The organism is Mycolicibacterium helvum (assembly GCF_010731895.1).
Lineage (GTDB): Bacteria > Actinomycetota > Actinomycetes > Mycobacteriales > Mycobacteriaceae > Mycobacterium > Mycobacterium helvum.
The window spans coordinates 2,413,955-2,644,640 of record NZ_AP022596.1; the positions used below are offsets into that span (position 1 = coordinate 2,413,955).

212 protein-coding genes and 4 pseudogenes (2 of these 216 cut by a window edge) are annotated in these 230,686 nt (G+C 65.8%); 126 read left to right on the plus strand and 90 right to left on the minus strand.

All coding sequences use genetic code 11. The features are described 5' to 3' along the window. The 9 genes from G6N38_RS11180 to G6N38_RS11220 form a co-directional block, all read left to right on the plus strand. Positions 1-1,773: the 3' portion of a transglycosylase domain-containing protein gene (locus tag G6N38_RS11180; RefSeq protein WP_163747592.1), read on the plus strand. Its footprint begins 552 nt before the window's first position; 1,773 of the gene's 2,325 nt are visible here — the last part of the coding sequence; its start codon lies off the left edge, out of view; it ends in the stop codon at positions 1,771-1,773. A gap of 29 nt (positions 1,774-1,802) precedes the next feature. Next, positions 1,803-3,491 carry a glycosyltransferase family 87 protein gene (locus G6N38_RS11185; RefSeq protein WP_163751936.1) on the plus strand — a complete coding sequence of 563 codons (1,689 nt, stop codon included), beginning with the start codon at positions 1,803-1,805 and terminating at the stop codon, positions 3,489-3,491. After that, entirely contained in the window at positions 3,460-4,098 is a 639-nt protein-coding gene (locus G6N38_RS11190; protein WP_163747593.1) for a DJ-1/PfpI family protein, read from the plus strand. Before G6N38_RS11185 ends, G6N38_RS11190 begins: the two co-directional genes overlap by 32 nt. A gap of 111 nt (positions 4,099-4,209) precedes the next feature. Continuing rightward, positions 4,210-4,500, plus strand: coding sequence for a 30S ribosomal protein S6 (gene rpsF / locus G6N38_RS11195; RefSeq protein ID WP_005142199.1), 291 nt, complete (start codon positions 4,210-4,212; stop codon positions 4,498-4,500). Between the two features lie 85 nt (positions 4,501-4,585). Then, positions 4,586-5,104, plus strand: a complete 519-nt coding sequence (locus tag G6N38_RS11200; protein ID WP_163695904.1) for a single-stranded DNA-binding protein — start codon at positions 4,586-4,588, stop codon at positions 5,102-5,104. Positions 5,105-5,159: 55 nt separating this feature from the next. After that, on the plus strand, positions 5,160-5,414 hold the full coding sequence (gene rpsR, locus G6N38_RS11205; RefSeq protein ID WP_005142196.1) for a 30S ribosomal protein S18: 255 nt from the start codon (positions 5,160-5,162) through the stop codon (positions 5,412-5,414). 16 nt (positions 5,415-5,430) lie between these two features. Further along, entirely contained in the window at positions 5,431-5,889 is a 459-nt protein-coding gene (gene rplI / locus G6N38_RS11210; protein ID WP_163695903.1) for a 50S ribosomal protein L9, read from the plus strand. A 483-nt stretch (positions 5,890-6,372) separates the two neighbouring features. Then, positions 6,373-7,752 carry a replicative DNA helicase gene (gene dnaB, locus G6N38_RS11215; protein ID WP_163747594.1) on the plus strand — a complete coding sequence of 460 codons (1,380 nt, stop codon included), beginning with the start codon at positions 6,373-6,375 and terminating at the stop codon, positions 7,750-7,752. A 580-nt stretch (positions 7,753-8,332) separates the two neighbouring features. Then, positions 8,333-8,803 carry an HAD domain-containing protein gene (locus G6N38_RS11220; protein ID WP_197748125.1) on the plus strand — a complete coding sequence of 157 codons (471 nt, stop codon included), beginning with the start codon at positions 8,333-8,335 and terminating at the stop codon, positions 8,801-8,803. Positions 8,804-9,091: 288 nt separating this feature from the next. On the opposite strand, the gene G6N38_RS11225 is transcribed toward G6N38_RS11220, so the two are convergent. From G6N38_RS11225 to G6N38_RS11240, 4 genes are all read right to left on the minus strand, one after another. Beyond that, on the minus strand, positions 9,092-10,105 hold the full coding sequence (locus G6N38_RS11225) for a GNAT family N-acetyltransferase (RefSeq protein ID WP_322790565.1): 1,014 nt from the start codon (positions 10,103-10,105) through the stop codon (positions 9,092-9,094). 48 nt (positions 10,106-10,153) lie between these two features. Then, the gene (locus G6N38_RS11230) at positions 10,154-10,681 is read right to left on the minus strand and encodes an adenylyl-sulfate kinase (protein WP_163747596.1); all 528 of its coding nucleotides are present in this window, start codon (positions 10,679-10,681) and stop codon (positions 10,154-10,156) included. Positions 10,682-10,761: 80 nt separating this feature from the next. Next, entirely contained in the window at positions 10,762-11,994 is a 1,233-nt protein-coding gene (locus tag G6N38_RS11235) for an IS110 family RNA-guided transposase (protein WP_163747597.1), read from the minus strand. A gap of 595 nt (positions 11,995-12,589) precedes the next feature. Further along, positions 12,590-13,408, minus strand: coding sequence for an alpha/beta fold hydrolase (locus G6N38_RS11240; RefSeq protein WP_246227864.1), 819 nt, complete (start codon positions 13,406-13,408; stop codon positions 12,590-12,592). Positions 13,409-13,650: 242 nt separating this feature from the next. Here G6N38_RS11240 and G6N38_RS11245 point away from each other — a divergent pair, with 242 nt between their 5' ends. Next, positions 13,651-14,859: a GNAT family N-acetyltransferase gene (locus G6N38_RS11245; protein WP_163747598.1), complete on the plus strand. Its 1,209-nt coding sequence runs from the start codon at positions 13,651-13,653 to the stop codon at positions 14,857-14,859. A gap of 207 nt (positions 14,860-15,066) precedes the next feature. Further along, the gene (locus tag G6N38_RS11250; protein WP_246227866.1) at positions 15,067-15,384 is read left to right on the plus strand and encodes a DUF4345 domain-containing protein; all 318 of its coding nucleotides are present in this window, start codon (positions 15,067-15,069) and stop codon (positions 15,382-15,384) included. Between the two features lie 160 nt (positions 15,385-15,544). Here the strand turns inward: G6N38_RS11250 and G6N38_RS11255 are convergent, their stop codons facing one another. Next, entirely contained in the window at positions 15,545-16,561 is a 1,017-nt protein-coding gene (locus G6N38_RS11255; protein ID WP_163747600.1) for an Lrp/AsnC family transcriptional regulator, read from the minus strand. A gap of 169 nt (positions 16,562-16,730) precedes the next feature. On the opposite strand from G6N38_RS11255, the gene G6N38_RS11260 reads away from it, so the two are divergent. From G6N38_RS11260 to G6N38_RS11270, 3 genes are read left to right on the plus strand one after another with little or no spacing between them, the layout of a single operon-like run. Further along, positions 16,731-17,462 (plus strand): alpha/beta fold hydrolase, encoded by a 732-nt coding sequence (locus G6N38_RS11260; protein WP_163747601.1) that lies wholly within the window; start codon positions 16,731-16,733, stop codon positions 17,460-17,462. Beyond that, positions 17,459-18,460: an amidohydrolase family protein gene (locus tag G6N38_RS11265; RefSeq protein WP_163747602.1), complete on the plus strand. Its 1,002-nt coding sequence runs from the start codon at positions 17,459-17,461 to the stop codon at positions 18,458-18,460. Before G6N38_RS11260 ends, G6N38_RS11265 begins: the two co-directional genes overlap by 4 nt. After that, positions 18,457-19,233 carry an SDR family NAD(P)-dependent oxidoreductase gene (locus G6N38_RS11270; RefSeq protein ID WP_246227868.1) on the plus strand — a complete coding sequence of 259 codons (777 nt, stop codon included), beginning with the start codon at positions 18,457-18,459 and terminating at the stop codon, positions 19,231-19,233. Before G6N38_RS11265 ends, G6N38_RS11270 begins: the two co-directional genes overlap by 4 nt. 252 nt (positions 19,234-19,485) lie before the next feature. Here the strand turns inward: G6N38_RS11270 and G6N38_RS11275 are convergent, their stop codons facing one another. The 3 genes from G6N38_RS11275 to G6N38_RS11285 form a co-directional block, all read right to left on the minus strand. Further along, positions 19,486-19,920, minus strand: a complete 435-nt coding sequence (locus tag G6N38_RS11275; RefSeq protein WP_163751939.1) for an HIT domain-containing protein — start codon at positions 19,918-19,920, stop codon at positions 19,486-19,488. Positions 19,921-20,061: 141 nt separating this feature from the next. Beyond that, positions 20,062-21,125 (minus strand): IS3 family transposase gene (locus G6N38_RS11280; protein WP_163747603.1). Its coding sequence is split into 2 segments (ribosomal slippage): positions 20,062-20,858 and positions 20,858-21,125, totalling 1,065 coding nucleotides; the frame shifts between segments, so codons are not numbered across the junction. Positions 21,126-21,631: 506 nt separating this feature from the next. Further along, on the minus strand, positions 21,632-22,225 hold the full coding sequence (locus G6N38_RS11285; protein ID WP_163747604.1) for a TetR/AcrR family transcriptional regulator: 594 nt from the start codon (positions 22,223-22,225) through the stop codon (positions 21,632-21,634). 126 nt (positions 22,226-22,351) lie between these two features. Between G6N38_RS11285 and G6N38_RS11290 the strand changes: the two genes are divergently transcribed. The 5 genes and pseudogenes from G6N38_RS11290 to G6N38_RS11310 form a co-directional block, all read left to right on the plus strand. Then, the gene (locus G6N38_RS11290) at positions 22,352-23,692 is read left to right on the plus strand and encodes an alpha/beta hydrolase domain-containing protein (protein ID WP_163747605.1); all 1,341 of its coding nucleotides are present in this window, start codon (positions 22,352-22,354) and stop codon (positions 23,690-23,692) included. A gap of 5 nt (positions 23,693-23,697) precedes the next feature. Further along, on the plus strand, positions 23,698-24,411 hold the full coding sequence (locus tag G6N38_RS11295) for an SDR family NAD(P)-dependent oxidoreductase (RefSeq protein WP_246227994.1): 714 nt from the start codon (positions 23,698-23,700) through the stop codon (positions 24,409-24,411). Beyond that, on the plus strand, positions 24,412-25,686 hold the full coding sequence (locus tag G6N38_RS11300; protein ID WP_163747607.1) for an MFS transporter: 1,275 nt from the start codon (positions 24,412-24,414) through the stop codon (positions 25,684-25,686). Between the two features lie 257 nt (positions 25,687-25,943). After that, positions 25,944-26,468: an AAA family ATPase gene (locus G6N38_RS11305; RefSeq protein ID WP_163747608.1), complete on the plus strand. Its 525-nt coding sequence runs from the start codon at positions 25,944-25,946 to the stop codon at positions 26,466-26,468. A gap of 261 nt (positions 26,469-26,729) precedes the next feature. Further along, positions 26,730-26,870 (plus strand): annotated as a pseudogene (locus G6N38_RS11310) (pyridoxal 5'-phosphate synthase lyase subunit PdxS); the annotation flags it as partial. Positions 26,871-27,031: 161 nt separating this feature from the next. On the opposite strand, the gene G6N38_RS11315 reads toward G6N38_RS11310, so the two are convergent. Further along, positions 27,032-27,844 (minus strand): SDR family NAD(P)-dependent oxidoreductase, encoded by an 813-nt coding sequence (locus G6N38_RS11315; protein WP_163747609.1) that lies wholly within the window; start codon positions 27,842-27,844, stop codon positions 27,032-27,034. A gap of 81 nt (positions 27,845-27,925) precedes the next feature. Between G6N38_RS11315 and G6N38_RS11320 the strand changes: the two genes are divergently transcribed. Next, positions 27,926-28,351 (plus strand): MarR family winged helix-turn-helix transcriptional regulator, encoded by a 426-nt coding sequence (locus G6N38_RS11320; RefSeq protein ID WP_163747610.1) that lies wholly within the window; start codon positions 27,926-27,928, stop codon positions 28,349-28,351. A gap of 24 nt (positions 28,352-28,375) precedes the next feature. Here the strand turns inward: G6N38_RS11320 and G6N38_RS31175 are convergent, their stop codons facing one another. Both G6N38_RS31175 and G6N38_RS11330 read right to left on the minus strand, forming a co-directional pair. Continuing rightward, positions 28,376-28,468: a hypothetical protein gene (locus G6N38_RS31175; RefSeq protein WP_407662966.1), complete on the minus strand. Its 93-nt coding sequence runs from the start codon at positions 28,466-28,468 to the stop codon at positions 28,376-28,378. 711 nt (positions 28,469-29,179) lie between these two features. Next, positions 29,180-29,542 carry a hypothetical protein gene (locus G6N38_RS11330; protein WP_246227869.1) on the minus strand — a complete coding sequence of 121 codons (363 nt, stop codon included), beginning with the start codon at positions 29,540-29,542 and terminating at the stop codon, positions 29,180-29,182. Positions 29,543-29,732: 190 nt separating this feature from the next. Here G6N38_RS11330 and G6N38_RS11335 point away from each other — a divergent pair, with 190 nt between their 5' ends. From G6N38_RS11335 to G6N38_RS11345, 3 genes are all read left to right on the plus strand, one after another. Next, complete coding sequence (locus tag G6N38_RS11335) at positions 29,733-31,346, plus strand: arylsulfatase (RefSeq protein WP_163747612.1); 1,614 nt, start codon at positions 29,733-29,735, stop codon at positions 31,344-31,346. Between the two features lie 130 nt (positions 31,347-31,476). Next, entirely contained in the window at positions 31,477-31,707 is a 231-nt protein-coding gene (locus G6N38_RS11340) for a CIA30 family protein (RefSeq protein ID WP_246227871.1), read from the plus strand. 29 nt (positions 31,708-31,736) lie between these two features. Further along, positions 31,737-32,171: a pyridoxamine 5'-phosphate oxidase family protein gene (locus G6N38_RS11345; RefSeq protein ID WP_163747613.1), complete on the plus strand. Its 435-nt coding sequence runs from the start codon at positions 31,737-31,739 to the stop codon at positions 32,169-32,171. Between the two features lie 42 nt (positions 32,172-32,213). On the opposite strand, the gene G6N38_RS11350 is transcribed toward G6N38_RS11345, so the two are convergent. Further along, complete coding sequence (locus tag G6N38_RS11350; RefSeq protein WP_246227873.1) at positions 32,214-33,398, minus strand: lycopene cyclase family protein; 1,185 nt, start codon at positions 33,396-33,398, stop codon at positions 32,214-32,216. Between the two features lie 193 nt (positions 33,399-33,591). Between G6N38_RS11350 and G6N38_RS11355 the strand changes: the two genes are divergently transcribed. The 3 genes and pseudogenes from G6N38_RS11355 to G6N38_RS11360 all read left to right on the plus strand — a co-directional run bounded on the left by G6N38_RS11355 (position 33,592) and on the right by G6N38_RS11360 (position 36,777). Further along, positions 33,592-34,980, plus strand: a complete 1,389-nt coding sequence (locus G6N38_RS11355; RefSeq protein ID WP_163747614.1) for an oxygenase MpaB family protein — start codon at positions 33,592-33,594, stop codon at positions 34,978-34,980. A gap of 21 nt (positions 34,981-35,001) precedes the next feature. After that, a pseudogene (locus G6N38_RS30230) lies at positions 35,002-35,687 on the plus strand (hypothetical protein). Between the two features lie 25 nt (positions 35,688-35,712). Beyond that, positions 35,713-36,777 carry a coiled-coil domain-containing protein gene (locus G6N38_RS11360; protein WP_163747615.1) on the plus strand — a complete coding sequence of 355 codons (1,065 nt, stop codon included), beginning with the start codon at positions 35,713-35,715 and terminating at the stop codon, positions 36,775-36,777. 26 nt (positions 36,778-36,803) lie between these two features. Here G6N38_RS11360 and G6N38_RS11365 read toward each other — a convergent pair whose 3' ends face one another. Then, entirely contained in the window at positions 36,804-38,333 is a 1,530-nt protein-coding gene (locus G6N38_RS11365) for a phospholipase D-like domain-containing protein (protein ID WP_163747616.1), read from the minus strand. A gap of 114 nt (positions 38,334-38,447) precedes the next feature. On the opposite strand from G6N38_RS11365, the gene G6N38_RS11370 reads away from it, so the two are divergent. The 4 genes from G6N38_RS11370 (at position 38,448) to G6N38_RS11385 (ending at position 43,203) form a co-directional block, all read left to right on the plus strand. After that, positions 38,448-38,780, plus strand: a complete 333-nt coding sequence (locus tag G6N38_RS11370) for a hypothetical protein (RefSeq protein ID WP_163747617.1) — start codon at positions 38,448-38,450, stop codon at positions 38,778-38,780. Positions 38,781-38,838: 58 nt separating this feature from the next. Next, on the plus strand, positions 38,839-39,717 hold the full coding sequence (locus G6N38_RS11375) for a universal stress protein (RefSeq protein ID WP_163747618.1): 879 nt from the start codon (positions 38,839-38,841) through the stop codon (positions 39,715-39,717). A gap of 166 nt (positions 39,718-39,883) precedes the next feature. Beyond that, the gene (locus tag G6N38_RS11380; protein WP_179968508.1) at positions 39,884-40,330 is read left to right on the plus strand and encodes an MmpS family transport accessory protein; all 447 of its coding nucleotides are present in this window, start codon (positions 39,884-39,886) and stop codon (positions 40,328-40,330) included. Further along, positions 40,327-43,203 carry an MMPL/RND family transporter gene (locus G6N38_RS11385; protein WP_163747619.1) on the plus strand — a complete coding sequence of 959 codons (2,877 nt, stop codon included), beginning with the start codon at positions 40,327-40,329 and terminating at the stop codon, positions 43,201-43,203. Before G6N38_RS11380 ends, G6N38_RS11385 begins: the two co-directional genes overlap by 4 nt. Positions 43,204-43,209: 6 nt before the next feature. Here G6N38_RS11385 and G6N38_RS11390 read toward each other — a convergent pair whose 3' ends face one another. After that, complete coding sequence (locus G6N38_RS11390; RefSeq protein WP_163747620.1) at positions 43,210-43,689, minus strand: hypothetical protein; 480 nt, start codon at positions 43,687-43,689, stop codon at positions 43,210-43,212. Between the two features lie 94 nt (positions 43,690-43,783). After that, positions 43,784-45,892 (minus strand): EAL domain-containing protein, encoded by a 2,109-nt coding sequence (locus tag G6N38_RS11395; RefSeq protein ID WP_163751943.1) that lies wholly within the window; start codon positions 45,890-45,892, stop codon positions 43,784-43,786. Positions 45,893-45,997: 105 nt separating this feature from the next. Here G6N38_RS11395 and G6N38_RS11400 point away from each other — a divergent pair, with 105 nt between their 5' ends. From G6N38_RS11400 to G6N38_RS11410, 3 genes are all read left to right on the plus strand, one after another. Further along, a complete protein-coding gene (locus tag G6N38_RS11400; protein ID WP_246227875.1) occupies positions 45,998-47,230 on the plus strand; it encodes an MFS transporter in 1,233 nt (410 codons plus the stop codon). A 31-nt stretch (positions 47,231-47,261) separates the two neighbouring features. Next, entirely contained in the window at positions 47,262-48,116 is an 855-nt protein-coding gene (locus G6N38_RS11405; protein WP_163747621.1) for a universal stress protein, read from the plus strand. 98 nt (positions 48,117-48,214) lie between these two features. Continuing rightward, positions 48,215-49,525, plus strand: coding sequence for an APC family permease (locus G6N38_RS11410; protein ID WP_220101385.1), 1,311 nt, complete (start codon positions 48,215-48,217; stop codon positions 49,523-49,525). 15 nt (positions 49,526-49,540) lie between these two features. Here G6N38_RS11410 and G6N38_RS11415 read toward each other — a convergent pair whose 3' ends face one another. Beyond that, on the minus strand, positions 49,541-50,572 hold the full coding sequence (locus G6N38_RS11415; RefSeq protein WP_163747623.1) for a fused (3R)-hydroxyacyl-ACP dehydratase subunits HadA/HadB: 1,032 nt from the start codon (positions 50,570-50,572) through the stop codon (positions 49,541-49,543). Positions 50,573-50,706: 134 nt separating this feature from the next. Between G6N38_RS11415 and G6N38_RS11420 the strand changes: the two genes are divergently transcribed. Next, positions 50,707-51,597: a DUF732 domain-containing protein gene (locus G6N38_RS11420; RefSeq protein WP_163747624.1), complete on the plus strand. Its 891-nt coding sequence runs from the start codon at positions 50,707-50,709 to the stop codon at positions 51,595-51,597. 114 nt (positions 51,598-51,711) lie between these two features. Beyond that, entirely contained in the window at positions 51,712-52,389 is a 678-nt protein-coding gene (locus G6N38_RS11425; RefSeq protein ID WP_163747625.1) for an SDR family oxidoreductase, read from the plus strand. A gap of 37 nt (positions 52,390-52,426) precedes the next feature. On the opposite strand, the gene G6N38_RS11430 is transcribed toward G6N38_RS11425, so the two are convergent. The 7 genes from G6N38_RS11430 to G6N38_RS11460 form a co-directional block, all read right to left on the minus strand. Next, a complete protein-coding gene (locus G6N38_RS11430; RefSeq protein WP_163747626.1) occupies positions 52,427-54,073 on the minus strand; it encodes a peptide chain release factor 3 in 1,647 nt (548 codons plus the stop codon). A 55-nt stretch (positions 54,074-54,128) separates the two neighbouring features. Further along, the gene (locus tag G6N38_RS11435; protein ID WP_163747627.1) at positions 54,129-55,319 is read right to left on the minus strand and encodes a C39 family peptidase; all 1,191 of its coding nucleotides are present in this window, start codon (positions 55,317-55,319) and stop codon (positions 54,129-54,131) included. Positions 55,320-55,406: 87 nt separating this feature from the next. After that, a complete protein-coding gene (locus tag G6N38_RS11440; RefSeq protein ID WP_163747628.1) occupies positions 55,407-56,558 on the minus strand; it encodes a C39 family peptidase in 1,152 nt (383 codons plus the stop codon). 126 nt (positions 56,559-56,684) lie between these two features. After that, complete coding sequence (locus G6N38_RS11445; RefSeq protein ID WP_163747629.1) at positions 56,685-57,875, minus strand: C39 family peptidase; 1,191 nt, start codon at positions 57,873-57,875, stop codon at positions 56,685-56,687. Between the two features lie 57 nt (positions 57,876-57,932). Further along, positions 57,933-58,808, minus strand: a complete 876-nt coding sequence (locus G6N38_RS11450; RefSeq protein WP_246227879.1) for a C39 family peptidase — start codon at positions 58,806-58,808, stop codon at positions 57,933-57,935. Between the two features lie 440 nt (positions 58,809-59,248). After that, on the minus strand, positions 59,249-59,791 hold the full coding sequence (locus tag G6N38_RS11455; protein WP_163747630.1) for a GNAT family N-acetyltransferase: 543 nt from the start codon (positions 59,789-59,791) through the stop codon (positions 59,249-59,251). A 98-nt stretch (positions 59,792-59,889) separates the two neighbouring features. Then, on the minus strand, positions 59,890-63,204 hold the full coding sequence (locus G6N38_RS11460) for a LuxR family transcriptional regulator (protein WP_163747631.1): 3,315 nt from the start codon (positions 63,202-63,204) through the stop codon (positions 59,890-59,892). A 162-nt stretch (positions 63,205-63,366) separates the two neighbouring features. On the opposite strand from G6N38_RS11460, the gene G6N38_RS11465 reads away from it, so the two are divergent. After that, complete coding sequence (locus tag G6N38_RS11465; protein WP_163747632.1) at positions 63,367-64,602, plus strand: cytochrome P450; 1,236 nt, start codon at positions 63,367-63,369, stop codon at positions 64,600-64,602. A gap of 10 nt (positions 64,603-64,612) precedes the next feature. Here G6N38_RS11465 and G6N38_RS11470 read toward each other — a convergent pair whose 3' ends face one another. The 4 genes from G6N38_RS11470 to G6N38_RS11485 all read right to left on the minus strand — a co-directional run bounded on the left by G6N38_RS11470 (position 64,613) and on the right by G6N38_RS11485 (position 69,266). Continuing rightward, positions 64,613-65,083, minus strand: a complete 471-nt coding sequence (locus G6N38_RS11470; protein ID WP_163747633.1) for a hypothetical protein — start codon at positions 65,081-65,083, stop codon at positions 64,613-64,615. 137 nt (positions 65,084-65,220) lie between these two features. Then, positions 65,221-68,115 carry an MMPL/RND family transporter gene (locus tag G6N38_RS11475; protein WP_163747634.1) on the minus strand — a complete coding sequence of 965 codons (2,895 nt, stop codon included), beginning with the start codon at positions 68,113-68,115 and terminating at the stop codon, positions 65,221-65,223. Continuing rightward, positions 68,112-68,516, minus strand: coding sequence for an MmpS family transport accessory protein (locus tag G6N38_RS11480; protein ID WP_163751946.1), 405 nt, complete (start codon positions 68,514-68,516; stop codon positions 68,112-68,114). The genes G6N38_RS11475 and G6N38_RS11480 overlap by 4 nt, the downstream gene beginning before the upstream one ends. A 141-nt stretch (positions 68,517-68,657) precedes the next feature. After that, on the minus strand, positions 68,658-69,266 hold the full coding sequence (locus tag G6N38_RS11485) for a TetR-like C-terminal domain-containing protein (protein WP_163747635.1): 609 nt from the start codon (positions 69,264-69,266) through the stop codon (positions 68,658-68,660). On the opposite strand from G6N38_RS11485, the gene G6N38_RS11490 reads away from it, so the two are divergent. From G6N38_RS11490 to G6N38_RS11500, 3 genes are all read left to right on the plus strand, one after another. Continuing rightward, complete coding sequence (locus G6N38_RS11490; protein WP_163747636.1) at positions 69,229-71,673, plus strand: arylsulfatase; 2,445 nt, start codon at positions 69,229-69,231, stop codon at positions 71,671-71,673. The genes G6N38_RS11485 and G6N38_RS11490 overlap by 38 nt on opposite strands. 80 nt (positions 71,674-71,753) lie before the next feature. Then, positions 71,754-72,416, plus strand: coding sequence for a L,D-transpeptidase family protein (locus G6N38_RS11495; RefSeq protein WP_163747637.1), 663 nt, complete (start codon positions 71,754-71,756; stop codon positions 72,414-72,416). 62 nt (positions 72,417-72,478) lie between these two features. Beyond that, positions 72,479-73,177, plus strand: a complete 699-nt coding sequence (locus G6N38_RS11500) for a DUF1906 domain-containing protein (protein WP_246227996.1) — start codon at positions 72,479-72,481, stop codon at positions 73,175-73,177. Here the strand turns inward: G6N38_RS11500 and G6N38_RS11505 are convergent, their stop codons facing one another. The 10 genes from G6N38_RS11505 to G6N38_RS11550 form a co-directional block, all read right to left on the minus strand. Further along, complete coding sequence (locus G6N38_RS11505) at positions 73,178-73,831, minus strand: nitroreductase (protein ID WP_163747639.1); 654 nt, start codon at positions 73,829-73,831, stop codon at positions 73,178-73,180. 15 nt (positions 73,832-73,846) lie between these two features. Further along, on the minus strand, positions 73,847-74,779 hold the full coding sequence (locus G6N38_RS11510) for an NADP-dependent oxidoreductase (RefSeq protein ID WP_163747640.1): 933 nt from the start codon (positions 74,777-74,779) through the stop codon (positions 73,847-73,849). A gap of 11 nt (positions 74,780-74,790) precedes the next feature. After that, a complete protein-coding gene (locus tag G6N38_RS11515) occupies positions 74,791-75,600 on the minus strand; it encodes an alpha/beta hydrolase (RefSeq protein ID WP_163747641.1) in 810 nt (269 codons plus the stop codon). Positions 75,601-75,641: 41 nt separating this feature from the next. Further along, positions 75,642-76,427 (minus strand): SDR family NAD(P)-dependent oxidoreductase, encoded by a 786-nt coding sequence (locus G6N38_RS11520; RefSeq protein ID WP_163747642.1) that lies wholly within the window; start codon positions 76,425-76,427, stop codon positions 75,642-75,644. A 174-nt stretch (positions 76,428-76,601) separates the two neighbouring features. Then, positions 76,602-77,315: a cutinase family protein gene (locus G6N38_RS11525; protein ID WP_163747643.1), complete on the minus strand. Its 714-nt coding sequence runs from the start codon at positions 77,313-77,315 to the stop codon at positions 76,602-76,604. Between the two features lie 112 nt (positions 77,316-77,427). Beyond that, positions 77,428-78,150, minus strand: a complete 723-nt coding sequence (locus G6N38_RS11530; protein ID WP_163747644.1) for an SDR family oxidoreductase — start codon at positions 78,148-78,150, stop codon at positions 77,428-77,430. Positions 78,151-78,266: 116 nt separating this feature from the next. Then, positions 78,267-78,551 carry a hypothetical protein gene (locus G6N38_RS11535; protein ID WP_163747645.1) on the minus strand — a complete coding sequence of 95 codons (285 nt, stop codon included), beginning with the start codon at positions 78,549-78,551 and terminating at the stop codon, positions 78,267-78,269. 9 nt (positions 78,552-78,560) lie between these two features. Then, positions 78,561-79,754, minus strand: a complete 1,194-nt coding sequence (locus G6N38_RS11540) for an amidohydrolase family protein (protein WP_163747646.1) — start codon at positions 79,752-79,754, stop codon at positions 78,561-78,563. A gap of 18 nt (positions 79,755-79,772) precedes the next feature. Next, the gene (locus G6N38_RS11545; protein ID WP_246227881.1) at positions 79,773-81,998 is read right to left on the minus strand and encodes an acyl-CoA dehydrogenase family protein; all 2,226 of its coding nucleotides are present in this window, start codon (positions 81,996-81,998) and stop codon (positions 79,773-79,775) included. A gap of 6 nt (positions 81,999-82,004) precedes the next feature. Continuing rightward, on the minus strand, positions 82,005-82,874 hold the full coding sequence (locus tag G6N38_RS11550; protein ID WP_163747647.1) for an amidohydrolase family protein: 870 nt from the start codon (positions 82,872-82,874) through the stop codon (positions 82,005-82,007). 224 nt (positions 82,875-83,098) lie between these two features. Between G6N38_RS11550 and G6N38_RS11555 the strand changes: the two genes are divergently transcribed. Both G6N38_RS11555 and G6N38_RS11560 read left to right on the plus strand, forming a co-directional pair. Next, positions 83,099-83,671 carry a TetR family transcriptional regulator gene (locus G6N38_RS11555; protein WP_163747648.1) on the plus strand — a complete coding sequence of 191 codons (573 nt, stop codon included), beginning with the start codon at positions 83,099-83,101 and terminating at the stop codon, positions 83,669-83,671. An 11-nt stretch (positions 83,672-83,682) separates the two neighbouring features. Further along, positions 83,683-84,297, plus strand: a complete 615-nt coding sequence (locus tag G6N38_RS11560; protein ID WP_163747649.1) for a TenA family protein — start codon at positions 83,683-83,685, stop codon at positions 84,295-84,297. Here G6N38_RS11560 and G6N38_RS11565 read toward each other — a convergent pair. From G6N38_RS11565 to G6N38_RS11580, 4 genes are read right to left on the minus strand one after another with little or no spacing between them, the layout of a single operon-like run. Then, positions 84,294-85,169: a polysaccharide deacetylase family protein gene (locus tag G6N38_RS11565; protein ID WP_163747650.1), complete on the minus strand. Its 876-nt coding sequence runs from the start codon at positions 85,167-85,169 to the stop codon at positions 84,294-84,296. The genes G6N38_RS11560 and G6N38_RS11565 overlap by 4 nt on opposite strands. After that, positions 85,166-85,921, minus strand: coding sequence for an SDR family oxidoreductase (locus G6N38_RS11570; protein ID WP_163747651.1), 756 nt, complete (start codon positions 85,919-85,921; stop codon positions 85,166-85,168). The genes G6N38_RS11565 and G6N38_RS11570 overlap by 4 nt, the downstream gene beginning before the upstream one ends. Continuing rightward, the gene (locus tag G6N38_RS11575; RefSeq protein WP_163747652.1) at positions 85,921-86,613 is read right to left on the minus strand and encodes an SDR family NAD(P)-dependent oxidoreductase; all 693 of its coding nucleotides are present in this window, start codon (positions 86,611-86,613) and stop codon (positions 85,921-85,923) included. The genes G6N38_RS11570 and G6N38_RS11575 overlap by 1 nt, the downstream gene beginning before the upstream one ends. 38 nt (positions 86,614-86,651) lie before the next feature. Beyond that, positions 86,652-87,626 carry an Lrp/AsnC family transcriptional regulator gene (locus G6N38_RS11580; RefSeq protein WP_163747653.1) on the minus strand — a complete coding sequence of 325 codons (975 nt, stop codon included), beginning with the start codon at positions 87,624-87,626 and terminating at the stop codon, positions 86,652-86,654. A 124-nt stretch (positions 87,627-87,750) separates the two neighbouring features. On the opposite strand from G6N38_RS11580, the gene G6N38_RS11585 reads away from it, so the two are divergent. Continuing rightward, on the plus strand, positions 87,751-88,593 hold the full coding sequence (locus G6N38_RS11585) for an LLM class flavin-dependent oxidoreductase (protein ID WP_163747654.1): 843 nt from the start codon (positions 87,751-87,753) through the stop codon (positions 88,591-88,593). Positions 88,594-88,635: 42 nt separating this feature from the next. On the opposite strand, the gene G6N38_RS11590 is transcribed toward G6N38_RS11585, so the two are convergent. Continuing rightward, positions 88,636-89,493 (minus strand): LLM class F420-dependent oxidoreductase, encoded by an 858-nt coding sequence (locus G6N38_RS11590; RefSeq protein WP_163747655.1) that lies wholly within the window; start codon positions 89,491-89,493, stop codon positions 88,636-88,638. Positions 89,494-89,509: 16 nt separating this feature from the next. Continuing rightward, the gene (locus tag G6N38_RS11595) at positions 89,510-89,944 is read right to left on the minus strand and encodes a MarR family winged helix-turn-helix transcriptional regulator (protein ID WP_163747656.1); all 435 of its coding nucleotides are present in this window, start codon (positions 89,942-89,944) and stop codon (positions 89,510-89,512) included. Between the two features lie 201 nt (positions 89,945-90,145). On the opposite strand from G6N38_RS11595, the gene G6N38_RS11600 reads away from it, so the two are divergent. The 8 genes and pseudogenes from G6N38_RS11600 to G6N38_RS11630 all read left to right on the plus strand — a co-directional run bounded on the left by G6N38_RS11600 (position 90,146) and on the right by G6N38_RS11630 (position 95,379). Next, positions 90,146-91,624 carry an FAD-dependent monooxygenase gene (locus G6N38_RS11600; RefSeq protein ID WP_179968509.1) on the plus strand — a complete coding sequence of 493 codons (1,479 nt, stop codon included), beginning with the start codon at positions 90,146-90,148 and terminating at the stop codon, positions 91,622-91,624. 56 nt (positions 91,625-91,680) lie between these two features. Then, entirely contained in the window at positions 91,681-92,520 is an 840-nt protein-coding gene (locus tag G6N38_RS11605; RefSeq protein WP_179968510.1) for a cutinase family protein, read from the plus strand. Positions 92,521-92,590: 70 nt separating this feature from the next. Further along, a pseudogene (locus G6N38_RS31180) lies at positions 92,591-92,647 on the plus strand (hypothetical protein); the annotation flags it as partial. A 45-nt stretch (positions 92,648-92,692) separates the two neighbouring features. After that, a pseudogene (locus G6N38_RS11610) lies at positions 92,693-92,920 on the plus strand (hypothetical protein); the annotation flags it as partial. 42 nt (positions 92,921-92,962) lie between these two features. Then, complete coding sequence (locus G6N38_RS11615; protein WP_163747659.1) at positions 92,963-93,319, plus strand: VOC family protein; 357 nt, start codon at positions 92,963-92,965, stop codon at positions 93,317-93,319. A gap of 88 nt (positions 93,320-93,407) precedes the next feature. Next, positions 93,408-93,809 carry a nuclear transport factor 2 family protein gene (locus G6N38_RS11620; protein WP_163747660.1) on the plus strand — a complete coding sequence of 134 codons (402 nt, stop codon included), beginning with the start codon at positions 93,408-93,410 and terminating at the stop codon, positions 93,807-93,809. Continuing rightward, positions 93,809-94,630, plus strand: coding sequence for an SDR family NAD(P)-dependent oxidoreductase (locus G6N38_RS11625; RefSeq protein ID WP_163747661.1), 822 nt, complete (start codon positions 93,809-93,811; stop codon positions 94,628-94,630). The genes G6N38_RS11620 and G6N38_RS11625 overlap by 1 nt, the downstream gene beginning before the upstream one ends. A 32-nt stretch (positions 94,631-94,662) precedes the next feature. Continuing rightward, positions 94,663-95,379: an NUDIX hydrolase gene (locus G6N38_RS11630; RefSeq protein WP_163747662.1), complete on the plus strand. Its 717-nt coding sequence runs from the start codon at positions 94,663-94,665 to the stop codon at positions 95,377-95,379. Positions 95,380-95,440: 61 nt separating this feature from the next. Here the strand turns inward: G6N38_RS11630 and sodN are convergent, their stop codons facing one another. Beyond that, a complete protein-coding gene (gene sodN, locus G6N38_RS11635) occupies positions 95,441-95,863 on the minus strand; it encodes a superoxide dismutase, Ni (protein WP_163747663.1) in 423 nt (140 codons plus the stop codon). An 85-nt stretch (positions 95,864-95,948) separates the two neighbouring features. Between sodN and G6N38_RS11640 the strand changes: the two genes are divergently transcribed. The 3 genes from G6N38_RS11640 (at position 95,949) to G6N38_RS11650 (ending at position 97,382) form a co-directional block, all read left to right on the plus strand. Beyond that, positions 95,949-96,218, plus strand: a complete 270-nt coding sequence (locus G6N38_RS11640; RefSeq protein WP_179968555.1) for a S26 family signal peptidase — start codon at positions 95,949-95,951, stop codon at positions 96,216-96,218. Positions 96,219-96,324: 106 nt separating this feature from the next. Then, the gene (locus G6N38_RS11645; RefSeq protein ID WP_163747664.1) at positions 96,325-96,498 is read left to right on the plus strand and encodes a CsbD family protein; all 174 of its coding nucleotides are present in this window, start codon (positions 96,325-96,327) and stop codon (positions 96,496-96,498) included. Positions 96,499-96,599: 101 nt separating this feature from the next. Further along, positions 96,600-97,382: a 5'-methylthioadenosine/adenosylhomocysteine nucleosidase gene (locus G6N38_RS11650; protein WP_163747665.1), complete on the plus strand. Its 783-nt coding sequence runs from the start codon at positions 96,600-96,602 to the stop codon at positions 97,380-97,382. Here the strand turns inward: G6N38_RS11650 and G6N38_RS11655 are convergent. Together G6N38_RS11655 and G6N38_RS11660 are read right to left on the minus strand one after the other, a co-directional pair. Next, the gene (locus tag G6N38_RS11655) at positions 97,348-99,870 is read right to left on the minus strand and encodes a DEAD/DEAH box helicase (RefSeq protein WP_163747666.1); all 2,523 of its coding nucleotides are present in this window, start codon (positions 99,868-99,870) and stop codon (positions 97,348-97,350) included. The two genes, G6N38_RS11650 and G6N38_RS11655, sit on opposite strands and share 35 nt — an antisense overlap. A gap of 86 nt (positions 99,871-99,956) precedes the next feature. Next, on the minus strand, positions 99,957-100,898 hold the full coding sequence (locus tag G6N38_RS11660; RefSeq protein WP_163747667.1) for a lytic transglycosylase domain-containing protein: 942 nt from the start codon (positions 100,896-100,898) through the stop codon (positions 99,957-99,959). Between the two features lie 64 nt (positions 100,899-100,962). Between G6N38_RS11660 and G6N38_RS11665 the strand changes: the two genes are divergently transcribed. From G6N38_RS11665 to G6N38_RS11680, 4 genes are all read left to right on the plus strand, one after another. Further along, positions 100,963-101,547, plus strand: a complete 585-nt coding sequence (locus G6N38_RS11665; RefSeq protein ID WP_163747668.1) for a M15 family metallopeptidase — start codon at positions 100,963-100,965, stop codon at positions 101,545-101,547. Between the two features lie 54 nt (positions 101,548-101,601). Further along, positions 101,602-102,384 (plus strand): maleylpyruvate isomerase family mycothiol-dependent enzyme, encoded by a 783-nt coding sequence (locus G6N38_RS11670; RefSeq protein WP_163747669.1) that lies wholly within the window; start codon positions 101,602-101,604, stop codon positions 102,382-102,384. A 38-nt stretch (positions 102,385-102,422) separates the two neighbouring features. Next, a complete protein-coding gene (locus G6N38_RS11675; protein ID WP_246227998.1) occupies positions 102,423-103,073 on the plus strand; it encodes a mycothiol-dependent nitroreductase Rv2466c family protein in 651 nt (216 codons plus the stop codon). Positions 103,074-103,182: 109 nt separating this feature from the next. Further along, positions 103,183-104,523 carry an HNH endonuclease signature motif containing protein gene (locus G6N38_RS11680; protein ID WP_163747671.1) on the plus strand — a complete coding sequence of 447 codons (1,341 nt, stop codon included), beginning with the start codon at positions 103,183-103,185 and terminating at the stop codon, positions 104,521-104,523. Here the strand turns inward: G6N38_RS11680 and G6N38_RS11685 are convergent. After that, positions 104,520-104,846 (minus strand): hypothetical protein, encoded by a 327-nt coding sequence (locus tag G6N38_RS11685; RefSeq protein WP_163747672.1) that lies wholly within the window; start codon positions 104,844-104,846, stop codon positions 104,520-104,522. The two genes, G6N38_RS11680 and G6N38_RS11685, sit on opposite strands and share 4 nt — an antisense overlap. Before the next feature lie 66 nt (positions 104,847-104,912). Between G6N38_RS11685 and G6N38_RS11690 the strand changes: the two genes are divergently transcribed. Further along, positions 104,913-105,266 (plus strand): VOC family protein, encoded by a 354-nt coding sequence (locus G6N38_RS11690; RefSeq protein WP_163747673.1) that lies wholly within the window; start codon positions 104,913-104,915, stop codon positions 105,264-105,266. Positions 105,267-105,269: 3 nt separating this feature from the next. Here the strand turns inward: G6N38_RS11690 and G6N38_RS11695 are convergent, their stop codons facing one another. From G6N38_RS11695 to G6N38_RS11715, 5 genes are all read right to left on the minus strand, one after another. Further along, positions 105,270-106,205, minus strand: a complete 936-nt coding sequence (locus G6N38_RS11695) for an esterase family protein (RefSeq protein WP_281357911.1) — start codon at positions 106,203-106,205, stop codon at positions 105,270-105,272. Positions 106,206-106,361: 156 nt separating this feature from the next. After that, positions 106,362-106,874 (minus strand): DUF4262 domain-containing protein, encoded by a 513-nt coding sequence (locus G6N38_RS11700; protein ID WP_322790567.1) that lies wholly within the window; start codon positions 106,872-106,874, stop codon positions 106,362-106,364. A 38-nt stretch (positions 106,875-106,912) separates the two neighbouring features. Further along, positions 106,913-108,043 (minus strand): N-acetylglucosamine-6-phosphate deacetylase, encoded by a 1,131-nt coding sequence (nagA, locus tag G6N38_RS11705; protein WP_163747674.1) that lies wholly within the window; start codon positions 108,041-108,043, stop codon positions 106,913-106,915. Next, positions 108,044-108,829, minus strand: coding sequence for a glucosamine-6-phosphate deaminase (gene nagB / locus G6N38_RS11710; protein WP_163747675.1), 786 nt, complete (start codon positions 108,827-108,829; stop codon positions 108,044-108,046). It abuts the gene before it with no gap. An 11-nt stretch (positions 108,830-108,840) separates the two neighbouring features. Then, the gene (locus G6N38_RS11715) at positions 108,841-109,311 is read right to left on the minus strand and encodes a PTS sugar transporter subunit IIA (protein ID WP_163747676.1); all 471 of its coding nucleotides are present in this window, start codon (positions 109,309-109,311) and stop codon (positions 108,841-108,843) included. Between the two features lie 132 nt (positions 109,312-109,443). Between G6N38_RS11715 and G6N38_RS11720 the strand changes: the two genes are divergently transcribed. The 3 genes from G6N38_RS11720 (at position 109,444) to G6N38_RS11730 (ending at position 112,049) form a co-directional block, all read left to right on the plus strand. Then, complete coding sequence (locus G6N38_RS11720; RefSeq protein ID WP_163747677.1) at positions 109,444-111,021, plus strand: PTS transporter subunit EIIC; 1,578 nt, start codon at positions 109,444-109,446, stop codon at positions 111,019-111,021. A 166-nt stretch (positions 111,022-111,187) separates the two neighbouring features. Then, positions 111,188-111,664 carry a DUF732 domain-containing protein gene (locus G6N38_RS11725; protein ID WP_163747678.1) on the plus strand — a complete coding sequence of 159 codons (477 nt, stop codon included), beginning with the start codon at positions 111,188-111,190 and terminating at the stop codon, positions 111,662-111,664. Between the two features lie 64 nt (positions 111,665-111,728). Continuing rightward, entirely contained in the window at positions 111,729-112,049 is a 321-nt protein-coding gene (locus G6N38_RS11730; protein ID WP_163747679.1) for a hypothetical protein, read from the plus strand. Positions 112,050-112,126: 77 nt separating this feature from the next. Here G6N38_RS11730 and G6N38_RS11735 read toward each other — a convergent pair whose 3' ends face one another. After that, positions 112,127-113,455 carry a WS/DGAT/MGAT family O-acyltransferase gene (locus G6N38_RS11735; protein ID WP_246228000.1) on the minus strand — a complete coding sequence of 443 codons (1,329 nt, stop codon included), beginning with the start codon at positions 113,453-113,455 and terminating at the stop codon, positions 112,127-112,129. Positions 113,456-113,757: 302 nt separating this feature from the next. On the opposite strand from G6N38_RS11735, the gene G6N38_RS11740 reads away from it, so the two are divergent. Next, the gene (locus G6N38_RS11740; protein ID WP_163747681.1) at positions 113,758-115,005 is read left to right on the plus strand and encodes an acyltransferase family protein; all 1,248 of its coding nucleotides are present in this window, start codon (positions 113,758-113,760) and stop codon (positions 115,003-115,005) included. 105 nt (positions 115,006-115,110) lie between these two features. Next, positions 115,111-115,800, plus strand: a complete 690-nt coding sequence (locus tag G6N38_RS11745) for an Rv0518 family GDSL lipase (protein WP_163747682.1) — start codon at positions 115,111-115,113, stop codon at positions 115,798-115,800. 13 nt (positions 115,801-115,813) lie between these two features. Here G6N38_RS11745 and G6N38_RS11750 read toward each other — a convergent pair whose 3' ends face one another. Continuing rightward, entirely contained in the window at positions 115,814-116,692 is an 879-nt protein-coding gene (locus G6N38_RS11750; protein ID WP_163747683.1) for a DUF4344 domain-containing metallopeptidase, read from the minus strand. Between the two features lie 73 nt (positions 116,693-116,765). Here G6N38_RS11750 and G6N38_RS11755 point away from each other — a divergent pair, with 73 nt between their 5' ends. Next, entirely contained in the window at positions 116,766-118,379 is a 1,614-nt protein-coding gene (locus tag G6N38_RS11755; RefSeq protein WP_163747684.1) for a S53 family peptidase, read from the plus strand. After that, positions 118,376-119,122, plus strand: coding sequence for a hypothetical protein (locus G6N38_RS11760; protein ID WP_163747685.1), 747 nt, complete (start codon positions 118,376-118,378; stop codon positions 119,120-119,122). The genes G6N38_RS11755 and G6N38_RS11760 overlap by 4 nt, the downstream gene beginning before the upstream one ends. Before the next feature lie 3 nt (positions 119,123-119,125). Here G6N38_RS11760 and G6N38_RS11765 read toward each other — a convergent pair whose 3' ends face one another. Together G6N38_RS11765 and G6N38_RS31005 are read right to left on the minus strand one after the other, a co-directional pair. Then, positions 119,126-120,058 carry an aminoglycoside phosphotransferase family protein gene (locus G6N38_RS11765; protein WP_163747686.1) on the minus strand — a complete coding sequence of 311 codons (933 nt, stop codon included), beginning with the start codon at positions 120,056-120,058 and terminating at the stop codon, positions 119,126-119,128. After that, the gene (locus tag G6N38_RS31005; RefSeq protein ID WP_281357907.1) at positions 120,055-120,186 is read right to left on the minus strand and encodes a hypothetical protein; all 132 of its coding nucleotides are present in this window, start codon (positions 120,184-120,186) and stop codon (positions 120,055-120,057) included. Before G6N38_RS31005 ends, G6N38_RS11765 begins: the two co-directional genes overlap by 4 nt. Before the next feature lie 99 nt (positions 120,187-120,285). On the opposite strand from G6N38_RS31005, the gene hrpA reads away from it, so the two are divergent. Continuing rightward, complete coding sequence (hrpA, locus tag G6N38_RS11770; RefSeq protein WP_407662985.1) at positions 120,286-124,188, plus strand: ATP-dependent RNA helicase HrpA; 3,903 nt, start codon at positions 120,286-120,288, stop codon at positions 124,186-124,188. 62 nt (positions 124,189-124,250) lie between these two features. Here hrpA and G6N38_RS11775 read toward each other — a convergent pair whose 3' ends face one another. After that, a complete protein-coding gene (locus G6N38_RS11775; protein ID WP_163745676.1) occupies positions 124,251-124,541 on the minus strand; it encodes a hypothetical protein in 291 nt (96 codons plus the stop codon). A gap of 150 nt (positions 124,542-124,691) precedes the next feature. Between G6N38_RS11775 and G6N38_RS11780 the strand changes: the two genes are divergently transcribed. The 3 genes from G6N38_RS11780 (at position 124,692) to G6N38_RS11790 (ending at position 126,592) form a co-directional block, all read left to right on the plus strand. Next, positions 124,692-124,922, plus strand: a complete 231-nt coding sequence (locus G6N38_RS11780) for a hypothetical protein (RefSeq protein ID WP_322790568.1) — start codon at positions 124,692-124,694, stop codon at positions 124,920-124,922. Between the two features lie 88 nt (positions 124,923-125,010). Further along, complete coding sequence (locus G6N38_RS11785; protein WP_163747688.1) at positions 125,011-126,018, plus strand: patatin-like phospholipase family protein; 1,008 nt, start codon at positions 125,011-125,013, stop codon at positions 126,016-126,018. 328 nt (positions 126,019-126,346) lie between these two features. Next, a complete protein-coding gene (locus tag G6N38_RS11790; protein WP_163747689.1) occupies positions 126,347-126,592 on the plus strand; it encodes a hypothetical protein in 246 nt (81 codons plus the stop codon). A gap of 84 nt (positions 126,593-126,676) precedes the next feature. On the opposite strand, the gene G6N38_RS11795 is transcribed toward G6N38_RS11790, so the two are convergent. Further along, positions 126,677-127,858: an acyl-CoA dehydrogenase family protein gene (locus G6N38_RS11795; RefSeq protein ID WP_179968511.1), complete on the minus strand. Its 1,182-nt coding sequence runs from the start codon at positions 127,856-127,858 to the stop codon at positions 126,677-126,679. Continuing rightward, on the minus strand, positions 127,821-129,017 hold the full coding sequence (locus G6N38_RS11800; RefSeq protein ID WP_163747691.1) for an acyl-CoA dehydrogenase family protein: 1,197 nt from the start codon (positions 129,015-129,017) through the stop codon (positions 127,821-127,823). The genes G6N38_RS11795 and G6N38_RS11800 overlap by 38 nt, the downstream gene beginning before the upstream one ends. A 255-nt stretch (positions 129,018-129,272) precedes the next feature. Between G6N38_RS11800 and G6N38_RS11805 the strand changes: the two genes are divergently transcribed. The 16 genes from G6N38_RS11805 to eccA all read left to right on the plus strand — a co-directional run bounded on the left by G6N38_RS11805 (position 129,273) and on the right by eccA (position 149,397). Then, the gene (locus tag G6N38_RS11805) at positions 129,273-130,169 is read left to right on the plus strand and encodes a DUF1295 domain-containing protein (protein WP_179968512.1); all 897 of its coding nucleotides are present in this window, start codon (positions 129,273-129,275) and stop codon (positions 130,167-130,169) included. Beyond that, entirely contained in the window at positions 130,166-131,302 is a 1,137-nt protein-coding gene (locus G6N38_RS11810) for an FAD-dependent oxidoreductase (protein ID WP_163747692.1), read from the plus strand. The genes G6N38_RS11805 and G6N38_RS11810 overlap by 4 nt, the downstream gene beginning before the upstream one ends. 62 nt (positions 131,303-131,364) lie before the next feature. Next, positions 131,365-132,564 carry a DUF5631 domain-containing protein gene (locus G6N38_RS11815; RefSeq protein WP_163747693.1) on the plus strand — a complete coding sequence of 400 codons (1,200 nt, stop codon included), beginning with the start codon at positions 131,365-131,367 and terminating at the stop codon, positions 132,562-132,564. Positions 132,565-132,668: 104 nt separating this feature from the next. Next, entirely contained in the window at positions 132,669-132,986 is a 318-nt protein-coding gene (locus G6N38_RS11820) for a DUF2710 family protein (protein WP_163747694.1), read from the plus strand. Positions 132,987-132,989: 3 nt separating this feature from the next. Beyond that, positions 132,990-134,486: a type VII secretion protein EccB gene (gene eccB / locus G6N38_RS11825; RefSeq protein WP_163747695.1), complete on the plus strand. Its 1,497-nt coding sequence runs from the start codon at positions 132,990-132,992 to the stop codon at positions 134,484-134,486. A gap of 2 nt (positions 134,487-134,488) precedes the next feature. Further along, entirely contained in the window at positions 134,489-138,559 is a 4,071-nt protein-coding gene (eccCa, locus tag G6N38_RS11830; protein WP_163747696.1) for a type VII secretion protein EccCa, read from the plus strand. A 116-nt stretch (positions 138,560-138,675) separates the two neighbouring features. Next, positions 138,676-138,978 carry a PE domain-containing protein gene (locus tag G6N38_RS11835; RefSeq protein ID WP_163747697.1) on the plus strand — a complete coding sequence of 101 codons (303 nt, stop codon included), beginning with the start codon at positions 138,676-138,678 and terminating at the stop codon, positions 138,976-138,978. Between the two features lie 4 nt (positions 138,979-138,982). After that, positions 138,983-140,215, plus strand: a complete 1,233-nt coding sequence (locus tag G6N38_RS11840) for a PPE domain-containing protein (RefSeq protein ID WP_163747698.1) — start codon at positions 138,983-138,985, stop codon at positions 140,213-140,215. Positions 140,216-140,341: 126 nt separating this feature from the next. Then, the gene (locus tag G6N38_RS11845; protein ID WP_163747699.1) at positions 140,342-140,647 is read left to right on the plus strand and encodes a WXG100 family type VII secretion target; all 306 of its coding nucleotides are present in this window, start codon (positions 140,342-140,344) and stop codon (positions 140,645-140,647) included. Positions 140,648-140,679: 32 nt separating this feature from the next. Beyond that, positions 140,680-140,967: a WXG100 family type VII secretion target gene (locus tag G6N38_RS11850; RefSeq protein WP_163747700.1), complete on the plus strand. Its 288-nt coding sequence runs from the start codon at positions 140,680-140,682 to the stop codon at positions 140,965-140,967. A gap of 63 nt (positions 140,968-141,030) precedes the next feature. Further along, the gene (locus tag G6N38_RS11855; protein WP_163747701.1) at positions 141,031-141,864 is read left to right on the plus strand and encodes an ESX secretion-associated protein EspG; all 834 of its coding nucleotides are present in this window, start codon (positions 141,031-141,033) and stop codon (positions 141,862-141,864) included. Beyond that, positions 141,865-142,896: a MinD/ParA family ATP-binding protein gene (locus G6N38_RS11860; protein WP_322790571.1), complete on the plus strand. Its 1,032-nt coding sequence runs from the start codon at positions 141,865-141,867 to the stop codon at positions 142,894-142,896. Continuing rightward, complete coding sequence (gene eccD, locus G6N38_RS11865; RefSeq protein ID WP_163747702.1) at positions 142,896-144,377, plus strand: type VII secretion integral membrane protein EccD; 1,482 nt, start codon at positions 142,896-142,898, stop codon at positions 144,375-144,377. Before G6N38_RS11860 ends, eccD begins: the two co-directional genes overlap by 1 nt. After that, positions 144,374-146,014, plus strand: a complete 1,641-nt coding sequence (mycP, locus tag G6N38_RS11870; protein WP_163747703.1) for a type VII secretion-associated serine protease mycosin — start codon at positions 144,374-144,376, stop codon at positions 146,012-146,014. The genes eccD and mycP overlap by 4 nt, the downstream gene beginning before the upstream one ends. Beyond that, positions 146,011-147,546, plus strand: coding sequence for a type VII secretion protein EccE (eccE, locus tag G6N38_RS11875; RefSeq protein WP_163747704.1), 1,536 nt, complete (start codon positions 146,011-146,013; stop codon positions 147,544-147,546). Before mycP ends, eccE begins: the two co-directional genes overlap by 4 nt. Before the next feature lie 3 nt (positions 147,547-147,549). After that, positions 147,550-149,397, plus strand: coding sequence for a type VII secretion AAA-ATPase EccA (gene eccA, locus G6N38_RS11880; RefSeq protein WP_163747705.1), 1,848 nt, complete (start codon positions 147,550-147,552; stop codon positions 149,395-149,397). 4 nt (positions 149,398-149,401) lie between these two features. Here the strand turns inward: eccA and G6N38_RS11885 are convergent, their stop codons facing one another. Both G6N38_RS11885 and G6N38_RS11890 read right to left on the minus strand, forming a co-directional pair. Further along, a complete protein-coding gene (locus G6N38_RS11885) occupies positions 149,402-150,157 on the minus strand; it encodes a serine/threonine-protein kinase (protein ID WP_163747706.1) in 756 nt (251 codons plus the stop codon). Beyond that, the gene (locus G6N38_RS11890; RefSeq protein WP_163747707.1) at positions 150,138-151,208 is read right to left on the minus strand and encodes a MinD/ParA family ATP-binding protein; all 1,071 of its coding nucleotides are present in this window, start codon (positions 151,206-151,208) and stop codon (positions 150,138-150,140) included. Before G6N38_RS11890 ends, G6N38_RS11885 begins: the two co-directional genes overlap by 20 nt. Before the next feature lie 530 nt (positions 151,209-151,738). Here G6N38_RS11890 and gltB point away from each other — a divergent pair. Next, positions 151,739-156,319 (plus strand): glutamate synthase large subunit, encoded by a 4,581-nt coding sequence (gene gltB / locus G6N38_RS11895; RefSeq protein ID WP_163747708.1) that lies wholly within the window; start codon positions 151,739-151,741, stop codon positions 156,317-156,319. Further along, positions 156,312-157,781 carry a glutamate synthase subunit beta gene (locus G6N38_RS11900; protein ID WP_163747709.1) on the plus strand — a complete coding sequence of 490 codons (1,470 nt, stop codon included), beginning with the start codon at positions 156,312-156,314 and terminating at the stop codon, positions 157,779-157,781. The genes gltB and G6N38_RS11900 overlap by 8 nt, the downstream gene beginning before the upstream one ends. A 386-nt stretch (positions 157,782-158,167) precedes the next feature. Here the strand turns inward: G6N38_RS11900 and G6N38_RS11905 are convergent, their stop codons facing one another. The 4 genes from G6N38_RS11905 to G6N38_RS11920 are packed head-to-tail and all read right to left on the minus strand — an operon-like array spanning position 158,168 to position 161,381. Then, on the minus strand, positions 158,168-159,010 hold the full coding sequence (locus G6N38_RS11905) for an LLM class F420-dependent oxidoreductase (protein ID WP_163747710.1): 843 nt from the start codon (positions 159,008-159,010) through the stop codon (positions 158,168-158,170). A gap of 36 nt (positions 159,011-159,046) precedes the next feature. Further along, the gene (locus G6N38_RS11910) at positions 159,047-159,340 is read right to left on the minus strand and encodes a hypothetical protein (RefSeq protein ID WP_163747711.1); all 294 of its coding nucleotides are present in this window, start codon (positions 159,338-159,340) and stop codon (positions 159,047-159,049) included. A 23-nt stretch (positions 159,341-159,363) separates the two neighbouring features. Continuing rightward, positions 159,364-161,007: a SulP family inorganic anion transporter gene (locus tag G6N38_RS11915; protein WP_163747712.1), complete on the minus strand. Its 1,644-nt coding sequence runs from the start codon at positions 161,005-161,007 to the stop codon at positions 159,364-159,366. Beyond that, positions 161,004-161,381: an ArsR/SmtB family transcription factor gene (locus tag G6N38_RS11920; RefSeq protein ID WP_163747713.1), complete on the minus strand. Its 378-nt coding sequence runs from the start codon at positions 161,379-161,381 to the stop codon at positions 161,004-161,006. Before G6N38_RS11920 ends, G6N38_RS11915 begins: the two co-directional genes overlap by 4 nt. A gap of 107 nt (positions 161,382-161,488) precedes the next feature. Here G6N38_RS11920 and G6N38_RS11925 point away from each other — a divergent pair, with 107 nt between their 5' ends. Further along, positions 161,489-162,493, plus strand: coding sequence for a PHP domain-containing protein (locus tag G6N38_RS11925; RefSeq protein WP_163747714.1), 1,005 nt, complete (start codon positions 161,489-161,491; stop codon positions 162,491-162,493). Between the two features lie 204 nt (positions 162,494-162,697). Here G6N38_RS11925 and dinB read toward each other — a convergent pair whose 3' ends face one another. From dinB to G6N38_RS11940, 3 genes are read right to left on the minus strand one after another with little or no spacing between them, the layout of a single operon-like run. After that, on the minus strand, positions 162,698-163,903 hold the full coding sequence (gene dinB, locus G6N38_RS11930) for a DNA polymerase IV (RefSeq protein WP_163751954.1): 1,206 nt from the start codon (positions 163,901-163,903) through the stop codon (positions 162,698-162,700). Between the two features lie 23 nt (positions 163,904-163,926). Beyond that, positions 163,927-166,452, minus strand: coding sequence for a transglycosylase/D,D-transpeptidase PonA2 (gene ponA2 / locus G6N38_RS11935; RefSeq protein WP_163747715.1), 2,526 nt, complete (start codon positions 166,450-166,452; stop codon positions 163,927-163,929). Between the two features lie 55 nt (positions 166,453-166,507). Then, complete coding sequence (locus G6N38_RS11940) at positions 166,508-167,158, minus strand: TetR/AcrR family transcriptional regulator (protein ID WP_179968513.1); 651 nt, start codon at positions 167,156-167,158, stop codon at positions 166,508-166,510. 77 nt (positions 167,159-167,235) lie between these two features. Here G6N38_RS11940 and G6N38_RS11945 point away from each other — a divergent pair, with 77 nt between their 5' ends. Further along, positions 167,236-168,705, plus strand: coding sequence for a flavin-containing monooxygenase (locus G6N38_RS11945; protein ID WP_163747716.1), 1,470 nt, complete (start codon positions 167,236-167,238; stop codon positions 168,703-168,705). On the opposite strand, the gene rraA is transcribed toward G6N38_RS11945, so the two are convergent. From rraA to G6N38_RS11970, 5 genes are all read right to left on the minus strand, one after another. After that, on the minus strand, positions 168,702-169,184 hold the full coding sequence (gene rraA / locus G6N38_RS11950) for a ribonuclease E activity regulator RraA (protein ID WP_163747717.1): 483 nt from the start codon (positions 169,182-169,184) through the stop codon (positions 168,702-168,704). The two genes, G6N38_RS11945 and rraA, sit on opposite strands and share 4 nt — an antisense overlap. Positions 169,185-169,186: 2 nt before the next feature. Then, positions 169,187-169,684, minus strand: a complete 498-nt coding sequence (locus G6N38_RS11955) for a hypothetical protein (RefSeq protein WP_163747718.1) — start codon at positions 169,682-169,684, stop codon at positions 169,187-169,189. A gap of 103 nt (positions 169,685-169,787) precedes the next feature. Beyond that, positions 169,788-170,249: a copper resistance CopC family protein gene (locus G6N38_RS11960; protein ID WP_163751956.1), complete on the minus strand. Its 462-nt coding sequence runs from the start codon at positions 170,247-170,249 to the stop codon at positions 169,788-169,790. A 44-nt stretch (positions 170,250-170,293) separates the two neighbouring features. After that, positions 170,294-170,998: a YcnI family copper-binding membrane protein gene (locus G6N38_RS11965; RefSeq protein WP_163747719.1), complete on the minus strand. Its 705-nt coding sequence runs from the start codon at positions 170,996-170,998 to the stop codon at positions 170,294-170,296. Further along, positions 170,998-171,651 (minus strand): DUF6474 family protein, encoded by a 654-nt coding sequence (locus G6N38_RS11970; RefSeq protein WP_163747720.1) that lies wholly within the window; start codon positions 171,649-171,651, stop codon positions 170,998-171,000. Before G6N38_RS11970 ends, G6N38_RS11965 begins: the two co-directional genes overlap by 1 nt. Positions 171,652-171,896: 245 nt before the next feature. Here G6N38_RS11970 and G6N38_RS11975 point away from each other — a divergent pair, with 245 nt between their 5' ends. The 3 genes from G6N38_RS11975 to G6N38_RS11985 are packed head-to-tail and all read left to right on the plus strand — an operon-like array spanning position 171,897 to position 174,613. Continuing rightward, positions 171,897-172,937 (plus strand): hypothetical protein, encoded by a 1,041-nt coding sequence (locus G6N38_RS11975; protein ID WP_163747721.1) that lies wholly within the window; start codon positions 171,897-171,899, stop codon positions 172,935-172,937. Between the two features lie 48 nt (positions 172,938-172,985). Then, the gene (locus tag G6N38_RS11980; RefSeq protein ID WP_163747722.1) at positions 172,986-173,477 is read left to right on the plus strand and encodes an ImmA/IrrE family metallo-endopeptidase; all 492 of its coding nucleotides are present in this window, start codon (positions 172,986-172,988) and stop codon (positions 173,475-173,477) included. Next, on the plus strand, positions 173,474-174,613 hold the full coding sequence (locus G6N38_RS11985; protein ID WP_163747723.1) for a hypothetical protein: 1,140 nt from the start codon (positions 173,474-173,476) through the stop codon (positions 174,611-174,613). The genes G6N38_RS11980 and G6N38_RS11985 overlap by 4 nt, the downstream gene beginning before the upstream one ends. Before the next feature lie 45 nt (positions 174,614-174,658). Here the strand turns inward: G6N38_RS11985 and G6N38_RS11990 are convergent, their stop codons facing one another. After that, the gene (locus tag G6N38_RS11990; RefSeq protein ID WP_163747724.1) at positions 174,659-175,057 is read right to left on the minus strand and encodes a transcriptional regulator; all 399 of its coding nucleotides are present in this window, start codon (positions 175,055-175,057) and stop codon (positions 174,659-174,661) included. 103 nt (positions 175,058-175,160) lie between these two features. On the opposite strand from G6N38_RS11990, the gene G6N38_RS11995 reads away from it, so the two are divergent. After that, complete coding sequence (locus G6N38_RS11995; RefSeq protein WP_163747725.1) at positions 175,161-175,328, plus strand: hypothetical protein; 168 nt, start codon at positions 175,161-175,163, stop codon at positions 175,326-175,328. A 53-nt stretch (positions 175,329-175,381) separates the two neighbouring features. On the opposite strand, the gene G6N38_RS12000 is transcribed toward G6N38_RS11995, so the two are convergent. The 3 genes from G6N38_RS12000 to G6N38_RS30235 form a co-directional block, all read right to left on the minus strand. Beyond that, on the minus strand, positions 175,382-176,194 hold the full coding sequence (locus tag G6N38_RS12000; protein ID WP_163751957.1) for a TMEM165/GDT1 family protein: 813 nt from the start codon (positions 176,192-176,194) through the stop codon (positions 175,382-175,384). Positions 176,195-176,495: 301 nt separating this feature from the next. After that, positions 176,496-177,029, minus strand: a complete 534-nt coding sequence (locus G6N38_RS12005) for a peptidase (RefSeq protein ID WP_163747726.1) — start codon at positions 177,027-177,029, stop codon at positions 176,496-176,498. Positions 177,030-177,175: 146 nt separating this feature from the next. Next, on the minus strand, positions 177,176-177,334 hold the full coding sequence (locus G6N38_RS30235; protein WP_170314162.1) for a hypothetical protein: 159 nt from the start codon (positions 177,332-177,334) through the stop codon (positions 177,176-177,178). Positions 177,335-177,875: 541 nt separating this feature from the next. On the opposite strand from G6N38_RS30235, the gene G6N38_RS12010 reads away from it, so the two are divergent. Together G6N38_RS12010 and G6N38_RS12015 are read left to right on the plus strand one after the other, a co-directional pair. Beyond that, complete coding sequence (locus tag G6N38_RS12010) at positions 177,876-178,913, plus strand: DUF4328 domain-containing protein (RefSeq protein ID WP_170314163.1); 1,038 nt, start codon at positions 177,876-177,878, stop codon at positions 178,911-178,913. Positions 178,914-178,917: 4 nt separating this feature from the next. Beyond that, positions 178,918-179,739: a glycerophosphodiester phosphodiesterase gene (locus G6N38_RS12015; RefSeq protein WP_163747727.1), complete on the plus strand. Its 822-nt coding sequence runs from the start codon at positions 178,918-178,920 to the stop codon at positions 179,737-179,739. On the opposite strand, the gene G6N38_RS12020 is transcribed toward G6N38_RS12015, so the two are convergent. The 3 genes from G6N38_RS12020 to G6N38_RS12030 form a co-directional block, all read right to left on the minus strand. Then, positions 179,736-180,887, minus strand: a complete 1,152-nt coding sequence (locus G6N38_RS12020) for an LCP family protein (RefSeq protein WP_197748139.1) — start codon at positions 180,885-180,887, stop codon at positions 179,736-179,738. The two genes, G6N38_RS12015 and G6N38_RS12020, sit on opposite strands and share 4 nt — an antisense overlap. Positions 180,888-181,014: 127 nt before the next feature. Then, positions 181,015-181,782: a CPBP family intramembrane glutamic endopeptidase gene (locus tag G6N38_RS12025; protein ID WP_163747728.1), complete on the minus strand. Its 768-nt coding sequence runs from the start codon at positions 181,780-181,782 to the stop codon at positions 181,015-181,017. An 18-nt stretch (positions 181,783-181,800) separates the two neighbouring features. Then, the gene (locus G6N38_RS12030; RefSeq protein WP_163747729.1) at positions 181,801-182,571 is read right to left on the minus strand and encodes a DUF2470 domain-containing protein; all 771 of its coding nucleotides are present in this window, start codon (positions 182,569-182,571) and stop codon (positions 181,801-181,803) included. Positions 182,572-182,667: 96 nt separating this feature from the next. Between G6N38_RS12030 and pheA the strand changes: the two genes are divergently transcribed. The 6 genes from pheA to G6N38_RS12065 all read left to right on the plus strand — a co-directional run bounded on the left by pheA (position 182,668) and on the right by G6N38_RS12065 (position 188,551). Next, complete coding sequence (gene pheA / locus G6N38_RS12035) at positions 182,668-183,588, plus strand: prephenate dehydratase (protein ID WP_163747730.1); 921 nt, start codon at positions 182,668-182,670, stop codon at positions 183,586-183,588. Then, positions 183,585-184,271: a histidine phosphatase family protein gene (locus G6N38_RS12040; RefSeq protein WP_163747731.1), complete on the plus strand. Its 687-nt coding sequence runs from the start codon at positions 183,585-183,587 to the stop codon at positions 184,269-184,271. Before pheA ends, G6N38_RS12040 begins: the two co-directional genes overlap by 4 nt. A 412-nt stretch (positions 184,272-184,683) precedes the next feature. Next, the gene (locus G6N38_RS12050; protein ID WP_163747733.1) at positions 184,684-184,947 is read left to right on the plus strand and encodes a hypothetical protein; all 264 of its coding nucleotides are present in this window, start codon (positions 184,684-184,686) and stop codon (positions 184,945-184,947) included. 42 nt (positions 184,948-184,989) lie between these two features. Beyond that, complete coding sequence (locus G6N38_RS12055) at positions 184,990-186,600, plus strand: S53 family peptidase (RefSeq protein WP_163747734.1); 1,611 nt, start codon at positions 184,990-184,992, stop codon at positions 186,598-186,600. Further along, positions 186,597-187,811, plus strand: coding sequence for a zinc ribbon domain-containing protein (locus tag G6N38_RS12060; protein ID WP_163747735.1), 1,215 nt, complete (start codon positions 186,597-186,599; stop codon positions 187,809-187,811). The genes G6N38_RS12055 and G6N38_RS12060 overlap by 4 nt, the downstream gene beginning before the upstream one ends. Beyond that, on the plus strand, positions 187,808-188,551 hold the full coding sequence (locus G6N38_RS12065; protein ID WP_163747736.1) for a hypothetical protein: 744 nt from the start codon (positions 187,808-187,810) through the stop codon (positions 188,549-188,551). Before G6N38_RS12060 ends, G6N38_RS12065 begins: the two co-directional genes overlap by 4 nt. A 7-nt stretch (positions 188,552-188,558) precedes the next feature. Here the strand turns inward: G6N38_RS12065 and G6N38_RS12070 are convergent, their stop codons facing one another. Beyond that, on the minus strand, positions 188,559-188,909 hold the full coding sequence (locus tag G6N38_RS12070; protein ID WP_163747737.1) for a metallopeptidase family protein: 351 nt from the start codon (positions 188,907-188,909) through the stop codon (positions 188,559-188,561). Further along, positions 188,909-190,297: a septum formation family protein gene (locus G6N38_RS12075; protein ID WP_163747738.1), complete on the minus strand. Its 1,389-nt coding sequence runs from the start codon at positions 190,295-190,297 to the stop codon at positions 188,909-188,911. Before G6N38_RS12075 ends, G6N38_RS12070 begins: the two co-directional genes overlap by 1 nt. A gap of 120 nt (positions 190,298-190,417) precedes the next feature. Between G6N38_RS12075 and serS the strand changes: the two genes are divergently transcribed. The 3 genes from serS (at position 190,418) to G6N38_RS12090 (ending at position 193,843) form a co-directional block, all read left to right on the plus strand. Then, a complete protein-coding gene (serS, locus tag G6N38_RS12080) occupies positions 190,418-191,671 on the plus strand; it encodes a serine--tRNA ligase (RefSeq protein ID WP_163747739.1) in 1,254 nt (417 codons plus the stop codon). Next, positions 191,668-192,483, plus strand: coding sequence for a DUF5718 family protein (locus tag G6N38_RS12085; protein ID WP_163747740.1), 816 nt, complete (start codon positions 191,668-191,670; stop codon positions 192,481-192,483). The genes serS and G6N38_RS12085 overlap by 4 nt, the downstream gene beginning before the upstream one ends. A gap of 181 nt (positions 192,484-192,664) precedes the next feature. Further along, a complete protein-coding gene (locus G6N38_RS12090) occupies positions 192,665-193,843 on the plus strand; it encodes a hypothetical protein (RefSeq protein WP_163747741.1) in 1,179 nt (392 codons plus the stop codon). 93 nt (positions 193,844-193,936) lie between these two features. On the opposite strand, the gene G6N38_RS12095 is transcribed toward G6N38_RS12090, so the two are convergent. Together G6N38_RS12095 and G6N38_RS12100 are read right to left on the minus strand one after the other, a co-directional pair. Continuing rightward, positions 193,937-194,275 (minus strand): hypothetical protein, encoded by a 339-nt coding sequence (locus G6N38_RS12095; RefSeq protein WP_163747742.1) that lies wholly within the window; start codon positions 194,273-194,275, stop codon positions 193,937-193,939. Further along, on the minus strand, positions 194,272-195,819 hold the full coding sequence (locus G6N38_RS12100) for an MBL fold metallo-hydrolase (RefSeq protein WP_163751960.1): 1,548 nt from the start codon (positions 195,817-195,819) through the stop codon (positions 194,272-194,274). The genes G6N38_RS12095 and G6N38_RS12100 overlap by 4 nt, the downstream gene beginning before the upstream one ends. 133 nt (positions 195,820-195,952) lie before the next feature. On the opposite strand from G6N38_RS12100, the gene G6N38_RS12105 reads away from it, so the two are divergent. The 3 genes from G6N38_RS12105 to G6N38_RS12115 are packed head-to-tail and all read left to right on the plus strand — an operon-like array spanning position 195,953 to position 197,930. Next, positions 195,953-196,726 (plus strand): lysophospholipid acyltransferase family protein, encoded by a 774-nt coding sequence (locus tag G6N38_RS12105; RefSeq protein ID WP_163747743.1) that lies wholly within the window; start codon positions 195,953-195,955, stop codon positions 196,724-196,726. A 5-nt stretch (positions 196,727-196,731) separates the two neighbouring features. Beyond that, positions 196,732-197,118 (plus strand): 1-acyl-sn-glycerol-3-phosphate acyltransferase, encoded by a 387-nt coding sequence (locus G6N38_RS12110; protein ID WP_163747744.1) that lies wholly within the window; start codon positions 196,732-196,734, stop codon positions 197,116-197,118. Next, on the plus strand, positions 197,118-197,930 hold the full coding sequence (locus G6N38_RS12115) for an HAD family hydrolase (RefSeq protein ID WP_163747745.1): 813 nt from the start codon (positions 197,118-197,120) through the stop codon (positions 197,928-197,930). The genes G6N38_RS12110 and G6N38_RS12115 overlap by 1 nt, the downstream gene beginning before the upstream one ends. A gap of 6 nt (positions 197,931-197,936) precedes the next feature. Here the strand turns inward: G6N38_RS12115 and G6N38_RS12120 are convergent, their stop codons facing one another. Continuing rightward, positions 197,937-199,580: an N-acetylmuramoyl-L-alanine amidase gene (locus G6N38_RS12120; protein ID WP_163747746.1), complete on the minus strand. Its 1,644-nt coding sequence runs from the start codon at positions 199,578-199,580 to the stop codon at positions 197,937-197,939. 162 nt (positions 199,581-199,742) lie between these two features. Continuing rightward, positions 199,743-200,672, minus strand: coding sequence for a hypothetical protein (locus G6N38_RS12125; RefSeq protein WP_163747747.1), 930 nt, complete (start codon positions 200,670-200,672; stop codon positions 199,743-199,745). Positions 200,673-200,916: 244 nt separating this feature from the next. Here G6N38_RS12125 and glf point away from each other — a divergent pair, with 244 nt between their 5' ends. From glf to G6N38_RS12190, 13 genes are all read left to right on the plus strand, one after another. Further along, positions 200,917-202,209, plus strand: a complete 1,293-nt coding sequence (gene glf / locus G6N38_RS12130) for a UDP-galactopyranose mutase (protein ID WP_246227883.1) — start codon at positions 200,917-200,919, stop codon at positions 202,207-202,209. After that, on the plus strand, positions 202,206-204,146 hold the full coding sequence (locus tag G6N38_RS12135; RefSeq protein ID WP_163747748.1) for a glycosyltransferase: 1,941 nt from the start codon (positions 202,206-202,208) through the stop codon (positions 204,144-204,146). Before glf ends, G6N38_RS12135 begins: the two co-directional genes overlap by 4 nt. Continuing rightward, positions 204,139-204,690: a phosphatase PAP2 family protein gene (locus G6N38_RS12140; protein ID WP_163747749.1), complete on the plus strand. Its 552-nt coding sequence runs from the start codon at positions 204,139-204,141 to the stop codon at positions 204,688-204,690. Before G6N38_RS12135 ends, G6N38_RS12140 begins: the two co-directional genes overlap by 8 nt. A gap of 6 nt (positions 204,691-204,696) precedes the next feature. Further along, entirely contained in the window at positions 204,697-205,611 is a 915-nt protein-coding gene (locus G6N38_RS12145) for a decaprenyl-phosphate phosphoribosyltransferase (RefSeq protein ID WP_163747750.1), read from the plus strand. Next, complete coding sequence (gene zomB / locus G6N38_RS12150) at positions 205,589-207,595, plus strand: terminal beta-(1->2)-arabinofuranosyltransferase (RefSeq protein ID WP_407662967.1); 2,007 nt, start codon at positions 205,589-205,591, stop codon at positions 207,593-207,595. The genes G6N38_RS12145 and zomB overlap by 23 nt, the downstream gene beginning before the upstream one ends. A gap of 320 nt (positions 207,596-207,915) precedes the next feature. Then, positions 207,916-208,875: an esterase family protein gene (locus G6N38_RS12155; RefSeq protein WP_163747751.1), complete on the plus strand. Its 960-nt coding sequence runs from the start codon at positions 207,916-207,918 to the stop codon at positions 208,873-208,875. A 117-nt stretch (positions 208,876-208,992) separates the two neighbouring features. After that, the gene (locus tag G6N38_RS12160) at positions 208,993-210,000 is read left to right on the plus strand and encodes an esterase family protein (protein ID WP_163747752.1); all 1,008 of its coding nucleotides are present in this window, start codon (positions 208,993-208,995) and stop codon (positions 209,998-210,000) included. A gap of 154 nt (positions 210,001-210,154) precedes the next feature. Next, positions 210,155-211,045 carry an alpha/beta hydrolase-fold protein gene (locus tag G6N38_RS12165; RefSeq protein WP_163751963.1) on the plus strand — a complete coding sequence of 297 codons (891 nt, stop codon included), beginning with the start codon at positions 210,155-210,157 and terminating at the stop codon, positions 211,043-211,045. 82 nt (positions 211,046-211,127) lie between these two features. Then, entirely contained in the window at positions 211,128-211,592 is a 465-nt protein-coding gene (locus G6N38_RS12170; RefSeq protein ID WP_246227885.1) for a DUF732 domain-containing protein, read from the plus strand. 22 nt (positions 211,593-211,614) lie between these two features. Further along, the gene (gene culp6, locus G6N38_RS12175; protein WP_163747753.1) at positions 211,615-212,634 is read left to right on the plus strand and encodes a carboxylesterase Culp6; all 1,020 of its coding nucleotides are present in this window, start codon (positions 211,615-211,617) and stop codon (positions 212,632-212,634) included. A 253-nt stretch (positions 212,635-212,887) separates the two neighbouring features. Continuing rightward, positions 212,888-214,783 (plus strand): long-chain-fatty-acid--AMP ligase FadD32, encoded by a 1,896-nt coding sequence (gene fadD32, locus G6N38_RS12180; RefSeq protein ID WP_163747754.1) that lies wholly within the window; start codon positions 212,888-212,890, stop codon positions 214,781-214,783. A 62-nt stretch (positions 214,784-214,845) separates the two neighbouring features. Then, complete coding sequence (gene pks13 / locus G6N38_RS12185) at positions 214,846-220,257, plus strand: polyketide synthase Pks13 (RefSeq protein ID WP_163747755.1); 5,412 nt, start codon at positions 214,846-214,848, stop codon at positions 220,255-220,257. Continuing rightward, positions 220,254-221,804: an acyl-CoA carboxylase subunit beta gene (locus tag G6N38_RS12190; protein ID WP_163747756.1), complete on the plus strand. Its 1,551-nt coding sequence runs from the start codon at positions 220,254-220,256 to the stop codon at positions 221,802-221,804. The genes pks13 and G6N38_RS12190 overlap by 4 nt, the downstream gene beginning before the upstream one ends. Before the next feature lie 3 nt (positions 221,805-221,807). Here the strand turns inward: G6N38_RS12190 and G6N38_RS12195 are convergent, their stop codons facing one another. Further along, positions 221,808-222,338 carry a helix-turn-helix domain-containing protein gene (locus G6N38_RS12195; protein ID WP_163747757.1) on the minus strand — a complete coding sequence of 177 codons (531 nt, stop codon included), beginning with the start codon at positions 222,336-222,338 and terminating at the stop codon, positions 221,808-221,810. A gap of 101 nt (positions 222,339-222,439) precedes the next feature. Between G6N38_RS12195 and G6N38_RS12200 the strand changes: the two genes are divergently transcribed. The 3 genes from G6N38_RS12200 (at position 222,440) to G6N38_RS12210 (ending at position 226,534) form a co-directional block, all read left to right on the plus strand. Then, positions 222,440-223,225: an aldolase gene (locus G6N38_RS12200; RefSeq protein WP_163747758.1), complete on the plus strand. Its 786-nt coding sequence runs from the start codon at positions 222,440-222,442 to the stop codon at positions 223,223-223,225. A gap of 30 nt (positions 223,226-223,255) precedes the next feature. After that, on the plus strand, positions 223,256-224,143 hold the full coding sequence (locus G6N38_RS12205) for a dihydrodipicolinate synthase family protein (protein WP_163747759.1): 888 nt from the start codon (positions 223,256-223,258) through the stop codon (positions 224,141-224,143). A 111-nt stretch (positions 224,144-224,254) separates the two neighbouring features. Further along, the gene (locus G6N38_RS12210; protein ID WP_407662968.1) at positions 224,255-226,534 is read left to right on the plus strand and encodes a molybdopterin-dependent oxidoreductase; all 2,280 of its coding nucleotides are present in this window, start codon (positions 224,255-224,257) and stop codon (positions 226,532-226,534) included. Here the strand turns inward: G6N38_RS12210 and G6N38_RS12215 are convergent. Together G6N38_RS12215 and G6N38_RS12220 are read right to left on the minus strand one after the other, a co-directional pair. Continuing rightward, positions 226,531-227,811 (minus strand): glycoside hydrolase family 27 protein, encoded by a 1,281-nt coding sequence (locus tag G6N38_RS12215; protein ID WP_163747760.1) that lies wholly within the window; start codon positions 227,809-227,811, stop codon positions 226,531-226,533. The two genes, G6N38_RS12210 and G6N38_RS12215, sit on opposite strands and share 4 nt — an antisense overlap. Further along, positions 227,778-228,089, minus strand: coding sequence for an SDR family NAD(P)-dependent oxidoreductase (locus tag G6N38_RS12220; RefSeq protein ID WP_163747761.1), 312 nt, complete (start codon positions 228,087-228,089; stop codon positions 227,778-227,780). The genes G6N38_RS12215 and G6N38_RS12220 overlap by 34 nt, the downstream gene beginning before the upstream one ends. Before the next feature lie 109 nt (positions 228,090-228,198). Between G6N38_RS12220 and G6N38_RS12225 the strand changes: the two genes are divergently transcribed. Beyond that, on the plus strand, positions 228,199-228,426 hold the full coding sequence (locus G6N38_RS12225; RefSeq protein WP_163747762.1) for an alpha/beta hydrolase: 228 nt from the start codon (positions 228,199-228,201) through the stop codon (positions 228,424-228,426). Between the two features lie 55 nt (positions 228,427-228,481). Here the strand turns inward: G6N38_RS12225 and G6N38_RS12230 are convergent, their stop codons facing one another. Then, positions 228,482-229,147 carry an HAD family hydrolase gene (locus G6N38_RS12230; RefSeq protein ID WP_163747763.1) on the minus strand — a complete coding sequence of 222 codons (666 nt, stop codon included), beginning with the start codon at positions 229,145-229,147 and terminating at the stop codon, positions 228,482-228,484. A 241-nt stretch (positions 229,148-229,388) separates the two neighbouring features. Here G6N38_RS12230 and G6N38_RS12235 point away from each other — a divergent pair, with 241 nt between their 5' ends. Next, the gene (locus tag G6N38_RS12235; RefSeq protein WP_163747764.1) at positions 229,389-230,111 is read left to right on the plus strand and encodes a class I SAM-dependent methyltransferase; all 723 of its coding nucleotides are present in this window, start codon (positions 229,389-229,391) and stop codon (positions 230,109-230,111) included. Positions 230,112-230,340: 229 nt separating this feature from the next. Then, positions 230,341-230,686: the 5' portion of an NAD(P)/FAD-dependent oxidoreductase gene (locus G6N38_RS12240; protein WP_163747765.1), read on the plus strand. It continues 695 nt past the right edge of the window; 346 of the gene's 1,041 nt are visible here — the first part of the coding sequence; the start codon lies at positions 230,341-230,343; the stop codon falls past the right edge of the window.

Consider the following 230,686-nt stretch of genomic DNA (forward strand, 5'->3'; position numbering starts at 1 on the left):
TCGACGATCACTCAGCAGTACGTGAAGAACGCGCTCGTCGGTGACGCCCGATCGGGTATCGGTGGCGTGGTGCGTAAGGCCAAGGAACTCGTCATCTCCACGAAGATGTCGAGCGAGTGGTCCAAAGACCAAGTGCTGCAGGCGTACCTGAACATCATTTATTTCGGCCGCGGCGCCTACGGCATCTCGGCGGCCTCGAAGGCCTACTTCAACAAGCCCGTCGAACAGCTGACGGTGGCCGAAGGTGCGTTGCTGGCGGCGTTGATCCAGCGGCCGTCGACGCTGGATCCGGCGATCGATCCCGAGGGTGCTGCGCACCGCTGGAACTGGGTGCTGGACGGCATGGTGACCATGGGCGCGCTGTCCAAAGAGGAACGCGCTCAGCAGGTCTTCCCGCAGACGGTGCCACCGGAGCAGGCCCGCGCGGCCAACGTCACCACCGGGCCCAACGGCCTGATCGAACGTCAGGTCACCAAGGAACTGCTCGACCTGTTCAACATCGACGAGCAGACGCTGAACACCCAGGGCCTGCAGATCACCACGACGATCGACCCGCAGGCCCAACAGGCTGCCGAGAACGCGGTGACGAAGTATCTGGACGGCCAGATGCCGGACATGCGCTCGGCGGTGGTGTCCATCGACCCCAAAACTGGTGGGGTGAAGGCTTATTACGGCGGTTCGGACGCCCAGGGCTTCGATTTCGCCCAGGCTGGGTTGCCCACCGGTTCGTCGTTCAAGGTGTTCGCCCTGGTGGCCGCGCTCGAACAGGGCATCGGGCTGGGCTACCAGGTGGACAGCTCGCCGGTGACCCTCAACGGCATCACGATCACCAATGTCGAGGGCGAGGGCTGCGGTGTCTGCAATATCGCCGAGGCGCTGAAGCGCTCGCTGAACACCTCCTACTACCGGTTGATGCTCAAGCTCAAGAACGGTCCGAGTGACGTCGCCGACGCCGCGCACAGCGCCGGGATCGCCGAGAGCTTCCCGGGCGTGGATCACACGCTGTCCGAGGACGGCAAGGGCGGACCGCCCAACAACGGCATCGTCCTGGGGCAGTACCAGACCCGGGTGCTCGACATGGCTTCGGCGTACGCGACGCTGGCCAACTCCGGTGTTTACCACAAGCCGCACTTCGTGCAGAAGGTCGTCAACTCCCGCGGCGAGGTGCTCTTCGACGCCAGCACCTCCGACAACATCGGGGAGCAGCGCATTCCGAAAGCGGTCGCCGACAACGTAACCGCGGCCATGCAGCCGATCGCAGGCTGGTCCAACGGGCACAACCTGGCCGGGGGGCGTGCCTCGGCCGCCAAGACCGGTACCAACCAGCTCGGCGACACCGACGCCAACCGCGATGCCTGGATGGTCGGCTACACGCCGTCGCTGTCGACGGCGGTGTGGGTGGGCACCACCGATGGCACCCAGCCTCTGGTCAACAAGGGCGGCGGCCAGGTGTACGGCTCGGGCATCCCGTCCGATATCTGGAAAGCGACCATGGACGGCGCGCTCAAGGGCACCGACAACGAGACGTTCCCCAAGCCGACCGAGATCGGCGGCTATGCGGGTGTTCCGGCTGCGCCGCCGCCTCCGCCGCCGCCGGCGCCGTCCATCCAGGTGATCCAGCCCAGTATCGAAGTCGCGCCGGGCATCACGATTCCGCTCGGCCCGCCGACGACCATCACCGTGCCAGCGGGTCCGCCCGCGCCGCCCGGGGCTCCGGATGCGCAGCCGCCAGTCGTCCCGGGTGACGCTGGCGCTCCGCCCCCGCCACCGTGATCGACGGCGGTGTTGGTGACGACCAACCGCTGGACTCTTCGGCCGACCGGCCGGCCAATGCGCCGGCCGGCGGCGTGTTAGTGGGTCGCGCCACGGTGTCGCCGCAACCGCTGGCAGCCGATCTGCGCAGCGATGACGACCGTGACAAGCCCAGCCGCACCGACACTTTGGGTGCCGCGCTCTCGGACGTGGTCGGCGGCCCGGTGGGCCGGCATGCCCTGATCGGCCGAACCCGGGTGTTCACGCCGCTGCGGGTGATGTTCATGATGGCGTTGGTGGTGCTGGCGCTGGGCTGGACCACCAAGGCGCCATGTCTGCAGACCGTCGGGACCGGACCACCCGATCAGCGGGTGGCGAACTGGCAGAACCAGCGCGCCTACTTCGAGCTGTGCTACTCCGACACGGTGCCACTGTACGGCGCGGAGTTGTTGAGCCAGGGGCGTTTTCCGTACAAGTCCAGCTGGATCGAGACGGACTCCAGCGGCCAGCCGCAGATCCGGTACGACGGCAAGCCCGCGGTGCGCTACATGGAGTACCCGGTGCTGACCGGGGTGTATCAGTACGTGTCGATGGCGTTGGCCAAGACCTATACCGCGGTGGCCAGGATGGTATCGCTTCCGGTGATCGCCGAAGTGGTGATGTTCTTCAACTTCGCCGCGTTGGGCCTGGCGCTGGCGTGGCTGGCGACGGTGTGGGCGTCGTCATGGCTGGCGGGCCGACGGGTCTGGGATGCCGCGCTGGTGGCGGCGTCACCGGTGCTGGTGTTCCAGGTATTCACCAATTTCGACGCGCTGGCAACGGCTTTAGCGATGGGTGGTCTGCTGGCCTGGGCGCGGCGACGGCCGGTGCTGGCCGGGATTTTGATCGGGCTCGGGGTTGCCGCCAAGTTGTATCCGGCGCTGCTGTTGCTGCCGCTGGTGGTGCTGGCGATCCGCAGCGACCGGATGCCTGAAGCCGCGAAGACGGTGGTCGCCGCCGTCGGCGCCTGGTTCGTGGTCAATCTGCCGGTGATGGTGCTGTTTCCGCGGGGGTGGTCGGAGTTTTTCCGGCTCAACTCCCGGCGCGGTGACGACATGGACTCGCTGTACAACGTGGTGAAGTCGTTCACCGGCTGGGACGGCTTCGATCCGAATCTCGGGTTTTGGCAGCCGCCGGTGATCCTCAACATCTTTGTCGCGGTGCTGTTCCTGCTGTGTTGCGCGGCAATCGCTTACATCGGGCTGACCGCACCGCAGCGGCCGCGGGTGGCGCAGCTGGCGTTCCTGACGGTGGCGGCGTTCCTGTTGGTGAACAAGGTGTGGAGCCCGCAGTTCTCGCTGTGGCTGGTGCCGCTGGCGGTTCTGGCGCTGCCGCACCGGCGAATCCTGTTGGCGTGGATGACCATTGACATGCTGGTATGGGTACCGCGGATGTTCTATCTGTACGGAGAGGGCAACAAGGGCCTGCCCGAGCAGTGGTTCACCGCGACGGTGTTGTTGCGCGATATCGCGGTGATCGGGCTGATGGTGTTGGTGGTGCGCCAGATCTACCGGCCTGACCGGGATCTCGTGCGCTGGAACGGCCGGGTCGACGATCCGGCCGGGGGAGTGTTCGATCGCGCCGAAGACGCGCTCCCGCAATGGTTCCCGCGGTGGCTGCGCCCCCGAGCAGCCGCTGTCACACAGCCTGAACAGCACGAGGTGCCGGATGCAAGTCGCGATAGCACTGTTCCCGCGTAACACCGCGCTGGACGCGATCGGCCCCTATGAGGTGCTGCAGCGGATCCCATCCATCGACGTCGTCTTCGTCGGGCAACACCGAGGGGAGGTCCGCAGCGACAACGGCATGCTCGGGCTGACGTGCGACGCCAGCTTCGATGAGGTCACCCGACCCGACGTCTTGGTGTTCCCCGGCGGAGTCGGTACCCGCGCCTTGGTGGAGGACACCGGCGTCCTCGACTGGATTCGTGAGGTGCACCGGCACACGGTGTTCACCACGTCGGTGTGCACCGGCAGCCTGCTGCTCGGTGCGGCCGGCCTGCTGACCGGGTTGACCGCGGCCACGCATTGGCGGGCCACCGAACTGCTCGAGTCGTTCGGGGCGATCTACACCCCGGATCGGGTCGTCGAGCACCTGCCGCAGCGCATCATCACCGCCGCGGGGGTCTCCAGCGGTATCGACATGGCGTTGCGACTGGTGGAGCTGCTGGTCGGGCCGGAGGCGGCCAGGGCCAGTCAGCTGATGATCGAATACGACCCACAGCCACCGTTCGACGCCGGGGCGCTGGGCAAGGCCTCGGATGCCACGGTGCAGCTGGCGCTGGAGTACTACGGCCAGCGGAGCTGATTTCGCTGATCAGCGTGGGCTCCGGTAGCCTGTGCAGGTTGCCGACGCAGGCGACTCTCCTGCCACGGATCGACCGTGGCCGTTACGACCATAGGAGGTGATGAGGTTCCCATGCGTCCATACGAAATCATGGTCATCCTTGACCCCACTCTCGACGAGCGCACCGTAGCTCCGTCTCTGGATACGTTCTTGAACGTCGTCCGCACTGACGGCGGTTCGGTGGACAAGGTCGACATCTGGGGTCGGCGCCGCCTGGCGTACGAGATCGCCAAGCATGCCGAGGGCATTTACGCCGTCGTCGATGTGAAGGCCGAACCGGCCACCGTGTCCGAGCTCGACCGTCAGCTCAACCTGAACGAGTCGGTGCTGCGGACCAAGGTGATGCGGACCGATAAGCACTAGTCACGCCAGTGGATAAAGCTCGCCGCGCGTCGGAGCTAGTAACTAGGCTCGCGGTGAATCTATCCGCCTATGCCAGGAGGACCTTGTGGCCGGTGACACGACCATCACCGTCGTCGGAAATCTGACCGCCGACCCCGAACTGCGGTTCACCCCGTCCGGTGCAGCCGTCGCCAATTTCACGGTGGCGTCTACACCGCGGACGTTCGACCGCCAGAGCGGGGAGTGGAAGGACGGCGAAGCGCTGTTCCTGCGCTGCAATATCTGGCGTGAGGCGGCCGAGAACGTGGCCGAAAGCCTCACCCGGGGGTCCCGGGTCATCGTCACCGGCCGACTCAAGCAGCGGTCCTTCGAAACCCGTGAGGGTGAGAAGCGCACTGTCATGGAGGTCGAGGTCGACGAGATCGGCCCGTCGCTGCGCTACGCCACCGCCAAGGTCAACAAGGCCTCGCGCAGTGGTGGCGGGGGCGGCGGCTTCGGCGGCGGCAGTGGCGGCGGCGGGGGTTCCCGTCCGGCGGCGTCCAACGATGCGCCGGCCGACGATCCGTGGGGCAGCGCCCCGGCGTCGGGCTCGTTCGCCGGTGGCGACGACGAACCGCCTTTCTGACACAAAACCTTTGCGCGCCCCGGCGCGCCATCTGAAGAACGAAAGAGATTGACCCATGGCCAAAACCAATAAGCGGCGTCCGGCACCGGAAAAGCCGGTCAAGACCCGCAAGTGCGTGTTCTGCTCGAAGAAGGGGCAGGACATCGATTACAAGGACACCCAGCTGCTGCGTACCTACATCAGTGAGCGCGGCAAGATCCGCGCTCGCCGGGTGACCGGTAACTGCGTGCAGCACCAGCGCGACATCGCGATCGCCGTCAAGAACGCGCGTGAGGTTGCCCTGCTGCCGTTCACGTCGGCGGCTCGGTAGAGAACGGAATATCGACATGAAGCTGATCCTGACCGCTGAGGTCGAACACCTCGGCGTTGCCGGTGACACCGTTGAGGTGAAGGACGGGTACGGACGCAACTATCTGCTGCCGCGCGGCTTGGCCATCACGGCCTCGCGTGGTGCGCAGAAGCAGGCCGACGAAATCCGTCGGGCCCGCGAGACCAAGACCGTGCGCGATCGTGAGCACGCCGATGAGATCAAGGCCGCTATCACGGCCCTGGGCTCGGTCCAGCTGCCGGTGAAGACCGCTGCGGATTCGGGCAAGTTGTTCGGTTCGGTGACCGCCAACGACATCGTCGCGGCGATCAAGAAGGCCGGCGGCCCGAACTTGGACAAGCGCACCGTGCAGTTGCCCAAGGCTCACATCAAGGCCACCGGCGCCCACACCGTCGGCGTGCATCTGCACCCCGAGGTGAACGTCGACCTGACCGTCGACGTCGTCGCACAAAGTTAGCCATCCGCGTCAATTCCCCGAGTGGCGGCCGTTCGCGGTTGCTCTCGGGGAATTGCTGCATTCTGGCGAACACATTCTGGCGGGACCGGCGCAGCTAATCTAACCAGCCGTTAACCTTGCGCATAACCTCCGGCAACACAACACGCCCGAGATTGCAACCGGGGCCGACACGCCGGTGAACTTGCCATCCACAACACACACCAGGGACTACTCTGCCCTCAACTGGGCAAATGGCACAAAATTAGTCCGTGATCCACAGGTTCTCCCCAACACCTCAACACCACTTTCCCCAGCTATCCACAAACCACTAACAGGTTGATGAACAGGTCCGGTTTGCGAGGGCTCCAGCAACGTCTAGCGTGAGCCGTCGGCGGAACCGGTCAGCACCGTCGCGACGAGAACTTGTCGGGGGCGTCGGGTAAACCTCCGAATGATGCATCGAATGGCATTCGACAGGCTTTAGGTGGAGGTGGGGATAACCCGATGGCGGTCGTTGACGATCTCGGTCAGCCCGGAATGGGCAGTCCTCCTCCGTCCGAGGACTTCGGTCGCCAGCCTCCCCAGGATCTTGCTGCTGAGCAGTCGGTGTTGGGCGGCATGCTGTTGTCCAAGGACGCCATCGCTGACGTGCTGGAGCGGCTGCGTCCGGGCGACTTCTACCGCCCCGCCCATCAGAACGTCTACGACGCGATCCTGGACCTCTACGGCCGCGGTGAGCCCGCGGACGCGGTCACTGTGGCGGCCGAGCTGGACCGCCGCGGACTGCTGCGCCGTGTGGGCGGTGCCCCATACGTGCACACCCTGATTTCGACGGTGCCGACGGCGGCCAACGCCGGCTACTACGCGGGCATCGTGGCCGAGAAGGCGTTGTTGCGGCGGCTGGTGGAGGCCGGCACCCGGGTGGTGCAGTACGGCTATGCCGGTGCCGAGGGTGCCGACGTCAACGAGATCGTGGACCGCGCGCAGGCCGAGATCTACGACGTCACCGAGCGGCGGACCGCGGAGGACTTCCTTCCGCTGGAGGATCTGCTGCAGCCGACGATGGACGAGATCGACGCCATCGCGTCCAACGGCGGTATGTCCAAGGGCGTGCCGACGGGCTTCACCGAACTCGACGAGCTCACCAACGGACTGCATCCGGGTCAGATGATCGTGGTGGCGGCCAGGCCCGGTATGGGCAAATCGACCCTGGGACTGGATTTTTTGCGGTCCTGCTCGATCAAGCACAGGTTTCCGAGCATCGTGTTCTCGCTGGAAATGAGCAAGTCCGAGATTGTGATGCGACTGCTCTCGGCCGAAGCGAAGATCAAGCTCGCCGATATGCGGTCGGGCCGGATGACCGATGACGACTGGACGCGGCTGGCGCGCCGGATGAGTGAAATCAGTGAAGCGCCTTTGTATATCGATGATTCGCCGAACCTCACGATGATGGAGATCCGGGCGAAGGCTCGCCGGCTGCATCAGAAGGCCGGATTGCGACTCATCGTGCTCGACTACCTGCAGCTGATGACGTCCGGTAAGAAGGTCGAGTCCCGTCAGCAAGAGGTGTCCGAGTTCTCTAGGCAGATCAAGCTTTTGGCCAAGGAACTGGAGGTTCCGGTGGTCGCGATGAGCCAGCTGAACCGCGGTCCCGAGCAGCGCACCGACAAGAAGCCGATGCTGGCCGACCTTCGCGAATCGGGCTCCATCGAGCAGGATGCCGACATGGTGATCCTGCTGCATCGCCCCGACGCCTTCGAAACGGATGATCCGCGCGGCGGCGAAGCCGATCTGATTGTCGCGAAGCACCGTGCGGGACCGACCCGTACGGTGACCGTGGCGCACCAGCTGCATTTGTCGCGGTTCACCAACATGGCGCGATAAGGGACCTCGGTTGTAGCTTCTCGAATCCGACTGCACTTTCTCACGCTCCGCTGCATCAGCACCGGACTTGTTGTGGCTTCTCAAGTTTGATGTCCAATTCTCAACTCAAATGTCCACTCGATGTCCAATTGGACATTTCGGTGAGAACGCCCAGTCTGTGGAGTCACGATTGTGGGTGGGGGAAGGTCCGTCGGCGCCGGAGCGCAGGCCGCTGGCCTGCCCGCCGAAGGCAGTGCTTCCCCATGCGTGCACTTTCTGCGGTGGTTGTGGCTGGACGGCCTGCGAGTTTGCCGCGCATTCCGTCGCCGCTGATCGGGCGGGAAGGGCACACGATCTCTGCGCTCCCCCCGGCCGCCCCGGTGTTTCAGTTCCGCCACCACAGACAGCGCACATTAGAGACACGCGATGTGAGACAAGAAATGAGACGCGTTGACCAGCGGTTACAGGATCGGGCAGTGGCCGATTAGAGGGTGTCTCTTCTCTCTAGTAATGAGACAGGTCGGCGCCACATGGCCTGGCCCCTGTGAATGGCGCTGACCGATAACAGATGCCAGCGAGTTGCGATTGGTAGATTGCCGTCGTGGTCAGCCGTGCTCTGTTGTTCCTGGACGTGGACGGCACGCTATTGCCCAACTATGGAGAAAAGCTCGATGCGACACTGGTCGATTGGCAGGAATGGCAGACTCACCGCAACCCACGGCTGCCGCGGATCGATCGCTCGCTTGGTCAACGTCTGCAGGGTCTTGCCTGCGATTTGGTTTGGGCCACGGCCTGGATGCACGATCTGCCCGAAGCGCCGCTGGTGGATCCGATTGGCACCGTGGGCTGGAAGACGGCGGCGCTGGTCGCAGCTGCTGAGGGACGTCGCTTTGTTTGGCTTGACGACGAGATTTCTGACATCGATCGCGCATGGGTGAGCACACATCACGAAGGGGTAGCTTTGCTCCATTGCGTCGATTCGAGGTCGGGGTTGACCGAAGCCGATCTCACTACAGTTGGCGAGTGGCTCGATTTCTCGGAAAGCGAGACCGGGCAGGTGTCAGAGAGTTAAGCGGAAAGTGTGTCGCTGGCCGAATTCGATGAACCCCAACCGCTGTCATCCACAATGGCCTTGAGGATAAAGATCAATCGGCGCAGGAGTTTTGATCGGGCTTCCCGTTGACCGATTCGAGGGCACGCGCGGGTGAACGTCGAATCCGGTTCGCCAAGCGCGGGATCGTGGCTCCGACTAAATCGACGGGAGTAACGAGGTATCGCCTACCCTCGACGAGGTTCTGTGAGGCGGCCCTGGTCTGAGACAGGAAGTGATCAGTCCCGTTTCTCTAGACCTCCGATGTGATTAAGAGTCAAGGGCTCGACGGCTTGCAAGGTAGGGATATGCCTCCAAGCGCACGCGGAAGCGTTCGACCCCCGGATATTTCTCGCCAAGGGAAGTGACGACGTAGCCGTTTGCTGCGTAAAAGCTGACGGCGTCTTCATCGGTTTCACCCACGATCGGCAACGCAGATGGTCGGTCTCGATCTACTGCGGCGAGCAGCTGGCTGCCGACTCCGGTCCGCCGAACATGCGGGGTGATGGCGATGTGCAGCAGGGTTACCTCAGAAGTGCCCACTCTGTATCCGACGACGCCGACCGTTTCGTGGTCGATCACAGCACTCAGGAGCTTCGCCGTTGGGTCGTCGAAATATAGCTGGAGCGCGTCTCGGACGCGCTGCTGACCACCGCCTGCGGCCAGCGCAATCAAGCTGACGACGGCCTCACCCGCAACGGGGGGATGCTCAGCGACAAATGTAATCTGGCGGTCGTCACCAGACAGATCCATTGCGGCAGTCCGCTGCCGAGCCTGCTGCAGGATCTCCTGTATGAGACCTCGTTTGCCCTCGGTGTATCTCTTCCGATTGGCGGCCAGGTGAACAGCTAACTCGTACTTGACATTTCCGTACCGCTTGGCGTCTTCTGGATGGCCCCGTAGGTGATCGCGAAAATCGATGTGATCACGGTGGGCGATGGAGTCCGAAACGACGAGATACAGGTGGTGGTAGGGCCAATCCGGCGGATTCTCAAACGCTTGGCGGCCTGCGATGCCGAGATCGCCCTGGTGTCGGTAGCGTGCCCGGCAGAGGGCCGCCGTTGCTCGTGAGACCCATGCTGCCGTGGGAACCACAACGTCGACGTCGATCACTGGTTTCGCGCAAAGCCCGGGGACTGCAGTACTGCCAACATGTTCGACGCGGTGCTCAACGTTGCATAGTGCCGATGTGAGGCGATCCCGCAGTGCGGCGAACTGGAGCGGCCACGAAGTGTCATATGGGACTACCGAATCAGCCACCATGCCAGATCCTCGCACCGTCATCTCGCCCTGGGGTTGCTGCGTCCTCAGGGAAATTCTCCAGCATAAGTCTCACGACGCTTCTCTAAGCCAGCTTGTTAGGGCGATGACGTCTGCGGCGATATCGCAGACCACACGATCATCGGTGGGGACCCGGTGTACCCACTCTGCGGTGCTGTCGGCCAGCAGGCCAGCCTTTTCCCCGCTGGACTCAAGGTGTTGGTCGAGAGTCGAGCCAATTTCGCGCCGGCTAAGGCGTCGTCGCGCAGTGATGTCCGTGCATGTCAGCAGAATGGCGATGACCTTTGGGTCATCACCCATCGCGTCAGTCAACTGTGCGATCACGTCGGGAAGTACGCTCACCGTGCTGGTGTAGATCATGCGTCGGTAACCCAGCGCGCGATAGTTGCCCCACATCGCGGCGAGGTTGCGTTCAGCGAGCTCATGCTCCCATGGCGCCGGGTAGGCCATGTCGAGATAGTCACCATCGATCAGGCAGTGCGAGATACCAGCAGCACTGAGGCTGGCATGGACCTCGAAGGCAACACTGGTCTTGCCTACGCCGGATCGCCCCCCGATGAACACCGCCTCACTGGTCACCCTAGAAGTGTGGCTGCACAGAGGTGTTACGCGCGAGTCCTTTTCGCAGGCAGTCGGCGACCGATGTGGGAGATCCATATCTAGGCCACGGCCGCGCCCGGACGCGAGAATGCCCTGTCCTCGTTGAACAGCACTTGCTGTTGCAGGCAGTAGTGGAGTTGACCGATGAGCTTGTTCAATAGGTGTCGGCTGGCCGCCGAGTGTCGGTCGCCGTGTTCTCTTCGTCGTCGGTAGTGCTCACCGGCAGGTCGGCAGTGAGTGGCAGCACCGAAGGCCCAGATCCACCCGGCCGCGGCGAGCCGGTCGTTCTTAATGCGCCGGTGGGTGATGGAGATGGACTTTCCGGAGGCTCTAGTGATGGGCGCGGATCCGGCGTAGGCCTTCAACGCACGGGCATCGACGAATCGGCTTCGGTCATCACCGATCTCGGCGAGCACGCGGGCACCGGTCGAGTCACCCAGCCCGGGAAAGCTGGTGATGATCGCGTAGTCCGAGTGGGTTTGAAACAGCTCGGCACAGGCCTGGCCCAGGTCGTCGACGCTGACGCATGCGGTGTCCAGCGCCGCGAGCAGCGCCGAGGTTTGCTTGCCCATCGTGGCCTCCACTTGAGCGAGGTGGCGCATCTGAGGCTCGCGCAGGGCTGTCTTGATCTCGGCGGCCGCGCCATCGATGCCGCGACTGCGCCCGGCCCGGCGCAGCGCAGCGGTGATCCGGTTCGTCGAGAGCTTGGCGGCCGCACCGGGGGTGGGGGCAATGGCCAAGACGGCCCTGGCCTCGGAGCTGGCGATCCCGAGCGGGAATCGTCTGGTGAACGTGGCCAGAAAGGTCGGGAAGAACTCGCGCAGCATCGAACGTAACTCGTTGTGCGCCTTGATGCGTCGCCAGGTCGCATCCTGATGAGCGCGAGCCAGCACTGCGATCGCTTGGCACAACTCAGTATCGGCGGGCAAGCGCCGGTGCAGGTGAGCATCTACCCGGAGAATGTTGGCCAGGGTCATGGCGTCGGCGTGATCGGACTTCGCCCGTGCCACCGAGTGCCGTTCCCGGTAGCGGGCGACCGCGAGCGGGTTGATCGAATAGATGGCCCGTCCGGTTGCCCGCAGCGAGGCCACCAACAGACCGCGCGGCGTCTCGATGGCCACCGGGATCGGATCCGCGGCGCAATCGCCGACCCCGGCGAACAGCTCGACCAACTGGGCCAGACCGGTGGGGTCATCGGCGATGCGCTTCTTGGCGACCAGCTGGCCGTTCTCGTCGACGATGGCGACGTCGTGGTGGGCTTCGGCCCAGTCGATGCCGCAGAAGAGTTTCATGGTGTCGTTCCTCCTATCAGTGGTCGGTTGAGGTGCGGCTCAACACCCCGAATTGGGACGCGCAGCGCTCTACTTACGAGGCTCGATGGCCTTCCCTCCGATGAGCTGTTCGCGATCCCAGCGAACCCGCACGGCGCCCGTCTATGAGAGAGCTCTCGGCTCGAGAACGTCGAGGCGTTGAATCCGTGCGGGCGGGCAAGAACCACGGGCTAATCCCACTGAACACATCCCTTGCGACGCCGCCGCGACACGCACGGTCTAGAGAAAGGACTCCAGGTCCGGAAACGAGATAGGCGTTTGCCGACGACCGGGGCCGCAAGGGTGAACCACCACCAGCATCATCAGGACGCCGGCCTCAAGGGAGGCCTCCACAACCCGATTGGTCACAGGCCGTCGCGAGGACACCAGCAGTGGTTCGGAACTAAGTAGATGTGAGACATGCAGTTACGACGTCGTACTGGCAGTGCTGCATCTGTGCAACAAATTAAGACGCCTGAAGTGAATTCGCAGCGACAAGATCCGGTCTCACCTCGCTCAGCCGGGAACGTGCTCGTGAGCGAAGCTGCGGATATAGGCGACGACGTCGCTTACGGCCTCACACGGCAACATGTGTCGCTTCCGGCCATAAGCGATGCCCCCACGTCGGCGCGACGCGACGTATCCGGTCGATTCCCTTCGCAGAGTCGTGAATAGTGTTTCCTGCCAACAGAACTTGCACCGGGACATCGACTGAGTGCAGCAGGGGATCAGGTATGTACCGGGGAAATGGCGTGCCGAAAGAAGCGAAGGCGGAACCGGCAGCCATCACCAACTCCATCACGCTGTCGAGGAGGCTGCCCGGTGCTGGGTGGCCGAGGATCTCGGCCACGGTGCACTGCTTACGCTCAGCACCTGGAAGCAACAGCAAGGCTCCGGTACGCCAGAACCGCGCAGACAATCGAGCGACTGTGTTGACGGGCTCGATGAGCGTCACTGACGCGAGTCGATCTGGAATTCGTGCCGCGGTTTGAGCGGCCGTCCATCCTCCATAGGAATGTCCGACGAGGTGCACGCCCGCCAAGCCAAGTCCCCCGAGTACCTGGTCAAGACAGCAGGCGCAGTCCCGCGCCGATTTCATCGACCGCGACTGCACGCTGGCGCCGGGTTGTCCGAGTAGATCAACGGTATAAACAGTGAAATCGCTTGTCAGAGCCGACACGTGCTCTGCCCACATTGCCGAGGTCGCCCAGAAGCAGTGCAGCAACACCACGGGAATCCCGCCGTCAGACCCGTGCTGATACACGCGCACGAGACCGAACTCGGTTGGCACATCATGCACGGCATCCGGTCTTGGACTCAGCGCCCGCACACGGTCGTAGACCGCGAGATAGCGCTGCCGTGACTCCACGCTGCGAAAACCCGACTTTTCCGACACTGCCACTACCTCCTACCCACAGGATTCCACGGATCGCGATCGGACCGGACCTCCTGTTAGAGCAAAGGATCTGACCGGAGCCCCGTCCCAGGGGACCGGTCAGTGCCAGGTGCTTCGGAATCCGCACCGCATCTGAAACAGGATCTGATCGGTCTCGTTTCTTTAGATCCGAGACAGCGAACGTCTGCGAGACAGCCCAAATGAGAATGCGGTTCCCTGCTGTTCTGTGAAAGCGTCCGTGCATGACTAGTACGACGCAACTGCCGGCGGGTGTCACGGTTCGCAGCGCGACTGATGCTGATTGGCCCGCCTTGAAGCTGCTGGCCGCGACGTGCTTCGGGTCGTTTCGAGACTCAGAGGTCACCGCCATGTGGCGGTCCATGATGCCGACCGATGGGGTGGTGGTGGCCAGCGTCGGCTCAAAGATCGTGGGCATGGCGATGTATCTGGATCTACGACTGACGGTGCCCGGCGGGGCTGTCCTGCCAGCGGCTGGGGTGACCTGGGTGGCCGTCTCGCCCACGCACCGCCGTCGGGGAATCCTGCGCGTCATGCTCGACGAGCTGCACCATCGCATCATCCACAGCGGGTATCCGATCGCCGCCCTGATGGCCAGCGAGGGCGGCATCTACGGCCGATTCGGGTACGGACCTGCCGTCATAGAGCAGCGGCTACGGGTGCAGCGGCGCTGGGCTCGGTTTCATTCAGAGGTGCTCGACTCTGGGAATGTCGATGTCGTCTGCGCGGCCGAGCACGCGGAAGAGCTAGCGGCCATCGACGAACGCTGGCGTGAGCGCACACCGGGCGGACTGCACACTCCGCCCGCCATGTGGGCAGAAATGTTGGCCGACCGAGAATCCGCCCGGCACGGCGGCGGTCCGCTGTTCACGTTGCTCCATCCCGACGGATATGCGATGTACCGCGTGCATGCGGACACCGATTCCGTCGAGGTCACCCGGTTCGTCGCTGCCACCGCCGGCGCGCACCCCGCACTGTGGCGGGTGCTGCTCGGTTTGGACCTCATCGAGACGATCGCCGTTCACACCTACTCAGCAGACCCGTTGCCGTACCTGCTCACCGATGCGCGGCAGGTGGAAACCCTCGGTTCCCGAGACTCGTTGTGGTTGAGCATCATTGACATCCCTGCCGCGTTGCGGGCACGCACCTACCAGGCCGATGTATCGGCGGTGATGGACGTCCGGGGTCCCGGTCTCGCCGAATCGCGGTTCACCGTAACCATTCGCGACGGCAACGCTCACGTCGCGCCTACCGACAATCCCCCCGACTTCTACACTGACTTGTCGGTGCTGAGCAGCATCTACCTCGGGGCGCACCGGCCATCGGCCTTCGCATTGGCAAATCGGCTGCGCTGCCACGACGACCGCCTTCTCCGGCAGCTCGATCTGGCGTTCGCCAGCAACGTACCCGCCCAGGTCGGCTACGACTTCTGATCCTGCAAGCGACCGAGACAAGATCCGAGCCGTCCAACTTCTCTAGATGTGAGACGGGGATCTGTTATCGCATAGTCGGTACTATCGACTACGCGATGTAGTAGTGCTTCACTAGAAACTATGGGCTCGAACGATGGTGGTCGACGAGGGCTTCAGGCAACCCTCGCTGTGCTTTCGGTAATCCCGTTTCTCTCCGGATTGTCAGGAATGCTGCTCGGCGTGAAGAGCCTGCCGAGTGACAACAGCCAGCTAGATGCGAGCGCTGACAGCGAATACCGGTTTGTCAACGCATTCTGGTTCGCCACGGCACCAGCGATCTGGGCCGTCATCCCGCGCATCGAAGAACACACCGGATTCATGAGGCGCTTGACCGCCGTCGTCTTCATCGGCGGACTGGCCCGACTCGTCTCATGGCGAACCTCGGGTCGGCCGCATCCGGCCTTTGTCGCTGCGACAGCATTGGAACTTGTCGGTGTCCCCGCCGTGATGGTGTGGCAGTCCCGCGTTGCGCGAGACAGGAACTGAGCCGTCCAAATTCTCTAGTAGTGAGACAGCAGCGGAGTGTTTTGCGCCGACGAACTTATGCTGTGGCCCCGTCGTTTTGTGACTGGTGTCTGCCCCGGGTGAGGCGGTGCCGTCTGGTCGCGGCTAGCACGGGAATGCTGGACTTTGAGGGGGCGGCAGCTCATGTGCCGGTGGTGCGGGGCGTGGCGTTGATCAGGCGTCCGTGGGTGACGAGGGACGTCGACTGCTTGAGCTGCTCGGTGCGAACGCTGATGTCGTAGGTAGCAAGGTGTCGAACTGCGGCGAAGCGGCCGGCGAGGTAGCGGTAGAGGTCTTCCTCGTCACGGCAGATGACGACGGCCATGAGGTTGCTACGTCCGGTGATGGCTGCGACGAAGGCGACCTCATCGTGGGTGGCGAGCTGGTTTCCCACGGCGTGGGTATGTTCCGGGGGAAGGGTCAGCCACAGGATCGCGTTGACGTGGTAGCCCATCTGCTCGGGCAGAATGTCGACGTCGTAGAGCAAGGTACCCGACCTTTCCAAGGCGGTGAGGTGCCGCGCCACCCGCGGCACCGACCACCCGGTCGCTCGGGCCAGTTCGGCGTGGGACGCCCGTCCATCGCGTGCCAGTTCTACGAGCAGGGGCGCGTCGTCGCCGGTGGGGGCGGTCGGTGCGCCGTCTGCTGGTTCTTCGTGGCGGTACCTGCCTTCGACGACTTGGCGGGCTTGGGTACTGGTGAGCTTTTCGCCGTAGGCGGTCCAGACCGTCGTCGTTGCGTCACCGAAGGAGTGCAGCATCAGGTCGACGCTGATGTCGAGGACGGCGGCGGACCGCGGAAGTTGTTGCAAGAGAGTCGGGTTACGTCCGGCAGTCTTGGGCGCCCGGATGATGCAGAGCAGTTCGGCCCCGCCTGACTGAATGCTGGTGTAGCCGATGTCGGGTCGGCGTATCAGCGCGTCGGCCAACTGTGCGACGCGGTCGGGTTTCACCCGGATGCGCGCGACCCACTGAGCAGCGCCGAGCACGCGGGGGTTGACCATGCCGGCGACCCGCAGCACCCCGTCCCGGCGCAGCTGGTGGTAGCGACGAGACACGGTCTGTTCGGACAATCCGGTGACCTCGGCGATGCGCCGGAAGGACACCCGAGGATACAGCTGCAGTGCGTGCAGTATCAGTCCATCGCCGGGGTGGCCCATGGAGGAAAGTATCCACGAAAGGCCATTCGAGCGGTGAAATCACCACACAATCGGTTCAGCGCGTGCCGAAACGATTCGAAGTCTGTGACGCTGATGGTGCTCTGCGAACGGCCACCAGATGCCGTGATGTGCACCGACGCAATGACTTCGACGATAGGAGGTGGCACATATGCCGCTACCCGACAGCACCCAGCTCCGCCCCGCTCTACTCCTGGTCCACGGTGCATGGCATGGCCCGTGGTGCTGGGAAGACCTCCTTCCCATCTTGTCGCGCCGCGGCTGGCGCTCTCACACGGTGGACTTGCCCTCAGGCCTCACTCCAGGCTCGCCGGCGCCGATGGCGGTGCCCGGCCTGTACGACGACGCAGCGGCCATCGCCGGCAAGCTCGCCGAGATCGCGGAGCCTGCCGTCGTCGTCGCACACTCCTACGGCGGCGCCCCGGTCACCGAAGCGTGCGCCCAGGTCGACAACGTCGCCCACCTGATCTACCTGGCTGCGTTCCAACTCGACGTCGGTGAAAGCGTGCGCACATCGATGGGCGGCGACCCCACCCACGCGATCCCCGATGCTGGTTACTCACCACCGATGCACGCGGCGGACCTCTACTCCGACGTCCCGCACGACATCGCTGAACGTGCGACGCGGCGGCTACGCCTGCAATCCGATCCCAGCCGCGCTCAACCGATCAGGACGGCCGGGTGGCGCACCATCGGATCGAGCTACGTCGTCTGCGACGACGACAAGGCAATCCCCCCGTCACGCCAGCTTCGGTTCGCCGCCCGCGCCGACGCGACCCACCATCTGCCCACAGGACACTCTCCGTTCTACTCCGCACCCGTCGAACTAGCCGACCTGCTGGACCTGATCGTCTCCAACGCAACCCGAAGCACTGCGCGATGAGCCGCGAAGCGATGCGCGTCATCGCCATCGAAGAGCACTACGCCGACCCAGAACTCCTCGCCGCCAACGGGTTCGACGTCTCCCGGCTCCCTGCGTCACGCCGCGCCGGGCTGACCGATCACCGGGTCCGCCTGGCCGACATGGACCGCGCAGGCATCGACCTACAGGTGCTCTCAGCGCTGCCGCCCGGAATGCAACACATCCCTGGCACACGCGCGGCGATCGAGGCCCGCGCCGCCAACCGCCGACTCCACGAGCAAGCACTCACTGTCTGGCCCCATCGCTTCGCCGCGTTCGCCACGCTACCGCTGACCGATCCCGACGCCTCGGCAGCCGAACTCAACTATGCAGTACGCGAACTCGGCTTCCTCGGAGCCATGATTCACGGCATGGCCGGAAACCGGTTCCTCGATCACCCCGACTTCGCGCCAATCCTGGATGCCGCCGCCGAACTGGGGGTCCCGCTCTACCTACATCCCGGCTTCCCACCGCTAGCGGTGATCGAGGCCTACTACTCGGGTTTGTCGCCGGTGACCGGGCATGCGTTGGCCACCCACGCCTACGGCTGGCACTACGAGACATCGCTGCACGCGCTTCGGCTGATCGCCGCCGGCGTGTTCGATAGGCTGCCCACGCTGCAAATCATCCTGGGTCACCTCGGGGAGGGATTGCCCTTCCACCTGCCGCGCATCGAACGGATGCTCGCCGAAGCCGCGCCGCATCTGGCCCACCCGGTCAGCAGCTACGTGCGGAACAACTTCTGGATCACCACAAGCGGCTACTTCGACGACGAGCCTCTCCAGCTCGCGCGCCACATCTTCGGCGACGCCAGGATCATGTTCTCCGTCGACTACCCCTTCAGCGACAACACGACCGCTACCGACTGGCTTCATGGGCTCGGGCTCGGGCTCGATACACGGCACGCGTTCGCCCACCGCAACGCCGAACAACTGCTCGGACTCACATCCCCCGTCGATGCGCCCGGAGCAACCCTGTGACCGCGACCCTGCCACTGGCCACTAAGAGCGCACTGGTCACCGGTGCGAGTAGGGGCATCGGCGCGGCGATTGCGCGACGGCTCGCCTCGCAGGGAGCCGCCGTGGCGATCACATACCGGACTGACTGCCAGGCCGCCCACCGTCTCGTTGAGGAACTTAGGCAGGTGGGCTGCCGAACAGCGGCATTTCACGCCGACATCAGTGACCACGCACAGATCCATCACCTCATCGACGAGGTCGCCGCGGAGTTCGGTGCTGTTGACCTGCTGGCCAGCAACGCTGGTGTCGAGCATTTCGGAGCTCTGAATACCCTCACGCCCGAGGAATTCGACCACGTGTTTCACACCAACGTCGCCGGCCAACTCTTCCTCACCCAAGCCGCCATCACTGCGATGCCGCCCAACGGACGCATCGTCCTCACGTCTTCGGTCAGCGCGCGCGTCGCGTCCTACCATCACGCCTTGTATGCCTCCAGCAAGGCTGCCGTTAACGCGCTTGTTCTCAGCTTGGCGCCGGAATTGGCCGAACTCGGAATTGCTATCAACGCGGTCGCACCCGGACCCACCAACACCGACATGGGCAGAGAGCACGCACAGTCCTACATCCACCCAGCGATGCGCGATGTTCCTCCCGCCGTACTGATCGCCTCAATGAACGCCCTAGGCCGATCAGCTCAGCCCCAAGAAATCGCCGCGGCCGTCACGTTCCTGCTATCGCAAGATGCAAGACACATCACCGGAACCACGCTCGATGTATCCGGCGGCTGGATGTGACGCACAAGGCGACCAGCAAGTAACGGGGTCCTCCGCGACGACCTTCGAGCGTGGCGTCAAGTGCGAAGGTGCGAGACAAGATCTGATCACTCTCGTTTCTCTAGACCTCCGATGTTTTTAGTTGTCAACTTTCCCTACATGGTTGGCGGCCCGTGGCCTGTCGATCGTGCCGGTGTCTACTGATTTGGGGGTGCGAACCACAACTGGAGACGGACCGACTTCGAGGCAGTTTGCTGCCGCCCGTTGGTCTTGTCAGACTGCGCGTCCATCCTGTCGGTCGATGGCGGCGGAGAGCCGATCGCCAAGAGCCGCAATGAGGTTCATGTCACCCCGAATCCCTGGCTGCCAGGGCAGCACCAAGTGATCTTTGGTCTTGTCGACGTACCGTGGAATCACGTGCAGGTGGAAGTGGAATACCGTCTGCCAGGCATCGGCACCGCAGCAGTTCAGCAGATTGACCCCATCGGCGTCGAGCTCGGAAACGACGGCTCTGGCGAGGCGTTGCGCTGCGCAGCTGACAGCGGCGAGGTCGTCGGCCGGAATGTCCAGCAGGTCTCGGCTATGCCGTTTGGGAATGACGAGAAGGTGTCCGTATGAGCCGGGATGGATATCCATGAACGCACACGTGGTGTGGTCTTCGGCGACCTTCACGCACGGAACGGCCCCAGCCACGATGCCGCAGAACACATGGCGAGTTCCCGATACTGAGTCCACCCGGTTCTCGAGTCGGGTTGGTTTGATCCGTTCTCAGTTGATGCTGCAGGCCACCGGGGTGTGGGTGCACCTGCACGCCGCAGCGTACTCGGCCGGCGTCAAGTACCCCAGGGCCTAGTGGCGGTGTCGGTGGTTGTGCTCGTGCTTGAAGTCGCCGATGACCACGCGGGCCTCGAACAGGGTGTTCCAGTAGTTGCGGTTGAGGCACTCCTTACGCAGTCGGTTGTTGAACGATTCGATGTAGCCGTTGTCCCACGGGCAGCCCGGCGGGATGTACACCATGCCGGTCTTGTTCTTGCAGAACCGTTGCAGCGCTGCCGAAACCATCTCCGGTCCGTTGTCCATGCGCAGCACCTTCGGTGGGCCACCATGGGCGGCGAACACCTCCGTGAGCTCCTCGACCAGGCGTTCGCCGGTGATCGAGCGCTCCACCAGGTTCAGCAGCGACTCGCGGGTGTGTTCGTCAACCATCGAGGCGATCTTGATGGCCTTCCCGTCGATGGTGGAGTCGAACTGGAAGTCGATCGCCCACACCACCTTCGGCGCATCGGCGAGGACCGGCGGTACCGAGGAGACCCCGGCCCGCTTGCGGGGGCTGTGCACCCGCACCTGCAGACCTTCCTCGCGCCACAGGCGGTGGATCTCCTTCTTGTTGACCTCACGGCGCTCGTTGTAGCGCAGCGCCGCCCAGGCTCGCCGGAACCCGTGGCAGGGGTGTTTGGTGGCATAGGCGCGCAGCCAGGCCCGCATGTCGGCGTCCGGATCATCAGGGGTCTGCCCGAGCGGCAGGCGGCGGTAGGTGGAGCGGGCCAGCCCAACAGCCTTGCACGCCAACCGTTCCGACATGCTCAAGGTGTCCTTGAGCATGTCGACGGCGCGGCGCTTGGCAGCTGGGCTCAGAATTTTCCCTTCGCGACCTCCCGCAACGCGTCCTTCTCAAGCTCGGCCTCGGCCAGCAGCCGCTTGAGCCGGGAGTTCTGCTCGCGCAGCTCCTTGAGCTCCTTGGCGGCGTCGGTGTCCATCCCGCCGTAGGTGCGCCGCCAGTTGTACAGCGTGGCCGGCGAGACCTGCAGCTCGGCCGCGATCTCCTCGCCAGTCTTGCCCTCAGCAGCCAGCTCATCCGCCCGGCGCAACTTGCGCACGATGTCCTCCGCGGAATTCCGCTTCCGACCAGCCATGTGTCCCATCGTCCCTTCTGGCCCGACATCGGGCCACAGGACTCTAAAACTGGTTGGATTCATTCAGCGGGAACACGCCACCCGTTTTGTCCCCGTCCCCACGAGACAGGAAGTGATTAGTCCCGAATCTCTACAAACGAGACAACATGGTTGGCCCTAAACGATGGCCGAGTGGACACGAAAGTGAGAACTCGTGGGGTGGACATCACCTGAGAACGGCGCTATCCGAGTAGCTCAGCGAACGGCAGGTGGACATGAAACTTGAGAAGCCACACGGCGGCGGCGGAGGACGGGTGTGGCTTCTCAAGTTTGATGTCCATTTCTCATCTCGAATGTCCATTAGATGTCACTTTTCGGGAAGAGTTGATCGCGTCGAGATCGTCCCGCTGGCCGGCGGCGCGGGCCAGGACTCCGATGCGAGTGCGACGAAGGCGAGAAGCCGGTTGAGTGCGGATTGAGCCCGACTTCCGTTCAGCGGGCTCGACGGCGACTCCGTGGACTGCCGTCTACGTGCGGAACCGTCGTGGACTGCTGGCCCGGGTGATGGTCGCCAGCGTGGCGTTCACCGCGTCATCCACCGTTTCCTGAGGCGTCTCGGTAAGACCGGTCGCCGCGCGCAGATAAGGTTCCAGTAGGAGCCAGCCGACCTGCAGGGCAACGGCATTGGCGGCGGCGAGGCGCGCTTCGAGCTCGGTGTCGAACGCGTCGGACAGCTCGTCGATGAGGATGTCGACGCCCGGAAAGCGGGTCTGCAACTTGTCGGCGGGAAACCCGTCCAGCAGGGCGCGAGCGACTACCACCGCGTGGGTGTTGACCGCCGTGTCGAAATCCTCGCCGCGCTGGCGATCGTTGATCAGCTCGAGCAGGCGATCGCCGAGGTGGTCGAGGACCGCGGCGATGAGATTCTCCTTGGTGCCGAAGTGCCGAAAGACCAGACCGTAGGTCACGCCCGCCTCGGTGGCGACATCGCGCAGTGAGGTTCTTGCAGGCCCGCGTTCGGCGAAGAGGGTGGCTGCGGCATCGAGTACGGCCGGCACGACGGCATCGCCTGCGGGGCGAACCGCGGGTGACGTAGGCGAAGTTGCACGAGTTGTAGCCATGTGGCTACATTAGCCTGCGGGAACTGTAGCCAAATGGCTACAGACGGCGGTCATGGTGAGAGGCGCTACATGTCACACAACGCTCCTCAATCGGCCAGGCGTGCCGGGGACGTTCGATCGGTCTCCATGGATGGCCCGATCGGTGCTGACGCTGGGCGACTGCACTCGGCATCGATCGTCGATCTCGATACCTACGGCTACACCGAGCATGAATACTTCGTCTCCGGGGACGCCTGCACATTCATTCCGGCGCCAGGGACGACCCTGGGCCCCGACGGACGCTGGGACGTCGTCGCCGGCGACGACACGCCCTTCACCACCAGGATCCTGGTGCGGCGCCCCCCGGCGGCCCGCTTCAACGGGACCGTCGTCGTGGAATTCATGCAGGAATACTTCAACAGCGAACGCGACACTAACTACCGGTGGAACGCCGAAACGTTGTTGCGAGAAGGGTTTGCCTGGGTCGGCGCATCACTGCACCACGAAGGCATCGACACCAACGCCGAGGAAGAGATCACCCTCGGAACCATGACAGTGCCAGTAGGGCCCAGCCTGCTGCAATGGGATGCTGCACGGTACGGCCGACTTTCCTTCCCCCACTCCGATCTGTGCTACGACGTACTGTCCCAGATCGGCGCGGCGGTCGGACCGACCCGCGACCCGTCTGGTGCCGATCCCCTTGCCGGCCTGCCGGTTCAGCGCGTATTGGCCGTCGGAAACACGATTGCCGCGGCGCGTCTTCTGCATTACGTCAATGCCGTGCACCCGCTGCACCGGGTATTCGACGGCTTCTTCCTGCAGGACCTCACGGAGGCCGGCGTCACACTGTCCGAAGGCGTGCACACGCCCACCGAGGCCTGGCTGCGTATCGATGTCGCTTCGCCGACCATCGTGCTCAACACGATGACGGCCGCCGTGCAGGCCGTCGCCCAGCCCGAGGGTGAGCTGCTGCGATTCTGGGAACCGGCCGGCAGTTCTCACACCACGGGACCCTACATGGTCCGCGTGGCCGAAGCGACGAGGCGTGACTTCGGCGTCGAGAGCGACATCTGTCCGCCGGAGTATGCCAACACCTTTCCCGTGCAGTACATCTCGGGGGCTGCACTCGTTGCGTTGGACCGATGGACGGCCGGCGGTCCCGCGGCGCCGAGCTTTCCCCGACTATCGCGAAGCGGTGAGCCGTCCACGGCGCGTGAGGACGTCGATGAGCACGGCAACGCGGCCGGGGGCCTGCGTACGCCGTGGGTCGACGTCCCGATCGCCCGCTACGACTGGCGCGGCGACTGCCTTGGCGGGGCGGGACGCACGTATCCCTTCACCGCTCAACAGCTCACCGATATCTACGGAGCACCATCGAACTATCGGCGAAGCTTCGCCGCGGCGGTGAGCGAAGCGCAATCGCGCGGGGTGCTTCTGGCCGAAGACGGACGAGAGGCGGTTACAGCCGCCGGAAAGATCACCTGGTGACCAACATGAGAATGCAAGGCAAGCGAGTCTTCATCACCGGAGCTGCCTCCGGAATCGGCGCCGCAGCGCTACGACTGTTCACCGACGAGGGGGCCCAGGTGGTCGGTGCAGACATTACAGACGCCGATGGCCTGGTGAAATGCGATGTCACCGAACCGACTTCAGTCCAGGAAGCCATTGCCCGAGCGGTAGATGCGCTCGGCGGCTTGGACACCGTCGTCAACGTTGCCGGCATCGGCGGCATGCAGCCATTGGGCACGATGCCGCTGGAACAGTGGAATCACATCATGGCCGTCAATGCCACAGGTCCAATGCTCGTGACACAAGCCGCACTGCCACACCTCATCGACAGTAGCGGCACCGTCGTCAGCGTCGCCTCCATCTCGGGGCTGCAGGGCCAGCCCTACATGTCAGCGTACTGCGCCTCCAAGGCAGCGCTCTTGCACTTCATGAAGTCGATTGCGGTTGAGCTTGCCCCACAACATGTTCGGATCAATTGCGTATGCCCAGGTGGAATAGGCACGTTGCCCGACGCCGCCCAAGCGCAGAACATGGTGCCGGCTGGCGTTGATCCCATGATGTTCACCCGGCTCAACCCCGTGCTACCTGGCGTCATCGAACCCGGCGACATTGCCGACGCATTGGTCTACCTCGCGTCGGACAGTGCACGCTCGATCACCGGGGCCACCCTGTTGGTGGACCGCGGAACGCTCTGGTAGATGAGTCAATCGTCGGCCGAAGCAGTCGACAGAACCGACGCCCCGCTGAATAGACGACTGATCATTGGGATCGCGGCAGGCCAGTTCGGAACTGCCATCAACACGGTGTCGCTGGTACTGGTTGCCTGGCCGCTCGCCGCGGCGGCGATCAGCCCATCGAGCAAACAGTGGGTATTGGGCCTACTGGCGGGAGTGCATGCCTTCGTATTGATGGTCGTCGCCCCGACATGCGGTGTGTTGAGTGACCGATGTACATCCCCCTTTGGCATGCGCAGACCCTTCATCCTGGCGGGGGCGGCCCTGGGTACCGTGGCGATGTTCGTCATGGGAATGGCCACGGAGCTGCCCGGTCTGATCATCGGTGACGTCATGCACGCCATGGGCACGGGCATCTTCGTGGGCGGCTTTGCGGCCGTGGTACCCGACCACATCCCCGCGTCCTACCGCGGGAGAGTGCTCGGCGTCGTCGCCGCGATGACCATCCTCGCGGGTGTGGTGGCATCGATCGCCCTGCCACGAATGACCGATCAGTGGCTCATGTTCGCCGTACCAGGCGTCATCGGCGGGATATGTTCACTCGGGCTGGCGGCAATACTGCCCGACCGCCGCCTGGGCGCGACGCCCAAGGGCGACGAAGCCCTTGCTCTGCTACCCGGGTTCGTCGATCGATTCCGGGTGAGCCCGCGGCTGGCCCCCGACTTCAGCTGGGCATGGCTCACCAAATTCTTGATGACACTGGCCAGTGCGTTCACCACGACGTATGGCATCTACTTCCTGACCGACCAGATTGCGGTCCCGGCAGCTGATCTCTCCGGCCTCATCACCGCCACCGGCCTGATCGGCCTGCTCACCGCCGTGGTCGGCGCCGGGGTCGGGTCATGGGTCAGTGACCGGTTTCAGATTCGAAAGACCCTCATCCTGTTCAGCTCGCTGGTGATCGCAGCCGGAGCGACGATCATTGCGTTCGCCCCGGGGACGGGCACGTACTTGGTCGGCATGGCCGTGGCCGGTCTGGCCACCGGAATCCTGATGCCAGTCGAGGGCGCGTTGATCATCGACGTCCTGCCAGGCGAAGGACGAGAATCGGGAAAGTACATGGCCGTGGCTGGTCTGGCCGATTCGATTCCCCGCTCGATCGGACCCATGTTGGCACCAGCGGTCATCGCAATCGGAGGGCTGACCGCACTGGGCGGGTACCCCGTGCTCTACCTCGTCGGGGCTGCGCTGGCCGCCATTGCGGCCCTGTTGATTCCGCTGATCAAGGGCAGCTGCTGAGCGCTCCGCGAGCGATGAAGAACTCGCTGACGCTGCCCACGGGCTGAGCGACGAGGAGCTGGACAGTCTGGTCGTTGACGCTCCCCGAGATCAGGGGTTGCCGAAACTGGATGTCTTGTGCGGACGCTTCGCTGGCGGCGGCGTCAACAATTTATGGAGACCGACTTCGAGTCGGCCACTCCGAGACGCCCGGCCGGAGCCAACTCGGGCCGGCACAGCCAGCAAGGTGGAGTGCGTTGCCGGTAGCGTTCTTGCCCATGATCGTCTGGATCAACGGAACTCACGGCGTAGGCAAAACGACGGCCAGCGCGCTGGTCCAGGAACTGCTCCCGGAGTCACGGGTCTTCGATGCCGAGAAGGTCGGGGAAATGCTGATGGACATCACTCCGGGCCTGCCAGAGACCGACAACTTCCAGCACTGGCCGCCGTGGCGGTCGCTGGTGGTCGAGACCGCACGCCAAGTCTTGGACTTCACTGGGGGCACGTTGGTGGTGCCCATGACGGTGCTGGTGCAGCAGTACTGGCAGGAAATCAGCTCTGGACTGCACCACTACGGAATTCCGCTGCGGCACTTCGTCCTTCACGCCGACCAGGCGACGTTGCGCGCCCGGATAGACCACGACACCGTCATGGGGCCGTCCTCATTCCGCCGGGCCTACTTGCAGGACTACGACGATGCAGCACGCAACTGGCTGCACAGCCAGGCGGAAGTCATCGACACTGTCGGTATTGCTCCGCAACGTGTGGCCCGCACGATCGTGGATGCGGTGAGGACCATCTGAGTCAGCCGGGAGTAGGCCAAACGCGTCGGCGCCGTTGCGTCCAGCATTCCGCGGGGGGACTGACGGCGACCGGTCGACCTGCCCGAGTTGCGAAGCAGTGAAGGCGATTCGGTTAACCCATGAGAGTGGACGACGTCGACGCGGCGGTCGTCGCCTTTGGATCGGGCGCTGGCGGCCGGTCGGCACTGTGTCCGAGACTTTCGGCGGTTGAGCGACGGAGAGCCGTTCGACTCTCACCGTGGGTGTGGTCACACTTTCGATGTGTCAGCGGACGCCCACGATGCCCGGACCGGAACAGCTCGCGTGAAGCGCGGGATGGCCGAGATGCTCAAGGACGGCGTCATCATGGATGTCGTCACCCCGAGCAGGCGCGCATCGCCGAGGCTGCCGGCGCCGTGGTCATGTCTGATCGGGAGGGAAGCGCACGAGACTCGGGGAATGCTCGACCTCGTCGATTCCGCGAATATGTTGCGGGGAAACAACTTCCGATCGCAACAGTTTTCGGTCAGGCAAACGGGAGACATCCGCGGGAAGTTCGTCATGCCGATGTGACCGGCAGCTGGCTAGGCGAGGTCGACCACCTCGTCGAAGTGCTGTCGTCGGTTGACCGTGCCGGTGAACCGCGCCGTGGCGACGCGCGGCAGCACGCGACCAAGCCACGTAACAGCACGGTACTGGCGGCCGCCGGGGTAGGACGCCACCCGGCCCTTGGCGAAGTCGTCCAGCGTTCGCGCTGCAATCCGCTGTGGTGCATCGGCATTGGGTTGCATGGTGGCTGTGGTGCCGTCGAAGAAGCCGGTGTCGATCGGGCCGGGGTGGCAGGCCATGACGCGCACGCCGCTGCCTCGCAACTCCTCGGCCAAAGATTCGCTGAAGGACAACACGAACGCCTTGCTCGCCGCGTAGGTCGCCTGAAACGGCATCGGCTGAAACCCCGCGACCGACGAGACGTTGATGATGCCGCCGGAGCCGCGGGCGATCAGCTCGCCACCGATGGCGTGGGTGAGCGAAAGCAGAGCATTGACATTGAGTTCGACACTGCGGAGTTGGCCATCGAGTGGTCGGCGCAGGAATGCGCCCGCCCCACCGGCGCCGGCGTTGTTGACCAAGAGGTCGACGGTCAGGCCGCGGTCGTGCAGTTCGGCGAGGATCCGTTGCGGACCCCCGGGAGCGATCAGGTCACCGACGATCACCTCGGTGTCCTGGTTGCCGTACCGCTGCCGAATCTCGGTCGCAACCTCGCCCAACTGGGCTGCCGATCGGGCCACCAGGATCAGTCGGGCTCCGCGCCGCGCCAGCTCCAGCGCGAGCGCCTTGCCCAGCCCCTTGGATGAGCCCGTCACGAGTGCGGTGACTCCGCGGTAGTCGGATGCCATCCGTTCCTCCATTTGATTCGAGACTTGAAGTATCGACCGTAACAGATTCTTCGATTCTCGAAAGATCGGTAGGCTGGCGGAATGGTCGCATCCGAACTCCCGGCGGTGGTCGCGGCAATCCACCTCATCTGGATGCGCACGAATCACCTGCTCAGCGAGGCGCTGGCCGAATACGGTCTCACAACAGCGACCTTTCAGGCGCTCTGGGCGCTGGACCCCGACGCGCCGCCGCCGTCGATGAAGGTGATGGCCGAACGCATCTACTGCAACGCCCCCAATCTGTCGTTCATCACCGATCAGCTTGCCGCGCGGGGTTTCGTCGAGCGGTCCGTCGATCCCGCCGACCGCCGCTCCCGTGTCCTCGTCTTGACCGAGAAGGGTCGGAAAGCGCGGGAAGACCTCGTACACACGGCGACGGAGAAGACTCCGCTGGGGGTGCTCGGCGACGACGAGTTGCGGCAACTGCTGGCCTTGCTGCACCGCGCTGCGCCGACCCCGCCTGACTGATCCGGCCGCAGCGCGGCCGAGAGCTCAGATCCGGGCGGACGGAATGTGGTGCAACACGCGCAATGCGAGGTGCAAACCCAGCCGCACGTCGGGGTCGGTGAGATCGACGCTCAACACTGACTGGATCCGCTCCACGCGGTTGTAGAGCGACTGGCGCTCCAGGTATAGGGCGTGTGGCGCTCAGTCGTGGCTGATTCTGGTGCAAGTCGAATCGGCCTATCGCCAAGGGGTTTAAGCTTCGCGAGACAGTAGGTCGATATGGCGATCTTGCCATTGATGGGCGTCATCAGGCTGGCACCACTGCATGGCAGCCGTACTCATGGCTGCGTTCGCGAAGCCCGAAGCTCGATACTAGGGCGGATGGCAATTGTTCGGGGCCGAGCATCCTCGAAAGCTCTTGCAGTTGAACAAGTATGCTGACCGGCCGATCCTGCGTTGCGCGTCACGTCACATGACGAAAGCCGGCGTGCGGCATTGATCCGGCAAGAAAAAGATCGCGGCGTCGCGTCAATTCACGTCTCTGGGCGAGTGGACACGAAAGTGAGATTCCGCGGTATGGACATCTCGTGAGAACGCTGTGGTCGCCGCAGCTCAGAGCAACGTGGGTGGACATCAAGCTTCAGAAGTCACACGGACGACCATCGCCGACGCGCTGGGCGTTCCGGAGGTCGGCCCGTCGGCACTCTCGCCGCCCCATCCGTAGAGGACGGTGCGCATGTCGTCACCGGCGGGTACGGTGAACAGAGCCTCGATCCGAAGATATCCGGCGTCCGGACTTCTAAAATCCGGTCCGAGGGAATCTGTTGTGCCATTGGGCGATTCAGCCGACTACGCCTCACCCAAACTCGGCCGGTAATCAGCCGCCTCGGCCTCGGCGGCAAGCAATGCGCCCAGCTCACCCTCCTGCTGGGCAACAAATACGCCGATCACCTGCCGGCATACTTCCGGCACGCTCACCCCACGCATATCCGCAATACGTTTCAGCCCGACCAGCATTGACGTAGACACATGAAACTGCACAGCGAACTGGCCGCACGAACCATCCTCAGGCGGCAACCCCGGACCCACGACCACAGGTTCATCCACCCCGTACTCGCCCACCTCGGCACCCCGAGCTCGCTCAACAACCCCACCACCACCACCAACGCCGTCGGCCGGATCCGGGAACTCTTCATGACTGAACAAACCCATTCCGCCCACGCTAGACCTCGCAGAATTCCCAGGTCGCCAACTAAGCGACGCCGTTCGCAAGAGACCTAGGTGTGCTAACGCCGCTGATGGCGTAGAGAAACCACGGGCAGCACGGCGTGCAGGTGGTGGCGCTGGTGAAAAAGCAATTTAAGGGCGGGTCTAGTGGTGGGCCGTGACAGGATGCTTCAGCGTGACTCGTCCCAACTTCCTGGTCATCGTGGCCGACGACCTCGGGTTCTCCGACATCGGCGCCTTCGGCGGCGAAATCAACACTCCCAACCTGGACCGCCTGGCCCATGCGGGTATCAGGCTGACCGATTTCCATTCCGCTCCGGCCTGCTCGCCGACGCGGGCGATGTTGCTGACCGGAACCGATCACCACGTCGCCGGAATCGGCACCATGCTCGAGATGGCTGCCCCGGATTTCCGCGGCGCCCCCGGCTACGAGGGGTATCTGAACGACCGGGTCGTGGCGCTGCCGGAACTGCTGCGCGACGCCGGTTACCAGACCCTCATGGCGGGCAAGTGGCATCTGGGCAACACCATCGACCGATCTCCGTGGGCACGGGGATTCGACCGCTCCTTCGCCCTGTTGCCGGCCGGAGCCAGCCATTACGGCACCCGCTCGGGCGGTGGGTTCTCTGCCGTCCCAACGATATTCACCGAAGACGATCAGTTCGTCACGGTAGGGGAGGACTTCTACTCGTCGGATACCTATACCGACAAGCTGCTGCAGTACCTGCGCGAACGTCCCCAGGGCCCGGAGGGCCGGCCCTTCTTCGCCTACCTGCCCTTCCAGGCGCCGCACTGGCCGCTGCAGGCTCCGCGGGAAACCATCGCCGCGTACCACGGCCGCTACGACGCCGGACCGGACGCACTGCGCGAGGAGCGGCTGACTGCGCTCACACGAATGGGCCTGTGCCCAACCGACATCGAGCCGCATCCGGTGGTGGCCGACGGCGCCCCCGAATGGGCGGACATGACCGACGAGGAGCGCGCCGTGTCCGCCCGCACCATGGAGGTCTACGCCGCCATGGTGGACAGGATGGACTGGAACATCGGCCGGGTGATCGACTACCTCGACAGCACCGGCGAGCTCGACAACACGGTCGTGATCTTCCTGTCGGACAACGGCGCGGAGGGAACGATCGTCGAGGCGATGCCGCTGCGCGGCGCCGGAATCGCCGCATTCGTCGCGAAACACTGTGACAACAGCCTGGATAACCTCGGCGGTCCCACCTCCTACACCTGGTACGGCCCGCGTTGGGCGCAGGCCGCCACCGCGCCGTCGCGGCTGCACAAAGCCTTCACCAGCGAGGGCGGTATCCGGGTGGTGGGCTTTGTTACCTGGCCGGGCTTTTCCCGGCAGGGGGAGATCGGCACGGCGTTCACCACCGCCATGGACATCGCCCCGACCGTGCTGGAGCTCGCCGGCGCCGAGCATCCCGGTACCGAGTACCGGGGCCGGGAGGTCGAGCCGATGCGCGGCCGATCAATGGTGCCCTACCTGTCCGGACAGACGGACACGGTGCACGATGCCGACACCGGTACCGGGTGGGAGTTGTTCGGCCGCCGCGCTATTCGCCAGGGCGATTGGAAGGCGCTGCATCTGCCCGCGCCCTACGGCACGGGCACCTGGCAGCTCTATGACCTTTCACGCGATCCCGGCGAGGTGGACGACCTGGCCGCCTCCCGGCCCGACAAACTGGCCGACTTGCTCGAGCTGTGGGACCGCTACGTGGAGGAGAACGGCGTGATCATCGGGCCCGTGTCGCTCTTCGAGATCGACGCGGAGGCGCTGTGACCCGCACGTGAGGAACGGTCGTCCATATGACCCACCACGCCCCCACATTGGGGTGATGGGGACGGATCAACGGTGGCGGGCGCGGACAGGTTTGGCACTCATATCCCTGGCGGCCCTGATCGTGGGGTGCGTGAGCACCGGACCCATCGCAGGGGCAGACGAGCCGACAGCCGGGCAAGCAATTCTCGTCGACCTCGGTGATCCCAACGCGGTAGCCACCTGGACAACGGTGAACGACCCCGTCATGGGTGGCCGGTCCTCATCGACGGTGACATTCGGGGACGGTGGCCTGGTGTTCTCGGGCGACATCTCGCTGGACAACAACGGCGGATTCGCCATCAGTGCCATCACCTCACGGTGAGGTGTCCGCCGGCCACCTAAACTCGTTCCATGCCAAGAAAACTCAGTGATGAAGAAGTCGAGGCCTATCTTGATAGCCACCCGGGCTGGGCGGTGCTGAGCACCATCGACAAGGACGGATTTCCGCATTCGGTACCCCTTGGATACTTTCGCCTTGGCCGCGACATCATCATGGGTGTGCGAGATGGGACTCGCAAAGTTGCCAACATCGAAAGCAACCCGCATGCCAGTGTCTTGCTCGAAGACGGCTCTACCATGGCCGATATCCGGGGAGTGCTGCTCCAAGGTCTCGCCCGTATCGTTCGCGAATCAAGCGAAGCACTTGAGCTCGCGCGGGAAGGTGCTCGGGCGCGGGGCGTGCCGGAGGCCGACTGGCCCACCGAGCCCAGACCGGGTGCCACCTACATCCGCATGACGCCCGTCAGAACACTGTCATGGGATTACGGAGCCTCGCCGTCGGACTAGGCCGCCAAGGCGAGACGGCGAAAGCTGTTGATCGACAGCACACTACGGACCGGCCACCTCATTGGTGGGCAGCGGGGGAAGCAGTGCGGGGATCACCAACTGACGACGCAACCGTCCCTTGGACGACCGGAAGAGGCAACCCATCGCGGCCAGGGTGCCGTGGATGTCGTCGCGGGCGGTGAGGTAGGTCCAGCGGTGCGCCTCGGGCAGGGTGAAGAACTGCTCGAAGAACGCGGGCAGATCTGCTGGCGGCATTCGCAGTAACGCCTCCAGGCCGATCCGTCGCACCCGGTGCACAGCCCGCGCCCCGACCGGCCACACCGTCTCCCGGGCTTCGGCCAGGGCCCGCTTCGGCCCGTCGGCCAGATGTGTGGCGACGGCGGTGGCGACTCTCGGGGCCAGGTGGAGCGAGGCGGCGATGCTGAATCCGGTGGCCGGATGGATCAACGGCGCGGCGGCACCGAAGCCGAGCACCCCCGCTCCCCGGTGCCGTGGATGGTCCACGCGAAACGAAACCTTCTCGCTGCGCGCCTCGTCGGGTAGTCGGACACCGTGATGGGCGAGCCGGGCATGCAACCGCCGACGCAGTGTCGACAGGGGCAGCCCGGGCCGGCGTGCCAGCGAGGTCTCCTCGAGCAGCGTCCGGCCTTCACCGAGCGGAACGGCATAGAGAAAGGTCGCCCACCCGTCCTCTCCGTGGTCGCGGCGCCAATCCATGAACAGTGCCTCGCCGGGACCGGTAAACGGTGCGGCAGTCTCCTCGTCGACGACCAACCCGTACGCCGTCTGTTCGGCGGGGGTCCCGTATCGCGCGGCCGGGTCCAACGGCCGGGCGCGACCCCCGGCGTCGACGACGACCGACGCGCGCAACCAGGAGCCGTCGGCTAGGGCAACGACCCCGGCCTCCGGGGATCCGACCGCCCGTCCGGAGTGGATGCGCACCCCGGCCAGTTGACCGGCGAGGTGGGTCTGCAGTGCGGGGACGTCGAGTACGGCGTACTCCCATCCCAGCCGGTGCTCCGTAACCGCGATCGCCCGTCCAGCGGCTCGGGCGGCAACCACAGATTCCGGCAGGTCGTCGGGCAGCTCCCGGCTCCACATGCCATAGGTCGCCGTCCACGGCTGTGCCGGCGATGGGTCGAGCAGACCGGTGACCAGCCCCCGCCGAGCGCAGGCGCCGGCGAGCGCCGACCCGGCCGGTCCGCCGCCGACTACCAAGACATCCATCGGCATCATCGTGCACGACGGTCGTGACGACGTCACCGGTTGAGGTGCCAGACCGCCAGCGCGCCGCGGTCATCGGCGATCGGTCCGCTGCGCCACACCAGCCAGGCCGCCACTGCCATCTGGCTACCGCCCCACCCCGCACCAACTGACAACGGGCGTTGCCAGATGGTCCCGCCCGCGATAACGTCGCTTCATGACGGTGACCGGCCAGCGTCCGCAGTTACTTCTTGAGGATGTTGACTTCAATCGGCGTGACCACCCCGACCGGCCGTTGCGGCCCATCCCGCCGGGTCGTGACCACTTCGCCGACCAGTGGCGTCACATGCGCGAGTTCATCTTCGGCGAGTGGATCGACATCGACAAGGAGCTCGAACCCAGCGACCTCACCCGCATTCGTGACGACTATTTCTGGCAACGCGACGAACTCATGATCGGCGCGGTCGAGGCATTCGAGCGCCTTGGTTATGAGCAGGGCCGCGCACTGTTCGAGCAGGCGTTGACCCAGGGCATCGAGACGCTCGAGGATCCGCCACGCGAATTCGTCGAGCTCTTCGATCATGTGGATCAGCTGCCCGCCCAGTTCGATCTTGTCGCCGCCGAGCGAGGCCGGATGCTGGCGATGTCGAGCACGTGGGCCGCCACAACGATCATCCGCGGATGGGCGTTCTACGAGACCGCGATGACCGGGGATATTTCCGCGGCCACCGGCGCGACAGGCCGCTTCGCCGACGACGGCCCGCGACGCTTCATCGAAACAGCCCGGGTATTCGCCGAATTCACTCTGCCCGACATCTTCGACCGCCAATCGGATGCGTTCCAAGATGTGGTGCGGGTGCGGTTGATGCACGCACTGGCCAGCCGCGGACTGCGGCGGAAGTGGGGTGACGACGTCTATCTCAAGTTCGGCGAACCGATTCCCACGACGTCGCTGCTGGGATTCGGCAGTGGCATGTTGCTCGGACGTCTCGTCGACCATGCCTTCGGGCGCAAGCTGACCCCGCAACAGCTCGAGGATCTCGCCGAATATTCGTCCTTCTCCGGGCGGTTGTGGGGAGCCCCCGAACCGCTCCACTCGCCCACCGGCATCGAGCTGATCAAATCGCTGAATTATGTTCTCGCCAGGGGCGGCAACCCGTCCCCGTGGCGTGCCGAACTCGTCGATGCCATTGCCGGTCCCGCGCACGTGACGACCTTGACCGAGGCGCTTCCCGGCTTGGCCAAGAAGGTGGCCGCCCGCTACGCCAACCAGATCACCGCGAGCATCGCCCTGACGCCGGCAGGCGTCGTGTTCGGGTACAAGCAGATCGAGGCCATGGTGGCGGACACCCTGTTCGAGTCGTTGGGCTACAACTTCGAACGCCGCGTTCGCATCTTTACCAACCTCACGAAGCTCAACGTCGGTATCGCGATGGTGACCGACAGGCTGCCGTGGTCTAACCCCATCCGTGAGCGCAGGAAGAAGAGCGGTGCCGCCGCGCGCGAGCGGATCGCCATGCTGAGCAAGATCGCCCGCGGCAAGCACATCCCGCTGACCTTCAGCCACCACGATCGGTCGACCGCGGGTGAGGGTTTCACCGGATAGTCCGCCGACGTGACGCCCGCCATTCCTCGGCATGGTGTTCGCCCAGCTAGCGTTCGTCGCCGCGTTGGGTCTCTCCGTGTCCCTCAGGACCGACGCCTCCGGGTGCTCGACCAGCTCGCGCCTTGGTTGGGATCGCGGTGAGCGGTCGAGCTATGTTGCACCCCAACGGTTCTCGAAGTCGAGTCTGCGCATGCCACCGGGTGTGTCGTCAGGCAGGCCGGTAGAAGCGTATTGGGATGGGCATCGGGTCGCTGGTGAGGAATGGGGACGCTGGGCATCGGAGTGTTGCGTTCGACCTGCCCAGCCATAACGAATCCGATTCATGTGCGCTCGCCCCGGGGCGCACCACAGCGACCGGGTGTGCCGACGTGATTGCGGCCATGATCGAGACTCATGGGCCCGCCGATGCGGTGGTCGCCCACTCACTCGGCGCGAACGCGACTGCGTTGGCGGCGGGGCAGGGCGCACCGGTTGGGCGCTTGGTCTTCTTCGCGTCCATGGCCGATTTTCCGCTCTATCTAGACCTGTTCGCCGCACGCCATGGCTTCGGCCGGCTGGCCCATTATCGAGTCCTGCGCCACCGCCCTGCTCTCAGCGCCGGGGTGGAGTTCATCGGGGACCGAGCTGATTGCCGACGGGCCGGCTGCGGGCCAACTAGACATCGAAGGGCCCCGTTCGTAGCCTGTCGAAGGCCGGTACGGCCGTAGCAGACCCCTACAGCGAAGGATCGCGGTGCGCCACACACTTCGGCGAACAGCGGTCAGTGTGGCGACCGGGGCCGCCGTGCTAGCTGCGTCGATAGTGCAGAACGTCTGGGCGGACCCAGCGTCTGACGCGCTGGCCGAGCTCAACAAGCTGTCCCGTGAGGCGGTGCAGACGCGCGAGGCCGTCAGCGCTGCTCAGCGCGATGTCGACGGTAGGCTGGCCGACCAGACGGCGGCCGAGGAGCGCCATCTGGCGGACCTGGCCGCCGTCGGTGCTGCGAACGCTGAGCTTGAGCCGTATCAAGCCGCGGTCGATCGGCTCGCGGCGATCACGTACATGAGTGGAGGCACTGGCCAGTTCGTGGCGGTGCTGACCGCAACCTCTCCGCAAGATCTGATCGACCGGCTGTCATTACACAATGCGATCGCCGGTATGACGGCCGATCAGATGAGGGCCCTGCGCGCAGCCAGGGATCGTGCCGCTGCCGCTGCTAACGCGTCAGAGGTATCGGCCGCCGAGGCGCGTGCCGCAGCCGAGCGGGCCGCATCGGTGCGCGCAGATCTACAGGCGAAATGGAGTGACCTGCAGCGTCAGATCCTGGCCGCCGAGGCACAATATGCGGCGCTGACACCACGGCAGCAGGCGATGGTCGATATCGCGGCGGCAGCTCTACCGGCGGCACAATCGCCCGGCGACGTAGCCGGTCCTCCTCTCGCGGCGATGCCCGTCGACGTCCCGGAGGCGTTGCCGATCGGAGTCGCGAATGAGGCGGGGCTACAGGCCAACACCGTCATCGCGGCTCGTGCCATCAGTGCGCAGTTCCCCCAGATCGCCGAGATCGACGGCGTCCGCCCCGATCCGAAGCCGTGGCATCCAAGGGGCCTGGCGATCGATGTGATGATCCCCAATGCCGGGACCCCAGAAGGCATCGCGCTCGGGGATGCGATTCTCGCGTTCGTCATGAGCAACGCGGGCAGATTCGGCTTGCAGGATGCGATCTGGCGCGGCACGTACTACACGCCGGGCGGACCCGCGGGATCGGGCTATGGACACTTCGACCACGTACACGTCACCACGACGCCACGGGGCTGACCGGCCGACCGGCAGCAGACCCAAATTCACAAATCGCGAAGCCGCCGGTACAGCGGCGCGATAATCGAATGCCGCAGCGGCCACAGCGCCACCGACTCGAGGAGCGTGAAGGCGCTCTGCGCGATGGACGGCGGCACATGGTCGGGATCCATCAGGTCATTTTCCGCAAACGGGCTCGCGTCCTTGGCCACCATCGTCTCGGTCAGCGTCCGCAGTGAACGGCCGGTGCCTCGCAACGCTTCGACAGCGTGCAGGAAGGTCCCACTAGGACCCATCTGATCGCGGAATTCCTCGACGGACACCCCTAGGTGCTCGGAGACGAGCCTGTCTCGCGTCCAAAGGATTTCGCGGTGGACCGCAGCAGAACCCGTCTGCGCGGGCCCAGCTTCGATCGCCACATCGCATTCACTGTCGAAGCCCAGCGACCTGTTGTTGAAGTTGGACGAGCCGATGCGAAGCAGCCGGTCATCGATCACCATGACCTTCGAGTGCACGTAGACCGACACCCCGCCACCCGCGACAGGCCAGTAGACGCCCAGCCGCCCATGCGCGTCTGCTTCCTTGAGTATTCGGAAGAGCCGCTCTCGGGCGCTGTCCATCGATTCCTGCTCCAGCCGGCTCTCGGAGCTCCGTGGCAGAATGATCACGACTTCAGGACCGTCCGGCTCGCGCAGCCGCTCGGCAAGAGCCTCGGCGATTCCGCGGGCCGCGAAGTATTGGTTCTCTAGGTAGATGACATCGCGCGCGGCGGCAATTCCTGCGAGATCGAGTGACTCGACCTCGCGTACTTCGCTGCGCTCGGGCAGCGCGGGAAGGGTACGTGCGACCCCCACCTCGACGTTGCGCAGGCCAGGCGAAAGCCCGTCGGGCCAAGCCGGCGGTGGATCACCGAGTGGCGGCAGTGCTCGCCCAGTTGCCGCCTCCCACCGGTCGCACGCTTGCATGGCAAGCACTTTCGCGGCCGCACCGTCTACCGCAGCAGCGACCTCGTGCCGAGGTCCATATGCGTCCCCTGGCCCGTTCCTGCAAGGGTCGGTTGGCAGATGCTCAGAGCTATCCCAACGCCCGAGCGTCAAGTCCAGGCCACCGCAGAACGCCATGGTGTCGTCGATGACCACGATCTTCTGGTGGTGCACCGCACCGGTCGGGTGCGCGCCGTCGACGGCGAAATGCAAGCGAGCCGAAGTGAATTGGTTGAGCAGACGCACCGGCGCAACACCGAACCAGAAACCGTCGAAAGCAGGCAGGAGGCGAAGATTGGACTTCAAGAGGTACACCTCCAACCCGCCGCGCTTCCACAACAGCCAATGCAGCAACAGGCCGAGTTGATTAGGGCCGTCCAGCGTCTGCTCGCCACGTTCGAAGGCGGTGCGGTAATCCAGGTCCCAGCCGATGATGATGATCCGCTGGTGAGCCCCCAGCATCGCGGCCTTCACATGCCGCAGGTAGTCGGCACCGTCGATGATGGCCGCGAATCGGTCTGCTTCCGCCGAACGCCAGCAGGTGTCTCCTGGCACCAGCAGCGGCGTCTCGGCCGCTGACTCGTCGGTACCCACGGACCCGATCTTTCCCCATGGTGGGGCAATCGGGGCTGTCGTTGAACGTCATCCCAGACGGCTGATATGCGGCAACGCAGTAACGCGTGCCCAACGGCCTGCGACAATGCGGGTATGACTAAAAGATCTGCAGCGATCCTGTTGAGCGTGGCTGCCCTGTCGGCAATCCCCGCGGCGATCGCCCCGATGGCGCACGCCGACGTCTGTGGCGACGTCGGGGGTCGGCACGTGACCGTCGGTGGTTGCACCCCGGGCATCGCCGGCGACGCTGCGGACGCTGCGGTGGCCGGTGCTGCGGTGGCGGGGGCATCCGACTGGGCTCGCTACGGCTTCCCGGAGAGCTACGCGTATTCGCTGGTCCCCGCATTTCCCGGAGAGGCGCCCTGTATCTCCCCGACCGGCCTGCCCTACTACACCCCCGCCGATGCCCCTTGCTTCGTCGGGTAGCTCCTGGCAGTGGACTCCCGTGTGCGTCGTCCCGGCCGAGCCCCAATAGTCTCGAGGCATGACTACCGCAGCCCATGAGCAGCCCGTCGTCGTCGGTATTGACGGATCGGATACCGCCCTCGGCGCTGCCCGGTGGGCCGCAGAGTTCGCGACCAAACATGCTCTTCCGCTGACATTGCTGCACGCGATCCCGCGGTTGGACTGGCATTTCGCCAGCGCTGCTGACGCAGCCGCCGGCCTTGAGGGAAACGGCGACGCGGCACTTGCCGCGGCCGAGGCAGTCGTGCGGTCGGCGTATCCCGGTCTTGCGATCCGCACGGCGACGGTCAAGGGCGCGGTCGCGACGACGCTCGCTGATGCCTCACAATCTGCCCGCCTGTTGGCGGTGGGCACCGGTGCGTCGGACCATCGCGCGTTGGGCGGACACGTCGTGCGAACTGTCCATCGGTCCCACTGCCCCGTCGTGGTCTGGCGAGCCCCCGTCGCCAGGCGGACCGGCAAGCCGTTGCCCGTCGTTGTCGGTGTCGATGAGTCCGAGGCGTCTGGCCGCGCGCTCGCGGAGGCATTCGAGATCGCCCGGGCGTTGCACGCGCAGCTGACGGTGGTGCACATGTGGGAGATCGACGCGGCGGTTGGCATGGGCGATCTCGGCGGCCTGGGCAACATGGACTGGCCGTTACTCGACATGTTGCAGACCCAGCAACGCCAGCGGATCGACGAGCTGGTTGAACCGCTGGCCGCGAAGTACCCAAACGCCCACGTGATCAAGGTCTTTCAGGACATCAGCCCGGCGAAAGGGCTCACCGATCTGTCGCGGGAGGCTCAGCTGGTGGTGGTGGGCAGCCACGGCCGCGGAAGACTCGCCGACTCGTTCCTCGGCTCAGTCGGCCAGAACCTGATTCATCACGCCGAGTGCCCGGTGCTCGTGGTCCGGTAGTTCCCCGCGGTTGGACTCCCTCCGCACCGTTTGGCAACCGCCCCGGCACCCGTTTTCCAGTGTTGTGGAGTACGGTCCCGTGTCGTACTGTCAACTAGGTTGATTAGCCACCCTATAGAAGTGTCGTTGCCGTCAGCGCCTCTCGCCGCTCATGAAAGGGTCACGGATGCAGCGGGTTTCGATCGGTCGCCGATTGAGCAAACGCTGGATGCTGCTGGTCGCGGTGGTCGTCGTCGCGGTGGCCGGCTTCGCGGTGTACCGCCTGCACGGCATCTTCGGCTCCCAAGACGTCACGTCCACCCCCAGCGGCGCGGGCAACGACATCGTCGCGTTCAACCCCAAGCACGTGGTCATGGAGGTTTTCGGTCCGCCGGGCACCGTCGCGACCGTCACCTACACCGACGTCAACGCCCAACCACAGCGCGCTGACAACGTCACGCTGCCCTGGGCCTACGACACCACCACCACCCAGCCGGCGGTCTTCGTCAACGTCACCGCCCAGGGCGACAGCGCCTCGCTCGGCTGCCGCATCAAGATCGACGACGTCGTCAAAGACGAGCGGACCGTCAACACCCTGAACGCCTTCACCTACTGCCTGGACAAGTCCGGATGAGTCACCGGATTCCGGACTTCATCCGGCGGTTCTCGGTGGTGATCGCGTTGTTCTGGCTGGGTTTGGCGGTGGTGACGAACGTCTTCGTTCCCCAGCTGGAGACCGTCGCCGAAAAACACAACGTGTCGCTGAGCCCGCAGGATTCGCCGTCGTTGCAGGCCGCCAAGCGGATCGGCAAGGTGTTCGGCGAGTTCGACTCCGACAGCTCGGCGATGATCGTCCTGGAAGGTGACCAGCCGCTCGGTGCCGACGCCCACCACTACTACGACGGCCTGATCAAGAAGCTCGAGCAGGACACCAAACACGTCCAGCACATCCAGGACTTCTGGGGAGATCCGCTCACGGCCGCGGGCTCGCAGAGCGCGGACGGCAAGGCGGCACTGGTGCAGCTGTATCTCGCCGGCAATCAGGGCGAGTCGTTGGCCAATGAGTCCGTCGACTCGGTGCGCGCCATCGTCAACAACAGTCCGCCGCCACCCGGCCTCCGGGCGTACGTCACCGGCGCCGCACCCCTGGTCACCGACCAGTTCGAGGTCGGGCGTCACGGCACACTGAAAACCACCCTGATCACGCTCGGGGTCATCGCGGTGATGCTGTTCTGGCTCTACCGCCGCCTCACCACGGTGTTCTTCGTGATCTTCACCGTGATGATCGAGCTGACCGCCTCCCGCGGATCGGTTGCCGTGCTCGCCAACGCCGGCATCATCGAGCTGTCGACGTACTCCACCAATCTGTTGACGCTGTTGGTGATCGCGGCCGGAACCGACTACGCGATATTCCTTCTCGGCCGCTTCCACGAAGCCCGGTACGCCGGGCAGGACCGCGTCACGGCGTTCAACACGATGTACCACGGCACCGCGCACATCATCCTGGGCTCAGGTCTGACGATCGCCGGCGCGGTGATGTGTCTGATGTTCACCCGGCTGCCGTATTTCAACAGCCTCGGCGTGCCGGCCGGCATCGGCGTGCTCATCGCCGTGATCGCGGCACTGACCCTCGCGCCCGCCCTGCTGGTCATCGGCCGCCACTTCGGCTTGTTCGAACCCGCCCGCCCGATGCGCACCCAGGGTTGGCGACGGATCGGCACCGCCATCGTCCGCTGGCCCGGCCCCATCCTGGTGGTGACGGTCGGCATCGCCCTCATCGGTCTGATCGCCCTGCCGAACTACAAGACCAGTTACGACGCCCGTGGCTACATGCCGGCCAGCGCACCGGCCAATGTGGGCTACACCGCCGCTGAACGCCATTTCACGCAGGCCCGGCTCAACCCCGAACTGCTGATGATCGAAGCCGACCACGATCTGCGCAACTCCACCGACATGATCCTGCTCGAGCGGGTCGCCAAAGCGGTCTTCCACACCGCGGGCATTGCGCAGGTGCAGGCGATCACCCGCCCGCTGGGCACGCCCCTGGACCATACGTCGATCCCGTTCCAGGTCAGCGCGGGCAGCCTGGGGCAGATCAACAACCTGCCGTTCCAGCAGGCCCGCAGCGCCGACCTGCTCAAGCAGGTGGGCGTGATCAACAACTCGATCGACATTCTGCGTCAGCAGTACGCGCTGCAGCAGCAGTCCGGTGAAGTCACCGACGAGCAGACCAAGGCATTCCAGGACACCGTCACCACGGCCCAGGACCTGCGCAACAAGATCGCCAACTTCGACGACTTCTTCCGGCCGCTGCGCAACTACTTCTACTGGGAGCCGCACTGTTACGACATCCCGGCCTGCGCGGCGCTGCGCTCGCTGTTCGACGCGCTCGACGGCATTGACGCGCTGACCGATCAGCTCGGCAATGTCGCTGGCAGCATTGCGAAACTCGATGCGCTGCAACCGAAGCTGCTCGCGCTGATCCCGCCGCAGATCCAGACCCAAGAGACCAACCGCGATCTGACCCTGACCAACTACGCCACCAACTCGGGCATCAACGACCAGGCGCAGGCGGCGCTGCAGAACTCGACGGCCCTGGGCCAGGCGTATGACGCCTCGAAGACCGACGACACGTTCTATCTGCCGCCCGAAGCGTTCACCAACCCCGAATTCCAGCGCGGCATGAAGTTGTTCATGTCACCGGACGGCAAGGCCGCCAGGATGATCATCACCCACGACGGGGATCCCGCTACACCCGAAGGCATTTCGCACATCGATTCGATTCGCAACGCCGCCCAGGAAGCCGTCAAGGGCACACCGCTGGCCGGGTCCAAGATTTTCATCGCCGGCACCGCGGCCACCTACAAGGACATCCAGGACGGCGCCAAATACGATCTGATGATCGCCGGGATTGCGGCGCTGAGCCTGATCCTGCTCGTCATGATGTTCATCACTCGAAGCATCGTCGCCGCATTCGTCATCGTGGGCACCGTGGCGCTGTCATTGGGTGCCTCGTTCGGGTTGTCGGTGTTGATCTGGCAGGACATCTTTGGGATCCACCTGTTCTGGATCGTGTTGGCGCTGGCCATCATCCTGCTGTTGGCAGTGGGTTCGGACTACAACCTGCTCTTGATCTCCCGGTTCCAAGAAGAGATACATGCGGGGCTGAATACCGGCATCATCCGGGCGATGGCCGGCTCGGGCGCGGTAGTGACGGCGGCCGGTCTGGTGTTCGCGGCGACCATGGCGTCGTTCATCTTTGCCGACTTACGAATTCTCGGTCAGATCGGTACGACGATCGCTCTCGGGCTGCTGTTCGACACTCTGATCGTGCGGTCCTTCATGACCCCGTCCGTCGCGGCCCTGCTTGGCCGTTGGTTCTGGTGGCCGTTGAAGGTGCGTCCGCGCCCCGCCAGCCGGATGCTGCAGCCGTACGGAACCCGTCAATCGGTCCGTCAGTTACTGCTGTGGGAAGACGGCGACCCCATCGGTAAAGCGCAGAAGTGACGAAAGTCAGGCGCTGCCAACGCTAGTGAGCTCATCGGCCGGCTCGGACGCCAGCACCGGGATATCGGCCAGCTTGCGCTTCATTCCGGCGACTCGGCGAAGCTGAGCGGCGATATTCATCGAGGTCAGCATCGGGATGCCGCCGATGAATGTCCGGAACGACGGATGGCCGCCGTCGAGGTGCAACATGAACAAGCAGCCGACCACATAGAAGAATCCCGTGGTGAACAGTGCGGCGGGGATAGCGTAGGCCAGTGGGGACCGCGCATCGGCGACCAGCTCGGACGCATAGTCGAATTCGTCTTGCGTCAGCGGCTCGCGCTTGCGGATTTTGGCGAGCACCGCCTTGTGCGCACCCACTTGATCACCCATCGGATGGGAGGTCCGCCGCTCCAGCCGGCCGATGTAGACGAACACACACGTGGCAAAGACGACGGCCATGACGGCGGCAAGGATGGTGAGGTCACCCCACGGGCCGAGATTCACGTGGTCGCTCCTTCGATCGGCATGCTTTCCCCCTAAAACGCTACCTGATCTAAGTAATCTTCCCGGACCTCACAGAAACCTGACAGGTTCGCGGTTAACGCCGGCTGCTCCGCTTCTCGTAGAGGGCTCGGTAGGCGCTATCGAGCACGGAGTCGATCGAGCGCCCGTCGCCCGGGTGGTGCACGGCGCAGCCGATCGTCAGTCCGACCGTTACCTGGGTGCGGTGACCGAGCGGGATCGGTGTGCAGTCCAGATCATCGGTGATCTGCTCGGCCAGGAGCGCCAACGCCGACTCATCGACAGAGTCGGTGATCACCAGGAACTCGTCGTCACCCCAGCGGGCGACCGTGTCGCGGTCTGATACGGCCTCGCGCAGGCGGCCGGCGACTTCGACCAGCAAGCGATCACCGGTGCGGTGCCCGTGTTGAGCGTTGACAGCCTTGAACCTTTCGATGTCGCAGAGCAGAACGCCGTAGCCAGACTCGCTCGCCTGGAGCCGCTCCAGGCGGTTCCAGCCGGCCGACCGATTGGCGAGCGCAGTAAGCGGATCGGTGGCGGCTTGGCGAGCCAGCTCCGCCTCCCGGATGCGCTCGGCTGTCACATCTACTATTTGAGATACGAAGTAGCGCGGGCGATCTCGGGAGGCATGCACGAGCACGACGGTGAGGGCACCCCACACGATGCGACCGTCGGATGCGATGTAGCGCTTGTCGATACGGTAGGAACGCCTGCGCCCCTCCAGGCAATCGTTGAGCAAGGACACGTCGGCGTCCAGATCGTCTGGGTGGGTGATCTCTTGGAAAGTGAGCTCGGCCAGCTCCCATTTGCTGTATCCGAGCATGACGCGCAGGGCCCGATTGGTGCGCAGGAACGTCCCGTCCAAACCGACCACAGCCATACCGATGGGCGAATGTGCAAGTGCCAGTCCGAATCGCCGCTCGCCGAGCAGGTCGACCTCCGCGTGAAGCAGGTCTGCTGGCTCCGCGGTCACCTCGGCAGGCTCAAAACCATGACCGATGGGCCTTGGCCGGCTGAGGTAAAAGCCCTGCGCCGCAGTGATACCGACGGCGGCGACGGCATCGAGTTCGCCTTGGTTCTCGACACCTTCGGCGATCACAGTGGCGCCCATCTGTCCGGCGAGCTCGGCGATCGCGTGAGCCAGTCGTCGCCGGGCATCGTCGGCGTCGATGTGGCGGGTGATCGACTGGTCGATCTTGACGAACTCTGGGCTCAACTCCAGGACATGGGAGAACGAGGAGAACCCGGCGCCGACATCGTCGACCGCGATCTGGACGCCTCGTGATCGGCACGGCTCCAATGCTTCTTCAAGCGCGCCGTAATCCAGGACGGCATCATGTTCGGTCAGTTCCAGCACAATCCGCGACGGATCGACACCGGCGAGCATCTGAGCCCACGGAACCACCAGCGTCGCTCCCGGTGAGATATTGACCGCCACAAAAACCTCTTGGGGCAACTGCGGCACCATGGAGATAACGCGGGCCAGGATCGCCGTCTCCAATTCGATCCCCAGCCCCAGCAGCGCCGCCTGAGCGAGAAAGGCGTCCGGGCGAAACGGTGCGTGGGGGAAGCGGGCCAGCGCCTCCACGCCCACCACCTTGCCGGAGGTCACGTCATGGACGGGCTGGAAAACTACCTCGAAGTCGCGCTGGTACACCACCTTTCGGACTGCCGCGCGCTGGGCAGCGGTAGTGTCCGGACCCTTATTCGGGGATTCGAGCAGCGTCCCGATGAGTTCGGCGATCTGCTTGACGACTCTCAGGTCGATATCGGCGAGGTGGGGCCGGGCTTGCCGGCTGACCGCGCACACCATCCCGATCGTCGCGCCGGCGGGGCTGAGTACCGGCACACCGACGTAGGCGCCGAGATTCCATTCTCCGGTGATTGGCAATGCGGCGGTCGTCTGATTGGCCGCCGTGTCCGGGATGATCGCCGGAAGCCGCCCGTCGATAACCCGCACGCAATACGAATCGGACAGCGAAGCCCGGTCGCCCGCCGAAATGTTGATCGCGGTGGTATCGCCCTCGAGCACCTCCATTGTCTGCATTCCGTCGTGGAACGAGGACAGCCACGCGGTGTCCAGGCCGAGCCGGGTTCGCAGCAGCCCCAGCAAGGTACGGACCAGTTCGACGGGGAGCTCTGGCCCCTCGTCTGAGAGAGGCTCGCCGTCCCCCTCGAACCGCATAGCCACCAGTGAACCCCACCACCAGCAGATCTGCACTGGAATGCCGGGGTCGGCACGGGCGTTGCCGGGGTAGCAACTTGTCGCCGACTGGGGAGGCCACGATCTATGGGGCGTGCACACGGCCAGCGGCCGACGCCGGCGCGGACCGTGATGCCTGCGATATTGGCGGTGCTGTTCGCCACCGGCTGGGCCGCCAACCACTTCACGGCGCTCTTGCCGGTGTTGGCTCACCGCGAGGGATTGGGCAGGACGGCAATTGACGGCGCGTTCGGTATCTACGCGGTCGGGTTGCTGCCAGGTCTGCTGGGTGGCGGAACATTGTCCGACCGGTGGGGCCGTCGGCCGCTGCTGCTGACCGGTGCCGCGGTGGCGGGCCTGGGTAACCTCGCGCTGCTGTGCTGGCACGACCAGACGGGAGTCTTCGTCGGTCGGCTCATCGTGGGAGCGGGTGTCGGGGTGGCGATGAGCGCAGGTACCGCGTGGAGCGCCGATATCGGCGGCGGGTCGGGTTCGGTGCTGGCTGGTGTGTCGCTGACCGCCGGATTCGGTTGTGGCCCGGTTACTTCCGCGCTGCTCGCCCAGTTCACGGCGGCGCCGGTCGATGTGCCGTTCGCGGTCTCGGTCGGCTTGTCGGCGGTAGCCGTGCTGATCGGCGCGCTGCTGGCCCGCACCGCGGACGCGTCCGGGCGTGCGGCATCCGACCGGGACGTTTCTCCTGACGCTGGCAGTGGGCAGGGTGTGGCGGCGGCGCTGGGGGCGGCGCTGCCGTTGGCGGTGTGGGTCTTCGCCAGCGCGACGGTATCGATGGTGACCATGGTTGAGCGGATGCATTACCGCTTCAGCGGGCCGCTGCTACCCGGTATGGCCGCAGCGTTGACGCTGACGTCCGGTGTCGCCATTCAAATGGTTGCCCGACGCAGGGGATGGGGTCCCAGCGCCGGCGCTGCCGGGGCGTTGGCCGCCGCAATCGGATTCGGCGCCGTCGCCGCTGCCGGGGCGACACCGCCACTTGCGGTCTTCGTCGCCGTCGCGCTCGTGCTGGGTATCGCATATGGTTTGTGCCTGCGGCAGGGCCTGGTCGACGTGGAAACCTTGTCGCCTCCCCGGTTACGCGGAACGTTGACCGGTATTTTCTGGGCCGTCACCTATCTGGGTTTCGGTCTGCCCGTGCTTCTGGTGACGATCGAGCCGGCGGTCGGCATCACCACGCCGATGATGGTGCTCAGCGTGGTTGCAGCTGCCATCGTGGTATTGCGCGCTCTGCGCGTGTCGTCGGCGAAACGCCCTGCTGCACATGCTGTTCGGGACGAAGCCGTGCGCAACGCGTCAAACTTCTGAATATTTTCGGCGCTTCAGCTAATTTGACCCGGTGAGACTGCTCATCGGATACCTGGCCACGCCTGGCGGCGCCGACGCATTAGCCCTTGGTGTGCGGTTGGCCCGAACGTTCGGCGCTGAACTGGACATCTGCGCGGTGCTTCCCGTTCCGATTCCCCTCAACATGGAATACCAGGGTGAGCTTGCCGACCAAGCCGAGCAGTGGCTCGATGCAGCGCTGAAGTCCGTGCCCGGCGATGTCACCGCGCACACCCACGTGAGCTTCCACGAGTCCTTTGCCGAGGGAATCAGCGAGGAGGCCGAGCGGTTGGGCGCCGCGGCGATTGTCGTCGGCGGCGCCGGCGGTGGCCTGGCCGGGGGATTCTCGCTGGGCTCGGTGGTCAATGAACTCTTGCACTCGGCTCCGGTCCCCGTCGTCGTCGCGCCGCGGGGTATCCGGCACTCGGACGTCGAGCGGGTCCGCAGTGTCACCTGCGCCGTCGGTATGCGACCGGGTGCCCAGCATCTCCTCGACATCGCGGTCCAGGTGAGCACCGCGGCGGGCACCCCACTGCGATTGGTGTCGCTCGTTCCACTCGATCAGTACGGCTCGAGGCATGAGGTCGGTCCCGAGGCGCTCCGGCAACAAGCGCTCGACCATGCCGCCCACACCTTGGCGACCGCGAGGGCTTCGCTGCCCGAGGGGTTTCCCGTCTCGGTGATGGTGGCTGACGGCGACACGGTGGAGGCGGCGGTGGAGAAACTCGACTGGCGCGACGGTGATCTCATCATGGTCGGCTCCAGCAGGCTGGCCCAGCCCAGGCGGCTGTTCCTTGGCTCGACGGCAGCGAAGATGCTGCGGGTCTTGCACGTCCCACTCGTGGTTGTTCCCCGTCAGGAAGGGTAAACCCCATGTCTGCGAGCACGTCCCCGCCGAAGTCACACCTGTCGAGGTCTCTGGGGCTGTGGGCCATTGTCGGCCTGGGTTTGGGATACATGACCCCCATGACGGTCTTCGATACGTTCGGGATCGTCTCGGGGGAGACCGACGGGGTGGTGCCGCTGGCCTACCTTGTCGCCCTGGTCGCGATGGTGTTTACCGCGATCAGCTACGGCCGGATGACACGCGTGTATCCGTCGGCAGGCTCGGCATACACCTACGCCTCGGAGACGATCCATCCGAACTTCGGATTCGTGGTCGGCTGGTCCTCCCTGTTGGATTATCTGTTGCTACCGATGGTGAATGCGGTCATCGCACGCATCTACTTCGAATCCTTCTTCCCGTCGGCGCCGGCATGGATTTTCGTCGTCGCCTACGTCGCCGGCATCACGGCCCTGAATTACCTGAGCATGAAGGGCACGTCGCGGGTCAACGGCATCCTGGTGGTCTTCCAGGTGGTGCTCATCGGGGCGTTTCTGGTGCTGGCATCGGTGGCGCTGAGCAAGGGCGTCGGCCACGGCACGATCTTCACCCTCGACCCGCTCGTTCACGAGGGCGTCCAGATGCAGGCGGTGATCGCTGGGGCGACCGTGGTGTGCTTCTCGTTCATCGGCTTTGACGCGATCACGATGTACGCGGAGGAAGCCAAATCGCCCGATGTCGTGCCCAGGGCCATCGTGCTGGCATTGCTCATCGGCGGCGCCATCTTCTTCGCGGCCGCGTGGTTCAGTCAGTCGGTGTTCCCGACCCTCGATGGTTTCGAAATCACCGACGACACGCTGCCGGAGATGGCGCTGAAGGTCGGCGGCATGCTGTTCAAGGTCTTCTTCGTGTCAGCGGCTCTGGCAGCGGTCGTCGCGTCGAGCCTCGCCTCGCATGCCAGCGTGGCGCGGATGATTTACGTGATGGGCCGCAACGGCAAGGGCCGATTCGGCCGGTTCCTGTCCTACATCCACCCGAGCTTCCTCACCCCGACCCATGCCGTCCTCATCGTCGGCGTCGTGTCACTGCTGGCGGTGAAATTCACCCTCGAGTTCGCATCATCGATGATCAACTTTGGTGCGCTCATCGCCTTCACCGTGGTGAACCTGACCATCATCGTGTTTTTCGCCTTCCGGCTGAAACGACGGCACACGCCGAAGGAGATCTTCACCAACATCGTCCTTCCGGCGATCGGCATGGTGCTGACCGGGGCGCTGTGGGTCAACCTGCATTTCGATGCGCTGTTGTACGGCGGGATCTGGCTGGGCATCGGGATCATCGTGCTGGTGTATCTGACCAAGGGCTTCCGCGAGCAGCTGACCATGCGTATCGAGGAAGAGACGCTCGCCGAGGAAGGCACGCCGGTCACCCACATCAAGCACGGGCGGGAGTGACGTTGGCGCCGCCTCTCAGCGGAACCGCACGCCCATCGTCGCTAGCCCAAAGATTTTGCGCCCGCCGGACTTTGCGCCGACAAGCACCACACCCGAACGGGTTTCAGGATCCAGCGATTTGATCTTGCCGCTGAACTCGATGTCGGCGCCCTCCTTGGCAGAGACGACAGCGGGCTGGGACAGCCGCACCGCAAAGCGGGTCACCGCACCGGGGTCACCCGACCACGTGGAGTGAAAACCCGCACCCAAGCCCATGGTGAGCATGCCGTGGGCGATCACATCGGGCAGCCCGGCCAGCTTGGCGATCTCCTCGTCCCAGTGAATCGGATTGGCGTCGCCGGCCACCCCGGCGTAATTCACCAAATCGCCGCGCGAGAGCCGGGTGTGGTGCACCGTCAACTCGTCGCCGACGTTGACGGCGTCGAAAGACGGTGTCCCCGGCGTGCGGGTCAACCCACCCTGCGAGATCCGAATCTCGCCGGCCGGCCGCACCTCTTTCTCGTATGCGCCATCCGATCCGGGAATGTCGAGGATGTTCATGTCGTGCATCATCGCCTTCTGCACGGCCGCCTTGACCCCGGCGTCGATGTCCTCGCCGGTCACGCCGACGACCGTCGTGTGCAGGGTGTGCACCCGCTCACCGTCGGCGTCGGTGAAGGTGTTCGTGACGGTGATGAAATCTCGGCCCGCGGTCCGGCGGACGGAGGTCAGCTCGACGTCGATGACCAGTTCGTCACCGGCCACGATCGGGCGGTGTTGCTCGAAAACCTCTTCGGTCTGCAGATAGGTGTCGTAACCGACGACGATCTCTTCGAACATGCGGCGATTGCATTGCATGCCCGGCGCCGAGGTGAACGTCAGGGGCGCGATGACGTCCGAATAGCCCAGCTCAGCAGCGGCGGCAACATCCCAGTGCGCGGGGTGGTAGTCCTGCACCGCGCGGGCGTATTCGCGCAGCTTCTCGCGGCCGACCAGGTAGGTGCCGTCCATCTGGTAGTAGTGGCCGACCCGAGCTTCAAGCGGCGACGTATCTGCTGGTGCAGTCATGTATTGCTCAACTTCTCTTTTCACTGGTTCGCTGAAGCCGACCAAAGCACACTAACGCGCTCACGCCAGGGCAATACACGCCGATACGATTCGTCCATCTAAGCGAACCGAGCTTACGGCGGTTGGGGTGAGCGATGACCGGAGCGCCGACGGCCTGCCCTTATTGCGGGGCTGACCTCGACGGCACTGGCACGTGCGCGCGTTGCGGAGGGGTGACGACGCCTCTTGCTTTGACCGGATGGCGCCCGGATCCGACTGCCCGCCACGAAGGGCGGTATTACGTCGCGGGTCGGCCGACTCAGCGAGTACGCAACGGTCGGGCCGAATCCAGTGACCCCACCGGTGGGCAGATGCTGCCCGCCTACGTCGAAGTGCCGGCCGCGCGATCGAGTATTCGATCGACCTGGCTGGCGACCGGTGTGACGACCGCGGTGATCGTGATGGTGGGCGCGGTGATCGGCGCGCTGCTGTGGGCACGACACCGGCCAGCGACGCCGCCCGACACTGACTACATCCAGGCACTGGAAACCGCGGGACTGATGAATCAATTCAATTCCGAGGCCAATGCCGTCGCCCATGGGCATGACGTATGCACTCAGCTGGAACATGGCGGGCCGCAACAGGGACTGCTGGCCGACAAGATCGCCGTCGACGCGTTCTGCCCGCAATTCAACCAGGGTTTCCGCATTCTCGACTCAGCCAAGATCTCGGGGGTTTTCGTCCTCACGGACAGCCTCGGCACCGGTTCGATCGAAGCCGACGGACAAACGTGCCACGGAACGGACGGGTACGCCGACATCGGCCGCACCACTGCGGTGACGGTCAAGAACGGCAAGGGCGAAGTCCTCACGTCGACATCGCTTGGCCCCGGGACGGGGAACAGTGCGACGTGCACGTTCTCGTTCACCTTCCCCATCACCGAGGGTCAAGACCGCTACGTCGTATCCGTCGGCCGCCGAGGCGAATTCAGCTACAGCTTCGAGCAACTGCGGTCCCACGGCGTTCAGATACGGCTTGGTCGCTAGGCGACTGCTGGAAAGGGTCGTTTGCAAGTCGGCGCCCAGGAGGCTGGGTCTGGCGGAATTAACCCAGCCTCCTTTAGGGTTGTCGCCACCAGGACTCGGAAAAGGGAGACTTCGATGACACAACAGATCACCGCACTGGTAACCGGTGCCAATCGTGGATTAGGACGACAGCTGGCCGCCGAGCTGCTGTCGCGGGGAGCGAAGGTCTACGCGGCGGCCCGCCGGCCAGAGACTGTGGACCTACCCGGCGTGGTGCCGATCCAGCTCGACATCACCGACCTGGCTTCGGTGCGCGCCGCGGCGGCCATCGCCGGCGACGTCACGGTGCTGCTGAACAACGCCGGCGTCTCGACCCAGGCGGATCTTCTCACCGGACCGATCGAGGACATCCGCTTGGAGATGGAGACGCACTACTTCGGAACGCTGAACGTGATCCGAGAGTTCGTGCCGATCATCGAGAAGAACGGTGGCGGTGCTGTCCTGGACGTGTTGTCGGTGCTGTCGTGGTACCACGTGCCCGCATTCGGTGCCTACTCGGCGGCGAAGGCCGCCGGTTGGGCGATGACCGACGCGTTGCGAACTGAGTTGGCGCCCAAAGGAATTACCGTCTCAGCGCTGCACGTCGGCTTCATGGACACCGATATGGCCAGTTTTGTCCCCGATGACCAGAAGACCGCCCCCGCACTGGTCGCCAAGCAGGCCGTCGAGGGACTGCTGGCCGGCCAGGCCGAGATTCTGGCCGACGACTTGACTCGGCAGGTGAAGGCGGGGCTCTCCTCCGCGAACAACTAGGACGCCCAACTCTGACCAGGGTCGGCCGGGAAAAGTCTCAGTCGTCCCCGGCGGCGACCAGCGGACGTAATTTCACCGACGGATTGTCCTCTTGGAACCCCTGCAGTCGCCACTTTGTGGTGAACAACGCCAGCATGACGCCATCGGTGCGGGTGAGGACTTCCATCGACACCTGCTTCTCGACGAACTCGGCGTCATCGGGGTCGACGGCGCGGGCGACGGTGTAGGGCAGACCCTCCAGCGAGATAGGTGCGTTGAACTCGGTGGCCATCCGGTGGCTGGTGACCTCGAACTGCAGGGGACCGACGGCGGCGAGCACGGGTGCCTGATCGCCGCGCCGGTTGGAGCGCAGAACCTGCACAACGCCCTCCTGCTCCAGCTGTTCGATGCCCTTGCGGAATTGCTTGTGCTTGCTCGGGTCGGTGCCACGGGCGACGGAGAAATGCTCGGGGGAGAAGCTCGGTATTGGCGGGAACTGCACGGGAATGTCCCGGAACAGGGTGTCTCCCGGACGTAACGCGGCGGCGTTGGCCAAACCGATCACGTCGCCGGGCCACGCGTTGTCCAATGTCGAGCGCTGCTGACCGAACACCGACTGCGCGTACTTGGTCACGAACGGTTTGCCCGTGGCGGCATGGGTGAGGACGTCGCCGCGTTCGAATGTGCCCGAGCACACCCGGGCGTAGGCAATACGGTCGCGGTGGGCGGAGTCCATACCGGCTTGAACCTTGAAGACGAACGCGCTGAATGGCGAGTCGACCGGGCGCACATCGCCGTTCACGTCGGCCTGCCCGCTGGGCGCGGGTGCCAGCCGGACCAAGTTGTCCAGCAGCTGATTCACCCCGAAGTTCAGTGCGGCCGAGGTGAACAGGACGGGAGTCGTCACGCCCTGCAGAAAGAGCTCCTGGTCGTGATCCCCGTCGTCGGCGGCGATCAGTTCACATTCTTCGACCGCGTTGTCCCAGTCGATACCGGCGGCGTCGTGGGCCCGGTCCGGTGCGATGTGCTCTTCAGGTGCCGCGGTGGCGCCGCCGGCGGTGCGGGTGAACCGAATGAAATTGCCGGTGCGGCGATCCAGAACGCCCTTGAAGTCGCCCGCGATGCCGACCGGCCACGTCAGCGGGGTGGGTTTGAGTCCGATGCGCTCCTGGATCTCGTCGAGCAGCTCCAGCGCGTGGCGACCGGGGCGGTCCCACTTGTTGATCACGGTGAGGATCGGAAGGCCGCGGTGCTTGCACACCTGAAACAGCTTGAGGGTCTGCGGCTCCAGGCCCTTGGCGGCGTCGATCAGCATGACGGCACAATCGACGGCGGACAGCACCCGGTAGGTGTCTTCGGAAAAGTCCGCGTGCCCCGGGGTGTCGAGCAGGTTGATGACGCAGTCCTGCCCATCCGGCGAGAGGTAGGGGAACTGCAGTGCCGTCGAGGTGATGGAAATGCCCCTGGCCTGCTCCATTTCCATCCAGTCCGACACCGTGGCGCGTCGCCCGGCTTTGCCGTGGATGGCGCCCGCTTGCGTGATCACCCTGGCGTGCAGGACCAGCGCCTCGGTCAGTGTCGACTTACCGGCGTCTGGGTGGCTGATGACGGCGAAGGTGCGCCGGCGGCCGGCTTCAGCCACCAGTCGGTTTGCCGCAGCCGTCCCGGTAGGGGCTGTCTGAATATCCAGGTCGTGATCACTCATTGCGCAGTCGATCGTATTTGCCGACGACGCAAAACCTGTAATCGTGCAGTGCTGCTCAGGCCGCGATCGTGGCTTCTGCGGCAGGAGTGACGTAGGCGGTGATGGTCTGGTAGTCGTTTGCCGCCCAGGCGCTCATGAACACGTCCAACTTGACGGCCATCCCCTGGCCCTTGGTCAGGAAGGCACTGTCGTTGACGTACACGATGTCGTTGACCGTGTCGATGCCCAAGACGGTGATGGCGTGATTGGCCGTGACGGCTCCGCCCGGTGCGGCGCGCCCCCAGGCGATGTTGGCATTGACGGTCACGATGACCGATTCTCCAGCGGTCAGCGCGCCTTTGACGTTGTCGAGCGCGGCAGTGCCCTGGCCCTTGGAGAACTGGGTCGAGGTCGCGGTGATTCCGTGGTTCTCCAGCAGTGCCAGGGCGTCGGCGTACGCGACGTAGGTGTCTTTGACCGGGTCGTAGATCATCTTGCCGGGCGTCACGGTGCTCGGGGTGGTGGCCGCCTCGTCGGTGATCTGCTGTGCGGTTGGCATGTTGTCGATGCCCTTGAGTTGCCCGATCACCATGGCGGTGGACATCAGGACGCACCGGTTGGTATTGCCCTGGGGGACGAAGTAGACCTCTTTGGCGGCGGGATTACCGATGAGGCCGGGCGTATCCCCCGCCGGGATGTCCGGCTGCTGCGGCTGCCGGTTGGGGCCAATGATGGCCTCGAGGTCGTAGCGCAGGGTGGTCAGATTGTCCTGGATGCCCTCGATCTGGTGCTTGACGAGTAGCTCGATGTTGCGGCGCAGGGTGTCGAGGTCCCGGCGCGCGGCGTCCAAGCCCGCCACGATCGCTTGCTGAACCTCAGCCGGGGTGGGAAGACGTTGGGCCCGAGTTTGTTTGGCAGATGCGCCAGGCGTGGAGATGTCGCTGGCGGCCGGGGTTGCCGCGGCCAGCGCACTCGCCGCGACCGGCGTGCGCTTGCTGGTGGGCAGCTGCACCACGGGTGCCGAATAGTCGCTGCGGGTGCTGACTGTGCGGGCTGGCTTGGGCCTGCCCGCTGTGCTGGTCGAGGGGCGAGCCGATCGGGCCGACGACGATGAACTGCTCGACGCCGAGGAGCTGCTGGGCGAGTGTCCGGAATTGTCGGGAGCGGCCGAGGCTACCGCCGCGCCGGCGCCGGAGGCGATCAGCAAACCGGCGCCGACCGCGAACCCGAGTGTCGTGATTCGCCCAGCCCGCTTAGTGGAAGTCACGTCGGCCCCCGCCCGTAGCACCGTGAATGAGAGTTGATAGCCGAGACGTGGTGCCCCGATGCGTCCGGTTCACAACGCAGGGGGCGGTCATACGGAGATGCTTTCACGCGCCGACGGTGACGTGGCTTGTGCTGTGGCGGGGGCCAATTCGGCGATGATGGCCGTGTAGCGGCTGGCCTGCCAGGCATCGAGGAAGTCTTCGAGCGACATCGTCAGGTTCTGGCCCGCAGGATTGGCGCCGTCGTTGAGGTAGACGAGGTTCTTGGTGATGTTGATCCCGAGCAGCACCGCCTGGTGCTCGGTCGTCCACACTTCCTGATTGCTGGTGTTGCTGGAGATGACCTTGCCGTCGATACTCACAATCACCGACTTGCCTTGCGACAACGCGGTTTCGATAGTGTCCAGCGCGCGTTGCTCCTGGCTCTTGGTGTAGTAGACAGTCGTCACCTTGATCCCGTGGGTTTCCATCAGCTGGACCGCATCGGTGGCCCACACCCAGTCGTAGGTATCGGTGCCCAGGTACATGGCCCGGCCCGGGCGAGCGACACTATCGGTGTTCATCGCTTCGGTGATGATGTCCTGCGCAGTCACGGTTTCACCCTTGAGCGCACTGATGACCATCGCCGCGGCCATCAGGTTCGAGGTCTGGGCGCCCCCGGCCGCCCAGTACTGGGCGTTGGCCAGGTTGCCGTAGATGATCTGCTTGTTGGGGTTGAAGACGCGCTCGAGGTCGATCCGCAGTACGACCAAGTTGTTCTGGAAGCCGATGATCTGGTTTTGGACGAGCGTTTCGATCTTCTGGCGAAGCTCATCGAGGTTCTGCCGCACGGTGCTGAGCCCTGCGACGACGGCCTGCTGGAATTCGGCTGGAGTGGGAAGTGCGGGACTGCGTTTCGGTGCGGCCAGTTTGGCCGACGCCGTGGGGACGGCCGCGATCTCGTCGGCTGCCGCAGCGCTGGCCGCGACCGGTGTGCGCTTGCCGGCCTGCAGCTGGACGACGGGTGCCGAGTATTCGCTACGAGTGCTGACCGTTCGGGCCGGCGTGGGCTTGGCCGCCGTGCGGGCCGAGCGGGCCGACGATGTGTGCCCTGATGCCGATGAGCTGTTACTCGCTGACTGCCCGGACCCGTCGGGTGCGGCTGCGGCCACCGCTGCGTCGGCGCCAGAGGCGATCAGCAAACCGGCTCCGACGGCGAATCCGAACGTCGTGATTCGCCCAGCTCGCTTGATGGATGTCACGCTGGCCCCCGCCTACATCACCGCGAATGAGAAATATCGATGCTGACAGTAGCGGGTCGCATCCAATGCCGCTCCGCTTTCCTTCGGTAGCTGCTCAGTCCGGCATCGCCGCGCTGGTGAACATGCTCAGGCCGCGAGCGCGGTTTGCGAGGTTGCGGCGGCCACGGCGGTGATGGTCAAGTACGAGTCTGCCGCCCACGCGCTCATGAACCTGTTCATGGGGATCGCGATGCCCATGCCTTCTTCTTGCTCGAAGGCGCTGTCATTGACGTAGACGACGTTCTTGTTGGTGTCGATGCCCAGCACGGTGATCAGATGGTCACCCTTGTATGCCGTCTCGGGCGCTGCACGTCCCCAGATGACCTCGGCTTTGACCGACACGGCGACTGCGTCACCTTGAGTCAGCGCCGCCTTGAGGCTCGAAACAGCGAGATCGCTTTGACCCCTGGTGTACTGGGTGATTTTTGCGTTCACCCCGTGGGTCTGCAGCAACTGGACCACATCGGTGGTACTCACGAAGGTGTCTTTCACGCGGTCGTAGACCATCTGGCCGGGTTTTGAGAAGCTCGGCGTTTTGGCCGCTTCGTCGACGATCTGCTCCCAGGTCGGCATCGTGTCGCGGCCGTACAGTTGGCCGATCAACATCGCGGCCGTTGACAGGGCGCAGGTATTGGTAGCGCCCTGGTAGATGAAGTAACCCTCCCTGCTTTTCGGTGTGCCGATGACTCCCGGTGTTTCATCCGCCGGGATATCGGGATTGGTCGGCCGTCGGGCCGGAGCGATGATCGCGGCGAGGTCGTAGCGCAGCGCGGTCAGGTTGTCGCGCAAGTCGTCGATCTGGTGCCGGATCAGGAGCTCGATATTGCGGCGAATGGTGTTGAGATCGCGGACCACGTCCAAGGCCGCCTGTGGCACCCGAGCCGGCGTGGGAAGCCGTTGGGCCGAGGCTTGTTTGATCGACGGGGTGGGCGCCGAGACGAGCTCCTCGGCCGCCGGGGTGGATGTCGGCGCGGTTGCCGCGGCGACGGCGGACGTGCGGTTGCGGGTGTGCAGCTGCACCACGGGGGCCGAGTAGTCGCTGCTCGCGCTGACCTTGTTCGTCGGTTTGGCTTTGGCCGGCGCACCGGTCGAGGGTCGGGCTGAGCGGGCCGATGACGATGCGCTGCTCGATGCCGAGGAATTCGTGGTCGATGCGTGACCGGACTCGTCGGGCGCGGCACTCGCGACCGCGGCACCAGCACCCGCGGCGATCAGCAAGCCTGCGCCGACCGCGAACCCGAAGGTGGTGATTCGTCCCGCGCGATTAATCGATGTCATCGTGGCCCCCGCCCGCATCACCGTGAATGAGAATTATTGAGGCTGCTGAAGTGGCGATCATGCGGCGCTGGCCGCGGTCTCAGAGCGCTCGGTTTGCGCTGGGGCAGGGGCCAACTCGGCGACAGTAGCGCTGAAGTTGGAGGCTCGCCAGTTGTCGATGAAATCGTCGATCGACATCGTCATCTTCTGCCCGCTCTGTGGCAATGTGCCGTCGTTCAGGTAGACCACGTTGTTGGTGACATCGATCCCGAGCAGCACCACCGGGTGCCCCATTGATTGCTGGAGGTTGGGGTAGAAGACCGAGGTGATCGGGCCATTGATTGTCACGATCACCGACTTACCTTGTGCCAGTGCCTTTTCAATGCCGGTAAACGCCTGAAATCCCTGGTTGGAGCCGTAGTTCGTGGTGGTCACCTTGATGCCGTGATTCTCCATCAGCGCAAACGCATCGGCGGGATACACGAAGTCGAAGACGCTCGGGCCCAGATACATCTTGCGGCCAGATTGAACGGTGCTGTTGGTCGCCATCGCCTCGTCCACGATGGAATCTGCAGTCACTGTCTCGCCGGTGAGCCGAGTGATCACCATGGCCGCTGCCATCAGGTACGAGGTCTCTATCCCCTGGGCGGCCCAAAACTGGGAGTTGGCGGGATTGCCGTAGATGAGGGGTTTGTTGCTGAACAGGCGCTGCAGGTCGATGCGCAGGTCCAGCAGGCTGTTATTCAAGCCGATGATCTGGTTTTGGACGAGCGTCTCGATCTTCTCGCGCAGGTCATCGAGGTTGCGCCGCACGGTGCCGAGGCTGTCGGTGATTGTCCGCAGTGCCTGGTCCGGAGTGGGAAGTGCGGGGACACGTTTCGATGCGGCCTGTTTGGCCGACGCTGTGGGGGCCGCGGTGATGTCATCCGTCGCCGAGACGGCGGGCGCGGTCACCGCAGCCGCCGTCGGCTTGGTGTGAAGCTGGACCACCGGCGCGGAGTAGTCGCCGCGGGTGCTGACAGCACGGGCCGGCTTGGCCTTGGCCGTCGTGCCTTTGGCGGGTCGGGCCGAGCGAGCCGATGGCGATGCGCTGCCCGATGCCGAGGAACTGGCGGTCGAAGTGTGTCCGGAGTCGTCAGGCGCGGCGGCCGCTACTGCTGCGCCGGCGCCGGAGGCGATAAGCAAACCCGCGCCGACGGCGAATCCAAATGCCGTGATTCGCCCAGCGCGTTTGATGGATGTCACGTCGGCCCCCGCCCACATCACCGCGAATGAATTTGTCGGCGCTGACAATAGCGACTCACAGCGTGAGTAGTCCAGCTTTCTTTCGGTAGCCACCCGGCGCTGCCACCCGCCGCATGTCGTGTTGTCGACGACGTCGCGGCATCCTCCGGCTACCAGAGATCGCCGACGCGCCAATCACAGATCAAGGGTGATGATCCGCAGAGTTGCTGACGGGTCCCGGCCGTCGGCAGGACGAAGATCCGATCGTCCGGGTGGTAGGTGTCGACCAGCCCGTCGGGGGTGTCGGCTTGAGTGTGCCCGGCCCACGGTTGCCAGCCCCGGGCAGCGTAGAACGGTGCTGCGCTCTCGACCGCGTTGAGAGCACCGAGCTGATGCCGGGCCCGGATGATCGCTTCGGCGTGATCCATTACCAGCCGCCCCAGACCGCGGCCTTGCTGGTCGATGTCAACGGCGACGCTTTCCACGTAGCCGGTGGTGAGGGACGCACTGCCGTAACGCAGGGTGCGAGTCACCACCGATGCGTGCGCGAGTAGGTCAGCGTTCTCGGTGATCAGCACGTGCACCCCGTCAACGCCGTGCAGCCAGTCATGGGCGCGGAAACTGTCTCCAAATGCCGCTCGGACCAACGCCTCAGCGGCAGCCATATCGCGTGCCGTCAACTCGCCGGCCTCGGCGATCACAACGTCCATCATTGAGCCAGAATGCCAGGCCGGCAACACGACTCCCACATCGACGCGCGGCAGCGAGCAGCCCCAATTTATCGAGACTCAGGCCCGCCGGAAACCTCGCACTAGGCGTGGCGGGCGGCTTCCTGTACCAATTGCACGCGGGAGGACACGGCGAGTTTGGTGTAGACGTGCGTGAGATGTGACTGAACGGTGCGTGGCGAGATGAACAGGCGCGTCGCAATGTCTTTGTTCGACAGGCCTTCACTGACGAGTCGAACGACGTCGAGTTCACTGCGTGTCAACGATTCCCAACCACTGGTCGGCCTCCCTCGGGCACCACGGCCACGCTGCGCGTAACCGATCGCCTCTGCGGTTGACAGCCCGGCTCCTTCTGACCACGCAGAATCAAACTCGTTCTCGTTCAGCGCATGCCGCGCGGCCGACAGTCCGACGTCATAGGCGGCCTGAACGTACGGAAAGCGCGCGGCGCCGTGCCGTCGCCGCATACTGTCGGCGGCGCCGAAAAGGCGGACAGCGTGTGCGGGATTGGCGCTGGCGGCCAGAGCTCCCAGGCATTCGAGGGTTTCCGACAACCGAAGATGCCCGCCGGTACGCTCGGCGACGGCGATGGCTTCGTGGAGATCGCTTTCCGCCTGTTGTGGCTCGCCCTGGGCGATGGCGACCCGGGCGCGGGCGTTCAGCGCCAGCACCTGGTAACACCCTGGCACGGCCGCGACGGTGTCATCCGCCCAGCGGCGCGCAGCGACGAGATCACCACCGGCCAGGGCGGCCTCAGCCATCGGCGTCAGGCTCCTGACGAACAGTTCTTTCAACGACGTCCTATGCCGCCAGGCGTCCTCGCACGCTTGCCTGGCCGCTTCGGCGTCGCCGGCGGCCAGCGCGGCGGTCGCCACGGCAACATACGCAGTGTCCTCATGAAAGCCACCGAGGGTTGCCCCGACGTCCAAGGCAGACTGGGCCGCCGCGCGGGCCGCCGCGGCATCGCCGGAGAGTGAAAGCGCTTGCGCCCAGGCCATCAGGCCGAAGACCTCCATCGGCCGGTCATCGCCCGCCCGTGCCTCCTCGACCAGCCGGCGGCCGACCGCGAGGCTTTCGGCCAGCTTGCCCTGCATCGACAGTGCACCGGTCAGGAACGTTCGGCTGTAACGGGACATGAATTTGTCGCCGAGCGCATCGGCGAGATCTCGTCCCTGCTCACCAGCCGCCTGCGAAGCGCGTGGATCGCCGACGACGTTGGTGGCGAAACATTGGTAGCTGTAGACGTGATACAGCGCGGCATGGTCGCCCGTTGCCCGCGCCAGCTGCGCCGCTTCGGTGAAATATTGCGCTGCGAGCTCGGCCTCGTTCAAGGCCAACAGGCCACACGTCAGCAGCGTGTGGACGACGAGGGCTTGATCGTTGAGCTCGCGTGCCGCGGCGAGCGCTTCTTGCGCGCGTTGCAGGGTGGCCGGCACCGAGAACCAGACGGCCAAGAGCTCGGCGTTGGCCACTGCCCGTATCCACACTGCGGGAGCAACACTCTGGTCGCGGAAGCGCTCGTCGCCGAGCACAGCGTCAAACCCGGCCACACCTTCCCGGAACCGGCCCCGTGTCACCCAAAGCCGTTGCAGCGCCGACACCAACCGCAGCGCAGGCTCGAACGCCGCGCTGTCGCAACTCCAGGTGTGCGCCGCGCGAAGGTTGTCCATCTCGAGTTCAGCCCAGGGAATCAGCGGCGTTCCGTCGCCACCTGTCTGTGCTTCCAGTGCAGTGGCAGCGTTGGTGTAGTGGTTTCGGTGGCGGTTGCGTACGGTCTCGGCCTCGCCTGATTCGGCCAGCTTCTCCAGACCGTACTGGCGAACGGTTTCCAATAGCCGATACCGCATCATGCCCTGGACTTCCTCGGCAACCACCAGGGACTTGTCGACAAGAAGTCCGAGTAGGTCGATGAGCTGATAGTGCTCGACGTCTGCGTCAGCGCCGACGGAGTCAGCGGCGTCCAGATCGAATCCGCCCATGAACACCGCCAGGCGCCGGAACAGTACCCGCTCCGGCTCGGTGAGCATGGTGTGCGACCAGTCGATTGACGCGCGCAATGTCTGCTGACGACGAACCGCGGTGCGCGCTCCGCCGGCGAGCAACCGGAAGCTGTGGTGCAGGCCGTCGACGATCTGGGTGAGTGACAGTGTGCGTATTCGCGCCGCGGCCAGCTCGACTGCGAGCGGCATGCCATCGAGCCGGCGGCAGATCTCGGCGATGGTAGACGAATTCTCTTCTGTGAGGCGAAAATCCGGTCTCGTGCGACGGGCGCGGTCGGCAAACAAATCGACAGCCTCGTCGTTGACCGACAGTGAAGGTACCCGCCAGATCAGCTCGCCGGCAATGCCGATCGGCTCGCGGCTGGTCGCCAGCACGGTGACACCGGGCCCGGCGTCGAGAAGCTCGACCACGATCTCCGCGCAGGCGTCCAGGAGGTGCTCGCAATTGTCGAGCACCAGCAGTATCTGGCGGGTTCGGACGAACTTCGACACGGCCTCGATGGTCGAGCGCCCGGGTTGATCGCTCAGACCCAACGTACGTGCCAGTACGACCGGTACGACAAGGGGATTGGTCACTGGAGCAAGGTCGACGAACCAGGCGCCACCGGTGAAGCCGTCTGCCGCCCGATCTGCGACCCGTACCGCCAACCGGGTCTTTCCGACACCGCCGGAGCCGGTCAGGGTGACCAACCTGTTCTCGTTCAGGATCTGCTCGACTTCGCCGATCTGGGAATCGCGACCCACGAAACTTGTCAACTGGGCCGGAAGATGGCGTCCGGCAAGCTCGTTGGTGACCCGCAAGGGCGGGAAGTCGCTGCGCAGGTCGGGGTGATTCAGTTGCACGACCCGTTCCGGGCGCGGTAGGTCGCGCAGCGGGTGCACGCCCAAGTCAGACAACCACACGTCCGGGGGCAGCCGGTCAACGACCAGTTGCTCAGTGGCGCCGGACAGAACCGTTTGGCCGCCGTGTGCCAAGTCGCGAAGCCGTGCGGCGCGGTTGATGGTGGGTCCCATGTAGTTACCCGTATCGCGCAGCTGCACTTCCCCGGTGTGCAGCCCGATGCGGACGCGGATCGGCAACAACTCAGCCAACTGCAACTGCAAAGCGCACGCGATGGCGTCGCTGGCGCGGGCGAACGCGACGACGAAGCTGTCGCCCTCGCCCTGCTCGATGGGGCGCACACCACCGTGCGCGGCCACCACATCGTTGACGGTGAGATTGAGCCGTTCCAGTGCGTCCGACATGGAATCCGATTGGGTTTCCCAAAGCCGGGTCGAGCCTTCGACATCGGCAAGGAGCAGCGTCACGGTTCCGGTTGGAAGTTCCCCCACGCTCTGCTCGCTCCACGTCAGCAGCGTTTCCGCCGGCAGATCAATTGCGCTCATGGTAGCCAGCATCCCGGCGTACCGACTGGCAAAACATCAGCACAAATGCGTAGAACACCAACCTGAACCCGCGGATCTACGACCCCTCAACGCCGTTTTCTGCGCATGCTGGCCGATGGTCTGGGCCGGCCCCGCCCCGATAGTCGAGCGATACCGACCAAAAGGGAGGCCACCATGACCATCCAGCCCGTCCGCTCGTGCATCAATGTCTTCGACGCGGGCCTGCCCAGCCTGGCCTATGACCATCTGCGCGATCCTGATGAAGCGCACCGCGCCATTGCCGAGGCCCGCCGGCAGGCACACATCGCGTTGGGTCCGCACGGGCCGGAAGTCCTGAGCTACGAGCTGGTACGGACCGTGTTACGCGACCCGCGCTTCGTCACCGCCACGGGGCTCGGACTCGACGTTCAGGGCATTACCTCTGGCCCGCTGTGGGATAGGGCCACGCAGAACATCCTGGGTTTGGACGGCGCCGAGCATCATCGGCTCCGCCGACTGGTCTCCAAGGCTTTCGCACCGCGCAGTGCCGAACGACTGCGTGACGCGATCACCGACGCCATCACTGACCTGATCGAGCCGCTCACCCAGGTCGGTCATTGCGACGTTGTGCCCGATATCGCTCGCCGATACCCGACACCGATCATCTGCGCGCTGCTGGGTGCCCCGCGGCGGGACTGGGAGTTGTTCTCTGACTGGACTGACGAGATCAAGAAGCTCTTCGACTGGAACCTCGCAAACGACGGACCGGCCGTCCTGGCCGCCTGGCAGGAGCTCGATGCCTACCTGGAGGGCATGCTTGCCGAGCGCCGGCACAATCTGACCGACGATCTGATCTCGGATCTCATCCGCGCCGAGGATGACGGTGACTGCCTGACGCATAGTGAGCTGCTGATGCTTGCTGCCGCGCTGCTGGTCGCCGGCACCGATACCACTCGCAACCAACTCGCGGCCGCGGTGCACGCCCTCGGTGACCACCCCGACCAGTGGGAGTTACTGGCCGAGCATCCTGAACTTGCGCTGAACGCGGTGCATGAGGTGATGCGTTACTACCCAGTCGTCCTGGCCACCATCCGAAGAGCCGCCGAAACGGTTGAACTCGACGGGATCACGATCCCGGCCGGCACGCTGGTGGTCGCCAATTCCGCTGCGGCAAACCGAGATCCGGACATGTACGACAATCCGCACCGACTCGACATCGCCCGCGGTGATGCGCCGGCGACGCTGACCTTCGGTGGCGGCGTGCACTACTGCCTGGGTGCGCATCTCGCGCGCATCGAGCTGGCCGAGGCGCTGCGGGTGATCACCCGGCGGATGCCCAACCCCGTTCTTGGTGGGCCAGTGCGGTGGAACCCCATGTCTGGTATCACCGGGCCCGCGGAACTGCGCATGGAATTCACGCCGGGGCACTGATCAGCGCCGCTTACAGTGCGATTTTCTGTCTGCTCGCGGTCGGCAGTTGAGCGACTTTGATTGCCGCAGGACGGGATCGATGCGCCTGTCGACGGTCGTGACGCTGAATCCTGCGGCCGAGGATGCGCAGGTCGCGGTCGGTCAACGAGCGATTCCGGTGGACCAGCTGATCGAGCTGTTGCCAGCTCAGCCCGTCGAGGTCGCCGTCGGCGTCGTGGGTGGCGACGACGATGCACCCGGGCAGCAGAGGCACTGACTTCGCCGTGAAGTTCGTTGTTGCCAAGAACAATTCAGTGGCGCGCTCATTCACCCGGCTCGGACATCCCGGTCGTGACGGGCTGAACCAGAAGTCGAACTGGCGGTCGGTACTGGTCAGGCAGTGCAGCTGGTGATCTTGGACGAGTCGATCGATATCGGCCTTGGTGTAGGCACGGGTTTCATAAACGGTGCCGCGGGTGCTGAAGTAAAGGACTGTGTTCATGGTGGTAATCCATTCGGCTCTTTCTCCGCTGGTCAGGAAGGTGTCGAACCATCGGCACCTGTTACTAAAGTTACCCATGTTGCGGATGGGATAAACCGTGATATCGGTATGGAAACGATGTGTTGTGGCTGACAGTCCTACTGCCGTGCCTCGTCGTCTTCCCATAGCAGCAGTTGGCGCACGGATTCGCGGGTGCCATAGGGCCGCAGCATCGAGCTCGCCGGGCGTGGCCGCACCCGCAGCGGCCACCAGAACCACCGGCCCAGCAGCGCGGCGATCGACGGGGTCATGAACGACCGCACAATCAGGGTGTCGAACAGCAGACCCAGGCCGATCGTCGTGCCGATCTGGCCCAGCACCAGCAGGTCGCTGAAGATGAAGGACGCCATCGTGAAGGCGAAGACCAGGCCTGCGGCGGTGACGACACCACCGGTACTAGCCATCGCACGGATGATGCCGGTATTGAGGCCGGCGCCGATCTCTTCCTTGAACCGCGATATCAGTAGCAGGTTGTAGTCCGACCCCACCGCAAGCAGCAGGATCACGGCCAACGCCAACACGACCCAGTACAGCGGCATGCCGAATAGGTACTGCCACACCAATACTGAGAGCCCGAATGAGGCGCCCAGGGACAGCGCCACCGTGCCGACGATGACCACCGCGGCGACAATGCTACGGGTGATGAACATCATGATCAGCAGAATCAGGCTGAGCGCGGCGATCCCGGCGATCACCAGGTCGTACTTGGCCATGTCCGAAATGTCTTTATAGGTTGACGCCGTGCCACCGATATAGATGCTCGATCCGGCCAGCGGGGTTCCCTTGATCGCCTCCTGCGCCGAGTGCCGGATCGCGTCGATATGCGAAAGGCCTTCGGGTGTCGCCGGATCCACGTCGTGGGTGATGATCATCCTGGCGGCCTTGCCGTCAGGGGAGAGGAACAGCTTGAGCCCTCGCTGGAACTCGGAGTTACTGAAGGCCTCCGGCGGGACGTAGAACGAGTCGTCGGTCTTGGCGGCGTCAAATGCCTGACCGAGAGCCGTCGCGTTCTGCAGTGCGGCCGCCGACTGGTCGTAGAGGCCGGACTGGGTGGCGTAGTTCGTCATCGTCAGGTCGCGGTTGGCTTGTTGGGTGTCGATGTTCTGCGGAATCAGAGACAACAGCTTCGGCTGCAGCGCATCCAGCTTGTCCAAACTCGCTGTGACATTGGCTAATTGATCGGTGAGCGCGTCGATCCCGTCCAGCGCGTCGAAGACCGACCGAAAGGCGGCACAAATCGGGATGTCGAAGCAGTGCGGCTCCCAGTAGAAGTAGTTGCGCAACGGTCGGAAGAAGTCGTCGAAGTTGGCGATCTTGTTGCGCAGGTCCTGGGCCACCTCCACGGTCCTGTGGAACGCCTCGACCTGTTCGTGGGTGGCGTCAGAACTCTGCTGCTGCAAGGTGTACTGCTGGCGCAGGATATTGATCGACTTGTCGATCTCGCTCACTTGCTTGATCAGGTCGGAGGCTCGAGCCTGCTGGAACGGCAGGTTGTTGATCTGTCCGAGGCTGCCTGCGCTGATCTGAAATGCCAGCGAGGTGTGGTCCAACGGTGTTCCCAGTGGGCGCGTGATGGACTGGACCATCGCAATACCGGGCGTGTGGAAGACGGCCTTGGCGACTCTCTCCAACAGGATCATGTCGGTGGGATTTCGCAGATCGTGATCGGTCTCGATCATCAGCAGCTCGGGATTGAGCCGGGCCTTGGAGAAATGCCGCTCGGCGGCCGTGTAGCCGACGTTGGAGGGGGCGTCGCCGGGCATGTAGGCGCCGACGTCGTAACTGGTCTTGTAGCCGGGAAGCGCCAGCAGACCGATCAGGGCGATCGCAAGGGAGACAACGAGGATCGGTCCGGGCCAGCGCACGATGGCCGTGCCGATGCGCCGCCAGCCGCGGGTCTTCGCGCGGCGTTTGGGATCCATCAGCCCGAAGTGGCTGCCGATCGTCAGCACGGCGGGAGCCAAGGTCAGTGCGGCGATCAGCGCGATGAAAACCCCGATCGCGGCCGGGATGCCGAGGCTCTGAAAGTAGGGATTCCGGGTGAAATTCAAGCAGTAGACCGCGCCGATGATTGTCAGGCCCGAACCCAGAATGACGTGTGAGGTGCCGCGGTAGGTGTCGTAGAACGCGGTCTGCCGGTCGACTCCCGCCGACCGCTCTTCGTGATAGCGGCCGACGAGGAATATCGCGTAGTCCGTGCCCGCGGCGATCACCAGAAGCGTGAGAATGTTGGTCGAGTACGTCGAGAGTCCGATGAGTCCAGAATTGGCCAGCCACGCCACTATCCCTCGGGCCGCAGACATCTCGATGATGACGGTGATCAGCATCAAGATCATGGTGACCAGCGAGCGGTAGACGATCAGCAACATGATCGCGATCACCCCGATGGTCAACAGGGTCACCTTCGTGGTGTCCTTGTCGCCCGTCTCGAATTGGTCGGCCACCTGTGCGGCCGCGCCGGTGACGTATGCCTTGATGCCGGGCGGCGCCGGTGTGTGGTCGACGATGTTGCGGACGGCGTCGACGGAAGCCAATGACAGCGCTTCGCCTTGGTTGCCGGACAGGAATACCTGAACGTAGGCGGCCTTGCCGTCGGGACTTTGTGCTCCCGCCGCAGTCAGGGGATCTCCCCAGAAGTCCTGGACGTGCTGGACGTGCTTGTGGTCGGCTTCGACGCGCCGGATCAGGTCGTCGTAGTACCGATGTGCATCGGCTCCGAGCGGCTGGTCGCCCTCCAGCACGATCATCGCCGCGCTGTCGGAATCGAACTCACCGAAGACCTTCCCGATGCGCTGGAACGCCTGCAGCGACGGCGCGTCGGGTGAGCTCAGTGCCACGTTGTGGGCTTCACCGACGACTTCGAGCTGTGGAACGAGCGCGTTGGTGAGGGCGGCGACGGCGAGCCAGACCAACAGAATCGGCGCGGCGAGCACCCGGCACGCATGCGCCGCTCTGTGTGTGAACGAGCGATCGGAGACCTGCTGTTCGCTCATCCGGACTTGTCCAGGCAGTAGGTGAAGGCGTTCAACGTGTTGACCGATCTTTCGTCTTTCACTACATCGTCGATCTTGATGCGGCAGCCGAGCGAGTCGCTGTCGCCCTGGGCGGTGACGTTGACGAAGACCGCCGGCTGGGTGGTGGTGGTGTCGTAGGCCCAGGGCAGCGTGACGTTGTCAGCGCGCTGTGGTTGGGCGTTGACGTCGGTGTAGGTGACGGTCGCGACGGTGCCCGGCGGACCGAAAACCTCCATGACCACGTGCTTGGGGTTGAACGCGACGATGTCGTTGCCCGCGCCGCTGGGGGTGGACGTGACGTCTTGGGAGCCGAAGATGCCGTGCAGGCGGTACACCGCGAAGCCGGCCACCGCGACGACGACCACCGCGACCAGCAGCATCCACCCCCGCCGGGCCAGTGCTCCGATCGGAAACCTATGCACCCGTGGGCCTTTCGATAACCGGTGACACGAACACTGGGCAGGGGACCGATCACCCTAGGCGGTACGGTACGGTACTGGACCTATTCGGGCAAGACGTGACTACGTCAGCGGCCTGGTGAGGCTGGGGATCAGGACGTTGTCGACGAACGTGTGCACGGTCTTCTGGTTCGGCGGGCGATTGGGGACGATCGACCGGAAGATCAGATAGCCGGGTAGCAGGTCCCAAAGTTCCGCACTGATGGCGGCCGCATCGATTTCACCCCGGTCGACGGCGTGCTGCAGCACCGATTCGATCAATGCCTTGCGTTGGTCGAGGAATTGGTGCTGCATGGCGTCACGCAACGCGGGGTCGCGAGACACCTCGACCATCACCGCGCGGATGGTGGCCGAGTGTTGGGCGGCGTGTGCGGTGATCGACTCACCGAGAAGCAGCAGATCACCCCGCAGCGTTCCGGTATCGGGGACGACCAAGACCTGGCGGCAGCCCTCGATGAAGGCGGCCAGCACCAGTTCGCCTTTCGAGGGCCAGCGCCGGTACACCGTCGCCTTGCTCGCCTTGGCTGTCGCCGCGACGGCATCCACCGTCAGTCGCTCATACCCGTGCTGTTGCAACAGTTGCAGCGTGGCGGCCAGCAGTTCGGCCTCGCGCGGCGTCCATGGAGACGGCTCCATGGCGCGGTCGGCAACTCGGGTCACAGCGCCCACCATAGAGCTGAATGGGCGGTACGGTCCAGGACAGTACCGACTCGGCATCGCTCAGGAGGACATCGCTGTGGAGTTCCAGGGCAAGATCGCCGAGGACATCCGGGACTCCGTGCCCGACTGGGGACCGTACCGCGCGCCGTCCGCGCCTGAGGATGCGCCGAACGTCCTCTACCTGCTGTGGGACGACACCGGAATTGCGGCGTGGGACTGCTTCGGTGGCCTGGTCGAGATGCCGAACATGCGACGCATTGCCGACCACGGTGTCCGATTGACGCAGTTTCACACCACGGCGCTGTGTTCGCCGACCCGGGCTGCCCTGCTGACCGGCCGCAACGCCACCACGGTCGGGGTCTCATCGGTGGTGAACTTGGCCGAGGGCTTCCCTGGGCAGAACGGACGGATCCCGGCAGAGACCGCGCTGATGTCGGAAGTCCTTGCCGAGCGCGGGTGGTCGACATACGCCGTGGGCAAGTGGCATCTGGCTCCACCAGAGGACTGCCATGCCGCCGGGTCGCGACGGTACTGGCCCCTGAGCCGGGGCTTCGACCGCTATTACGGCTTTCTGGATGGCATGACCGACCAGTGGTACCCGAGCTTGGTCAGCGACAGCCGGCCCATCGACCCGCCGGCGACGCCGGAACAGGGATACCATCTGTCAAAAGACCTCGCCGACAACGCGATCGGATTCTTGCGCGATCATCGGGCAGCCGCCCCAGCCAAACCGTGGTTCCTGTACCTGTGTCCCGGCGCCGGACACTCACCCCATCAGGTCGCAGCCGATTGGGCCGACAAGTACCGGGGCCGGTTCGATATGGGCTACGAGCGCTATCGCGACATCGCCCTGGCCAACCAGAAAGCCCTCGGACTGCTGGCCGAGGACACCGAGCTGTCCCCGATGAATCCCTACGCGGAGCGCACCAGTGCGGATGGGTTGCCATGGCCCGAACACGACACGGTCGTGCCATGGGATTCGCTGTCCGACGACCAGCAGCGGGTCTCCTGCCGGATGGCCGAGGTGTTCGCCGGATTCCTCAGTTATACCGATGCACAGATCGGCCGGGTCCTCGACTATCTGGAAGAGACCGGGCAGCTGGACAACACGATCGTCGTCGCGATGTCCGACAACGGTGCCAGCGGTGAAGGCGGACGGTCGGGGACCCTCGACGAGTTCACTCCGATGCGTGGTGGCATCGAGTCGCCGCCCAGCATCGATAGGTACGACGAATTCGGCGGCCCCGGCACGAAGATGAACTACTCCAACGGCTGGGCGATGGCCTTCAACACGCCCTACAAGTTGTTCAAGCGTTACGCCTCCCATGAAGGTGGGATCGCGGATCCGTGTGTGTTGTCCTGGCCCAGGGGTTTGGCTGCGCGCGGCGAGACGTGTGACCACTATGTGCACGTCAGTGACATCACGCCAACGGTCTACGAACTGCTTGGCATCGACGCTCCCGAGCTCGTCAAGGGCATTGTCCAAGAACCCCTGGATGGAACGAGTTGCGCTGCAGTGCTGCGTAATTCGGATTCAGTCAGCGGCAAACGCACCCAGTTCTATTCCATGATGGGTACTCGCGGCATCTGGCATGACGGCTGGTTCGCCAACACCGTGCACCCTCCGACCGTGGCGTCTGGACTCCCGGGCTGGTCGAGGTTCGACCAGGATCGGTGGGAGTTGTTCCGAATCCAGGACGATCGCAGTCAGATCCACGACCTTGCCGCTGAGCATCCCGACAAGCTCGACGAGCTCAAGGCCTTGTGGCACGACGAGGCGTTGCGTTGCAACGGATATCCACTCAACGACTTGAGCGTGTCGGAGCTTGTTGCGCGCGGGGCGGTCGCTATAGGGGACCCAGTCGAGTACGTCCGGTTCTACTCGGACACACCCGCTGCCCACACCCCGCTGGGCGGACTGATCCGCGGTCGCAGCTTCGCGCTTCGAGCGGCGGTATTGATCGACAGCACCGCCGCGCAGGGCGTGATCTTCTCTCAAGGCAGCCGGTCGGGCGGTCACGCGCTCTACCTGGCCGGTGGCCGAGTGCACTATGTCGGCAATGTCGGCGGTCAGGAGCAGACAGTCGCCTCGAGCGAGCCGATCTCGCTGGGGCGGTGTGTGTTCGGCGTCGAGTTCACCCGGACCGGATCGGGGCCGAGGCCACTTGATGTCGTCGGTGACGTCGTGTTATCGGTGGACGATCGCCAGGTCGCTATCTTCACCGGCATGCGGATGGCAGCACTCGACCCCAAGCAACCCATTTCGGTTGGGCGCAGTGTCGCCTACTCGGTGTCGGCCGCCTACACCTCGCCCAACCCAGTGCGCGGCGGCGCTGTCGACCACGTGACGATCGACTTCTCCGAAGCCGGTAAGCACCACCCCGATGGTGAAGTCGAATTGGGTTACGCGCGGGATTGAGGCCCTTGGCTACCGGGTCGGCCCGCGGGATGCGGTTACCATGAACCTGCTTTCCGCCGAGTCCGACATCCGAGGTTGCCGTGAAATCGTTAAAAACACTGGCGAGCATCGGTGCGGTGCTGATGAGCGTGACGATGGCAGCGCCGGCCGCGGCCGAGCCCGCCCTCTCGACCACACAATGGATCGTCGTCGGCGTTCCAGCCGCTAGTGCCACCACCGGCACGCTGACGGCCTTCCAGCGAGTGGGTCAGGAATGGAAAGTGGTGCTGGGCCCCACCCCGGCGAAGGTCGGTGAGCTTGGCGTCGGTGCTCCCGCAGACGGCGTCTACCGCACCCCGGCTGGAACCTTCGGGTTCGACCAGGCCTTCGGCCGCGAGCCCAATCCGGGCACCAAGATGCCGTACTTCCAGGCGACCAATCAGGACTGGTGGGACGAGGACGGCAAGTCTGCGACGTACAACACCCACGTGCGCAGTATCGCTCAACCGTCTTCGATCGTGGAGAACCTCTACGATTCCGGACCGGTGTACGACTACGCGGTGAATATCGCCTCCAATCCGCAACGCATTCCAGGCAAAGTCGCCGGAATCTTCCTGCACGTGACCGACGGCAACCCCACCTGGGGATGCGTCGCGATCGGCCGCGAGGAGATGAAGTCCGTCCTGACTTGGCTTGACCCCGCGGCGAACCCGCAGATCACCATCGGAGTCGGAGACCCGTCGCTGATACCGGCCCAGTCGTGACGCCGGCGGCGTCACGGCGCGACGTCTTCAGATACGCCGCCGCGGCGTTCGCCGGCACCGCGGTGGGAGTCCTCAGAGCGCCGAAAGCCTCCGCAGACGGGTTGCGGCTCATCGACTTTGCCGTGCGACTGGTCACGCCAGAACAGATCAAAGCCGCAGGCTATGACGGGGCGTTGGTCTACGTCTCCGAGCTGCGTCCAGGCGCCACCTTCGATTTCAAGCCGGTCACCCGGGACTACACCGACGGGCTGACCGCGGCGGGCCTGCATGTCGTCAGCTGCTATCAATACGGCAAGCCGGGCTGGCCCACGCCGTCGGACTTCACTCGCGGCTTCGATGGGGGTGTGGCCGACGCGCAGACCGCGCTGCGACTCCACGGCGCAGCAGGGGGCCCGAGTTCCGCACCGATCTTCTTCAGTGTCGACGAGGACATTCCGGCCGACACGTGGAAAAGCACCGCGATCCAATGGTTTCGCGGTATCAACTCGGTGCTGGGCGTCGAGCGCACCGGTATGTACGGTGGTGCCCGCCAATGCGGCTGGGCCATCGGCGACGGCGTCGTCGGACACTCGACCACGCCAGGATATCGCTGGGCGTGGCAGACCAAGGCCTGGTCGGGTAGTGCGAGGGAGCCCGCCGCCGTGATGTTTCAGCGCGAGGTGGTGACCGCGTCGGACCCGGGGGCGGTCATCGACGATGTCAGTGTCGACGTCGACGACGTGCTGGCGCCAGACTTCGGCCAGTGGGACCTGGCCCGCTGATCAACTGTCCTTGAAGACGAAGTTATTCTCGAGCGGACTGCGCGGCACGGTCAGCTGGTTGCAGGCGAACTCCGGATCGGGGTAGCCGATCGACACGCCGCACAGAATGCGCATGTCCTCGCCGATGCCGAGGTGTTCGCGCAGGACATCGGGATAGCCGGCCACTGACACTTGCACGCAGCTGCCGAGCCCACGTGCGGTAAGCGCGAGCAGGAAGGTCTGCAGGAACATGCCGACGCCAACGGCGTCGACGTGGTCCAGATCGCGGTGCATGCACACGATGCCGACCAGTGGAGCGCGGAAGAACTCCCAGTTACGCAGTACGGCAAGGCGTCTGGCCTCCGCATCGTGGCGTGCGATTCCCATCGTGCCGTAGACGAGGGCGCCAAGCTCGCTGCGCAGATGGGCGAACGACTCGGGCAGTGCGGGCACATTCGGGGCGGCGATATCGGCTTGTTCGAGCAGTGCCTCGGCCAGCCGGTCCCGGGCCGGGCCGGATGCGAAGACCACATGCCACGGCTGGATGTTCGAGTTCGACGGTGCGCGAATCGCCAGCTCGAGTGACTCCACCACCAGTTCCTGGGGTACCGGCTTGTCCCGCAGAAACAACCGGATGGATCGCCGATCGGTGATCGCTTTCTCGAGGTCGTGCATCGGCTCCTGCCTTGGTCAGTCGCGGACGATGAGGACAGTCTTGCCCGCGGCGCGATGGGGTCGTTGGCCGCTCTCGAAGGCGGCGCGGCCGTCTTCCAAGGGAAAAGCGCCGGCGATCGCGATGTGCATCCCGGCGGCATCGACCAGTTCGGTGAGCTGGGTCAGCTGCGAGTGGTTGGGGGTGACGATGAAGAACGTTGCGATGACCTCGAACGCTTCGGCTTTGCCGGGCGGGGGCGGTGCCGAGAGGGTGACCAACCGCCCGCCGGGACGCAGGATTGCGAAGGAGCGTTCGAGCGTCTGGCCGCCGACCGTGTCGATGACGACGTCGTACTCCGCGTCGAGCCGGTCGAATTGCTCGGTCCGGGTGTCGATTACCGTCGTCGCGCCCAGTTCGGTCATCAGGTCGGCGACGTCGCTGCGCACGGTGGTGGTTACGTCCGCGCCCAGCCGGGCGGCGAGCTGGATGGTCAGAGCGCCGACCCCACCGGCGCCGCCGTGGACCAGCACCCGCTCACCGGGTTGGACGGCGGCATGGTCGACCAACGCCTGCCATGCGGTGAGGCCGGCCAGTGGCAGTGCTGCCGACTGTAGGTGCGAGCACGTCGTGGGCCGGGCGGCCAGGCAGTTGGCGGGCACGGCGACGTATTCGGCCGCGGCGCCGTCGCGGTCGAACGGGATCAGACCATAGACCTCGTCGCCGACGGCGATATCGGTGACGTCCGAGGCTGCGACCGCGACGATGCCCGACACCTCGTGCGAGGGGATCGTCGGGGTGCGGTCGAGGCCGTCGCGGGTCCAGGTTTCGTCCCAGGTGAGCTCGTCGAAGGTGATGGCCGCGGCGTGTACCTCAATGAGGACCTCGCCGGGAGCGGGCACCGGGATGGGTGCCCGCTCCACGACCAGGACCTCGGGGCCGCCGCGGCGGTGGGCCCGAAGCGCGGTCATGGCGGTCATGGTCAGAAGCCCTTGCGCGCCAACCAGTCCAGGGCGACGTCGGCGACCTCACGCCACCCGCTATCGATGGTCAGCGAGTGACCTTTACCGTCGAACTCGTGGAACTCGGTGTCCGATCCGCCTTTTTCGTACAGGCTGAACACCTCCTTGGTGACCTTCAGCGGAACGGTGTGGTCTTCGGTTCCCGACGTCAGCAGCAGCGGCCCCCGATCGACGAGGTGGGTATCCACCTTCGCCGGGGAGTCTTTGTGGAAGTTGGCCGTGGCGTCCTCGAACAGCGGGCGGCCCGGGCCGGGGATCGTCCACTTGTCGTGCAGCTCGTCGGACTCCTGCTCGGTCAGGGTGTTGCCGAAGGCGTAGCGGAACTGCTTGTCGTTCAGTGCCACCGTGCGGTGCTTGTTGGACGGGTTGCCGAGAACCGGGAACGCCGAACGCAGCTGGGCCCACGGCAACGCCTTCACGCCCTTGATGGGAGCGGGGTCGATCGCGACGGCGGCCGCGACGTGGCCGGCGACGAGCAGCTCCTGGGCGATCAGTCCACCGAAGGAGTGCCCGACGACGACTGGCTTGATCTCGTGTTTGCCGCCGGCGTTGATGATCTCGGCATAGTGGTCGACGATCTCTGCGATGCCGATGTCGTTGAGCGCGTCGGCATTGTCGCGAGTGGCGGCGACGGTATCGGAATCTCCCGGCCAGCCCGGCGCCGAGACCGCGTAGCCGCGTTCGCTGAACAGATCCAGCCACGGTTGCCAGGCGCTCGAGTGGATCCACAGGCCGTGGATGAAGACAACGGGATTGGGCTTGGTGCTCATGGCGATCAGTTCCTTTCAGGGTTTACGGGCACAGGCACGATCTACAGGGTGGTGACGTAGCCGCCGTCGATGCGGATGTCGGAGCCGGTGATGTTGGCGGAATGCTCACCCGCCAGGAAGAGGGCGAGGTCGGCGACTTCTTGGGCGGTGGTGAATCGGCCGGTCGCCGAGCCCGCGACCACGGAGTCGACCACCTGGTCGGCGGTGGCTCCGCTGGCGGCCGCGAACTGCGCGGCGATCCCGTCCTCGGCCAGCCACAACGGGGTGGCCACCGGGCCGGGACTGATCGTATTGACGCGGATCCCGTTGCGGCCGAATTCCTTCGACACGCTTTTGGCAAAGTTGGCTAGCGCCGCTTTGGTGGCGCTGTAGTCCACGATGTTCCATTCCGGCAGCGTCGCATTGACCGAGCCGATGAACACGATCGAGCCGCCGCCGCGGGCGAGCAGGTGCGGAATGGCTTCCCGGGTGGTCCGCACGGCGGACAGGAAGTTCAGCGCGACCGACGCCAGCCAGTCGTCGTCGGTGACCGACAGCAGGCCGTCGAAGCGCGGCGTGACAGATCCTGCGTTGTTGACCAGGATGTCGATGCCACCGCGTTCTGCGGCGGCGGCGATCAACGCCTTCGGTCCCTCGGCGGTCGAGAGATCAGCGGCGATGAAGGTGACTGAGCCGGCCGCTTCTAGGGCTTGTAGCTCATCGGTGTTGTGCCGTGCACCCGCGATCACGTGAGCGCCCGTGGCGGCCAGTGCCTGGCTGATCGCCAGACCGATACCCTTGCTTGCGCCGGTGACGACGGCGATTTTGTCGGTGAGGTTGGTATCCACAGCGTGTACTTTGCCCCACCACGCTGCTCGTCAGCGCTGCAATGTGAATACCACGTCGTGGCGGCCGGGATGGGCCTGCCCGTAGTGGGTATTGCGGTCCAAGAATCTTGTTGCGCGTAACCGCGGCGGCCTTCGCGAATCGCGTTGTCTCTTCGAGAAATTCGAGGGGCTGGCTCAGACGGTATGGCTCGGTGGCTCGGGCGGGGCTGTCGCGATCGCGTTGACGGCGAACGCGGCGGCCTGATCGGCCATGCCGTTGCTCTTGTAGGCGCTGTGCGCGGATCGGTCCAGGCCGCCAGGGGAGCACACCGGGTCTCCGGGAGCGCACAATTCGAGGGTCTTGGGCTCGTACAGCGCTCCGATCGCGATCGGCGGGGCACCGTGATCGGCGAGGCCGACAACCCAGTCAGCCGGTGTCCCGAACAGCACGACGGCCGCGACGTGTGTCGCGATCGCGGGCGGCATCGGTCCACTGATACCAGCAGGAAGGACGAAGCCGGCCGGAACGGTCTCGGTGGTGGTGTAGCCGGCGACCGCGGCGCCCTGCGAATAGCCGCCGAGCACGATCTTGGTGTCGGGGCAGCTCGACGTCAGCGACTCGATCTCATTGCTCGCATCGGCGACACCCGCGCCCGCTTGCGCAAAGTCCAGTGAGGCCGGGTAGTTGACCGGATAGACACCGATGGTGTCTTTGCCCTTCAGCCGGGCGGTCAGCGCGTCGACGAAGGCCTGGCCGGTGGCGCCGACTCCGGGTGCCTCGAAGGTTCCGCGGGCGAAGACGACCTCGACATCTGGGCATGAGTTATCCGCGGCGGCAACGGCCGTGGCTTGCGGGCCCATGAGGGCCGCGACCGAAATTCCTGCGGCGGCCAGACTGCTGAGCTTCATGATCGTTCCTCCCGAGGCGGTGTCCTGCACTGTTGCCCCAAGAGTCCCGCGGCCGCGGTGGCCGGCACATCGCCGCTGGCCGCCAATCGGTGTACCGGCTAGCGGTAAGAGATCAGATGAACTGCTGTCCGCCGTCGATGTCGTAAGTGGCGCCGGTGAGCGCGCCGTTGACCATCAGGTGCACCGCCAGCGCGGCGACATCCTGCGGGCCGACCACGCGGCCGATGGGAAGCGTGTTGCGCAACTCGTCGCGGCGGTGGTCGAGCTGGTCGCCGAGCAGCGCGGCCGATAGCGGGGTGTCGACGAAACCTGCCGCGATGAGGTTGACGCGGATCGGCGCGAGTTCGAGCGCCAGAGCCGCGGTGAACGGCGGCAGGGTCGCCGTGGCGGCCGAGACGATGCCCAGCCGGTGGTCGATCCGGCGGCCGCCGGTTCCGCCCATCAGCACCAATGAACCATCTGGTCGCATCTTGGTTCTCGCGCTGCGCGCCACCTCAAGGTCGAGGACGACGTGGGAGCTGAGCGCGTCGCGGATATCGTCGGCAGTCATCTCGAGCATGGGCCGATAGCTGGGTCCCCCAGCGGTGACCAGCACGTGGTCGACTGGACCGGGCAGATCGTCGAAAAACTCTCCTAGGGCGCGGAAGTCGTTCGCGTCGAATGCCGCGGTGCGTTGGGCACCGACGTCGTTCGCCGCGGCCCGCAAGCGCTCGGGATTGCGTCCGGTCAGGATGACCTCGGCCCCTTCGGCGCGGGCCCGACGGGCCGTCTCCAATCCGATGCCGGCGCTGCCACCGATCAGGACGACAGTCTGGCCGGCGAGTTCTTCGATCATCGCCTCAGCGTCCGCCGAGCGTGGCGGTTGTCGGTGGATTTTGACGAAATCTCACCGGGAACTCGCACGCTCGGCAGCCTGCCCCGCGTGGGCCGGGGCGGCACCGCACACCCGCCTTAGGTCAGCCAGCGATCGACGAGATCGGCCCAGCGCCGTGAGATGGCCTTGTCCATCTCGTCGCGCCGGCGGCGGGTAGTGACGTCCTCGGGCTCGATCTCGCCGATCGTCATACGCGCGACCTCGTCGACCTGCTCGCGTTCCAGCCCGAAGGTGAGCAGAACGTCGAGATCGGTATCGGTGTCAAGCTCATCGGGCAGCGTCGAGCGAGCGAGCAGAACGGCGGGGTTCTCCTCACCGGCCTCCAGGAGCATGGCGACCAGGCTGGCCTTGGCGATCTTCACGTAGCGGAGTTAGACCGGTCGTCGAACCGACAACTCAATGCCGTTGTCCCGCATCACCTTGCGGCACTGCTCGGGTGTGTAGTCGAAGTTCTCCAGGTCCTTGATATAGGACGCGGGTTCGGCCAGGCCTTCGACGTGTGGGTAGTCCGACCCCATCAGGATGTGGTCGTCACCCATCAGCTTCAGCAGGCTGGCGAGTTCGTCCTCGTAGAATGGGGACACCCAGACGTGGCGCCGGAAGGTCTCGCGAGGGTCTTCCTGATAGATGAACGGGATCTGGCCCCAGGACTTCGTCAGTTTCTCGAACAGGTGGAACACCCACGTCGAACCACTCTCGATACAGGCCATCCGCAGGTTGGGGAAGCGCAGGAACAGACCGTTGTGAAGATGATTGGCGAAGGTGTCCTGGATCGCGTCTCCGCTGAACAAGCTCCGGAAGCCCAGTAGCGCGTTGAACGACATCATGTAGTCCGACTCGCCCCAGGCCGGCATGAACTTCGAGTAGTACGTCTCACCCGAGTGGTAGCACACCGTGATGCCGGAATCATTGGCAAGCTGCCAGAACTCGTCGAACAGCGGATCGCCTGGTGGCCGCATGCCGACCTCGGTGGTGATCGGCCCGGGGATCATCACGATGAAGCGGGCGTCGTGCTCCAGCGCCCACTCGAGTTCACGCACCGCGTTGTCGGGACGGCACATCGTGATGTAGGGGGCGGTGTAAATCCGCTCCTGGTAGGCGAATCCCCAGTCGTCGTCCAGCCAGCGGTTGAACGCCTTGAATGTCTCCACGGTCGCGTCGAAGTCGGGTAGCAGCGCCTGCTCCATCCCGACCCCCAGGGTCGGCAGCATGATGCAGCCGGCCATGCCCTGCTCGTCCATGGCCGCCAGGCGTGCGTCGCGGTCCCGGTATTCGGGCCGGATCGGCTCCAGCTCACCGAAGAGCGAATTCAGGTCAGCGCCATGGGGATTGCGGCCACGAAAGTACTCATCGAGAGCGCCGGGCTTGCCCACCGGGTCGAAGGTCGGGTTCGGGATGAAGCGATTCACCCTGCCGCCGACCAGCAACCGCTGCCGGCCGTCGAGTTGGGCCCATTGGACGCCGCGCTTCTTGAACTTCGGTTCCATGTAGCGGGTGAAGGCGTCCTCGGCCTCGTAGTAGTGGTTGTCACAGTCGAAGAACTTGAACGGGAGTGCAGTGGTCATTGCGCGGCGTCCTTCCTGCTATTTCCGCGGCAGGCCAAGAATCATCGAGGCGATGATGGTCAGCTGAATCTCTGCCGTGCCGCCGCCGATGAGCTCGGACGGCATGTCGAAGTAGGGCTTGATCACCGCGGGATCCGAATTTTCCAGCATCCCAAGACGTCCGGTGAGGCCCAGTGTCGCCGTCGATGCGCGTCGCAGCAGTAACACCATTGCGTACTTGGCGATGCTGGACGTCGGGCCGGGGCCCTGACCCTGAACCAGCCGCAGGGTCTCGCGCAGCACCATCGCCTTGATGGCGGTGGTGTACGCCTCGATCCCGCCGAGTGCCTGCAAGGTGGCGTCGTGATCGGGTCCGTCGATCTCGGCCATCCGCCGAAGTGCCTGCGAGCGATCGATGTTGACGTAGTTGCCGATCGCGGTGCGTTCGACGGCCATCGTCGCCACCGCCAGCTCCCAGCCTCGGCCGGGTTCACCGACCAGCATGTCGTCGGGGACGAAGACGTCGGTGAGGAACACCTCGTTGAAATGGGCCTCGCCGCTGGCCTGCTTGATCGGGCTGATCTCGATGCCGGGTGAGGTCATGTCGACCAGGAAGTAGCTGATGCCAAGGTGTTTCGGCGACTCGGGGTCGGTGCGCGCCAGCATGGCCCCGAACTGGGCGACGTGGGCCGACGAGGTCCAGATCTTGTGACCGTTCACCAACCAGCCGCCGTCGACCTTCTGCGCCCGCGTTACCAGCGAGGCCAGGTCCGAGCCGGCGCCCGGTTCGCTGAACAGCTGACACCAACGCTGGGTGCCGCGCATGATCGGTTCGGCGAATCGTTCGCGCTGTGCGTCGGTGCCACTGTTGAGAATTGTCGGCAGGATCCACTCGGCGATGCCCAGCGAGGGGCGGACGAGGCCGGCACGCTTGTCGAACTCTTCGGTGATGATTACCTGCTGGACCGGGGTCGCGTCGATGCCCCAGGGCGCAGCCAGGTGCGGTGCGACCAGGCCAGCCTGAGCCAGCAGGTCACGTTGCGAGCCGAACGCCAGTCCAGGCGCTCGAACGTCGTCGGTCGGGGTCTCGTTCTGCAGCGCCGCAGCTTCATCGAGCGTCTTCGCGAGATTCGCCCGGAACTCCGATTCGACGTCACCGAGATTGATGGCGGTGGAACGCTTCAGCGAGCGGGCCAACTCGCCGGCTTCCCGGCCCCACCGCGTCACCGACCCCAGTGATGCCGCCAGGCTGGTGGCCCGCCGCCAGTACAGGTGGGTGTCGTGTTCCCAGGTGTAGCCGATCGCGCCGAACATGAGCAGCGCATCGAGCATCAGGTCGGGACCGGCGCACACAGCCATCAGGGCGGCCGACGCCGCGGCCAGTCGGTGCTGTTCGATGCTTTCGTCGACGGCGCGCACCGCATCCCAGGCCGATGCGGAGGCGAGTTCGGCGTTGACCAGAAGGATGGCGGCCTTGTGCTGCAACGCCTGGAACGATCCGACCGGCTTGCCGAACTGTTCGCGGGTGCGGATGTAGTTCACCGCGGTCTCGACGCCCTTGCGGACCGTACCGGCCGACGCGCATGCCGTCAGCGCGGCGACCACGCAGCGGGCCCGTTCGGTGTCGATCCCGGTCACCGCCGCATCCGCTGGATGGTTATCCAGCGTGAGTACGCCGATATCGGTGCTCAAGTCGGTGCCGCGCTGTTGCTCGACGACGATGGCCGCGGAACCGACCGTGAGAGCGAACCACAGATCTGTGCCGTCCTCACCGCGGGCGGCCAGCAAAACACGTTGTGCCGCAACCAGACCCAGGGTGATGTCGATCGAACCACTCAGGCGCCACCCAGCGCCATCGCGCACCGCCTGGACGTGCGAGTCCTCCGGTAGCACCACCGCCGCCGGTGCTCCACCGGCGAGGTCGGCCACCAGCGCCGCGGCCGAGTCGTCGGCGAGGGATGCGACGGCACTGGCGGTCGCAGTGCTCAGCAGCGGGCCGGGCAGCAGCGCCGCCGCGGCCGCCTCGATGACGCACGCCATATCGGCCAGCGTGCCGCCCTGACCACCGGCTGCCTCGGGAAGGTGTACCGCGTGGAATCCGTTGGCGGTGAACTCCTCCCACCAGGTGGGTAATTCACCGGCCGCGATCGAATCAAGGGCGGCCCGGGTCTTGTCGATCGGGGCGTGCCGGGCCGCGAACTGACTGACAGCCTCGGCCAGCTGCTCCTGCTCGATCGTGATTGCCGTGCCGATTGGTAGAGTCATGGGTCCTTAACTGTCCAGTCCTAGAATCCGGGCCGCGTTGCCGTACAGGAACTTCGGCCACACCTCGTCCTTGAACGGCACGTTGGGCATGTCACTGAAGATGCGTTCCAGCGATAGCCCCATCGGGAAGTACCCGGCGTAGATGATCTTGTCGGCTCCGCGCGAGTTCGCGTAGTCGATGATCTCCTTCGGGTAGTACTTCGGCGCGAATGCCGACGTCGAGTAGTACAGGTTGGGCCACTTGAGCATCAGTTTGACGGCCAGATCCTGCCAGGGCTCGCAGCCATGCCGGGTGACGAAGACCAGGTCGGGGAAGTCGAACATGACGATGTCGATCCGCGAAACCTCCTGCGGCGCCATCGGAATGCGCGGTCCGGGGACGCCGGCACAGCAGAAGATCGGGATGCCGAGTTCGACGCAGGTGGCGTACACCGGGTACATCTTCGGGTCATCGATGGGCACTTGTGGGAACGTGCCCGACGGGAAGCATGACACCGCGCGGATACCGTAGGTCTCGTACTCGCGGCGGATATTGGTGACAGTGCCCATGACGTCGTTCGGGTCGGCGACATTGCCCGACGCGATGAAGCGGTCGGGAAACATCTTGAGCGCCAGCTCCGCCGCGGAGCCCTCGCTCACCCCGATCATCGACTTCTCAATGCCGAACCGGTCCATCTGCTGCAAGAGCAGCGAAACGGGGTCGTCAGTGGGCAGGCCCTTGGGGACGTCCTTGAACATGTACTCGACCGGGAAATCGAAGTCCTCTTTGGACTCGCGGTCCTTGGTCTGTTTGCGGATGAAGTCGTACTGAGCGGTTCCCTCGTGCGGAAATCCGATCATCGTGTCGATTACCGGCAGACCGACAGGTCCGGGCATCGTGTCCTCCCATCACCGCGACGGACACCGCCGCGCACTCCATAGTGAAACACGGTTCTACTTGATGTCAAGATTCGAATACCGTTCTACCTGGTGTAACCCACTGGGCTTGAGGCATGATGTCGTAGCATCGCAGAAGGCTGTTCTCAGATCGGAGGTGCACCGTCAACACGCAAGTCCCCGATTTGGTGACGCCGGCCGGCCGCGTCTTCTCGTTGTCGGACATGACCAGCGGCCAGCTGGCGCGCCGAGCCAAGATCATCGAAGAAGTGATCGGCTTGATTGCCGAGGTCGGCGCCGATGCGGTCCAGATGCGCGACGTGGCGCAGCGCTCGGAAGTGGCGCTGGCCACGCTCTACCGCTACTTCAGTTCGAAGGAGAATCTGCTTGCCGCCGCGCTGCAGGACTGGCAGAAGCGGCTCACCCGGCGGATCCTGACCGCCGGTGGCGCAGGAGACACTGACCCGCTCCCCGGGGTTCTGGACTACCTGCGGCGCGCCCAGCGTGCCTTCAACCGCAACCCCGAGATGACAGCGCTGATGCTGCAGATGATGCGGTCCACCGATCCCGAGGTGAAGTCGGCGATCGACGAGATGGAGCGCACCAACGTCGAGCTGTTCAATCGCCTGCTGGTCGGCGTTGCGCCCGAACTCGTCCCCAAGGTGAGCTTCGGTCTCAACGCCGCGCTGAGTGCGGCACTCGCCGGATTCCGCGCGCGGCGGCTGACGTTGGACGAATCGCTGGACCACGTCGAGTGGGTGGCCCGTGTCCTGCTGGCGGAGGCACGCCCCGACTAGGCTCGGCGGACATGTCGTTGTCTGCTCAGTTGTGGTCCGATAACTCCGACCTCGCCGCCGAAGTGTTGGCGCATCCGTTCGTGCGCGGTATGGCAGAGGGCACCCTGCCCAGGGAGCGATTCGCGGCATACCTTGCGCAGGATGCGTTTTTCCTGGAGTCCTTCGCGCGCGCTTATGCGTTGGCGCTCGTCCGAAGCCCAGATACCGCGACGCTGCTCGTCTTGGCCGATCTGATCGCCGGCGTCCGGCAGGAACTCGGACTGCATGCGTCCTATGCCGCGTCGTGGGGTATCGAGATGACCGGTGTACAACCGCTGGCGGCGACGTCGGCCTACACCGAATTTCTCCTCGCGACCTCGGCGACCCAAGACGTCGGTGTCATCTACGCGGCGATGACGCCCTGTATGCGGCTGTATGCCTGGCTCGGTCGATCGCTCGACCCGGACCGGGCGGGACCGTACGGGCAATGGGTGCAGACGTATGCCGACCCGGAGTTCGAGAACGTCGCGCGCCTGCTGGAGGGGTTGGTCGACACCCAGGCAGACGACACCCCTGCGGTACGTGGTGCCTACCGACGGGCCATGGGCCTGGAGCTCGCCTTCTTCGAGGCAGCGGTGGCCGGCTAGAAGCCGGCGGGGTCGGGCCGCACGACCGAACGCGGACTCAGGCCCAAGCCCCGCACGTGCAGGGCGATTTCACGCAGCGGCGCAACCCAGACATCCGAGCAGGACACCACGTGTTCGACGAGCTCCTCCAGCGCGGCTGCCCGGGAGGGCCGACCGGACAGGAACGGATGGTTCGTCAACACGAAGCAGCCGCCCACCGAGCGCAACCCCTCGAATTCCAGTCGCCAGATCTCCGCGGCCTTGCGGGGGCTTTCGATCAGGCCGCTGCCGGAAATCTCTGGCAGATAGCAGTATTGCTCCCAATCGTCGAGCGCCCACTGCACCGGGATCTCGACGAGCCGACCGCCCTCACCCACGCGTAGTTCGTACGGGTGATCGGCATCCATCAAGCTGGTGTCGTATAGGAATCCGCGGTCGGCCAGCAGCGCGGGGGAGTGCCAGTTGAGCTCCCACATCGGAGCGCGGAAGCCGACCGGGGCCTCGCCCGTGAGCGTCGCCAGCGCTTCAGTACCGCGATCCAGGATGGCGGCTTCCTGCTCGGGTGTCTTGCCGGTGAGCACCTCGTGCAGGTAACCGTGATGGGCGACTTCGTGGCCGCCGTCGACGATGGCGCGAACCACATCGGGATAACGCACCGCGGTGTACCCGGGCACGAAGAACGTCGACCGGACGTTGTGGCGAGCCAATAGCGAAAGCAGACGAGGTACGCCGACCAGCGGTCCGTACGCCTGATGCGACATCACCGACATCCGATCGCCGTGTGCCGGATCGATGCTCAGGATCGCCGACTCGGCGTCGACATCGAAGGTGAAGCACGCGGCGGACCGTTTGCCGGATGGCCAGGCCACGGGTTCGGCCGGCGTAGCGCTCATACTCGGCATCGAGTGGTTCCTCCGTTGATCTGAATGGTCTGTCCGACCAGGGCGCCGATACGAGGTGAGACCAGAAATGCGACGGTGTCGGCGATTTCGCCGGGTCGGCCGATTCGGCCGACCGGGATGCCAAGCGCGTAGCGCCGGTGCATCTCGGTCACGCTGACGCCCTCATCGGCGGCGTCCACCTCGAGCTGAGGGGTGTCGATCACGCCAGGGGCCACGGCATTGACGACGATGTTCTCGCGGGCCAGTTCACGGCCGAGTGTCTTGGTCAAAGCGATCAGGCCCGCCTTCGAGGCCGCGTAGGCGGTTGCCCGGGGCCATCCGGTCACGCCCCATTCGGAGGCGATGATCACGATGCGGCCGCCACCTAACCGGCGCATCCCGGGCAGGACCGCTTGAATGGTGTGAAAAGTCCCAGAGAGGTTGGTATCGACCACTTTCCACCAGTCGTCGGCGTCGTGGTCGACAAGTGCCGCCATCGACATGTACGCGGCATTGCATACCAGCGCGGAGACGGGACCGTGCTGTTCTTCGACTTGGGTGATCGCGGCGGCGACGGCGTCGGGGTCCGAGATGTCCGCCGGTACTCCGAAGCCGTCGACAGCCCGCACAACGTCGGCCATCTGTGGAGTCTGCTCGGGGCCGTTGACACCCACCGAGTACCCTTCGGCGGCCAGCCGTTCGGTGATCGCGCGGCCGATTCCCTGCGTGGCGCCGGTGACAAGTGCGACCGAAGGTATGCCCATCAGATCACTGCTCCACTGTTGGGGGACAGCACTTCTCCGGTGCAATAACCGGGCCCGGCGACCAGGAAGTGGATCGCGTAAGCAACCTCCTCAGGCGTGCATAGCCGGCCCGCGGGCAATGTGGCCAGGTATGTCGGGTCGCGCCACGGCGAATCCGCGGCCAGCAGCGGGGTGTCGGTGGGGCCGGGGGCCACCGAATTGACCCGCACGCCACAGGGGGCAACCTCGGCGGCGAGGCTGCGAACGAAACCGAGGACGGCGCCCTTGGCGGCGGCATAGTGTGCATCGCCGTCCCCACCGCCGATAGCCAGTTCCGAGGAGATCGCCACGATCGCTCCGCTGCGGCGTTCGATCATGTCCGGCAGCACGGCTTGCACGGCGTTGCGCAGCCCGCCTAGATGGACCCGCAGCATCGTCGTCCACGCCGCGGCGGTGATGTGCGACACCGGTGTCGTCTCGTAATGGCCCGCCGCGGTGACCAGCGCCTCGATCGGTCCGAGCTGGTCCCGGATGGCGCTGACGGCCTTGTGTACCTGACCGGAATCGGCGACGTCGACCGATACCGACGCCGCGAGGTGGGGCACCGGCCGCAGATCAAGCCCGGCAACCAGCCAGCCGTGATCGGTGAGTTCGGCGCTGACGGCGGCACCGATTCCGGACGCGGCTCCGGTCACCAACGCGACTCCAGCCATGCCCCAGATGATGGACTACGGCGGACCCGCCCGCACGCCTAGATCAACCGGCCGTGTGAGACGAGTGAGCCGGCTTGCTTGAGCCGCCTGGCTCGCATGCTGATCTCATAGCCTTCGATGTGATCGATGGCACCGAGTTGTTCGGTGAGGTACCGGTAGAGATCGTCGGCGTCTCGAGCAATGACGACCGCCATCAGATTGTTGGGTCCACTCACCGCGATCACCGATGCGATCTCGTTGTGCGGGAGGAGCTGTCGGGCGATCTCGGCGAGGTGGCGTGGCGGCGTCCGTATCCACACCATGGCGTGGACCGGGAAGCCCAATTGTTCGGGTAGCACGTCGACGTCATAGGTCAGCGTGGCGGATGCCTCCAGTGCAGCGATGCGCCGTTTCACCTTGGCCGGGGACCACCCAGTGCGTTCGGCCAGCTGTGCGTGGGGAATTCGTCCGTCTACGGCCAAGGCGTCCAGGAGAGGTTGATCTTCGGCGGTCGGTGAGAGGGGATGTGCGCGGACCGCGACCGGAGGCTCGAGTAGCGCCGTCGCTTGGGTGACATCGAGGGTATGCCCGTAGCCGGTCCACACCGCGCCGGCGCGTTCGCCGAATACGTGCAGGACGAGGTCGACGTCCATGCTCAACACCGATGACGTGCGCGGCAGCCGGTGCAAGAGACCGTCGCTGCTGTCGCCCAGCGGTGAGCGCACGATGCACACGAGTTCGGTGCCGCCCGACAGCACATTCGCGTGGGTGACTTCCGGTCGGCGTGCCAATGCTTCGGACACCCGCGGCAGGTCTTCGGGCTTGGTGCGCACCCGGACGACCCACTGGCACTCGCCGTACACCCGGGGATTCACCAGCCCCACCACGCGAATGACGCCATCGCGGCGCAACGTCCGATAGCGGCGCGCCACCGTCTGTTCAGGCGCACCGACGATTTCACCGATCCGGTGGAACGACGCACGTGGTGCCAGCTGAAGCGCGTGCAGAATCTGGCCGTCCAACGGCGAAAGCATGAAGAAAATGATACGGACTCGACCGATTAGGTGCCGATTTGTGCGACATTTCGCCGTTAGAGGCGCCAATTCTGTGCCTTGGAGTTGAGGCTGGGGATGAAACAACGCAATCGAAGGAAGTGTCATGAAGATCGGTATCGGCCTGCCGAATCACATCGCAGGCGTCGACGGATCGGTGATCGTTCCGTGGGCGCGGCGTGCCGAGGAACGGGGCTTTGAATCTGTCACGACGATCGACCGGCTGCTGTATCCGAGCTTGGATTCGGTCATCGCCCTGTCGGTCGCGGCCGGTGCCACCAGTGAACTCGGCCTGGTCACGAATGTGCTTCTCACGCCGCTCTATTCGCCACGCGTACTCGCCAAGCAGCTGGCTAGCTTGGCCGCGTGCGCGGGGGATCGAATCACGGTCGGTATCGGAGTCGGGTCACGTCCTGACGACTATGCCGCGGTGGGCGTCGACTTTGGCAAGCGGGGCCGTGTCCTCGACGAGCAGATCGCGGTCATGCGCGATGACTGGAGTGGCGACACGGCGTTATGCCCTGCGCAGGTGAAGATTCCGCTGCTCTTCGGCGGCCGGTCGGAGGCCACGATCAGGCGGGCCACCACGCTCGGCGACGGCTGGGTGGCCGGGGCGCTGCGTGACTTCCCGGCGCAGTCGGCATTCGCCGACCGGATCCGCACCGGCTGGACGGCGGCTGGTCGGCCCGGGCTTCCGCAGATCCACGCGTCCGTGAACTTTGCGCTGGGCGACGCCGACACGGTGCAGTCCGGCCGCGACCATCTGGCCCGCTACTACGGGTTCAAGCCGGACTACGCGAAACTCAACGTAGACGACATGGTGAGCGGCGCCGACGACGCGCGGACCACCGTCCGTGCCTACGCCGATCTAGGCTTTGACCGGCTGTTGTTCCACCCGGCCGTCGCATCGCTGGACCAGGTCGACATGCTCGCCGACGCACTCCTGTAGTTCGGCCGGGCGAGGATAGCCCGAGAGGCCGGCCGATCGAGTTCACCCGAGGCGGGGGATCACCTCGTCGCCGAGTCGCTTGACCCAACCCTGCGGGTCGGGATTGCCGGGTATCGGCCCGGTGGTGATCAAATCGACGCCCAGTTCCGAATATCGGTCCATGGTCCGCAAGTACTCATCGACGTCGCTGAAGGGGTCGTTGATATAGGCAGCGGTGAAACGAATTTCATCAATGTTGCGCCCGACCGCATCACAGTGGCGACGTAGCACGTCGACCTTGTGTGGCAGCTCGTCGAGGGAGGCTGAGGTGTGCCATGCATCGGCATACTGAGCGACCAGGCGCAGCGTCTTTTTCTCGCCGGAGCCGCCGATGAGAATCGGAGGTCTGCGGATCGGCTGTGGCTGACAGATAGTCTCGGCGAGCTGAAAATGCTTGCCCTCGTACGGCCCGTCGTCGTCGCTCCACATCTGCAGGCAGATCTGCAAGGTCTCCTCGAGCATCTCGAACCGCTGGCTCAGCGACGGGTACGGAATGCCGAGGGCGAGATGCTCGCGCTCGTACCAAGCCGCACCAAGGCCGAGCATCGTCCGTCCGCCGGCCAGCACATCCAGTGTGGTCACCGTCTTGGCCAATACGCCAGGATGCCGGTAGGTCACCCCGGTGACCAACATGCTGAGCGTGATGCGTTCGGTGACACCGGCCAGGTAGCCCAGGGTCGTGTAGCCCTCCAGGAACGGGTCGGTTGCCCTTCCCAGATCCTCCATCTGAAAGAAGTGATCGGCCAGCGTGAGCACTTCCACGCCGGCGTCGTCGGCCGCCTTGGCGGTGGATACCAACGTGGGCCCCAATCGCTCCGGCGCGCCGGGCAGGAAGTCGACGTAGTGAACTCCTAATTGCATTGCAATACCTCGTCTTTCATTCATCGAGTCGGCCGAGCAGGGTCAACGCCTGGTTGATCACCTGGCGTTCGTCCTCGGTGTAGCGGTCCTGCATGGCCCGCACCAGCCACTCCTCACGCGCCTTGCGGTCGTTTTCAGCGCGGCGACGGCCGAGGGCGGTCAGCGTGATGATCTGGCGACGGCCGTCATGGGGATCAGGCGTGCGGTCGATCAACTCGTGCCGGTCCAGACCCGCCACGGTGGTCGCCATCGATTGCGGGCGGACCCGTTCCGCGCCCGCGAGCTGGCTGGTCGATGCGGGGCCCTCTTTGAACAACCGCACCAGCACGGCCATTTGCGGAGCGGTGATGTCGTCAGCGGTGGCGACTTCCCGCAACCGCCTGCGCAACCTGCTGAACACCACTCGCAGATCCCTGGCGGCCCGGATCGATGACTCGTCTACCTTCCCCATGTCTACAGATTAGACTGCACAGTTATGACTGTCTAGTTTTCCCGCGCGAAGAAGGGGCCGCATGGAATCGGTGGGGATTCGGCGGAGAGACAACTTCCCGCCACCTTCAACGTATAGCGCAATGGGGGGCTTGCGGCAAGACCCCGGGTGTACCGCAGAATCGCTGCCCTAAGCCGAAACTCACTGCTCAGGGGGTATGCAATGCGTCAAAGTGAAGATCGCGCCGTGGTGATCGCCGGAGGTGGGCCGACGGGCCTGATGCTGGCTGGTGAACTGGCTCTGGCCGGGGTTGACGTTGCCGTCGTCGAGCGCCGACCCACCCAGGACGTGACCGGGCAGCGGGCAGGTGGCCTGCACAGCCGCACCATCGAGGTACTCGATCAGCGCGGCATCGCCGAGCGATTCCTGTCGGCGGGTCAGGCGCTGCAGGTCGCCGGTTTCGCCATGATCCGGCTGGATATCAGCGACTTTCCCACCCGTCATCCCTACGGTCTTGCGTTGTGGCAGAACGAAATCGAGCGACTCCTCGCTGACTGGGTGCAAGAGCTGGGAGTGCCGATCTACGGCGGGCTGGAGGTGATGAGCTTTATCCAGAGCGAGGCGGGTGTGGATGTCGAGCTCTCCGATGGCCGGTCGTTGCGGGCCCAGTACCTGGTCGGTTGCGACGGTGGCCGCAGCCGAGTGCGCAAGGTTGCCGGTATCGACTTCCCTGGCTGGGACCCCACGACGAGTTATCTGATCGCCCAGGTCGAGGTGCGCGATGAACCGCCGTTCGGCATCCATCGCGACGCCATCGGGATCCACGGCCTCGACCGCCAGAACGATGACGAACCGGTTCGGGTCATGATCACCGAAGAGCAGCTGGGACCGTCCACTGAACCCACACTGGACGATCTGAGTCGGGGACTGATCGCGGTCTACGGCACAGACTTCGGAATACACAGTCCCACGTCGATTGCCAGGTTCACCGACGCGACGCGTCAGGCAGCGGCCTATCGGGACGGCCGGATCCTGTTGGCCGGCGATGCCGCTCACATCCACCACCCTGCGGGTGGGCAAGGCCTCAACACCGGTGTGCAGGATGCGGTGAACCTGGGCTGGAAATTGGCTCAGGTGGTCAATGCAGGTGTACCCGATACCTTGCTGGACACCTACCATGATGAACGACACCCGGTGGCCGCCCGCGTGTTGCAGACCACGATGGCGCAGGTCGCGCTTATGCGCACCGACGACCGCACAAAGGCCCTGCACGACAACGTCACTGAACTTCTGAGCATGGACGAACCCCGCAATCGGTACGCCGCACGGATGTCTGGCCTGGACATCCAGTACGACCTGGGCGACGGGCATCCGCTCCTGGGCCGGCGCATGCCGGATCTCGAATTGCACACGGCCGCTGGACCGGTGCGCGTTTTCACCCTCCTGCACGACGCGCGGCCGGTGCTCCTCCGCCTCGATCAACCGGGCATTGGCGATATCGCAGGCTGGGCGGATCGAATTCGGTTGGTAGAAGCCGACTACGACGGCAGCTGGGAGCTTCCGGTGCTCGGCGCGGTGAGCGCGCCCAGTGCCGTGCTGATCAGACCCGACGGTCATGTGGCATGGGTGGGCCAGGGTTCGGCAGCCGGGCTCATCGACGCGCTCACCAGGTGGTTTGGCCCGCCGGTCGCGCCCGCGTAACGGTACGAGGCGTTCTGGACGATCTACCTGATGACAAGCGTGGAGGGAAAGTCATTGTGATTGGGCGGGTTGGATCGGTCGTGTTGGCGGCGGGTATCGGGCTGGCCGGGCTGGCCAGCGGTACCGCGTCGGCAGCGACCGGCTGCGCCGACTTTCACTGGATCGGTGCGGCCGGATCCGGCCAACGCGACGGCGCGGGCTTGACCGCCAACGGCGGGATGGGCTCGGTGGTGTACCAGTCCTACCAACAGCTGAAGGCACAGCTGGCAGCCGACGGCCGCACCATGGACGCTGAGGCCGTGCAATACCCTGCAGCGCCGGTGCCGTTGGATGGCGGATTGCGCGGTTGGCTCGGCTTCCTCGGCAGTGTCGGTGACGGCGCCGACGCGACCGCCGAGCAGTACACGGCGTTCACCGAACGCTGCCCCGACAGCAAGGTGATCCTGGCCGGTTACTCGCAGGGCGCCATGATCGTCCACCGCAACCTGTACAAGCTCGCCGACGATCCGCATCTGGCGGCGGCACTGCTGATCGCGGACGGCGACCGACTGCCGGTCGACACCACGATCAAGCTTGGGTCTACGGCTCTCCGCCAAGGCCTCGGTGAGGGCGTCGCCCAGGAGCACTCGTTCCTGGCGTCGACCAACACCTCGACGTTGCCGCCCGCGATCGGAGTGCGCACCATCAGCGTCTGCGATGTCGGCGATCCGGTCTGTGACTACGACCCCGACACCAGCAAGGTGACCGATGCGGCGATCGCCATCCACACCGCGTACACGCCCGCACTCAGCGGCCCGCACGCGTGGGGTGCACCGCTGTACAGCCTGGTGGCCGCCGCTAACCCGGCGCCGTCGCGGGAGCTGACGGCGCACACCGTCGGATCCGCCCCGGGATGAGTTTCTGAGCGCCCGTCCGTTCTGGCCGTCAGGGAGCTGACCAGCGCCCGCTAGCCAGAAAGGGCTCATCATGAAAATCGTCGTAATCGGTGGCACCGGCCTGGTCGGGTCGAAACTGGTGCGGGCTCTGTCCAGCCGCGGTCACGATGCCGTCGCAGCGGCTCCCTCGACCGGGCGCGCGGTGGCTGAATCGGCATTCCATCACTTCGCCGACTACAACTGGGATGTGGACTGCGGTGCACCGTCCTTCGTCACCGAGCCGCCCGGCACACAGATTCGCGAGGATCCGTCCCGATTGGCCATCTTCAAGGACTACGTCCGAAACGTCGCGGACTGGCTGCATCCGGGCACCCGCACCGATGTCAATGGGGGCGAGTTGACGCACGCGTCCCTGTCGTAGTCTGACGGTCGTAGTCTGGCGCTTCAAACACAGGAGGCGGCAATGGCCGACCACGAAGTCAAGATGATCATCCTGTCCACCGACGACCTGGATGAGTCGATCCGGTTCTACCGCGACACCCTGGGCATGGGACTTAAATTCAGCGACGGCACCCACTTCGCCGCGCTCGACGGCGGTCCCGTCACCCTCGCGCTGGCGACGGAAATCGACCACCCGATCCCCGGACAGGTCGTCGTCGGAATCAAGACCGCCGATGTCGACGCGGCGGCCAAGGCTGTCGAGGCGGCCGGCGGGGGCATCGTCAAGGGCCCGTACGACGACGCGCATGAGCGCCGCGCCGTGGTCTACGACCCCAAGGGCAACGGCCTGGTCTTCTACAGTCCGCTCGCACCCAAGTGAGTCGCGGCCGCAACGGGGTGCTTTCCGAGCGCGGTGACACGGCGCATCCGCAACGTGATGAACGGGTGCACCCGAACGGAGACGTCGCGTGAGCGAACTTCAAGACCGACAGGATGTTTCGGATCTGCTGATCCGCTACGCCACCGGTATCGACCGTAGGGACTGGGACCTGTTCCGGACCGTGTTCACCCCCGATTGCCAACTCGACTACGGCGAGATCGGGGTGTGGGACGGAGTCGAGGCGGTGACGGAATTCATGGACACCGTCCATGCGGGCCTCGGATATCTCATGCATCGCATCAGCAATATCGTGATCGATCTGCAGGGCGACGCAGCGGTCACCCGCTGCTATGTCGACGCGTGGATCATGGCTGCCGACAACAACTCTGGGGTGAACGCCAGGGGCTTCTATGACGACGAGATCGTGCGCACCGACGCCGGCTGGCGCATCGCGCGGCGTAAGTTCACCACCGTGCAGGTGGTGTACTGATGAGCGAAGACTTCTCGGCCAAGTATGGCCCGTGGGCGCTGATCGCCGGCGCCTCCGACGGTGTGGGTGCGGCCTTTGCCGACGCCCTGGCCGCGCGCGGCCTCAACGTGGTGTTACTCGCCCGCAGGCAAGCGGTGCTCGACGAGGTCGCGACGGATATCCGCAACCGGCATGGCGTCGAAACCCGAACGCTCGCGGTGGATCTCGCCGGGCCGGGCGCGGCGAGTGCGGTGGCCGATGCCACCGCGGACCTCGAGGTTGGGTTCCTGGTGTACTGCGCCGGCGCCGATCCGGACTTCCGGCCCTTCCTGGCCAACTCGATCGAGGCGGCCGAGGCGATGGTGCAACGCAATTGTGTGGTGCCGATGCAGCTGTCTCACCACTTCGCTGCGCCGATGGTCGCACGGGGCAGGGGTGGGATCGTGGTGTTCGGTTCCGGCGCGGGCTTCATCGGTGGCCCCAACATGGTGGCTTACGGTGCGTCCAAGGCCTTCGACATGGTATTCGCCGAAGCCCTGTGGAGTGAACTGCGCGACAAGGGCGTCGACGTTATCGGGCTGATCCTCGGCAAGACCGACACGCCCGCGCTGCGCAAGCTTGAACACCAACGCGGCACACTTGCCTCCGAGGACGAGTCGCCGTCCGACGCGGTACCGGTCAGCGACGTGATCGATGAAGCGTTCGCCAATCTGACGAACGGGCCCACGGTGCTTGTGGGTGAGCAGATGCGGGGCGTCGGGCAACTGTTGGCCTCGATGGACCGCAACGACGCGGCGCGGATGATGGCGGAGATGATCGCCACGGTGATGGGCGCCGACTGACTCCCGCAAGATCGCCGCTCTATGGTCGAACGGTGACGATCACCTATGACGACGTGCTGCGGGATCAGATCCGCGGGCACCTGGCCGGTCACAACCGCCGCGAGGTAGCCGACCCGACCAAGCGGCACGCCGCCGTCGCGGTGGTGTTAGTCGATTCGGAGACGGGTGAGGATCGGGTGGATCCGGCTCCCGTCGACGACTGGATCGCGGGCCGGCCGATGGAGCCGGGACTGGACGGGCGCATGATCGGTGTCTCCGGCGGGGCATCATTCCTGTTGTGCCGCAGGGCGTCTCGGTTGAGTGCGCATGCCGCGCAGTGGGCTCTCCCTGGTGGACGGCTGGATCCGGGTGAAACCGTGGTGGATGCGGCCTTGCGAGAACTCGATGAAGAGGTCGGCGTCCGGCTGCCCGAGTCGTCGGTGCTCGGCTTGCTCGACGACTATCCGACTCGCTCGGGCTACCTCATCACCCCGGTGGTGATCTGGGGTGGCGGGCGGCTGGACCCCCGGCCCGCCCCGGACGAGGTCGTCGCCGTCTACCGAGTCGGGCCACACCAGCTGCAGCGACCGGACTCGCCGCGATTCATCACCATTCCGGAAAGCCCTCGCCCGGTGGTGCAGATGCCGTTGGGCAACGACCTCATCCATGCGCCGACGGGTGCCGTGCTGCTGCAGCTGCGGTGGCTGTGCCTGGAAGGTCGCCACGATCCGGTCGACGAGCTCGAGCAGCCACTTTTCGCCTGGAAGTGAACCCCTCGAAAAACAAGTACCGCGCGGCCATGGTGGCCGCGCGGTACGTGGACAAGAGTTGTCAGGCGGGCGGGTAAACCCCCATGCCCTTGGCCTTCTCGGTCTGCCAGAAGATGTCGGAGATCTTGTCGATGGTGGCGAGCAGTTTCTCAGCCACCGCGGCGTCGGTCGACTTCTTGACGTCGCCGGCACCGTGCACGCCGTCCCAGAACAGCTGGTGAAGTTCGGGGAACTGCTCGAAGTGCTCCTTGGCGAAGAAGTCGGCCCACAGCACGGTCAGGTGATGCTTGACCTCCTCGGCGCGCTGCTCCTTGATGATGATGGCGCGCGTCCGGAAGTGCTCGTCGTCCGAGTCGTTGTACTTCTGGATGGTCTTGAGGCAGGACAGCGCCTCGATCTTGGCCTGGGCGGGGTCGTAGACGCCGCAATACAGGTCGCAATGGGCATGGGCAGGGGTGGCGTTGGCGAAAAGTCTCTGCAGCATGGCCCTAACTTACCCTTTCACCATGGGCGAAAACCATGGGCTCGGTTACTGGCCGCTGCGCCGGTTTCTGGTGGTCGAGGACTCCATGCACCCAACCCTTCGCCCAGGTGACGGGCTGTTGTCGGTTCGAGGCGGCAATCCCCGTCCGGGTCAGCTTCGGGTCTTTCCCGACCCCACGCTGTCGACCCGCTGGCTGGTGAAACGCGTCGGTGAGGTGCGGGGCCGCGGCCGCAGTGCGATGTTCCAGGCATGCTCGGATAATCCGCGGGCGCCCGGGGTCGTCGACTCGCGCCAATTCGGCTGGGTACCGGCGGCCGGCTCCTACCGGGTGGTGTGGACCGTCCGCGGAGGCTAACGGCGAGGTCAATGCCGGTGGGGTTTCGCGGGCGTGATCCCGAGGTACTCCCACCACGGTTCACTCCCGAGCCGAGATCAAGGCCAACCGAAAGAGAGGCCGCATCATGGGCTTATCAGACAAGATCAGCAACAAGGTCGAGGACGTCGCGGGCAAGGCCAAAGAGGGTGTTGGCAAGGCCACCGACGACAAGAGCACCGAGAACGAAGGCAAGCTCGATCAGGCCAAGTCGAACCTGAAAGACGCCGGCGAAAAGGTCAAAGACGCCTTCAAGCACTGAGGCCGAGTTGGCGATGGTCGGCGTTTCGCGTCGGCCATCGCTTGGCCTTTGCGCCGACGTAAGCCGTTGCGCAGCAGCGCCCCCCGACGGCACACTGCGGTGTGCCCATTGGACTGATCTGCGCGATCCCTCAAGAACTCACCCACCTGCGCACGCTGCTGTGCGATGCGGCGCCGGTACAGACAGCCCATACCGAATTCGTTATCGGAACGCTGGACGGCCATGACGTCGTGCTGGCCGGCTCCGGCATGGGGAAAGTCAACAGTGCGCTGGTCGCGACGGTGCTGGCAGACAGATTCAGTTGTGGCGCAATAGTTTTCTCAGGCGTGGCGGGCGGCCTCGACCCGGCCCTTGCAGTGGGTGACGTGGTGATCGCCGATCGGGTGATCCAGCATGACGCCGGACTGATCGAAGACGAAGGCCTGCAGACCTACCAGGCCGGGCATGTGCCGTTCATCAACCCGACCGACCGACTCGGCTACCGGGTTGATGACGACCTGCTGACACGGGTCATCGACCGGCTCGCAGATTTCACACTTCCCGCACTAACCGGTGCGGCCGGTGGCGCGGACCGGCCGGCGGAAATCAGGTTTGGCACGGTGTTGTCCGGGGACCAGTATCTGCACAGCGACCTGACCAGGGCGCGACTGCACCGCGACTTCGGCGGCCTTGCGGTCGAGATGGAGGGTGGCGCCGTGGCTCAGGTAGCCGAATCGTTCGGGGTGCCCTGGCTGGTCATCCGCGCACTGTCGGATCTGGCCGGACACGATTCCCGGTTCGACTTCCTCGCATTCGTCGACGAGGTGGCCGCGTCCTCGGTGGCGATCCTGCGTCGACTGCTACCCGTGCTCAGTCCATCCGCCCCGCATCGACCAGCCGGATAACCGCCACGCCTTCCTCATCGGAGGCACCCAGGTCCACCTCGACGTCGAATCCCCAATCATGGTCGCCGGCAGGGTCGTCGAGGATCTGCCGGACGCGCCACACCTCGGGCTGCCGGTCGATGATCAGCAATGCGGGGCCACGGGCGTCGGCGCCGATGCCCACATCGTCGTGCTCGGCGAAGTAGGCGTCGATAACATCCGCCCAGCGCTGCGCTGTCCACCCAGAGCCGCTGTCCAGCAGGCCGAGGTCATGCCAGCGGCGCCTGGCGAACAGCTCCACCCTGCGGAACAGTGCGTTGCGGACCATCGCGGTGAACGCCCGTTCGTTGCCGGTCAACGGGCGTGGGCGGGTCGGCACCGAGACCGGGACATCCTGCGTCTGATCTGGGTTGGTGAGCTGTTCCCATTCGTCGAGCAGGCTCGAATCAACCTGGCGGACAAGCTCTCCGAGCCACTCGACGATGTCGGTGACCTCGTCGGTGCGGGCGGCGGCAGGCACACCGGACCGCAGCGCCTTGAAAGCGTCGGACAGATAGCGCAGCACCGCTCCTTCGGAGCGGGTCAGCCCGTAGACGCTGACGAATTCCTTGAAGGTGAACGCGCGCTCCCACATCTCGCGCACGACGGCCTTCGGGGACAGTGTGGCGTCGGCAGCCCATGGGTTGCTCTGCAGGTAGACCTCGTAGGTGTGCTGCAGCAGTTCGTCGAGGGGTTTGGGGTAGGTGACGTCGTCGAGCAGCTCGATGCGTTCGTCGTACTCGATACCCTCGGCCTTCATCGCGGCCACGGCCTCCCCCCTGGCCTTGTTCAACTGGGCCGCCAGGATCTGGCGGGGATCCTCCAGGGTCGCCTCGATCACCGAAACCACGTCCAGTGCATACGTTTCCGATGCTACGTCGAGCACATCGATCGCTGCGAGGGCGAACGTCGACAACGGTTGGTTGAGGGCGAAGTCGGCAGGCAGGTCGACGGTCAAGCGGTAACGGCGGCCGTTGGCCTCGGCCTCGTCGAGCCGTTCCAGCACCCCGGCCTGCAGCAACGAGCGGGCTATGCCAACCGCCTCGCGGATGTGCTGGAGTTGGCGCTTGCGTGGCTCGTGATTCTCGGTGAGTAGCCGGCGCATCGCGAGAAACGGGTCGCCGGGACGATCGACGACGTCGAGGATCATCGCCGTCGAGATCCGCATATTGCTGGTCAGCGGCTCGGGTGAAGCCGTGACCAACCTATCCAGTGTCGACTCGCTCCACGGCACCATGCCCTCGGGTGCCTTGCGGCGCACTAGTTTTCGGAGCTTCTTTTTGTCGTCGGCGGCCTTGGCGAACTGTTTGAGATTCTCCACCTCGTGGTCGGGTGCCTGCACGACGACGGTTCCGGCGGTGTCGTAGCCCGCCCGCCCGGCCCTACCGGCGATCTGGTGGAACTCGCGGGCGTTGAGCAGCCGGGTGCGGGTGCCGTCGTACTTCGACAACGCCGAGAAGACGACGGTCCGGATCGGTACGTTGATCCCGACACCCAGGGTGTCGGTGCCGCAGATGACCTTCAGCAGGCCGGCTTGCGCCAGCTGCTCCACCAGCCGCCGGTACTTGGGCAGCATGCCCGCGTGGTGGACGCCGATCCCGTGCCGGACCAGTCGAGACAAAGTCGAACCAAAGGTCGTCGAGAAGCGGAAGCCGCCGATCAGATCGGCGATCGCTGACTTCTCCTCCTTGGTGCTCACGTTGACACTCATCAGCGCCTGCGCGCGTTCCAGCGCCGAAGCCTGGGTGAAGTGGACGACGTAGATCGGTGCCCGTTTGGTGTCGAGCAGGTCGCCGATCGTCTCGTGCATCGGTGTGGTCGCGTAGCTGTAATACAGCGGCACCGGGCGTTCGGCGTTGGCGACCAGTTCCGTCGGCCGACCGGTGCGCCGCGTCAGGTCCTCGCGCAGGAACGTGACATCGCCGAGCGTGGCCGACATCAGGAGGAACTGCGCGTGCGGCAGTTCCAGCAGCGGCACCTGCCAGGCCCAGCCGCGGTCGGGGTCGCCGTAGAAGTGGAACTCGTCCATGACCACCAGGCCGATGTCCGCATCGGCGCCCTCGCGCAGCGCGATGTTGGCCAGGATCTCAGCGGTGCAGGCGATGACCGGAGCGCCGGCGTTGACTGCGGCGTCGCCGGTCAACATGCCGACGTTGGCCGCACCGAAGACGTCGCAGAGCGCAAAGAACTTTTCGCTGACGAGCGCCTTGATCGGGGCGGTGTAGTAGCTGCGGCTCGCTGCAGTCAGCCCCGCGTAAATCGCACCGGTGGCCACCAGCGACTTGCCCGAGCCGGTCGGCGTCGCCAGCACCACATTCGCGCCGCTGATCAGTTCGATCAGCGCTTCCTCTTGCGCCGGGTACAGCTCGGTGCCGCGGGCCTGCGCCCATGCCGCGAACGAGGCGAACACCGCGTCGGGATCGTCACGCAATGCGCGCAGGGTCGACAGGTCGCTCGGACTCGTGGGCATAGGTATGCCCGATAGGTTACCGGCGCGATGCGGGCCCGGTCATCGTCGCCAGGGCCGGCTGCCTCAAGCAACCGGCGGGCGCCGGACTACTGCGGATGGGTCGCCAGATAGTCGCCGACCGGGATGGGCGCATCGGCGACGTAGCCGATCGGCAGGACGACGTCACCGTCGACGGTGACGCAGTACACGTCCCAGCGGTAGAAACCGGCGAACGAGGCGGGGTCGGCCAGCACCGCCGCGTAGTCCTTGACGGCCGCCACGTATGCGTCGGAGTGGTTGTATCGGTAGATCGCGTGATCGGGATCGGTGGTGAAGCCGTTGGCGGCCAGGTAGCGGCCGGCGGCCATGATGCTGTCGCGGGGTGAGCGGATGTCCCCGCCCTCGCTGTACCCGGCGAACGTCGACGGCAGGAATTGCATGGGGCCGTCCGCTCCTGCGGTGCTCAGGCCGACGATGCTGCCGAGACGGGTCTCGACCAGGTTGATCGCGGCCAGGTAGTTCCAACCGACGCCGCTGGCCGCCTCAGCCTCGTGGTAATAGCCGAGCAGCTCGTCAGCCGGGGCCGGCGCCACGATGCGCCAGGCCGGCAACGTGTCCCGCACGTGGGCCATCGAGGCGAGCTGCCGCCGTGCGTCGACGTTGCGGTCGTACGCCTCGACTAGTTCCGCTGGGATCTTCGGGCGGATGGTGCCGTCCCATTCGGGGTGTCGGCCGATGGCGCGGTAGGCCACCTGCTGGCGGCGGGCTGCGGCAACCAGCGCGGGCTCCGGCGTCGACGGGTCGCGGATGGCCAGCTCGTCGGCGACCAGGTCATCGGCCAGCTGCGCCGGGTCGGGCGCCAGCCGGGGTTGCGCACCGGCGGGAGCTGCGTCGGCCGGTGCCGTCGGTGAGTCCAGCGCCACCGCGGGCATCGACGAAGCGGGTGCATGAGACGCGGATGTGGCCGACGGCGGTGCGGGGGAGGGTGCGCACGCGGCGACGGCCAGCATGACCGTCGCCGGCACGAGGGTCCGGAGTCGGGTGCGCATCGCTGCAGTCTGTCCTACTGCGACGACGAGGACAACGAATTCGGGATGCGATGATGGACAGATCATGCGGATGGATCTCACCTTCGTCGCGGCCGGCATGTTGGCCGTGGCCACGACAGCGACGGTGGTACTCGGCGCGGCCGGAGAATCAGCCCAGAACCTACGAATCACGTTGGCCGACAACACCATCACCGTCGATCCACCTTCAGTCGCGGCCGGTGATGGGTCGCTGACCGACGGTCAGGTCCTGACCCCGTTCGACGTGCAGAACCCCGCCGTCGGCCGCCTCGATCCGCAACTGCTCACCGCGATCCAGCAGGCGGCCACCGCGGCCGCGGCCGACGGCATCACCATGACCGTCACGTCCGGATGGCGTTCACCGGAGTTCCAGCAACGCCTGCTCGACAGCGCCGTTGCCCAGTACGGCAGCCTGGCTGCCGCCCGGCAGTACGTGCAGACTCCTGAGGCGTCCAAACATGTCATCGGCCAGGCAGTCGACGTCGGCGGTGTGGGCGCTGACCAGTGGCTGATCGCCAACGGCGCGCGGTTCGGGCTGTGCCGGATCTACGCCAACGAGCTGTGGCACTTCGAGCTGGCCACCGACCCGGCGGGTAACTGCCCGCCGCTGCTGCCGAACGCCGCGGGCTGAGCAGATCCGCCCGATCGGGCCCGGCTGTCGGTCGCGCGTAGTTTGATCGGGACCATGAGGAGTCTGGACGAAATCCGCGATGCGCTGGAGGCCTGTTACACGTCGATCGAAGGTCTGTGCGATGAGCTGAGTGATGCTGAGTGGGAGGCGCAGTCGCTGTGTCCGGAGTGGGACATGCGCGAGGTGGTTCAGCATGTGGTCAGCATCGAAGCCGTCATGGCTGGTTGGTTGCCGCACGACGACAGCACTCCGCCACCGTTCGAGCGGGCCGCGGAGTTTCTGGCGGGGACTGACGATCCGGCGGTTCTGGTCGAGAAGGTGCGCGCGGTCTTCGCTGAGCGTCGACGGGATCTGGCCGCGCTGAGTGACGCTGATCTGGACCGGCCGTCGTGGATGCCGGTCGGTCCCGGCACTTACGGGCGGTTCCTGGAGATCCGGGTGTTCGATTTCTGGGTGCACGTGCGTGATATCACGATTCCGCTGGGGCGCCTGACCAACGATGGTGGCGTCCCGGCGGAGATGGCGCTGGCACAGGTGGAGAGTTCCATCGGTTATATCGCCGGCAAGAAGGTGGGTGTGCCCGAGGGCAGCAGCATCGCTTTCCGCCTGACGGGGCCGGTCGTTCGGGAGATCGACGTCGCGGTCAACGGACGCGCCAAACAGGTTGACCACCTGGACGATCCGGATGCCACGCTGATCGCGGACTCGACGACGTTCATCATGCTGACCTGTGGGCGTATCGATCCGCAGGCGCAGATCGACTCGGGTGCGGTCAGCTGGACCGGCGACGCTGAGTTGGGTGAGCGTGCGGCCCGCAACTTGAGGTTCACGATGTGAGCGGGCGGCCGGAGTGCGTCGATTTTCATTTCGACGTGATGTGCCCGTATGCGTATCAGACGTCGCGGTGGATGTGTGAGGTGCGGGACCGGACCGGTCTGGTGGTGAATTGGCGGTTTTTCAGCCTCGAGGAGGTCAACCGCCAGGAGGGCAAGAAGCATCCGTGGGAGCGCGAGTGGTCCTATGGCTGGTCGATGATGCGGATCGGGGCGCTGTTGCGCCGCCAGTCGATGGCGGATGTGGAGGCGTGGTATCAGCGGGCCGGTCGGGCCTTGCATGTCGAGGGGCACAAGCCGCACGAGCCGGCGGTGGCCCGGCATCTGCTCGAGGAGCTCGGTTTCGATCCGGGGTTGGTGGATCAGGCGATCGCCGATCCCAGCACCGGCGATGAGGTGCTCGCCGATCACCAACGGGTGGTGGCCGCTGATGGCTATGGCGTGCCGACGCTCTTCTTCCCCGACGGGCAGTGTTTGTTCGGCCCGGTGCTCATCGACCCGCCGACCGGGGAGGCGGCGCTGCGGTTGTGGGACGCCGTCGTCGCGTGGACAGAATTCCCACATCTCTACGAGCTTCAGCGGCCCAAGACATCTGCCGACGAGCAGGCGATCGCCGAGACGTTCCGGCCGTATCTCGAGGCACGTGACTGGGTGTCGATCAACCGCGGCGAGGTCATCAGCTTCGGGGACTAGGGATGCTCGAATTCGGTTCTGCGGATTGGCTTTATCCCCAGTCTCGGGTTCATCCCCAGATTGGCCTCGCGGTCACTTTCTGTCGGCGCTGGAGCGTAATGTTTCGAACATGAGTTCGATCGACGGACTTCTGGACACGCTCGACGAGGTCGTCGCGTCCCTTGCCGCGGTCGATTTCGATACCTTGCCTGCGCCGAAGCGGTTCGCGGTATTGGAGCGGTTGGAGAATGCGCGACGCCTGCAGGTGGCGGTGTCTCATGCCGGGGTGGCCCGGTTGGAGCGGTTCGAAGGCTGCCCACCCATCGGAATCACCTTGGCCGATGTGTTGCGGATCAGTCCGCGGGAGGCCAAGCGGCGCATCCGGGACGCCGAACAACTCGCACCGCGGACCACCTTGACCGGTGAACCGCTTCCGCCGCTGCTGCCGGAAACATCTCAGGCGTGGCATGACGGGCAGCTTGATGGTGAGCATCTGCGGGTGATCCAGAAGTTTTTCCGTGACCTGCCCGACCACGTCCCACCGGCCGAGGTGGACAAGGCCGAACGCTCGCTGGCCGAGCACGCGGTGAATCTGCGCCCGGATCAATTAGACAAGGTCGCCCACCGGTTGACGCTGCATCTCAACCCGGACGGCACGTTCTCCGATGAGGATCGTGCCCGCAAGCGCGGATTCGTGTGGTGCGGCGGCCAACAGATAGACGGCATGAGCGTCGGCCGGCTGATCGCCGACCCGGAACTACGCTCGGAGCTGGACGCCTGGTTCGCGAAATTCGCCGCCCCGGGCGTGTGCAACCCCGCAGATGAGTCGCCGACGATGACCCCCTCTGAGCAAGTCGCCGAACGCGATCTGCGCAGCCATGGCCAGCGCCAGCACGACGCGTTGACGGCGTTGGTGCGCGGCCAGCTGGGGGATCCGAAGTTCGGTCAGCACAAGGGGTTACCGGTGACGGTGATCGCCACCGCCACCGTCCAAGACCTGCAAGCCAAGGCCGGGCATGCGGTCACCGCCGGCGGCACCCTGTTGCCGATCCCGGACCTGATTCGGATGGCCGCCCACGCCTATCACTACCTGGCCTTGTTCGACGGAGTGAACGGGCGGGCGTTGTGGCTGGGTCGCGATCGCCGGTTCGCCACCGCGGATCAGCGAATCATCCTGCACGCCAAGGATCGCGGATGTACCCGACCGGGCTGCGACGCCCCCGGCTACCACAGCGTGGTCCACCACGCCGCCCAAGACTGGAAAAACGGCGGCAAAACCGACATCAACGACCTCACCCTGGCCTGCCCACCCGACAACCAACTCGTCGAAACCGGCGGCTGGAACACCCGATTACTGCCCAACGGCCAAACTCAATGGATCCCACCACCAGGACTCCCCATGCTCAAAGGTGGCGTCAACGACTACCACCACCCAGTACGGCTTCTGCCCAAAGACGACGAAAGGGACTAAAGATCGTCCTCGTCGCTGTCGTCTTTTGATGGGTCGGACAACGACAACCGGAAGATCAATGACATCAACCACAAGATGAACACTGCTGAGAAGATGTCGAACCACTGGAACGGAAAGAACGCACCGTCGATCGAGAGCACCAGTACGGTCTCGGCCACCCCGAACACCGCCAGGAAGAGCCCGATGCGCCAGCGACTGAGTGTTCGATGTCGTTGCGTGCGGCGCAATTCCACCGCGAGCGTGAGCAAAAGCAGCGGCAGCACCTGGGCAAGGGTGGCCGCGGTCTTGCTATCCACCAACACGACAGTCACCGGGTGTGCCACGGGGGTGTCCTCCTGATCAATGGCAGTGTGCCACCGCGACACTGCGCCGCCCGGCATGATCAAGGTATGCGTGTCAACCGAATCATCGCCGACCTTGTGGTCCCCGATCTCGAAGCGGCGAAAGGCTTCTACACCGGCTACCTCGGGCTGGACGACGAAGAATTCAACCTCGGGTGGGTGGCTCGCTACACCAGCTGTGAGACCGGTGCGAACGTGCAGCTGCTTACCAGCGACGCGGCCGGGCCCGAGGCACCCGTCGTCTCGGTGCTGACCGATGATGTCGACGCGGCCTACGCCGAAGCCGTTGAGCGTGGCTATGAGATCGTCCACCCGTTGACGACGGAGTCGTGGGGCGTGCGGCGGTTCTTCGTTCGCGATCCGGGCGGCAACGTACTCAATGTCGTCGGTCACCCCGACTGAGCCCTAACCGGTGGGCGTCGCGCCCAGGACCCGCTGCAAGTCACCCTTCATGGCTTGGAGCTGAGCGCCCCAGTAGCCCCAGCTGTGGGTTCCGCTGGGCGGGAAATTGAACACCGCGTTGTGTCCGCCCGCGGCCAGGTATTTGCGCTGGAATTCTTTATTGGTATTCAGCGTGATGTTCTCCAGGTAACCGGCCGAGAACAATCCGCCGGCGTTGACATCGTCGCCGTAGTCGAGTTCGGATGGCGCACCCGTGCCGCAGTAGATCCACACCGCAGTGTTGTTGGCCACCAGCCTGGCGATGTTGACCATCGGGTCGTTGCGCTGCCAGGCCGGATCACTGCGCGGACCCCACATGTCCGTGGATCGGTACCCGCCGCCGTCCTTCATGGCCAAGCCGATCAGCGTCGGCCACAGACCCAGCGACGGATTGAGGAACCCGGACAGTGAACTGGCGAAGATGAATTGGTCGGGATGCCAGATCGCCAGCGTCAGGGCCGCGCTGCCCGACATCGACAGTCCGACGACCGCGTTGTTGATCGGGGTGATCGCTCTGTTGGTGGCCAGCCAGGTCGGCAACTCCTGCGTCAGAAAGGTTTCCCATTTGTAGGTCACCGTCCCGTTGGACCCGGCCGCGGGTTGGTACCAGTCGCTGTAGAAGCTGGACTGACCGCCGACCGGCATCACCAGCGACAGACCGGATTGGTAGTACCACTCGAAGGCCGCGGTATTGATATCCCAGCCACTCGCGTCATCGAGGGCTCGAAGGCCGTCCAACAGGTACACCGCGTGCGGGCCGCCGCCCTGGAACTGGACCCGGATGTTGCGGCCCATCGCCGGGGACGGCACGTCGAGTTGCTCCACCGGCAGGCCCTGCCGCGAGTATGCGGCGGCCGGTGCAGTCTGTCCGGTCAGCCCCACTACCCCGGGAGCCAGCATGACCGCCGTGGTGACGACCGCGAACCGCCGCACCCAACGGACCGCAGCGCGCACCGAGGTCATCACGTTCAGCAAGGTAGCAACGCAATGCCCCTCGGCCCGGCCTGGCACACCTGCCGTAATGCCTTTGTGATCAGACGAATTGGGGCCGGTGCATCAGGCAGCCCTGGCACGCACGCCCAATACCGGTTGCCGGCTCTCGCGATCGCAGAAGTCCGCCGCCCACGGCCAGCGGCCGCGGCCATCCGCCCAGACCAGTTGCAGCGCGCGAATGGGCCCATACAGGGCGACCGCGAAACCCATGTGCGCGTCGGGATGCTCGACCTCCACGACCTCCAGCATTGGACAGCCGCAGAGAGTGAACTGTTGGCCCGCGGTGAGCTGCACGCCCCGAAGAATGTGTTCGGCCGACCCGTCGAGCACCCGAAGGGCACGTTGCGGCGACACATTGGTGATCAGCAGCTCGGGCACGTCGTAGTCGCTCAACCCGATCGTGTACGCGAACGGCATCTGCGGGGATTCGACGTATTGCACCGTCCAGCCCCGCCGCAGAATCTTTCCGCGCACCTCGTCGAGGTAGTCGGTGACGGTGCTGCCCGGGTGATCGCAGATCCAGCACATGACGGTGCCCCTTTCGTCTGTCTTCAGCGGCTCATCGACACCATGCACCGAGGGTCCGACAAATCCTCGAACAGACGTTCGTCTGGTCAGCGAGAAACCCACGCACCGCCGTGCAGCACGTCGGCCACTGCCAGGCCGGCATCGAGCGTGACCAGGTCGGCCCGCGCGCCGAAGGCCAGTTCGGGGGAGGGAAGACCCAGGGCGCGAGCCGGATTCACCGAGGATTGGCGCACCGCGACCAACAACGCCTCGTCGCGGGGCAGTCCGCTGTGGGCGACCGCGAACCGGAACACCCGGTCCATCGTCGCGGTGCTGCCCGCGATGGTGGCGGTGCCCGCCAGGGTCGCGACGCCGTCGGCAACCTCGACGTCCATCCGCCCGATCCGATAGCGCCCGTCGCTCGCCCCGGCCGCAGCCATCGCGTCGGTGATCAACGACAGCCGGTCGGAGCCGGCGACCCGGGTCGCGTGCCGGTACAGGGCGGCGTCGACGTGCACTCCGTCGGCGATCAACTCCACGGTCACCCGCGGGTCCTCCAGCAGCGCGATCACCGGGCCGGGCTCACGGTGGTGGATCGGGCGCATCGCGTTGAACAGATGGGTCCCCACTGTGGCGCCCGCGGCGATCGCCGCCCGCGTCTGCTCGTAGGTCGCCTCGGTATGCCCGACTGCTGCCACCGCACCGGCAGCCACGACCTGCTCGATCGCCGCGATCCCGCCGAGCCGCTCCGGTGCCAGGGTGACCATCCGGATGGTCCCGCCACCTGTTTGCAACACGGTCTCGAGCTCACCGGGATCCGGATCGCGCAGCAGCACAGGATCGTGCGCCCCGCATCGTTCGGCCGCCAGCCACGGCCCCTCCAGATGGATACCGGCGAGCAGACCGCCGTGGACCTGGCCAGCCAACACCTCGACCTGATGCAGCAGGTCGGTGGGCCCGGCCGAGACCAGTGACGCGATCAGCGTGGTGGTGCCGCGGCGGCGATGCAGGTCGACGGCGGCCACCGTGTCGAATCGGGTCGCCGCAGAGAAATCCGACCCGCCACCCCCATGCACGTGGGTGTCGACGAAACCGGGCACCACGGTGTCCAGGTCACGGTCGGCTGGCCCGGGTGGTGCGCCGGCACCGACCGCTTGCACCGCGGTACCCGAGACCTCGATCCAGCCCGGCCGCAACAACTCTCGGCCGGTCAGCAGCGTCTGGGCGGTGAGCAGCACTCAGATTCCCTGCCACGCAGGCTTGGACAGGTAGGTTTCGCGGTAGTAATCGGCCAGTTGCAGTCGGCGCGCCGCGCCCCCGTCGAGCAGCACGGTGACGTGGTGGTGGTGCTGCAGGACGGTGGCCGGCCACATCGCGCTCACCGGCCCCTCGACGAGCTGGTGCACCGCTTCGGCTTTGGTGTGGCCGGTGGCCACCAGGATCACGTGGCGGGCTGCCATGATGGTGCCCAACCCCTGTGTCAAGCAGTGTGTCGGGACCCGGTCGACATCGCCGTCGAAGAAGCGAGCGTTGTCGATACGGGTCTGGCGCGTCAGCGTTTTGATCCTGGTGCGCGAGGCCAGGGACGAGCCGGGCTCGTTGAAACCGATGTGGCCGTCAGTACCGATCCCCAGGATCTGCAGGTCGATGCCGCCCGCCTCGTCGATCGCTTGTTCGTAGCTCGCACAGGCTGCTGGAATGTCGGCGGCCAGGCCGTCGGGACCGGCCACCGCGCCGGGGGCGAAGTCGACGCGTGAGACGAACGCGGCGTCAATCACATTGCGGTAGCGCTGGGGATGGTCGGCGGGTAGGCCGACGTACTCATCGAGGGTGAAGCCGCGGGCTTGACGAAAGGTGATCCGCCCCGCTTCGTATCGGTCCGCCAGTTCGTCGTAGATCGACAGCGGTGACGAACCGGTGGCGAGCCCCACAACCGCTGTCGGCTTGCGGGTCAGCAGCGCCTCGATCGCGTCGGCCGCAATGGTGCCGATCTGTTGCGCGTCGTCGGTGATAATGACTTCCATTGATCTAAGCCCTATTTGTTGGCTGTGAAAAGTGCTGAGCCAGCGGTGATTCCGGACCCTGTAGCGACCACCTCGTCAACGACGACATTACCTGGCTCGCGCTCGTCCACAACCACCACGGGAACAACAGGATTCAGGCCCGCCGCCACCACCGTCGGAACGTCATAGGTGATCACTGTCTGACCGGCGGCCACCGTGTCGCCCTCGGCGACGTGGGCGCTGAAGGCGGCGCCGTTCAGCGTCACCGTGTCCAGCCCGAGATGGACCAGAACACCGACGTTCTCACTCGTCACGATGATGTAGGCGTGCGGCATCAGCTTGAGTATGCGCCCGCTGACGGGTGCCACCGCGTCGATCACCTCACGTGGCGGATCGACCGCGGCGCCGTACCCCACCATGCCCTGTGCGAAAACCGGATCGGGCACGTCGGCGAGAGCGACGGCGCGCCCGGAAACCGGCGCGTGAACGGGTGTCGTGCTCACATCGACTCCTTGCTTGGTGATGGTCGTAGACAATAGAGACTCGGCGCACGCGGGCGTGGCGAAAACTTCGTCTCACATGCGAAGGTTTGTTTAAGCTTCGGCTGTGCTGCGACAAAGGGAGGTCGTCCCGTCATGAGCGAAACCACCAAAGATTCAGGGGCACAGCAAAAGTCGGGATTGCGTATACCGGGCTTCGCGCAGCTGCAACGGCTCGGCAAGAGTTTGATGCTGCCGATCGCCGTCCTTCCGGCGGCGGGCATCCTGCTGCGGCTGGGCCAGGACGACCTGCTTGGCCGGATCAAGGCGCCGGTGATCGGGCCATTCTTCCAGGCGATGAGCGCTGCCGGTGGGGCGCTGTTCGACAACCTGCCGCTGCTGTTCGCCATCGGCGTGGCGATCGGCTTCGCCCGCAAGGCCGATGGCTCGACCGCGCTGTCGGCCGCCGTCGGCTACCTGGTGATGCAGGCGGTCTTCAAGACGATGTCGCCGTTCGTGCTCGCCGGTCAGCTCAACAAGGCCGGTGAACAGGCGCAGATCGACTACAAGGTTTTCGGCGGGATTGTCGTCGGCCTGCTCACCGCATGGCTCTTCGACCGCTACCACACCATTGCGCTGCCGTCGTATCTCGGTTTCTTCGGGGGTCGGCGTTTCGTGCCGATCGTGGTGTCGGTGGCGTCGCTGTTCCTGGCATTCGCGCTGAGCTACTTCTATCCGGTGTTCGATGCAGGCCTGACTGGCCTCGGCAAGTTCATCACCGGTGCCGGCGCGCTCGGCGCTTTCGTCTACGGATTCGCCAACCGCATGCTGATACCGCTTGGCTTGCACCACATTCCGAACTCCTACATCTGGTTCCTCTACGGTGACTATCAATCGCCGAGTGGCAAGCTTGTTACCGGTGACATCCCGCGCTTCACCGCGGGTGACCCGACCGGCGGTGCGTACACGGCGGGCTTCTACCCGATTCTGATGTTCGGCCTGCCTGCCGCGGCGCTGGCGATGATCCACGTCGCGAACAAGAAGCAGCGCAAGGTCGCGGTCGGCATTCTGGCCGCTGCCGCGCTGACCGCGTTCCTGACCGGCGTGACCGAACCGCTGGAATTCGCCTTCATGTTCGTGGCGTTCCCGCTCTACGTCGTGCACGCCGTGCTGACGGGATTGTCGCTGGCCATCGCCTACTTGCTCGACATCCATCTCGGGTTCTCGTTCTCAGCGGGCCTGATCGACCTGGTGCTCTACGGCAATGCGCCCGCGGCAAAGAACGTCCCGCTGTTGATCGCGATGGGGCTGGTCTACTTCGTGGTGTATTACCTGCTGTTCCGGTTCGTGATCACCAAGTGGAACATGCGAACCCCCGGACGCGAGCCCGACGCGGAGTTCGACGCCGAACAGCGGGCCAACCTCAGCGAGGGCGCGGAATCGGCTACGGCGGTCGACGCGGAAGGCGCCGTCGGCGCCCTCAAGGCTGCCCCGGTCGCCGTCGACAGCAAGGCCGAACAACTTATCGCGGCCTTCGGTGGCCGGGAGAACCTACGCAACGTTGACGCCTGCATTACCCGCCTGCGCATGGAGGTGGTCGACACCAGCAGAGTCGATCAGGGCCGGCTACGCCTACTGGGCGCCGCCGGTGTGATCGAAATCGGCGACAGTGTGCAGGCTGTATTCGGCACGCAAGCCGAGGCGCTCAAGAACGAGATCACCGACGCGCTATAGAAACGGCCGAGTTTCGCATCCTCGCGGCCAGATCGCGCAAAGGAAACGCATAGGCTTCGAAGCTTTATCGATCCGTGTTCCTACTGTGACTCAAGTGGCCCATTGTTACCGAAGTGACATTTGTGGCTCTTGCACTTGAGCCCTAACAGCCATAGCGAGGAACCACATGACCGTTCGCACATTCGGCGCCGAGGTACTCACCGTGACCGCCGGGGTGTTCATCGCCGCCACAACCTGGCCGGCCGCGGCACACGCCGACCCGGTCGACACCAGCGGCCTCCTGAGTGCGGTCGGGATCGGCAATGGCGGCCCGATCACCCAACTGATCGAGCAAATCGGACAACAGATCTGCCCGTTGCTCGCCAAGCCGGGCAGCAGCCTGGTTTCCAACGCCACGACCGCAAGCGGCTATGGCGGCCTCGCCTCGCAGGTCACCGGGTTTGTGGCGGAACAGGCCATCAAGTCGCAGTGCCCCGCGGCCATGACCCAACTGGCCAACGGCAACTTCGGGCCGATCATGACGCTCATGAGCACCGCCAACCAGGCTTCGGGGACGCTCAACACGCTGAACGGCACGGCGGTGCCGGGACTGTCGTCGGTGCCATCACTCACGTCCTCGGCGGCTGGCGTGCTCAGTCCCTGACCAGGGCTGCGGTCCAGCTCATCGCCGCTAACGGAGCTAGCCCCGCCGTCGATAACGTGGTTAGGTGGCAGTAACTCCCAAAGGCGGAAAACTCGTGACGGTGAAACGACGACGGCTCTTTATCGCGGCGGCAGCGGCAGCGTTGGTGTCGGGCTCGGTGGCGTTCGCCGCCCCGGCGGCCGCAGACTGCCCCAGCGGCACGGTCCCCACCCGATTCCCCGGAGTGTGTACTGCCGGCCAGTCGGGCGGCCAGATCCCCCAGGCCGTCGGCCCGACGGACATCACGACCAACATCCAGCCGAACCAGATCCCCACGATGAACGGGATCCCGTGCAACTTGTGGCACTCGGTCACCTGCTGGGCGATGGCCCAGAACGGCGGCTAGCCCTCAGGCGCGATCAGATCCCGGTAGCGGCGCCATCCTCAGTGTCGACGGCGGCTGGGCCGCAACCTGACCCGGTGTCAGGATGGGGGGATCCGCCCGCCGGCCGCATCCTCGAGTTGCTCGAGGGCGGGCTGCAGCGCTTTGGTGAATTCGTCGATATCGCGGCAGATTTCGGGCGTGGTCGAAACCCCGAAATCCAGCGAGCCGCAATAGCTCAGGCAGGTGATGTTCAGGCCGACGTCGAGCATCAGCGGACCGATGGGCACCAGGGTCTCGACCCGCGCGCCCGCTAGATACAGCGGGAAGTCCGGGCCCGGCACATTGGAGACCACCAGGTTGATGGGTACCACGTGGTCGCCCAGGTGGGCCGCGGAGTAGGCCCGCACCGCCAGCCCCAACAATCCGGGCGGGGTGGTCTCGGTCAGGCCGACCAGCTGATGATCAGACAGGGTCTTGGCCATTTCCTTCGCTCCGCAGGAACTTTCGTAGATCGCCGTGAGTCGCTCGACAGGGTCGGCGATGTCGGTGGCCAGTCGCACGGTCGTCGACGTCATCTGATTTCCGGCGGTAGACGACTCCGTATGCGTCGACACCGGAACCTGAGCGACCAGCGGCCGGTCAGGCAGCTCACCGCGAGCTTGCAGATAATCCCGCAAGGCACCCGAAATGATAGCCAGGACAACATCATTGACTTTCACGTCGAAGGCCTGCTTGACGGCTTTGACCCGGTCGAGCGACAAACTCGCATACGTCACCCGCCGCTGCATGGATAGTTGCGTGTTGAACCGGGTGGTCGGGGCCTCGAAGAAATTCGGCGGTTTATTGGCAACCTTGCGGGCCGCGAGCTGCTGGGTCACGGTCTGCTGCACTACCCGGGCCACCCGGTAGGGGGTCATCACGGCGATATTCACAAGTGCACCCAATGCTCGCCGTTCGATGCCCGGCAAGTGGCCGTTGGCGTCGGGAACCGCGGTGGCCGGTGGCCGCGGTTCGGCGGTGACGTCGAGAAGAATCTCACTGAGCCCCGCGCCAGATACCCCGTCGATGACGGCGTGATGAATCTTGGTCAGGTAGGCGATGCGCCCGCCCGCTAGACCCTCGATGAACCACATCTCCCACAGCGGGCGGTCGCGGGCGAGCTGGAAGGACATCAGCCGGCTGACCAACGCGTCGAGTTCGGGTCGTCCACCCGGCCCGGGAAGGGCGACGTGCCGGAGGTGGTAGTCGATGTCCAACTCGGTGTCTTCGACCAGCCAGGGCCGGTCCAGGCCGTGGCGTGCACCGGCGATGCGGTGGCGCAGGATCGGCAGTTCGGGCAGCCGGCTCACCATCAGCTGACGCACCGCGTCGAAGCTGAAGCCCGGCACCCCGGCGGGATCACAGATTCCCAGCGCACCGATATGCATCGGGCAGGACTGGGTGTCCGCCCACCAGAATGCCGCGTCGAGGCCGGAGAGGCGCCGGACGGCGTCGGTGCTCACCCGCTCGGTGTTACCAGGATCACCGTTCGGCAAACGACCAGTCGAGCCGGGCACCCAGCGTCCGCACACCATTGCGAAACCAGGTCCGGAGGTGACGCGCTGATACGCTGCCAACGGTCACCGGTGCTGAAGATCCCGGTGTGGCGGGGTCCGGCCCGTCTGACGAGGTGGCGTCGGCGGTGACGTTGCGGTGACGTCGAAAAGCGGGCAAGGCAAAGAACTCGGAAATGGGAATCGTGCGAACCGGAGAAATCAAAGCTCTGACCGGTCTTCGCATCGTCGCCGCCATGTGGGTGGTGCTGTTCCATTTTCGCCCGCTGATCTGGGAAGCCTCCCCGCGCCTCAAGGACGACCTAGCGCCGCTGTTCAACGCCGGAGCCCAAGGGGTTGACCTGTTCTTCATCCTCAGCGGCTTCGTGCTGACCTGGAATTATCTCGACCGGATGGGATCGCACTGGTCCGGCCGGGCCACCCTGCATTTCCTGTGGCTGCGGCTGTCCCGGGTGTGGCCGGTGTACCTGGTGACCATGCACATCGCGGCCGCGTGGATCATCTTCACGCTGCACGTCGGCACCGTGCCGTCCCCGGACGTCGAGAAGCTCACCGCCATCAGCTACGTGCGCCAGCTCTTCATGGTGCAGCTGTGGTACGAACCGTTCTTCGACGGCACCAGCTGGGACGGGCCGGCCTGGTCGATCAGCGCGGAATGGCTGGCGTACCTGTTGTTCGGCGGGATCGTCCTGGTGATCTTCCGGATGGCGCGGGTGACTCGGGCGCGCACCCTGCTGCTGCTGGCCTTCGCCGCCGCCCTGCCGCCGACGGTCCTGCTGCTGGCCAGCGGTCACCTCTATACGCCGTGGAGCTGGCTGCCGCGCATCGTGGCGCAGTTCGCGGCCGGCGCGCTGGCCTGCGCGGCAGTGCGGCGTCTGCAACTTGGCAACGGTGCACAGCGCATTGCGGGCGTCGCCGCGATGCTGCTGACCGCCGCGATTGTCGGCATCCTCTACTACTACGACGCGAACCCCGTCGCCGGCATGGTCGACCCCGGTGGGGTGGTTGCCCTGCTGTTCATGCCATTGGTGGTCACGCTGTCGATCGGTGTGGGCAGCCTGCCGGCCCTGCTGTCCACCCGGCTGCTGATCTATGGCGGCAAGATCTCGTTCAGCCTCTACATGGTCCACGAGATCGTGCACACCTCGTGGAATTGGGCGGTGCAGGAGTACCAGATCGACCTGCCCAAGTCGGTGCAGAAGATCGTCGTCGTGGGTCTGATCGCCGCCGCGGTCGCCTTTTCGATGCTGTTGTTCCATGCGGTTGAGGAACCGGCCCGGCGCTGGATGCGCAGAATGGTCGATTTCCGTGACGTCCAGCACGATGTGCACACCGGTCCACCGGCGGCGGAGGGCAGCCGGCTGGCCTCCATCGACCAGGCCCGCGATGCGCGCCCGCCGCAGTCCTCGGCCCGCGCCGGGTAGCGCCCCGGACCCAGCCTTGCTGTGCGCCAACACCTTCCGTGCCTGTAGTCTGCCTTGGTCGGGCGTGAATTCAGTGAGGTGTCGTTGACCCGCAGGGAAGTCCTTGTGCGTGTCACCACGGCGGGTTTATCGGCCGCTGTGGTGTTGGCTGCGATTCTCGGCTATTCGCAGCCGTCGGTCGGTTACGCCTTGGCTAACCGTGGCTCGCAACTCAGCCGCATCGCGGTCATCGGTGACTCGTACACAACCGGCACCGACGAGGGCGGGCAGGGGCCGCAGTCATGGACCTCCCGAGCCTGGCTGTTGTTGGCCAGCCAAGGGGCCAGGGTCGACGCCAACGTGGCGGCTGAGGGCGGCGCCGGCTATGGGATCCGCGGCAACCGGGGCAGCTTGTTCGAGGACCTCACCACCCGCGTTGTGGATCGCGATGACGCCCTGGTGGTGTTCTTCGGGTCCCGCAACGATCAACCCGTCGACATGCAGGCGTATCCCAGGCTGGTCGGCGACACGTTCCAGATCGCGCGGCGGGCGGCCCCCAAGGCAAAGTTCCTGGTGATCGGACCGCCGTGGCCGACAGCTGACCCGCCGCCGGAGGTGTTAGCCCTCCGGGACTCGCTGTGTGCACAGGCCAGGGCTGCGGGCGCGGTCTTCATCGACCCGCTCGCTGAAGGGTGGTTCGTCGGGCGACCAGACCTGATCGGCCCGGACGGCGTCCACCCCACCGATGCCGGACACGCCTACATGGCTGAGAAGATCGCGCCGCTGATTCGCAGCCAGCTGGCTATCCCGCTGTAGGCGGTGGGTCAGCTCAGCGCATGTGCGGTTCCAGCAGGGCGGTCCAGCCCTTGACCAGCTGATCCCATTCGCCCTGGCAGCCGTCGGCCCGGCCCTCCGGGAGCAGCCCCGAGCTGACAATGTCGGCGTTGGCTTCCGGGTTGGATCCATAGATCCAGCAGTCGAAGTTGTAGGCCCGGGCTTGGTCGAGGGTGTGGACGTCGGAGAAGGCTTCCTGTTCCAGGGGGCCGCCTTCCTTACTGAGCACCGAGTATTCGCGGGCGGTGTCCTTGGCGGCCTGCACGAAGTCCTGGTCGACATGTCCGTCGGCGTACGGCGCCAGCAGTTCGTAGGCCGCGAGCTGATCGGCCACATCCTCTTCGCGTCCGGTGACGGGCAGGTCGTAGATGTCGATCGCCATGTGGCCGACCTCGTGGAAGAACGCTCCGATCGCGATCCGCCGTGCGGTCTCCTCGGGTTTGGGGTCGGAGGCGAAGATCCGCTCGCTCTCGGCGATGTCCTCGTAGCACAGCGTCAGCTTCTTGTCGCCGGGGCTCCAGAAGTCGTTGGCCTCTCCGCACTGCGCGCCGACGACGGGGATGTCGTAGGGGAGGACGTACCAATCGCTGACCGACTTGGCAATGTCGTCCACAAAGTGCGTCTTCTCCATGAGATCTCGTCCGGCGATGGCCTCCGGAGTGGTTGCCTCCTCGTAGGTGACGACCATCTGGCCGGATTTGTCTCCGGTCTTGGCTTTCGGTGCGGGATACCCGGCGGCCGACGTTGCCTCGACCGCCGATGCCGTCGGAGGGTCGGCGTTGGTCGACGCCGGTTTAGTGTCGCCGCCGTGTTGCGCGCCGCATCCCACGGCCAGCAACCCGACGGCCACCACCAATGCCCCTGAGCGTGCCATCGCGACCTCCTCTGCGACCCCCACGACGGCGGCCGGACTGACCGCGCAGCATCAGTATGGGATCGTTTCCGTGATGCGCAGACGCTTACGGCTACGGCGTCGCCGGGGTCACCGACCGACAGCGCTCGTGGCGACACTTGCGGTGGTCCTCGCGATGTTTGCTGCCGACCGCCCGACACCACCGTCGCCCTACAACCTGATTACGGGCCCGTTTGCCCGGTTGCTCGCCCAGTCCGTTGATCTGGGGCCGGCCGGCGCCAAACGGGTCCAGCTGACCGCAGAACTGCAGACGCCCACCGAACCGGTGGCATTGAGCAAGTGGGCCACCTCGCACGGAATAGCGGTGCGATGGCGCGCTGGTGACCCGTGGGCGATCCTCGAGGGTGCGCCGCGCGCGATCGCCCGTGCCTTCGACGTCGAGGTGCACGACTATCGGCGCGCCGGCGGACCGGTGTTCTATGCCTCCCCACAGCAGCCCAATGTCCCGCGACAACTGCGTGCGGAAGTTGCGGACCTGGGCCGGATTCTCGGGTACACGCCGCATCACGAAGGCACGCCGCCGACTCCACCGCTCGACGTCCCCAACGGCGGACTGCTGCCGACCGAACTGCTCACCGCCTACAACGTCAGCCCGCTGACCTCCGCCGGATATACCGGCCAAGGCCAGACGGTGGTCGTCTTCACCTTCGACGGCGTCGATCAGCGTGACCTGGACAAATTCTCCGATTGGTTCACGCTGCCGAGGATCAACCTGGACGTGATGGGCGGGATGCCGCCAGAGCGGCGCGGCGAGGCGACGATGGACGTGCAGATGGTCCATGCAATCGCGCCATCGGCCCGGATCGTCCTGGTCAACGCTCGTCCTACCGCCGAAGGTGACGCGGCGTACGTGAAACTCGGGCAGCTGATGGAGGAGGTCGACGGCCGCTACCCCGGCGCGGTGTGGAGCTTCTCGATCGGCTGGGGCTGCGATCGCCTGCTCGCCAGGGCGGACCTGGCGCCGGTGCGCTCGGCGCTGGCCCGCGCGCATCGCAACGGGACCACGGCCTTCGTCGCCAGCGGCGACCTGGCCGGCCTGGAATGCAAAGGCGGCCACGACTGGTCGGATCCGCCCAGCCCCGACGACTACGGCGTCGACGCGATCGCCTCGCTGCCGGAGGTGACCGGCGTCGGCGGCACAACGCTGTCCACCGACTCGGAAGGCCAGTGGCTGGCCGAACAGGGCTGGTACGACGTCCCACTGACCCAGGGAAGCGGTGGCGGCGCATCGGTGCTGTTCGACCGCCCCTCGTGGCAGGACACGTCGGAGCACTCCGGCCCACGGGACAAACGGCTGGTTCCCGATATCGCCGCGGTGGCCGATCCGTTCACCGGCGTCAAATTCGTGTTCAACGGGCAGATATCGGTCGGCGGCGGCACGTCGCAGGCGGCGCCGATCTGGGCCGGGCTGGCGGCAGTGATCAACCAGTTCCTCACCGCCCGCGGTCTGGCGCAACTCGGGGACTTCAACCCGCTGATCTACGAGATCGCCAGCGGGTCGCAGGTGCCGGGATTCCGAGACGTCTACCTCGGGGCCAACGCCGTGACACCCGTCGTGCCCGGCTACGACATGATCACCGGGTTGGGAACCCCCAACGTCGACAACCTGATGAAAGCCATCCTCGTCCTGAAGTCGTTGCGCCGATGACCGACACGGCTGCAGATCGAGAAGATGCGGGATCATTCGCGGGCTATGCCGTACCGGCCGGCAGTTACCGGGCACGCAACGAGCGCGGTCCGGGGTACTTCCTGACCCTGGGCATCTGGGTGGTTGTGCTGGTGACGGCGATGATGGCGCTGAGCGTCGTCGCGACTCGGATCACCCCGGCGCCGATCAAATATCGTTGCCCGCCGGATTGCGGCCGTCCCCCGACCGGACTGCCGGTGGCAACCAACCCGCGCTACTTCGCGCCCGACGGGTCGTTCTCGGTGTCCTACCCGGCGCCCGGTACGGCGTACGACGTCACCATGGAACCCAACGGGGTGCGGGCCGAGTTGACCGTCGGTGACGGGGGGACGTTGCGGTTGTTCAGTGAACCGGCCCAGGGTCGAGATGCCCGTCAGGTGGCCGCGGACCTGTTGGCCAAGATGTTCCCCGACGCGGTGACGGCCTACGAGCTGCCCAACGCGATCCTGGGATACGAACCTGGTTACGGCGAGGTCGCCGACGACTGGCCGAAGGGCACGTCGGCCGATTCAGAGCATCTGCGGATCATCATCGTCGTCGCGGTCAAGAACGACTTGGCGCTGGTCGCCGGTGCGGTCGGGCCATTCCATCAATTCGGACCCGACGACGGACCGGGACCGCCGTCGCCGGCCAACCTCGACATCGCCAAGGACATGGGCAAGTACGTCAACAGCTTCATGTGGCGCGGCGACCCGCCTCGATAGTCGCTAATCCTGAACGGCTTTGGCGACCGCGATGCAGGTCGTCAGCCAGCCGGTGTCGCTTCGCTCTCCCCCTCGCCTGCGGCCGGGCGGTACCCCCAGCCCGCCGGGATCCTGCACAGCCCACATAGCGTTGATCACCATCCGGACCACCACCCAGGCCCGAGCCCGGTCCTCGTCGAACTCGGCCGCGTCGACCAGCGTGTAGAAGCGCCTGCGGATCCCATCACGGATGTCGCCGGCCATCTCGTCAAAGCGGTTCCACAACATCGGCGCGACCTCGTAGTGCGGGTCGCCATTCACCGGTTTGGGGTCGATGACCAGCCAGGGTCGGCGTTGACCCGCGAGCACGTTCTCATAGTGCAGATCGCAGTGGAGAACCCGTGCGGTGGCCGCGGGGTCCGCCGTCAGGTCGGTGTATTGGCTCAGCGCCTGTTCCACCAGTCGGCGCGGGATCGGTGCGCTGCGCGGCAGTTCGGCCAGTTCTGTCATCCAGCGGTCGAGGTAGAACGTGAGCGGTCGCAACTGCGGCAGAGCCGGGAGGTGGATGTGCCGGTACAAGCCGGCGACGACGCGGCAGGCCTCGATGTCGGTGAGACCTGTCAGGTCATCGTCGCCGAGGCGTTCCAGGAGCAGGGCGCGGCGGTGCGGATCAGCGCGCAGGAGGCGGACCGCGCCGTCGCCGCCCCAGCGTCGTAGCGCCAGATGTTCGTGTTCGGATTCGTCGTCGGGAAAGCCGAGCTTGAGCATCGCGGCCACGCCGTCCGGTGTGCGGACCGGCAGCACCAGCGAGCAGTAACCGTGGGCGGTGGGGCCGTCGGGCCGAAGCTGCCACTCGGCGACGACGTCATGGGCCAATCTGGGCAGCGCCTCGACCCACATCGCCCACCGCGACCCGCGGCCGGCCATCGCCCGCACCCCGGCGGGGAGGTCGATCACGTGTCGGGTTCGTCGGGGTGCTCGCTGGGTGGGGGCGGCTTGTTCAGCCAATCCTTCAGCCGAAACAGCTGGCTCGCCACGATTCCGAGGCCGACCAGCAGCAGCCCGACGACGATCCAAATGGTCATCGCAGTCGAGCCTACGCACTGCGGAACGCCGCGGGCGGCCGCCGCCGCCGCTGTGGCACTTCATCGGCGTTGCCGCCTATCCTTGCCCGAGTGTCCGAAGTGTCCCTCGACCAGCTGCGCGCACTGCGTGCCCGCCTCGACGGACTGACCATTCGCGACGCCACCCGGCTGGGCCGGCGGCTGAAGTCGCTGCGCGGGGATGTCTCGGCGGCGACCTTGCGGCAGATCTCCGAGCAGTTCACGGCTGCTGAGGCGCTGATCGCCACCCGCACCGCCGCGGTGCCGGCGATCACCTACCCCGACCTACCGGTCAGCGACCGGCGCGCCGACATCGCCAAAGCCATCACCGAGAATCAGGTGGTGGTCATCGCCGGCGAGACCGGCTCGGGCAAGACCACCCAGCTGCCCAAGATCTGCCTGGAACTCGGCCGCGGAGTGCGCGGGACCATCGGCCACACCCAGCCGCGCCGGCTGGCGGCGCGCACCGTGGCTCAGCGGATCGCCGATGAACTCGGCAGCCCGCTGGGCGACACGATCGGCTATACGGTGCGCTTCACCGACCAGGCCAGCGACCGCACGCTGGTGAAGCTGATGACCGACGGCATTCTGCTCGCCGAGATCCAGCGCGACCGGCGCCTGTTGCGTTACGACACCCTGATCCTCGACGAGGCGCACGAGCGCAGCCTCAACATCGACTTCCTGCTCGGCTACCTGCGCGAGTTGCTGCCCCGCCGGCCGGATCTCAAGGTGATCGTCACCTCGGCGACCATCGAACCGCAGCGGTTCGCCGATCACTTCTACGGTGCGCCGATCGTGGAAGTGTCCGGGCGCACCTACCCGGTGGAGATCCGGTATCGGCCACTGGAAGTGCCAGTAGCCGACGATGATTCGGACGATCCTGACGATCCAGACCACGAGATCGTGCGCACCGAGATCCGCGATCAGACCGAAGCGATCGTCGATGCCGTCCGCGAGTTGGAGTCCGAACCGCCCGGTGACATCCTGGTGTTCCTGTCCGGAGAGCGGGAAATCCGGGACACTGCCGAGGCGTTACGCGATCTGAAAAACACCGAGGTGCTCCCGCTGTACGCGCGGCTGCCCACCGCCGAGCAGCAGAAGGTATTCCAGCCGTCGCGGACTTTGCGGCGAATTGTGTTGGCCACCAACGTAGCCGAGACGTCGCTGACCGTGCCAGGCGTCCGGTACGTGGTCGACCCCGGCACCGCCCGAATCTCGCGGTACAGCCGGCGCACCAAGGTGCAGCGGCTGCCGATCGAACCGATCTCGCAGGCGTCGGCCGCGCAGCGGGCCGGTCGCTCGGGGCGCACCGCACCCGGTGTCTGCATCCGGCTGTACTCCGAAGAGGACTTCGCCGCGCGCCCGCAGTACACCGACCCCGAGATCCTGCGCACCAACCTGGCCGCGGTGATCCTGCAGATGGCCGCGCTACAGCTCGGCGAGATCGAGAGCTTCCCCTTCCTCGATCCGCCTGAGCAGCGCAGCATTCGGGATGGCATCGCGCTCTTGCAGGAATTGGGTGCCTTCGATTCCGCAGGCGCGATCACCGATATCGGCCGCCGGCTCGCGCAGTTGCCGGTCGATCCCCGGCTGGCGCGGATGATCCTGCAGGCCGACACCGAGGGCTGTGTGCGTGAGGTGCTGGTGCTCGCCGCGGCGCTGTCGATCCCCGATCCGAGGGAGCGACCCGCCGACCGCGAGGAGGCCGCCCGGCAGAAGCACGCCCGGTTCGCCGACGAGCATTCGGATTTCGTGTCCTTCCTCAACCTGTGGCGATACCTCGGCGAAGAACGAAAGGCGCGATCCGGCAGCGCCTTCCGGCGGATGTGCCGCGAGGAGTTCCTGCACTATCTGCGAATCCGGGAATGGCAGGACCTGACCGGCCAGCTGCGCAGTATCGCCCGTGATATCGGGATCCGGGAATCCGACGACCCCGAACCAGCCGATCCGGCGCGGGTGCACGCCGCCGTCGTCGCCGGGCTTCTGTCGCATATTGGCCTGCGAGAGGGGGATTCGCGCGACTACACGGGTGCGCGCAATACCAAGTTCGTGCTCGCCCCGGGGTCTGTGCTGACCAAACGGCCCCCACGCTGGATCGTGGTCGCCGACCTGGTGGAGACCAGCCGGTTGTACGGGCGCATCGCGGCACGCGTCGAACCCGAGGTACTCGAGCGGGTCGCCGGACATCTGGTGCAGCGCACCTACAGTGAGCCGCACTGGGATGCCAAGCGCGGCGCGGTGATGGCTTTCGAGCGGGTGACGCTCTACGGGCTCGCGTTGGTGCCGCGCCGGCGGGTGGGATACGCCAGCGTCGACCCGGTGGTGTCCCGGGAACTGTTCATCCGGCACGCGCTGGTGCAGGGGGAGTGGCAGACCCGGCACCACTTCTTCGCCGACAACGCACGGCTGCGCGCTGAGCTCGCCGAACTGGAGGAGCGGGCCCGGCGCCGCGACCTGCTCGTCGGCGATGACGAGATCTATGCCTTCTACGACAACAGGGTTCCGCAGCAGGTGGTCTCAGCGCGGCACTTCGACGGCTGGTGGAAGAAACAACGCCACCAGACCCCGGAGTTGTTGACCTTTACCCGCGACGACCTGCTGCGCGTCGACGACGATGCGGCAGAGCGGCCGGACAACTGGCAGGCCGGCGACCTGTCGTTGCCGCTGACCTACCGGTTCGAGCCCGGCGCCTCCGATGACGGGGTGACCGTGCACATCCCGGTCGGGGTGCTGGCTCGCCTCGGCGGCGACGAGTTCGGCTGGCAGGTACCGGCATTACGTGAGGAATTGGTGACCGCGTTGATCAGGTCACTGCCGAAAGACCTGCGCCGCAACTTCGTTCCAGCGCCCGACACCGCGCGGGTGGTGCTCGCCGACATCAACGCGGGCCACGAACCGCTACTGGAAGCGCTGCAACGCGAATTACACCGGCGCACCGGCGTTCTGGTACCGATCACCGCGTTCGATCTGGACAAGATCCCCGCTCATCTGCGGGTGACCTTCGCCGTCGAAACGGTCGACGGCACCGAGGTGGCCCGCGGCAAGGACCTCGAGGCGCTGCAGCGCCAGCTCGCCGGCTCGGCCCGCCAGGCAGTGGCCGATGCGGTGGCCAGCGACCTGGAACGAACTGGACTCCGAACCTGGCCCGACGACCTGGACCGGTTGCCGGACAGCGTCGAGTCAACCGTCGGCGGCCATCTTGTGCGGGGTTACCCGGCTCTGGTCGATGCCGGCGCGGGAGTGGCCGTCCGGGTGTTCGCCACTGCGGCCGAACGCGATGCGGCGATGAGAGCCGGCACCAGACGCCTGCTCCGGTTGGCGATACCGTCCCCGGTGAAAGCGTTGGAGAAGGCGCTGGATCCGCGCACCCGCCTGGTCTTGGGGGCCAACCCGGACGGGTCGCTGGCCGCGCTACTCGAAGACTGCGCCGATGCGGCCGTAGACGTGCTGGCGGCCCAGCCGGTCTGGACCAGAACAGATTTCGCGTCGTTACGCGACCGGGTGGCTGCGGCGCTGCCCGTGACCACCCGGGACATTGTGGCCCGCGTGCAAAAGGTGCTGACCGCCCTACAGGAGGTGGAGCTTGCGCTGCCGGACAAGCCGGCTGCGGCGCAGGCCGACGCGATTGCCGATATCCGCTCGCAACTGGGAAGTTTGGTCGCCAGCAACTTCGTCACCGAGACGGGCGCCGCGCGTCTGGGCGACCTGACTCGGTACCTGACCGCCATCGGCCGTCGCCTTGACCGGCTGGCGCAGGCCCCGCAGGCCGACCGCGAACGGATGCAACGCGTGCACACCGTCGAAGACGCCTACACCGAGCTGCTGCAGGCGCTGTCGCCCACCCGCGCCGCCGCAGCCGATGTCCGCGACATTGCTTGGCAGATCGAAGAATTCCGGGTCAGCCTGTGGGCCCAGCAGTTGGGCACCCCCCGGCCGGTCAGCGAACAGCGCATCTACCGCGCTATCGACGCCGTCCTGGCGTGACGGTGCGCACATGCAAGAGGGGCACCCGAATCGGGTGCCCCTCTGTTGGAGTCCGTTGAGGATCAACGACTTCCATGCACAGTGGTGTCAACGTGCGGCGCTGTCGCCACCGGGCCGATGTTGTTGACCCAGTCGTTGTGACCGAGGTCGGCCTGAGCGGTCCCAGCGAAGCCCAGAACGGCGGCGGTCATGGCGCCTGCGATGGCAGCGGTGACGGTGTACTTCTTCATGTCTATTCCCTCTTCCTCAACGGCCGGAGTCGATTTCCGCGCCGCTGACAGTCCCAACGCCGCCAGGGGGCGCAGTAATTCCGCTGGCAGCAGATGATCGTCGGTTGGCAGGAATTGACCCATGTCCACCAATTGGGGGACATCGGATTCCCTCCGACTATCCACCGGCTGCCCGACAGACATCGGCGCCCGGATGCGAGACCGTTTACGCACTGACGAAATGCGAAAGCCGACTAGAGACAAGTCGAAGACGACAACGAGGATATGACTGACATGACCACCATGACCTGGATGAAGAGGCTGGCCGCCGGTAGCGCACTGGCCGCGGGTTCCGCACTGTTCGCCTTTGGTTCGGCTACCGACGCCCTCGCCGAGAGCGGCTCGTTCAACAGCGGCCCAGGTGTGAATCAGCCCGGCCACCACCAGACCTTCCCCGGCCAACACAACGTTCCGGTCCCGGGATCGACCGCGCACCACCATCACCAGTGGCACCGCGCCGGGTAGGCGCCCAAACCCCCCCAGCCTCGGGCGGAGAAGCGTCATGCTTCTCCGCCCGACGGTTTTCCTCAGGTCCGGCTCCTAGCATTGGGCGATGCCCACACCCGTGAGGAAGCCCATCGACCTGGTCCTTGCCGGTGGCGGGGTGAAGGGTATCGGTCTGGCCGGCGCCGTGGTCAAGCTGATGGAGGCCGGCTACCGGGCCCACCGCATCGCCGGCTCGTCGGCCGGCTCGATCGTCGGGTCGATCGTGGCCGCGGCCGCCAAGAACGACCGGTTGACCCCGGCAGACGTCCGGGACCTGACGCTGAGCATCGACTATCGCAAGTTCCTCGACCCCGGCCCCGTCGAGCGTCTCCCGCTGCTCGGGCCATCCTGGGCGATCCTGCAGGGCTCCGGTATCTACCAGGGTGATTACGCCCACAATTTCATCGCAGACCAGCTGCGCGAGCTGGGTGTCACCACGTTCGGTGACCTCCGGCTCGACGACGACCAGCTGCCGGAGGAACGTCGCTACCGGCTCGTGCTGACTGTCGCCGATGTCACAACTGGTCAGCTGGTCAGGCTGCCCTGGGATTATCGACGGCTTTATGGGCTGGACCCCGACGAGCAGCCGGTCGCCGATGCGGTGCGCGCCTCGATGTCGATTCCGTTCTTCTTCCGCCCGGTCAAGATCACCAGCGCGACGGGCCGCGAATCGACGCTTGTCGATGGCGGGCTGCTGTCGAACTACCCGATCGACTCGTTGGATCGCTCCGACGGCAAGAAGCCACGATGGCCGACCCTCGGCGTGACGCTGCTGCCCGACCTCCCTCAGAACAACAACAAGGTGATCCCCGCACTGGCCCCACTGCGGCACTTCGGCGGTCCCAGCCTGCTCGAGCACGTGATCACCACGATCTTGGTCGGCCGTGACCAGGCCTACCTGAACCTGCCGTGGGTGAGCTGCCGGACCATCCGAGTGGATTCGACGAAGGTCGGTGTGCTGGATTTCCACATCAGCCAACGGGAGATCGACGCGTTGTATGACGAGGGCTACAACGCGGCCACGTCGTTCCTGTCGACCTTCGACGAGCGGGAATGTCTCGAACGGTTCCGCTGACCGACCTAGGTTCTTGCGGCGGTGGGGATCTGGCGGCAGGCATCCAGCAGTGCGCCGAAGCGGCAGGTTGATTCCCCTGCACAGTCCCGAATACCACAGTGTTAGGACGGCGGGGATCTCGTCGTAGATGCCCTGCGGTACCAGCTGATTCATCACCTCGTCGGTGAGAATTGTTGGCATGTCGTCCCCGACCGGCATCCCCCGATCGGTGGACATCGGATTCATCCCGGCTATGGCCTGGTCGCCCGACAGACATCAGGGCTTGGGTGCGTGATCGTTAGATCACCGTCGGCAAACCGGCGAAAGCACGAAGAGAACGAGCACCACCATGACCATCACGACAACTACCACCGCATCAACCACGATCTGGTTCAAGCGCATTGCCGCAGGCGCAATCCTGGCCACCGGCTCCGCGCTGGTCGCGTTGGGAGCCGCACCGCTCGGCTACGCCGACACCGCCGGACCCGGCATGAGCCACCCCACACCGCACCCGGCGTTCCCGCACCAGAGCAACCAGCCGGTCCCCGGCTCCTCGATCCATCACCACCACCAGTGGAATCGCCATCGCGGCTGACGAGCCGGGCGTACCACGGAAACCGTTCGGGTGCGAGAAGTTCTCAGCACTTCTCGCACCCGAACGTTTCGTTATGCGTAGTCCTTAGACCGGTAGGCCATCGGCCACGCGTGTCCCGCCCTCGGCGCTCGCATCGTCGAGCACGAATTCGGCGACCCGGGACCGGTGCTGTTCGGCGGTGCCCAGCAGTGCGGCATCGGTGGTGGCGCGCTTGAAATACAGATGCGCCTGGTGTTCCCAGGTGAAGCCGATACCGCCGTGCACCTGAATGGTGTCGGCAGCGATGTGGCTCAGCGCCGCCGATGCGGTGGCCTGGGCGATGCTGACGGCAAGAGCCGGGTCGTCGGAGCCGTCGGACAGCGCCCACACCGCGTGGTAAGCGGCGGAACGGGCGTGCTCGAGGTCGACTAGCATGTCGGCCAGCTTGTGCTTGATCGCCTGGAACGAGCCGATCTGCCGGCCGAACTGCAGCCGGGACTTCGCGTATTCGACGGCCAGGTCCAGCAGATGCTGTGCGGCACCGACCTGTTCGACGGCCAGCAGGGCCGAACCCACCTGCAGCGCGTGCGTGATCACCCGGTCGGCCTCCTCAGGGCCGGCAAGCAGCCGGGCCGGGGAGTCGGCGAAGGTGATCGTGGCCTGTGGGCGGGTCAGGTCCAGCGTCATCAGTGTCGTGCGCTGGGTGTCCTTGGCGTCCACCGCGTAGAGCCCGATGCCGTCGGAACTCGTTGCCGCGACCAGGATTTCGTCAGCCGCAGCACCGTCGACCACCCGCTGGACCGTTCCGGACACCGTGTTGCCGTTGGCTGTCACCGTGACCGCGGACGGGTCGAACGCGCCGGCCTTATCGGCGACGGCGAACGCCGCGGTGCGCGTGCCCTCGACCAGCTGTGCCAGCAACTCGTCGCGCGCCGGACCGCCGGGGCTGGCGACCAGAGCGGGCACCGCCAGGTAGACGGTCCCGAACAGCGGCCCGCATGCCAGGGTGGCGCCGAACTGCTCCACCGCGACGGCCTGGTCGACCAGCGAGCCGCCGACACCGCCGTCGGCCTCGGGCACCGACAACCCGAGCACGCCGAGCTCAGCGCCGAGCCGGTTCCACACCTTGGTGTCGAAGGGCACCTCGGACTCCATCAACCGGCGCACGGTCGCTTCGTCGAAGTTATCGGCACAGAACTTGCGCACCGCGGCACGCAGATCCTGCTGCTCCTCGGTGAACCTGAACTCACTAGCCACGGGGGATCTCCTTCCACGGCATACCGGCATCGGCACGCAGGTCACCGGGCAGGCCCAGCACCCGCTCGCCGAGGATGTTGCGCATCACTTCGGTGGTGCCGCCCTCGATGGTGTTGGCGCGGCTGCGCAGGAAGCGCTGCTGGATCGGCCCGCGCCAGTCACCTGCGTCACCGGCGCCATCGGCCAACGCGTAGCTGTCGTACAGAATCCCTTCGGGCCCAAGCAGATCCATGCACCATTCGTAGATGTGCTGGTTCAGCAAGGCGCCGACGAGCTTGCCGACCGAGGCCTCCGGGCCCGGCCCGCCTGCGGTCGCCGAGGCGCGGGAGCGCTCCGAGGTGAGGCGTTGGGCTTCCGAGCGCAACCACAACTGCGCCAACCGGTCCCGCAGCACGGGGGTGTGTAGGTCGGGACGAGAGGCCCACAGCGTCACCGCGTCCTTGATGGTGCCGCTGCCGCGGCGGCTGCCACTGGCGCCCAGGGCGCTACGCTCGTTCATCAGGGTGGTCATCGCCACGCCCCAGCCGTTGCCGACCGCGCCGAGGCGATGGCTGTCGGGGATGCGGGCGTCGGTGATGTAGACCTCGTTGAACTCGGCCTGTCCGGTCATCTGGCGCAGTGGGCGAGTCTCCACTCCGGGGGCGTGCATGTCGAGCACGAAGTAGGTCAGGCCCTTGTGCTTGGCGATATCGGGGTTGGTGCGCGCCAGCAGCAGACCCCAGCGGGCCCGGTGCGCCAGGCTGGTCCACACCTTCTGGCCGTTGATCACCCACTCGTCGCCGTCGGGCACCGCGGTGGTGGCCAGACCCGCCAGATCGGAGCCGGCGCCGGGTTCGGAGAACAGCTGACACCAGATGTCCTCGGTGGTGGCCAGCGGCCGCAGGAGTGCCTTCTTCAGGTCGTCGGACTGGGCGTGCTCACGAACCGTGGGGGCGGCCATGCCGTAGCCCATCGGGTTGAGGCCCAGTGGCACCGGGCCGCCGGCACCCTGCAAGATCCGATCAGCGACGGCCTGTACTCCACGCGACAGCCCGAGGCCGCCGAAGCCCTCGGGAAAGTGCACCCAGGACAGGCCGGCGTCGTAACAGGCGCCGAGGAATTCTGGAATCGGGACTTTCTTCGGGTCGTGGTCGGCCACGACCCGCCGGGCCAGGTCTTCGACCCGCTCAGCATCAGCGACGGTGCTCATTCCGACACGATAAGGAACCGCATGTCGTCGGTTGTTGGCAGGTGTCAAGTTTTGGTCCGGCGGTCGGGATCGAGTCCGCGGTGAGAGCAGACGCGACGCCGGGGTTGCAGAGTCAGATTCAGTCGCGCGCGAGTTCTGCGACCCGCGGATCGACCCGCCAGAATCCACTCTGAGGTGACGGCAGAATCGATGCGAAACGTCGGCCGGGATGCGGTAACTAGAACGTGTTACAGTTCGGCCGCGGCAGGAGGTTGCATGACAGTAACGCCGAACCGGGCAGGGTCCTTCTATCTGGTCACCGTGGCCTACATCGTCGCGGTTGCGGTCGGCGCGGCCTGGCTGCTGTGGGGTCCGTCGGCGACCGGCCGACTCTGGCTAGATGCCCTCATTGCCGACTTACTGGCCACCTTGGTGGTATTCATCTTCTCCCGCGCGTATCGGAACTCCAGCTTCTACGACGCCTATTGGAGCGTGATCCCACCGCTGTTGCTGATCTACTGGTGGGCTGCCGGCCCACTGGGCCTGGATTCGCTGCGCTGCTGGCTGCTCACGATCGTCGTCACGTACTGGGCGGTGCGGCTGACCGGCAACTGGGCGTACAGCTTCCCGGGCCTGCACCACGAGGACTGGCGCTACCCGATCCTGCGCGAGAGTGCCGGCCGGTGGGAGTTCCTCGCTGACCTGTTCGGCATTCATCTGGTCCCCACCGTGCAGGTGTTTCTCGGGATGCTGCCCGTCTACATCGCGGTCACCACGCCCGGGCCGGGACTGGTCTGGCTGAGCTGGGTTGCGTTCGCCGTGGGTATCGGGGCAGTGACCCTCGAGCTGGTCGCCGACACCCAGATGCACCGCTTCGTGCGCGACAAGCAGCCCGGCGCGGTGATGGACCGCGGGCTGTGGGCCTGGTCGCGGCACCCGAACTACTTCGGGGAGATCAGCTTCTGGTTCGCCATGGCGCTATTCGGGGTGGCCGCCGCCCCGGCGTCGGCCTGGTGGCTCTTTGTCGGGGTCGTCGCGATGCTGGCGATGTTCTTGGGCGCCAGCATCCCGCTGATGGAGAAGCGCAGCCTGGCGCGGCGCCCGCAGTATCAAGCCGTCATCGACCGAGTGCCGATGCTCATTCCGCGTCCACCCCGAAAGGCCAGCGTATGAGCCCACATGGCGCACGCCCGCGCATCGTGATCGCCGGGTTCGGTGACAGCGGGCTGCTCACCGCGATCAAGCTGGCCCGCCACGCCGACGTCGTCGGCATCTCGGCTAAGCCCGCGCTGCTCAGCGGTCAGGAGCTGGGGCTGCGACTGGCCCGCCCGAAGGACTGGGCCCGGGATAACTGGGTCGCGTTCGACAAATACCGGGCGCTGGACCGGGTGCGCACCGTGCAGGCCAACCTCACCGGTCTGGATCTGGAGAACCGCACTGTGCTGGGAACGGCACCAGACGGCTCGCCGGTCGCCGAAACCTATGACGTGCTGGTCATTTCGACTGGGGTGCGCAATGGGTTCTGGCGCCAGCCCACCCTGCAGACCCCCGAGGAGATCGCTGCCGACTTGACCGCCACCCACGACCGGCTGGGTGCGGCGTCCTCGGTGATCATCGTCGGCGGCGGTGCGGCGGCGGTGAGTGCGGCCGCCAACATTGCTACCGCTTGGCCGGGCAAGAAGGTCGATCTCTACTTCCCGGGCGAACGGGCGCTGACCGAGCATCATCCGCGAGCGTGGGAAAAGTTGCAGAGCAAGCTGATTGGGCTTGGCGTCAGCGTGCATCCCGGCCATCGCGCGGTACTGCCCGATGGCTTCGACGGCGACGAGATCACCGATGCGCCGGTGCAATGGAGCGCTGGGCAGCCGCTGGCGCAGGCCGATGCGGTGCTGTGGGCGATCGGTCGGGTCAAGCCGAACACCGAATGGCTGCCACCCGAACTGCTCGACGAGCAGGGCTTCGTGAAGGTCACCTCGGAACTGCAGCTGTGCGGCCACCACCGCGTGTTCGCGATCGGCGACGTGGCCGCCACCGATCCGCTTCGCGCCTCGGCGCGGGCCCGGGCCGATTCCCTGCTGGCCCACAACATCCGCGCCACCCTGGACGATCGCCCGCTCAAGAAGTACCGGGCGCCGCGGCGGCGGTGGGGTTCGATCGTCGGGATCCAGGCCGACGGGCTGGAGGTGTTCGCCCCCAACGGCACCGCCTACCGGTTCCCGGCTTGGTCGATCGACCGGTTCCTGATGCCGTGGATCGTGCGCCGCGGGATCTACAAAGGTGTGCGGAAGAACCAGCCGCTGAGCTGAACGGGCTGGTGCGGACGGCTGGCCGAACTGACAGCGGCGCGATCGACGGTAGGCTCCTTCCAGTGGCGATCTTCGGCCGGAATACGGCGCGTCAGCGTCTGAAGAGGGCGACGCAGCGCGCTCTCTCCGTGCCGTCGTTCGACACCCCCGCCGATTGCACACCGTGGGTCATCGGCGGGTTGTGGCCCTCGGAGCTGGAGACGGTCACGCGAGAGACCGCGATCGTCGCTGAGCACCTGAAGAACGATCTGCAGCGAATCGCGAACTCGGCCAACGAGCGGTTGCGAGCGCTGCGTCATGCCGATCTTCCCGACTTCGCTCGACGAGCCGAGGAAGTCCGGATCATCGACGTGGCCAGGTCGTACGCAGTGCAGCGTGTCGAGTCAACGATTCGGCAATTACGTTTTGCAGCAGATGAATTCGATACAGATCCGGCGCTCCCCGCAGTCGCATCGGATGTCGAACCGGAACCGGTCATCGAACCGGAACCGGTCGTCGAACCCGAACCGGTCGTCGAACCGGAACCGGTCATCGAACCGGAACCGGTCGTCGAACCGGAACCGGTCATCGAACCGGAACCGGTCGTCGAACCCGAACCCGAACCCGAACCCGAACCCGAACCCGAACCTGACGGCCACCATCTGGAGCGGTTGCTGGAATTCGTCGCCCGTCAGGAGCCCGGCTTGCGATGGGCCGTCGGGGAGCGCGACGGTGGCGCGCCCGTGCTGGTGACCGACCTCGCGCACGGCTGGATCCCGCCGGGTGTTGCGTTGCCCGCCGGTGTCGAACTGCTTGCGCCGGCCAGGCGTCGCGGCCGCATCGGAGAACTCCTGGGGGATGTCGTGCGATCGGCGGCCTACCACCCGGGTGACTCGTTCGCCGGGGCTCGCGGCGAGCCGACGGCGGTGTCGCCGAAAGCCCGGGAGCTGCCCCGCGTTGAGGACCTGGGGTGGAAGCTTGCGGAGGCCACCCACTGGCGCGACGGCTTGCCGAGGCTGGTGCACACGCTGGCGAAGGCGGGTGCCGCGCGCACCGGGGTGCTCGACGCCGAAGTGGATGTCTTGCGCGTGCATGCCGACACCGCCCGCTATCAGCTGATGGCGCAGTATCCAGACGTCGACCCGGCGCTGCTGAGCAACTGTTTGTTGCTGGCCGCGACTGAGGCGATTGCCGCCGGCGACGGGGTATCTGCCAACTATCACTTCGCCTGGTTCGAAGCCCTCAATGCGCCGCAGCCGAGTCAATGGGGCGCCACGCCGTAACTCAACCTATGGTCTGAGGTTGCTGAGGCGTTTTCCGTCCCCGGCGGTCACGCTTACCGCAAAGGTGAATTGACGCAGGTAGCGACGCTCGACATACTGGCTGAGTGGCGGGATCCGGCAGCGATCGCGAGCTTAGCGACAGGGATCTCGTCGATGCGGTCTTACAGGAACTGAGCGAGGCTGCCGAGCGGTGGGAAGCGCTCGTCGCGCAGGCCGAGACCATCACGTACAGCGTCGACCTGGGGGATATACACGCGGTGGCAAACTCGGACGGCAAACTCATCGAACTCACGTTGCATCCCGCAGTCGTGACCGATTACAGCCATGGTGAGCTCAGCGATCGGCTGAACCTGGCGTTCGCGGCGCTACGCGAGGAGGCTGAGACCGACAATCAGGCGCGATACGGCGCCGGGCTGCGGTGACCCGTGCCGCTGAATCTGTCCAACCGGGACCAGAACTCCGGTCACCTCTTCTACAACCGACGCCTGCGGGCGGCCATCACCCGCTTTTCCGTGCGGATGAAACACGACGACCGCAAGCAGCAGGCCGCGGTCGCACTGTCGATCGTCTTCGTTCTGATCGGGTGTGGCTGGATGGCCCTGCTGCATTTCATGAAACCCGCAGGGCTGGTGGGCCAGTCCAACATCATCGGCAACCGCGACACGGGTGCCCTCTACGCGAAGATCGACGGCCGGCTGTATCCGGCACTCAACCTGACGTCGGCGCGGCTGGCGACGGGTAGCGCGTCGACGCCGACCTGGGTCAACGCCGGCGAGATCGCCAAGTATCCGACCGGCCCGATGGTCGGGATCCCGGGTGTCCCGGACGACCTGACCGTGTCGGCGAACCCCGTCTCGGCGTGGTCGGTGTGCGACACCGCCGCGGCCAGGGGCAGCGGCCAGCAGCCGGTGGTGACGGCCATCGCCGGCCAGCTGTCCACCGCCGGCCGCGCCCAGCCTCTGCGTCCGACGCAGGCAGTCCTGGCCACCCATGGCACCGGCACCTATCTGATCTGGAACGGCCAGCGGACCCAGATCGACCCGGCCGACCGCTCAGTCACGTTCAACCTGGGGCTCGACCCAGGATCGACCCGGCCCATTGACATCTCCAACGCCCTGTTTGACGCCATGCCGGCTACCGAACCCCTTGTGGTACCGGTTATTCCGGAAGCGGGCACCCCGTCGCGGCTGCTCGCTGGATCGGTGGTGGGCAGTGTCCTGGAAACGAAGGATTCCAACGGCGTGGTCAGCGGTTTTTACGCGTTGCTGCCCAATGGCGTCCAGAAGATCACCGGCTTCGTCGCGGACCTGCTGCGCACCGCGGACAGCCAGGGTTCGACAACCCCGCAACTGATCTCGCCCGACAAGCTGGTCGACATTCCCCAGGTGACGGCGCTCAGCGTCGATTTCTATCCAACCGGCAAGCTGGATTTCGTTGACACCGACGCCAATCCCGTGACCTGTGTGGGCTGGCAGAAGCAGACCACCGACCGTCAGGCCGCGGTGACGTTCTTCACCGGCCGTGGCCTGCCGACACCGGAGAGCATGGACTCGCACATTGTGCGGCTGGTCCGGGACAGCCGCGATCCGGATTCTGTCGAGGCGAACCAGACCCTGATGCTGCCGGGGGCGGCGAACTTCGTCGCATCCACCAGCGGGGCCATCACATCGGACACCCGCGAAGCCCTCTATTGGGTTTCACCGCAGGGTGTCCGGTATGGCATCGAATGGGACCAGAACACACTGCAGGCGCTCGGAGTGGATCCGCGCCGGGCCGTCCAGGCGCCGTGGCCCATCTTGCGGACGTTCGCGGCTGGTCCGGCCATCAACCGCGCGACCGCGCTATTGGCCCGCGACACAATCGATCCCGGCGGTGCGGTGGCGCCGGTGGCCGCGCCCGGCCAACAGAACGCGGGAGGGTAGCGATGTCGAAACGGGGATTCGTCCGCGGCAGACGTAAGCCGGCGCCGAGTGTGCCACCGGCGCGGGTGGCCGTCGCGCCGCCCCTGGCTCTGCCCGAGCGGGAACCGCGCAACATCCTGCTGATGATCGCATTGCCCGCCCTGCTGGTGGGCATCATCGGCACGCTCGTCGTGATGTACACCTCCGGTGTCCGCTCATTGCAGTCCGGGTTCTTCCCGATGATCGGTCTGGTCGGATTCGGCGCGCTGATGTTCAGCGGCCGGCTGGGCCGCGGTCGCCGCATCAGCTGGGGCGAGCAGGAAAAGCAGCGGCGAATGTACTTGCGTCAGCTCGACGACGACCGCGACGAGGTACAGCGCGCCGCCCAGGAGCAGCGCCACAGTCAGCTGTTCGTCCACGGCGACCCACAGGAGCTGGACACGGTGATCGGCGGCCCGCGGATGTGGGAGCGCCGGCCTGCCGACGCGGATTTCCTGGATGTGCGCCTCGGCATCGGCGTGCAGTCCACCGCCGACTCAGCGGTGTCGCTTCAGTGGCCGGAAGTACCCGTCGGCGAAGAGCTCGAACCAGTGACGGGCCGGGCGTTGCGCGACTTCATCCTCGAGCAGAGCAAGATCCGCGGTATCGGCAAGGTGCTGAGTCTGCGTGCACGCCCGGGGTTCAGCTTTGTCGGCGACGATCCCGACGAGCTGCACTCCTTCATGCGGGCGGTGCTGTGCTCGCTGGCGGTTTATCACAGCCCCAACGACATCAAGCTCATGGTGGTTACCCGGCACCCGGAATTGTGGTCGTGGCTGGTGTGGTTGCCGCACAACCAACACGACGAGATGTTCGACGCCTGCGGTCTGCGGCGGCTGGTGTTCACCTCACCGACCGAGCTCGAGGACGCGCTGGATTCCGAGCTGCACCGCAAGGGCAGGGGGCCGTGGACACCACCGAGCGGATCCAGTCCCACCACCATGGGATCGCCCATGGAGGCGGCGTCCGGCAGCGCGCTGGGCCCGCACTGGGTGATTGTCGACGACAACGTCGGCACCCCCGAGCAGTGGGAAGGCATCACCGGCCAGAAGGGGATGGCCGGTATCACGGTGTTGCGCTTGGCATCCCGACCCGGTAGCGGGGTCGGTTTCTCCGACGAGGAGGAGCGCTTCTCGCTGCGTGAGGGCCGGCTCCGTCACCGCGGAGCCTTCTATGCCGTGGCTGACATGCTCGCCGAGAGCACCGCCGATCGGTATGCCCGTGCGCTGGCCCGGTGGTCACCGATGTCTGCGGGCGAGCTGTCCGAGACCGACAGCCAGGGCGGAGAGCTGTTGCGGGCGTTGGGCATCACCGATCCGCGACGTCTCGACGTCGACCGGTTGTGGGCGGAAAGCCGTGGCCGAGGCGACCCGAAGTGGGCAGTGGTGCCCGTCGGCGTCAAACCCGGCGGAGAACTTCAGTACATCGTGCTGCGAGCCAAAGACTTCGGTGGATTCGGCTTCCACTCGGTGGTGATCGGAACCTCGGGTTCGGGCAAGTCGGAGTACTTCCTGTCGCTGTGCAACGGGATCGCGCTGACCCACTCGCCGGAGACGTTCATCGTCATCTTCGTCGACATGAAGTTCGAGTCGGCCGCCCAGGACCTCGAGGGGCTGCCGCACGTGGCGGGCTCGCTGTCCAACCTTGGCAAGGACGACCGGCACCTGGCTGAACGGATGCGCAAAGCTGTTGACGGCGAAATCGCCCGGCGCTACCGGCTTTTCAAGGACGCCGGTGCTCGTGACGCCAACGAGTACGAAGAGATGCGACTGGCCGGGCGTGATCTTGAGCCGGTTCCGATCCTGCTCGTCATCATCGACGAGTACCTCGAGCTCTTTCACAATCACCCCGAGTGGATCGACCTGGTCATCCACATCGGCCAGGAGGGCCGCGGCTGTAACGTCTTCTTCACCCTCGGCGGCCAGCGGCTGGATTTGTCCTCGCTGAGTAAAGCCAAGAGCAACATCGCCTTCCGGGTCGCGCTGCGCGCGGAGACCGCCGAGGACTCGCGCGATGTCATCGGCAGCGACGCCGCACTACATCTACCGTCCAAAGAAGCCGGCTACGGACTGCTCAAGGTCGGGCCGCGGGAGCTTGAACAGTTCCGGTGCTTCTATGTCTCGGCGCCTTTTGTCGTGCCGAAGAAGGTGGTCAACACCGACACCACAGTGGACGTCAGCTTCACCCAACCGCGGCCGCTGACCTGGGAGTACCAGCCGCTGTCGGCCGAGGACAACGCCGCGCTGGCCGATGCTGACGCACCGGAGGAACCCGACGAGTTCCTCTATCACGCGGACGGATTCAAGAAGAAGAAGCTGCTCGACGTCATTCGGGAATCGTTGGTCTCGCACCCAGCTCGGGCCCCGCACCAGATTTGGTTGCCACCACTGGAAGTCGGCGAGACCGCCGATGCCCTGGTGGAGCGCTGGCGGGGCAAGCCGTGGTGGGTCGACTACGGCCAGAACCCGGGGCTGGTCATTCCGGTCGGTATCGAGGATTTCCCCGAGGACCATGCGCAGCGCGTGCACATCATCGATGCCGAGATGGACAACATCATGGTGGTCGCGACCGCTCAGCGCGGGAAGTCCACGACGCTGATGACTCTGATCACCTCGGCCTCGCTGATGTACCGCCCCGAGCGGGTGACGTTCTTCTGCCTGGGTGCCTCCCTCTACCCCGTCGAGGAGCTGCCGCACGTGGCCGGCGTCGTCAGCCTCACTGACAGTGAAGGGGTATCGCGGACCCTGGCCACGATCGAAGGCCTGATCCGCGCGCGAGAGGCATCGTTCAAGCGCTATCAAATGGACATCGGGGAATTCCGCGAGCGCCGGTTCGGGGCGGCGGGTGGCGGTGGCACCGATCCCGACGACAAGTTCGGCGACATCTTCCTTGTCATCGACAACTTCGGGGACCTGTACGACAAGGACAACGGCATGGGGGATCGGGCGATCGCGATCGCCCGCCAGGGTCTGTCCTACGGCATCCATGTCGCTACCAGCGCCAGCGGGTGGCTGGTCGGCCAGAAGCAGGCCCTGCTGAGTGTCTCCAACGCCCGGATCCAGCTGAGGCTGAGCAATCCCGACGAGACCCAGATGGGTACCGGTATGGAGCATCGTCGCGCAGCGCGAAACACCCTGGACCGCCCCGGCTTCGGGGTGACACGGCTGAGCCAGGAGTTGTTGATCGGCCTGCCCGAGATCGTCGGCCCGGGCGGCGAGCGGATTCCGACTCGTCAGGTCGGCCAGGTGATCGCTGCCCAGACCGGCGCCGGCAGGGTGGAGACGTTGGCCCGGCTGCCGGAACGTATCGCCCTGCGGGAGATCGTCGCCGCATACCCAGGCACCGCCGACTCCCTCGACATCCCGTTCGCGCTGGGGGAGAGTGCGCTGCAACCGGTGGCACTGCCAAGCCGGCAAGCGCCAAACTTGCTGGTGGTCGGCAGGCAGGGCTGCGGAAAGACCAGCAGCCTGGCCGCCTTCGGGCAGGCTGTCGCCGCGCGGCTGTCACCCGAAGAAGCGCAGATCACGATCATCGACCCGAAAACCAGCCTGATCGGGAAGATTCAAGGACCGCAGGTGCGGGCATACGCCTATACGCCCGACGATATCGATCAGGTCCTCGCTGACCTGGCCGAGATCATGCGGGACCGCTTGCCGCCGTCCGGTTTGAGCCAGGAGGAGCTGATGAGCCGCTCATCGTGGACTGGTCCGCACCACTTCGTGCTCATCGACGACGAGCAGGAACTACGGCCCAGCGGGGCCATCGGCAAGGCGGCCGCGACGGCGCCGCTGTGGCCACTGATCGAGCGGAGCCGGGAGATCGGACTACACGTCATCGCCACCCGGTTGCCCGGCAACTGGGCCGGCGTCTCGGCGATGAGCCCATTCCTGCAGAAGCTCACCGGATCTCGGGCCCCGACGTTGTTCATGGACAACGACCCGCAGACCGTGAAGGTGTTTGGCCGCACGAGCGCTCAGCAACTGCCGCCAGGCCGCGGACTGCTGGTGACTACCGACGGCGCGATGGAAGGGGTATTGGTTGGTACACCGGATTGAGCGACCGCCTACGAGTTAGCTGCAATCGCAATTACATAAGTCGCCTTAGGTCGCCAGCACACTCTAAGATGAGGCAAGATCGCAGGTACGCCTGTAATCACCGGAGGGAGAGCAACATGGTTTTGAATGTCAACGCTGCATCGGTATCGACCTCTGCGGCAACTGAGACCGGCATCAGCGCAGAAATGGGCGCGGCCACCTCGGCTGCCTCGGCAGCACTGATGAGTGTCCTGCCCATGGGCGCTGACCTGGACTCCGTCGAGTTCGCTGCGGCGCTCAACGCTGCGGGCGCCTCCTACGTCGGCACCGCGACCGAGCACCTGGCCAACCGGGGCATGTTCGCCGGATCGCAGGACCTGGCGGCGGTCACCTATACCGCCACCGACGTCCTCAACAACGCGGCGCTGGGTCTGGGATAGATCGATGCCTGATCCCGCATGGCCGGCGTTGTCGCCTGAAACCAATTACCTGCGGCTGGTCGGGCCGGGGGCTGGTGGCACGGCGACCACGATGGCCAGCGGGGCGGCCTGGCAGGCGCTGATGGGCAGCAATGAGCTGGCCTTCTCGCTGTCGCAGCTGAACACCGCCGTGACCTCGCTGAACTTCGAGGGCATCGGCGGCCTCAGCTCGACGACCGCGGTCACCGGACTCAACACCGCGTTGCAGCTGCTCGCCGGCTGGGTGCAGGAGAAGCCACCGATCGCCGCCAGCGCCGTCTCGGCTTATGAGACCGCGGTGTCGACGATGATCCCCGCCGAAGTCTCCATCGCCAACCGCACCGAACAGGCTGCCGATGTCGGCATCAATCCTTCGGTTCTGGGGGCGCTGACCCCGGCAATCGTGGCACTGGACACCGAGTACTACGGCGAGCACTGGCCGCACAATGCCGGGGCGGGCGCCTCGTACGGCGCCGCACTGGCAGCCTTGGTCGCCGCTTTGGCCGTGCCGCCGCCGATCGCGCCGCTGGGCGCGTCACCGGCCGCACCCGCCGCGGCGGCAGCTGCCGTGGCGCAGGCCGCCGGCACCACCGGCATGCAGGCCGCCACCCAAGGGACCGGTCAGGTGACTCAGATGGCTGGCCAGACGGCGGCCGCACCCGCTTCGGCCGGCAGTGAGATGAGCTCGATGATGATGCAGCCGATGCAGGCCGCAATGGGTGCCATGCAGCCGCTGATGGGGATGTTCCAGGCCCCGATGCAGGCCTTCCAAGGCCTGTCGAGCCTGCCGCAGTCGATGATGGGCTCACTCGGCGGGATGTTCAACGGGATGAAGGGCGCCGACGCCGCGGTGCCGGCTGCAGACCTCGTTAAGGCCAGTGCGCCGGCGGGCGGCGCCGGCATCGGCGGTGGGGGCGTCGGCGGTGGCGGTGGCGGCGGCGGTGGTATGCCCGGCGCGGGCCTGACCAGCTACACCCGGCCCACAAGCAGCTTTGCCCCGGAGAATTCGGGTCGGCCGACGTCGCTGAAGTCCGGTCTGCTCAGTGCGGCCGAGGTGCGGGGTCCGACCGCGTCGCCCATGGGCGGTGGCGCGATGCCGATGTCGCCGGCGAGCGCGGGGATGCTCGCTCACGGGAAAGGTGAGAACAGCAAAGACGATGTGGCGCACGCCCGCATCGTGATGGAACCGGTTCCGCAGCGGGACCCACGGATCAGCTAACGGCTTGGTACTAGGGGGTGCGTCCGTCAACGTTTGCCAGAGGGTGAAGTGACAGAAGATCTGCCTTCGCTCGATACTCGTTAACACACCCCTCACGGGGACCACGATCAGCAAAGGGAAAAGCACATGACACTAGTCGTCACACCGGAGGTGCTGCGGAGCACGCAGCAGGCCATCGAGTCCGCCCTTGAGCACGCCACGGCGATCGCCAACGGGTACCTCAGCAGCCATGAAGGCCTGGGCTCGGCGGTCTGGGGTGGCCAGGCTCAGCTCGCGTCGGTCAACACCGCCGCACAGATCAACCACGACCTGCAGCAGACCATCACTGGCGGCACTCGCTTGGCCCACGGTCTGAGCCAGGCGGCTTCGATGATGGAGCAGCATGAGGCCGACGCCGCCCACAGCCTGACCAGCTTCGCCGCCAACTCCTAATCCCCAGACCACTCACGAAAAGGACTTCACCAATGTCAGACAACATCACCTATAACCACGGCGGTGTCGCCGACTTCGCCTCCGATGTCGGCTCGCGGTCGGCCCAGTTGATGGAAATCCACGACGATATCCTGCAGCGCACCAACGCAATTGCTGACTTCTTCCAGGGTGCCGCGGCGGGCTCTTTCCATGAGGCTCAGATGCAGATGCTGCAGGGCCTGCAGGGCCTCATCGAGACGATGAACCAGCACGGCTCGACGATCAGCAGCGTGAACGACAGTGCGCATCAGACCGACATGATGATGGGCAACCTCTTCTAACCGGACTTCTCAGCCGGTGGGGGCGCACGTCGGTGCGCCCCTGCTGTCTGTCTTGGGGGAACCATGTTGACGACGACACTGGACGGCCTGTGGGTGTTGCAGGTGCTGTCCGGCATCGAGGTAGTGGCACCCGAGCTCGGCCTGCGGCCGCATCTGCCCAGTATCGAGACTCGAGAGATGGCGTTGGCGCACCCCGTCGCCGACGAGTTGCGGGCCGCGGGTGTCATCACCGACGCGGGGGCCGTCGATGACGCGGTCCTGGAGTGGCTGACGGTGCTGTCCCGCCGGGACATCGCCCTACTGGTCTACGCGCAGACACCCGTGCAGGGGACCGAACCGGAGCGGGTGCTGCTGGCGCGTTTCGCTCAGTGGTGGGTTGTGCTGGAGCGCAACGGCATCCTGGTGCGCCTGTCCGGAGTCGGCACGGCGACCTCAGAAGAATCGGCCGGCATGCTGATCAATGCGCAGATCGTGCGGCTGTGCGGTGAGATGAGGGCTGCGTCGCTGCGGCCCGTCACCCTAGATGTGCCCGAACTGCTTGCCGCCGTGCATGATCAGGCGAGTTTGCGGAGCTTTCTCCTCGACCAGAGGTTCGACGGCGATCAGGTCACGATGCTGACCCTGGCGGCTGACACCGAGCGTTCGGCGCAGGCCTCGGTGGTGGCGATCCAGTCCGGCATGCCCAGCGGGCCGGCGCGATCCCACATCGATCGGGGGGCGGTCACCATCATCGATACCCCGCAAGGCAGATTGGTGTCCGAACACGTCACCCGCGGTGGAAAATCGTGGATGATCGTCTCGCCGGGATCAGCCGCCAACATCGCCTCCGCGGTGTTGAAGATGGTTCGCCGACTGCCCGCCGAAGACGAGTGGTTCTCACACAGAAAGGTTGTCTAGGTGACGAATCCCTGGAATGAGCCGGGGCGTTCCGCCGATCCCCGCGATCCCCTCGGCCGCGAAGGCTTCGGGGCCCACCATCGTCCGCAGCAGGACTCGGTGTCGGGCACGCTGCGGATCTCAGACATGGTGGCACCGCGCAAGATCCCGCCCGGCTCGGGTTGGCGCAAGTTCATCTACAACATTTCGTTCAAGACCATCAACCTCGGTGAATCCCCGGGCGAGCGGCACTACCGCGAATTGCGCGAACGGATCCGCAGGCACATCCGCAAGCAGTACGTGATCGGGTTCGTCTCCGGCAAGGGCGGGGTCGGCAAGACGACGATGACGGCGAGCGTCGGCGCGGTCTTCCGTGAATGCCGCCCGGAGAATGTCGTGGCGATCGACGCCGCGCCCGGCTTCGGCACACTGGCCGGCCGCATTGACGAGGCGCCCCCGGGCGACTATTCCGCGGTACTCAATGACACCGACGTCCAGGGCTACGCGGACATCCGAGAACACCTGGGCCAGAATCAGATCGGGCTCGATGTGCTGGCCGGAAATCGAGTCTCCGACCAGCCCCGCCCACTGGTTCCGGCGATGTTCACCGGTGTGCTGTCCCGGCTGCGTCGAACCCACAACGTGATCCTGGTGGACACCGCCGACGACCTGGAGCATCCCGTGATGAAGGCGGTCTTCGACGCCTGCGACACCCTGGTGTTCGTATCGGGTCTGACCGCCGACACCTCGCTGCCGGTCACCCGGTCGATCGATCTGCTGCGCTCGCTCGGCTACCACGAATTGGTGTCGCGCAGCATGGTGATTCTCAACGACAGTCGCAACAGCTCCGACTCGGATGCTCGGAAGTATCTGACCGAGCGCTTCAGCCAGTCCGGTGCAACCGTCGAATTCATGCCCTACGACCCGCATCTGGCCAAGGGCGGCATCATCGATGCCCAGCATGAGCTTCAGAAGAAGACTCGGCTGCGGCTCTTCGAGATCACCGCGGCGCTGGCCGACAAGTACACGCCGGATGCCGATAGGCCACGCTGATGGCCAAGGTCTCCTTCCCGGCGCGCTGCGCCGTCGCGGTGATCTGTGGCCAACACCTTGTTTCCCAGGTCTATCCGGCCTCGGTGCCGGTCGAGGTGTTCATCGACAATGTCGTCGAGCTGCTCAACGAGGAGCTCAAGAGGCGCGGCGTTCCTGGGCTGGACCCCGGTATCGGCTATGAACTGAACCGGGCCAACGGGACCAGGCTCGACGTCACGAAGACGCTGGACGAGCTCGGCGTCGAAGACGGATCAACCCTGGTGCTGGTGCCGGCGCAGGAAGGCGAGTCCTTCGAACCGCAGTACGAATCGTTGTCGACGGGCCTGGCCCGGGTCGGCAAGCGGTTGTTCGCCCCGGTGACCGCTGAGACCGCCGCGCACACCGCGATGGCGGTGCTGGCGATGGTCGCCCTGTCTGTTCTGGGACTGGGTCTGCACACCCGCCTGCACACCGACTCGGTGATACCGGCCATCGTCACCGGGGCCGTCGGTCTGCTTCTCGCCGTCGGCGCCGGCTCGATCTGGCGATGGTGGCCCCAGCGAGCCGATCTGCTCGGCGGCTTCGGCTGGCTGGCCGTGCCCTTATTGGCAGTCGGCTTCGCCGCTGCGGCCCCCGGCGATGTCGGCGCCGCGCACGTGTTCATCGCAGCCCTGGCCACCGCCGTGTTGACCGTCGGTGTGGTGACGATGACCGGTCGTCACCTCACAGTTGCCGCGACGGTGGTAACCGTGTGCGGCGTTGGTGGATTGGTGGCCATCGCCCGGATGTGGGCTGCTGTCCCGGCGCAATGGCTGGGCATGTGCTCGCTGATCGGTCTTCTGTTGCTCCTGACGCTCGCTCCCACGTTCGCGTTGTGGGCGGCGCGAATTCGCCCGCCGCACTTCGGATCCATCACTGGGCGCGATCTGTTCCGCCGCAGCGACGGCCTTCCGGTCGACACCGTTACCCCCGTCGACGACGAGGCCGAGGACGAGCCGAACCCGGACACCACACCCCCGGGTTCGGTCATCACCGTGGCCGCCCAACGCGCCAACAGCGTGCTCACCGGCATCTGTGTGGCCGCCGCGATCGCGTTACCCGCGGCGGTGTGGGCCACGCTGATGCCCGGGCGGGCCAAGAGCAACGCCGCGGCCGTACTGGCTGGACTGTTCGTGCTCATCTTCATCAGCCGTGGCCGCGCGTTCGCCGACAAGCGCCAGGCCGTCGCACTGGTATGCGGTGCGGCCGCTGCACTCTGCGTCGGCGTGATCCGCTACGTCCTGCACGAGCCGGCGGATTCGGGCGCGGCCCTGCTGTGGGGAACGTTTGCGCTGGCGATTTTCGCCGGCGCGGGACTGGCTGCGGCGCTATTGGTTCCCGTCACCCGCTTCACGCCGCTGGTGCGGATGATCGCCGAATGGCTCGAGCTGGCGGCGATCGTGGCTGCCTTCCCGCTGGCCGCGTGGGTCGGCGGACTGTTCACCTGGGTCAGAATGCGATGACGGCGCCTGGACAGCGAATCGCCGCGACGGCGATGGTCATCCTGCTGACCGGAATCATCGCCAATATTCCGGCAGCGCAAGCAATCCCACCGCCCAGTGTGGACCCGTCGCTGGTTCCACCGGATGGGCCGCCGCGTCCCGATCAACCCATGCGGCAGAGCAACATCTGCGCGCGCACCATCACGGTGGCCGATCCGAATGTGGCACTGCCGGCACCGAATCTGGCGATGCTCAATATCGGCAAGGCCTGGCAGTACTCGACGGGTAACGGTGTGCCGGTGGCGGTGATCGACACCGGAGTCAATCCGAACCCTCGCCTGCCCGTGGTGCCCGGCGGGGACTACATCATGGGCGGCGACGGCCTGATGGACTGCGATGCGCACGGCACGATCGTCGCCTCGCTGATCGCGGCGGCACCGCACGGTGGACCGCCGCCGGCGCCGATGCCGCCCACCCCAGCGTTCCCGCCGCCTGCCGGTCCGCCACCAGTCACCGCGGCACCGCCACCGCCGGGCTCGCCGCCCGCGCCGCCTGCACCGCCACCACCACCCGTACCGGTGACGGTCACCCAAACCATGCCTGCGCCGCCGCCCCCGCCCCCGCCGCCGGATCAGCCGTCCAACGGCCCGGGGGACCCGGACCCGGGTGGGCCTGACGATCCCGAGGTGCCGCCACCCCCGCCGGGAGCGCCCGATGGTGTTGCCGGGGTGGCTCCGAATGCCGTGGTGATCTCGATTCGGCAGTCGTCGCGGGCCTACGAACCGGAGAACCCGGGACCTGGTGACAGCGAGGCACGCAAGAAGGCCGGCACCGTGGCGACGCTGGCCAGTGCGATCGTGCATGCCGCAAACATGGGCGCCAAGGTCATCAACATCAGCGTCACGTCGTGCGTCTCGGCCGCCGACCCACTTGATCAGCGCGCGCTCGGCGCTGCGGTCTGGTACGCGGCGACCGTCAAGGACGCTGTCATCGTCGCGGCTGCCGGGAACGAGGGGGAGGACGGCTGTGCGCAGAATCCGTCGTTCGACCCGCTGGACACCTCCGATCCGCGCGACTGGCATCAGGTCAAGACAGTGTCGTCACCGTCGTGGTTCTCCGACTATGTGCTGTCGGTGGGCGCGGTCGACAACACCGGCGCGCCGATCAGCAAGAGCCTGGCCGGCCCGTGGGTGGCCGCAGCCGCACCCGGTGTCGGGGTCATGGGCCTATCCCCGCAGACCGCGGGACCGGTCAACGCCTATCCGCCGGTGCGCCCGGGTGAGAAGAACATGCCGTTCTGGGGCACCAGCTTCTCGGCGGCCTATGTGTCCGGCGTGGCGGCACTGGTTCGGGCCAAGTACCCGGACCTCACGGCCAACCAGGTCATCCACCGGATCCTGCAGACTGCACACAATCCACCCCGCGGAGTGGACAACCAGGTGGGCTATGGCGTTGTCGATCCGGTTGCCGCGCTGACGTTCAACGTGCCACCCGGTGACCGGCTCGCCCCTGGTTCGTTGACCCGGGTGATGGCGCCCCCACCGCCCCCCGCGTCGCCCGACCATCGGGCCCGCAACGTCGCCCTGATCTTCGCCGGTGCTGTCGTGGGTGCCGTACTGCTGGCCAGCATCATCACTCGTGCGAGGCGGGCGCGGTGAAGCGTCACACCGTCCAGCTCTTGGTGATCATCGCGGTCTTGGCGTTCGGCCTGATCGGGTGGATTGTCTACGGCTACATCGGAGCTGGTGTGGGCCTGGCGCTCGGTCTGATCCTGTTCGCGATTCCGTGGCGGCGCCAACCGCTGTGGTCGTGGCTGGGTCTCTATCTGCGTCGCAACCGCCCGATCCCGCTGGCCGAGCCTGTGACGGTGGCCAACGACCGCTCCGGTGGCGGGGTGCGCTACCAGGACGGAGTGGCCATTGTCGCCGTCCAGCTGCTTGGGAAGGCACATACCCCAACGGTTTTCACCGGCTCGACCGCGACTCACACCCGCAACACCATCGACGTCAGCGACCTCCTGCCGGCGATGCACCAGAGCCTTGGCTTGACCATCGAGTCACTGTCGGTGGTGACGGCGGGCTCCCGGCGTCGCAGCACAGGCGACTATCCGAGGGTGTACGACACCCTCATCGGTACCCCACCCTATGCCGGTCAGCGGGAGACCTGGCTGGTGCTCCGGTTGCGGGCGCTGGAGAACGCCGACGCCCTGCGACGGCGCACCACAGTGGGGACCGCCGCGCTGGCCGCTGCCCAGCGGATCGCGGCGGGCCTACGCTGCAACGGGATTCGTGCGAAGGTGGCCACCGCGACCGACATGGTGGAATTGGAACGTCGGCTGGGGCGCGCCGCGCTGGAGTCGCACAATCAGCGTTGGCGTACCGCGCGCAGCGACGCCGGCTGGCTGACCACCTACGCCTATCGACCGCGCGATATCAACGCCGAGATGCTGGCTCAGGCCTGGTCGCTGCGGGCCGACGGGATCATCCAGAACGTCACCCTCTTCCCAGACGGAACCGCCACCGCGACGATCACCGTGCGCAGCGCACAACCGCCGACCGCTCCGCCCAGTGTGGTCTTGAAGACTCTGCCGGGTGAGCAGGCCAGTGCGGTCGCCGCCAATCTGTGTGGGCCACGCCCGGAACTGCGCGGAATCACCCGCGGGCGGGCGCCGGCCACACTGGTCCTGCCGATCGGGCCGTCAGGTGTGCTGCTGGGCAAGGTTGATGCCGGTGATCGGATGTTGCTGCCGCTGGGCGATCCCGGTGAGTTCAGCCGCATCCATATCGCGGCCGACGACGTGATAGCCAAACGCATCATCATCCGTACCGCGGGAGCGGGTGACCGGATCACCGTGCACACCAAGGATTTGCATCGTTGGGAGAGTGTGCGCATGCCGCACATCGCGGTGTCGGATCAGCCGCGGCCGGCGTCGGGCACCACCGTCAGTGTGGTGGACGGTACCGTGGCTCCGGCGCCCCGTCCGAACACCGTGATCTCGGTGGGCCGGCCCGGTGAGACACAACGCGGGTCGGCTGACGTTGTCATCACGCAGATCGGTCCGGCCACTGTCGAGGTGAATGCCGCCGGCGTGGTCTACATGGTGGAGGTTGAGCTGTTCCGCGCCGAGAATCGTTATGTGTCAAGTGAACCGACCAGCCTTCGGTTCGAGGAACTGGAACTGGCGGACTAGGTCATGACCAGTAGTACCGACACCGCGGCGGCCCGCAGGCAGTTCGACCAGGCGATGGCTGCGCTGGACGCCGACCCGAAGACAGCGCTTCGGCATTTCCGGGATGCCACCGGGATCGATCCGTCGATGGCCGATGCCTGGCTGGGTCGGATCGCTGCCGGCGATGATGCACTGGACACCCTGCAGCAGCTGTATGCCTACGGGACGCGCCTGCACCGGGAGACCAACCGGCTCGGGGTGCGGCTTTCGGCACCGATCAAGGCCGGGCCCTATCTGTCGGTTAACGTCACCGAGTCCTCGCACGCCGGAGTGGCACTGGCCAGCGGGCTGGTCGACGACGGCCAGTTCGAGAAAGCCGAAGCGGTGCTGGAGGATTCGGCTCTGCTGGACACCTGGGAGAACCACCAGTGGCAGCAGTATGTACGGGCCTACCTGATGTTCGCCACCCAGCGCTGGCCCGATGTGATCGCCGAGGCGGCGCGGGTGCTGCCGCCGCAGGCGATCATCATGTCGGCTGTCACGGCGGCCACCAACGCGCTCGCCGCGCATGCCGCCGCACATCTGGGGCAGGCCCGGGTGGCGCTGGACTGGGCCGACCGGGTGGAACTACGGTCTGAGCGCGGGACCGAGACGCGCAGGCACAGCCTGCTCGACACCGCTGTCACTGCCATCGATCCACTGGAATTCCCGCTGATCGCCGCCGATCTGGCCTATGTGCGGGGCATGGCCCACCGGCAGCTCGGTGAAGAGGACAAGGCGCAGATCTGGTTGTCCAAGGCCACGATAAATGGTGCGCTGATCGAGCCGGCCAAGCAGGCGCTGGCGGATCCGAGGTTGCAGCTGGTCGTCACCGACGAGGACACGATCAACAGCCGCACCAACAAATGGGACGTCAGCACCGAGCAGTCCGAGAACGAGCGGGCTGAAGAGGAGAACGCCGAGCGGCGGGTCGAGTTGCTCACCGAAGGCCGTGCGCTGCTGAACAATCAGGTGGGGCTGGCCGACGTGAAGCGGGCGGTTGCCGAACTCGAAGACCAAATCGAGGTCCGCGCGCTGCGGCTGGCTCACGGCCTGCCGGTCACCAACCAGACCAACCACATGCTGCTGGTGGGACCGCCCGGGACCGGCAAGACGACGACGGCAGAAGCGCTGGGCAAGATCTATGCCGGGCTGGGGATCGTCCGGCACCCAGAGATCATCGAGGTCAAGCGCGCTGACTTCTGCGGCGAGCACATCGGCTCGTCAGGTCCGAAAACCAATGAACTGATCAGTCGTTCGCTGGGCCGGATCCTGTTCATGGACGAGTTCTACTCGCTCGTGGAACGCCATCACGACGGACGGCCGGACATGATCGGCATGGAGGCGGTGAATCAGCTTCTGGTCGCGCTGGAGGTGCACCGCTTCGACTTCTGTTTCATCGGGGCCGGCTACGAGAAGGAAGTCGACGAATTCCTCACCGTGAACCCCGGTTTGGCGGGGCGGTTCAACCGCAAGCTGCGGTTCGAGTCCTACAGCCCTGACGAGCTGGTTCAGATTGCGATCCGCTACGGCGCGCCGCGGGCCACGGTGATCGACCCGGCCGCGCAGGAAGCCCTCAACGCGGCGTGTCGCAAGCTGCGGGCCTACCTCGCGCCGGACGGCAGCCACGGCGTCGACGTGATGCAGAACGGCCGATTCGCCCGCAACGTCGTTGAGCGTGCCGAGCGGTTACGGGATTCCCGGGTCGCCGCCCAGAACCGGACCAACCGTGGATCGGTGACGGTCGAGGACCTCGAGACCTTGCGCACCCAGGATCTCGTCGCGGCGGTAGCCGATGCCTGCGCGGAAAAGAATGTGCCCCTCGAGCTTTGATCGATCATCTCAATGCGGCGGCGGCCGCGGTGGCCAACGCTCGCGCACGCTCAAAGCGCTGATCCGGATCCTTCGCCATGGCCTTGGCGACGACGTCGTCCATCGCCGCCGGCAGCCACGGCGCGAAGCGGGTGGGCTGTGGGGCGGCGTCGTGCAGGTGGCAGTTCACCACCTCGTCCTTGGACGCGGCGTCGAAGAACGGCGGCTTGCCTGTCAGCAGCCGAAACAGTGAGCAGCCCAGCGAATATATGTCGGTGCGTCCGTCCACCGCTTTGCCCCGCAACATCTCCGGTGACGCGTAGGCCGCTGACACCAGCGCCACCCCGTTCTCGGTGAATGGGGGCGCAGCGAAGTCGGCCAACAGCGCCCGATCATGTTCTGCCAGAAGAATATTTGATGGCTTGACGTCACCGTGCACGACGCCCTGGGCGTGGGCGAAGTCCAACGCCTCGGCCACGTCGGTGATGATCTGCACCGCGCGCTCCGGCGGCATCCGCCCGGCCCGCAGCTCGGTGTCGGCGTCGCCACCGAGCACGTAGGGCATTGTGATCCAGGGAATTCCGGAGTCCGTCTGGCCGCGGTCAAGCACCGGCACGATATCGGGATGGACAAGGGCTGAAGTCGAGGGCTGTCCGGAAACGAAAACCTTCAGTGCGACAAGACCAGCCCCGTGCCTGGCAAGGTACACCGCGCTTGTGCCGCCCGCTCCGAGGACGGACTGGATCACGTATCCGCCGACGCTAGCGGGGTTGGGGTCCACGGTGGGGCATCGTCGCGAAGAATTGCGAAATGACCGCCGCCACTTCGACAAAGGCCCGCCGGGTCGGTCCCGACATCTCGCTGCTGTTGTTGATCACGCCGCCGGGACGTAAGCCCGGATCGAACGGCACTTCCACCACTGCCTGCCGTCGGGATCGGAACTGGTCGGCCAGCAACCCGCGGGTGCGCTTGTCGGAATGGCCGTCGGAATCGTTGAGTACGATCACCGAGCGCTGCATCAGCCCGGTCTTGCCATGGGCGGCAAGCCATTCCATCGTCTGCGCGGCCGCCGACGCACCGTCTGGCCACGGTGAGGACACCACGATCAGCGCGTCCACGTCACGCATCGCCTCCTGGGTGACCGGAGCGTCCATCGTCGAACCGCAATCGACGATCGAGATCGTGAAATGCCGATCCAGGCGCATCGTGGCCTCGCGGTAGATCGCCGCGTCCAGAATCCCGCGACGGCTGCCGTTCTCCCCGGCCAGCACGAACAACCCCGACGAGTTGCTGCCCATCCGGGTGAGCACTTCGGCGAAGGACTGCAGGTTCTTGTTCTTGGCCAGCTCCCAGTAGGAACCGCCGGCCCGGGGGTCGATCCGGCTGCCCAGCCGGCCGAACGCCGTGTCGGCGTCGACAGCCACCACCCGATCGCCGCGCCGCAGCTCGGCCAGGACGCACCCGACGCTGGCGGCCACGGTCGTCTTGCCGACACCGCCCTTGCCGAGCACTCCGATCTTGTAGTGGCCGCGCAGCGGGGCGGCCACCATGGCCTCCATCGCCGCCTGGCGCTGCTCCTGACGCGACGGGCCGGGATTCAGCAGCCCGAACGTCGCTGCATAGACACCGCGCCGCCAGCCGTGGGTCGGTTTGGGCTTGACCGGCCGGGGTGGCAGGGGAGCCCGCGGCGCCGGATAGGGCCGTTGGGCAGCCGGGGGCGGCGACGGCGGGATCACGATGCGCGGGATCCGCTCGGTCGGCGGCCCAGCGGAGTGCTCCGCTGGCCGGCCTTGCCGGTAGCGGTCGCGCAGGTGGTCATCGCGGTCGGTCATCGTGTTCAGTATCGCTGGTGCGCGAGATCGACGTTTTGGCGGATTCCACTCGCGTTCGCTGGCCCATTTGTCAGTTGGGGCGCAAAAGCTAAGAATCCGACCAGAGTTTGCGCAAAGTCCCAGATCGACCGTTAGCCCAGGTCGCGATGGCAGTGATAACTGGTGATGTGAGTTATCCCGCACCAGGAACCCCACCGGCGTACGCCGTCAGCAAACAGCCCAAAACACCGTTGACGGAGCACCCCATCCACGCGGACGCGTCAAGACGGCCGATCGCAACACCAAAAAGGGGCGCCGACAACCGATTCCGCAGCAGAATCGTTCATTGGCCGCGGGTGCGCGAAGAACGGGAGCGCAACCGACTTAGCCTAGACTAAGTTGGCATGTCAGCGAGGGTTTGACATATCGTTTTACGACTTGTTGACACCACAGTGGAGCCCCGTCCAGTGACGCACGGAGGAATCCCTGGCGGGGCGCGGTGACGTCGACGAACCACCGCGCAAAAATTGCTTGTGAAGGGTCAGGTGCGAATGCCCAGCAGTGTCGGGCTGTACAACCCCGCTTATGAACACGATTCGTGTGGCGTTGCCATGGTGGCGGACATGCACGGCCGTCGCAGCCGCGACATCGTGGACAAGGCCATCACGGCATTGCTGAACATGGAGCACCGCGGTGCTCAGGGCGCAGAGCCGAACACCGGCGACGGCGCGGGCATCCTGCTGCAGGTTCCCGACGCCTTCCTTCGCGCCGTCGTCGACTTCGAGTTGCCCGAGGAGGGCAGCTATGCCACCGGGATCGCCTTCCTGCCGCAGTCGTCGCGCGATGCCGCGACGGCGTGCGAGTCCGTCGGCAAGATCATCGAGGCCGAAGGCCTGACGCTGCTCGGCTGGCGGGACGTGCCGACCGACGATTCGTCCCTCGGTGCGCTGGCCCGCGATGCGATGCCGACGTTCCGGCAGGTGTTCATCGGGGGTGCCTCCGGGATGGACCTGGAGCGACGCGCCTACGTGGTGCGCAAGCGCGCTGAGCACGAACTGGGCACCAAAGGTCCGGGTCAGGACGGTCCCGGACGCGAAACCGTTTACTTCCCAAGCCTTTCCGGTCAGACATTTGTCTATAAGGGCATGCTGACCACCCCGCAGCTCAAGGCCTTCTACCTCGACCTGCAGGACGATCGGCTGGAAAGTGCGCTGGGCATCGTGCACTCGCGGTTTTCCACCAACACCTTCCCGTCGTGGCCGCTGGCCCACCCGTTCCGCCGGGTCGCCCACAACGGCGAGATCAACACCGTCACCGGTAACGAGAACTGGATGCGGGCCCGCGAGGCGCTCATCAACAGCGACGTGTTCGGCTCGACGCAGGACCTCGACAAGATCTTCCCGATCTGCACGCCAGGCGCATCGGACACGGCGCGTTTCGACGAGGTTCTCGAACTGCTCCACCTTGGTGGGCGCAGCATCGCCCACGCGATGCTGATGATGATCCCTGAGGCGTGGGAGCGCCACGAGTCGATGGATCCGGCGCGTCGCGCCTTCTACGCCTACCACTCGTCGCTCATGGAGCCCTGGGACGGCCCCGCCGCGGTGTGCTTCACCGATGGCACCGTGATCGGCGCCGTCCTCGACCGCAACGGTCTGCGCCCGTCCCGGGTCTGGGTCACCAAGGACGGCCTCGTCGTCCTCGCGTCCGAGGCCGGCGTGCTGAACCTCGACCCGTCGACCGTGGTGCGCAAGATGCGCCTGCAGCCCGGCCGCATGTTCTTGGTGGACACCGCGCAGGGCCGCATCGTCTCCGACGAGGAGATCAAGGCCGAACTCGCCGCGGCCGAGCCGTACCAGGAGTGGCTCGACGCGGGGCAGTTCCACCTCGACGACCTGCCGCCTGGTGACTACGTCCGCATGCCGCACCATCGCGTGGTGCTGCGGCAGCAGACCTTCGGTTTCACCTACGAGGAGCTCAACCTACTGGTCGCGCCCATGGCGCGCACCGGAGCGGAGGCACTCGGCTCGATGGGGACCGACACCCCGGTTGCGGTGCTGTCGGCGCGTCCGCGGATGCTGTTCGACTACTTCCAGCAGTTGTTCGCCCAGGTGACCAACCCGCCGCTGGACGCCATCCGCGAGGAGGTCGTCACCAGCTTGAAGGGGACTGTCGGCCCAGAGGGTGACCTGCTCAATCCCAACGCGGACTCGTGTCGCCAGATCATTCTGCCGAACCCGATTCTGCGCAATGCCGACCTGTCGAAGCTGATGTGCGTCGACCCCGACCACGAGATCCGCGGTCACAAGCACGGCTTGCGCGCCGCCGTCATCCGCTGCCTGTACCCGGTTGCGCGCGGGGGCCAGGGGCTCAAGGAGGCGCTCGACGACGTCCGCGCCAAGGTCTCGCAGGCCATCCGCAACGGCGCGCGCATCATCGTGCTGTCCGACCGCGAGTCCAACGAGTCGCTAGCTCCGATCCCGTCGCTGCTGAGCGTGTCTGCGGTGCACCACCACCTGGTGCGCGACCGCACCCGTACTCACGTCGGCCTCGTCGTCGAGGCCGGCGACGCCCGCGAGGTGCACCATATGGCTGCCCTGGTCGGCTTCGGCGCCGCCGCCATCAATCCGTACATGGCGTTCGAGTCCATCGAGGACATGTGCGACCGCGGCGTGATCGCCGATATCAGCAGCGATCAGGCCAAGGCCAACTACGTCAAGGCCGCAGGCAAGGGTGTGCTGAAGGTGATGTCCAAGATGGGCATCTCGACGCTGGCGTCCTACACGGGCGCCCAGTTGTTCCAGGCGATCGGCATCAGCCAGCAGGTGCTCGACGACTACTTCACCGGGCTGTCCTGTCCGGTCGGCGGCATCGATCTCGAAGACATCGCCGCTGATGTCGCCACCCGTCATGCTCTGGCCTACCTGGATCGCCCCGACGAGCGCGCGCACCGCGAGCTTGAGGTCGGTGGCGAATACCAGTGGCGCCGCGAAGGCGAATACCACCTGTTCAACCCGGACACGGTGTTCAAGCTGCAGCACGCCACCCGCACCGGCCAGTATTCGATCTTCAAGGAGTACACCAAGCTGGTCGACGACCAGAGCGAGCGGCTCGCCTCGCTGCGCGGTCTGCTCAAGTTCCGCGACAATTTCCGGCCTCCCGTGCCGCTGGAAGAGGTCGAGTCCGCCGCCGAGATTGTGAAGCGATTCTCCACCGGCGCAATGAGTTACGGCTCGATCTCGGCCGAAGCCCACGAGACGCTGGCCATCGCGATGAACCGCCTTGGCGCGCGGTCGAACTCGGGTGAGGGTGGCGAGGCTACCAGCCGCTTCGAGCACGACCCCAACGGTGACTGGCGCCGCAGCGCGATCAAGCAAGTGGCCTCCGGCCGCTTCGGAGTCACCAGCCACTACCTGACCAACTGCACCGACATCCAGATCAAGATGGCGCAAGGTGCGAAACCCGGTGAGGGCGGCCAGCTTCCTGGGAAGAAGGTGTACCCGTGGGTGGCGGAGGTGCGACATTCGACACCCGGTGTCGGCCTGATCTCGCCGCCGCCGCACCACGACATCTATTCGATCGAGGATCTGGCTCAGCTGATCCACGACCTGAAGAACGCCAACCCGCAGGCGCGCGTGCACGTGAAGCTGGTGAGCGAGAACGGCGTCGGCACCGTCGCCGCCGGTGTGTCGAAGGCGCACGCCGACGTCGTGCTGATCTCCGGTCACGACGGCGGCACTGGAGCCACGCCGCTCACCTCGCAGAAGCACGCGGGCGCACCGTGGGAGCTCGGCCTGGCAGAGACTCAACAGACGTTGTTGCTCAACGGACTTCGTGACCGCATCGTCGTGCAGGTCGACGGCCAGCTCAAGACCGGCCGCGATGTCGTCATCGCCGCGCTGCTCGGCGGAGAGGAGTTCGGCTTCGCCACCGCCCCGCTGGTGGTGGCGGGCTGCATCATGATGCGGGTGTGTCACCTCGACACGTGCCCTGTCGGCGTCGCCACTCAGAATCCGCTGCTGCGCGAGCGCTTCAACGGCAAGCCCGAGTTCGTCGAGAACTTCTTCCTGTTCATCGCGGAAGAGGTGCGGGAGCTGATGGCGCAGTTGGGCTTCCGCACGGTCAACGAGATGGTCGGTCAGGTCGGCGCGCTCGACACCGCGCAGGCCGCGAAGCACTGGAAGGCCCACAAGCTGGACCTGTCCCCGGTACTGCACGAGCCCGACTCGGCGTTCATGAACCAGGACCTGTACTGCAGCTCGCGCCAGGACCATGGTCTGGACAAGGCACTCGACCAGCAGCTGATCGTGCAGTGCAATGAGGCCTTGGAAACCGGGCTTCCGGTCCGCTTTTCCACCGCGATCGCCAACGTCAACCGCACCGTCGGCACCATGCTGGGTCACGAGCTCACCAAGGCGCATGGGGGACAAGGGCTTCCGGACGGCACCATTGACATCACGTTCGACGGGTCGGCAGGTAACAGCTTTGGCGCCTTCGTCCCCAAGGGCATCACACTGCGCGTGTACGGAGATGCCAACGACTACGTCGGCAAAGGACTGTCCGGCGGGCGCATCGTGGTGCGGCCGTCCGAGGCCGCCCCGAGTGACTTCGTCGCCGAGGACAACATCATCGCGGGCAACGTGATCCTGTTCGGCGCGACCAGCGGGCAGGCGTTCCTGCGCGGTCAGGTCGGCGAGCGGTTCGCGGTGCGCAACTCGGGCGCCCACGCGGTGGTCGAGGGCGTCGGCGACCACGGCTGCGAGTACATGACCGGCGGCAAGGTGGCGATCCTCGGACCCACTGGCCGCAACTTCGCCGCGGGGATGTCCGGTGGCATCGCCTACGTCTACGACCAGCATGGTCATCTCGGCGACAATCTCAACGCCGAGATGGTGGATCTGGAACGACTGGACGCCGATGACGTCGAGTGGCTGAAGGGCATGCTCGTCGCCCACGTCGACGCCACCGATTCAGCTGTGGGACAACGTATTTTGTCGGATTGGGAGTCTCAACTGAAGCACTTCGTGAAGGTGATGCCACGCGACTACCGGTCGGTTCTGACCGCCATTGCCGAGGCCGAGCGTAACGGCGAGGACGTCGACAGCGCGATCATGGCGGCGGCCAATGGCTGATCCACGCGGTTTCCTCAAGTACACCAAGCGTGAGACGCCGGTACGCCGGCCGGTCGATCTGCGGCTGAAGGATTGGAAAGAGGTCTACGAAGCGGACTTCTCCCACGAGACCCTGGAGGCCCAGGCTTCCCGGTGCATGGACTGCGGAATCCCGTTCTGCCACAACGGTTGCCCGCTCGGGAATCTGATTCCCGAGTGGAACGACCTGGTCTATCGGGACCGTTGGCGCGACGCGATCGAGCGGCTGCACGCCACCAACAACTTCCCGGAGTTCACTGGCAGGCTGTGCCCGGCGCCGTGCGAGGCGTCCTGCGTGCTGGGCATCAACCAGGATCCGGTGACCATCAAGCAGGTCGAGGTCGAGATCATCGACAATGCCTTCGCCGAGGGCTGGGTCGTGCCGATGATGCCGGACAAGATGACCGGCAAGAAGGTCGCGGTCGTCGGGTCGGGTCCCGCGGGGTTGGCCGCCGCGCAGCAGCTGACCAGGGCGGGGCACCAGGTGACGGTGTTCGAGCGCGCCGACCGCATCGGTGGCCTACTGCGCTACGGAATCCCCGAGTTCAAGATGGAGAAGCGCCACATCGACCGGCGGCTGGAGCAGATGGAGGCCGAGGGCACGCAGTTCCGCACCGGGGTCAACGTCGGCGTCGACCTCACGGTTGCGCAGCTGCGGCTGAACTACGACGCCGTGGTGCTCAGCGGTGGCGCGACCGATTGGCGCGACCTGCCGGTTCCCGGGCGCGAGTTCGACGGCATCCACCAGGCCATGGAGTACCTGCCGTGGGCTAACAAGGTTCAGCAGGGTGACCCGGTGGTCGACGAAGACGGTGAGCCGCCGATCACTGCCAAGGGCAAGAAGGTCGTCATCATCGGTGGCGGCGACACCGGCGCGGACTGCCTGGGCACCGCGCACCGGCAGGGTGCCGCCAGCGTCCATCAGTTCGAGATCATGCCGCGGCCGCCGGAGACCCGGGCTGACTCGACGCCGTGGCCGACGTACCCGCTGATGTTCCGGGTGGCCTCGGCTCACGAAGAGGGTGGCGAGCGGGTGTTCGCGGTGAACACCGAGAAGTTCCTTGGCGACGAGGGCAAGGTCACCGGGCTGCGCGCGCACGAAGTGGAGATGAAGGGCGGCAAGTTCGAAAAGGTGGAGGACACCGACTTCGAACTCGATGCCGACCTGGTGCTGCTGGCGATGGGCTTCGTCGGGCCGGAACGGCCGGGGCTGCTCACCGACCTGGGTGTGGAACTCAACGAGCGCGGCAACGTCACCCGCGACAAAAACTTCGCCACCTCGGTGCCGGGCATCTTCGTCGCCGGTGACATGGGGCGCGGCCAGTCGTTGATCGTGTGGGCGATCGCCGAGGGCCGGGCCGCAGCTGCGGGCGTAGACCGCTACTTGATGGGGCACTCCGCGTTGCCGGCGCCGATCAAGCCGACGGCCGCTCCGCAGCGCTGAGCGGGCGGTCCGGCCGGACCTCATTGGTCACTGCTGCCCCAGCCGAATCATCGGATTATTTACCGGCGCGCCTATTGCAGTTTGCGGTGGGATCTGTATCTAATTGCTGGAATGGGTGCTGCGGTAAAGTTGCGACCCGGTAAGGCCGAGATCGACCACAGGAGTGATCCTTGTGTACATCAACCCGATATCTCGCTCGCGAGTCGGGCGCATAGCCTGGTGCTTCTTCCGTCACCCGATGAAGAGCCGCGAGTTCCCGGCCAAGCACGAACGCCTGGTCACCCCCGCCGACCTCGTGCATTACGGCATCTAGCGAGCGTTCTAGCAACCGATTGTGCCGCCGGCTCACACCGGCTCGGGTTTGCCCGTCGTTACTAGGTTGTTATCTAGAGCCCCGAATCGCGGATCGCCTCCGCGAGCGGCTCCAGCACTGCTGGATCGTGCGGCGTCGGCAGGTAGACGATCGCCAGATCGAGCCCCTCGGCAGCCAGCGCGGCGGCCTCGTCAACCACCTTCGCGTAGTCGCGGTCATCGCTGAGCCGAACGTGAGCCGACAGCATGATCTCTGCTGGATCCCGGCCGATGTCGGCGCAGTGGGAAGCCAGCACGTCGCGTTTGCGGGCGAACTCCTCGGGTGTCCCACCGACAAAGTTCCAATGCTGGGCGTACTTCGCGGTGATGCGTAGCGTGCGCTTCTCTCCGCTACCGCCGATGCAGATCGGCGGGTGCGGCCGCTGCGGTCCCTTGGGCTCGTTGCGGGCCGCCTCGAGCTGGTAGTACGTGCCGTTAAAGTCGGTGGTGTCTTGGCTGAGCAGGCCGATCAGCACCTGGCAGCCCTCTTCGAAGCGGTCGAAACGCTCCTTGATGCTGCCCAGTTCGATGCCGTAGGCGCCCGACTCCTCCTCGTTCCAGCCTGCGCCGATGCCAAGTTCCAGGCGCCCGCCGGAAATGATGTCGACCGCGGCCGCCATGTTGGCCAGCACCGCAGGGTGCCGGTAGTGGATGCCGGTGACCAGGGTGCCCAGCCGCAGCCGGGTGGTCGCCTGCGCCAGCGCGGTGAGCGTTGACCAGCCCTCCAGGCACGGACCCGCGGAGTCGGAGAAGATCGGATAGAAGTGGTCGAATGTCCAGCCGGAGTGATACACGTCGATGTCGTCGGCGGCCTGCCAGACCGCGAGCATGTCGGCCCACGTGGTGTTTTGCGGGGAGGTTTTGAAGGCGAATTGCACTATGCCGAGCCTAGTCCGATCTGACGATCGGAGCTGTTATCTGGCGTTGGCCTTGCGTCGTGAGACCGGGGGTGGCGGCCCGTAGTAGACCACCTCGCTGGTGCGTTCGGGTTGCGGCCGCAGTGTCTTGGCCAGCACGTGTACGAGCAGCCATTGGACGACCCCGACGAGCAGCAGCGGCCACACCGCGCCGGCCAGAAGCGCCGGGCCGACGGTGATGCGCGGCGTGGACCGCTCGCCGCCGCGTGACCAGGCCGAGAATGCCACGGCCCCGCCGGCGACCAGCGCTGTGACGCAGAGGTACCCGATCACCCACTGGATAGTCGACATGGGGGGCCCATACCCAGCCTCCGCTAGGGGTAAACCGCCGGGTTGGCGTGGGAGCGCGCATGCGCGATCGCGTCATCGAGCGAATCGATCAGGTGGTTTTCGTGGCGCAGGACGTCGAGGATGCCCATGTTGGCCAGCAGGGCCATGTGCTCGGGCTGGACACCCTTGATGATGACGGTGATGCCGCGCGACTCGAGGTCCTCGGCAATCTCGGCGAGTGTGTGGGCACCGGTGGCATCCAGCATTCCCAACTGCGACATGCGAATGACGACGACCGAAACGTCCGGGTAGTCGGTGATCGAGTTCGAGAGCCTCTCGGCCGCACCGAAGAACATCGCACCGTCCAACCGCAACAACGCGATCCGCTCGTCACCGGGAAGGTATGGGCCGGGCAGATCCTCGCGCACCACGCTGCTGCGGCGCGCCACCGTGCGCAGCGCGAAGAACGCCGCGACGACGACGCCGATCTCCACCGCCTCGATCAGGTCGAAGCACACGGTGACGACGGCAGTCAGCACGAAGGTCAACGCGTCCGAGCGGGTCGACCGGACGATCCTGCGGACGGTGCTCGCCGAGATCATCCGGAACGACGTGACCATCAGTACCCCGGCCAAGGCTGACAACGGAATTGCTCCGACCGGCCCGGTGGCCAGATACACCACCGCAAGCAATAGCAATGAGTGCACGATGGCCGAGAGTCGGGTGCGGGCCCCGGAGCGCACATTGACCGCGGTGCGGGCGATCGCACCGGTGGCAGGCATACCGCCGAAGAGTCCTGACGCCATCGACGCCAGCCCCTGACCGACGAGTTCGCGGTCAGGATCGTAAGGACCAGTAGGTGACATGGTGGCCGCTACCCGCGCCGACAGCAGCGACTCGATCGCAGCCAGCGCGGCGATGGCCACCGCGGCGCCGATCAGTGTGCGCAGCGCGGCGGGATCAGCGTGCGGCATGACGGGCGCCGGCAGATGCGACGGCAAGTTCCCAATCGTGTCAACCGGAAGGTGGAAGGCGACCACGATCACCGTGGCCGCGACCACGGCGGTCAACGATTCGGGAATCCCGCGATGCAGCCGCGGCAGGCCCACCATCAGCACGGTGATGAAGCCCACGACCGCCACAGTCAGCCAAGCGGACGGCCAGTTCGCGTGTGAGACGACGGCCCAGGCGGCGGGCAGGGTGCGTTGCCCAGCCGGCGCGGTGACGCCGAACGCGGCCGGCACCTGCTGCAGGAAGATGATGACAGCGATCCCGAGCGTGAAGCCCTCGATCACGGGCCATGGAATGAACGTAACCGCGCGACCGAGGCCAATGACGCCGGCGCCCAGCACGATCAGCCCAGCCAATCCCGTGACGAGCGCGATACTGCCGATACCGTGTTGGGCGACGATCGGAGCCAGCACCACCGCCATCGCGCCAGTTGGCCCCGAGACCTGGACATGCGAACCGCCGAACACCGCAGCGACCAGTCCGGCGACCACGGCGGTGATCAGCCCGGCTGCCGCCCCAACCCCGGAGCTGATCCCGAACGCCAGGGCAAGCGGCAGGGCCACCACACCGACCGTCACTCCGGCGATGATGTCGCGTCGCCATGTGCGCGGCAGCTCGGCGTAGTCGCTGAACCGCGGCAGTAACCGCGACAGCTGGCCGGCCGCCCTCGCGATCACTGCGGATTCCCGACCGGCGGCAGTGCGTCGAATGCCTCGAGCTGTTGGTGCCGCGCCCGCAGGGTGTCGGCCAGAAAGCTGCGCGCGGTGACGAGTAACTCCCGGATCGAGGGATGCGCGAGCTCGTAATAGACCGCATTGCCAACACGTTCAGCCGAAACGACGTGGTGGCGTTTGAGGACGGCCAGGTGCTGCGAGAGCAGCGTGGGCTCGATCTCGGTGGCGACCAGGATCTCGCTGACCGGGGTGGGCCCGGAATTGGCCGAGAGAATCTCGAGGACGCGGATTCGGGCAGGGTGGGCGAGTGCCTTGAAGAGGTTTGCCTTGATTTCGTAGAGCGGCCGTTCGGTGCCGCCGGGAACGCTGGTGGCCACGGCGGTCCTCCGATTGAATACTTGATGGATTGAAGAAACTCTCAATACCTTAACCGAGGTGGTCGCGGCCAGCCAACTCCTCGTGCCCGTACGGGCACACTGGAGCCATGGACCCGGTGGCTGCGCTACGCCAGATCGCGTACTACAAGGACCGGGCGCGCGAGGATTCCCGGCGGGTGATGGCCTACCGAAAGGCCGCCGACATCGTCGAGGCGTTGGACGAGCCGAGTCGGGAGCGGCACGGCCGCGCCAACAGCTGGCAGTCGCTGCCCGGAATCGGACCGAAGACCGCCAAGGTCATTGCGCAGGCCTGGGCTGGCCAGGAGCCCGACTCGCTTGTCGAATTGCGAAGTGCGGCAGTCGATCTCGGTGGCGGTGAAATTCGGGCCGCGTTACGCGGCGACCTGCATCTGCATTCGGACTGGTCGGATGGATCGGCCCCGATCCACGAGATGCTGGCCACCGCGGCCGCGTTGGGCCACGAGTACTGCGCGCTCACCGATCACTCGCCGCGGCTGACCGTCGCCAACGGGCTGTCCGCCGATCGGCTACGCCATCAGCTTGACGTCATCGATGAGCTGCGCGAGGAGCTGGCGCCGTTCCGGATACTCACCGGCATCGAGGTCGACATCCTCGATGACGGCAGCCTGGATCAGGAGCCTGAACTGCTGGATCGGCTCGACATTGTGGTGGCCAGCGTGCACTCCAAGCTGGCGATGGACGAACCGGCGATGACCCGCCGGATGGTGCGCGCAGTATCCGCCGCGCGGGTCAACGTCCTGGGCCACTGCACCGGGCGGTTGGTGACCGGCAGCCGCGGGATCCGGGCCGAGTCGAAGTTCGACGCCGAGAAGGTGTTCACCGCCTGCCGGGACAACAACACCGCCGTCGAGATCAACTCACGTCCCGAGCGCCGTGACCCGCCGACCCGCCTGCTCAAGCTGGCGTTGGAGATCGGTTGCGACTTCTCGATCGACACCGACGCGCACGCCCCGGGCCAGCTTGACTTCCTCGGCTACGGTGCCCAGCGTGCGCTCGACAGCGGTGTACCGCTCGAGCGGATCATCACCACCTGGCCGGCCGAGAAATTGGCTGGCTGGGCGGCACACTAATTGCCCACCGGTGACAGGGCCCGCTCTCGGCTGGCCATGGCCGCGGTACCGGGCGCGGACGGACCCGTTGCGGCCACCAGAACCACCGGCCGAGGAGCGCCACCGTGGAAGGGGTGCAACCGCTGCCGGTCAGCGCCCGGAGACGACCAGATGGACGCGGCAATGCGTGGCTGGCGCCCCGCTGGCTCGCTGCGGTCAGCGCATTCAGTCGGGCAGGTGCGGCACCTCCAATCCAGGGTCCCGGCCGACCAGCACGCCCCGGGTGAGCACCGCGTTGCCGTAGCGGCGACGGACCTGGTCCACCGCCGCATCCAGCTCCAACGTGTCGGGGCGCCCACCGTGCAATGGCAGCTCCAATTGCTGAGCGCCGCCGGTGTCGATATTGGACACCGCGAACCCGATCAGCGTGATGCCCCGCTGCGCGATCAAAGGCGAGGCCGCGGCGACCAGACCGCGAGCGGCGGCCAGGATCGGTTCGGTGGACCCGGTGGCCATGGCCATCGTGTGCGAGCGGGTGACCCGGGTGAAATCGTCGAAGCGCAAGCGCAACAACACTGTTCGGCCGGTGCGCTGTGCCGAGCGCATCCGGCGGGTGATCCGGTCGACGAGGCCGATCACCACGGCATCCAGCTCGGCGGGCGTTCTGCGCTGACGACCCAGCGCCCGCTGAGCGCCCACGGAGCGGCGGCGATGCACCGTCGTGACCCGGCGCCGGTCGATGTTGCGCGAGAGGCAATACAGTTGGTGTCCCATCGCGGGTCCGACCATCGAGCCCAGCATCGACTCGGACAGTTCGGCGACCTGGGCGACGGTTTCGATACCGTGCGTGCCCAACTTGTCCGCTGTCTTGGGACCCACACCCCACAGCCGCCGCACCGGCAGCGGATGCAGAAACGCCAACTCCCCGTCCGGTGGCACCAGCAGTAGGCCGTCGGGCTTGGCTTCCTGGCTGGCGACCTTCGCCAGGAACTTGGTGCGGGCGACCCCCACCGTGATGGGCAGCCCCACTCGATCTCGCACCTGCTGGCGCAAGCGGGCCCCGATCCGGGCCGGATCACCCGACAGGCGCAGTAGTCCGGACACATCGAGGAAGGCCTCATCCACCGAGAGGGGTTCCACCAATGGCGTGGTGTCGCGAAAGACGTCGAAGACGTCGGCACTGGCTTGGCTGTAGGCCGACATCCGCGGTGGGACGACCACCGCGGCCGGGCACAGCCGGCGCGCGTGGTGGCCGCCCATCGCGGTACGCACCCCGTAGGCCTTGGCCTCATAGCTGGCGGCCAGCACCACGCCGCCGCCCACGATCACCGGGCGACCGCGCAGCGTCGGGTCGTCGCGCTGCTCGACCGACGCGTAGAACGAGTCGAGATCAGCGTGCAAGATGGTTGCCCCACCGCCGGACACGAACATATGTTCGCATGCCGGTCCGACAGTCAGGCCGGCGGCGGTGCGTCCGGTGCAGGTGGTGGGGGTTCCGGGGCCGGTGGCGGCGGTGGTGGTTCGGGCGCCGGTGGCGGTGGCGGTGGCGGTGGCGGTGCCGGCGGCGGCCACATCGGCAGCGTGATCGGCGGCAGGCCGGGGATGTTGATGACGTTGACGTCGGGCGGCGGGGCGTCCGGTGGCGGGGGAGGTGGCGGCGGCACCGCATCTGGCGGCGGTGCGGGTGGGGTCCCGTTGCTGGTGTTGATCGTGATGATCGACCCCGGAATGGTCTTGCCCGTTGGGGTGGTGCCCACCACCGTGCCCCGCGACGAGAAGCTGTTGATCGGGGTGGGCAGGTCGGCGACCTGGAAACCGGCGTCCCGCAGCCGTTTCCGCGCGGCATCGAAACTCAGGCCGGTGACGCTGGGCACCATGCTGCCCGGGCCGCCCTCGACATAGCGCGGGTCGGTGGGCGGCAGTGCGATCGGGCCGAAATCTCCTGCGACCGGTTTCATCGCCAGGAACCACGTCCGCGCAGGTTCGTTGCCGCCGTAGAGATTCCCGCCCCCGCACTTGCGAAGCGGCCAAGAGCACAGCCCGCCGGGATTGGTGGAGTCGTCGAAAATGTAGTTCGCCGCGGCGTACTGATTGGTGAAGCCGAGAAACCCTGACGAGCGGTGCGATTCGGTGGTGCCGGTCTTACCTGACATCGGCAGGGTCCAGCCCGCCGAGCTGGCCGAACCGGCCGCCGTGCCGCTGGTGGCGTCTTTGGACAGCGCATTGGCCAGCGTGTTGGCCAGACCTTCCGGCACCACCTGCTCGCAGGACTGCGTCTCGACGGCAACCTCGCGGCCGTTGCGGTCGAAGATCTTGTCCACCGGGCTGGGCGGGCACCACATGCCACCCGAAGCCAATGTGGCTGCAACATTGGACAATTCGAGCGCATTCAACTCGAACGGACCCAGGGTGAATGAGCCGAGGTTCTGGCGCTTGATGAAATCGGCCAGGCTCTCGTTGCTGTCCGGGTCGTAGGCGCGCGCTGTGCCCGGTTCTGCATAGGACCGCAATCCCAGCTTGACCGCCATGTCCACAGCGCGCTGCACGCCGACCTGGCCGATCAGCCGGGCGAACGCTGTATTGGGGGACTGAGCCAGCGCATCCGTCACGCTCATCGGGCTGCGGTAGTTCCCGGCGTTCTTCACACACCAGGTCTCCTTGGGGCAGCCCGGGGTGTTACTGCTGCCCAGGCCCTTGCCCTGAAACTGCGCCGGAACCTCGAGCTGCGCGTTGATACCCATGCCCATATCGAGGGCAGCCGCGGTGGTGAAGATCTTGAAGATCGATCCGGCGCCGTCGCCGACCAACGAGAAGGGTTGGGGCTGAACTGTTTGGCCGGCGTCCAGCTGCAGGCCGTAATTGCGGTTGTCGCCCATCGCGATGACTTTGTGGCTGGTCTTGCCGGGTTGGATGACGCTCATCACGCTGGCGACCCCGTCCAGCGTCGGGCTGGCGACGGTGTCGATCGCCTTCTTCACGCTGTTCTGGACCGCCGGATTCAGGGTGGTCCGGATCAGGTATCCGTTGCGTGCCACATCATCCTTGGACAGTCCCGCTCGAGCCAGATACTGCAGCACGTAGTCGCAGAAGAAACCACGATCGCCGGCCGCGATGCACCCCTGCGGCAGGCTGTTGGGCTGCGGCAGAATGCCCAGCGGTTCCTGGCGGGCGGCGCGCAAGGCGTCGGCGTACTGGGGCTCGTTGTCGATCAACGTGTCGAGCACGAGATTGCGGCGCGTCAGCGCGGCCTCGGGGTTGGTGTACGGGTTCAGGGCACTGGTCGACTGCACGATCCCGGCCAGCAGCGCCGCCTGCTGCCAATTGAGGTCGTTGGCGTTGATGCCGAAGTAAGTCCTGGCGGCGTCCTGCACTCCGTAGGCGCCGTTGCCGAAGTAGACCAGGTTGAGGTAGCGGGTCAGGATCTCGGGCTTGGAGAGGGCCTTGTCCAGGGCCAGCGCCATCCGGATTTCGCGCAGTTTGCGCGCCGGCGTCGTCTCGATAGCCGCCCGCCGTTCGGAATCGGTCTGGGCGTTGACCAACAGGTTGTAGTTCTTGACGTACTGCTGCTCGATTGTCGACCCACCGCGGGTGTCGAGGTCACCCCTGAGGTAGCCGACGAGACCGGTCAGGGTGCCCTGAACGTCCACGCCGTTGTGGTCGGCGAAGCGCTTGTCCTCGATCGACACGATCGCCAACTTCATCGTGTCGGCAATCCGGTCGGTAGGCACCGGCCACCGGCGTTGGGCATAGATCCAGGCAATCGGGTTTCCCGCAGTGTCGACCATCGTGGAGACCGTGGGCACCTCGCCCGTCATCAGATCTTCGGAATCCTGGGCCGCTACGTCAGAGGCGTGATTGACGACGATGCCCGCGCCGCCGACGAGCGGAAAGAGCATGGCCGCCACCAAGACACCGGCCAGCACGCAGAACAACGCGAACTTGGCAACGGTGGCACCCGCCGTAGGGTGTGGCTCCGACATGCCGCCAGACTAGGGCCACCCGGACTGGACGCGAATTCAATATGCGAAGCCGGAATCAAACCGAGGCCGCAGAAGCCTTGGTCCCGCCGTAGATGCTGGCGATCCAGATGTGCGCGAGGGCCTCCAGGGCGGCGTGCTCCGGCAGCGTCGGCTCCTGGCTGCCCTGGGCGGCGAACACCACCCGCTCGTTCATCAGATTGAGCGCTGTCGCCAGATCGTGGGCCGGGATGGTGTCAGGCGCCGCGCCCCGCTCACGCTCTTTGGTGATCAACCCGGCCGTGTAGTCGATCCAGCCGGTCATGAACGTTGTCCACATATCGCGCAGCTCGGAGTTGGCGGCCATCGCGGTGAGCCCGGCCAGTACGACCGCCCGGTGTGGGCGCAGCGAATCGAAGAAGGCGTGAATACCGGCGTGCCAGCCTTGCTGGGGGTGCTCGGTGACAGTGTCGGGCTGCTGCTCCGCGCCGGATGCCGTCATTGCGCGGGCGAACAACCGCACCAGCACCGCGTCTTTGGACGCGAAATAGAAGTAGAAGGTCGGGCGGGACAGGCCGGCGCCCTTGGCGAGGTCGTCCACCGAGATCTCGGTAAACGGCCGCTGCTCGAGCATGTCCTCCAGCGTGCGCAGGATGGCCGCCTCGCGATCGTCCCCGGAGGGGCGGGTCGCGCGACGGCCGCGAACGCGGGTCGGGCTGGCGGCTGGCACGGGCGTTACTTTACAGGGCGTTGATTTAATCAACAGAGCGTTGACCTATTCAACACGGTGTTGATAACGTGGCCGCCATGACTGAACACGTCGATGTAGTGATCGTGGGCGCGGGTATTTCCGGGATCAGCGCTGCCTGGCATCTGCAGGACCGCTGCCCGTCGAAGAGCTTCCTGATCCTGGAGCGCCGGGAGAGTCTCGGCGGCACCTGGGACCTGTTCAAATATCCCGGGATCCGATCGGACTCCGACATGTTCACCCTCGGCTTCCGGTTCAAGCCCTGGACATCGCAGAAGGCGATCGCCGACGGTCCGTCGATCATGTCCTACCTCAACGAGACGGTCCGCGAGTGTGGCATCGACAAGCGCATCCGCTTTCGTCAACGCGTGGTGAGCGCGGAATGGTCCAGCGCCGACAACCAGTGGACGTTGCGCGTTGAGGCCGGGGGCGAACACAAGGACATCACCTGCTCGTTCCTCTTCGCGTGCAGCGGCTACTACAACTACGACCAGGGCTATTCGCCCGAGTTCCCCGGCGCCGAGGACTTCACCGGCACCATCGTGCACCCCCAGCACTGGCCTGAGGACCTGGACTACACCGGCAAACGGGTCGTGGTCATCGGTAGCGGCGCGACGGCCGTGACTCTCATTCCCGCCCTCGCCAATTCGGGTGCCGGGCACGTCACGATGCTCCAGCGCTCGCCGACCTACATCGGGGCGCTGCCCGACGTCGACCCGTTTGCGGTACGAATGAACAAGCTGCTGCCCGCCAAACCCGCCTACGTCGCCAACCGCTGGAAGAGCATCATGTTTCAGTCCACCCAGTATTGGCTGGCCAGGCGGTTCCCCAACTTCATGCGCAAGCAGTTGATGACCATGGCGCAGCGGCGACTGCCCGAGGGGTACGACGTGAACAAGCATTTCGGCCCGAGCTACCGGGTGTGGGACGAACGACTGTGCTTGGCGCCGAACGGCGATCTGTTCCGCACCATTCGCAAAGGTCAGGCCGACGTCGTCACCGACACAATCGAGCGCTTCACTCCGACCGGAATCAAGCTGGCCTCAGGGCAGGAGTGCGCAGCCGACATCATCGTCACCGCAACGGGTTTGAATCTCCAGTTGTTCGGGGGTGCGGAGATCCGCCGCGACGGTGAGCCGCTCGACCTGACTTCCACGATGACCTACAAGGGCATGATGCTCTCCGGCGTGCCGAACATGGCCTTCACCATCGGCTACACCAACGCATCGTGGACGTTGAAGGCCGATCTGGTCTCCGAATTCGTCTGCCGCGTCCTCAATTACATGGATTCCCGCGGCTACGACAGGGTTGAACCCGGGCAGCCGGCGGCCGATATCGAGGAACGTCCGCTCATGGACTTCACCCCGGGCTATGTGCTGCGGGCACTGGACCGACTGCCCAAGGCCGGCTCGCGGGCACCGTGGCGACTCAAGCAGAATTATCTGCTGGACCTAGGGTTGATCCGGCACGGGAAGGTCGACGACGACGCCCTGCAGTTCGCCAAACACCATGTCTCGGTGGGTGTTTAGTCCGCTGGTATGACGACGATCCCGTCGTCATCGCTGTAAGCCAACTCGCCGGGGACGAAGCTCACGCCGCCGAAGCTGACCTCGACATCGCGCTCACCGGCGCCGGTCTTGGTGCTCTTACGGGGATTGGTTCCCAGTGCTTTGATGCCGATGTCGAGGGTGCGCAGGGTCGCCGCGTCCCGCACAGCGCCGTGCACGATGAGCCCCGCCCAGCCATTGGAGCGGGCCAGCTCGGCGATGAGGTCCCCGACCAGCGCGGTGTGCACCGAGGCGTCGCCGTCGATCACCAGAACGCGCCCGTCGCCCGGTTCGGACAGCACCGACTTCAACAGTGCGTTGTCCTGAAAGCAGCGCACCGTGCTGATCGGTCCGGCGAATTCGGTGCGGCCACCGAACTGACGGAACTGGACATCGCAGCTGCGCACCTCGGGTCCGATGGCGTCGACAAGGTCGGCGGTGGCGCGGACGGTGACGGTCATGCTCACTCGGCGTGCCGGTGGCGCAGGCGGCGCACCAGCAGAGCGATCAGCACGGTCACCGCGAAGGCCGCCGCGAACGGCAGCGGTGAGCGCCCGGACGTGGCGACCGGCACCGGAGCTAGCGGCGAAACCGGGTTAGCAGCCTTCTCCACCGACGATTTGGCATTGGCCGCCGCGGCGCGGGCGCCCTCGGCGACCGGTGGGGAGCCATTGCCTGCGGCCAGCGCGGCGGGAGTGGCGGGAGTGGCGGGCGGTTCCACCACGGGCGGCGCAACCTTCTCCGCCGGCGCCTTCATGGGTGGCGCCTTCTTGGCAGGGGCTGGCGCTCCTGCCGTCCCAGCGGCCTTGGCCGGTGCTTTCTTGGCGGGAGCCTTCTTCACAGCCTTCTTGGCTGGTGCTTTCTTGGCCGGCTGCTTTTTCGCAGCGGCCTTCTCGGGGGGTGGCGGCCCCGGCGGCGTGGCGTCCCGGCCCTCGTCGGGCTGGTCCTGCGCTTCTGCCATCTGGCTGCTCCTTTGCAATTTCTGGTCGCGAACGCCGGCAGTGGCACCCATCATGCCAGGCCGGGATCAGCAGTCCGGCCTTGCTCACCGGCGACGTCCGGGGTCACGACCGGCGCAGCCGCGACCACGCGAAGCCGCAGCCGATCACTGCAGCCGCACCGAGAACGAAGGGCCAGACGGGCAGAGCCCGTTCGTCGGCGTCGGCCGACGCCGACGCCCGGGGGCCGGGTGTGCCATTGCCCGCCACGGTCAGCGTGAACGACCAGGAGCCGGACACGACATGGCCGTCGGCCGAAGTGACCCGATAGTTCACCGTGTAGGTGCCGGCCGGGCCGAGCGGGCGCACCCCCACGCTGACCACCGCGCCTTTTACCTGTGGAGTGCCGTCGGACCAGAGGTTCCCGTCGGGTCCGACGACCGTCATCGCGGCGAAATCGGAGTGCAACTGTTCGTTGAAGGTGGCACTGACTTCCGCCGGGGCGATCGCCAGTGATGCATCGGCCGCGGGGTCCGCGGCGATTCGCACGGCGTGAGCGGAGGCCACTGCCGTCCCCGTCGTCGCCATGCCGGCGATCAACAGGGCGATCGCCAGGACACGGTGGATGACCGTCAAGTCCGTCGGCGGGCCACCGCGACGCCGACACCGATGGCAGCCACCAACAACGCACCGCCGGCCAGGGCGCGGGCGGTGTTGTCGGCACTGGCCTGGGGTTCGGCGTGCTCACCCGATGTTGGTGTGGCACTGACCGCAGGAACCGTAGTGGGGGCCGGGGCCGCGGGCGTTGCGTGCCGTTCCTTCGGAGCCGGCGGGCCCGACGTGAGAGCCAACACCGGCGCGGGGTACTCGGGCTCCTCGCCGTTGGGCAGCGGCGGCTGATCCCAATGCACGATGGTGCCGTCGGCGTAGGTCTGAACCACCGGGAACGTCGCAGAATCGGCGTCCGGCAGCTTGATCGAGATCGGGAACAACTCGAACTGGCCCACCCCGATGCCCTCGTTGGGCGACGCGGTGAACGTGACCGATCGATACGCACCGGTGGTGGCATCGCGATCCAGTTCAGCGGACCATCCCGCCATCACATCGGTGCTGACCGACGCGACATTCGGCAGTGAGATCGTGACTTTGGTTGTAGCAGAGCTCTTTTCGGACTCGTTGGGCACCTGGAACGTGACCAGTGCGTATTGGCCACGCACCGGCTGGTCGGCGTTGACGTGGACGTGCGCGCCGGCCGTCGCGGCTGTTAACCAGGAACCCAGGACGAGGGAGGTGGTCAGCGCGGCCACCTTGAGCCCGCGCGTCGTCTGGGCGGTCATCACATGACGCCCAGGCGAGCCATCAGATCGGCGTCGATACCGTCGAGCTGACCGGCGATCGCGGCATGTGCGTCCCGACGCCGTGGCCCGGGCATGTTCTCCGCGGCGGTGACGGCCGCGGACAACGCGCTGAGCCGTTCGGTCATCGCGGCGACGAATTGTTTGGTCTCGGCGTCCTTGGGCTTCTTCTCGGCCACCCGCCGCAGGGAGTTCTCCGCGCCGGCGATGCGTGCCGACAGCTGCCCGCCGACCCCGGAGAACTGACCAAGCTGACTCAAGGGCACTCCGAGACGGTCGGCGCGGCGCTCGTCGATTGCACCCCGCGCGGCGATGGCGGCGCGGTAGACCACGGGGACGACGACTGGGGCCAGCAGCCGGGACACGGTCAGCGCGCGCCGGATCCGGGTGGGGGACAAAAGTTTGCCCTCGCGCGCTGCCTTAAGTTGCGCTTCGGCAACCTTGACCGCGGTTCGGTCGGCGTCGCGCGCGACCTTCAGCTGGGCCTTGATCGCCTTGTTCTCGGAGCGCTCGGCGGACTTGATGCGGCGGAGCTCGTTTTTGGCCGAATGCTTGGCATCGAGCTTGGCGCGGGCCTTGATCGCCCGAGCCTCCGCGCGGCGCGTCGCACGGCTTTTGCGCTTGAACAGGCCCATTCCTGATGCCTCCCGGGTAGGTCGTCGGCGATCGGCGAGGCGCGCTCGCGACCGGGTCAGCTAACCCTATCGCTCGGCCCAACGGGGACTATCACGACCTGCGGATATGCCACAATGAACTGCAAACCGTCCGATGCGGCGCCCGTTGCGCCGCTAATTCGAGGAACGTCGTGAAACGCTCGCCGATGAGGGCCGCAGCGATTAGCTGGGTGATCGCGTGCGGTTTGCTCTGTGGTGGTACCGGCATGCTCTGGGCGCCGGCGGCCGCCGCCGACCCCGGCACGGTTGGCAACAACCACGGCGGTCGAGGTGCCGATAGTCGTTCCGACAGCAACGATGCTCGTCGTGGCGAGCGCCCCGGCGCGCATCGGCCTGGCGGGCCAGGTAAGCCCCACGGCACCGACGTCAAACCGGGGACGACGCGACCGGGCGATGGAGCCGCGGCTGGTTCGCGCCGTGGCGGTGAGCTTCCTGGCCGTCATTGGAATCCCGGGGTACCCGGTCACCACGGTTGGCCGCCGCCCGGGCCGCCCGGCCAGCACGTCTTGCCGGGCCAGCACGGTTGGCCCCCTTCCGGCTGGCCGGAGCCGGGTTGGCCTTCGTCCGGCTGGCCGGAGCCGGGTTGGCCCCCTTCCGGCTGGCTCAATCCGGACTGGCAGTTCCCGCAGTTCCCGCCGATCGTGCTGCCGCCACTGCCTCCGTGGCATTGGCCGCCGCGAGCCACGTCAGGTGACGGTGTCGGGGATGTCGGGGTGGCTCGCCCACCGAGTCTGGGTATCGGTCAGCCGCCCGCGGCGGTCGGTGGCGGAGGTAGCGGAGGTGGCATCACCGTCCAGCCTCGGACGATTCCGCCGGGTGAACCGGGGCAGCCCGGGGAACCGCCCGTCGTCAGCGCCGAACGCGGGACGATCGGCCCCACCAGCCTGGAGCCGCCGCCGATCACGATGCCGCCGTTGATCGGCTTGCCGCCGGCATTCTCAGCGCCGCGCCCGATCGGTCCGGGTGCCGAACCCGGACCGCGAACCGGTCCAGGTCGTGAATCCGCCGCCACCCGCGAACGTCCACCCGCCACGTCCGCCGGAGCGGGTACAGAAATGCCCCCGTCGACTAGGGTTGGCTATCCCAGGTACCTCCAAGAGGCCAAGATGGGCGAGGTCGCGGCGCTGGCCCTGCCGGGTTTCGCCGGAATTCTCGCCCTGACTGCGCTCGGCGGGGTCGTCGGGTATCGCCAAGCAAGAGCCGGCCACGTTGTGCGGACTGCGGGGACCGCTCGGTTCATGCAGTGACGCGGACCGCGCATCGCAGCCCAGTCGCCGACGAGGAAGGGGGATGAGGTGTCGGCCAGTCGCCGGGTCACCACCGCAGTCAACGATGTCTTGGATCTTGCGCCCCGCCACGGCGAAATCACGCTGACCCGGTTGGTTGCCGCCGTCAGCGAGGACCGCGAACGTCCCATCGAAGTCACTATGGCCGACCTGCCGACCGGCGTCTGCGGTCAGTGGCGTCAATACGCCGATCACGACGTCTTCCTCATCCAGAACGGCCTGCCCACCTGGGATCGCACCTTGGCCCACGAGCTGGGTCACCTCGTGCTCGGGCATTACGGCATCCCGGTCACCGAGGCCGCCCGCGATGTCGCGGAACTGGCCAGCGACGACCTCATCGGTTACATGCTCAACCAGCGCACCGGATGTATGGGGCCCGGCGGGGAGGACGTCGAGCAGGAGGCCGAGGATTTCGCGGCGCTGCTCTTGTACCGGCTGGGCCGCTCACCATCGGATCGGTCTTCGATTGTGCAAGTTCGCCTCGGAGAGGCGTTTGGTTGATCGTTTGGTTGATCGCCGGTCTGCTCGGGATGGCCACCGGCCTTCGTATCGGGTGGGCGTTGGTCAATAAGCAGTCGGTGGTCAGCTCGGCGATGATCGTGGCCTTGGGCAGTCTGGCCTTGGTCGCCGCCTTGAACTGGCCGCCGCTGACGCTTCTGATCGACAGCGCCCTGCACTGGTCGAACGTCTCGATCGGCCTGAGCCAGGTGGCCCTGGTCTGGTGTGCCGCGGGTAGCTGCGTGATGATCACCAGCGTCGCGTCGACTCGCAGCCCCGCCGTCATCCGCCGGATCGCGGCGGTGCAGTACGCGGTGGCCGGTGCGATCAGTGTCGCCACGTTGGTGCTGTTCTTTTTATCCGGTCAGCAGCCGGAGATGTCGCCCGAGGAGTACCTTCGCCGCAATCTGGGGTCGGCCAACACCTCGCTGCCGTGGCTGCTGCCACTGCTCTACGTGATGCTTGCCTTCACGCTGGCGTTGTGGGCCGGAATGCGGCACTCCAACCGGACGCGCCGGGGCCGGGCGCTATTCGTCTTCACGCTGGGCATTGCGCTGCTCGTGGCAGCCACCGCTTTCTTCCTGATCCGGGCCGTGGGCACCTCGCATCTGGTGGGCGTGGGGACCGCGGCGACGCTGCTGGGGGCCGCGATGGCGATCGTCGCGGCGGGATCTCTGCTGCCCGCTGTGGAGGATTGGTTCGGTGGACGACGGGAATTGCGTCTCATCGACCCGCTGCTGACCGAACTCGAACGGCGTCAGCCGGACGTCGGGATCGGCGAACGTCCGCGCGGGCCACTGATTTTCCGGGTGGCCGAGCGGTTGTCGCTGATCTCTGACGCCCTGTACCTGGAAGCCACGATGGCTGAGCATCTTGCGGCCACGAAGCCCGAAGGTGCCCGGGTGCAGGTATTGGCGGACGCGGAGCGTGAAGCAGTCAGCCCAGACGCACAGGCTCTTGCGATCGCCAAGTGGATCCATGCGGGACGACGCACGCCGCGGGTGGCGCGCCCGGCTGGGCAGGGTCAATTCCCTGGCATGAATTGGCTGGGGCAGCCCGAAACCTACTCGGACCGGGAATGGATCCTCGAGATCGCACGCCAATACCGCGCGCTGGACAGCGCAGCGGCCGGGCGCTGACCCGGAACCTAACGTTGCCGCAGCTCCTGTGATAGGAGCGACGGGCTAATCGTCGAGGTGTTCCTGACGACGCAGCTCGTCGACCTTGGACACGATGTCCTGTTGGGCCTCCGGGGACAGCCCGACGGTACGCGCGGCAATGCGTCGCACGCCCTCGTCGCGCATGTTCGCCAGCCAGGTCAGCTCCTTGTCGAGCTTCTCGTAGTACTCGTCGTCGGTGAAGTACTGCGGCTTGATCCGGAAGAAGTTGGCAAGCGCCGTCATGGTGGTGGACGACGGGTTGGTCCGGTTGCCTGAACGCAGCTGCGACAGGTACGGAGCGGACATCGTGATGCCTTCAGACTTCAGCGCGGCGATCACTTCCGCAGAGGTATGAGGACCCCGGCCGGGGGGATACACCGTGTCGAACAGGCGATTCAGTCGGGCCGAGAATGTCGTGCTCATCTTTTTGACCTCCACATGCAGAAGAGCGGTCATTTGCGCTGGCTTATTTGCTGATCATCGTAGCGACACATCCGCCGACAACCAAGTGCAAACTACCGGATAATTGACGCAGGTGGACATTTTCGGGCTGCCGGCAAACATTCCTGGACCTATTTTCTCAGGTCAGTACTTGTTCACAGCCTACGGTGAAGCAAAGAAACGCATGGTGGAAGGCCTGCCGGTGCAGCAGGTGACCGATGATCGCTCACTGGAGAACCTGAGAGTAGCCTGAGCAACCGAGGTTATCGAGCGCGGCCACAGAAATCTACTTTGCTGTAAGTCCCGTTATGGTGACTCTCCAGGCGGTTTCAGTTCGGCCGCCGACCTATCTTGTGGTGCTCCCGCGGACCCGCCCTCGGTCCCGACCCCCGACGACACCGATCCGGAATGCGGTCCGTCGTCGGATACCTGCCTGGCGTCGGTCCGGAGCACGGCGGGTCGCAAGCGCGCCGGCAGTGCGCGAATCGCGGCCGCGACCACTAGGACGGCGGCCACCGAGATTCCGATAGAGGCGATGGCGGACGTCGTGGGGAAGGCCCCCTCGATGAGCATCGACACCCCGAACACCAGGAACAGGGCGGCCGCGCCGATTTGGATGAACCGCTCCGGTAGGTGCTTGCCGGCCAGGGCGCCGACCAGGATGGCCAGTGCGTCGGCGGCGACCATGCCGATGGTCGACCCGATCCACACGCCGACCCAGTCGTGATCCGCGGCCAGGGTGATCGTCGCGAGCATCGTCTTGTCGCCGAGCTCAGCCAGCAGGAATGCGGACGTCACGGCGAAGAAAGCCGGCGCGGTGGTGCGCTGGGCCCGGGTGGCCTCGTCGTCGGACAGCTTGTCCCCCCGGAGCGTCCACAGCCCGAACAGGACGAAGGCCACACCGGCGAGAATGCCGAGCAGGTGGGTGGGCAGAGCGGCACCGAGATAGTGACCGACGGCGACGGAGATGAGGTGCACCGCCGTTGTTGCGACGGTGATGCCGCTCAGCACGACCCACCAGCGATGGCGCAGTGCGAACGTCATCGCCATCAGCTGTGACTTGTCGCCCAATTCGGCGACGAAGATGACGGCGAAACTCAAGAACAACGCGGCAAGCACCCAGAACTCCTCGTTCGGGTGGCTGTGGTCAGGGGCGGTACAGATGCCTCCGGCCGACAACCACTAACGGTTTCACGGCCGAAGGTCTCGCCCACCGGCAGTTACGCCGGCCGGACAACCGGGCCATGCGGTATGCGCGCCAGGCCAGTATGTCGATTGTCCGATTGGGGGCTACTCCCCTTCGCTGGAGCCAACTCTACGGGCATCGCTGCGGTGCGTGCAACTCTTGTCAGTCGAAAACCCAACAGCGGCAATAAATTTGGTGAACCGCGCGAGAAAGTTTGGGCGCCCTCAAAGCGGGCTACGCGGCGAGCAGCATCGCCAGGATCGCGGTATCGGGGTGGCTGATCGGGTCGACGCCGACCCGGCTCACCATGCCGGTGATGGTGCCGTCAGATTCGGCCTCGACCCACGCAGCGCGGTGCTCCAAGCCCAAGTGCGGAATGCCCGGCAGCAGAACGCAACCCGATGCGGCACCAGAGCATTCGGGGAGGGACGGCATGGTCTCCGACGGCGGGTGCAGCATCAGCAGTGCCGGTGGCTGCCGGTCGGCGAAATGACCTGGCGGAACGGCGGATTCGCCCACTACGGTGCCTTCGGCCAGGACTAGGCCAACGGTACCCGGGTGGGGCTTATCGGGTAGTTCCTCCCGAACGCCGAAAATGGTTGTGGTGGAAAGCAGCCCGGGTAGTGAGGCCACACGTACCGCGACCATCAGAAGTTGTGCCCACTCCTTCGTCGAGTTCGGCCAGCGGCCGGATACGACGAAGCCCTTCAGGGCGCCACGAGAGTGAAAGGGGGCGACTTCAACCGCACGCCCGGAACCATTTTCCATCTCGCCTCCGCGACACTCGGTATGTCAGTGCGACACGACAGCGGGTCGGTTCGATTCAGGATGCGGCACGTAGCGCATGGCACGCAAGACGACACGAGTGCTAACCGGGTCTCGGTTTCGGCGCGGCCGGTGAAGTCCGGGAGAGGTCAGAACAAGACGATGACAGCGAGGATGCCCAGCAGGACCAGGGCGATGACGCCTGCGCGAAGGGCTGCCAGCATGTACGAGCGATTACATGTCGCCGACGAGACATACCAATGCGACGGCTGGGACGCCGACTGCGCCCGGACTGACTGGGATGCCATCACACCGTCCTGACCTGCATGTTCAACAACCGCCCCAGTGAAGTTAGTCACAGCTCTTCTGTGAGCGCGATCATAACCCCTCATGTACCCCGAGGAAAATCGGCTCAACCACCGCATCTGAGCGTGATCGGACGCTCTTGGTTTGGTGATTGCGGTCGGGGGTATCCAAAATCACAATCCAAAATCACCGTTGGCCAGCGGGGTTTCGGCGTGTCGCGCGGCGCGTCGCGACACATAGTCAGACGGTTAGCGAGGCAACCGATTTCGCTCATCCGTCGCCAACTTGTTGATCAGCGCGGTCTAGGGCCGTCGGGTTATCCACAGATACTGCCTGTCTCTGTGGCGAGATGGTGCGCTCAATGCCCATTCACCCGCGCGGACGCCTGTGGATAAACCTGTGGAAACTGTGGATAGTCCAGTCATTGCTGCACGTTCCCGATTATCGAAGATGCACCGCGTGCCACAACCCTGACCGCGCGCCACACATCTCAGCCCGGCCGCAGCACTCCGGACTGTGGTTGCGCTCGCTAGGCTGGTCCGCGTGATTCAGGTGTGCTCCCAGTGCGGGACACGGTGGAACGTGCGCGACCGCCAGCGCGGCTGGTGCCCACGCTGCAACGGCGCACTGATGGCACCGGTCAATCCGCCGGATCCGCGCTGGAACTCCGGCGCGACGAGCCCACCACCGACCGGGCCACCCGGACCGCAGCGGAGTGGACCGCGCCTGCCACCGGGATTCCGCTGGATCGCGGTCCGGCCGGGGCCGCCGCCTCCGCCTCGTCGACGTCGTCGTCCACTCGGGCCGACGCCGCGCTACGCCTACATCCCGCGGTGGGGTCTCGCCGACCACGTCGTGCCGGCCGCACCGGGCGGTGAGGATGCCGTCAAGAAGGGACCGGCGCCGGTCACCGTCCGCGCTGCGCTGCTCTCGGCGATTACCGTCTTCGGCCTGGCCGCGGCGATCCACATCGTTCGCTATGTGTTGCTGTTGATCAACCGCACGTCGCTGCTGCCCCCTCTGGTCGCTGGCGCGGCGCTCTGGCTCGGCGTGTTGTTCAGCCTGGCCGCGATCGTGGCGGTGATCCTGACCGCCGTTGTGACGACGTCGTGGTTGATCGCGCGCCGCGCTGCGGTCTACGCACACCTTGGGCGGGACGACCCGCGGCCGGCGTGGGCGCTGTGGGCCGGATGTCTGGTGCCGGTCATCAACCTGGCGTGGGCGCCGGTGTACGTCATCGAGCTCGCCCACGCTGAGCAGACACAGGCGCGGCTGCGCGGGCCGATCGCGGCGTGGTGGATCGCCTGGATCCTGTCGACGGCCGTGTCGATCTTCGGGATCGCCACGAGTTTCACCAACAAACCCCAGGGGATCGCTGACAACACCGTGACGATGATCGTCGCCTACCTGCTGGGCGCGGGAGTGCTGGTGCTGCTGTGGCAGGTGTTCGACGCTTTCGTGCGCAAGCCCGTCGAACGGCCGCTGCACCGGTGGGTGGTGGTGGGAGCCGAGCAGCGCGCGCCGGCCGAGCCCGAATCGCCGCCATCGGTTGAGCCGGACCAACAGGAACCGGCAGCATAGGCCTATGCACTCGGCCGGCGAACCGCACGGCGGGCACCCCTTCGTGGTTGCCCACCGCGGGGCTTCGGCCGAGCGTCCCGAGCACACGCTGGCCGCCTACGAGCTCGCACTGGCCGAAGGTGCCGACGGCGTCGAGTGCGATGTCCGGCTGACCCGCGACGGCCATCTGGTCTGTGTGCACGACCGGCGGGTGGACCGCACGTCGACAGGCACCGGCCTGGTCAGCGAGATGACGCTGGCCGAACTCAAACGGCTCGATTGGGGGGCGTGGCACGGCAGTGCACATTCCGACGATCCGCCGACCGGCACCGGCCTGCTCACCCTCGACGATCTGGTTCGGCTGGTTCTGGACTGGAACCGGCCGGTGAAGATGTTCATCGAGACCAAGCACCCGGTGCGCTACGGCGGACTGGTGGAGAGCAAGGTGCTGGCACTGCTGCATCGCTATGGCATCGCCGCACCGGCCTCGGCGGATCTGTCCCGTGCGGTGGTGATGTCGTTCTCGGCCGCGGCGGTGTGGCGGATCCGCCGCGCGGCGCCCCTGCTGCCGACCGTGCTGCTGGGCGAGACATCGCGATATCTGGGCGGCAGCGCCGCCACGACCGTCGGGGCGACGGCCGTCGGACCGTCGATCGCGACGTTGCGGGAGCATCCCGAGCTCGTCGACCGGGCTGCTGCGCAGGGCCGCGCTATGTACTGCTGGACCGTCGACCACTACGAGGACATCGGCTACTGCCGCGATCTCGGGGTCGGCTGGATCGCCACGAACCACCCCGGACGGACCAAAGCCTGGCTGCAGAACCCGTTGGCCGTCCCCGGCGACTAGGGCTGCCCGTCGAGCACCTGCTGCGGGATCGGTGAATCGGTGCGCAGCGCCCCGAACAACTGATCGGCCGCATCGGGGTCCCACAGCACCACCGAACCGGAGTCGCTTTCGGTGAACTCGCCGATCGGCACCGTGATCGCGGTGGTCGAGCCATGAAGCGCCCAGCCCAATACGGCTAGATCCCAGACGTGGTCGTCGTTGCCGACGGTCAATGACTCGACCGCGGCGTGTGGCACCGAGTACCAGCGCCACGGATTGAGCCACACCGCGGGGCTGCTGGCCTTGTGCATCACCGCGGCCATGAACTCGCGCTGGTGGACCATTCGGTCCAGATCGGCGCGCGGGGTTGCCCGCGATCGCACGTAACCCAGGGCGTTGCGGCCATCGAGGATCTGGCAGCCCGCAGGCAGGTTGACCCCGGCCAGTGGGTCATCGATCGGATCGGCCGGACACACCTGGACACCGCCGAGCCCGTCGACCACCACGGCGAAGCCGTCGAAACCGACTTCGGCGTAGTGGTCGAGATGCAGGCCCGTCGCCTGCTCGACGGTCTGGGCCAGCAGTGGCGCACCGCCCTCGGCGAATGCGGCATTGATCTTGTCCTTGCCGTGGCCGGGGATGTTCACGTAGGAGTCGCGGGGGATCGAGACCATCGTCGTGGGGGCGTTGGAGCCGAGAGCCGGGATGTGCACCACCAGGATGGTGTCGGTGCGGCCGTTGCCGACATCGCCGCCCGTGGTCAGTTCAGCCTGCTGTTCCGGGGTCAGGCCGGCTCTGCTGTCGGAGCCGACGAGTAGCCACGTGGTACCCGCGCCCGCGGCGGGCCGGTCGGCATAGTCGAACACCGCGACCCGGCGCAGGCTGGAGTCGATCCAGACGGCGCCGCCGATGAGGCCCCCCGCCGCCAGTAGGACCACAACGATCAGCGTGACGAAAATCCTTCGCCCCCAACGCTTTTTGCGCTTCTGCTGCGGAGGCGCGGTGGGCGGGGGAGCGGGTGGCCGCGCGGACGGTGGCGGCGGAGGTCGCCGCGGTGGCGGCGGTGGTGTCTGCCGCGGTGGGCGCGGTGGTGGTGTCGGCACCGGGGCCCGCGGCGGTGGCGGGGGAGGCGGCGGCGGGGGCCGGCGACCCGGGTCGCGCCGGATCACCTGGGAAGGTTCGCGTAGGGGCGGGTGAGCCGGCGGCGGCGCTTGACGCGGTATCCGCTCGGTCGGCGGATCCGGCGGGGGGCGCCGCGGCCAGTCCTCGCTCACCAGGTCAATTTACGTGCCTGGCTCACGTGAGCCAGCCAAGATGACCGGCGAGTGCGACGTAGCCGACGAACGCGACGGTGTCGATGACGCCGTGCGCGATCACCAGGGGCCACAACCGGCCGGTGCGGCACCAGGCGTACCCGAAGACCAAGCCCATCACGAGATTGCCAAGCCCCGCCCCGAAGCCTTGATAGAGGTGGTACGTCCCGCGCAGCACGCTGGAGGCCAGGATCGCCCGGTTCTGGCTCAGGCCGAGCTGTTTGAGCCGGGTGATGAGGTAGCCGACCACGACGACCTCCTCCGCGAAGCCGTTGGCGAATGCCGACAGGATCAGCACGGGGATGCGCCACCAGGTGTCGTGCAACGCCGCAGGCTCCACCTCGGCGTTCATTCCGAGCCAACGGCCCGCCAGATACAGCAGCAGGCCGGGGATGCCGATGAGCGCGGCTAAACCAAGACCACCGAGGACGTCGACACGCCAGCGCACCCGTCCCAACCCGAGCCGGGCGGGCGTGATGCCGCTGCGCCACAACAGATAGAGGGCGAGGGTCCCCCAGGCCACCAGCTGGGCGACCGACGCGAGGTTCAGGCCGAGGTTGATCAGGTCGTAGCGGGACAGATTGGGGTTCAACCGAACTCGGTGTCCCGCGAGTCCGGACAGCACCGCGTCGACCAATTGCAGCGTCGCTATGACGGCGCTGACGCCGAAGGTGACGGCGAGCATCACGCCGACTTCGATGCGAAGGCCACGCCGGTCGGTGGCGAGGAACTCGTCGCGGCTGGTGCTCACCCCGCCACGGTAATGGCCCTACATCCGGCGTGCGCGCAGCCCGTTGACGAACGGGCAACCCATCAGCAGCCGGATGGCCCGGCCCAAGCCGGGCACGTCCTGCACCGGCTCGCCGAACGGGAGGCGTACGTCGTGGTCACCGTCGGCGCCTTCGACGCGCAGTCGGACGCCGTAGCGGTCCAGGCCCAGCGGGCGGACCCGGCCACGCCGCAGCGGGGCGGGCAACTTGCCGGCCAGCCGCGCGAGCACTTCGGGATGATCGCTGTCCAGATGGCACAGCCAGGCCGACTCGAACTCGCAGAACGGGTCCGGTTGGGCGGCCATCAGATCGTTGAGCCCGACGGTCTCGGCGCCAGCAGCGTCGGCGACAACCACGGACTCCACCTCGAGCAGGAGCAGGGCCTGCCCTGACCCGATGTCCAGCAGCGCCGGGTTGGGGTGGTCGGTGGCGATCATGTCGACCATGGTGCGAACCGCGTGCTCGGGTACGTGTTGTACCCGGCCTCGGATCCACACCAGGGATCGCACGGGTTCCCGCAACGGCAGCGGGGCAAAGTCGGTGAGCTCCAAGACGGCGGCGACGCCATCGGTACCGGCCGCGTGGGCGCGCACGGCCAGCGCGGACTGGATCGGCAGGCTCACCGCGAAGGAGCCGCCTGGCAGCAGGTGGTGAATAGGGGTGGTGGCCGGAGCGACATCGTCGGCGACCAGCATCGCTCCGGCAGCGCGCGCGCAGGCGCTGCGGACGCGTTCGGCGGTGGACGGCGTAGTGAGGGTCGCTGAAGTCATCGCGCACCTTCCAGTTAGTGAGGTAAGCCTAAGTTAACTATCGCCGCGTGGTCGCGCAAGGCTTTTCTCGACAGCCGACCCGATAGGGTTGGACCCGTGGCCCGCATCGCCTACCTCGGTCCCGAGGGCACGTTCACCGAAGCGGCACTTCTCAAGATGTGCGCTGCCGGTGTGGTTCCAGGTGGCGGTGAGGCCCAACCGAAGCCGGTGGACAGCACCCCGGCGGCCCTTTCCGCCGTCCGGGACGGCGCGGCAGATTTCGCGTGCGTACCGATCGAGAACTCCATCGAGGGCAGCGTCCTGCCCACCCTGGACAGCCTGGCCACCGGGTCGCCGCTGCAGGTCTACGCCGAGCTGACGTTGGATGTCGCGTTCAGCATCGTGGTGCGCGACGGCAGCGTGAAGGACTCGGTGCGCACCGTCGCGGCGTTTCCGATCGCTGCCGCGCAGGTCCGCCGCTGGCTGGCCGCACATCTGCCGGAAGCCGTTCTGGTCCCGGCCAATTCGAATGCCGCCGCCGCCCAAGAGGTGGCAGCCGGACGCGCCGACGCCGGTGTCAGCACGGCGCTGGCCGCGCAACGCTACGGCCTGTCCAGCCTGGCCGACGGCGTTGTCGACGAACCCAATGCAAGGACACGGTTCGTCCTCGCCGGTCGCCCGGGCGCACCGCCTGCGCGTACAGGTGCCGACCGCACCTCGGTGGTGCTGCGTATCGCGAATACGCCCGGCGCGCTCGTGTCGGCGATGACCGAATTCGGCATCCGCGACATCGACCTGACCCGCATCGAGTCCAGGCCTACCCGAACCGAACTCGGCACCTACGTCTTCTTCCTGGACTGCGTCGGCCACATCGACGACAGCGCGGTCGCCGAGGCGCTCAAGGCCTTGCATCGGCGTTGCGCCGACGTTCGCTATCTCGGCTCGTGGCCGACGGAATCGGCGGCCGGTGCGACACCGCCGCAACTCGACGAGGCCGACCGGTGGCTGGCCCGACTTCGTGAGGGCAATCCGACATGAGTGGACGGCTGATCCTGCTGCGTCACGGGCAATCGCACGGCAATGTCGAGCGTCGCCTCGACACCCGTCCGCCCGGGGCCGACCTCACCGACCTCGGCCGTGAACAGGCGCGCGATTTCGCCCTGGCCCGCGCGCGTCCGCCGGGGCTGCTGGTGCATTCGATCGCCCGTCGGGCCGCTCAGACCGCGGCCGAGATCGGCAGCCAATTGCGGCTGTCCGCCGAGGAGTTCGGCGGCATCCACGAGGTGCAGGCCGGCGAACTGGAGAACCGCAACGACGAGGACGCGATCGAGGAGTTCAACGCGATCTATCAGCGGTGGCACCAGGGTGAGCTTGCGGTCCCGATGCCCGGCGGCGAAAGCGCCAGCGACGTCCTGGATCGCTACGTTCCGGTGATCACCGACCTACGGCTGCGCTTTCTGGACGACCACGCCTGGACCGAGGACATCGTCGTGGTCAGCCACGGCGCGGCGATCCGGTTGGTCGCGGCCACGCTGGCCGGTGTGGAGAGCAGTTTCGTGCTGGACCATCACCTGGCCAACACCGAGTCGGTGGTTTTGTCGCCGATCACCGACGGCCGCTGGAGCTGCGTGCAGTGGGGGGCGCTCAGCCCGCCGTTTTACCCCGAGCCCGACGTGCATCCAGTCGAGGACGCGCTGGAATCTGTCGACCCCATGGGCTGACAGGAATTACCCGGCCAATCGGTTTGTTGTTTGCTGAGCGCACGCGCATCCGACCGTGTCGCAATCTATGACCAAAGTGTGAAATACCACTCCGGGACTATCGCAGCCGTCCTCGGTGCACTCCGCGCGATGCAGCGCGTGACGGATGAGCGTACCGTGGCAATGTCCCAGGCCAGCGGCGCATTCTCGGCAGCTTCGTACCATGCTTCGTTCTTAACACCGAGGCCCGCCGAAGCGGCGTTGCCACGCTGGGCCAGAGCAAGCTATTTTCGCCCGTAGCAAAAGTTGCTATGCAATTGCTGGTGAGGTGAGATATCTTGAGTGTCCTCGGCCCTTCGGGGGTGGGCTGGTTAACTGCCGGGCCAGCCAGCGACGTATTTAGTAATCCCGGCATGAAAAGTAAGGATTCATCATGATGTCAGGTCGTTTGACTCGACAGATTGCGCTTTTTGCCGGCGGGCTCGCGATTGTCGGTATGGGCACGCTGACCGCCTGCGGCAAGGACAAGGACAAGGCGCCGGAGAGCACCACGCCCACCACGACGACGAGCGCTCCCGCCCCGTCGCCCACGGAGAAGGCGGTGTCGCCTGGTGGCGCGAACTCCTTCACGCCCACCGTCAAGGCTCCGCCGGCGCCGACCGCGCTGCCCGGCAACGTCATCACCGGCGGCAACTAAGCCGCTCGGTCTGCACTCGTCAACAGCGACCCTCCGCCGACAGTGATCGGGGCACATCGCCTTCGCGCGCTGTCTGTGGTGGGGCTGTTGGGGGTGCTTACCGCAGCCGCAGTACTGGTTGCTGATCTCCACCGGTCTTCGGCACCCGTCGAAGCCGGGGTGATCAGCGGCCCGTACGCGTCTTTACTCGCCAGCTCGGTCGATCTCGGTCCGGCACGCACCGACCACGTTCAACTGACCGCCGCGCTGCGCGACGATTCTCGCCCGGACCTTCTGATGGGATGGGCTGTCCAACAAGACCTTTCGGTACGCTGGCGTCCTGGAGACAGCTGGGCGATCCTGGAAGGCGCGCCCGGCGCGATATCCGGCGCTTTCGATGTGGACGTCCACGACTACCGCGGCAAGCGCGGTCAGGTGTTCTACGCCTCGCCCCAACAGCCGTCGGTTCCACAATCACTCAGCGTGGAGGTGGCCGGTCTCGGCCGCATCCTCGGCTACACGCCGCACCGCGAGTCGAAGGTCTGGATGCTTCCGCTCGAGGTCCCTGACCAAGGTCTGAACCCCAGCGCCCTGCTGCGCACGTACAACGCAATGCCGTTGCATGAGAAGGGCTACACCGGCAAGGGCACAACAGTCGTCGTGTTCGCGTTCGACGGTTTCGACCAAGCCGACCTCGATACCTTCGCAACCAGTTTCAACCTGCCGAAATTCACCCCGGACGTCGTCGGCGGTATGCCGCCGGTCCGCCGCGGCGAGGCGACCATGGACCTCGAGGCGATCCATGCGATCGCCCCCGACGCCAAGAAGGTGCTGGTGAACGCGCGCTCCACAGTGGAGGGTGACGGGTCCTACGAGAAGATCGCGAAACTGATGGAGGACACCGAACGGAGTTATCCGGGCGCGGTGTGGAGCTTCTCCATCGGCTGGGGTTGCGACAAGCTCATCACCGCCGCCGACCTTGCCCCGGTGCGCGCGGCACTGTCGGCCGCGCACCGCTCGGGGACGACGGCGTTCGACGCCAGCGGTGACTTGGCCGGCCTCGACTGCAAGGGCGGCGACGAGTGGTCCTCGCCGCCGAGCGAAAACGACGTCGGGCTGGACGCGGTGGCCTCGATGCCGGAAATGACGGACGTGGGCGGCACGACGGTGTCGACTGACGCCAACGGCGTTTGGCTGGCCGAGCAATCGTGGTTCGACCCGCCGCTGTCCCAGGGCACCGGCGGTGGTGTGTCGGCGCTCTTCGAGCGGCCGGATTGGCAGCGGGATCTCAACGTTCAGGGCGGTGCCGGCAAGCGGCTCACCCCAGATATCTCGGCTGTCGCCGACCCGTTCACCGGTGTGCAAATCGTATTCAACCAACAGGTGATCATCGGCGGCGGCACGTCGCTGGCGGCGCCCGTCTGGGCCGGCCTGACCGCGCTGATGAATCAGTATGTGGTCGATAAGGGTGGCTCACTGATCGGCCATATCAACCCGATCTTGTACAACATCGCCGAAGGCACTCCGCTGCCCGCGTTTCGTGACGTTGTCCTCGGCGGTAACGCCGTGGCCAATGCCGGTCCGGGCTACGACCTGGTCACCGGCCTTGGCACGCCCAACGTCGAAAACTTGGCGCAGAATATTCTTGTGACCCAGAAAGTGGTCGACCGATGAGCACGCCTGCTGACGACGACGAAGTGCCGACGATGGAGTGTTCGGTCTGCCAGATCGACGTGCCGGCCGGAGCCTTCTGCGGTTACTGCGGCGGGCATCTGGCATCGGAGCCCTCGCGGGGACCGCGTTGGCTGCGTACGTTGCGCGGGGACACCTTCGGCGCGTCACCGGGGGAGAGCGTGCTGCGGCCCGCGATCGCCAGCTCGCTGTTTCCCCATCTGCCGCCGGGGTCACGCCTCCCGTTTCGGGTGGGGCTCGTGTTGGTGCTCGTCGGCCTGGTGCTGTTCTCCGTCATCAAGATGCCGGCCGCGCTGATCACCGTCGCCGCCCTGGGGCTACCGCTGCTGTTCGTGCTCTACCTCAGCGAATCGGCCGTCTACCGTGACCTGTCGGTCTGGTCGGTCGTGCTGGCGGGTGCGCTGGGTGCGGCCCTCGGCGTCGGCTGGGTGCTGCTGACCGGCGAGATGGTCGCCCGCGCCTACGGCGTCCCGATGGCTGCCGGCCTGGCCATCCATCACCTCATGCGTGAGGGGATCATGATCCCTGCCGGTGGGATGATTCTGATGTTGGTGCCCACGGTCCTGGTGCGCCTGCTGCGACCCAAGTCTCGAGAGTCGTTGGACGGCTTCGTGATCGGTGCGTTGGCGGCACTGATGTTCGCCGCGGCCGCGACGCTCACCCGGCTGGCGCCGCAATTTGCCACCGGCCTGCTGGCTCACAGCCGCCCGTTCCTGAGCCTGTTCGTCGAGGCCATCCTCTGCGGCGTGACGATCCCACTGACCGCCGCGGTGGCGGGCGGCATGATTGGTATCGCCCTGTGGTTCAAAGGTCAGCCGTCCAACCCGCATGAGCATCCCGGCCGGATTCGCGCCGCGCTGTATCTCTTGGCGATCGTGGTCGTGCTGATCCACACCGGTGTCGCCGTCACCGACATCATGGGGATGGCGCAACTGCGAATGCTCACGGTTCACATCGTCATGACGATGGTCGTGCTGGTGTTGCTGCGCATCGCCGTGCAACTCGCGCTGATGCACGAGGCGCCCGACCCGATCGAGCGCGACGAGCCGCTGTTGTGCATCCATTGTCACCATGTCGTGCCGGATATGGCGTTCTGCCCGGCCTGCGGCGTGGCCACACGGGCGTCGTCCCGCGCGTCACGCAACGCGCGGCGTGAAGCACGACCGGTGCGGGTCGCCGCGGAGGGGTCGTGACCGAACCCTCGACTGCTCCCGGAGAGGAGCAGTTCCCGGGTTACGCCCTGCCTCCGGGTACCTATATCGCCCCGGAAATTCGTCGCGTCCGGCTCAGTCGCACCGTCGGGGCGTGGGCGGCGGGAATCGTCGTCGTCGCCCTGACACTGGTCGGGGTGTCACTGATGGTGACCAAGAAGGCGCCGCGCTACATGTGCCCGCCGGAATGCGGTGCCCCGCCGATGGGCACACCGGTGACCGGGCTGCCCCGGTTCACCGCCCCCGACGGGTCTTTCTCGGTGTCCTATCCGGCGCCGGGCTCGGCCTATGAGGTCGAGACCAAGGGCAACGGGGTCACCGCGAAGTTCACCGGCGGGGACACCGGTGTCCTGCAATTGTTCTCGGAGCCCGCGAACGGCCGCAGCGCGCAGACCATCGCCAGGGACCTGTTGAAGCAGAAGTTCCCCGACGCCAAGATCGCCTACGAGATCCCCAACGCGATGGTCGGCTACCAGCCCGGCTACGGCGAGGTGGCCGACTCGTGGCCACAAGGCACCAGCAACAGCTATATCCGTATTCGCACGGTGCTGCTGGTTTCGGTGAAGAACGACCTGGCGCTGGTGGCCGGCGCGGTTGGCCCCTATCACGCCTTCGGACCGGATTTCGGCCCCGGCCTACCGTCGGCCGCCAACGTGCAGATCGCTCAGGATATGGGCAAGTACGTCAACAGCTTCAGCTGGCAGGGCGATCCAGCTCGCTGAAACTGGATCAACCCCAACCTAATTCGTGCAGTCGATCGTCGTTGATGCCGAAATGGTGTGCAATCTCGTGGATTACCGTGATCGCGACTTCCTCGACCACTTCGGCCTCGGTGTCACACATGTCCAGCAGTGGTTCGCGATAGATCGTGACGGTATCGGGGAGCGATCCGGCGTAACTGGAGTCCCGCTCGGTGAGCGCGACACCCTCATAGAGGCCCAGTAGACCCAGGTCCTCGGGGTGGCGATCCTCGACCAGTATCACGACGTTGTCGATCGCCTTGGCGAGTCCGGGTGGAATCAGATCTAGTGCGTCGCCGACCAATTCCTCGAATCGGTGCGGGTCCATATGTACAGGCACTAAGCCGGAGGAGGGACGACGTCAGCTGGTCCGGGCGGCGGGCCCGCGGGCGGCGGCGGGCCGTCCATCGGGGGTGCGTCCAGCGGCGGCCCCGCCGGTTGCGCGGGCACGAACTGTCCGTTGAGGATGTTGCCGTCCTGCGGCGGGGCGCCGGACGTTGTGCTGGGTGCCGCCGTCGAGGTCGGCGCCTGCGATTGCGGCGTCGATTGCTGCGGCAGGTGCTGGGTCTGGGTCGACTGCGTGGACTGACTGGATTGACTGCTGTCACTGGTCGACGGCGAGTACTGCGTTGTCGGGACAGCCGGCAGTAGCGGGATCGAGGGAAGGCTCAGCCGTTCCTGCGGAATGTCCGGCGGCGGGATCGGCGGCATCCCGTTGATCAGCAGCGCGCCCTTGGCGGGGTTGATCAGCGTCGCCCAGCCGCCGTTCCCCAGGGTGGCGCCGATGCTGCACGCCACCTGGTGGCTGCCCGCGGTCCAGCTCGGCAGCGAGATCGTGCTGTAGATCAGCGTCAGCGTGGTGGAGCGCAGCTGCAGCGGCGCCAGATAGGCATCGGTCATCCGGGTGCAGGCGTCCTTGATGAACGCGTCTTGATCGGCATCGGACGGCAGGGCGCCGGAGAACTTCTCGGCCAGGTTCACCGCGCCGGTGACCTCCATGGCGTGGGGCGCACCGCAGTCGACGGGAATATCGGTCGGCTGGCTGGTGGATGGGTCAATGCCCAGGCAGGTGCCGGTCGGCCAGACCTTGGACTGGTCGACCTCGGCCACCTTGCCCTTGATTGCGGTCTGCTGGCCGTCGGCTCCGGGCAGCTGCAGGCCGCACAGCATGCGCCGCTCGCCGGCCTGCTTCCAGGCCTTGTCGCCGGACCACAGCATGCTGATCGTGAACTTGCTGTTGGGATCGAACTTGTCGCCGAGGTAGCGCTCAACAGCGGGCTGGCACTGCTCGAGGCTGATCTGCTGGATGCGGGCCGCCGATGGCGGCGGGGCGTCGGGGCCGTATTCGGTTCCCGGGTAGGTCCGCATGTCGACCGACTCGGCGACCTCGAATCGGTGGTCGTTCGTGCAATCGACGATGGTGGCCGAGTCGGGATCCTTGCCCGGCCAGTTCAGGCAGCTGCCGGCCTTGGCGTTGGCGAATGCCGCGGTGCCCTTGGCACCTGACAGCGGGTCGGAGCCGGCATACCCGGGCAGGCGGTTGTTGAGCCCGATCGGCAGGGCGGTCGCGACACCGGCGATCAGCAGGGCGCCGAGTGCGGTCAGCAGTAGTGCCCGGCGGGTCGAGGTGGCCTGGAAGGTGCCCAGAAAAGTGCGCCGCGGCGCGCCCGGTTCGGGCAGCTCGGGCGTCACGTCCTCGCGCTCGGATAACTGCAACATCGCCTCCATTGTGGCAGCCGCGCACAGCCGTGTGACAAGTGATGCAGTTGTACTGTTATGGGGTTGTGCTGTGCGTTCTCCCCGGAGGGGCCGACGCGGCGGCCGATCGCAATAGCTAGGGTTGCGGGCGTGATCGACCTGAAACTGCTGCGCGACGATCCCGATGCGGTACGGCGGTCCCAGCTCAGCCGTGGTGAGGACCCGGGCCTCGTCGACGCCCTCCTGGCCGCCGACACCGCGCGCCGGGCGGCGATATCGACCGCCGACTCCCTGCGGGCCGAGCAGAAGGCCGCCAGTAAGAAGGTCGGTTCGGCGTCCCCGGACGAGCGACCCGCGTTGCTTGAAGCAGCTAAAGAGCTTGCTGCCCAGGTCAAGTCAGCCGAAGCCGAGCAAAGCCAGGCCGAAGCGGCGTTCGCGAGCGCGCACATGGGCATTCAGAATGTCATCATCCCCGGCGTTCCGGCTGGCGGCGAGGACGATTTCGTCGTGCTCGACGTGGTGGGGCAGCCGCGGGAGATCGAGAACCCGAAGGATCACCTGGACCTCGGTGAGACGCTCGGGCTCATCGATATGGAGCGCGGCGCGAAGGTGTCCGGTTCCCGGTTCTACTTCCTGACCGGGCGCGGCGCGCTGCTGCAACTCGGCCTGCTGCAGCTGGCGGTGCGGGTGGCGACCGACAACGGCTTCACCCTGATGATCCCCCCGGTGCTGGTGCGTCCCGAGGTGATGGCGGGAACGGGCTTCCTCGGCGCCCACGCCGACGAGATCTATCACCTTGAGGACGACGATCTGTACCTGGTCGGCACCTCCGAGGTACCGCTGGCCGGCTATCACTCCGACGAGATCCTCGACCTGTCGGGCGGCCCGCTGCGTTACGCCGGGTGGTCGTCCTGCTTCCGGCGCGAGGCAGGCAGTTACGGCAAGGACACCCGCGGCATTATTCGGGTGCACCAGTTCGACAAGGTGGAGGGCTTCGTCTACTGCCGCCCCGAGGATGCCGAAGCTGAACACCAGCGGCTGCTGGGCTGGCAGCGCCAGATGCTGGAACTCATCGACGTGCCCTACCGCGTGATCGATGTGGCGGCCGGGGATCTCGGGTCGTCGGCGGCCCGAAAATTCGACTGTGAGGCTTGGGTTCCCACTCAGCAGGCCTATCGCGAGCTGACCTCGACGTCGAACTGCACGACGTTCCAGGCCCGCCGGCTGGCCACCCGCTACCGCGACGAGAACGGCAAGCCGCAGATCGCGGCGACCCTCAACGGCACGTTGGCCACCACCCGGTGGCTGGTGGCGATCCTGGAAAATCATCAACAGCCAGACGGCAGCGTGCGTGTTCCCGCCGCCCTGGTGCCTTACGTTGGGACGGAGGTCCTACAACCGTGATCCAACTTGACCTCGACGAGGTCCGCAGCTGGTTCGGCTTCGGTGTCGCCGGCAACTTCGCCGGCCACCTCGAACAAGCCGGTGAGGCAGTCGATTTCGTCAACGTCGCCAGCGAGGGCGTCGCTCCTAAGGGGATCTTCCCGTGGTATGCGCCCGGCCACGACAGCTTCCTGGGGGAGTTCCCGCTCTCGCACGACGCACTGATGATGCCTGCGGCCACTGAGGCTGACGGCCCGCTCAATCTGCAGATCGAGCCTGAGGTCGGGTTGGCCTGCGACGTGGTGTGGGAGGGCGACACGGTCGTCACGCTGCGGCCGTTCGCGCTCGGCGCGTTCAACGACTGTTCGATCCGCCGCCCCAACGCGCTCAAGATCAGCCACAAGAAGAACTGGGGCCCGTCATCCAAGGGCGTCGCGCACCAGTTCTTCGATATCAGTGACCTGACCCCGGACGGGCCGACGGCGACGCTGCGGCTGCTGTGCCATCTGCGGACCGCCGACGGAGTGCACCATGAGTACGGGGTGGACAGCCCGCTGCTGGGCTACTCGTATTACGGCGAGGTGCTGCTGGACTGGATCGTCGAGCGGCTGGCCAACCAAAAGGGTTCTCCTGATACACCCTTGGAAGATGTCGGCGCGCTGATGGTGGCATCCGGTCGGCCGCGGAAGGTCCTGATCGGTATCGGTGCGACGCGCTACACCAAGCTGGGGGAGTCGACGTATCTGCAGCCGGGTGACGAAGCGATCGTGCGGGTCTACGACACCGCCAGCGACGCGGCATCCGAACTGCGTCAGCTGGTCTGGCAGCCCTAGCTTGACCTACGCCCACACCAACGTTTGGCCGAGAACGTGCGAGTAAAACCCGTCAGCACGTCGATCTCGGCAGGGCGTTGGGATTTGGTTGCTGGGAGTTTGTCGAAAACGGTGACGTAAAAACTTACTGTCCAGTAAGTTGCCTTATTTGTAAGGTTTACAACATCGTAAGGGAGAAGCAATGCAGGCGTTGCTGCGTTCGAAGGTTTCCGCGGGTGTCGCACTGGTCGGTGCGAGCGCCATCGTCATTTCGCCGATTTCGGTGACGGTACCCGACTTGCAGGTGCCGGCTATCCACATGTCGACTCTTGCGACTGCCCTCGCATCGACGTCGCAGAGCCTGCCCACTTGGGCGCAAGTCCTCGAGACCTCGTTCGCCAATATTGCGGCAATCGGAACGCAGGTGCAGAACAGTCCAGATCCGATCATCCAGCAGCTCATCACCAACCAGCTCGCCTACATCACCACCATCTCCACGTCGTTGGGAAATGCCTTCGGTGGGCTCACAGCCGGTGTGACGGCGCTGCCTCAGGCGCTCCTCACCGCCACCCAACAGCTGGCGGCCGGTCAGTTCAGTGCTGCGGTGTCGACGGTGTTCCAGGGCGCGCTCGGGCTGGTGCTGGCTCCGGCAATCGGCTTGCTGCCGATCTTCAACATCCCCGGAGAGATTGCGCAGAACATCACCAACGTGATCAATGCGGTGCCGAATATCCTTCTCCCCGTGGGCCTTGCGGCGCTATCGCCGATAGCGGGCGCGGTTTATGCTTTTGGTGACACCGGGCAACTCGTCGTCGACGCGCTGGGGGCTGGGGATGCTGTGGGGGCCATCAGCACGCTCCTCAAGATGCCTGCGGCAATAACTGATGCGTTCCTCAATGGATATCCGTCCCAGGGCGCTACCGGCATTCTCTCCCCGTACGCGGGTAATGTCTTCGGGTCGGGCTTGATCGCCAGTCTGTTGGCCGCGCGCGACACCATTGCCCAGGCACTGGGTGCGCCGGTACCGCCGTCGGCGGCGGCAGTGGCCGCGCGCTCGGCGGCCGCACCCGCCGAGGTTTCGACCCCGTCGAAGCAGACCTCGACCGAGGACTCGGCAGGGGCAGGCACCGCCGACAGCTCGGGGGTAGCCGACTCTGCTCCCAGCGCGGGTAGCTCGCTCAAGAAGGTCACCGATGGCAACAAGGCGGTTCCCGGAGCGACCACCAGCCCGGCGGCAGCTACCGGTACAGGTTCGGAGACCGGATCCGGGTCCGGCAGCACGGCAGGTAGCCAACACGGCGAGGGGACCAAGAAGGGCGTAGGTGGCAGCGGCCGGAGCACGGGTAGCTCTGCGAAGGCCGGCGCGCACAGCGGCGCCTAGTAGTAACTCCAGCGTCCGCACCTAGTAGTTCGTCCCGTCGTGGAGGGGCTACTAGGTGCGGGACTGCTGATCTGGCAACCCAGAACGGCGGTCTCAGTCGTGCAGCAGCGCGTCCAGCACCGTCAGGAACTCTCGCGGTCTGACCGGTGTGAACGCCGGGCTCGGATGGGTGCCCGGCACGTCGAGCGTGACCAGCGTCGACTTGATCGGCCGGTAGATGTCCAGTGGCAGCCAGCGCCGCAGATCCGAACTGCCCCACAGCCGGAAGCGCTGCATCCACAATCCCAGCGGCTCGGCTTTATAGCCCTTGATCGCCTGCAGCGGGATCACTTTTGCCGTGCCCGACGGAAAGTGGTAGCGCCGCAACGTCAATGCGAAGCGATCCAGTTGAACCAGTCCGTCGTCGTAGTACTGCTGCGGCGGGGCGCTCATTGCCGGGAACACCGCAATGCGTGGCCCTTGGTCGTCAGGCAACGGCCGTTCTCCAGGTTCCACTGCCAGCCGTGCAGGTTGCACGTCAGCGTCGAACCTGCCACGACGCCGAATTTCGACAGGTCCGCCTTCAGATGCGGGCAGCGGCGCTGGATCGTCCAGCCGTCCAGCGTCACATCGCTGGTGTCGTCGTGTGCCTCGGCGAACCAGCCGTCGGCATAGGCGATCCGCTCGTCGGTCAGGCACTTGAAGAAGGTGTACAGGTACTCGTTGTACCCGCCGACGCGCCACGCCCGGAACCGGGTGGACAGGAAAATGGTATTGACCCAGTCCGGCTCGTCGTCACGCAGCACCGTGCGCACCAACTCCGGCGCGATCTCGAACCCGTAGCGGAACTTCTCGTCCGCAATCGGTTCGCGCACGGCGCGTTTCGGGAAGTCCACCACGATGGTCTCCGAGCCGAGCCGCAACTCCACCGCATAGCCGATGCCATCACAGATCTGATCGCTCTGCAGCATGATCGGCTCGAACTTCGCCCGCAACGGCTCCAGCAGCGACTCCCCGGTTGCTGGTGCCCACCGGGCCTTCTCGGCGGCCAGCACCGGCGCCATCCGCTCGGCGTAATCGGCGATGTAGTCGGCTTTACCGGTGGTGAAGATCGCCTCAACGTCGGCGGTCGGCACCGGATGAGTCAGCGAATCAAGTTGTGTACCAGTAAATTCAGCCACCGACCCGGGGATCATCAGCAGGCCGCCGTCGTTGCCGTTGCGTCGCATCTGATCGAGGAAGACCATTTGGTCGGGGAAGATGTTGGCAGGGTCGCCGTGGTCGTCGTTGAGGTCACGTAACGCAGGATCCAGGAAACACGGCGGGCCGGCCGACGGAATCACCCACGTCGCACCGACATCCGAAATGAACTGCCGGCACCGGTCCATGCCACGTTGGCGCTTCTGGGTGCCGAAGGACTCTTTGGCCCGCGCGGGCATGTCGTAGACCATCGGATACCAGATCGCGCCGGAGTACTGCAGCATGTGCACGTCGATGTGGCCGAACGCGTCCAGGACGTCTAGCGCCAGCGGCCGCGAGTCGTTCATGTTGAACACCGTGGTGGTGCCGTCGGAGACGATCAGTCCGGAGTCGCCGATGGGCCCGTCGGCCGGCGCCCGCAGCGCGACGATCATCACGTCCAGCTCGCCCTTGGGTCCGCTGATTCGATGCTTGACGGAGTCGGCGGTCTCGTAGAAGCGGTGGAAGCCCACCTTCTCCAGTTCGCGCCTCAGGTCGGGTACCGGAAAATCCGGCAGCAGGACGACAGCGTCCTTGTTGACGTACTCGGTGAGTAGCTTCGGGTCGAAGTGATCCTTGTGCAGGTGTGAGACGTAGAGGTAGTCGCAGTCGCCGAGAGCAGCCCAATCCAGGTCGCTGTTGTCGGGGAAGACGAACCACGAAGCGAAATAAGCGGGGTTCAGCCACGGGTCACACAGGATGCTTCCCGCCTGGGTGTCGATCCGAAAACCGGCGTGGCCGATGCTGGTGACCTGCACAAATCCCCTTTCCCGTGGTCGTTGCACCCGCCACGAGCTTAACCGTCAACCGCCGAAGCCCCGCATCACGAAACATCGTCGCTGATCACGGTCCGCGGGCGGGCGGCATTGTCAGCGGGCTAGGCTGACCGCTGTGGAACCGGTATACGGGACTGTCATCCAGCTCGCCCGCCTGACCTGGCGGGTCCAGGGACTGAAGTTCACTGTGACCGGGGTCGAGAACCTGCCCGTCACCGGCGGGGCCGTCATCGCCATCAACCACACCAGTTATTTCGACTTCACCTTCGCTGGCCTGCCCACCTATCTGCAGCACCGCGGCCGCAAGGTGCGGTTCATGGCCAAGCGAGAGGTGTTCGACGCCTCGATCACCGGCCCCATCATGCGCAGCTTGCGGCACATCCCGGTGGACCGGGACAACGGTGCCGCCTCCTTCGACGCGGCCTGCCAGGCCCTGAAGGCCGGCGAGTTGGTGGGCGTGTATCCCGAGGCGACGATCAGCCGCAGCTTCGAACTCAAGGAGTTCAAGTCGGGCGCGGCGCGGATGGCGATCGCCGCTGACGTGCCGATCATCCCGCACATTGTGTGGGGCGCCCAGCGCATCTGGACCAAGGGTCATCCGCGCAAGATGTGGCGGCCCAAGGTGCCGATCTCGATCGCGGTGGGTGAGCCCATCGCGCCGACGCTGCCGGCCAATGAGCTCACCGCCTTGCTGCACTCGAGAATGCAGCACCTCCTCGAACGCGTACAAGACAGCTACGGCCATCCGGCAGGCGAATTCTGGGTGCCGCACCGGCTGGGCGGCGGCGCGCCGACGCTGGCGGAAGCCGCTGTGATGGAAGCGGCCGAAGCCGCCGAGAAGGCGGCCAAACGAGCGCAGCGCGGTGATCCGCCGGGGCCAGCGGGGTAGCTGTCATGGAACCCGTTTTCCGCACCCTGGAGATTGTCGCCCCGATGGCGGTGAGGGCGGCGGGGACCAAGATCACCTTCGAGGGAGCTGAGAACATTCCTACGCGCGGTGGTGCCGTGATCGCGATCAACCACACCAGCTACGTCGACTGCCTGCCTGCTGCGCTGGGCACCCGTCGGCGCAAGCGCCGCATCCGGTCCTTCGCCCTGAAGGGCTTCACGAGCGGAGCTGCGCGGATGGCGCTGGAAGCGCAGCTGGTATATCCGCATCCGCGCGGCGAGTATTGGGTTCCTGAAGTCCTCGGTGGCGGAGCTCCGAGTGTGGACGAGGCCAACAGACGCGACGAGGCTGAGCTGGCTGAACGCGCGCGCCGCACCGGGGAGCACCACTGATGTTGCCGGCCCTGATCGCCACCGATGTGGACGGCACGCTGCTCGACGACGACGAGCGCATTACGCCGCGCACCCGCCAGGCCGTGTGGGCCGCGGTCGACGCCGGTGTTCAGTTCGTGTTGGCGACGGGCCGCCCGCCACGGTGGGTGCCGCCGGTCGTCGAGGCGCTGGGTTTCGCCCCGATGGCGGTGTGCGCCAACGGCGCGGTCATCTACGACGCCGACCAGGACCGCATTGTCTCCGCGCGCACCTTGGCCGTCGACGTGCTCACCGAGCTCGCTGAGATCGCCACCCGCACGATTCCGGGGGTGGGTCTTGCCGTCGAGCGGGTCGGCCGCAGCGCGCACGACTCGGCGACGCCGCAGTTCGTCAGTTCGCCGGGGTACGAGCACGCCTGGCTCAATCCCGACAACACCGAGGTCTCGATCGAGGATCTGCTCAGCGCGCCGGCGGTGAAGCTGCTGATCCGCAAGGCCGGCGCGCGCAGTTCGGATATGGCCGTCGAGCTTGCCAAACACATTGGGATGCAGGGTGATATCACCTACTCCACCAATAACGGGCTGATCGAGATCAATCCCCTCGGAACCAGCAAGGCGACGGGCGTCGAAGAGGTTGCGCGGCCGCTGGGTATTACCGCCGAGGATGTCGTCGCGTTCGGTGATATGCCCAACGATGTGCCGATGCTGCTTTGGGCGGGCCACGGGGTCGCGATGGGCAATGCTCATCCGGATGCGATTGCCGCTGCCAACGAGGTGGCCGCAACCAATACCGACGACGGATTGGCGCGCGTTCTCGAACGCTGGTGGCTCTGAGGGGCGTTAGCTCGCGGGTGCTTCCAGCACCGGGTTCGCTGCGCGGCTGAACCGCTCCAACTGCACCGGCGGCCCGTCGGGCGGCGGCGGTGGCATCACCAGTGTCAGCGCGTCGACCACCCGCAAGACATTGTGGGTCTGCCGGTCGAAGTTCAGGGTGCCGTGCTGGAAGTTCTGCACGATCCATTCGGGTTCCTGGATCTCGCCACTGGTTGGCAGGCCCAGCGCGCCGCGCTCGTAACCCAGCGATGCCCACGCCTCATAGATCGCCCCGGTCAGTGGCTGCGCCTCGGTGGTCGGCGACCAATAGATCGCTCCGTGCTCGAACGTCACGTACCGTGTGGGGCCGTCGGCAGCGGCCTCGGGGGACGTCGGTTCCCCGAGTGGTCCGTCCTTGCCGCCCATGGCTTGCCACTTGGCGAAGATCGCCCCGCCGCGCAGCGATTCGACGAGGTCGGGTGGCCGGTTGAATCGTGCTGCGATGTCTCGGATTTGACCGAGTGCGGCATAACCTGCATTGCCCGGACACTCGGTGTTGCCGACGTCGCGGTGGGCGAAGATCGTCGGCAACGTGGGAGTCGCCCCAGCGGGAACGAAGGTGTAGTCGCCCCCGGCTGAGGTCAGGTTTACGGTGCCCAGTGGGTTGACCCGGTCCAGGCCCAAGCGCCAGCCGAGCAGCCTGCCGACCGTGCGGATCAGGATGTCGGTCGGCGGCACGTCTTCGAAGTCGCCGATCATCGACACGCCCCACACGTCGCGGTTGAATCCACCTGTGTGCGAACCGAGTACGTCTTTGGTGATGCCGCCGGCCCGGCCTTCGAAGACTTGGCCGTACTTGTCCACCAGGGCGTTGTAGGCGATGTCGCACCAGCCCAGGGTGCGGGTGTGATACGCGTAGATCGACCGAACGATGGACGCGGAGTCCTCCGGGGCGTAATCGTTGCTGCCTGCGGTGTGGTGTACCACCGCCGCACGAATTCCGTTGCCGTAGATAGTATTACCGCAGCGCATATGATCGTCGGCGCCCCACTGGGCGCGGCTGATGATGTTCGGCGGCTGACCCGGTCCCAAGGCGGCTGTCGGCGGCTGCCACTGCGAGTCGACGGGCGCCTTCGGCGGGGTGATCAGCACGGCCGAGATGTTCTGGGCGAATGGCTGCTCGGCGGTGGCGGGCACGTAGCCGAGTTCCTTGCCTGCGTCGAGGCCGGTCTCGGGTGGTGCGCTGGTGACCGGTGCGTTGGCCGGCCGGGTGACCGCGATCTGTACCGAAGTCGTGGTGCCCACGAACACCGGGTCGGTGCCGCGTGGTCCGCCGTGCTGGGTGTCGTCGGCGTTGGATTCGAGGGTTTCCGCGTCGTACCACGGACCCCAGCTGCCGTCGGGCCGCTTGGCGCGCACCCGCGCCGACGTTCCGGTGAGGTCGGTGCCGGTCAGCGCCACCATCGAGAACGGCGTGGTCTGGCTGATTTCGCGGATCGTCTGGCCGCCGCCCAGTCCGGTGAGCGGTTGCTGGGATAGCACGGTGTCAGCGGCGCTGGGGCCGTCCTTGTGGTCCGAGCCCGGTACCCCGGTGACCGCCCACGGCAGGATGACGACGGTCGCCGCGATTGCGGTGAACACGATCGACGGCGCGGGTCGACGGGACGGCACAAGGCGATGTTACGTATGTGCCCCCTGATACCACTGTTTCGACACGGACCAGTGTGAAGAAAGTGATGGTTGAGACCTGCAACGGCACCGCAGGGGCCTCTCCGGGTTCACTGACCTAGCGGCCTGACCCACCCTGCGGTGCCGTTCCGACGCAGGTCTTCGTTAACCCGCCGGAGCTGCCGCTGCCGCGGGTGCAGCGGCGGCCGCCGTCGAGGCGCCTTGAATCGCCTGGGTAATCGACGGCATGACTACGCCTTTGAGCAGGTCGATTGCCTGCCCGACGCCAAGCTGGTTGGCGGCGCTGCTCAGATCGCTGATGATCCCGCCGGACCCGGCCGACGTGCTGGGCATGGCCAGCGAGGGATCCCCGAGGATCGGATACGTTCCGTTTGCCGGCCCCAGCGCCGCGCTGATCGGCTGTTCGTTCGACACGCCGAGGCCGGTCGCCGACGGGCTGGTCAGCCCGGGGGTCGACAACGACGGGGTGCTGGTGCCGAGCGAAGGAGTGGTCAGCGCCGGGTTGGTGAGCCCAGGATCGGTCAGCGAGGCCGAAGCCGACGGCACGGTGGCCCCCGAAGTGGTCAGACCGGGCGTGGTGAGCCCCGGCGTGGTCAGGCTGGGCGTGGTCAGACCGGGCGTGCTGACGCTCGGTGTGGTCAGGCCTGGGGTGGTCAGGCTGGGCGTGGTGAGCCCCGGCGTGGTCAGGCCCGGTGTGGTGAGGCTGGGCGTGGTCAGGCTGGGCGTGGTGAGCCCCGGCGTGGTCAGGCTCGGCGTGGTGAGGCCGGACGTGGTCAGGCTCGGCGTAGTCAGCGTCGGGCCGGCCTGCGCCGGTTGAGCTCCGGCCGGGCTCAAGCCCGTCGGCAACGGTGGCAGGTTGATCCCGAACTGCGACAGACCTTGCTGCAGCGCGGACATCAACTCGTTCGGCAGGTCGGTCACCACCGCGGCGCGGACGAACTCGCGCTGTTCGGGTGCCTTCTGCGGGGTAGCGGTCAATTCGACCACGCCAATAGCGGCAATAGGACTTGCGACGGCCAATGCGGCGACTGCGCTCATGGCTGTCGAGAGCTTGCGTCGACGGCTGTTAGGCACGGAAGTCTCCTCAATATCTAGACAACGTTCGTGTCTGACTAATTCGTAAGGTCCGGAAGCGGCCGTGCGCCGGATCCGAAGCCAACGTGATCGATGGTACGAGTGGGACTGTTGTGACTGAAGTGACGATGCGGAATCGTGAGCCAATTGCGACCTGCTTTCGGTGCGAGCCCAGGTGAATTCCGGCCCCCACCCCGGCTTGCGATGCGGGTCACACCGTCCGAGTCCGATAACCTAGGCCCCGATGAGCTCTTCTAATTCCCGGGTCGCTCCGCTCCTGCCCGCCGGTTCTAATCCCCGGGTCGCTCCGCTCCTGCCCGCCGGTTCTGATTCCCGGGTCGCTCCGGGTTCCTTCGACCTCTTCGTCGTCGGCTCCGGTTTCTTCGGACTGACCGTCGCCGAGCGGGCGGCCAGCCAGCTCGGCAAGCGGGTACTGGTCGTCGAACGCCGGTCGCATATCGGCGGCAACGCCTATTCCGAGCCCGAGCCGCAGACCGGCATCGAGATCCACAAGTACGGCGCGCATCTGTTCCATACCTCCAATACGAAGGTGTGGGACTACGTCAGGCAGTTCACCGACTTCACCGGATACCAGCACCGGGTGTTCGCGATGCACGGCGGGCAGGCTTACCAGTTCCCGATGGGACTGGGCTTGGTCGCCCAGTTCTTCGGCAAGTACTTCACCCCAGACGAGGCGCGCCAGCTGATCAAGGAGCAAGCCGCTGAGTTCACGACCGACGAGGCCGTCAACCTCGAGGAGAAGGCGATCTCGCTGATCGGCCGCCCGCTCTACGAGGCGTTCGTCAAGGGCTACACCGCCAAGCAGTGGCAGACCGACCCCGTCGACCTTCCCGCTGCCGTCATCGGTCGTCTGCCGGTCCGTTACAACTTCGACAATCGCTACTTCAACGACACCTATGAGGGTCTGCCGGTCGAGGGCTACACGAAGTGGCTGGAGAACATGGCCGCCGACGACCGCATCGAGGTCCAGTTGGACACCGACTGGTTCGACGTCCGCGACGCACTGCGCCAAAGGTCCCCGTCAGCTCCGGTTGTATATACCGGCCCGCTGGATCGCTACTTCGACTACGCCGACGGCCGGCTGGGCTGGCGCACCCTGGATTTCGAGCTGGAAGTTTTGAGTGACTGCGGGGATTTTCAAGGCACCCCGGTGATGAACTACAACGACCTCGATGTGCCCTACACCCGCATCCACGAGTTCCGGCACTTCCACCCGGAGCGGGACTACCCGACCGACAAGACGGTCATCATGCGCGAATACTCCAGATTCGCCACCGACGACGACGAGCCGTACTACCCGATCAACACCGAAGCCGACCGCGCGGTGCTGGCTGCCTATCGGTCCCGGGCCAAGGACGAGACCTCCTCGGCAAAGGTCCTCTTCGGTGGCAGGCTGGGCACTTACCAGTACCTGGACATGCACATGGCGATCGCCAGCGCGCTGAACATGTACGACAACATCCTTGCGCCGCACCTGCGCGATGGCGCGCCGTTGACCGAAAGCAGCACAGCATGAGCGACATTCCGTCCGGTCCGATCGCGGATGGCCAATCCAAGGCGGCCAGCCTGCTGGCCCGGGTGATCCTCCCGCGGCCGGGCGAGCCGCTCGATGTGCGCAAGCTCTACATCGAAGAGTCGGACACCAACGCACGCCGGGCGCATGCGCCGACCCGCACCACGCTGGAGATCGGCGGGGAGTCCGAAGTGTCGTTCGCGACGTACTTCAACGCCTTCCCGGCCAGTTACTGGCGGCGCTGGTCGACGCTGGAGTCGGTGGTACTGCGTGTGGAACTGACCGGATCGGCACGGGTCGACGTATACCGGTCCAAGGCCACCGGCGCCCGAATCACCGTCGGCGGCACCGAAGTCAGCAGCCCGGACGCGACGACGCCGACCGCTGCGGAGTTCGAGATCGGGCTCGACCCCTTCGAAGACGGCGGCTGGATCTGGTTCGACATCACCACCGATACCACGGTCACCGTGCACAGTGCGGGCTGGCATGCGCCCGTGGCCGCGCCGGGCCGGGCCAGCGTGGCCGTGGGGATCCCGACCTTCAATCGGCCGGCGGACTGTGTCAACGCCCTAGCGGCGCTGACCTCGGATCCCTTGGTAGACAACGTGATCAGTGCGGTCATCGTTGCTGACCAAGGCACCAACAAGGCCAGCGGACACCCCGACTTCCCGTCGGCGGCGCAACGGCTCGGAAATCGGCTGACCGTCCACAACCAACCCAACCTCGGAGGATCCGGCGGCTACAGCCGGGTGATGTACGAGGCGCTGAAAAACACCGACTGCGAACAGATCCTGTTCATGGACGACGACATCCGCATCGAGCCCGACTCGGTGCTGCGGGCGTTGGCGCTCAACCGGTTTGCCAAGTCGCCGACCCTGGTCGGCGGGCAGATGCTCAACCTGCAGGAGCCCTCGCATCTGCACGTCATGGGTGAGATGGTCGACTCCGCGAACTTCATGTGGACTGGCGCGGTCAACACCGAATATGACCACAACTTCGCCAAGTACCCGCTCAACGACGAAGAGGAATACCGCAGCCGGCTGTTGCACCGGCGCATCGACGTCGACTTCAACGGCTGGTGGATGTGCATGATCCCGCGCAGCGTCGCCGAGGAACTCGGGCAGCCGGTTCCGCTGTTCATCAAGTGGGACGACGTGGAGTACGGGCTGCGCGCCGGCGAACACGGCTACCCGACGGTCACGCTCCCCGGCGCCGCGATCTGGCACATGGCCTGGAGCGACAAGGACGATGCGATCGACTGGCAGGCGTACTTCCACCTGCGCAACAGGTTGGTGGTCGCCGCCATGCACTGGGACGGTGGCATCGCCGGGCTGATCGGCAGCCACCTCAAGGCGACGCTCAAACATCTTCTGTGCCTGGAGTATTCGACTGTCGCAATCCAGAACAAAGCGATGGACGACTTCCTCGCCGGGCCGGAACACATCTTCTCAATCCTGGAGGCCGCGCTGCCCGAGGTGCGTCACATGCGGGAGCAGTACCCGGATGCCGTCGTGCTGCCTAGCGCGACTGCGCTGCCCACCCCGTCGGATAAGCGGTGGCGTAAGAAAGTGAGCATCCCGACCAACCCGCTGTCGATCTCGTTGCGGCTCGCCCGCGGTGTGGCCCATCAGCTCAAGCGGCACGATCCAGTGCATCACGAGCGCCCCCAGATCAACGTCGCGACGCAGGACGCCCGATGGTTCTCGCTCTGCCGTGTCGACGGTGTCACCGTGACAACGGCCGACGGGCGGGGTGTGGTCTACCGGCAACGCGACCGCGCGAAGATGTTCGCGCTGCTGCGTGATTCGACGCGTCGTCAGGTGCAACTGGCCCGCAAGTTCAACCGCATGCGCAGGGTCTATCGGAAGGCGCTGCCGGTACTGGCCAGTAAAGAGAAGTGGGAAACGGTGCTGCTCGAGAATTCCTCGACCAATGCCTGACGGCAGCGTGCCGGAACCGGTCGCACCGCCCGCGAGCGGTGAAGTCGCTGCCCTGGTCGCCATCCAGTCGAGGCTGGGTACGCCCGCGGTGATCGGGGTGGCGCGGTCGATGTCACACTTCGGTGAGCATGCCCAGGGCTGGGTGGCGATCTCGGCGCTCGGCGCGCTGACCATGCCGAAACGCCGGCGCGACTGGGTGCTCGTGGGCGTCGGCGCGGTGGCCGCGCATGCTGCCGCGATCGCGATCAAGTTGGTGGTACGACGCGAGCGCCCCAACCATCCGGCGGTCGCGGTCAACGTCGGCACGCCGAGCGCGCTGAGCTTTCCCTCCGCTCACGCCACCTCCACAACCGCCGCGGCTATGCTGCTGTCCCGGGCCACCCGTTCACGGCTGCCGCTGGCAGTGGTGCCCGCGATGGCCCTGTCGCGGCTGGTACTCGGCGTGCACTACCCGACCGACGTACTCGCCGGGGCAGCGGTCGGCGCCGTTGTCGCGCGGACAGCCGGCTGTTTTGCCTCGCGTGAGAAGGAGACGCCGAAGTGAGCGCCCATGAGTGAGGGAACGAAGCAGGTCGCCGGACCGCCGAGCAATCTGTTCACCGGGATCATCAAGGCCATTCGCCCCCGCCAGTGGGTCAAGAACCTGCTCGTGCTGGTCGCCCCGCTGGCGGCACTGGGCCGGGACATGCACTACGACTACGTCGACGTCGGATTCAAGGTGTCGATCGCGTTCGTGGTCTTCTGTCTGGCTGCGTCCTCGATCTATCTCATCAACGATGCACGCGATGTCGAGGCCGACCGCGCCCATCCGACCAAGCGGTACCGGCCGATCGCCGCCGGGGTGCTGCCGGTCGGTCTGGCGTACGGCATCGCCGTGGTGCTCGCCGTCGCATCGCTGGGCATCTCCTGGTGGCTGACACCACAGCTGGCCCTGGTGATGGGCATCTACATCGGCATCCAGTTGGCCTACTGCTTCGGCCTGAAACACCAAGCGGTGCTGGATATCTGCATCGTGTCCTCAGGCTTCCTGATCCGGGCCATCGCCGGTGGTGTGGCTGCCGGCATTCCGCTGTCGCAATGGTTCCTGCTCGTGATGGCGTTTGGTGCGTTGTTCATGGCGGCGGGCAAGCGCTACGCCGAACTGCAACTCGCCGAGCGCACCGGCGCCAAGATCCGCAAATCACTGGAGAGCTACACCAGTTCCTATCTGAGGTTTGTCTGGACTCTGTCGGCGACGGCGGTGGTTCTCTGCTACGGCCTGTTTGCCTTTGAGCGCGACGGTAGTACCGGATCGTGGTGGGCGGTCTCTATCGTGCCGTTCACGATGGGCATCCTGCGGTATGCGATCGACGTCGATGGCGGGCTTGCCGGTGAACCCGAGGAGATCGTGCTGGGGGACCGGGTGTTGCAGCTGCTGGGATTGGTGATGATCGGAACGGTCGTTGCAGCGATCGCCTTCAGTTGAGCTACTGACTCCTGAATCAGGCCCGGCCGAGGCCGGGCCGCTGAAACTGCCTTGGGCGCGGGCGTTCCCGCTGCGCCCGCTGACCCGCGTCAGCCTGTGGCTCAGTGTCGTGCTCGTCGCCGCGTTGTGGGCCTGGGGGGCCTGGCAGCGACGCTGGATCGCCGACGACGGTTTGATCGTATTGCGAACGGTGCGCAATCTGCTGGCCGGCAATGGGCCGGTGTTCAACGCCGGCGAGCGGGTGGAGTCCAACACGTCGACGTTGTGGACATTCCTTACCTATTTCGGCGGGGTCGTCGGGGGACCGATACGACTGGAATATGTCGCGCTGGCGCTGGCGCTGAGCTTGTCCGTCGCCGGTGTCGTGCTCGTAATGCTCGGCACCGCACGGCTATTCGCGCCCGGTCTGCAGGGGCGGCGGGCCGTCCTGCTGCCGGCCGGTGCCCTGGTCTACATCGCGATCCCACCCGCCCGTGACTTCGCCACCTCAGGTCTGGAGAACGGCCTGGTGCTCGCCTGGATAGGCCTGCTGTGGTGGATGATGGTCGCCTGGTCGCAAGCGCCCCGGCGCCAGGGCAGTGGCCCCGTTTTCACCGCAGCGCTGGCATTTGTCGCTGGGTTGAGCGTGTTGGTCCGGCCCGAGCTCGCCTTGGTCGGTGGAGTGGCGTTGGTGATGATGCTCGTGGCCGCCAGCGGCTGGCTCAGTCGGCTGCTCATCGTGGTCGCCGGCGGATTGCTCCCGGTGGGTTACCAGATCTTCCGGATGGGTTACTACGGGTTGCTTTTCCCGCAGACCGCGTTGGCCAAGGACGCCACCGGTGACAAGTGGGCGCAGGGCCTGATCTACCTGTCCAACTTCAATGCGCCCTACGCGCTGTGGCTGGCGGCGCTGTTGTTGATCGCGCTCGGCGGGGTGCTGTACGCGGCGCGCAACACCGGTCGCCCCGCGCCACTGCCCGGCAAGTCGGGCCGACTAGCCAGCCGGATCCAAACTCCCACGGCCGTGGTTGTTTTCATGCTCGTCAGTGGTCTGGTGCAGGCGCTGTACTGGATCCGGCAAGGCGGCGATTTCATGCACGGCCGGGTATTGCTGACGCCGGTGTTCTGCCTGCTGGCTCCGATCTCGGTGATCCCCGTCGTGCTGCCCGACACCATCGCATCCGCGCGGGACCGGGGCGTGGTGCTGGCCGGCGCGACCGCCGCACTGTGGCTGGGCGTGGTCGGCTGGTCGCTGTGGGCGGCGAACTCGCCGGGCATGGGTCGCGACGCCACCTGGGTCACCTATTCGGGCATCGTCGACGAGCGCCGGTTCTACTCACAGGCCACCGGTCACGCGCATCCGCTGACTGCCGCCGACTACTTGGACTACCCGCGAATGCGCGCGGTCCTGACCGCGATCAACAACACGCCCGACGGTGCGCTGTTGCTGCCGTCGGGAAACTATGACGTGTGGGATGTGGTGCCGGCCTACCCACCGCCACCTCCCCCGCCCGGTGTCTCGATGGATACCTGGCGTCGCCAAATAGCTCCGCACACAGTGTTTTTCACCAACCTCGGGATGCTCGGCATGAACGTCGGGCTGAACGTCAGGGTGATCGACCAGATCGGTCTGGCGAATCCGATCGCGGCGCATACCGCGCGTCTGGACGACGGTCGTATCGGTCACGACAAGAACCTCTTCCCGGACTGGGCCGTTGCCGAGGGGCCCTGGCTCAAGGAGCATCCGTACGTCCCGCCCTACCTGGACGAGGGTTGGATCACCGAAGCCGGGGTGGCCCTGGGCTGCCCGGAGACTGACGCGATGCTGAACTCCATCCGGGGCCCGCTGGGGATCCGCCGATTCGTGTCAAACGTTCTGCACGCGCTCGAATTCACCCGCTATCGCATCGATCGCGTGCCGCAGTACGAGTTGCAGCGGTGCGGCCTACCGGAGCCCCCGTTGAAGGGGACGCCATATACCGGCCTGCCCGCGACGGGTCCCTAGCCTCGCCCGGTGTCCGGCTGGCCGACGCGTCATTTTTCTCGGGTGTGGGGCCAAAGTGGGCCGAGTGCAAGCTGTTACACGCATCGCAGGTCGGGGAACCCGCGTGGACTGTGGTCGATGTCTCACCGCCGTCGGGTTTAGCGCCGCACGTTTCACGATTTCATCGGCCGCGCGGTAGTTTTGTTTGCCAGCCGGGCTCTAGCCGGTAACGCTGCGGTCAGATCGCGGCGATACACAGTCAAGTGTGACAGCGCTTGGCGAACCAATGTCAGTGTCGACAGCGGTTGCGCCGTGCCGTGAACGAATGAGTTGAGCAACCGATGGTTCGTGCTGTGAGAGCGTCCCTCACCGCCGCCCTACTGCTGGCCGCGCTGGCAACAGGCGTCGCAGTGACCCCGAGCGCGAACGCGTTCTCGCGGGACGGCCTTCCGGTGGAGTACCTCGACGTGTACTCGCCGTCGATGAACCGCAACATTCGTGTGCAGTTCCAGGGCACCGGCAGCGCGTCGAAAGCTGTTTATCTGCTCGACGGTCTGCGCGCCCAGGACGACTACAACGGCTGGGATATCAACACCCCGGCGTTCGAGTGGTTTTACGGCACGGGTGTGTCGGTGGTGATGCCCGTAGGCGGGCAGTCGAGCTTCTACAGCGACTGGTACTCGCCGTCGAGTTTCAACAAGCAGCCTTATACGTATAAGTGGGAAACATTCCTCACCAGCGAGCTGCCACAGTGGCTGGCCGCCAACAAGCAGGTCTCCACGACCGGTAATGGTGTGGTCGGGCTGTCGATGTCTGGTGGCGCCGCACTGATCCTGTCGGCCTACCATCCGCAGCAGTTCATCTACGCGGCCTCGCTGTCCGGCTTCCTCAACCCCTCGGCCCTGCTGATGCAGCAGGCCATCCGGGTGGCCATGCTCGACGCCGGCGGCTACAACGTCGACAACATGTGGGGCGCACCGTGGGACCCCTCGTGGAAGCGCAACGACCCGTTGCTGCAAGCCGCCACCATCGCCCATAACGGCACCCGGCTGTGGATCTACTGCGCACCTGGCGGTCAGACCGATCTGGATTCCGGCGCCGACCCGGGCCAGGCGCTCAGTGCGACCAGCCTGGAATCGATGGCGATCAAGAGCAACAAGGATTTCCAGGCCGCCTACACCGCGGCCGGGGGCACCAACGCGACGTTCGAATTCCCGGCTTCCGGCAACCATTCGTGGCCGTATTGGGGAGCGCAGTTGGCGGCACTGAAACCCGACCTCATCGCCACAATCAGCCGGTGAGAAGGGGTCACGATGACATCTGTCGAAGAAGAACGATCAGGCCACATGTGGTTGACTGACAGGGCACGGCTGCCCTTGATCGCATGCGGTGCGGCACCCAAAAAAGGATGGAAGTAAATGAAGTTCGTTGAGAAGTTGCGTGGCGTTTGGCTGCGCCGGCTGACGGTCGCTGCCGCGGCTGCCGCCGTGCTGCCCGGCCTGATCGGCGTCGTCGGCGGCTCCGCAACGGCAGGAGCATTCTCCAAGCCGGGTCTTCCGGTCGAGTACCTCGATGTGCCGTCCGCCGGCATGGGACGCGATATCCGCGTCCAGTTCCAGAGCGGCGGCCCCAACTCTCCGGCGGTCTACCTGCTCGACGGTTTGCGGGCGCAGGACGACTTCAACGGTTGGGATATCAACACCCCGGCGTTTGAGTGGTACTACAACTCCGGCCTCTCGGTGATCATGCCCGTCGGTGGCCAGTCCAGCTTCTACTCCGACTGGTACAAGCCGGCGTGCGGCAAGGCCGGTTGCCAGACCTACAAGTGGGAGACGTTCCTGACCCAGGAGCTGCCCGCGTATCTGGCCGCCAACAAGGCGGTCAAGCCGACTGGCAGTGCGGCCGTCGGGTTGTCAATGGCCGGTTCGGCCGCGCTGACCCTGGCGATCTGGCACCCCGAGCAGTTCCCGTACGCCGCGGCGCTGTCGGGCTTCCTGAACCTGTCCGAGGGCTGGTGGCCGATGCTGGTCAACGTTTCGATGGGTGATGCCGGCGGATTCAAGGCCAACGACATGTGGGGTCCGACCGAAGACCCGAACAGCGCCTGGAAGCGCAACGACCCGTTGGTCAACATCCAGAAGCTGATCGACAACAACACCCGCATCTGGATCTACTGCGGCGACGGTAAGCCGTCGGACCTGGATGCCGGCACCAGCACAGGCAACCTGTTCAATGCCAAGTTCCTCGAAGGGTTCACGTTGCGGACCAACAAGACGTTCCGTGACACCTACCTGGCCGACGGTGGCACCAACGGGGTGTTCAACTTCCCGGCCAACGGCACCCACCAGTGGAACTACTGGGGCCAGCAGCTGCAGCAGATGAAGCCCGACATCCAGCGCGTGCTCGGCGCAACGCCGACCGCCTGAGCTTCACCTCCAGTAGCAGTCAACTACGACCAACGGCGACGACCTTCAAGGTCGTCGCCGTTGGCGTATCCAAACCCATCTGAGTAAGCGGTGTGATTCACTCATGAGCAGGTGGGGCGGGGTTAAACACGTGACTAGTCGACTTGAGGTGACCATGATGAGTCTGTCGGGCCTGTTTCGGGGAGTCTGCGCCGCAGTTCTGGCGCTTGGACTTATGAGCGCCACCGCGCCGATCTCCCGCGCCGCCGACGTCGAGTATCTGATGGTGCCGTCACCGGCGATGGGTCGCGATATCCCGGTGGCCTTCATGGGTGGCGGCCCGCATGCCGTGGTGCTGCTGGACGCGTTCAACGCGGGCGACCCGGTCAGCAACTGGGTGACCGCGGGTAACGCGATGAACACCCTGGCCGGCAAGGGCGTCTCGGTGGTCGCGCCGGCCAGCGGGGCGTTCACCCTGTACACCAACTGGGAGGCCGACGGCACCCGCCAGTGGGAGACCTTCCTGTCCGACGAGCTGCCCAACTGGCTGGCCGCCAACAAGGGCCTGGCCCCCGGCGGGCACGCGATCGTCGGTGCCGCCCAGGGTGGCACCGGAGCCCTGATGGAGGCGACCTTCCACCCGGATCGCTACCGCTACGCCGGGTCGATGTCGGGCTTCCTGACCCCGTCGAACACCTTCATGAACGGTGCGATCACGGCCGGCATGAACGAATTCGGCGGGGTGAACACCCAGGCCATGTGGGGTGCCGCGCAGCTCGGCCGGTGGAAGTGGCACGACCCTGATGTGCACGCCCAGCTGCTGGTCGACAACAACACCCGGCTGTGGATCTTCAGCCCCCAGACGCTGACCTGCAGTGACGTGCCGGCCATGATCGGCTATTGCGATCAGGCCCAGGGCAGTAACCGCACCTTCTACGCGCACTACCGCTCCCTGGGCGGCCGCAACGGCCACTTCGACTTCCCTGCCGGTGGCAACCACGACTGGGGCAACTGGGCCGCTCAGCTGGCTGCGATGTCGAACGACGTTGCGGCAGCTATCAAATAGGTCACAAATGCGGGTGAACTGTTAGCTTTCCGCAATCTTTCGGAGCTCTGGGCCACGTAGGGGCAGCCGGTAACGTGGAGGCGTGCAGCGCTCGCTCGTTATCAGCCTCGTGGGCCCCACGGCCTGGCTGATGGTGGCCTGCAGTTCCGGTGAGGATTTGGTGACCACCGCCGTCCCGCCCGCCACCTACGGGGCCGTTCACGGCCAGGGCGCGATCTTGGGTCCGGACGTGAATCTGCAATCCACCAAGCTCGATGTCACACCGACTCAGCGCGGATTCCTCGATGCGCTCAGCGCTGCGGGTGTGCACCCGTCCAGCGAGCTGGAAGCGCTCAGCATCGGCTCCCACGTCTGCCAGGCCCATGCGGCCGGTCAAAGCGATCAGGCAGTCTGGGACTACATCGCTCCCATGGTGCGCAGCGACGTCATCGATTCAGGGCCGTCGGCGCCACCGCACACCGCCCCCGAGCCGCAGGGGGCCCCAGAGTTGCCGGTGGCCCAGGCCACTGCCGACTACATCCGGATCGCTACCCAGCGGCTCTGCTAACAGGAAGAACAACGCCCCTTCCATGGCTCGAACCTCCCGGACCAATGCCCGGCGTAGACGTCATCGCATCCTCGCCCTCGTCGCCGCTGGCGCGATGGCTGTCGTCGTCGCTCTCGTCGTCGCCATCATCGTCATCGTCGTGCGCCGGCCGGAATCCCCACCGACGGCCGTGCCGCCGACCGCGCTCCCGCCGACCAGTTCACCTGGACAGCACAAGCCGCGCCCAGAGTTCCAGGACGCCAGCTGCCCGGATGTGCAGATGATCGCCATCCCCGGTACCTGGGAGTCGTCTCCGACCGACGATCCGCTGAACCCGACTCAGTTCCCGCTGTCGCTGATCGGCAACGTCACCCGGCCTCTGGCCGGACAGTTCGGCCGCGACCGGCTGGAGGTGTACACCGTGCCGTACACCGCGCAGTTCCATAATCCGCTGTCGTCGGACAAGCAGATGTCCTATAACGACAGCCGCGCCGAGGGCACTCGGGCTGCGGTACAGGCGATGACCGATATGAACAACCGCTGCCCGCTGACCAGCTATATCCTGGCCGGCTTCTCGCAGGGTGCGGTGATCGCCGGCGATATTGCCAGCGACATCGGCAACGGGCGTGGCCCGGTCGAGGAGGACTTGGTTCTCGGTGTGATGTTGATCGCCGACGGCCGCCGCCAGGCGGGGGTCGGGCAGGACATCGGTCCGAACCCGCCCGGCCAGGGGGCCGAGATCACGCTGCACGAATTCCCTGCGCTGTCCGAGATGGGCCTGACCATGACCGGGGAGCGCCCGGGCGGCTTCGGTGCGCTGAACAACCGCACCAACGAGATCTGTGGTGCTGGTGATCTGATCTGCGCGGCGCCGGAGCAAGCGTTCAACATCACCAACCTGCCGACGACGCTCGACGTGCTGGCAGGTGGTGCCGGCCAGCCCGTGCATGCGTTGTACAACACGCCGCAGTTCTGGAACCTCGACGGCCAAACGTCCACGCAGTGGACACTGAATTGGGCGCGCAACCTGATCGAGAACGCGCCGCACCCGAAACACGGATGACGTGGGAGCTTCGGTGGCCGACGATTTGGCCGCTGCCGCTACTACGCCTAACATTAAGAAGAAAATAAGAGCTGTACGCGTAAGCGGAGCCCCGGGCTCGACGGGCGGTGGGGTCGTCTTAGGTCCCAAGGGGACCTCGATGGCTCTGTACGATCTGGGAGGTTTGGGGCCCGCGACGCGAGGGCGACCGGTGGCGCGATGTCCTGCGCGGCCGCCGCAGAGCCCACATAGAAGTGTCTGACAGGAGATTGGTATGCCGTTCCACAATCCGTTCATCAAGAACGGCCTGATCACCTTCCCCGAGGGCGCCAGCGTGGTCAAGCACGTGGAGCGCTGGGCCAAGGTCCGCGGCGACAAGATCGCTTACCGCTTCCTGGATTTCTCCGTCGAACGTGACGGTGTCGTGCGTGAACTGACCTGGGCCGACTTCGGCGCCCGCAACCGCGCCGTCGCCGCCCGACTGCAGCAGGTGACCCAACCCGGCGACCGGGTCGCCATCCTGTGCCCGCAGAACCTTAACTACCTGGTCGCCTTCTTCGGCACCATGTACTCCGGTCGCATCGCCGTCCCGTTGTTCGACCCGTCCGAGCCCGGCCACGTCGGCCGGTTGCACGCCGTCCTGGATGACTGCGGCGCTTCGGCGATCCTGACCACCACCGACGCCGCCGAGGGCGTGCGCAAGTTCTTCCGTAGCCGGCCGGCCAAGGAGCGGCCCCGCGTCATCGCGGTGGACGCGATCCCCGACGAGGTCGGCGCCACCTGGGTGCCCCATGACTCGGCGATGGACGGGGACACTGTCGCCTATCTGCAGTACACCTCGGGTTCCACCCGGATCCCCAGCGGCGTGCAGATCACGCACCTGAACCTGGCCACCAACGTGGTGCAGGTGATCGAGGCGCTCGAGGGTGAGGAAGGCGACCGAGGCGTCTCCTGGCTGCCGTTCTTCCACGACATGGGCCTGGTCACCGCCCTGCTGCCGGCGATGATCGGCCACTACTTCACGTTTATGACGCCCGCCGCGTTCGTCCGCCGGCCCGGCCGCTGGATCCGTGAGTTGGCCCATCGGGAGGGCGACACCGGGGGCACCATCTCGGTGGCCCCCAACTTCGCGTTCGATCACGCCGCGGCCCGCGGTCTGCCCAAGGACGACGAAGAGCCGCTGGATCTGTCCAACGTCAAGGCGATTCTCAACGGCAGCGAGCCGATCTCGGCCGCCACCGTGCAGCGATTCAACGACGCGTTCCGCCCCTTCGGCTTCCAGCCCAAGGCCATCAAGCCGTCGTACGGCTTGGCCGAGGCCACCCTGTTTGTGTCGACCACACCGGCGGCCGACGAGCCGAAGATCGTCTCGGTGGATCGCGACCAGCTGAACTCCGGCAGCTTCGTGGTGGTGCCTGACGATTCGCCGACGGCGGTCGCACAGGCCTCGGCGGGCAAGGTCGGCGTTGCCGAATGGGCAGTGATCGTTGACAACGACGCCGCCACTGAGTTGCCCGACGGACAGATCGGCGAGATCTGGATCAGCGGCCAGAACATGGGCACCGGGTACTGGAACAAACCCGAAGAGACCGTCGCGACGTTCCAGAACATCCTCAAGTCCCGGACCAGCCCGTCGCACGCCGAGGGTGCCGCCGATGAAGCGACCTGGGTGCGCACCGGCGACCTCGGCGCTTTCCACGATGGCGAGCTCTACATCACCGGCCGCGTGAAGGATCTGGTGATCATCGACGGCCGCAACCACTACCCGCAGGACCTGGAGTACTCCGCGCAGGAGTCCACCAAGGCGGTGCGGACCGGTTTCGTCGCCGCGTTCTCGGTGCCGGCCAACCAGCTGCCTGACGAGGTATTCGAGAACGCGCATGCCGGGCTCAAACGCGACGCCAACGACAGCTCCGAGCAGCTGGTGATCGTCGCCGAGCGGGCTCCGGGTTCGCACAAGATGGAGCTCGGACCGATCTCCGACGACATCCGCGCGGCCATCGCGGTTCGCCACGGTGTGACGGTGCGTGACGTGCTGCTGACTCCGGCCGGCGCGATCCCGCGTACCTCCAGCGGCAAGATCGGCCGCCGAGCCTGCCGTTCGGCCTACCTGGACGGCACCCTGCGCAGCGGGAAGGTGGCCAATGCCTTCCCCGATGAATCGGAATGACGACCGAAGGAAGTACTCAGAAGACGAAGGGGTGGCAACCCCTTCGCGCGAGGTGAGGCCTCATGTCTGAATCACACACGCCCGAAACGCCCAATACGCCTGATATCCCACCGCGCACCGACATGACGGTGCAGGAGGTGCGCGAATGGCTGCGCAACTGGGTGGCCAACGCGACCGGGCAGAGTCCCGACGCAATCGACGAGTCCACCCCGATGGTCGAGCTGGGCCTGTCTTCTCGCGACGCGGTGGCGATGGCCAGCGATATCGAGGACCTCACCGGTGTCACGCTGACCGCCACGGTGGCCTTCCGCCACCCCACCATCGAGTCGCTGGCCACGGTGATCGTCGAGGGCGAGCCGGAGGTGGAATTCGACGGCGACAGCGAGGACTGGTCGCGGGCTGCCGATGTCGAGGACATCGCGATCGTGGGTGTAGCCACCCGGTTCCCGGGTGACATCAACACCCCCGACGAGATGTGGGCGGCGCTGCTGGAGGGCCGCAGCGGGATCTCGGATCTGCCCGAGGGGCGTTGGTCGGAGTTCCTCTCCGAACCACGAATCGCCGAGCGGGTGGCCAAGGCCGCGACCCGCGGCGGCTATCTCAGCGACATCAAGGGCTTCGACGCCGAGTTCTTCGCACTGTCGAAGATGGAAGCCGACAACATGGATCCGCAGCAGCGGATGGCGCTGGAGCTCACCTGGGAGGCGCTGGAAAACGCCCGCATCCCGGCCTCCAGCCTGCGCGGCACCGATGTCGCGGTGTACATCGGATCTTCCAACAATGACTACAGCTTCCTGTCGCTGTCCGACCCGTCGGTCGCCCACCCTTATGCGATAACCGGCAACCAGAGCGCGATCATCGCCAACCGGGTGTCCTACTTCTTCGACTTCCGCGGCCCGTCGGTGTCCGTCGACACCGCCTGCTCGAGCTCGCTGGTCGCTGCACACCAAGGTGTGCAGGCGCTGCGCTCCGGGCAGGCCGACATGGCGATCGTCGGCGGCGTCAACGCATTGATCACCCCGCTGGTGACTGTGGGCTTCGACGAGGTTGGCGGTGTGCTCGCGCCGGACGGCCTGATCAAGTCGTTTTCGGCTGACGCCAATGGGTATTCGCGCTCCGAGGGCGGCGGCATGCTGGTGTTCAAGCGGCTGTCTGACGCCCGGCGCGACGGCGACGAGATCCTCGCGGTCATCGCCGGTAGCGCCATCAATCACGATGGGCGTTCCAACGGCATGCTCGCCCCTAACCCCGACGCACAGGAAGACGTGCTGCGCAAGGCTTATAAGAACGCCGGAATCAATCCGCGCACAGTCGATTACATCGAGGCGCACGGTACCGGCACCATTCTGGGCGATCCGATCGAGGCCGACGCGCTGGGTCGGGTCATCGGCAGGGGCCGTCCCGCGGACCGGCCCGCACTGCTGGGCGCGGTGAAATCCAATGTGGGACATCTGGAGTCGGCTGCCGGTGCGGCAAGCCTGGCCAAGGTGGCCTTGTCGCTGAGCCGCAACAAGGTTCCGCCGTCGATCAACTACGCCGGGCCCAACCCCTACATCGACTTCGAGGGCATTCATCTGCGGGTGGCCGAACGTGTCACCGATTGGCCGCGGTACAGCGGGCACGCCATCGCCGGGGTGTCCGGCTTCGGCTTCGGTGGCGCCAACGCGCACCTGGTTCTGCGCGAAGTGTTGCCTACGGATCTGATTGAGCCGCAAGCGCAATCCGAGTCGATTGGCGACAACACCAAGTCCGCCGACGTGGACGCCGTGTATGTGGGCGGGGTGCGGATGGACGAGTACGGCGAGTTCATCGACGGCAGTGATGTCGATGCCGACTCCGGCGACGAGTACGCGCTGGCCGACGCATACGCCGATGACAGCGAGCCGGAACTGCCCGGACTGACCGACGAGGCGTTGGAGCTGCTCGAGGCCGCGCGCGCCGAATGGGAAGCGACCGAAGACAAGCCGGTTCCGGTTGTGCCGTTGGCTGTTTCGGGCTTTCTGACGTCGCGCAAGCGGGCCACGGCCGCCGAACTGGCGGACTGGGTGGACAGTCCGGAGGGCCGGGCGACCTCGCTGGAGGCCATCGGCCGCTCGCTGTCGCGCCGCAACCACGGCCGGTCGCGCGCCGTGGTGATGGCCCACGACCACGACGAGGCGGTCAAGGGTCTGCGCGCGATCGCCGATGGCAAGCAGAGTCCGCTGGTGTACAGCGCCGACGGGCCGGTCACCAACGGACCGGTCTGGGTGCTGGCCGGATTCGGTGCGCAGCACCGCAAGATGGGTAAGAGCCTGTATCTGCGCGACGAGGTGTTCGCCGAGTGGATCAACAAGGTCGACGCGCATATCCAAGACGAACGCGGCTATTCGGTCGTTGAGCTGATCCTCGACGATGCGATCGACTACACGAACGAAACCTGCGAATACCCGATCGAAGTGGTCCAGACGGTGATCTTCGCCCTCCAGATCGCACTCGGCGAATTGCTCAAGCACCACGGCGCGAAACCTGCTGCGGTGGTGGGCCAGTCGCTGGGAGAAGCGGCGGCCGCCTACTTCGCCGGCGGTCTGTCCCTGGCCGACGCCACCCGCGCCATCTGCGCCCGCGCCCACCTCATGGGTGAGGGCGAGGCGATGCTGTTCGGTGAGTACATCCGGCTGATGGCCTTGGTGGAGTACTCGGCCGAGGAGATCAAGACCGTCTTCTCTGATTTCCCGGGTCTGGAGGTGTGCGTCTACGCCGCCCCCACCCAGACCGTGATCGGCGGTCCGCCGGAACAGGTCGACGCGATCATCGCCCGCGCCGAATCCGAGGGCAAGTTCGCCCGCAAGTTGCAGACCAAGGGCGCCAGCCACACTCAGCAGATGGACCCGCTGTTGGGCGAGCTGGCCGCCGAGCTGCAGGGCATCGAGCCGCACCCGCTTCACACCGGCTACTTCTCGACCGTGCACGAGGGCAGCTACATCCGCCCGGGCGGCGAGCCGATCCACGATGTCGACTATTGGAAGAAGGGCCTGCGGCACAGCGTCTACTTCACCCACGGCATCCGCAATGCCGTCGAAAGCGGCCACACCACCTTCCTGGAGCTGGCGCCGAATCCGGTGGCGCTCATGCAAGTTGGATTGACCACGGCGGCTGCGGGGCTGCACGACGGGCAGCTGATCGCCACCCTGGCCCGCAAGCAGGATGAGGTCGAGTCGATGGTCGCGGCGATGGCCCAGCTCTACGTCTACGGTCACGACCTGGATCTCTGGACGCTGTTTACCCCTGGTTCCACTCCGTCCGACTACGCCCACATCCCGCCGACCCGGTTCAAGCGCAAGCCGCACTGGCTGGACGCGCAGTTCACCGGCGACAGCTCGGCGATGATGCCGGGTAACCATGTGGCCACCCCCGACGGCCGCCACGTGTGGGAGTATTCGCCCAAGGGCCAGACCGACCTGGCAGCATTGGTGAAATCGGCTGCCGTGCAGGTGCTTCCGGATGCCAAGCTGACCGCTTCCGAGCAACGCGCGGTGGTCGGCGACGGTGCCCGGCTGGTGACGACGTTGACCCGCCATCCCGGCGGCGCCTCAGTGCAGGTGCACGCTCGTGTGGATAACGGGGCTGAGTCGTCCTTTACTTTGGTCTACGACGCCGTCGTCACACGCGGTGGTGCGGTGTCTGCACTGCCGGCCGCCGTGGCCACTGGCGTCGCGGTGACCTCGCCGGCCAGTGCGGCGCTCGCCGAACCGGATGACGACGCAGACATCCTGCAGGACAACCTGACCGCGGGCGCGGGCCTGGCTGCCGGGTTCGCCAAGTGGTCGCCGGCCACGGGCGAGACGGTGCACGATCGGCTTGCGGCTATCGTCGGCGGGGCCATGGGCTACGAGGCCGAGGACCTCCCGTGGGAGGTGCCGCTGATCGAGCTCGGCCTGGATTCGCTGATGGCAGTGCGCATCAAGAACCGCGTCGAGTACGACTTCGACATGCCGCCGATCCAGTTGACCGCCGTGCGCGACGCCAACCTGTATGCGGTCGAGAAGCTCATCGAGTACGCCATCGAGCACCGCGACGAGGTCAACCAGCTGGCCGAGATGCAGAAGGGCAAGACGGCCGAGGAGATCGCTGCCGAACAAGCCGAGCTGATGGGCGGGGCTAGCACGATCGCCGAACTCGAGGCCAAGCTCGCCGAAGCGGGCCACCCGATCGCGACCGAATCCGAGCCGAAAATCCCAGCGCCGCCGACGAATCCGGCGGGTCCGGGGCCCGGGGCGAGCGAAGCGACAGGAGAGGTGAAGTCCACGGCTGGTGCTCCGGCCCCATCTGCTTCTGCCGCAGCGGTGGCTGCCAAGGTGCTGACCCAGGAAGCCGTCACCGAGGCGCTGGGCGCCGACGTCCCGCCGCGAGAGGCTGCCGAACGCGTGACGTTCGCGACGTGGGCGATCGTCACCGGCAAGTCCCCTGGCGGAATCTTCAACGAATTGCCCGCCATCGACGACGCGACGGCGACGAAGCTGGCCGAGCGGCTCTCCGAGCGCGCCGAGGGCACCATCACTGTCGATGACGTCAGGTCCGCCAAGACCATCGAGGAACTCGCCACAACGGTGCGCGAGTTCCTCGAGGCCGGTGAGCTCGAAGGGTTCGTGCGCACCATCCGGGCGAGGCCCGAGGGGTCGACGCGGGTTCCCGTGTTCGTGTTCCACCCGGCCGGCGGGTCGACGGTGGTCTACGAGCCGCTGCTCAAGCGCCTTCCCGCCGATACCCCGATGTACGGCCTCGAACGTGTCGAGGGCTCTGTCGAGGAGCGGGCTGCCGAGTACCTGCCGAAGCTGATGGAGATCCAGGGCAACGGTCCCTACATTCTGGTGGGCTGGTCGCTGGGCGGCGCCCTGGCGTACGCCTGCGCGATCGGACTGAAGCGCGCAGGTGCCGACGTGAGGTTCGTCGGCCTGATCGACATGGTGCGCCCAGGTGAGGAGATCCCGCAGACCAAGGAGGAGACCCGGGCGCGCTGGGATCGCTACGCGCTGTTCGCGCAGCGCACCTTCAACGTCGAAATCCCGGCGATCCCATACGAGGAACTCGAGGAGCTCGACGACGAGGCTCAGGTGCGGTTCGTGCTGGAAGCTGTCAGGGGTGCCGGGGTCGATATTCCGGGCGGCGTGATCGAACATCAGCGCACGTCCTATTTGGATAACCGCTTGCTCGAAACCGCGGAGATTCAGCCCTACGACGGCCACGTCACGCTGTACATGGCCGACCGTTACCACGACGACGCGATTTTCTTCGAGCCGCGTTACGCCATCCGTCAACCCGATGGTGGCTGGGGTGAGTTCGTCGCCGACTTGGAGGTTGTGCCGATCGGTGGCGAGCACATCCAGGCGATCGACGAGCCCTACATCGCCAAGGTTGGCGCCCATATGAGCGAGGCGATCAGCCGGATCCAGAGCGAAGCGATTGACAAGACAGCCGAGGAGAACGAGTCCAAGTGACTGCCAGTACGACTGCCGAGAAGCTCGCCGAACTCCGCGAAAAGCTGGAACTGGCCAAGGAACCGGGCGGTGAGGCGGTCGCGGCTAAACGGGATAAAAAGGGCATCCCCAGCCCGCGGGCGCGAATCCACGCGCTGCTGGATCCGGGCAGTTTCCTGGAGATCGGCGCGCTGGCCCGCACGCCGGGCGATCCGAACGCCTTGTTCGGCGATGGCGTGGTCACCGGGCACGGCACCATCAACGGCCGCCCGGTCGGCGTGTTCAGCCACGACTACACCGTGTTCGGCGGCTCCGTGGGAGAGATGTTCGGACGCAAGGTTTCTCGGCTGATGGAGTGGGTAGCCATGGCCGGTTGCCCGATCATCGGGATCAACGACTCCGGCGGCGCCCGCATCCAGGATCTGGCCACCTCGCTGGCCTGGTACGCCGAGTTGGGGCGCAGGCACGAGCTGCTGAGCGGCCTGGTGCCGCAGGTCTCGATCATTCTGGGTAAGTGCGCCGGCGGCGCGGTGTACTCACCGATCCAGACCGATCTGATCGTGGCGGTACGCGACCAGGGCTACATGTTCGTGACCGGCCCGGACGTCATCAAGGACGTCACCGGTGAAGAGGTCACCCTCGACGAGCTGGGCGGCGCCGACGCGCAGGCCAAGTATGGCAACGTCCACCAGGTCGTCGAGAGCGAGAAGGACGCCTTCCAATACGTCCGCGACTACCTGGAATTCCTGCCCGCCAACAGTTTTGACGACCCGCCGATCATCAATCCGGGTCTCGAGCCCGAGATTACGCCGCACGACCTGGAACTCGACAGTCTCGTTCCCGACGCCGACAACGTCGCCTACGACATGCACGAGATCCTGCTGCGGATCTTCGATGACGGCGACTTCCTCGAGGTCGCCGCACAGGCCGGCCAGGCGATCATCACCGGATATGCCCGCGTCGATGGCCGCCCGGTCGGGGTGATCGCCAACCAGCCGATGCACATGTCGGGCGCCATCGACAACGAGGCCTCCGACAAGGCCGCTCGCTTCGTGCGGTTCTGCGACTCGTTCAACGTGCCGCTGGTCTTTGTCGTCGACACTCCAGGGTTCCTGCCCGGCGTCGAGCAGGAGAAGAACGGGATCATCAAGCGCGGTGGCCGGTTCCTGTACTCCGTCGTCGAGGCCGACGTGCCGAAGGTGACCATCACGATCCGTAAGTCCTACGGCGGGGCGTATGCGGTGATGGGCTCCAAGCAGCTGACCGCCGACTTCAATTTCCTGTGGCCGACGGCCCGGATCGCTGTCATCGGTGCCGAGGGTGCCGCGCAGCTGATCGTCAAGCGGTTCCCCGATCCCACTGCGCCGGAGGTGCAGGAGATCCGGCGGCAGTTCATCGAGGGTTACAACCGCGACATGGCGACTCCGTACGTGGCCGCCGAGCGTGGCTATGTCGATGCGGTCATCGAGCCGCACCAGACCCGGCTGCAGTTGCGCAGCGCGATGCGGATTCTGCGGAACAAGCAGATCAGCCGCGTGCAGCGTAAGCACGGCCTGATCCCGATCTAAGACTCACTCGCCTCGTCGGCGCGGCTCGTCGTAGGTCACGACGATGGCTTCTGCCGGAGTTTCGCCGACCTGCCTGAGCTTGTGCGGTTGTGAGGCGTCGAAGTAGGCGCAGTCGCCCGTTTCCAGGGCGGTGACGTCGTCGCCGTATTTGAGTTCGATCGTGCCCGCGTGGACGAACAGGAACTCTTGCCCAGGGTGCTCGAAGTGGACGTGGGTGCCGAACTGCCTGCCCGGTCGCACCACGAAGGGTGACATCGCCTTGCCGAGCATGCCCGAGGCGATGGGGTGGTGCTTGGTGGCGGTCCGGTCGGTTGCGCGCTCGATAGTCAGTGTGGTGACCGTTGGATCGTCTGAGAACAGTTGTGCCACATCCACATCGAGAGCCCGAGCCACTTTCATGGCGGCGGCGATAGACGGTGTGCTCTGCCCCCGTTCCACTTTGGACAGGTAGCTCTTCGTCAACCCGGTCGCCAAGGCGAGCTCGTCCAGGGTGAGGCCCTGGCGCTGTCGAACCGCTCTTACCAACTGCGTCATGACCACACCGCCTTTCGGAGGCCCAGTTTACTGGATTGCCGCTATGACACAGTGTGTCCTATAGTGAACACAGTGTTTATTGCCGCGGAAGGAATCCGATCGTGACCAGCACTCTCAACGACTCGAAGCCCGACCTCATGCGCCGTGCGCTCGACGCGCTGTCGCAGCACGTCGCGGACTCTGGCCTGACCACCCGCCAGAAGGTGGCCCTGACGTGCCGCGCCTTGTTTGACGCCGGCCACGATTCTGGGCTGGCCGGGCAGATCACAGCCCGGGCGGAGGAGCCAGGTACCTATTACACCCAGCGACTGGGACTGGGCTTCGACGAGATCACCGAAGAGAACCTGCTGGTCGTCGACGAAGACCTCAACGTCCTGGAAGGTCAAGGAATGGCCAACCCGGCCAACCGCTTTCACTCGTGGATCTACCGGGGTAGACCCGACGTCAGCTGTGTCGTGCACACCCATCCCCTCCACGTCGCCGCGTTGTCCATGCTGGAGATTCCGCTTGCCGTCTCGCAGATGGACATTGCCCCGCTCTATGACGACTGCGCCTTTCTGGCCGACTGGCCGGGCGTGCCCGTCGGCAACGAGGAAGGGGAGATCATCACCGCAGCGCTCGGCGACAAGAAAGCTGTCCTGCTGGCTCACCATGGTCATGTCGTGGCCGGCGCTTCCGTCGAGGAGGCGTGCTCACTGGCGATGCTCATCGAACGCGCCGCCAGACTGCAGCTATTGGCGATGTCGGCCGGCACGATCGCCGAACTACCGCCTCGACTGGCGCGCGAGGCACATGACTGGACCCTGACTCCAAAGCGCAGTCAGGCCAACTTTGCCTACTACGCCCGCCAAGCCCTGCGTCGGCACCCCGACGCGCTGTCCTCCTGAACCCCTTACCAGAAAGGAACTTTCGACACTATGACCACATCTCCCGCCATCCACGGCATCATCGCCTACCCGGTCACCCCGTTCACCGCGGACGGTGACACGGTGGACACCGGCAAACTGGCCGCTCTGGTCGACGCACTCGTTGCCAGCGGGGTGCACGCGATCGCTCCGCTCGGCAGCACCGGCGAGACCGCATATCTCACGGAAGCCGAGTTCGACACCGTGGTGGACACCACCGTGGGCGTCGTCGACAAACGAGTGCCGGTCGTCGTCGGCGCCTCCGACCTGACGACTGTGAACACCATTCGCAGGGCCCGCCGGGCCGAAGCTGCTGGAGCCGATGCCGTGATGATCCTGCCGGTCTCGTACTGGAAACTGTCCGACCGCGAGATCAGCGGGCATTACGGTGCGATCGGCGCGGCCATCAATATCCCGATCATGGCGTACAACAATCCCGCCACCAGTGGCATCGATATGCGCCCCGAACTGCTCGTGCAGATGTTCGCCGACATCGACAACCTCACCATGGTGAAGGAATCGACGGGCGATCTCGGCCGCATGCTGCGCATCCAGGAGCTCTCCGGGGGTGCGCTGCCCTTTTATAACGGCAGTAATCCGTTGGTCCTCGATGCCCTCAGCGCCGGTGCGGCCGGTTGGTGCACCGCGGCACCGAACCTACGGCCCCAGCCGTGCCTGGACCTCTATGACGCCGTCCGCCGCGGCGACCGGCAGCAGGCCCAAGCCATCTACGACGAGCTGGCCCCGCTGCTGCGATTCATCGTCAGTGGCGGTCTCCCGACGACGGTGAAGGCGGGACTGGAGCTGCTCGGCCGAGGCGTCGGAGAGCCCCGGCTACCGTTGCTACCCCTCGAACCGGCTGAACGCACCGTATTGCGGGACATCCTGGCAACTGTCTAGTCCGGAGCCCAGGCCCGGACTGTCGACTTATCCCCAGGGTTTACTCACACCTGTGTAATTTCGGCCCATTGCGGCCCGATGTCAAAGTTGACGAAACTTCGGTCGCCCGATATGTCGGCGACATACCGTGGGGCGGTGACCACCGAGGACGTCGAACTGGCCCCCATTGGCCAGGACGGCCGCCACGTCTACACCTGCCCGCTGTGTGAGGCCATGTGCGGCTTGGAGATTCAGGTAGCCAACGGCCGCGTCGCCAGTATTCGGGGCAACCCCGAGGACGTCTGGAGCCGCGGGCACCTGTGTCCCAAGGGCGCGGCGCTGGGTGCCATCCATGACGACCCCGACCGGGTCCGTGCCCCGATGATCAAGGTCGACGGGCAGTGGCAGGAGGTCAGCTGGGATGCGGCGTTCCGGCGCTGCACCGAGCTGCTGGCACCGGTGATCGCCGAGCACGGCATCGGGGCGGTCACCTGCTACACCGGCAACCCGCTGGCGCACTCGTTCTCCCTGGGCCGCTACACCGGTGTGCTGCTGGGCATGTCGGGCATCCCGGTCAGCTACTCGCCCGGCACCGTCGACCAGTGGCCCAAGAACCTGTCGTCGCACCTGATGTACGGCAACTGGTGGGGCTTCCCGGTGCCCGATATCGAGCGCACCGACCTGCTGGTGGTGATGGGCGCCAACCCTGCGGCCTCGCAGGGCTCGTTGCTGGCCGCCCCGGACGTCATGGGCATCATCGGGCGCATCGACAATGTGATCGTCATCGACCCGGTGCGCACCGCGACCGCGGCCAAGGCCAGCGAATGGCTGCCGATCACTCCAGGCACCGACGCTGCCCTGCTGCTGGCGGTGGTGCACACCCTGTTCGACGAGGACCTGGTTCGGTTGGGCCGGTTGGCCGACCACATCGACGGTGTCGAGACGTTGCGGGAGGCTGCCGCCGACTGGACCCCGGAGCGGGTCGCACCGGTCACCGGTATCGATGCCGAGCGGATCAAAGGCCTGGCCCGCCAGCTCGCCGAGACCGAGAAGGCAGTGGTCTACGGACGAATTGGATTGTGCAATCAGGAGTTTGGCAGTTTGGCCAGTTGGCTGGTCGACGTCGTCAACATCCTCACCGGCCATTTCGACACCGCCGGCGGTGCGATGTTTCCCCGCCCCGCGGCGTGGACGGTCACCGCTCAGCCGCAGCCAGGCCTGGAGGGTGGGCTGCCCGAGTTCGGCCGCTGGCAGACCCGGGTGCGCGGCGCCAAGGAGGTGCTCGGCCAGGTGCCGGTGTCATGCCTGGCCGAGGAGATCGAGACTCCGGGCGAGGGCCAGATCCGGGCGTTGATCACGGTGGCGGGCAATCCGGTGCTGTCCACCCCGCAGGGCCATCGCCTCGACGAGCTGCTGCCCGGGCTCGACGCGATGATCTCGGTTGACCTGTGGCTCAACGAAACCACCCGGCACGCCGACGTCATCCTGCCGGGGCTTTCGCCGCTGGAACAGCCGCACCACGACGACTTGATCCTGATGTTCGCGATCAGCAGCATCGCCAACTACTCGGCACCGGTGTTTACTCCCGAGGACCCCGACCGGCCCGAGGAGTGGGAGATCCTGGTCCGGCTCACCGGCCTGTGCGCGGGCGTGCCTGCCGAGGACGTCGATGTTGCCGCCATCGACGACGGCTTCTTCGACTACCTGTGTTTCACCCAAGGACTCGACGGGGCGGAGATTCGCAACCACTACAGCACGACTGGTCCGGCGGGCGGTCCGGAACGCATTCTGGATTTGACACTGCGCACCGGGCCGTTCGGTGATCGCTACGGCGAGAACCCGGACGGGCTGAACCTGGACAAATTGAAACGGCAGCCCAACGGGGTCGATTTCGGGCCGATGGTGGCGCAGATCCCCGAGATCCTGAACACCGCCGAGAAGAAGATTCGACTGGCTCCGCAGTATCTGCTCGACGACGTTCCGCGACTGGCCCGCCGCATGGAGCGCGAACCCGACGAACTGGTGCTGGTCAGCCGGCGCCACCTGCGGTCGAACAACTCATGGCTGCACAATGTTTCGGCACTGATGAAGGGCCGTGACCGGTGCACGCTGCTCATGCATCCGAAGGATGCCGCCAGCCGCGGGGTGTCCGGCGGCGATACCGTCACCGTGCGGTCTTCGGCGGGGCGTATCGAGGTGCCGGTCGAGGTGACCGACGCGATCAAACCGGGTGTGGTGTCGATGCCACACGGCTGGGGGCACGGCAAGCCTGGCACCCGGATGTCGGTGGCCAACGGATCACCCGGCGTCAACACCAACATCCTGTCGCCGCCGACGTTCCTCGACGAACCCTCGGGCAACGGTGCCCTCAACGGGATTCCGGTGACTGTCGCCCCGGCCAACGCTGGTTAGCCGCAGCGCGGTTCGACCCGCACCACCACCGTCGCGTGCGGGGCAATCGGCCCCGCTCGAAGGTCACCGGTTGTGGTGCTGTCGGTGTGGGTCCACAGGTCGCGCACGCGGTAACACGCGGTCGGGGATAGCCCGATAGCTGCCGCGGTGGTCGCGATCGTGACCGGCTGCGAATCCGGGTTCACCATCGCGACGGCAACCGAGCCGTCGGCGAGCGGCTTGACCATGACCCGGCGGTCACCGGCGAGCGGGCGGCCCGCCAGAGCGAGCCCGTCCTGGTCGACGGCGATGATGTCGCGGTTGGTGAGAATGTCGCGGGTCTGCGCCGACATCGACCGAATATCATTGCCGGCCAACAATGGTGCGGCCATCATTGCCCACAGTGAGACGTGGGTGCGCTGTTCGTCGGCGGTCATGCTGGGCCCGACCTGACCCGCCAGGGTTTCGGCCATGCCAGGGTGGCTGTTCAGGAAATCCGGCCACGAGATCCCGGCGACCAGCATGTCGGGGTCGTTGAAATAGCCGGGCCGGCTGCGGCTGGCCAGCGGGATGGCCGCATCGAACTGCTCTTTCACTCCGAACACCGGGCCGTCCTGCCTGAATTGGCTGCGCCACAATGGAACCAGGTCAATGCTGTTGCGCGCCATGTCGGCAATGCCAGACCAGTCGTAGTCAGTCCTGGCGCCGGGATCGCCTGAGATATTGGGGTTGATGCTGTAGAAGATTGGTCTTCCCGTGGCGCGCAGTGCATCCCGCATGGTGCTGAATCTGTTGACCTCATCGGAGTGGTCGGTGTCGGTGCTGCACCAGTCGTACTTCAAGTAGTCCACGCCCCACCGCGCGAAGGTGGCCGCGTCGGCCGATTCGTGGCCTGCGCTCGCGTTCGCGATCCCGAGTCCACACAATTCGTAGCTCGGGCTCGCATACAGGCCCAGCAGCATTCCATGGTCGTGGGCATACGTCGCCACCGCGGCGATACCGCCGGGGAAGCGTGCCGGATCGGCCTGCAGGTTACCGTCCGCGTCACGGTGGCTGGCCGACCAGCCGTTGTCGAGGTTGACGTAGCGGTAGCCGGCGTCGCGCATCCCGGAGGACACCAGAGCGTCGATGGTCTGCTCGACGGTCTGTTCGCTCAGCGGGATACCGGAGTTCCACGAGTTCCACCCCATCGGGGGCGTGCGGGCCGACGTTGCCTCGGGGGCGGGCGCCGAGCCGCAGGCCGCGACGGTTGGGGCGACGAGAGCTAGGCAGCCGAGGATTGCCGAGAGTCGGCGCATAGCGCAAGAGTAGGGGGCGCTTCGCCGAAGTGCGCGTGGGCCCGGTTAATGACGCGTTCGGCCTGTTCGGGGTCGGTGATATCGGCGGCCACCAGGAAAACACGATCACTTCTGTGGCCGTGGCCAATTCGCACCAAGCTCCCCGCATGCCGGTCGACGGCCACCACCCGATAGCCGGCCGCGAGCAGCGCGCGGGCACGTGCGAACCCGTGGTCGGTCCCGGCTTCGGAGACCAGCACCACGGGACTGTCACTGGGGGAGTTCGACAGGGATGTCATGGTTTGAGTCAACGGTCTCGACATAAGTCGTCGCTATGTCGTGGCTGCGAAATGGCGATGATCTTCGCACCCGAGGGGCCAACTCAGCTGGTTGCCATGGTCGGTTCTCATGCCGCGGCTGCCTGACCCGGACTTCGGCAAGTTCGGCCACGGGGACGAGGACCAGTTTCGGGAGAAAGGCGTGTTGCCGGATCTGTGTGCGGCGGCCGTGACGGTGAATATCGGTTGCGCACCGCGGGTGTGCATCGGATATCACACGTGGCAGTTCGGGGCGCGGGCGTTCGCGGATTCACTGCCCTGGATCGCCGAACGCCTCGGTGTGTGCCGGCGTAGCTGAATTGGCGGCGTCCGCCGAGGCGTGGGGTTGGCAGAGCTGTCGTTCGTCGGTGTGATTACGGGCGGTGGGTGACGCCCTGCGCCCAGGCGACAAGAGCGGGGTCGTTGAGGGCGGCAGTGACGTAATCGCCGTCCAGTTGCTTTCCAGGCTGAGAAGGCACGGTGATCAGAAACGTGTGTGCTGCCCGGGCGGCCGCGACACCGGTCGACGAATCTTCCAGCGCTACACCGGTCATCGGGTCAGCGTTGAGCAAGGCGAACGCTTCCAGATACAGCTGCGGATCCGGCTTCGGGCGCTCCACCTCGTCGGCAGCGATCGACACGTCGAAGTACCCGGCGAGACCGGACGACTCCAACGCTGCGGTCAATATGGCACGTGGACTGTTGGTGGCCACAGCGATCGGAACCTTGTCACCGAGCAGTTCAAGAAGTGACCGTGCACCGGGCATGGGTTGTACATCGGCGGCGAGTTCGGCTTCCACCCGCGGCAGAAGCTCGGCCTCTAACTGGGGGCCCATCCCGGGACGACCAAAATACTCGGCGATGTTGTCACAGGCCGCAGCAAGAGTTCTGCCGATCAGCAGATCCTTCTGCTGCGGTCCGAAACCGAATCCATAGTCAGCGAACAATGCCGCTTCCGCCCGTGACCAGCACGTTTCGGTGTCGAGAAGCAGTCCGTCGCAATCGAAGACAATCGCGCTCACGCTCTGCGGCAGTGTCATAGCGCCCACAATATCGAGCACTTGCCGTCAAACTGATCACCGCGGCATCTCATCGCGGGCTTACATGATCAGTAAAGCCCTTGCCGGGCACCACGGCTCATCTCCTCAAGATTCTCGACCCGCCCAGAACCATCAAGGGGTGGCTGGTTGCGCTAACGGGCGCCTGACTGCGTCCGGCGCCTCAGGTGCAGCACGTCGTCTCGTCGCAATGGACACGGCGTTTCTTTGCCAGAATGGCGAGATGAGTGACGCCGTAGGACCCCATCCGCAATACGACGTATTCGCCGACGAGTTCCTCGATCACGCCCGAGACAATCTCTACAACGCCCACTACGACCGGCCAGCGTGCCTTTCGCTCTTGGGTGATGTTGTGGGGCTGACTGTGTTGGACGCGGCATGTGGTCCTGGTCTTTATGCCGAGGAGCTAGCGGCACGCGGCGCCGAGGTGATCGGCTTTGACCAGAGCCCGCGTATGGTCGAGTTGTCCGAGCAACGAGTTCCCTCAGGACGATTCCGCGCCCACGATCTCGCCGATCCCCTTGACTGGCTGCCCGATCAGTCCGTGGACCTCGTACTGTTCGCGTTGGCGCTGGAGTACGTCGATGACAGGACTCGCGCGCTGCGCGAGTTCCGGCGCGTGCTCCGTCCCGGAGGGGCGCTTGTCCTATCGCGGCAGCATCCCACCGGCGACTGGCTCCGTCATGGCGGGAGCTACTTCGACGTGCGGGTCATCGAAGAGATCTGGAGTCGCGGCTGGCGGGTTCGGTACTGGCTGGCTCCACTGGAGAAGACGTGCGAGGAACTGCACGAAGCCGGCTTCCTGATTGAGCAGCTCCGCGAACCGCGACCGACAGCGGAGGCGGCCGAGATCAACCGCGACGACTACGAGCGGCTGACACGCGAACCGACCGGATTCCTCGCCATCAGAGCGGTACCGGATCCGCGACGCCACCGGGCGAGTTAGCCCCAGCCCGTGTGATCACGAGCACCGATTGTGTACGCACAGCAGGCAAGAAGCGGGGCCGCGACAGCTGACCCGTAGCCAATCTGGCTTACCGGGAGCTAGAGCAGTCCGCTCGGCCAGCGCAAAATCTATCAAAGGCGTTCGCGCGCAATAGATACGGCTGTCCCAGCCGCACAGTGTCGGTAAAATTCGTCGTGCCCATTGGGGCGCCCGGGTATCGTCTTATTCCATGTCCCGGCCGAGTCATCGAGATGACGGCTCGGTCCTGGTGATTGGTGCCGGCATCGTCGGCGCGTCGATTGGGTACTACCTGGCTCGCGCTGGTCTGCGGGTCACGGTATTGGAGCGGGACTTCGCAGCAGGGGGCGTGACCGGAAGCTCTTTCGCCTGGGTCGGCCTTGCAAAGAGTTCCGCACAGACTTACTCCGATCCGTTTCGGCGGGGCGCCGCCGAGGAGTTTGGCCGTCTCGAACGTGAGCTCGCCGCGCCATTCGGTTTGCGCCGTGGCGGCGCGATCACGTGGGAGGACACGGAGGCGAAGACGCGAAGGTTCGTCGACGCTCATCGTGCACTCG

Bases quoted from the DNA above. Each gene is read 5' to 3' on its own strand.
- G6N38_RS11380 (WP_179968508.1), top strand. From the start codon at position 39,884: ATGCAGCGGGTTTCGATCGGTCGCCGATTGAGCAAACGCTGGATGCTG.
- eccCa (WP_163747696.1), top strand. From the start codon at position 134,489: ATGTCGAAACGGGGATTCGTCCGCGGCAGACGTAAGCCGGCGCCGAGT.
- G6N38_RS11840 (WP_163747698.1), top strand. From the start codon at position 138,983: ATGCCTGATCCCGCATGGCCGGCGTTGTCGCCTGAAACCAATTACCTG.
- G6N38_RS30235 (WP_170314162.1), bottom strand. From the start codon at position 177,334: ATGGCATCCCAGTCAGTCCGGGCGCAGTCGGCGTCCCAGCCGTCGCAT.
- G6N38_RS11530 (WP_163747644.1), bottom strand. From the start codon at position 78,150: ATGATCGAAGAACTCGCCGGCCAGACTGTCGTCCTGATCGGTGGCAGC.
- G6N38_RS12215 (WP_163747760.1), bottom strand. From the start codon at position 227,811: ATGCGCCGACTCTCGGCAATCCTCGGCTGCCTAGCTCTCGTCGCCCCA.
- G6N38_RS11645 (WP_163747664.1), top strand. From the start codon at position 96,325: ATGGGCTTATCAGACAAGATCAGCAACAAGGTCGAGGACGTCGCGGGC.
- pks13 (WP_163747755.1), top strand. From the start codon at position 214,846: ATGTCTGAATCACACACGCCCGAAACGCCCAATACGCCTGATATCCCA.
- G6N38_RS11990 (WP_163747724.1), bottom strand. From the start codon at position 175,057: ATGAGCACGACATTCTCGGCCCGACTGAATCGCCTGTTCGACACGGTG.
- G6N38_RS11655 (WP_163747666.1), bottom strand. From the start codon at position 99,870: ATGCCCACGAGTCCGAGCGACCTGTCGACCCTGCGCGCATTGCGTGAC.
- G6N38_RS11545 (WP_246227881.1), bottom strand. From the start codon at position 81,998: ATGACTCTACCAATCGGCACGGCAATCACGATCGAGCAGGAGCAGCTG.
- nagB (WP_163747675.1), bottom strand. From the start codon at position 108,829: ATGGAAGTCATTATCACCGACGACGCGCAACAGATCGGCACCATTGCG.
- G6N38_RS12135 (WP_163747748.1), top strand. From the start codon at position 202,206: ATGAGCGACATTCCGTCCGGTCCGATCGCGGATGGCCAATCCAAGGCG.
- G6N38_RS11665 (WP_163747668.1), top strand. From the start codon at position 100,963: ATGCGGATGGATCTCACCTTCGTCGCGGCCGGCATGTTGGCCGTGGCC.
- G6N38_RS11680 (WP_163747671.1), top strand. From the start codon at position 103,183: ATGAGTTCGATCGACGGACTTCTGGACACGCTCGACGAGGTCGTCGCG.
- G6N38_RS11455 (WP_163747630.1), bottom strand. From the start codon at position 59,791: ATGATGGACGTTGTGATCGCCGAGGCCGGCGAGTTGACGGCACGCGAT.
- G6N38_RS11430 (WP_163747626.1), bottom strand. From the start codon at position 54,073: ATGAGTGATCACGACCTGGATATTCAGACAGCCCCTACCGGGACGGCT.
- G6N38_RS12160 (WP_163747752.1), top strand. From the start codon at position 208,993: ATGAAGTTCGTTGAGAAGTTGCGTGGCGTTTGGCTGCGCCGGCTGACG.
- G6N38_RS11760 (WP_163747685.1), top strand. From the start codon at position 118,376: ATGACCGACACGGCTGCAGATCGAGAAGATGCGGGATCATTCGCGGGC.
- G6N38_RS11775 (WP_163745676.1), bottom strand. From the start codon at position 124,541: ATGGGTCAATTCCTGCCAACCGACGATCATCTGCTGCCAGCGGAATTA.
- G6N38_RS11725 (WP_163747678.1), top strand. From the start codon at position 111,188: ATGACCGTTCGCACATTCGGCGCCGAGGTACTCACCGTGACCGCCGGG.
- G6N38_RS11460 (WP_163747631.1), bottom strand. From the start codon at position 63,204: ATGCTGGCTACCATGAGCGCAATTGATCTGCCGGCGGAAACGCTGCTG.
- G6N38_RS11555 (WP_163747648.1), top strand. From the start codon at position 83,099: ATGACCAGCGGCCAGCTGGCGCGCCGAGCCAAGATCATCGAAGAAGTG.
- G6N38_RS12095 (WP_163747742.1), bottom strand. From the start codon at position 194,275: ATGAGCGCCCCGCCGCAGCAGTACTACGACGACGGACTGGTTCAACTG.
- G6N38_RS11640 (WP_179968555.1), top strand. From the start codon at position 95,949: ATGCACCCAACCCTTCGCCCAGGTGACGGGCTGTTGTCGGTTCGAGGC.
- G6N38_RS11675 (WP_246227998.1), top strand. From the start codon at position 102,423: ATGTGCCCGTATGCGTATCAGACGTCGCGGTGGATGTGTGAGGTGCGG.
- dinB (WP_163751954.1), bottom strand. From the start codon at position 163,903: ATGTTCGTGTCCGGCGGTGGGGCAACCATCTTGCACGCTGATCTCGAC.
- G6N38_RS11740 (WP_163747681.1), top strand. From the start codon at position 113,758: ATGGGAATCGTGCGAACCGGAGAAATCAAAGCTCTGACCGGTCTTCGC.
- G6N38_RS11600 (WP_179968509.1), top strand. From the start codon at position 90,146: ATGCGTCAAAGTGAAGATCGCGCCGTGGTGATCGCCGGAGGTGGGCCG.
- G6N38_RS11615 (WP_163747659.1), top strand. From the start codon at position 92,963: ATGGCCGACCACGAAGTCAAGATGATCATCCTGTCCACCGACGACCTG.
- G6N38_RS11370 (WP_163747617.1), top strand. From the start codon at position 38,448: ATGACTAAAAGATCTGCAGCGATCCTGTTGAGCGTGGCTGCCCTGTCG.
- G6N38_RS11470 (WP_163747633.1), bottom strand. From the start codon at position 65,083: ATGAACACAGTCCTTTACTTCAGCACCCGCGGCACCGTTTATGAAACC.
- G6N38_RS11255 (WP_163747600.1), bottom strand. From the start codon at position 16,561: ATGGGCCACCCCGGCGATGGACTGATACTGCACGCACTGCAGCTGTAT.
- G6N38_RS11670 (WP_163747669.1), top strand. From the start codon at position 101,602: ATGAGGAGTCTGGACGAAATCCGCGATGCGCTGGAGGCCTGTTACACG.
- G6N38_RS11975 (WP_163747721.1), top strand. From the start codon at position 171,897: ATGCTCTGGGCGCCGGCGGCCGCCGCCGACCCCGGCACGGTTGGCAAC.
- G6N38_RS11265 (WP_163747602.1), top strand. From the start codon at position 17,459: ATGAGCCGCGAAGCGATGCGCGTCATCGCCATCGAAGAGCACTACGCC.
- gltB (WP_163747708.1), top strand. From the start codon at position 151,739: ATGCCCAGCAGTGTCGGGCTGTACAACCCCGCTTATGAACACGATTCG.
- G6N38_RS11425 (WP_163747625.1), top strand. From the start codon at position 51,712: ATGACACAACAGATCACCGCACTGGTAACCGGTGCCAATCGTGGATTA.
- G6N38_RS11375 (WP_163747618.1), top strand. From the start codon at position 38,839: ATGACTACCGCAGCCCATGAGCAGCCCGTCGTCGTCGGTATTGACGGA.
- G6N38_RS12030 (WP_163747729.1), bottom strand. From the start codon at position 182,571: ATGACTTCAGCGACCCTCACTACGCCGTCCACCGCCGAACGCGTCCGC.
- G6N38_RS11695 (WP_281357911.1), bottom strand. From the start codon at position 106,205: ATGCTGGCTCCCGGGGTAGTGGGGCTGACCGGACAGACTGCACCGGCC.
- G6N38_RS12235 (WP_163747764.1), top strand. From the start codon at position 229,389: ATGAGTGACGCCGTAGGACCCCATCCGCAATACGACGTATTCGCCGAC.
- eccA (WP_163747705.1), top strand. From the start codon at position 147,550: ATGACCAGTAGTACCGACACCGCGGCGGCCCGCAGGCAGTTCGACCAG.
- G6N38_RS11585 (WP_163747654.1), top strand. From the start codon at position 87,751: ATGAAGATCGGTATCGGCCTGCCGAATCACATCGCAGGCGTCGACGGA.
- G6N38_RS11400 (WP_246227875.1), top strand. From the start codon at position 45,998: ATGGGGCGTGCACACGGCCAGCGGCCGACGCCGGCGCGGACCGTGATG.
- G6N38_RS11235 (WP_163747597.1), bottom strand. From the start codon at position 11,994: ATGAAACTCTTCTGCGGCATCGACTGGGCCGAAGCCCACCACGACGTC.
- G6N38_RS11445 (WP_163747629.1), bottom strand. From the start codon at position 57,875: ATGACATCGATTAATCGCGCGGGACGAATCACCACCTTCGGGTTCGCG.
- rplI (WP_163695903.1), top strand. From the start codon at position 5,431: ATGAAGCTGATCCTGACCGCTGAGGTCGAACACCTCGGCGTTGCCGGT.
- G6N38_RS11345 (WP_163747613.1), top strand. From the start codon at position 31,737: ATGCCAAGAAAACTCAGTGATGAAGAAGTCGAGGCCTATCTTGATAGC.
- G6N38_RS11785 (WP_163747688.1), top strand. From the start codon at position 125,011: ATGCCCACACCCGTGAGGAAGCCCATCGACCTGGTCCTTGCCGGTGGC.
- G6N38_RS11925 (WP_163747714.1), top strand. From the start codon at position 161,489: ATGGACCCGGTGGCTGCGCTACGCCAGATCGCGTACTACAAGGACCGG.
- G6N38_RS11590 (WP_163747655.1), bottom strand. From the start codon at position 89,493: ATGCAATTAGGAGTTCACTACGTCGACTTCCTGCCCGGCGCGCCGGAG.
- G6N38_RS12060 (WP_163747735.1), top strand. From the start codon at position 186,597: ATGAGCACGCCTGCTGACGACGACGAAGTGCCGACGATGGAGTGTTCG.
- G6N38_RS11415 (WP_163747623.1), bottom strand. From the start codon at position 50,572: ATGACTGCACCAGCAGATACGTCGCCGCTTGAAGCTCGGGTCGGCCAC.
- G6N38_RS11515 (WP_163747641.1), bottom strand. From the start codon at position 75,600: ATGAGCACCAAGCCCAATCCCGTTGTCTTCATCCACGGCCTGTGGATC.
- G6N38_RS11890 (WP_163747707.1), bottom strand. From the start codon at position 151,208: ATGACCGACCGCGATGACCACCTGCGCGACCGCTACCGGCAAGGCCGG.
- G6N38_RS11480 (WP_163751946.1), bottom strand. From the start codon at position 68,516: ATGCTGCTGGTCGCGGTGGTCGTCGTCGCGGTGGCCGGCTTCGCGGTG.
- G6N38_RS12220 (WP_163747761.1), bottom strand. From the start codon at position 228,089: ATGACATCCCTGTCGAACTCCCCCAGTGACAGTCCCGTGGTGCTGGTC.
- G6N38_RS11625 (WP_163747661.1), top strand. From the start codon at position 93,809: ATGAGCGAAGACTTCTCGGCCAAGTATGGCCCGTGGGCGCTGATCGCC.
- G6N38_RS11955 (WP_163747718.1), bottom strand. From the start codon at position 169,684: ATGGCAGAAGCGCAGGACCAGCCCGACGAGGGCCGGGACGCCACGCCG.
- G6N38_RS12005 (WP_163747726.1), bottom strand. From the start codon at position 177,029: ATGGAAAATGGTTCCGGGCGTGCGGTTGAAGTCGCCCCCTTTCACTCT.
- G6N38_RS11490 (WP_163747636.1), top strand. From the start codon at position 69,229: ATGGCGCGGTCGGCAACTCGGGTCACAGCGCCCACCATAGAGCTGAAT.
- G6N38_RS12075 (WP_163747738.1), bottom strand. From the start codon at position 190,297: ATGGAGGCGATGTTGCAGTTATCCGAGCGCGAGGACGTGACGCCCGAG.
- G6N38_RS11570 (WP_163747651.1), bottom strand. From the start codon at position 85,921: ATGGGCATACCTTCGGTCGCACTTGTCACCGGCGCCACGCAGGGAATC.
- G6N38_RS11750 (WP_163747683.1), bottom strand. From the start codon at position 116,692: ATGGCACGCTCAGGGGCATTGGTGGTGGCCGTCGGGTTGCTGGCCGTG.
- G6N38_RS11660 (WP_163747667.1), bottom strand. From the start codon at position 100,898: ATGCGCACCCGACTCCGGACCCTCGTGCCGGCGACGGTCATGCTGGCC.
- G6N38_RS11720 (WP_163747677.1), top strand. From the start codon at position 109,444: ATGAGCGAAACCACCAAAGATTCAGGGGCACAGCAAAAGTCGGGATTG.
- G6N38_RS11485 (WP_163747635.1), bottom strand. From the start codon at position 69,266: ATGGTGGGCGCTGTGACCCGAGTTGCCGACCGCGCCATGGAGCCGTCT.
- G6N38_RS11795 (WP_179968511.1), bottom strand. From the start codon at position 127,858: ATGCCGGTATGCCGTGGAAGGAGATCCCCCGTGGCTAGTGAGTTCAGG.
- G6N38_RS11525 (WP_163747643.1), bottom strand. From the start codon at position 77,315: ATGAAGCTCAGCAGTCTGGCCGCCGCAGGAATTTCGGTCGCGGCCCTC.
- G6N38_RS11580 (WP_163747653.1), bottom strand. From the start codon at position 87,626: ATGCTTTCGCCGTTGGACGGCCAGATTCTGCACGCGCTTCAGCTGGCA.
- eccD (WP_163747702.1), top strand. From the start codon at position 142,896: ATGGCCAAGGTCTCCTTCCCGGCGCGCTGCGCCGTCGCGGTGATCTGT.
- G6N38_RS11575 (WP_163747652.1), bottom strand. From the start codon at position 86,613: ATGGCTGGAGTCGCGTTGGTGACCGGAGCCGCGTCCGGAATCGGTGCC.
- G6N38_RS12165 (WP_163751963.1), top strand. From the start codon at position 210,155: ATGATGAGTCTGTCGGGCCTGTTTCGGGGAGTCTGCGCCGCAGTTCTG.
- G6N38_RS11560 (WP_163747649.1), top strand. From the start codon at position 83,683: ATGTCGTTGTCTGCTCAGTTGTGGTCCGATAACTCCGACCTCGCCGCC.
- G6N38_RS11330 (WP_246227869.1), bottom strand. From the start codon at position 29,542: ATGGGTTTGTTCAGTCATGAAGAGTTCCCGGATCCGGCCGACGGCGTT.
- G6N38_RS11735 (WP_246228000.1), bottom strand. From the start codon at position 113,455: ATGCATATCGGTGCGCTGGGAATCTGTGATCCCGCCGGGGTGCCGGGC.
- G6N38_RS11945 (WP_163747716.1), top strand. From the start codon at position 167,236: ATGACTGAACACGTCGATGTAGTGATCGTGGGCGCGGGTATTTCCGGG.
- G6N38_RS11810 (WP_163747692.1), top strand. From the start codon at position 130,166: ATGAGCCCACATGGCGCACGCCCGCGCATCGTGATCGCCGGGTTCGGT.
- G6N38_RS11385 (WP_163747619.1), top strand. From the start codon at position 40,327: ATGAGTCACCGGATTCCGGACTTCATCCGGCGGTTCTCGGTGGTGATC.
- G6N38_RS11510 (WP_163747640.1), bottom strand. From the start codon at position 74,779: ATGACCGCGCTTCGGGCCCACCGCCGCGGCGGCCCCGAGGTCCTGGTC.
- G6N38_RS11835 (WP_163747697.1), top strand. From the start codon at position 138,676: ATGGTTTTGAATGTCAACGCTGCATCGGTATCGACCTCTGCGGCAACT.
- G6N38_RS12205 (WP_163747759.1), top strand. From the start codon at position 223,256: ATGACCACATCTCCCGCCATCCACGGCATCATCGCCTACCCGGTCACC.
- G6N38_RS12050 (WP_163747733.1), top strand. From the start codon at position 184,684: ATGATGTCAGGTCGTTTGACTCGACAGATTGCGCTTTTTGCCGGCGGG.
- G6N38_RS11755 (WP_163747684.1), top strand. From the start codon at position 116,766: ATGCGCAGACGCTTACGGCTACGGCGTCGCCGGGGTCACCGACCGACA.
- G6N38_RS12015 (WP_163747727.1), top strand. From the start codon at position 178,918: ATGCACTCGGCCGGCGAACCGCACGGCGGGCACCCCTTCGTGGTTGCC.
- rpsR (WP_005142196.1), top strand. From the start codon at position 5,160: ATGGCCAAAACCAATAAGCGGCGTCCGGCACCGGAAAAGCCGGTCAAG.
- G6N38_RS12195 (WP_163747757.1), bottom strand. From the start codon at position 222,338: ATGACGCAGTTGGTAAGAGCGGTTCGACAGCGCCAGGGCCTCACCCTG.
- rpsF (WP_005142199.1), top strand. From the start codon at position 4,210: ATGCGTCCATACGAAATCATGGTCATCCTTGACCCCACTCTCGACGAG.
- G6N38_RS11300 (WP_163747607.1), top strand. From the start codon at position 24,412: ATGAGTCAATCGTCGGCCGAAGCAGTCGACAGAACCGACGCCCCGCTG.
- mycP (WP_163747703.1), top strand. From the start codon at position 144,374: ATGACGGCGCCTGGACAGCGAATCGCCGCGACGGCGATGGTCATCCTG.
- G6N38_RS11290 (WP_163747605.1), top strand. From the start codon at position 22,352: ATGGATGGCCCGATCGGTGCTGACGCTGGGCGACTGCACTCGGCATCG.
- G6N38_RS12140 (WP_163747749.1), top strand. From the start codon at position 204,139: ATGCCTGACGGCAGCGTGCCGGAACCGGTCGCACCGCCCGCGAGCGGT.
- G6N38_RS11295 (WP_246227994.1), top strand. From the start codon at position 23,698: ATGAGAATGCAAGGCAAGCGAGTCTTCATCACCGGAGCTGCCTCCGGA.
- G6N38_RS11395 (WP_163751943.1), bottom strand. From the start codon at position 45,892: ATGCGGTTCGAGGGGGACGGCGAGCCTCTCTCAGACGAGGGGCCAGAG.
- G6N38_RS11970 (WP_163747720.1), bottom strand. From the start codon at position 171,651: ATGGGCCTGTTCAAGCGCAAAAGCCGTGCGACGCGCCGCGCGGAGGCT.
- G6N38_RS11790 (WP_163747689.1), top strand. From the start codon at position 126,347: ATGACCATCACGACAACTACCACCGCATCAACCACGATCTGGTTCAAG.
- G6N38_RS12155 (WP_163747751.1), top strand. From the start codon at position 207,916: ATGGTTCGTGCTGTGAGAGCGTCCCTCACCGCCGCCCTACTGCTGGCC.
- G6N38_RS11355 (WP_163747614.1), top strand. From the start codon at position 33,592: ATGACGGTGACCGGCCAGCGTCCGCAGTTACTTCTTGAGGATGTTGAC.
- G6N38_RS11595 (WP_163747656.1), bottom strand. From the start codon at position 89,944: ATGGGGAAGGTAGACGAGTCATCGATCCGGGCCGCCAGGGATCTGCGA.
- G6N38_RS12110 (WP_163747744.1), top strand. From the start codon at position 196,732: ATGGAACCCGTTTTCCGCACCCTGGAGATTGTCGCCCCGATGGCGGTG.
- G6N38_RS11315 (WP_163747609.1), bottom strand. From the start codon at position 27,844: ATGGCATCCGACTACCGCGGAGTCACCGCACTCGTGACGGGCTCATCC.
- rraA (WP_163747717.1), bottom strand. From the start codon at position 169,184: ATGACCGTCACCGTCCGCGCCACCGCCGACCTTGTCGACGCCATCGGA.
- G6N38_RS11245 (WP_163747598.1), top strand. From the start codon at position 13,651: ATGACTAGTACGACGCAACTGCCGGCGGGTGTCACGGTTCGCAGCGCG.
- G6N38_RS11855 (WP_163747701.1), top strand. From the start codon at position 141,031: ATGTTGACGACGACACTGGACGGCCTGTGGGTGTTGCAGGTGCTGTCC.
- G6N38_RS12230 (WP_163747763.1), bottom strand. From the start codon at position 229,147: ATGACACTGCCGCAGAGCGTGAGCGCGATTGTCTTCGATTGCGACGGA.
- G6N38_RS11260 (WP_163747601.1), top strand. From the start codon at position 16,731: ATGCCGCTACCCGACAGCACCCAGCTCCGCCCCGCTCTACTCCTGGTC.
- G6N38_RS11960 (WP_163751956.1), bottom strand. From the start codon at position 170,249: ATGGCGACGACGGGGACGGCAGTGGCCTCCGCTCACGCCGTGCGAATC.
- dnaB (WP_163747594.1), top strand. From the start codon at position 6,373: ATGGCGGTCGTTGACGATCTCGGTCAGCCCGGAATGGGCAGTCCTCCT.
- G6N38_RS12210 (WP_407662968.1), top strand. From the start codon at position 224,255: ATGTCGGCGACATACCGTGGGGCGGTGACCACCGAGGACGTCGAACTG.
- glf (WP_246227883.1), top strand. From the start codon at position 200,917: ATGAGCTCTTCTAATTCCCGGGTCGCTCCGCTCCTGCCCGCCGGTTCT.
- G6N38_RS11190 (WP_163747593.1), top strand. From the start codon at position 3,460: ATGCAAGTCGCGATAGCACTGTTCCCGCGTAACACCGCGCTGGACGCG.
- G6N38_RS11305 (WP_163747608.1), top strand. From the start codon at position 25,944: ATGATCGTCTGGATCAACGGAACTCACGGCGTAGGCAAAACGACGGCC.
- G6N38_RS11550 (WP_163747647.1), bottom strand. From the start codon at position 82,874: ATGCCCGGACCTGTCGGTCTGCCGGTAATCGACACGATGATCGGATTT.
- G6N38_RS11565 (WP_163747650.1), bottom strand. From the start codon at position 85,169: ATGAGCGCTACGCCGGCCGAACCCGTGGCCTGGCCATCCGGCAAACGG.
- G6N38_RS11320 (WP_163747610.1), top strand. From the start codon at position 27,926: ATGGTCGCATCCGAACTCCCGGCGGTGGTCGCGGCAATCCACCTCATC.
- G6N38_RS11910 (WP_163747711.1), bottom strand. From the start codon at position 159,340: ATGTCGACTATCCAGTGGGTGATCGGGTACCTCTGCGTCACAGCGCTG.
- G6N38_RS12040 (WP_163747731.1), top strand. From the start codon at position 183,585: ATGAGTGGACGGCTGATCCTGCTGCGTCACGGGCAATCGCACGGCAAT.
- fadD32 (WP_163747754.1), top strand. From the start codon at position 212,888: ATGCCGTTCCACAATCCGTTCATCAAGAACGGCCTGATCACCTTCCCC.
- culp6 (WP_163747753.1), top strand. From the start codon at position 211,615: ATGGCTCGAACCTCCCGGACCAATGCCCGGCGTAGACGTCATCGCATC.
- G6N38_RS12115 (WP_163747745.1), top strand. From the start codon at position 197,118: ATGTTGCCGGCCCTGATCGCCACCGATGTGGACGGCACGCTGCTCGAC.
- G6N38_RS11900 (WP_163747709.1), top strand. From the start codon at position 156,312: ATGGCTGATCCACGCGGTTTCCTCAAGTACACCAAGCGTGAGACGCCG.
- G6N38_RS11800 (WP_163747691.1), bottom strand. From the start codon at position 129,017: ATGAGCACCGTCGCTGATGCTGAGCGGGTCGAAGACCTGGCCCGGCGG.
- G6N38_RS11965 (WP_163747719.1), bottom strand. From the start codon at position 170,998: ATGACCGCCCAGACGACGCGCGGGCTCAAGGTGGCCGCGCTGACCACC.
- ponA2 (WP_163747715.1), bottom strand. From the start codon at position 166,452: ATGTCGGAGCCACACCCTACGGCGGGTGCCACCGTTGCCAAGTTCGCG.
- G6N38_RS11350 (WP_246227873.1), bottom strand. From the start codon at position 33,398: ATGGATGTCTTGGTAGTCGGCGGCGGACCGGCCGGGTCGGCGCTCGCC.
- G6N38_RS11540 (WP_163747646.1), bottom strand. From the start codon at position 79,754: ATGACCACTGCACTCCCGTTCAAGTTCTTCGACTGTGACAACCACTAC.
- G6N38_RS11850 (WP_163747700.1), top strand. From the start codon at position 140,680: ATGTCAGACAACATCACCTATAACCACGGCGGTGTCGCCGACTTCGCC.
- G6N38_RS11690 (WP_163747673.1), top strand. From the start codon at position 104,913: ATGCGTGTCAACCGAATCATCGCCGACCTTGTGGTCCCCGATCTCGAA.
- G6N38_RS11780 (WP_322790568.1), top strand. From the start codon at position 124,692: ATGACCACCATGACCTGGATGAAGAGGCTGGCCGCCGGTAGCGCACTG.
- G6N38_RS12225 (WP_163747762.1), top strand. From the start codon at position 228,199: ATGCCGCGGCTGCCTGACCCGGACTTCGGCAAGTTCGGCCACGGGGAC.
- G6N38_RS11410 (WP_220101385.1), top strand. From the start codon at position 48,215: ATGACGGTCTTCGATACGTTCGGGATCGTCTCGGGGGAGACCGACGGG.
- G6N38_RS11250 (WP_246227866.1), top strand. From the start codon at position 15,067: ATGCTGCTCGGCGTGAAGAGCCTGCCGAGTGACAACAGCCAGCTAGAT.
- G6N38_RS11225 (WP_322790565.1), bottom strand. From the start codon at position 10,105: ATGACGGTGCGAGGATCTGGCATGGTGGCTGATTCGGTAGTCCCATAT.
- G6N38_RS12090 (WP_163747741.1), top strand. From the start codon at position 192,665: ATGCAGGCGTTGCTGCGTTCGAAGGTTTCCGCGGGTGTCGCACTGGTC.
- G6N38_RS31005 (WP_281357907.1), bottom strand. From the start codon at position 120,186: ATGACCATTTGGATCGTCGTCGGGCTGCTGCTGGTCGGCCTCGGAATC.
- G6N38_RS11805 (WP_179968512.1), top strand. From the start codon at position 129,273: ATGACAGTAACGCCGAACCGGGCAGGGTCCTTCTATCTGGTCACCGTG.
- G6N38_RS11475 (WP_163747634.1), bottom strand. From the start codon at position 68,115: ATGAGCGAACAGCAGGTCTCCGATCGCTCGTTCACACACAGAGCGGCG.
- sodN (WP_163747663.1), bottom strand. From the start codon at position 95,863: ATGCTGCAGAGACTTTTCGCCAACGCCACCCCTGCCCATGCCCATTGC.
- G6N38_RS11845 (WP_163747699.1), top strand. From the start codon at position 140,342: ATGACACTAGTCGTCACACCGGAGGTGCTGCGGAGCACGCAGCAGGCC.
- G6N38_RS11285 (WP_163747604.1), bottom strand. From the start codon at position 22,225: ATGGCTACAACTCGTGCAACTTCGCCTACGTCACCCGCGGTTCGCCCC.
- G6N38_RS11505 (WP_163747639.1), bottom strand. From the start codon at position 73,831: ATGCACGACCTCGAGAAAGCGATCACCGATCGGCGATCCATCCGGTTG.
- G6N38_RS12145 (WP_163747750.1), top strand. From the start codon at position 204,697: ATGAGTGAGGGAACGAAGCAGGTCGCCGGACCGCCGAGCAATCTGTTC.
- G6N38_RS11465 (WP_163747632.1), top strand. From the start codon at position 63,367: ATGACCATCCAGCCCGTCCGCTCGTGCATCAATGTCTTCGACGCGGGC.
- G6N38_RS11420 (WP_163747624.1), top strand. From the start codon at position 50,707: ATGACCGGAGCGCCGACGGCCTGCCCTTATTGCGGGGCTGACCTCGAC.